This window comes from Acinetobacter sp. 226-1 (assembly GCF_030329325.1).
Classification (GTDB): domain Bacteria; phylum Pseudomonadota; class Gammaproteobacteria; order Pseudomonadales; family Moraxellaceae; genus Acinetobacter; species Acinetobacter sichuanensis.
In genome coordinates this window covers 1-171,231 of the sequence record NZ_JACANU010000006.1, presented here as the reverse complement: position 1 = coordinate 171,231, position 171,231 = coordinate 1, and the positions used below count along the sequence as shown (strand labels likewise).

Sequence of the window (171,231 nt, the reverse complement as noted above, 5' to 3'; positions counted from 1 at the left end):
GACATCGTTGATGACGAAGAGTTAATCGAATTAGTTGAAATGGAAGTTCGTGAACTTCTTTCTACTTATGACTTCCCGGGTGATGACACTCCAGTAATCCGTGGTTCAGCTTTAGCTGCACTTAACGGTGAAGATGGTCAATACGGCGTTCCTGCTGTACTTGCACTTGTTGAAGCGCTTGACACTTATATCCCAGAACCAGAACGTGCAATCGATAAAGCATTCTTAATGCCAATCGAAGACGTATTCTCAATTTCTGGTCGTGGTACAGTAGTAACAGGTCGTGTTGAATCTGGTATCGTTAAAGTTGGCGAATCAGTTGAAATCGTTGGTATTCGTGATACACAAGTAACTACAGTTACTGGCGTAGAAATGTTCCGTAAATTGCTTGACGAAGGTCGTGCAGGTGAGAACTGTGGTATTCTTCTGCGTGGTACTAAGCGTGAAGACGTACAACGTGGTCAAGTATTGGCTAAACCAGGTTCAATCAAACCACACACTAAATTCGACGCAGAAGTATACGTACTTTCTAAAGACGAAGGTGGTCGCCATACTCCATTCCTTAACGGTTACCGTCCACAATTCTATTTCCGTACAACTGACGTAACTGGTGCGATCCAGTTGAAAGAAGGCGTTGAAATGGTAATGCCTGGTGACAACGTTGAAATGTCAGTAGAATTAATCCACCCAATCGCAATGGACCCAGGTCTACGTTTTGCGATCCGTGAAGGTGGTCGTACAGTTGGTGCTGGTGTAGTTGCTAAAGTAACTGCATAATAGTATTGTCTCAAGCCGAGGGTTTCGATTCTCGGTTTGTGTTATAGGTCAGTAGTTCAATTGGTAGAGCGTCGGTCTCCAAAACCGAATGTTGGGGGTTCGAGTCCCTCCTGACCTGCCATATTTTTAATAAAAAGCTTGATGCCGACTGAACTGGTCATATAATAAGTCGCGAATCCTACGACGAGTAAAAGAATGTCGAATGATAAATCGCGTGACGCAATGGGCGGCGCGCCAATTCCTCAAAGAAATAATCCTGCTGAAGTAGTAAGTTCTGGTTCTCCACTAGATGTGGTGTTTTGGATCGTTGCCTTAATCTTGTTGGTTGGTGCAATGATGGTGAATCAGTTTCTACCGGCATATTGGGCACCAGCAAATAGTATTTGGGTGCGCATTGGGGTAATTATAGCTTGTATCGTAGTGGCTTTAGGTTTATTATACGCCACCCATCAAGGCAAAGGTTTTGTTCGTTTGCTAAAAGATGCTCGACTTGAATTGCGTCGAGTGACTTGGCCTACAAAACATGAAACAGTCACAACTTCATGGCAAGTTTTACTGGTTGTGGTCGTTGCCGCTATTGTATTGTGGTGTTTTGACTACATGATCGGTTGGTTTATGAAGTTTATTATCGGGTAAGAGAGCTATGAAACGTTGGTACATTATTCATGCCTATTCAGGTTATGAAAAACAAGTGATGCGTTCACTTAATGATCGAATCCAGCGTAGCGCTGTTGCTGATAGTTTTGGTGAAGTCCTTGTTCCTACCGAAGAAGTGGTGGAAATGAAGGATGGTAAGAAACGTAAATCAGAGCGTAAATTCTTTCCAGGCTATGTGTTAGTTGAAATGGAAATGAATGATGAAACTTGGCACATTGTAAAAGAATGTCCAAAAGTATTGGGTTTCATTGGTGGTACAGCAGAAAAACCTGCACCAATTACGCAAAAAGAAGCTGATGCGATTCTTGCACGTGTACACAATAAAGGTGAAGCACCACGTCCTAAGACGATGTTTGAGCCTGGTGAAGAATTATTGGTTATTGACGGTCCATTCACAGACTTTAAAGGTGTGGTGGAAGAAGTTCAATACGAAAAGTCTCGTTTAACGTTGACAATTAATGTATTCAATCGACCAACTCAAGTTGAATTGGAATTTCGCCAAGTCGAAAAAACAATCTAATTTGTGTTGTTCAGGAACGCCCGATTTTTTTTGAAAGTCGGGCATTGTTGTTGTAACGGTATCATACTGATTTTACGTTACATTAAAAATATGGGGAGCTCTAAAAGGCGTTTGTACCCAGAGGTAATTTGAAATGGCTAAGAAGATTGACGGCTATATCAAGCTGCAAGTTCCAGCTGGTAAAGCGAATCCATCTCCACCGATTGGTCCTGCACTAGGTCAACGTGGTGTTAACATCATGGCATTCTGTAAAGAATTCAATGCTGCTACACAAAAAGTTGAAGCTGGTCTTCCAATTCCTGTAGTGATTACTGTGTACAACGATAAGTCGTTCACATTCATCATGAAAACTCCACCTGCTGCGATTCTTCTTAAGAAAGCTGCTGGTATTCAAAAGGGTTCAGCTGTACCTAACAAAACTAAAGTTGGTAAGTTGACTCGTGCTCAGTTAGAAGAGATCGCGACTACTAAAGAACCAGATTTAACTGGTGCTGATTTAGACGCTCGTGTACGTACCATCGCTGGTTCTGCACGTTCTATGGGCTTGGATGTGGAGCTATAAGACATGGCAAAGTTAACTAAACGTCAAAAAGCCATTGCTGCTGCAATTGAAGCTAACAAAGTTTACACTTTGGAAGAAGCAGTACAAGTTCTTAGCAGCCTACCTGCTGCAAAATTCAAAGAATCTTTGGATGTTGCGGTAAATCTAGGTGTTGATCCTCGTAAATCTGACCAAGTTGTTCGTGGCGCGACTACACTTCCTGCAGGTACTGGTAAAACTGTACGTGTTGCTGTGTTTGCTCAAGGCGCTGCTGCTGAGGCTGCTAAAGCTGAAGGCGCGGACATCGTTGGTTTTGATGATCTTGCTGAAAGCATTCAAGCGGGTAACTTAGACTTTGACGTAGTAATTGCTGCTCCAGATGCAATGCGCGTTGTAGGTAAGTTAGGTACAATTCTTGGTCCACGTGGCTTAATGCCAAACCCTAAAGTGGGTACTGTAACTCCTGACGTTGCAACTGCAGTTAAAAATGCAAAAGCAGGTCAAGCACGTTACCGTGTAGACAAAGCGGGTATCATCCACGCTGCGATCGGTCAAGTAGGTTTCACTGCTGAAGCTGTTCGTTCAAACGTTGAAGCACTTGTTGCTGACCTTAAGAAAGCAAAACCTGCAACTTCTAAAGGTATTTACATTCAAAAGATCACTTTGAGCTCAACTATGGGTCCTGGTCTTACTGTTGATGTACAAAACGTTTCTAAATAAGTTTTAACTTATTTAAATAAAGAATTTTAAAGCCCTGAAAATCTCCCCCAGCCCCTCTTTATGAAAGAGGGGAGTAAGTCCCACTTTTTTAAAGGGGGATTTAGGGGATTCTTAGGCAAACTTTGAATTGATAAGTGAATATTTATCAGCGTCAAAGACCTCAGGCGAGGTGGTTTTTCGAAGCCACTTCTTAAAAACCCAGTCTGAGTAGACGCGGTGGTGTGATTTGTTCCTCCTCCGCGTGTAAGTTCAGCAATGATCTTACGAATTGGGAGTGCACTTTTTTGAGTGCATAAATCACCGTTAGGAGGTTTTACAATGGCTCTTCTTATCGAAGACAAAAAACAGATCGTAGCCGAAGTAACTGAAGTTGCTTCTACTGCGTATGCTGCTGTTGTTGCTGACTATCAAGGTTTAACTGTTGAGCAATTAACTGCTCTACGTGTTGAAGCTCGTAAACTTGGTGTTGCTACTCGTGTAGTTCGTAACACTTTAGCTAAACGTGCGCTTCAAGACACTCAATTCAATATTTTGAGTGATAACCTTGTTGGCCCAACAATCTTAGCTTTCTCAACTTCTGAAGACGACATGGGCGCAGCTGCTCGTTTGTTTGAAGATTTTGCTAAAACTAATAAAGCATTTGAACTTAAAGCTGCTGCATTCGACGGTAAAGTTTATCAAGGTGCTGAAGTTAGCGTTATCGCGAACCTTCCAAACCAAGAGAAAGCGCTTACTATGCTTGCAAACGTTCTTCAAGCTCCTATTTCGAAATTGGGTCGCCTTATTACAGCGCTCAAAGAGAAAAACGAGTCAGAAGCTGCTTAAGCTTAAACATTTTTACACACCATTCAATATCCATTTGGAGTTACTCTCATGGCTTTAACTAACCAAGAAATCTTAGACGCAGTTGCTGAAAAAACAGTTCTTGAACTTGTTGAACTTATTTCTGCTTTTGAAGAAAAATTCAATGTATCTGCTGCTGCTGTAGCTGTTGCTGCTGCAGGTCCAGCTGTTGCTGCTGCTGAAGAACAATCTGAATTCACAGTTGAACTTGCTAGCTTCGGTGCTAACAAAGTTGCTGTAATTAAAGCAGTTCGTGAAGCAACTGGTCTTGGTCTTAAAGAAGCTAAAGATCTTGTTGAAGGCGCTCCTTCTGCAATTAAAGAAGGCGTTTCTAAAGAAGAAGCTGAAGAACTTAAAACTAAACTTGAAGCTGCTGGTGCTGAAGTTAAACTTAAGTAATCTTAAGCGGAGTCGATTATTTAAAAATCGACTCCACAAATTGGCTGATAGCTCTTGGGCTATCAGCCTTTTTGCGTTACAATAATCGGCTCGATTTTAAATTGAATGATGGGAAAATCGTCAATTTTAAAAATAAACAAAGAAAATCAAATGCTTAACAATGTTTTTCGATTTTGAAAATATTGTTAAGCGTTTTATACCACTGAAAATTGCAGCATTTGTATAAAGGTGGTGGTCATATCGACCTGCGTAATTCCTTCTAAATCTGTTCTGCAGGCGGATTTAGTTTACTTTCCGAGGACTCCAGATGGCATACTCATATACCGAAAAGAAACGGATCCGTAAGAATTTTGGTAAATTGCCCCAAGTCATGCATGCTCCGTACCTGCTCTCGATTCAAGTCGACTCGTACAGAACATTCTTACAAGATGGCAAATCTCCAAAAAATCGCGAAGATATTGGTCTCCAAGCCGCATTTCGTTCAGTGTTTCCAATTGAAAGCTATTCTGGCAATGCTGCTTTAGAATTCGTTGAGTATAGCCTTGGTAAGCCAGAGTTTGATGTACGTGAATGTATTCTTCGCGGCTCAACTTATGCGGCACCAATGCGTGTGAAAATTCGTTTGATCATTAAAGATCGTGAAACGAAATCAATCAAAGACGTTCGTGAGCAAGAAGTTTACATGGGTGAAATGCCACTCATGACAGAGAATGGTACCTTTGTTATCAATGGTACTGAGCGTGTAATTGTATCGCAATTACATCGTTCACCAGGTGTATTCTTTGATCATGATAAAGGTAAAACACACTCAAGTGGTAAAGTGCTTTATTCAGCACGTATTATTCCTTACCGTGGTTCATGGTTAGACTTTGAGTTTGATGCAAAAGATTTAGTTTATGTACGTATTGACCGTCGTCGTAAATTATTAGCTACCGTTGTACTACGTGCATTAAATTATACAAATGAACAAATTCTAGACATGTTCTATGAAAAAGTTCCTGTATATCTTGATATGGGTAGTTATCAAATTGACTTAGTGCCTGAACGCCTTCGTGGTGAAATGGCGCAGTTTGATATTGCTGACAATGATGGTAAAACTATTGTTGAGCAAGGTAAACGTATTAATGCGCGTCATGTACGTCAAATGGAAGCTGCGGGCTTAACAAAACTCCCAGTTCCTGATGAATACTTATATGAGCGTATTGTTGCACAAGATATCACTTTACATAATGGTGATGTGATTGCTGCAAATACAGTATTGAGCCATGAAGTAATGGTGAAATTGGCAGAAGGTGGTGTTAAACAATTTAACGTGCTTTATACCAATGACATCGATCGTGGTCCATTCGTTGCGGATACTTTGCGCGCAGATACTACTTCAGGTCGTGAAGAAGCATTAGTTGAAATTTATAAAGTAATGCGTCCAGGCGAGCCACCAACAAAAGAAGCGGCAGAAAACTTATTTAATAACTTATTCTTCTCAACTGAGCGTTATGATTTATCGCCAGTGGGTCGTATGAAGTTTAATCGTCGTTTAGGTCGTCCTTACGAAGTGGGTACTGACCAAAAATCACGTGAAGTTGAAGGTATTCTTTCAAACGAAGATATTACTGATGTTTTAAGAACATTGGTTGAGATTCGTAATGGTAAAGGTGAAGTCGACGATATTGACCATTTAGGTAACCGTCGTGTTCGTTCTGTTGGTGAAATGACAGAAAACCAATTCCGTGTAGGTCTAGTTCGTGTTGAGCGTGCTGTTAAAGAGCGTTTAAACCAAGCTGAAACAGATAACTTATCTCCACAAGATTTGATCAATGCTAAACCAGTTGCTGCTGCAATCAAAGAATTCTTTGGTTCAAGCCAGTTATCTCAGTTCATGGATCAAAACAATCCATTATCTGAAATTACACACAAACGTCGTGTATCAGCACTTGGTCCTGGTGGTTTAACACGTGAACGTGCAGGCTTTGAGGTACGTGACGTACATCAAACTCACTATGGTCGTGTTTGTCCAATTGAGACACCAGAGGGTCCAAACATTGGTTTGATCAACTCACTTTCTGTATATGCAAAAGCAAATAGCTTTGGTTTCTTAGAAACACCATATCGTAAAGTTGTTGATGGTCGTGTAACTGAAGAAGTTGAATATTTATCTGCAATTGAAGAAGTAGGTACTGTCATTGCACAGGCCGATTCTGGTGTAGATAAAGATGGTAACTTAACAGAAGAATTCGTTTCTGTACGTCACCAAGGTGACTTCGTTCGTATGCCACCTGAAAAAGTAACGCATATGGATGTTTCTGCACAGCAGGTTGTATCTGTTGCAGCATCACTTATTCCATTCCTTGAACACGATGATGCCAACCGTGCATTGATGGGTTCAAACATGCAACGTCAGGCTGTTCCGACATTGCTTGCTGACAAGCCACTTGTTGGTACAGGTATGGAAGCAAACGTAGCACATGATTCTGGTGTGTGCGTGATTGCGAAACGTGGTGGACGTATTGAGTTTGTTGATGCTTCTCGTGTGGTTATTCGTGTCAATGAAGACGAAATGATCGCGGGTGAGGCAGGTGTAGATATCTACAACCTCATCAAATATACACGTTCAAACCAAAACACTTGTATTAACCAAAAAGTGCTTGTAAGCCTTGGTGATAAAGTAGGTCGTGGTGATGTTCTGGCTGATGGTCCATCAACAGATGGTGGTGAATTAGCACTTGGTCAAAACATGCGTGTCGCATTTATGACTTGGAACGGTTACAACTACGAAGACTCGATTTTATTATCTGAGCGCGTACTTCAAGAAGATCGTTTAACTTCGATTCATATTCAAGAATTGTCATGTGTTGCGCGTGATACTAAGTTAGGTGCAGAAGAAATTACTGCCGATATTCCTAACGTAGGTGAAGCGGCATTATCTAAACTTGATGAATCTGGGATCGTGTATATCGGTGCTGAAGTAACAGCAGGTGATATTCTTGTTGGTAAAGTAACGCCTAAAGGTGAAACGCAATTAACACCTGAAGAAAAATTGCTTCGTGCAATCTTTGGTGAAAAAGCGGCTGACGTAAAAGATTCTTCTTTACGTGTATCTTCTGGTGTGAAAGGTACAGTCATTGATGTACAAGTCTTTACTCGTGATGGTATTGAGAAAGACGAACGTGCTCAAGCGATTGAAAAATCACAACTTGATGCTTACCGTAAAGACTTAAAAGAAGAATACAAAATCTTCGAAGAAGCAGCACGTGAACGTATTGTTCGTTTGTTGAATGGTCAAGAATCTAACGGTGGTGGTTCAACTAAACGTGGTCAAAAAATCACTGAAGATTTGTTGTCGACTTTAGATCTTGTTGATTTGCTTGAAATTCAACCTGTTGATGAAGCTGTTGCTGAGCGTTTAACTCAAATTCAAGTGTTCTTGAAAGAGAAGAGTCTTGAAATTGATGAGAAATTTGCTGAGAAGAAACGCAAACTTTCTACAGGTGATGAATTAACAACTGGCGTATTGAAAGTTGTTAAAGTTTACTTGGCTGTTAAGCGTCGTATCCAACCAGGTGACAAGATGGCGGGTCGTCACGGGAACAAAGGTGTTGTATCTAACATCTTGCCTGTAGAAGACATGCCACATGATGCAAATGGTATTCCTGTTGATGTGGTGTTGAACCCACTCGGCGTACCATCACGTATGAACGTGGGTCAGATTCTTGAAACTCACTTAGGTATGGCAGCAAAAGGTCTTGGCGATAAGATCGACAAGATGTTGAAAGAGCAACGTACTATTCTTGAGTTACGTGAATTCTTAGACAAGATTTATAACAAAGTCGGTGGTGAGCAAGAAGATCTTGATAGCTTAACTGATGATGAAATTTTGGTATTGTCTGGTAACCTTCGTCAAGGTGTTCCTTTAGCAACACCTGTATTTGATGGTGCTGAAGAAGGACAAATCAAAGAGTTACTTGAACTTGGTGGTATCTCACGTACAGGTCAGACAGTATTGTATGATGGACGTACAGGTGAGCGTTTTGACCGTCCAGTAACCGTTGGTTATATGTATATGTTAAAACTCAACCACTTGGTTGATGACAAAATGCATGCGCGTTCTACAGGTTCTTACTCGCTTGTAACTCAACAGCCGCTTGGTGGTAAAGCACAATTCGGTGGTCAGCGTTTCGGTGAGATGGAGGTTTGGGCACTTGAAGCTTATGGTGCTGCTTATACACTTCAAGAAATGCTTACTGTGAAGTCGGATGACGTTGAAGGTCGTACTCGTATCTATAAGAATATTGTAGATGGTAACCATTATATGGACCCTGGTATGCCTGAATCGTTCAACGTATTGACCAAAGAGATCCGTTCTTTAGGTATCAACATTGAACTGAAAAATGGTGATTAAACTTCACCATTAAATCTCCCTAAATCCCTCTTTATGAAAGAGGGACTTTCCCCCTTTTTTAAAGGGGGATCAAGGGGGATTAAAATTCAGTGAAAAAACAATATTTGTGACCCAGTTGTAGAGTGAAAATCTCCACAACACACGGAGAAAAAAATTGAAAGACTTGCTCGATATCATGCGCAAAAAGACGGATTCAGACGGTCATGCTCCTGTAGAGTTTGACCGCATCCGTATTGGTCTTGCGTCACCAGAAATGATTAAGTCATGGTCTCACGGTGAAGTTAAAAAGCCTGAGACAATTAACTATCGTACTTTTAAACCAGAACGTGATGGTTTGTTCTGTGCCAAAATTTTTGGTCCAGTAAAAGATTACGAATGCTTGTGTGGTAAATACAAGCGTATGAAATACAAAGGCGTCATTTGTGAAAAATGTGGCGTTGAAGTAACAACTGCGAAAGTTCGTCGTGAACGTATGGGTCACATCGAATTAGCTTCTCCAGTTGCACATATTTGGTTCTTAAAATCATTACCAAGCCGTATCGGTTTACTTCTTGATATGACTTTACGTGATATCGAACGTGTATTGTATTTCGAATCTTATGTTGTAACTGATCCTGGCATGACGCCAATGGAGAAGTATCAACTTCTTAATGATGAAGAATACTTCACTGCGTTAGAAGAACACGGTGATGAATTCACAGCGAAAATGGGTGCAGAAGCGGTTCAAGATTTGTTAAAAGACATTGATCTTGAAGCTGAAATTTCTCGTTTACGTGAAGAAATTCCAAACACAACTTCAGAAACAAAGCTTAAAAAAGCATCTAAGCGTTTGAAGTTGATGGAAGCATTCAACGATTCAAATAACAAGCCTGAATGGATGGTGTTGACTGTACTTCCAGTACTTCCACCAGATCTTCGTCCGCTTGTACCGCTTGAAGGTGGTCGTTTTGCGACTTCTGACTTGAACGATTTGTATCGTCGTGTGATCAACCGTAACAACCGTTTAAAACGTCTTCTTGACCTTGCAGCGCCAGACATTATCGTACGTAACGAAAAACGTATGTTACAAGAGTCTGTGGATGCATTGTTAGATAACGGTCGTCGTGGTCGTGCAATTACAGGTTCGAACAAACGTCCTCTTAAATCTTTGGCAGATATGATCAAAGGTAAGCAAGGTCGTTTCCGTCAAAACTTACTTGGTAAACGTGTTGACTATTCGGGTCGTTCGGTAATTACAGTTGGTCCATCACTACGTTTGCACCAATGTGGTCTTCCTAAGAAAATGGCACTTGAATTATTCAAACCATTTATCTTTGCGAAACTACAAGCATCTGGTCAAGCAACCACCATTAAAGCTGCGAAGAAAATGGTTGAGCGTGAGACACCAGAAGTTTGGGATGTACTTGCATCTGTCATTCGTCAGCATCCAATTATGTTGAACCGTGCGCCAACACTTCACCGTTTAGGTCTTCAAGCATTTGAACCGACTTTAATTGAAGGTAAAGCGATCCGTCTTCACCCACTCGTATGTGCTGCGTTTAACGCCGACTTCGATGGTGACCAAATGGCGGTACACGTTCCATTAACACTTGAAGCTCAACTTGAAGCTCGTGCGTTAATGATGTCAACCAATAACATCTTATCACCTGCAAATGGTGAGCCGATTATCGTACCTTCTCAGGACGTTGTCTTAGGCTTGTATTACATCACTCGTGATGCGATCAATGCCAAAGGTGAAGGCATGGTGTTTGCGGATACTCACGAAGTAAACCGTGCACTTGCAACAGGTCAAGTTGATTTACACGCTCGCGTAAAAGCACGTGTACACCAAACTGTTATTGATGAAAATGGTAATCGTGAGCATCAAACGATTGTTGTAGATACAACTCCTGGTCGTTGTTTACTTTGGGAAGTTGTTCCTGAAGGAATGGATTTCCAACAAATCAATCTTGAGATGACCAAGAAAAACATCTCTAAATTGATCAACTCTTGTTACCGTAAATTAGGTCTTAAAGATACAGTAATCTTTGCGGATCAATTGATGTACTTGGGCTTCCGTCAAGCAACTCGCTCTGGTGTTTCTGTCGGTATGGAAGACATGGTTATTCCACCACAAAAACAAGCGATTATTGACAAAGCAGAAACTGAAGTTCGTGAAATTGAACATCAGTTTGAGCAAGGTTTCGTAACTGCTGGTGAGCGTTATAACAAAGTTGTCGATATTTGGGCACGTACCAATGACCAAGTAGCGAAAGCAATGATGGACAATTTGTCATTCACAACTGTTAAAAACAAACAGGGTGAAGATGAGAAACAAAAATCATTCAACTCAATTTATATGATGTCTGACTCAGGTGCCCGTGGTTCGGCAGCTCAGATTCGTCAGCTTGCGGGTATGCGTGGTTTGATGGCGAAACCAGATGGTTCGATCATTGAAACGCCAATTAAAGCAAACTTCCGTGAAGGTTTGACAGTACTTCAGTACTTCATTTCAACACACGGTGCACGTAAAGGTTTGGCCGATACAGCACTTAAAACAGCGAACTCTGGTTACTTAACTCGTCGTTTGGTTGACGTAGCACAAGACTTAGTGATCACTGAGCCAGATTGTGGTACTTATGACGGTCTTGTAATGACTCCGTTCATTCAAGGCGGTGATGTCATCGAGAACTTAGGTGCTCGAGTATTAGGTCGTGTACTTGCTGAAGATGTGAAGAAACCAGGTACAGAAGATGTACTTCTTCCACGTAACACATTGATTGACGAGAAACTTGCAACGTATCTTGAAGACAATGGTGTCGATGAAGTTAAAGTGCGTTCAGTTGTAAACTGTGCTTCAACATTCGGTGTTTGTGCGAAATGTTATGGTCGTGACCTTGCTCGCGGTCACTTGGTAAATCCAGGTGAATCTGTTGGTGTAATGGCTGCACAATCAATTGGTGAGCCTGGTACACAGTTAACCATGCGTACATTCCACGTGGGTGGTGCTGCAAGCCGAACTTCTGCTGCAAACAGCGTTCAAGTACGTAACAAAGGTACAGTACGTTTCCATAACGTTAAAACTGTACAACATGCCAAAGGTCACTTGGTATCTGTTTCACGTTCAGGTGAAATCGGTATTGCAGATGATATCGGTCGTGAGCGTGAGCGTTATAAACTTCCTTACGGTGCAAGCATCTTGTTGAAAGATGGTGAAGCTGTTGAAGGTGGTGGTATCGTTGCAACTTGGGATCCGCATACACATCCATTGGTTACGGAAGTTGCTGGTAAAGCACGTTTCAGCCAAATCGCTGATGGCGTGACTGCAACATCAAAAACTGATGATGCAACTGGTATGACAACGACTGAAATTTTACCTGTAACAGCTCGTCCTGCTTCTGGTAAAGATTTACGTCCTGCGATTGTGTTAGATACAGTGGATGGCGGTGAACAATTCTACTTCTTACCACAAAATACAATCGTAACTGTTCGTGATGGCGAAACGATTGGTGTCGGTGACGTTATCGGTCGTGTACCACAAGAAACTTCACGTACACGTGATATTACCGGTGGTCTTCCACGCGTAGCGGATTTATTTGAAGCACGTAAACCGAAAGAGCATGCAATTCTTGCAGAAGTTTCAGGTATTGTGAGCTTTGGTAAAGAAACTAAAGGTAAAAACCGTTTAGTGATTACACCTGATGATGGTGCAGAAGTTTACGAAGAGTTGATTCCTAAATGGCGTCAAATCAACGTGTTTGAGGGTGAGCATGTGAACCGTGGTGAAACCATTTCTGATGGTCCACAAAATCCACATGACATCTTACGTCTCAAAGGTGAAGTTGCATTAACCAACTACATCGTAAACGAAGTACAAGACGTTTACCGTCTACAAGGTGTAAAAATCAACGATAAGCACATTGAAGTTATCGTACGTCAAATGTTGCGTAAAGTTGATATCACTGATGGCGGTGATACAAGCTTCATCAAAGGCGAACAAGTGGATTACATCCGCGTTGTGGGTGAGAACCAAGCTGTTCTTGCACAGAACAAGTTCCCAGCGAAGTTTGAACGTCAATTGATGGGTATTACCAAAGCATCGCTTTCTACTGACTCGTTCATCTCTGCTGCATCGTTCCAAGAAACAACACGTGTGTTAACGGAAGCTGCTGTAACAGGTAAAGAAGATGATTTACGTGGTCTGAAAGAAAACGTTGTTGTAGGTCGCTTGATCCCTGCGGGTACAGGTTTGGCTTACCACTTAGAACGTCGTCGTCAAGAAGCAGAAGCTGCTGAGCATGAGCTTGTAAATGACTTCTCTGAAGTTGACCAAGCATTCTCACAAGCTTTAAATGAAGATATGTTCTAATTTGACAATATCATCTAGATTTTAAAATAAAGAGGCGCCTTAGGGCGTCTTTTTATTGTTTACAGAAAATATGTGAAAAGTTGCGTTTCTTAACAGAGTACTAAGATTCAGTTCATGAAATGCGATTAAGATAAATGAAAGAGCAGATCATGGAGAATGACATGAAAAAATTAATGAGTATATTTGCAATCGCATCACTTTCGACCTTGATGTTGACAGGCTGTGAAAACATGTCGAGTAATGATAAACGTGTTGCATCAGCAGCTTTAGGTGGTGCAATTGGTGGGGGCGTAGGAAATAATGTAGGCGGTGGTACAGGTGCTGCGCTTGGTGGTGGTGCTGGTGCTGCGGTAGGAAGTAAAACATCCAATGGTTCAAATCGTAATGCAACTTATAGTGGTGTAGGTGGTGCGATTGGTTCAGCGATTGGGAAAGGCGTTTTTGGTGGTAATACAGGTGCTGCAATTGGTGGTGCAATCGGTGGTGGAGCAGGGGCTGCGATTGAACAAAGACGTTAAGCTTTAGCCTTAAAAGATTGAATTAAAAAAATAAGCGCATTATGCGCTTATTTTTATTGGAAAATTTTAATGCTGGCGATTTGCTTTTTCAACCAAGCCAGACAGTCCTTGACGACGCGCTAATTCATTTAAAACCAATTGTACATCTAGGTCAAAATAACCCAACATCACAATGGTATGGAACCATAAATCAGCCACTTCATAGATTAAATCATTTTTATTGTCTTCATTGGCTTCCGCTTTAAAATCTTTAGCAGCAATCACAGTTTCAAAGCTTTCTTCGCCAATTTTTTCTAAGATCTTGTTTAAACCTTTATGATAAAGTTTTGCGACATATGAAGACTCAGGATCGGCTTTTTTACGCTCTGCCATCATTTTGCCAAGATAATCTAAAACTTCAACTTGTTCTGATTGGGCATTAGATGCATTCATTGCAATAGTATGTGGGTTAGATGACTTTTCCCCATAAATCGCATTTGGATCTTTGAGCTGTGCATCGACAATTTCCCAACCGTTTGGCGTAAGTTTGCGATAGAAACATGATTCACGACCTGTATGACACGCGATGCCGCCTTCTTGTTCAATTTGTAGCACGATCACGTCTGCATCGCAGTCTAAACGGATTTCGTAAACTGTTTGAAAATGTCCAGATTCTTCGCCTTTGAACCAAAGCTTATTGCGTGAACGTGAGAAGTAAATCCCACGCATTTTTTCTGCGGTGAGTTGGAGTGCTTCGCGGTTCATCCATGCCACCATCAAAATGCGTCCTGTTTGATGATGCTGTGCAATAGCAGGAATCAGTCCTTGTTCGTTAAATTTTACTTCATCGAGCCATTGCAAGTTGTTCATAGGATTTCACCAAGTTGATTGATATTAGATAATTGCTTTAAACGCACGTAATAGATAGCGTGGAGCTTGTATAGTGTACGTTATTTCCAACATTTTAGGAAAATATTGATCATGGATTTAGTCGAGATCAAAAAACTTGCAGACGCTTTTAAAGCTGAAGATGAGGTTGCATTAAGTAATCAAGTATTTAAATTAAAAAAACAAAATGTAGGGCTGCTAGGTTTAATTTATTTTGTTCAAGTTAATCAGAAATTATCCTTAAGTGAAGCAAGAACAAAGACTCTCAATTTTTCATTTTGGCATGTAGAAGAACTTTTAAAAATTGAAGAAAGTCACCAAATTATGAAAAGTGACTTTATTGAGAAAGATGAATTTGATTAAAAAAGCATCGTAGCAGTGATAGTTTACGTGATTTGAGGAAAAAAATTAGTATAATTAAACGACTAAGATCTGAATAATGGGCGAGTTAATATCAACTCAAAGCTTTCTTTGTCAATGTCTATTTGTAGCTTAAGGTCAGTGATCTTTCCAAAATTATAAATATTACATTCAACAAGAAAACAATTTTTATCCATAACTTCGATATGAAATAAAGGCATGTTTTTCGGCATGGTTTCAGGAAGTTCTTCAAATGAAATGATGCTGAGTTGATAATTATCTTCAAATGAAGAATTGAGTTCCTCATGTAATTCTTCAAGCATGGCATCAGTCACTTGGTTATATTCAAATAAACCTTGACGATCATTTTGATTAATTCTGTGTAGGAAATCCTGAACCAATTGATGAATCTGTAATTTTAAAAGTTTATCCATGATCATTTCTCTTAGAAATCTCTTCATCCTTCATCTGACTAAACATCCCTGATTTTAAACCTGACACTGTAATTGCCATCTCTTTAAGAAAATAGGGGATTTGATATATCCACAGAAAACTCAAATCACGTAAACTGCTTCCCTACCAAAGATCAGATTGATATAACAGTGTCAGTAGACGACTTAAAAGTGATAAAAAGCAGTCGAGCTTTGACGATGTTGATGGTAATCTGCCAAAGCTTTGTATAATCATAAATTCTTTATTTTTGAATTACAAACCTTGCATCACTTCCGTAAAATTCTGCTTTTCGACCAATTCCAGAAACTCATCGCCCATACGCTGGCTTTCAGCCACGGTTTGCTTCCATAATTTTTTACGCTCAGCATCAGACAAGCCTTTTAAAACAAAATCTTTACGGTCAGGTAAACGACCTAAAGGCAATGATTGTAAATATTCTTGAGAGGGAGAAATCAGCAAAGTACGTGCCTGATTTTGTGGATTGGCTCTGCGCGATTTAAACATCTTATCGAACCAACCTGGGGTGATGCTATCGGTAAAATGGGGATATAAAACAATGCCTTTACTCTCAAAAGGCAAGTCAATGTGATAGTCAATTAAACCGCCATCACGATAAGCCCCTTTAGGTGCGTCAACAATATTCTTCACCGCAGGGGTGACCGCAGGAATGGAACCCGAAGCCATGAGCCAATCGGCGACATTGTCGGTATTAAAGTTAATGTAATGGGTTTTAAATGCATCATCCTGAATTTTAAACTGTGGAAAATCAGTTGGCTGACAAATCACACGTTGCATAAATTTATTTAAATGATCACGTGAAATCGCATTACTACCGATAATCCCAAGCAAGGAACTATATAGCGCAAGCTTTTGATCACTCTGAAATAAATGTTCAGCTTTTGCTGCAATAATCGTCAAATGATAATCAGGATGATGAACCAATTGATCAGCTTTATTGCCTAAAATACCATGCAACATATCACGTGATATTTTTTCGATATCTGCTATTTTCATGCCTTTTTTAAAGGGCAAATTGATATATAACTCAGCCAGTTTTTCAGGTCCGAGTTTTTCACCTTGGGCAATAATCCCTGCAAAACGCCATGCACCCACAGATGAGCCAATTAAAAAACGGCGTTGTTTGGCTTGAGGAAGAAATTCAGCAAAGATGGCTTGGTCAAGACCCATTAAACCAATGCCTTTTGGACCACCTGCCGCACCGGGAATCATGTCGACATGATGTGCTTGTAGTCCTTCTTTTTCTATGAGTTGTTTGGCAAGTGAGCCTGCTTGAATTGTTAATGCAGCAGGGCGTTTTTGTAAAATTTGGGTCATGGTTTCACTCACTCAAACGGATGTGAGTATTTTAGGAATAAGCCGTGACAGGACAATGGCGATAGGTTTCAGTGGGTGACTTAGGAGTCATTAAATATTTTATTCAAATTCTTTGAATATAAGTCGCCATTAATTCTTCATTTTTCCTATTTATGTCACGGAATATCAAATAGAAACATGTAACGTAAAATATAGAGTAAGTATTGATATACCAACTATTAATTAAAGAATACATGGTTGCAAGAATAAGCCAAAAATTGAATAGACGAATAAGATTTTTTTGCGGTACAGATATTAATAGTAAAAATGGAATGAAGTTAAATAAAGTGGTTTGCCAGAAATAATTGCTATCAATAAGCTTTCCCAACGTTGAGTTTGGATTGGCAAGAGTGAAATCAAAAAAATGATTATGAATATTTAAATAAGCAAAAATGTTAAGTACATTGGGTACTATCAAAAATAGACTGATCCACATAACGCTACTTTTCTTTTGTCTATAGACAGCCCATAAAAAACTATTTTTCATTATTTTCTTTGAGTTAATTTATTATTGTCTTGATTTTAAAATATTGAGCACCTTTTAAACAAGATGCTCAATCAAAAGATTTACTTCGCAATCCGCCAAATGGCTAAAACACTTGCCAATACAATCAACACAATAGAAATATACCATGGTGCAATAATCGCAATAGATAAGAAAATTGCCATGATACTACCGAACATCCAACTGCGTTTTTGTTGATGTTCCACTTCCAAACGCATCATTTGCAATTCATGTAATTGTTTTGCATGCCATGCTGATTGATTTTTTAAACCATTTAAACTGTCGATCATTAAGGTCGGGAAATCCTGTGCACCTAACAGTAAATCAGGAATCTTTTGTCCTAATTCTTTTAAGTTTTTCTGCGGATTCATTTGCGCTTTAACCCATTCGGTCAGAATCGGTTTTGCCAGACTCCAAATGTCCAAATCAGGATAAAGATCTGTACCTAAACCTTCCACATGTACCAATGTTTTCAGTAATAACATCAGTTGTGGTGGGATTTCCAAATGGAAACGACGGGCGATATCCATGACCTGAATCAGGATGCCTGCAAAGTCCAATTCATGCATCGGCTTAGACACCATAGGTCCAACTGTGCGACGCATTTCACGGGCAAGCGCATCTTGATCAGTTCCCGGTGGAATCCAACCTGCTTGATGCACAATCTGAATCAGTTGCATGAAATCGCTGTTCATCACGGCGAGTAACATGCGAGCAACAGTCATCTGATCGGACTTAGACAATTCGCCCATAATTGCACAATCAAGCGCAATATAACGAGGTTTGCTTGGATTCAGGGTTTCAACAAAGACATTTCCCGGATGCATGTCGGCATGGAAAAAGTTGTCACGGAACACTTGGGTAAAGAAAATGGTTAAACCTTTTTCAGCTAGATCTTTACGATCCATGCCGAGTTTTTCAAAGGTTGCAATATCCGAAATCGGTACGCCTGTAATGCGTTCAGCCACCATCACGTCTTTGCTGTCCATATACACTTCAGGCACATACATCATGCTTGAGCCCGTGAAGTAATGGCGCATACGGCGGGTATTATCCGCTTCTAAAGTCAAATCGAGTTCATTCAAAATGACTTGACGATAGTTCTCAATAATTTCTGAAATATGCACAGCACGTGCTGCTTCCAAACGTTTTTCTAAACTTGCACCGAGCCATCTGAGAATTTCAAAATCTTCTAAAATTTGACTGCGAATGTCAGGACGAGTGACTTTGACCACCACTTCACGACCATCATGCAAAGCCGCAGTATGCACTTGTGCAATAGATGCCGCAGCCAAAGGTTGCTCATCAAAGCGAGCGAAAAGTGTCGTGATATTGGCTTTTAAAGATTCTTCAATACGGGTTTTGGCAACATCAACACCGAATGGTTTCACTCGATCTTGTAATAAAACCAATTGCTGTAAAATTTCAGGTGGAATTAAGTCACGGCGTGTTGAGAGCAATTGCCCCATTTTAATCGCCAAAGGACCCATTTGTTCCAAAGCTTCTTTGAGCTTGAGTGGATTCTTTTTCTCTTTGCTTGACCATGCCGCAGGGTGCATACGAATAAGCGACAAAGCATGGCGGGCTTTTTCAGGTAATTCTTCCGCAGGAACCAGTGTGTCGAGTCTATAGTGCGCGGCGATGCGCCAAAGTTCGAGTAAACGGCTAATATGCGGAATCATAAATTACATTACCTGATCTTGAGAGGGAGTAGTGGGGTTGAGTTGTTGCTGTAGCTGCTGAATTTTAGCTTCAAGTCGATCAATATTCTGATTGAGTTGACGGGTATCCTGTTGCAGATCATCCATTTGCCAGCGTGGTGCAAATAAACCTGTGTCTTCTTTTAAAAAGTCCTCGGCAAAGAATAAATGACTTTGCAGGGAACGCTTTAAATGTTTAGGTGCAAGCTGAATTTTGGCAATTTCATGTGCCAATGCAGGACCAATCCACGGGCTTAAATGTGACGCCAAATCAGGCTCAGCCTGTTGGATAATACGTTGAATATCCTGCAATAAATGATAATCACCTTGCAATGGAATATTGCCAATATCATCAGCTAAAAATAGCTTTGCCAATGCAACAATGTTTTTTACATGCAAGGTTGCAGTTGCTTCCGTGGTGACTGTATTTTGATCAAAAGGACGTTGCTCAAAAACCGAAGGTGTTTCACTTTTACCAGTTACAGTCGGTTCTAAACGGACTTTATTTTCATCAAAAAAGACATCAACAGATAGCTGTGGTGAATCAATCACCACACGCAGCAACTTGCCTTGTAATTGATTGAACTGAATGCGAGTGATCGCATCCAGATTGATAAATTGATTGATGAGTCGTTCAACTGCACCCAGTGCCAGAATGGACCACATAATTCAACCTTTATGCTATTTTGGAGAAAACTTAGAGTTTAAAGCCACGGTGTACCGCAACAATACCACCCGTTAAATTGTGGTAATCGGTATTTTGGAAGCCTGCATTTTCCATCATGCCTTTTAAGGTACGTTGGTCAGGATGCATACGGATGGATTCAGCTAAATATTTATAACTTTCCGAGTCATTCGCCACGATTTTACCCATGATTGGCAATGCCGTGAATGAATACAGATCATACAGTTTTGAGAATGGCTCAAATACAGGTTTAGAGAATTCTAAAATCAGTAAACGACCACCCGGTTTAAGTACGCGGTACATGGCTTGTAGTGCTGCATCTTTATCGGTCACATTACGTAGACCAAAGCTGATGGTTAAAAGGTCAAAACTATTGTCTTCAAATGGCTCTAAAGTTTCAGCATTTGCCAAGACAAAATCGACATTGGTACAACCAGCATCAATCAAACGGTCACGACCAACATTAAGCATGGATTCATTGATATCTGAAAGGACTACATGACCTGTAGGACCAACTTCACGGCTGAATACTTTGGCTAAATCACCTGTACCGCCTGCAATATCAAGCACGCGCTGACCACGGCGCACACCAGACATATTGATCGCAAAGCGTTTCCATAAACGGTGAATACCAAATGACATTAAGTCATTCATAATGTCGTATTTGGCTGCAACAGAGTGGAATACTTCTGCGACTTTTTGTGCTTTATCTTCACTGCTGACGGTTTGATAACCGAAATGTGTGGTTGCACCGACATTGCCTGTATTGGCACCACGTGGCAGATTATATTTTGGTACCGTTCCTGAAACAGGCGTGTCAGTCAACTGTTGTTGTAAAGACTGCTGTTGACCTTGTAGTGCGCCTTGCGGTAACGGTTCTGTTAAGAATGGACTCACGTTGTCTGTGTTTTGTGCCGACTCTGCTTCTGGGGTTGGCTTTTGGTTTTCATTCGACATCTGAGTCACTCCTGAACACAAAAATGGGAAATTTGCTCTTGCATCGCATAATGACAGATTCTGCAAAAATTTGCAGTCTTCATCATCAAATAGTTATGAATAATATACAGAAGAGATGACATTTCATCTGTCATTTATGCAATCAAACACTATCATATTCTAAAAGGATTGGCTTGTCCTGAATGCACATTATTGACAATTTCACGCTCTTTTGTTGTAAATGCATGAATAAAATCAGCAGCAGATTTCATTGGTTTCATTGCCACAAAACCTTCGCCAATGAACTCATACATCAATTGGAAATTGTATTTATGTGCAGTACCTTTACACATTTTAAAGGCAGTATGCATGATAAATGAGCGCATATATTTATCGAGTGCTGTACCTAAATCATCAAGTAAATTGAGTTGTTGTTGACGCTGCTCGGCTTGATCAAGTTTGATTAAAGTTTGGCGCATCATTTCATCATTAATATCTTGGTTTGCAGGATAGTCTTTGAGTAATTGTGCTGCGACTTGTTCATCCAGTTGCATGGCTAAAACTGCAAGACCAATCGATTTTAATCCTGTTTTAATGGCATTTTCAGGAATAATTTTTTCAGCCTTATGTGCATATTTTAATAATCGTTCAATTTGTATGGCTAAAGGATCAAAGTCAGGACCCCCATATAAACGGTTGATAAAATAATCAGCCATGAGTTTATTTTCTTTGCGGTTAAATAACTCAGTATGAGTGTCTAAAATACGTGTTTTGAGCCAATCTTGTGCTTCATGCAGACGTTTTTCTAGCACAGGATCTTGATGGTAATTAAACTGTTTATATTCTTCTAAAAGCTGATCTAATGCTGCGAGTTTTGACATGTGTGAACTCAATTTGAAATATATAAGAAAATCATAAACACAGTTTAACTGAACAACCATGACGATATTGCTTTAAGATGACTGAAATTAGGTCAGTCATTGGAATGATCAAGTAAAACATCAATAAAACTGATACAAAAATGAGTTCAAGTGAAGCGAAATATTTGTAAACTTGAATCAGTACAAAAACATAAAAAGAGAAAAGTATGACGACACCTGAAAGTAATGTTGAACTTGTTGATGCAGGTCAGCTCACTTTAGATTTGATAGAAGCGCAATATGGCTTAAAAAATACGCGTGGGCAAAAAAATGCAAAAAGTCTGGTGATTTTAGTCAGTGGTATTGAGCTTGCAGGAAAAGGGGAAGCCGTTAAACAATTAAGAGAATGGGTTGATCCACGCTATTTACGTGTTAAAGCTGACCCTCCTTATATGATGCAAAAAAATCAAGCATTTTGGCAGCCTTATGCTCGTTACATTCCTGCGGAAGGGCAGATGATCGTCATGTTTGGCAATTGGTATAGTGATTTACTTGCCACTGCGCTGCATGTGTCAGAGCCAATGGATGATACTTTGTTTGATGCTTATGTTGCGCAAATGAATGCCTTTGAACAGGATTTAAAAAATAACCATGTTGATGTGATAAAAGTTTGGTTTGATTTATCTTGGAAATCTTTACAAAAAAGATTAGACAAAATGGATGTTGAGGAACAGCGTTGGCACAAATTACATGGTTTAGATTGGCGCAATAAAAAACAATATGACAATGTACAAAAATTACGTCAGCGTTTTACCGATGATTGGTTGATCATTGATTGTGAAGATGCTGAAGTACGCGATCAGCAATTTGCTCAAGCGATTTTAAAAAACTTAAAACATTTGCCTCATTATCCAACACAAGTCAAAACAAAATGGAAACAAGCTGAAGTTCCCAAAGCATTATTAGCACCTGCTACAGCAGAAATGTCGAGTGAAGATTATAAGGCTGAGCTGAAAAGCTTAAGTAAAAAAGTAGCTAAAGCTATGCGTTTTGATCCACGTAAAGTTTTGATTACTTTTGAGGGCATGGATGCAGCAGGTAAGGGCGGAGCAATTAAACGCATTGTCAAAAAACTTGATCCTCGTGAATATGGAATTTATACCATTGCTGCACCTGAAAAATATGAATTGGCTCGACCTTATTTATGGCGCTTTTGGACAAAGTTATTAGAAGATGAAAAAATTTCGATTTTTGATCGTACATGGTATGGACGAGTATTGGTCGAACGGATCGAAGGTTTTGCAACACCTGCTGAATGGCAACGTGCCTATGATGAAATCAATCGTTTTGAAAAAGATTTGTCAGATAACCAATATATCATTGTAAAATTTTGGCTTGCAATCAGCAAAGATGAACAAGAATTACGTTTTAAAGCACGTGAAGAAACACCACATAAACGTTTTAAAATTACAGAAGATGATTGGCGTAATCGAAGTCATTGGGATGATTATTTAAATGCCGCAGCAGATATGTTGCAACGTACCAATACTTTTTATGCACCTTGGCATGTGATTGCAACCAATGATAAATATTCAGCGCGAGTTGAAGTATTAAAAGCAATATTGAAGCAATTGAAAGCAGATTGAGAGGGTATTTAAAAATTCTGTATCTTTGAAAAATGTAGCCAAATATACTGAATAGCACTTTATATCACGCAATAAAAAGCGGACGCTGAGTCCGCCTTCATTCAATCATTAAGAATATTTTACAATTTTTTCTTTTTGTTTGTTTTGAATGCCTTTTGCTAATTTATAGCATTCATCCACATGTGCTTCAGCCACTTTCTTCATCACAATATAGCCTAAACTTGCAGCGATAATAGACCCACCTAAAGGAATAAATTTGGTGACTTGTTTGGTAATGACTTTTGCAGCAACATTATTTAAAGAAGATTTGACTGCTGTACGGGCAACCACTAAGCCTGAAAACTCAAAACCGCGTTTACGTAGTTCATTCCAATGAATCTGTTTGGTTTTTGGGTCATATACACTGATTTGCTCGGGTGCTAAACCAAAACGTGCATTAATCTCAGGAATGAGTTGTGACAAGATCCCGACATCAATCACGACATCAAAAAAAGGAATAGGAACAACGGCTGCACCAGCAGAAAAATACGAGCGTTTTTTAACAAGTTCAATGCATTCTATGCGAATGCTTTCTAAATTTAAATTTGGATCAATCGAATCTGGAATTTTATCAATTTTCATTTAGGTTCACGCTCCATTAAGCTGTTTATAATATTTGCGAGTAAAAGCATCTATACATATGCTGAGTGATTAAAAAAAAGTGGTATGAACAATGCTTTAAAAGTGGCACATTGTGTTTAAGATGTATAGTAATGAAAGTTTATGATTTTGTGTTCGTTTTAATGTTATAAAATGAGGAAGTATGGGGATTCATGTCATTCAAAGCCAATCTATTGAAGTATTGGTACAAGGTATTTTACAAAGTGCGACAGCACCTTCAAACGACCCATTTTCTGTTTTAAGAACACAACATTTTATTGTCCCTAGTCCAGCCATACAGGAATGGTTAACTCAACGTTTAGCAGAACAGCGTGGTGTAAGCGCCAATACTGAATTTCATCAACGGATTCGTGGCTTTCAGTGGTATGCCTATAAGCAGGTTTTGAATGGTGAAGATGATCGTGTCGGTAAAGCCAACGTTCCTAGCTTGATTATGAAATGGCGAGTTTATCAGACTTTAAAAGATTTCATTCAAACGAAAGAGAATAATTTAGCCCCAGAACATCCGCTGTATCCATTGATTCAACGTATTTATGATGCGGCTGCACAACTTGAGCATGGACTCGAAAAACAACAAAAAAAACAAGGAATGTTATATTGGGTCGCAGAACAAGTTTCATTATTATTTAATTATTACATGGTTTATCGTGGGCAATGCCAACGGGGCTGCCGTGATCTTTGTACTTGTCCAAGTAATTGGTTAGGGCAATGGGGACGAGGGCAAGCGCTCAATATTGAACAACAATTTCTAAAAACCGATCAACAAGTCTCAGCATTTCGTCTTGCGCAGGCGCAAGAGTTAGAACAGTGGCAACGTTGGTTGTGGATGCATATTTTTCATGAAGATTTTGCAGAAATGCAAATGATTGATACCTTATTTTGGCAAGTATTTGATCATCCACAGTTGCGTGAAGATGCGCTTAAAAATCTACCTGAAAAAATTGTGGTTTTTACCTTATTAGAATTACCACCACAACAATTAAATTTTTTAAGACGTTTAGGTCAATATCTGGATGTGATCATTTTACATTACAACCCATCGCAAGAATATTGGGCGGATAGTGTCGATCCAAATTGGAAAAAACGCTATGATTTGGGTGTAAAAGCACGTTTTATTGAAAAAAATCCCAAAGCGACAGATGCAGATTTACAACGTTTTTTTGATGAATTTACTTTAAATTTTAATGCGGAAGTTCGTGAGTCACGCCATCCATTGCTCACTCGTTTTGGTAAGCAAGCACGTGATCATTTCTCTTTGCTTTCACAGTTATCTTCAGGAGAAGAAGGACAGTGGATTGATGCTTTTGTGAATGAAGAGCCAAAAAATTTACTGAGTCAATTACAGTCCGATATTTTATATCTTATTGAACCACAAGAACATAGCTATCCATTAGACCTCAAAGATCAATCTATACAAATTCATGTTTGTCATTCAACTTTGCGTCAACTTGAAGTATTAAAAGAACAGTTGATTCACTGGTTAGCGCAAGGAACACCCGAGCAACCACGCCGTCCAAGTGATATTTTGGTGTTAACACCGCATTTAACTGAAATTGAACCTCTGATTCGGAGTGTATTTCCACATATTCCCCATCAGGACAGTATTCATGTGCCTGCTAAAATTGCAGGGGTGACGCAGCTTGATGTGGAAAATGCATGGCGCGCGATCTTGGGCAGAATTGAGTGGTCACAAGGTCGTTTTAGCATTGAAGATTTTTCAGATTGGTTAACTTTAGAAGCGACTCAACTACGTTATGGTTTGGATGTACAAAATACTGAACGTATGTTGGAGTTACTCATTCAAGCAGGATTTAAGCGTGGTTTTGATGCAGAACATTTACAACAAACGTTGAGCGAGGATGATCAGGATTTCCGTTTTAGCTTTAAATTTGCTTTAGATCGTTTAGCTTTAGGTGTGGCAGTTCCAACGCATGCTGTTTTTGAGCAAACTTTAAGCTATCAATATGTTCGGTCAAGTGATTTTGAGTTGATTGGGCAGTTGATTGAGATTTATCAAGATTTTTCAGCACGTCGTTATTGGTTAACTCAACATGAATCAGGACAAGGTCATAGTGTCGAAGAATGGCTAGGTATTTTAATTGATGAAGTAAATCAATTTATTCATGCCAAAGTTGATATTTTGAAAGCAGTAAAAGAAACCATCAGTTTACAACAAAAAATGTTGCGACATTCTTATTTGCGTTTAGAGGATCAACAGCAATATGTAACGCATCTAAAAGGTGTACATTTACCTTTAACTTACGTACTGGCTGAAATTCATAATGCTTTGTCTGGGCAATTAGAACAAACATTACCAACGGGTGATATTACATTTAGTCAAATTGGGCAAATTCGTCCATTGCCTTATAAACTTGTAGTCATACTCAATTTAGACAGTGGCAAATTTCCAAACCGAAACCAACATATTCCTTTTGACTTAATGGAGTTACTCCGTCCGCAATTGGGTGATCGTTCTCGTTTAGAAGACGATCAGGGTGCATTTTTAGACAGTTTGTTGTTAGCACAAGACGCGCTCTGGTTATTTTATAATGGTTTTGATGTCAATGATAGCGAAGTTCGTGATCCTTCAAGTGTTTTGCAAGAGTTGATTGCTCATTTACAACTGATTTGTGAAATGCCAAAAAATCAGAGTGTATCTGCATCTGAACAGGTCATAGAAATTCCTGAAAACTTACGCTCTTTATATCATATTCATCAGTTGCAACCCTTTGAGCCTCAAGGTTTTGTCGAAAATAGTGCTGTACGCTATCAAGATCAGTGGTACAAAGTCGCAAAATATTTACAACAATCAGCACATTTAAGTCAGCGTGAAGCATGGGTAAATACGCCTTATCCTGCTGTACAAGAAAGCATGACCATTTTAGAAGCAGGACAATGGATTCAAGATCTGACTTTCCCTGCGCGATTATATTTAAAGACTTTAGGTGTACAAAACTTAAAAGTACAGGACTTACCTGCACAGTCTGAACCTTTAGTTTTAGATGGTTTGGCGCGTTATCAGATTCGTGATTATTTACAGCAGCAAGATGAAGAAACTGCACATAAAATTGAACTGTTACAAGACCAACTTCCTGTGGGTAAAGTTCAGCAAAGCGCATGGCAAATCAGTATTGCTGAACAAAATAGTTTAAAAGAGCGCCTTGCGATCTATACCGATGCAGTGACTGAAACAACCCAACGTCAGTGGCGAATAGAAGCACATACCGTGATGAATATTACTGTTCCACAAAAATTTGCACAGGACTGGGTGAGTTTAGATGCATCTAGTGGACGTGCAAAACGTCGAACCAAAGTCTGGCTTGAATATCTTTTGTGGTTAAGCTATCTGAATTTAGGCGATGAGCAGTCAGCTAAATTACGACGTGTTGCTGTCTTTAGTGATGTCACAGTGATCAATACAGGTGTCACTTCTCAGCAAGCCAAACGTTATATTGATGAATGGTTTAAAGCCTATCTGTATGCACAATCTGAACCTTTGGTTTTACCTGCCGCCTTACTACTTTTATTGGCTGAAAAATCTAAAACACTAGAATGGTCGATGGATGAACAACAGCAACCACAATTAGATAATATTGAAGATTTACTCAAAGAGTGGAATAAAAGTGATGCCTTTTTACCTTTTGCTTTAGAAGAAATGGAATGGAGTAAAAAGCATTATGATTGGCAGTTTATTTTGCAAGAACAAGATACGACAGCTTTGCTGAAATATGCGTGTGAACATTATGCTTATGCGCTATATCAACCTATTTATCAATATCAATCTGTGGCAGAGGAATGAAAAATGCATCAGGAATCTTTTAATATGATCTTAGATGAAACCATTCCTCAAGTAGCGAAAGCCAAGCATCCATCGGCGGTTTCAACACAACCCATTGCTGACATGCAATTTTCAGGTTTACATTGGATTGAAGCCTCAGCAGGAACAGGAAAAACCTATACTTTGTCAAGTTTGATGGTGCGTATTTTTTTAGAAAAATATTTACCAAATCAAGTAATTGCAACAACTTTTACACGTAAAGCTGCGGCTGAGTTAAAAACACGTATTCGAGGACGTTTACAGGAAACTTATCAGTATTTTGATGCTTGTCGTGATTTAACAGAACAACAGGTTTTAGCCAAAGCCAAACAAGAAAGTGATCCCTTATTTGCCAAAGTTTTAACTGTTTTTTCAACTCAAGTCGCTTATGCCTGTGAGCGTTTAAAATTAGTGATTGATCAACTCGATGAATTATTTGTTGGAACTTTGGATAGTTTTAGTCAAAAATTACTGCGTGAGTTTGCATTTGAAAGTGGAAAAATTGAACGTGCTGAAATAACGGATGATGCAAAAAGTTATAGTTATCAACTCATTCATGATGTATTACGTGAATGGATACAACAACAGCCACAGAATATTATTGATTATTTAATTTTAAATAAAAAACTAAAATCTCAAGATGCTTATATTGCGGTAGTAGAAAATAGTTTAAATTTTTCATCTGCAAAATTACAAGAAATTCAGCCACCTGTTTTGGATTTATCTCAATTTGAGACTGAAATTCAGACATTATTAACACTAGATTTAACTCAAGCGGCAACATTGGCAGATTTTTATTTGGCTGATGGGCAACACAATAAAATCATTGCAAAAAAATGGCGTGATCAAGGCAAAATGCAAAGTTTATTGACTGAAGATTTAGCACATTTGGTCGAGGAAATTCGAAAGCAAGGCGCATATTGTTTATTTGCACCACGTCAGGTGCATACATTAAAAGCATTAAGTGATTTAACGACAAAAAAAGTACTGAATAAATGTTCTGAGGAGGTCTTAACTTCTTTTGAAAAAAATACATTTTTACAAGCATTAAAGCATTTTGTTGAAGCTTTTGGGCAGTTAGGAGAAGGTCTAGATCTGCTTGATAGTTATTTACAATATCATTTAGCCAGTGAGGTCAAAAAACGTTTACCTCAAGTATTACAGCAAAAAGGTGAAACCACCTTTGCACAACAGATTCGAACACTTGCTGAAGCTTTACAAGGTGAACAAGGGCAACGTTTTGCGAGTTTTATTCATGCGCGTTATCCCCTGATTTTAGTCGACGAATTTCAAGATACCAATCAAGACCAAGATGATATGTTGGCACAAATTTGGCGACATAGCAGCCGAGTAAATCAAGGTTGTATGATTATGGTCGGTGACCGTAAACAGGCAATTTACGGTTTCCGTGGTGGTGATATGTTAACATTTTTGAAAGCCCATCAGGATGTTTTTGGCAAAGATGGTCATGCATATCACTTGATTCATAATCATCGTTCTGTTCAACCTTTGGTTGAAGTAGTAGATGCTTTATTTCAACGGCAAGCTGATTTTGGTGAAGAGGTGATTTATACACCTGTTCAGGCAGGTGAACGTCCGCATCCTGCTTTAATTGATCAAGATCAAGTGAATCCAACCCCATTACGTTGGATGCAATTAGAAGATAAAAATAGTGAAGCTGAACAAGTCGCTTGGAAGATTCGAGAGTTACTGAATCAAGGTGTACAAGGGACATTATATTTTGTAGAGCAAGCTGCAAATCGGGCAATGGATGAAAATGATATTGCGGTTTTATCTAAAAATCATGCCGATCTTGACAAAGTGCAGTCTGCTTTAGAGTTTTTAGGTATTCGTACCAATCGACCTGCAAAGAAAAGCGTTTTTGAAGGGGCTTTAGCACAAGATGTTGCTGCGGTATTGACTGCGATCATGCATCCTTATGATGAAGCTAAAATCAAACGGGCATTGCTCAGTCGTTTATTAGGATTTGATTTAAAAAAATTAATCGCTTTAGAACAGCATGCTGAAGGTCTAAGTACATATATTGAACAGTTTGATTTTATTCGGGAAATGTGGCTCAAACAAGGTTTTTTAAGTGCTTGGCAATATGCATTAACCAAGTTTGATATTTGGACGAACTTAGTTGCAAAACAAAGCCGTGATAATGAACGTGTCGTGGTCAATTTACGTCATTTAACAGAGCTGCTGAGTCAACATAGTGAGCGTTATCAAGGCGCACAAAATTTATATCATTGGTACTTAAAACAACTGACTGATCCCATGCAACGTGAATGGGAGTTAGAGCGCAAGTTATCCAATGATGCAGGCGTGCAATTGATGACCATTCATCAGTCTAAAGGTCTAGAGTTTAAATGTGTATTTTTATTGGGCGCAGATAAAGATTTTAGAGAACCCAATAAAAGTTTAAATTTTTCCACACAAGATACTTTAAATCACACCACAGGACAGATGGAACAGCAACGGGTTGTCGCTGTGAATGATAAAAATATTTTAAAACCTGAAGCTATTCAACAACATGATGCACGTGCTTTAGCAGAACATCATCGTCTATGGTATGTGGCTTTGACACGTGCAAGTTATCGTGTATATGCCATGATGCAGGATAATGACGGAAAATCTACGACAGGTTTAGCATTTTGGCGAGGGCATCCTGTACAGGCATTTCAGCATGAGGGTTGTGCGATTGAACTACTGATAAGTCAACGTCCTGTACAACTCAAAACACAACATACCGATACCACGCTACGTTTAGATGCAGCGACATTACCCAAAAAGCGCTTTTATTCGAGAACAAAAACCAGTTTTAGTGCTTTGGCGCAGCATTTAACCCGACAACAGATTCAGGATGCTTTAGCTGTTGCTGAACCAAGTAGTGCAGGGGCAGAAGATGAAATCTATCTTCCGATTAAAAATAAAAGCATGGTGCCAACCACAGCCCCAATCGCATGGATCAAAGAAAATTTTCCAATGGGAACCACAGCAGGAACTTTTTTACATAAAATTTTTGAGCATCTTGATTTTCAAGATCAGCGTCTATGGCATGTTGAAATTCGACGTTGTTTTATCAATGAAGATAAAACCTTAAAAGAATCATTAACTGAAAAATATCTGAGTGCATTCCCTGAGAAGCAAGAACTTGATGCACGTACAGTTGAAAATGAAATTATTGATTTGATACAAGAATGGTTAAGTGAAGTTTTAGATACACCGATTTTAAATCATTTTAAGTTAAATCAATTATCAAAATCGCAGCGTTTAGCGGAGTTTCCGTTTCATTTAGCTTTGTCAGATCGGGTATTTACCATACAACGGATTCATAGTTTATTTGAAGAATATGCGATTACGATGCCTGAATTTAAAGAGGCTTTTTCTGCCCGTTATTTAAAAGGTGAAATTGACTTGGTTTTTTATGATGGTCAAAAATTTCATATCGCAGATTATAAAAGTAATTATTTAGGTGCAGACCAACAACAATATAATGTACAAGCCATTCAAGAGAGTATGAGTTATGCCAGTTATTGGTTACAAGCTGCTTTATATTTGGTTGGATTACATCGTTATTTAAGTGTGAAACTTGAAAACTATCAAATTGATCAGCATTTAGGTGGTGCGAGTTATTTGTATTTACGTGGCATGAATGGTCAGACTGAACAAGGTTATTATTATTGGCGACCTGATTCAGAATTTATTTTAAGATTAGATGCAATTTTGGGTTATTTCTCTGAAGACAAACTCAGCACTATTGCATGATTATTTAGATGAATTGCAATACAAACAAAAGATTGTATTGTGGATAAATTTGTTGAAAACATTGTAGATAAGTTTGAGGATAGTTGTGTGGTAAATAGCCAAATTTTAGAAGATCAATATCCTCAATGGATTATAAATTGGACAAATTATATTGTTCGTCAGCATCCAATCTCTGAGGAATTACGGGAAACTTCACTTAAATTAATCAGTGAAGTTTTAGATGCTTCTCTACAAGGTGACAGTTGTATATTGCAGGAACAAGGTACAACTCAATATTTAGGCTCTTTATGTTTGTCTGAACTGCAAGCACAAGCATCGCAAGTTGCACCTTTTGTTTATGATGATGAGTATTTATATTTATATCGTTATTGGCAGCTTGAGCAACGTTTAGCACAACAAGTGATTCGTTTAAAAAAGCAAAAAATACCTGTTATTGATTTAGAAGATTTTGATGACTTACTCAGCGATATTCATCAAAAAAATGCGCTAAAAATGGTCGCTGAAAATGCTTTTAATATCATTACAGGTGGACCTGGAACAGGGAAAACCTATACTTTAGCGCGTATTATTGCGGTACTTCATCAAACTTTACCTGATCTTCGTGTGGCAATGGCAGCACCTACAGGTAAAGCAGCACAGCGTATGGGCGAAGCATTACAAAAGTCCTTAACTGACCCCAAACTAGAACCTTTTGGTTTGCATTTAGATTTATTCACGCCTGTAACAATTCACCGCTTATTGGGTTTAGGGCATCAACATATTCCACGTTTTTATTTAAAACAGCCTTTACCTTATGATGTGATTGTTATTGATGAAGCATCTATGTTGGACTTAAATTTAGCCACATTATTATTAGAAGCTGTTCCTGAACAATGTCGTTTGATTTTATTGGGAGATGCAAATCAACTGGCGTCTGTGGATGTCGGATCAGTACTTGCAGATTTGCAAAATGTTAAAATGCTACAGCAAAATCAAGTCAATTTAGTCAATACACATCGTTTTAAACAAGATGCTGCTATTGGTAAATTCGCTAATTTTATTCAACAACAAAAACAGCATATTCAACCTTCAGATCATGTTTTAAAGGATTTTGAACAGCAAGTTGTTGCAGCATCTGAAATTATTCCGATTGCTCTTAACTCAGAGATGAATGATTTTATTCAACTTGAATATTTGCCTGAAAATATTCAGCCACAAGCTTTAGAAGGTTATTATCAAAAAATAAGTGCAGGATTTTCTTCATATTTTGATGCATTAAAAACCTATTTAGCAGATACGATGTCCACTCAACATGTGCAAACCGTGATACAAGCATTTGACCAATATCGTATTTTAAGTGCAGTTCATCATGGTGTTTTAGGTTTAAGAACTATTAATAGCGAAATTGAAAAAGCATTATTTAAAGCCATTCCACAACTTTATAAACAAGGGGATTGGTATGTTGGTCGTCCTGTGATGATGGATTACAACGACTATCAATTGGGCTTATCTAATGGTGATATTGGTGTATGTTTTAAACATCGCCAATATGCAGATCAGTTTGAAGTGTATTTTCCGAGCTTAGATAAGTGGGTACTGGCATCGCGTTTACCAAAATCCATTCAAACGGCATTTGCTTTAACCATTCATAAATCACAAGGTTCAGAGTTTAAACATACGATGGTTGTTTTGGATGCTTCTGCACAAAAACTACTTAGCCAAGAACTACTTTACACAGCCATTACTCGTGCGAAAACGGTTGTGAGTTTGTTAGTTGAAGAAAATGCTTTTTATAAAGCATTGACGGTTGCGACACAGCGAAAAAGCGGATTAGTTAAAAAAATTAAAACTTAAGATTTATTATTAAGTTTTAATTTACAATAAGTATCTTGTAAGAAATTGCTTACATAAATTCGAGATATTGACGCATAGAGCTCTGTGTAACTTTTTGAGATGATGAGTCCTATAAAGAGCTTGGTAAGGAACACTAAGCAAAATCGCAAAATAATAATAATTTAAAGTCGAGAGACTGCGAGCTTACATGAAGTAAGGCATAAAGAGGAAACTTACAGCCGCTAAGCCTTGTAGTTTTGGGAGAGACTACAGGGCTTTTTTATATCTAAAATATTTATAATTATGTTACAAAAAATACAAAATGTACGATATTTCTTACAAAAAGATAAGATAAATGCGACTTTTATCATACTTTAAATGTGGCATCATACACACATAGGGAAATACTTAAGAAAACTGATAAATAAGGGACAAAAACATAGTAATAAGAAATCATGAGATAACAATAAAAATAAATAAAATAATAACAACCAGAAAATAAGAAACTACAGCGCAAAGGAAAGCCCTTAGAGTAATCTAAGGGCTTTTTCTTTATTTAAACTTAATAATAAGTATGAAATTTGATAAAAATATTGAACAAATCATTGATTTTTTTTACTTTATACAATTTCAGTTTCAGTGGCATCTGTACCAAATAGACCACGACGCTGTTCTTTCGGGATTTTTGGACATTGGCTAGAAATTTGTAGTAATACATTAGCTAATGCTGCTAAATGCGTACCTACAACAGATTTTCCTGTATTTAAAATACTGACGCTGATATCACGTTCAGGATCTGCCCAACATAAAATATTTGAAAAACCAAGATGTCCAAATGCTTGACCAGTATGTGGTCCAAAAATACCCACTGGATTACTCCCTAACATAGGTCCAAGTGCATAGCGCATCGGTGCTAAAAGTGTACGATCAATCGTCGTGGTTGAGGTTGGCAAAGTTGCACGAAATACAGTTTGCGGACTCATGATTTGTTTGCCCTTATAAGTTCCGCCATTGAGTAACATTTCAAAGAAACGGTTGGCTTGTTCTGCGCTGGTATAGATATTTCCAGCAGGGCAAATGGTATCCATAAAACGATGATCATTAGTCACATTCACAGCCAGTTCTAAGCCTCCACCTAAAACATGATCTAAATACAGATCTGTACCCAGTTTAGGATGAATGCCCGTTGCGGTGTTGAGTGCGACTTGATCACGGAATTCAGTTTTTAAACCATAATTGAAAAATTGCATATCCATTGGTTTTTCAATATGTTCATGTAAAAAGTGACGTAAATCTTGTCCTGTTACTCGTTCAATCAGCTCACCTAAAATATAGCCCGCAGTGACAGCATGATAAGCAAGATTTGCACCCGCAGGTGAAATCGGTTTTGATGCATAAAGATGTTGTAAAATTTGTTCTTTATCAAATAATAATTCTGGTGTAACTTCAGCTTCAACGCGAGGAATGCCTCCACGATGCGAGAGTAAATGGAAAATGGTAGCACGACGTTTTCCATTTTGTGCATATTCAGGAATATAGTAGCTGATTGGGTCAAGGAGATTAATTTCACCTGTTTCATCCAACATATGGATGAGCATTGCAGTGATCATTTTTGAAGCTGAAAATAAACAAATTGGTGTATCTGGGTTGGCAATGACAGCATCATTGGCTAAGCCTTGTGCGGTGTTGCCTCGTGTATAGCCTAAACTACGGTTAAGAACAATTTGCCCTTTTCTGCGTAAACAAACACTAATTAGAGGATGATTTCCCGTTTTGTAAAGCGACTCAATACTTGACCAAATTTTATGAACTTGTTTTTCGGTCATTCCAGCACGTTCTGCTACAACCTCATCTTTGGATTGCATAATTTGGCTTAGGTCTTTGGGTACATAACAGGTATTGGTTGAAAATATTTTCACAGTTTATTCCATCATTATTTTTCTATTGAACAGTCTGCCTTTGCTCGATTTTATTGTCAGTGTCCTAAATGCCGTATACATGTCATAAATTTGCAAGATGATGATGGTATGACTGAAATATCCTGACGATAATTTTGCAATCTCAGGGTAGTTCCTTTAAAATAGGCGACTGCTGTAGTGATGCACGGCAGTCAAATTTAGTGTTTAGCATTAAATTGATTTTTATCAAATATTTACAAGCATCTCGGAGAAATCGAATGGCTTTAACAAACGCAGATCGTGCAGAGATCATCGCAAAATTCGCTCGCGCTGAAAATGACACTGGTTCACCAGAAGTACAAGTAGCTTTATTGACTGCTCAAATCAATGATTTACAAGGTCACTTCAAAGATCACAAACATGACCACCACAGCCGTCGTGGTTTGATCCGTATGGTTAACCAACGTCGTAAGCTTCTTGACTACCTTAAAGGTAAAGATGCTACTCGTTATAGCGATTTGATTGCTGCTTTAGGTTTACGTCGTTAATTCGATTAAACTTTTATTTTCGGATTATTGCATGCTTTGTGCTGTACTGATGAAAACTAAAGTATATCTAGCTTTGTCTAGATAATAGAAGGGGCGAATATTCGCTCCTTCTTCGTGTCTAAAATGATGCTTTTATAGAAATGATTGTCTAGTGAGGTCGGCTTCTAAGCTTTGTCATTTATGCGGTTGATATGAATGCCAAACCTTAGGGGTCTCCACTAGAATAACTGTTCAAAAGAACTAGGAAACAAAAATACATGTCAATGTTTAATGTAATTCGTAAAGAATTCCAATATGGTCAATACCAAGTTGTACTTGAAACGGGTCGTGTTGCTCGTCAAGCAAATACTGTTGTGATCACAATGGGCGGCGTAACCGTTTTGGTTGCTGTTGTTGCTCAACCAACTGCTAAAGCGGGTCAAGACTTTTTCCCACTTACAGTAAACTACCAAGAAAAACAATATGCTGCGGGTCGTATCCCAGGTGGTTATGGTAAGCGTGAAGGTCGTGCTTCAGAGTCTGAAACTTTAATCTCTCGTTTAATTGACCGTCCGATTCGTCCATTGTTCCCAGAAGGTTACTATAACGAAATCCAAGTGACTGCAACTGTTGTATCTTCTGATAAAACAATGGAAGCGGACATTGCTGCAATGTTAGGTACTTCGGCTGCATTGGCAATCGCTGGTACACCTTTCCGTGGTCCAATCGGTGGCGCACGTGTAGGTTTAATCAACGGTGAATACGTTCTTAACCCAAATCATGAGCAATTAAAAGAGTCTGACCTTGACCTTGTAGTTGCAGGTACTGAATCTGCTGTGCTTATGGTTGAGTCTGAAGCGAAAGAACTTTCAGAAGATCAAATGCTAGGTGCTGTGCTTTTCGGTCATGACGAAATGCAAATTGCTATTCAAGCGATTAAAGAATTTGCAGCAGCGGCTGGTGCAACAGAGTCTACTTGGACTGCGCCTACGAAAAATGAAGATCTTCGTGCAAAATTAAAAGAAGCATTTGAAGCGAAAATCTCAGAAGCATACACAATTGCGATCAAACATGATCGTTATGCAGCATTAGATGCTTTACAAGCTGAAGCAGTTGCTCAATTTGTTCCAGAAGAAGACGTTGACGGCATCGCAGATGACCTTAACGAATTATTCGAAGATCTTAAATACCGTACAGTACGTGACAACATCCTTTCTGGTAAACCACGTATTGATGGTCGTGACACGAAAACTGTTCGTGCATTAGACGTACAAGTGGGCGTGTTAGATCGTGCTCACGGTTCTGCATTATTCACACGTGGTGAAACTCAAGCGTTGGTAACAACAACTTTGGGTAATACACGTGATGCGTTGATGGTTGATACTTTAGCGGGTACTAAAACTGACAACTTCATGCTTCACTATAACTTCCCTGCATACTCTGTAGGTGAAACTGGTCGTGAATCTGGTCCTAAACGTCGTGAAATCGGTCATGGTCGTTTGGCACGTCGTGGTGTTCAAGCAGTTCTTCCTGCAGCTGACCGCTTCCCGTATGTGATCCGTATCGTATCTGACATTACAGAATCAAACGGTTCATCTTCTATGGCTTCTGTATGTGGTGCGTCATTGTCACTTATGGACGCAGGTGTTCCACTTAAAGCACCAGTTGCAGGTATTGCAATGGGTCTAGTGAAAGAAGGCGAACGTTTCGCAGTTCTTTCTGATATCTTGGGTGATGAAGATCATCTTGGCGATATGGACTTTAAAGTAGCAGGTTCTGCAAACGGTATTACTGCACTTCAAATGGACATCAAGATCGAAGGGATCACTGAAGAAATTATGGAAGTTGCATTGAATCAAGCATATGCAGGTCGTATGCATATTTTGAATGCAATGAACCAAGTGATTTCACGTGCTCGTCCTGAAATTTCAATGCATGCGCCAACTTTCCAAGTGATCAGCATTAACCCTGACAAAATCCGTGATGTGATTGGTAAAGGTGGTGCAACAATTCGTCAAATCACTGAAGAAACTAAAGCTGCGATTGATATCGAAGACAACGGTACAGTACGTGTATTTGGTGAAACTAAAGCTGCTGCACAAGCTGCGATTGCTAAAATTCAAGCACTTACTGCTGAAGTTGAGCCAGGTACAATTTACGTAGGTAAAGTAATTCGTATCGTTGAGTTTGGTGCATTCGTCAACATTCTTCCTGGTACAGATGGTTTATTACACATCTCTCAAATCTCAAATGAGCGTGTTGCAAACGTGACTGACGTATTGGCTGAAGGTCAAGAAATCAAAGTTCAAGTTGCTGATGTAGACAACCGTGGTCGTATTAAATTAACTATGAAAGATATTGACCAAGCGTAATATCTTTTAAAAATTTACAGTAAGCTGATTTGGTATTATTGTAAAAATTAAGCCTTGTGTTTTGCTATAGTGATCACTTTAGCTTGCTCAAGGCTTTTTTTATGGCATGATGCTGTTTAATCTTGATCAACATGCTTTATGCAATTATGCAAACTTTTTATTTTTTTCAACACCCAGAACAACAATATACATGTATTCAAAATCAACCAAATATACATACAGAACAACAGTTTATCTGGATTGATTGTACGCGTGAAGATGTCGTCAACCGTGTTGAAGCTTGGCAAAAAGAAATTCTAGAACTGAGCCAAATTCATTTAAATGAATATCATATTCGTGACATTTTAAATCTTGAGCATCCTTGTGCTTTTGATGCTATGGATGAATATGACTTATTGATTTTTAGAAAGTTAATCACACCTGATGACCAAATTAATGTAGGAAGTACTTTTGAACAGCATGAAAGTGTTTTTGGTTTAACTTCATCCCCAGTTAGTTTTGTGATGACTTCGCAAGTGTTGATCAGTATCCATGAAAAGGGAAATCATGCTTTTGAAAGTTATCTGAACCGTATTATGGCGATGCTTACAAAATCATTGGATGAACAAAATAAGCCTCGAAAATTACCTTCAACGCCTTTAGATTTGTCGCTACGTTTATTAAATAGCATGGTTGATGGTTATTTAGATTTGCGTAAACCTTTGACACGAAGGGTAGAGTTTTGGCAACAGGAACTTTTACAAGGCAATCGTCGATTTTCTAAATGGCATCAACTTTTTCAAGAGATGATGGTTTTTCAGCAAATTGAAAATTTATGTGAGGAACAAATTGATGCTTTACAAGAAGTAAGGGATGAAATTGTCGAAAATTATTCACATTTAAAAGGTAAAAAAAAGGCTGATAAACAAGATCTTATTTTAGTTCGTGTTGATGATTTAGTCAGTCATGTTGAACGAATTCAAAAATATACCACGCGATTAAGTAGTGCTATTCAAGCTGCAATAGATTTGCATTTTTCAGCCATTGCGAACCAAACCAATGAAAATATGCGTATTTTAGCGATCATTACCGCAGTTTTTGCACCTTTAACTTTACTGACAGGTGTATATGGGATGAATTTTGAATTTATCCCCGGTCTCAAAAACCAATCAGGCTTTTGGATTATGCTCTCAGCAATGTTGATTTGTACAATTGCATTATTGGTCTATTTTTATCGACGCCATTTGGTTGGGCGTGGTGAAAGAAGTGTGATTGATATGTTGGCACAACAACATAAAAATCAGCACGTCAATCTACTGTGGTTCTTGGACTATGAACCTATTAAACAAACAATGAAAGAAGTCGAAAAAATCACCAAATTGAAATAACTTTTCTTTAAACTATTTGCGACTCGCTTGAGTGGCTTTTTGTAGTAAAGAATAAAGTTCATCTTTAATTTTTAATTTTTTGCGTTTTAGAACTTCGATATCATCATGAATATGGTTGATGGGATCAAGTTCAAGATGAGTAATCGTATGATCAAGCTCATTATGTTCTGCGAAAAGTTTAGCAAAATGTGGATTGGTATTTTTGAGTGTATTTACTAATTCACTATGCTCAGGGAACATGTGTTTGATTTTCTTATTAATAACTTTGGAATTCATAGGGGTTGATGACCTCTTAAAACCATTTTGAATGAGATAAGAGACCTATCATGACAGGTTAAATATTAACCTGCCATCTGTATTTAACAATTTGAAATGAATTAGTCATAATGAGCGATAAAGATGCTTGGTTTGTTTACGTAATTGTTGAACCTCATCAATTAAATCCATCATCATTGCAACTGCGGAAAAACTGGCTTCAAAGTCTCGTTGTAAACGATAAGCACGCCTTGCCCGAGTCACATCCTCACCAAAAAATTGATGAATACGTTCCTCTGGTCGAGCTGCTAAAATATCATATTCAAGTAGTTGTAAAACCCATTCAGGACTTTGCCCACACGCTTGTGCAAAGTGAGTTAAATCAAAACACAATCGTTCATCAACGATTTCAGCATCTTGACAGTCGTTACAGACAATTTCACGATAATGTATAGTTGTCATAAGTATGCTCCTTGAAGTGATTCAATGATTTACCGTGCTTTAAAATTTGGAAAAGCATTTGCATAATCTTGATATGCTTGTTGTTCTTGGCTGGTATCTGCTTTTGGATAAACAATATTGAGCACTAAATACAAATGCCCAGCCGTTTTACTTGGAATTCCTTTATCTTTTAAGCGTAATTGTTGATTTTGTTTGGCATTTTTAGGAATGTTCACTTGAACTTTACCCGCAGGCGTAGAGATTTCAACACTTTGACCCAGTGCAGCCTCCCAAGGGGTAATGTCTACCGTGTAATAAACATCAGCATCTTCTACACGGACACGATGACTATCTTGATAGCGTATTTCAATATATAAATCACCATTTTCTCCGCCATTAATACCTGCTTGACCTTGTTGAGCAAGGCGAATCTGTTGTCCCTCTTTCATTCCTTTAGGGATTTTGACTTGTAAGGTTTTTCGTTGAACTTCAGCTTCACCATAAGCATTATAGGTCGGAATTTGTAGGGTAATGGTTTGGGTTGAACCTTCATAAGCCACTTGAATAGGGACTTCTATACTTGCATGTTGATCTTCACCTCGATAACTGCGTTGTTGACGAGATTGGCGTTGCCCAAAATCTTGTTGATGACCACCACCAAAGCCACCACCAAAACGTCCAAATAAATCTTCAAAACCGCTAAAGTCTTGTTGTCCACCTGAGCTATTTCGATAAAATTGACTTCCATCAAAGCCTTGACCACCTGCCTGACCACCAAAACCACGATTTGAAAAATCTTGTGGATGATCTAACTCAAAATCATATTGTTTTTTCTTTTCTTCATGACTTAAGGTGTCATATGCAACGTTAATGGCTTGCATTTTTTCTTCAGCATCAGCTTCTTTGCTGACATCAGGATGATATTTACGTGCTAATTTACGGTAGGATTTTTTAATTTGATCAGGTGTTGCATCCCGAGAAACACCAAGTTCTTCATAATAATTTTTTGCCATATGCACAGCCATTTTTGATCTTGATTTTATTCATTAATATGCCATTTTTTGCAAAGTTAAAAGTACTGCTTGGTTAAGATATTGTTTCAAAAGCTGTCAAAATAGCGATAATGATATTTATCACGTTATTCTTTGTTTCTATCTAATTGATTTTTATATTCTTAATGCTTGTTTGATAAAAGGTTTACTTCTGTTTTATAAATTAAAGCCAATCATGACAAAAATGATTAGCTTAATTTATGAGAAGTTGCCTTTATTCTGTTAGGCGAATCCATGTTGCAGAACGTCCTAGCAGAGAAACACCAATGTAACCACGCATCGTTAGGCGTGTACCTTTAGCATTGAGTTTAATTTTGCCATGATAGACATTACCCGAAAGTGGGTCTAAAACTTGACCTTGAGTAAATAAAAGCGGGTCTTTTGGTGACTGGCGAAAACCACTTAAAATTTCTAAATTCATATAAGGTACATTTTTGAGAGAGCCTTTGCAGTGCGTGCAATTTTCTTCTAAAGGTTTATTGGGAATTGGGCGTATCTCAATAATTTTCCCTGTATAAACTCCTTCATTATTTTTACTAATTTCTACGTCTGCTCTAGAGTACCCCGTTTTATCATCTACGGTTCGCCATTTTCCTGTTAAATCAGGAGCTGCGAAACAGAGTGTTGAAAAAAAGATACTGGATAAAATAAGTGATTTTTTTAGCATTATTGTGTCCCCTAATCTTATAATTAAAAAAGAGTAAATCTACATTTACTCTTTTTTTAAAGAAAGGCAAGACTCATTTTATGAATAAATTAAATTACTTAGTAAAATTTAATTTATTCATTAGTTTTTTTAACTCAAATGTTCGCCAAATAAACTGAGCGCTTCTTTTGCTGTAAATTGATAGCGTTTATTGCAGAACTGACAATCCATTTCGATTGGATTATTGACTTCTAACGTTTCTTTTACAGCATCTAAACCAATTTGAATGAGTGCATTTGCACATTTTTCAAGTGAACAAGTACATGAAAACTTAAGGTGCTCAGCTTCAGGCAAACGAACTTCTTCTTCATTATAGAGACGGTAAAGAATCTCTTGTGCGCTTAAGTCGGTCAGTTCATCACGTTTTAGCGTTTCAGTTAACATAGTGAGGCGTGGCCACAAGTCTTCATCGACCCATTGTTGTTCTTCATCATCATTACGAGGTAAGAGTTGAATGAGTAAACCACCTGAACGTTCTGCTGTACTTGCTAATACAATACGTGTCGCGATTTGTGCAGAAAGGTCATAATATTGCATTAAACAACCTGCTAAAGTGGGTTGATCTAATGCGATAATGCCTTGATAACGTTCGCCATGTTCAGGTTCAATATTAATAAACAATACAGGCGAAGTTAAAGTGGCAAGTACAGTACTGCTGTCTTGAGCATCCGCAAAACGTGAATCTTCTTCATAATCTGCAAGCGCGCGAATTTCACCTAAATGGTTACACTCAGCCATTGCCCATTTAAAGTTGCCTTGTGCTTGGATTTGTAAGCTGATACGACCTTTAATTTTTAATGTACTTGCAAGTAAAGCAGTTGCACTGAGCATTTCACCTAAGAGTATTTGAATCGCAGGTGCATATTGACGTTGTGCCAAAATTGTCTGTAAAGCATTTTCTAAATGCACAACTTCACCACGAACAGGGCTATCTTCAATATAAAAACGTTGACGTAAATCAGACATAAAATTCTCCAAATCCCTGTTTAAATGGTGACGATATTATAAATCACAAGCACACTTTTTTAGAAATATCTGCTTAGTTTTCATGATCACGAGTTACATTGATACGATCATGGGTATGTTTTAGTATCTCTTTGCGTTCTAAACCCGACTCGTCAATATCAGGATTGTCTTCAAATTGGTCTGGATCATGCTGTGTGATCTGGGCATCACTTTCAAATAAATGCTCAAGCTCTGATATGAAATCACGATAACTTTCATATACTTTCTGTTCATCGGTATAAATACGTTGTTGGCGTGTTAATAGATCTTCATCATAATTTCTAAATAACTCAACACTATCATAAGCAGTTGACTTGTCTAAACCTAATTCACATAAAGTCCGATAACCTATGCCTAAAGAAGTTAAGTAGGTTTCTCGCCAAATATGCTTAACACCTAAATCACGTAATAAGTGCATATGATAACGGTCACGTGCACGTACCAATAACGTTAAATTTGGATAATTTAAACGAATATGCCGTGCAACATTCATCGAGTCTTCTACGTCATCAATAGCAAGCACAAACACTTTTGCTTGTTCAATGCCTGCCGAACGTAACAAATCAGGCAAAGTCACATCACCATAATACAATGTACCGCCATAGCGCCGTACAAAATCTATTTTTTGTAAGTTATGGTCAATGGCTGTAAAAGGAAAGTGTTGCATATGGGCTAAACGAGCCACAATTTGCCCAACACGCCCAAAACCCGCAATAATTAACGGTGGATGTTGATTAGGAATATCATCATATTTAGGTGCTTGATCTTTATTGAATAAAGGTAAAACCCATGTTGAAACTAACCAAAATACGATAGGTGTAAAGACCATGGATAAGGTCACGACCAACGTAATTGGTTCTAAAATGGCAGCTTGAATCACTTTTTCACTTTTGGCGACATTTAACACAACAAAAGCAAATTCACCACCTTGAGCAAGACAGGTTGCAACCATCAAGCTATTTTGCCAATTCATTTTTTTAAAACGAGCAACTGCGGTCATGGCAATCATTTTGATGATGATTAACAGTAGGGCAGCACCGATAATTTGTAGAGGAAGTTCCACAAGTAAATTTAATTGCGTGGTCATGCCCACGGTCATAAAAAATAAACCTAAAAGTAGCCCTTTAAATGGAGAAATACTGGCTTCAATTTCATGACGAAACTCTGAATCAGCCAACAGTACACCTGTTAAAAATGCACCTAGTGTTGTGCTGATGCCGAGTGTGTCCATGAGTAAAACGACAGCAAGGACAATAAATAAACCCACAGCAGTCAGTAGTTCAGTAGCTCCACTTTTTGCCACAAATCTGAAAAAAGGACGCATGACATAGCGACTAAATAAAAATAGTCCTGTAAATGTTGCAATAATCGCCGCAAAATAAGCAATGCCATGATGGGTAGATTCAGCACCAGATAACAGTGGTATCACTGCAAGTAAGGGAATAGCCGCAATATCTTGGAATAATAAAATAGAAAAAGATTGCTGACCATGTGTGGTATTTAGTTGTTGTTTTTCTGATAAAAGCTGTAGAACGAAAGCTGTAGAAGACAGGGCAAGCGCAAAACCAATGACAAAACTTGCTGATAATGATTGCTGTAACAGTAAAAACACAGTTCCCATGAGCACGATGCCTGTCACAACAACTTGCAAACTTCCCATGACAAAAATGGATTGACGCATTTCCCATAAACGTTGTGGGCGTAGTTCTAGCCCGATGAGAAACATCAGTAAAATCACGCCAAATTCGGCAAGGTGCATGATTTCTTCAGGATCACTAGCAATATTAAAAACGCTAGGACCAAGTAAGATTCCTGTAAAGAGATAGCCGAGAACTGTCGCGATCCCAAATTTTTTACCTAAAGGTACGAGTATTAATGCTGCACCTAGAAAAAGCGTTATTTGTAATAACGGTGACATTGATCTGTCCTAATTTTTTTACTTTAGAAATTGTACCTTGATTTTAGACTTTGCTTATTTTAATTTTTTGCAGGAATAATCATGTCATTCTAAGATTAAGCAAATGAAAACAGAAGAACTATTGAGCGATGATCAGACAACATATTTTGAAATTTTTAAATGAAATAGAAAGTGATGAATCACTCGAAGCGTTTCATGTTTTTTTGATTGGGCTTAAAAATGCTCACCATATTTCTAAAGATGAACTATACGACATTCTTATGGGCATTCTTCAGAAAGAAGGGCATGAGGATGATTTTATCTACAATCAGGTTGCTGATACCTTAGATTATTTTGTAGGTTGGCATTCACCCTTAAAAGAGTCAGATTCTACCTCTGTCTTTGTTCAGCAACTCAATTCATAAATTAAAAATATCTTTCATTCATTTGACTTAATTTAACTCTTGCGGATCTACATCAATCGTCAGTTTCATGTAAGAGGGTTTTTGTTGTGTTAAATATTGCCACCATTGACGAACATAAAAGTGCATTTTGGCACGTTCATGCGAGAGTAAAACTACATGGGCTTGATAACGTCCTGCTTTACGCTCCATAGGTGCGGGAATAGGTCCCCAAATATCAATTAAATTTTCCTCCGACTGTTGTCTTAATTGTTGCGTCATTTCAGTTAAAAAGTTTTGGTTATCCTGTTGGCTTCTTGACTCACAACGGATCAAAATCGCGTAACGATAGGGCGGCATTTGAGCAACTTGACGATCCGCTAAGGTTTGTTTCGCAAAGGCGCGATAATTTTTATTCAATAAAACATTTAAGAGTGGATGCTCAGGACGCAAAGTTTGTAAATAAACATCGCCTTTTTTCTCACCACGTCCAGAACGTCCTGCAACTTGTATAATTAACTGTGCAGTTCGTTCCGTAGCCCGAAAATCTACACTCAATAAACCTGCATCAATGTCTAAAATTGCCACTAAAGTGACATAAGGAAAGTGATGTCCTTTTGCCAACATTTGCGTGCCTAATAAAATTGTGGGTTCACTTTTTTGAATTTGATCATAAATTTTTTGCCAACTTCCCACACGACTGGTTGAATCACGGTCAACGCGTAAAACAGGATATTTGGGAAATAATTCATTTAAAGCTTCTTCTACTTTGGCAGTGCCTAAACCGATAGGTTTTAACGTATTTTGATTACACTCGGGGCAAGTTTCAGACAGACGATTAATCGTACCGCAATGATGACAATGCAAATGAGCATAAGGCTTTAAATGTAAAGTGAAATGGGCATCACAATGAGGACAATTGGCTTGCCAAGCGCAGCTTTCACAAATTAAGACAGGTGCATAACCACGTCGATTTAAAAAAATTAAAACTTGTTCTTTTTTTTCTAAGCGTTTACCAATTTCACTGATCAGTTGAGTGCTGAGCCCCGCCGTTTTTTTACTAATTTTTAAATCAATGAGGTGCATTTTTGGCATGACTGCGCTACCTGCACGTTGATTTAACTCTAAACGGGTCAGTTTACCTTGTTGCGCCAAATGATAACTATCAATACTCGGTGTAGCAGAACCTAAAATGATGGGGCAATGTTCTAAATATGCACGATATAAAGCCATATCCCGTGCATGATAACGAAAACCTTCCTGTTGTTTGAAGGAAAGATCATGTTCTTCATCTAAAATAATCAAACCAAGATTTGGCATCGGGGTGAAAATTGCAGAACGTGTACCTAAAATAATCGAGGCTTTACCTGTTTCTGCATATTGCCATGCTTGTAAGCGTTTAGAGTCATTTAAACCCGAATGTAACAACACAGTATTACAATGAAAACGAGATTGGAAGCGGCTAATGGTTTGTGGTGTTAAGCCAATTTCAGGGACTAAAACAAGAACTTGTTTGCCTTGTTTAAGTACTTCATGCATGACTTGTAAATAGACTTCAGTTTTACCACTGCCTGTTAGTCCGTCGAGTAGAAAAGCTTGATATTTTTTTTGAGCTTTTAAAATGGTTTGAATGGCTTTTTTCTGTTCATCATTTGCTGTTAATGGCATTTGTGCCAAGCTGACAGGTTCAGGTTTAAAATTTTGTGCTTCTAAATCACATGCAATAATTTCTTTTTTTTCCAAAGCTTTTAAGGTGACGGTTTCAATACCACTCAAATTTAAAATATTTTCCTGTGTTCCTTTAGGATGTAGCTTTAAAATTTTATAAGCATCTTGCTGTTTTTCAGAACGCTTAATTTTATCTTCAGCATGCAAATCTAATACTTTCCAAACACGTGCCAGTAAGTTGTAGGGTTTACCTTGGCGTAATAATGTAGGCAAAGCCGTGTGCATCACTTCACCAATTGGAAATTGATAATATTGTGCAGCCCATGTCAACAAACTTAAAACTTTGTCATTTAAAATCGCGCGATCATCTAAAAATTCAGTGACAAATTTGAGCTGAAAATCTGGGTTAATGGGTTCATCTAGCGCTAATTTTGCAGTAATAATAGCAACGAGCTTTTGCCGACCAAAAGAAACTGCGACACGCATACCGACTTGTGCTTGAGCATACTGTTCAGCACTGACTTTATAGTCAAAACAGTCATAGAGAAATACAGGTACAGCTACACGTACTCGATAAATGAGAGGTTGAGACATTGGCATAGTGGCATTCATAGCATTTGGCATAAATTATCAATTACACTTTGATGAAAAAGTATCGTGTGGCGTTGAGCCTATGATAGAGTGTAGCAATCATGATTATCTTTGAATAACTGCTTAGAATATGAATGATTTTAAGCGTCGAATGCAACCGCAAAGACAAAAGAAATTTGGAAAACTAGAGCATTATAATGCCAGCATATCAATTTACTGCTATTGATGCTTCAGGAAAGCAACAAAAAGGCGTGTTAGAAGGAGATTCGGCACGGCAAATTCGACAACAATTACGGGATAAAGAATGGATTCCTGTAACAGTAGATGCGGTGGAGCAAAAAGATAAAGCTCAAAGCACAGGATTTTTTCAAAAGAAATTTTCAGCTTATGAATTGGCTTTAATGACACGTCAATTGTCTGTACTTGTGGCTGCATCTATTCCACTTGAAGAAGCTTTACGTGCTGTTGCGAAACAAAGTGAAAAAACACATGTACAAAACTTATTGTTAGCTGTGCGCTCTAAAGTGCTTGAAGGGCATTCTTTGGCACAAGCGATGCAACAATCAGGAAGTTTTCCAGATTTATACATTGCAACAGTCGCTGCGGGCGAACGCTCAGGGCATTTAGACTTAATTTTAGATCAATTGTCAGATTACACCGAAAACCGTTTTGCCATGCAAAAGAAAGTACAAGGTGCCATGATTTATCCCATCATTTTGATGCTCATGTCTTTTGGCATCGTGATGGGGTTGATGACTTATGTGGTACCTGACATTGTTAAAACCTTTGACCAAAGTAAACAAGCTTTACCTTGGATTACGGTCGCATTGATGAAAGCCAGTGATTTTATTCGTACTTCATGGCCTTTTGTATTGGTTGCCAGTGTAATGGGTATTTTCTTGCTAATCCGCTTTTTAAAAACGACCGCAGGTCATTATGCTTTTGATCGTTTAGCACTCAGATTGCCATTATTTGGTAAATTATCACGTGGTATAAATTCGGCACGTTTTGCCAGTACCTTGTCCATTTTAACAAAATCAGGTGTTCCATTGGTGGATGCCCTTAAAATTGGCGCAGCCGTCAGTAATAATTGGGTTATTCGTGATGCAGTGAATATTGCTGCAGAAAAAGTCACAGAAGGAGGAAACCTCGCAACTCAATTAGAACGTTGTGGCTATTTTCCACCGATGATGGTGCAAATGATTAAAAGTGGTGAAGCATCAGGCGAATTAGATCGTATGTTAGAACGTGCTTCAGATATGCAAGATCGAGAAGTCAGTACCTTTATTTCAACTTTACTAGCACTCCTTGAACCGCTCATGTTGGTATTTATGGCAGGTATTGTTTTGGTGATTGTGATTGCAGTAATGTTGCCAATCGTCAATATGAATAATATGATTTAAAAAACGTATTTTAATGGTTTTATAACAAATTGCGGTAAGAGAGAATTTAAATGCAACGGAAGATGAATAGAAGCAAACAAGCTGGTTTTACACTGATTGAAGTCATGGTCGTGATCGTTATTTTGGGCGTGTTGGCGGCATTGATTGTACCGAATGTGATGGGACGTGGCGAAAAAGCCAAAGTGGATACCACAAAAATTACATTAAAAGGTGTTGCTGGTGCTTTAGACCAATATAAATTGGACAATGGGCATTTTCCAAATACCCAAGAAGGTGGTTTAGATGCTTTGGTGAATCAACCTGCCAATGCGAAAAACTGGATGCCAGGTGGTTATCTGAAAGGTGGTTATCCAAAAGACAGTTGGGAAAATGATGTGCAATATGTGATTCCAGGTTCTGAAGGTCGCCCATTCGATTTATATTCTTTTGGTGCAGATGGTCAGCAAGGTGGTGAAGGCAATGATGCTGATATTTATTATCAACCTTAATTAAATATCTGTGTGGTGATGGAAATAATCACTTTACTTAATTGAATTAATAAATATTAAGTGAAGTGATAATGTTTCTTGATTACTTTTTTAAATGTAAGTATATGATAAATATTAAAAATTAATAAAGTATTTTATTGAGATATATAATAAGAATTATTCCCATATTTAATAGTTACAAGAAAGTTAAATAATGGATAAAAATAGACTTTTTATTTGTTTAAAAGCTTGCATAATGTTGTTAACGGCGACGAAATTGTAAGGAGAATAAGATGAAAGCATTATTTTTATCAGATGAAATCAATCAGTTTCATTGGTCAATGCTCAAATCTGTTCTTTTAATTTTGAGTCTTTTACCGATGAGCCAATTATTATTAAATGTCTGGCAAGAACTAGATGCAAGTAGCCAAATTATGATGGGCTTTTTAGGCATGAGTGTATTTAGTGCATTGGCGATCATTAGCTTTTATAGTGCCTTAAATGCAACAGTCTCAAAATTAAATATTGAGCATTTATCTAAACTTGATGGCATTTTAGTTCGAGTTTATCGCTATATGCCAATGCTATTTTTAGCGAGTATGTTGTCTTATTTAGCAACTCAAATTTAAGATAATGATAAAGTAAAAACCGAGCTTGGATGCTCGGTTTTTTATGATTCAAAATAAAGTTGTTGCTGGGTTTTAATCAACGTCTAGACTTAAAACTTACATCAATTTTACGTGGGCGATACATCCAACCCATCACCAATAATAATAAAGAGAAGATTAAAATTGGGAAATCGCTTAAGCGAGTATAGAGCGTTTCACCTTGCATCGCAGGTAAATCACCACGTAGTACAGCTTGTTGATCCATTGGTGCTTGTTTCACAATATGACCATTATGGTCGATAAAAGCAGTAACACCTGTGTTCGTCGCACGAATAAACCATCGTCCATTTTCTTTGGCGCGCATTTGTACCATTTGTAAATGTTGTTGAGGTCCTGCTGTACCTGTAAACCATGCATCGTTAGATACAGTCACCAGAAAATCACTATTGATCGCATTACGACGTGTCAAATTGGGATATGCCACTTCATAACAAACTGCTGCTGCAAGTTGATGATTTTTGATTTTAAAAGGTTTTTGATCACTTTCACCACGAGAGAAACCACTCATAGATGGGTCATTTTGTAGTGCAGGAAGTACCCAACTCAGTAAACCTGATAATGGAATGTATTCACCAAAAGGAACTAGGCGTTGCTTTTTGTATAGACCAGATGAATCTGTACCAGAAGCCATCATGCTATTGTAATACATGGGATGTCCCACTTGTTTGGACTCTTTTAAGTCCCAATAAGGAATCCCTGTGACCCATGCTGAACCTGTTTGCTTGGCTTTTTCATCCATCATTTGTAAAAAGTCAGGAATATCACTTTGGAAGAGTGGAATAGAAGACTCAGGCCAAACAATCAGATCACGTCCCCATTCATTACGGGTTAATTCTACATAGATTTGTAAGGTTTTGACTTGATACTCCGTCAGCCATTTTAAATCTTGTGGAATATTGCCTTGAATGAGCGAAACAGAAAGTGGTTTCTCAGCTTTAGGCTGTACAAAACTAATAAATGAAGCACCCCAAGCACCCAGTAATAAAATGGCTGAAGGAATGATCCAAATCAGTTTTTTATGCAAAATCTCAACGAGTGCACAAGCAAGAATGATCACGACAAATGACACAGCAAACACACCAAATAATGGTGCATAGCCATCTAAGAAGCGTTCAGTGAAGGCATAACCTGCAAATAACCACGGAAAGCCTGTAAACACCCATGTTTTTGCCCATTCAAATGCGACCCAAAGGGGCGCAAAGGTTAAAGGTGTTTCTGGAAAAAAGCGTCGATACAACCATGTTTGAACGGCTGTGAATAAGCCCATTAACACAGCCATGATTACGATCATGAGGACACTTAGAACAGCGTTAGTATCCCCATAAGTATGAATGGATGTATAGAGCCAAAATGCACCAACAAACCATAGACCAAAACCATAGCTCCAACCCAAAATGAATGCTTGTTTTGGATTACGCCCTTTAAGACTCGCATAAAGAAGCGCAGGCGATAAAATTGCTAACCACCACCAATGAAAAGGAGCAAGTGCGAGACTAAACACCGCACCTGACATTAAACAAATTAAAAGTGGAATAATAAAAGGAAGTTGCTTTTGTTGTTCTGACGGATTTAGCAATTTGTCAAAATAGGCTCTCATTTACGTACAGCTCGAATCAGATGAATAGTGCGGGCATCTGCTTCAATAATTGTGAATTGCCATGATTCAAGTTCAATGACCTGTCCTTGTAAATCACTCACTAAGCCAATTTCTTGAAGCAATAAGCCCCCAACAGTTTCTACTTCATCGTCAGAAAAATCAGCATCTAAAACATTGTTAAAGTGTTCGATTGGTGTAAGTGCTTGAACAATCCACGCATTGGCTGTGTTATGCGCAGGATCAGGCAAAATAAATTGAGCTTCTTCATCGACATTGTCGTGTTCATCCTCAATTTCACCGACGATTTCTTCTAAAATATCTTCTAAAGTGACTAAACCTGCCGTAGAACCATATTCATCAATCACAATGGCAATATGTGTTTGCGTATTTTTCAACATACGCAAAACTTGATCTGAGCGCGCACTTTCAGGGACAAATAGAGGCTGACGCATAATACTATGAACATCAACTTTAATGGTGCGATCTGTTAAATAAGGCAATAAGTCTTTTGCAAGTAAAATTCCCACAACATTTTCAGGTTGATCTGCTGAAAATACAGGGAAGCGTGAGTGTGCTGACTCGATAAGTACATGCAAGATGTCAAGTAGTTGATCATCTTCTTGTAAGCTAATCATTGCAGTACGTGGAGTCATTACTTCACGAATTTTTGTTGCAGGAAGGTCTAAGACGCCTTCTAACATTGCAACGGTATCGGGTTCTAAAAAACGACGTGAATCTTGTACTAATTTTAGCAGTTCATCGCGGGTTTCGGGTGCAGTTCCTAACCATTTGCGTAAGCCACGCATACCCCACGATGGGCCTGATTCCTCGTGCATGATCTTTCCTGAAGACTCTTGATATCAAAAATAGAATTTTTATCATACCGAAGAAAATGCAGAAGTCTATCTATTAAATGCATTGAAGCGATGAATATAAGCATCCTTTTATACAGAACTTATAACGCTTATTCATGATTTAAGTTTATGTTAAAATTTGGCTACTATTTTTTGAAGCATTTTGAGAATTGATTATGTCTGAACAGTTTTCTACACCAAGCATACAGCTCAATACTCGAGGCTTGCGTTGTCCTGAGCCTGTGATGATGTTACATCAAGCTATTCGTAAATCTAAATCGGGTGATATTGTTGAGGTTTTTGCAACGGATAATTCAACCTCTTGGGATATTCCAAAATTTTGTATGCATTTGGGGCATGAGCTACTTTTGCAAGAAGAAAAACTAGATGAAAATGGCAATAAAGAATTTCATTATTTGGTGCAAAAAGGTTGAAAGTAATTTTTAAGTTACTCAAGCTAAAATTCATGTTAATAAAAACAGGCATATCACATGCGCCGAATGAAAAAACAACAGCTTTATTATTTATATTAAGTGCTTTGAGTATCTTGCAATCAGTTTGGGCTAAACCGTGTGCACTTCCCATGCAACAAATTGAAGTGGCGGGCATTCGGTTGGCTCAACCTATTTCTGAGTTTCAAAAGCAACATCCGACAGCAAGTGTTGAGGTGTTAGGTGATGACCACGATCGTTTTGAGTTTAAAGATGGTGTGGATGATCTTGCCAAAAAAGCAGGCGCGACTTATTTTGGGCACATCGCTTTTGATCGTAAAAAGCAGATCATTACTTCATTTAGTGCTAGTTTCTTAGATGGAGCTTTGGCAACTTATGAAACAGATTTAGAGCAATTTAAACAAAACATTTTGCAGCATTCCCATGTACCACAAGTTGGATGGAAAGCTCAAAACAATGCTTATTTATATAGTTGTCAAGATTATGTGATTAATATTATTCAAGATCATGGCGCAGTAAAATCGGCAGTTGGACCTACAGTCATGGTATTTAGCAAATATTCTCATATTTGGAAAAGTATACAGAAATAAAAAAATTAGAAATAAAAAATACCCCGATTGTATCGGGGTATTTTTTCACTGATATTGATCATATATTTAAATATGAGCTTTATATAAGAACGATCCAAATTACATATTAGGATAGTTTGGACCACCACCGCCTTCAGGCGTTACCCAAGTGATATTCTGAGATGGATCTTTAATATCACAAGTCTTACAATGAACACAGTTTGCTGCGTTGATTTGGAAACGCTTAGAACCGTCATCATTTTCCATGATTTCATAAACACCCGCAGGGCAGTAACGCTGAGCAGGCTCATCCCATTTCGGTAAGTTTACGTTTACAGGAATAGAGGCATCCGTCAGCTTCAAATGCGCTGGCTGATTTTCTTCATGAACCGTATTTGATACAAACACAGAAGACAGACGATCAAAAGTCAACTTGCCATCTGGTTTTGGATAGTTTGGTTTGAATGTAGATGCATCTACAGTTTTCAATGTGCTGAAATCTGGGATCAAGTCATGTAAGGTAAATGGTACTTTAAAGATGTTTTGATCGATAAAGTTAAATGCACCACCCATCCATAAACCGAATTTATGCATGGCAGGACCAAAGTTACGAGAACGATGTAACTCTTCTTTTAACCAACTGTTGTTGAACTTGTCTGTGTATGCAGTCAATTCTTTAGCAAAGAAATCTTCGCCTTCAGTGATACGGGCAACCGCAATATCACCACCTTTTTCAACACCCGCAGCAATCGCTTCAAATACAGCTTCACCGCAGAGCATGCCTGACTTCATTGCAGTATGAGAGCCTTTGATTTTTGCAAAGTTTAAGAAACCTGCATCATCACCAATCAAGCAACCACCTGGGAAAGTCAATTTAGGCAGAGAGTTTAAACCACCTTTCACGACTGCACGTGCGCCATAAGAAATACGTTTACCACCTTCAAGATATTGCTTGATCAGAGGATGCGTTTTCCAACGTTGCATTTCAGCAAATGGGTACATATTTGGATTTTCGTAAGACAAGTCTACGATCATACCCAAAGTCACTTGGTTGTTTTCAGCATGGTATAACCACCAACCGCCTGAAGAACCTGTTTCAGTCAAAGGCCAACCTGAACCATGCATCACTAAACCTGCTTTGTGTTTTGCAGGGTCAATTTCCCAAAGTTCTTTAATCCCGATCCCGTAATGTTGCGGATCAGCATCTTTGTCTAGGTTGTATTTGGCAATGAGGCGTTTACCTAAGTGACCACGGCAACCTTCTGCAAAAATTGTATATTTCGCATGAAGTTCATAACCTGGGGTAAAGTTGTGCGTTGGTTCGCCATCTTTACCAATACCCATGTCACCTGTTTGAATGCCTTTTACAGAACCATCTTCATGGTAAAGGATTTCAGATGCAGCAAAACCAGGGAAGATAGACACTTCTAATTCTTCAGCTTTCGTGCCTAACCAACGAACGACATTACCCAAAGAAATGACATAGTTGCCATCATTGTGCATGGTTTTAGGTACCATCCAATGCGGTGCTTCTTGTGACTTGTCCGCAGACATGAGGAAGAAAGTTTTATCTTCAGTCACAGGAACGTTTAAAGGCGCACCTTCTTCTTTCCAGTTCGGGAAAAGTTCATTGATAGCACGAGGTTCAAGTACAGCACCAGAAAGGATATGCGCACCAACTTCAGAGCCTTTTTCAACCACACAGACAGAAAGGTCTGGAAGGTTGTTTTCAATAGCCAATTGACGAATTTTAATCGCAGCAGAAAGACCAGCAGGACCTGCGCCTACGATCACTACGTCAAACTCCATCGATTCACGTTCGATGTGTTCCATGTAGGACTCCTCATATTTCTAAGGGTGGCAACCGTATACATTTATTGAATATGATGAAAATGACAATAAAGCGGTGCTGCCATGAGTGTTCTAAAAATTCCGTGATACGAATTAACGCTCGTATCGATAATATATTTTGCGCTAGTATAGTTTCAAACCTTGATCTAGCCAATTGGCTGAGTCGTATTATTTTTTAGTCAGCAAGGCATAAACCATGGTAAATCAAAATAATTCAACTGTAGAAGCACAAAATCAACCCAATGTTGATAATAAAAACTTAATGAGTATTGCACAATACTTAAAAGATGCACAGGCGGGTCACAAAAGGTCAATACCCCCTTTAGAGCAATGGCAGCCAAAGCATTGTGGCAAAATGGATTTAACCGTAAAAGCCAATGGAGAATGGTGGCACGAAGGTCAATTGATTCGTCGCCAAGCACTCTTAGACTTGTTCACTAAGGTGTTATGGAAAGAAGCAGGTAAATTCTACCTAAAAACACCTGTTGAACAAATCGAAATTGAGGTTGAAGATGAGCCTTTATTGGTCAATCAAGTTGAAAAAGTAGAATTAGAAGGCAAGTTGTTTTTAACATTAACAACCACCAATCAAGATGTAGTGATTGTGGATGAAGAACATCCTATTTTTATGCGTGAATATCAGGGTGAATTACGTCCTTATGTGCATGTGCGTTTTGGGATCAATGCGCTGATTCAACGCGCTGCTTTTTTTCACTTAATCGAATCTGGTGAACTGCTTGAAAATGCGCAAGGTGATACGATTTTATCGTTACAAAGTGGTGATTTTCACTTGCAATTAGGCACTTGAGGTTTAAGCTAGTCTATAATTTTTGACTCATATCGTAGTGGATCAGATGAGCGCCATTCTTCCTTTATATCCTTTAGAAAATCCAATGCCAAAAGCGCAGGCAGATGCGCCTATTGGTATTTTTGACTCAGGAATAGGTGGACTCTCTGTTGCGCAGGAAATCGCAAATTATTTACCGCATGAGCACATTCTTTATTATGCAGATACCGCACATGTACCTTATGGTCCACGTACTGATCAGGAGATCCGAGAGTTAACAGCGAATGCTGTTGAGTGGCTGTACCGTCAAGGTTGTAAAATTGCTGTTGTTGCGTGTAATACAGCTTCAGCTTTTAGTTTGGATTATTTACGTGAACATTATGGTGAAAGTTTTCCAATTGTAGGTTTAGTTCCAGCATTAAAACCTGCTGTCTTACAAAGTAAAAGTAAGGTGGTTTCTGTACTTGCGACCCCAGCAACTTTTCGTGGAAAATTGATTAAAGATGTGATCCAACGTTTTGCTGAACCCGCACAAGTTGAGGTCTTAACAGTGACTAATCTTGAGCTTGTTCCTTTTGTTGAATCAGGACAATGTAATAGTGTGGAATGTAAAGCCAGTTTAAAAAATGTTTTAGATCCGATTGTGGCTCAAGGTGCGGATTATTTGGTTTTAGGGTGTACGCATTATCCTTACTTAAAACAAAGTATTGCCGATATTTATGGGGATCAATTAACGATGATTGATTCGGGTCTGGCTGTGGCACGACAAACAGCACGTATTTTGATTAAGCATGAATTATTGTTGTTGCAACCGCTAGAATACAAAGTACGCTTAGAATGTTATGTAAGTGGCAAGAATGCAGAAGCTTTAAGCTTTGTTTTAAAACATTTAATACACGAAAAAATTTCATGGTCAATCCATGACGTTGTTGATAAACTGCACGAGTGAGTCCAACATATGAAATTAAGTGTATTTTAATTTTATTTATTTATAAGTTGTAGGGCATATAACTTCAGGATCTGTTTGGGGCAGGTCGTAATTTAAGCTATATGAAAGGATGGGTTAACCTATGCTCGACAAGCGTTATCAGGTGTTTATTACAACGTCTGGCAAAGAAATGCAACCAGAACGAATGATTGTATCTCAGACTCTGATTGGAATGGGTTTCTTTTCATGGGGACTAGAGCAACGTACACCTTTAAGTACCGCTTTTGCGCGTCGACAAATTGATGATTGCGATTATGTATTGTTACTTTTAGGTAGTCAGTATGGAGAGCAGTCTGTCTCTGGCGTCAGTTATATGCATTTAGAGTATATTTATGCAGTGACCAAGCAAAAACCAATCATTGTCTTTTTACATGATGCGCCTGAATCTCGTAGTGATGATTTACAAGAGTCTAGACAAGAACTAAAAGAAAAATTTTATGAATTTCGTAACCAGTTGCAAAAAGAAGTTGAGCAAGTTGTTACTTATAGAACTTTAAGAGATTTAGAACTGAGTGTGCGTTCATATATGCCACAAATGTTAGAACGTTATCCTGTTGTGGGATGGGTGCGTCCGCAAAATATTCAAGTTTTACAAGATGAAATTGATCGTTTAAAAACTCAATTATTGCAAGTTAAAAACCCACAAGAACGTAAAGAAGCTGATCCATTTTTAACTTTACCAAAAGTATCAGCACATGATGTATTTAACTTTGATTATCGTGTTCATGCGTATCAAGACGGTAATTTTAAGGAAATGAATCCTATACGAGAAACGACATGGATTGAAATTTTAAAAGTTTTATCTGTTGAGTTTCGTGAGGCAACCCCTGAGGATAGTTTTTCTAAAGTCTTAAATGAATATCTCAATAAATCAGGTTTAGCTGACGTTCAAGTGTCTATGCCTAGAGCACATGCAGTTGCTCGTGCGCAAATTAATATTCGTGCATTGCATACAATTAAACAACAAATGCGACAAAATGATTGGATCGCTCCAATAGGACGTGATGATCGTCAAAGAATGCTGTGGCAGATGACCAATAAGGGTTTGCGTTTACTTGAAGGTTCTCAAATGTTAGGTTCACGTCCATTGATTATTTAACAGGACATTTGGACAGATTTTAGGTAAGGTATATTGAAGTCAATAGATTTGAAAATAGCATGAAATCTGTATCGAAACCCAGAGTTCTAGTCATCGTTGCAAATTTAGGAACCCCAGATGCTCCTTCTGAAGCAGCAGTTCGTCGTTTTTTAAAACAGTTTTTGTCAGATGGGCGAGTCATTGAAATTCCAAAATTAGTTTGGAAAATTATTCTGCATGCTTTTGTTTTACCATTTCGCCCAAAACGTGTCGCACATGCGTACGCACAAGTCTGGTCAAATGACTCGCCAATGCGAGAAATTTTGTTTCAGCAAATTGAAATTTTAAAACAACAGTTGCTTCCAAAAAATCCTGATTTGGAACTGCACGTTGTACCTGCAATGACCTATGGTAATCCAAACATTGCCAAAGTTTTGCAGGATGCTGAACAAAATTATTTTGACCAAATTATTTTATTTCCATTATTTCCTCAGTATTCAGCAACCTCTACAGCTCCTTTATATGATGCTGTAGCCAAGTGGGTGCTCACACAACGAAATTTACCTGCTTTAAGTATTATTCGTGATTATTATCAGCATCCTTTATATATTCAGGCTTTAGCTGAAAGTGTACGTAAATTTCAGTCAGTGCATGGCACAGCTGATAAATTATTAATGTCATTTCACGGTATTCCTCAACCTTATGCAGATAAGGGTGATCCTTATGCCGATCGTTGTAGAATCACAGCGCAAAAACTCGCACAAGCTTTAAATCTAAAAGATGAACAATGGCAAATTAGTTTCCAGTCTCGTTTTGGTAAACAAGAATGGGTGAAGCCTTATACTGATCAAACTTTATTAGATTGGGCGCAACAAGGCGTAAAATCTGTACAGGTTTTAAGTCCTGCATTTTCAGCCGATTGCTTAGAAACTTTAGAAGAATTAGCCTTGCAAAATGCTGAGCTTTTTATACAAGCAGGCGGTCAACATTATCAATATATTCCTGCTTTAAACACAGATCCATTGCATATGGAACTTTTAACACAGTTGTTACAGGCAAACTTAGACCCATTAACCACGACTTTAAGTGCTGTTGAATCAGCTTGAGAGAAAACTATGTTGCAAGTCAAAATTGTACCCGTTACAGCTTTTGCTCAAAATTGCTCGATTGTTTGGGATAGTGAAAGTTTAGAGGCTGTTTTGATTGATGCAGGGGGTGAGCCTGAAAAACTGAAACAAGAAGTTGAAGCTTTGGGCTTAACTGTTAAGGCATTATGGCTAACGCATGGTCACTTAGACCATGCAGGTGCTGTAGGTGCTTTAGTCAAAATATGGGATGTACCTGTGATTGGTCCTCATAAAGAAGATGCTTTTTGGTTGGATATGATCCAAGAGGTTTCTGCGCGTTATGGTTTTCCAATTCCTGAGCCTGTAGTGGTCAATCAATGGTTAACAGGGGGTGAAACTTTAACTTTAGGTGCTGAAACATTTGAAGTACGTTTTGCCCCAGGTCATACACCAGGTCATGTGATGTTTTATAATGCAAAATATGGCGTACTTTGGACAGGTGATGTGTTGTTCAAAGGCTCTATTGGGCGTACTGACTTTCCAAAAGGTAATCACCAACAGTTATTAGACTCGATTCAACGAGAATGCTTTAGTTTACCTAATGAGACACAGTTCATTTCAGGACATGGTCCAATGAGTACAATTGGTTTTGAAAAACAGCATAATCCTTTTGTTGCGAGTAAAGCAGGTTAAAAAACAGTATTCATATAGTGAAAATTAAGTGATTTAAAACTAAAAAACCTCTATTTGAACATGGAGGTTTTTTATGGAATTTTAATCTAAAGAACTAGAAAATCTTTTTTTGAGTTCGAAGCCAATCAAAAGTGTGGCAATGATAAAAAGAAAAGCGATGGCAAAAAACAGACCATCAAGTGTGTATAAACTTAAAATAATAAATAATAAGCTTAAAATAACTAAGATTATAAAAATTGTTTTTAAGACAAAATGCATGATTTTTTCTCAATTAGAAAAAGGGACGATGCTTTTAATAAAATAATAAAAATAAAGTAGATTATTTATAATACAAACATGCTAATTCAGGTGAATTGAATTGTAATTAAATTTTACATTAAGGTTCTTCTGCTTGTGGAGCATCTTCAGTAGGCAGCTTATATTCATCACTTGCCCATGCGCCTAAATCAATCAATTTACAACGTTCAGAACAAAATGGACGAAACTCGTTACCTTCCCATTGAGACGCTTCACCGCAACGTGGGCATGGAAATGTTTTAGACATGGTGAACTCCTGTTTTTGATGTTGAATCGGCACAGCAAAAAAAGCCAAGACTTGTTAAACTTGTCGCGATTTCCACTAGTTTGATCTGATTATGCCGATTCGTCAATTTCAAGCGCAGCGTATGCATGCACCCCGTGATTTTCAACCGATTGAAAATAAGCCTGTTTGTGTTGAAATTGGGGCGGGTAAAGGTAAACATGCTTTGCTTTTTTCAGGGCAGCATTCTGATCTGCAATTGATTGCAGTTGAACGAACCCGTGAGAAATTTGTGGCAATGCAAAAACAGCATCAACTGGAAGGTCAAGCCAATCTGACCCCAATACATGCAGATGCCTTACCGTGGGTAGTGCATGCTTTGTATCCGCAGCAAGTACAGCAATTCTTTATTTTATATCCGAATCCTGAGCCACATAATCCCGCTCAGCGTTGGTTAAATATGCCATTTTTTGAGTTTCTGATTTCACGCTTGCAGCCCAATGCTACAGTGACATTGGCAAGTAATATTCCCGAATATATTGCAGAAGCAGAACAACAATTGAAAAATGTTTGGAAATTGCCTTATGAAAAACAGGTGATTGCTCAGGATTCAACACGGACGCATTTTGAAATTAAATATCTGGAGCGGGGTGAATTGTGTCAGCAATTGATCATCCAAAAACCTGAAACCTATACAACGCGCTTTGATGATTTTCAGCCTTTAAATGGGCAAAATACTCAGACTGTAGATGAGTCAAACGATGCCCGTTAAAAAGATTGCCATCGTTGGTGCAGGTCCTGCGGGTCTGATGGCAGCTGAAGTTTTAAGTCAGCATTCATCAGATCATTTTAAAATCCATATTTTTGAACAAAAACCTTCGGCTGCACGTAAATTTTTAATGGCAGGCAAAACAGGTTTGAATATTTCCCATGCCGAACCTTTTGAGCAATTTATACAGCGTTATGATCAGGTGGAATGGCTCAAGCCTTGGGTCAAACAGTGGGATGCGACATGGATTCAAAACTGGATGCAAGGTTTGGGTATTGCATCTTATGTGGGGAGTTCAGGGCGAATTTTCCCAATTGAAATGAAAGCCGCGCCTTTACTGCGTGCATGGTTAAAGCGTTTGGCTGAACAAGGTGTGAAATTTCACTATCGTCATCAAGTTTTGGATTTAAAAAATCAAAGCTTAAGCATTCAGGATCTGAAATCGGATCAAATCATTCAACACAATTTTGATGCGATTATTCTGGCATGTGGTGCAGTGTCATGGGCACAACTTGGCAGTGATGGTGCATGGCAAAAATGGCTGGATGCAAATGCCATTGAGCCTTTTCAGCCGAGTAATGCAGGTGTAGAACGTGCATGGTCGTCCTATATGCAGGATGTTTTCGGGCAACCGCTGAAACGTGTAGACGCATGGGTGGCAAGCTCTGCCAAAACGCAGGGTGATATTGTCATCACGCATTATGGTCTGGAAAGTGGTCTGATTTATAAACAAGGTCGGGCTTTGCGTGCTTTACAAAAACAAGGTCAGGCGTTGACTTTACATTTGGATTTATTGCCTGATTTAAGCCTTGCACAATTGACACAAAAACTACAGCCTTCCAAAAAGCAATCGATGAGTAATCTTTGGCGTAAAGCAGGACTGGATACAGCGAAAGCCAATTTAGTCCGTGAAATTGTCGATAAATCTTTGTGGAATCAGCCTGAAAAATTAGCTGCCCAAATCAAGCATTTAAGCATTTCACTGACAGGTTTTCGCCCCATTGATGAAGCGATCAGCTGTGCAGGTGGTGTCAGAAAAACGGTATTGAATGAGCATTTACAGCTCAGTTCAAATCCTTACGTGTTTTGTTGTGGGGAAATGCTGGATTGGGATGCACCGACTGGTGGCTATTTATTGACGGCTTGTTTTGCAACAGGGCGGGCTGCGGGTGAGGGCGTCATTCACAGTTTGATGCATACAAATTGAAAAGATTAAGTTTCTGTTAAAACAGGCAATCTATGCTAATTTTGACTGATTCATTCATAAGAGATCAAAGGCATGTCTGCTGAAAAATTATATACAGGAAGTTGTTTGTGTGGCGGGATTCATTATGAAATTCATGGTGAAATTGGTGAGGTGATCGAATGTCATTGCAAGCGTTGCCGTAAAGCCAATGGGACAGCCTTCGCCACCAATGCCCCAATTCAAAAAGCAGACTTTAAAATTGTCAAAGGTGAGGCTCTACTGAAAAAATTTGCCTCCACGCCAACTACAGACCGCTGTTTCTGTGCTGAATGTGGCTCACCGATTATCAGTATTAAAGCCGAAACTCCTGATACTTATCGTTTGAGACTTGGAACTTTGGATACGCCACTTGAGCATAAGCCGAGTATGCATATTTTTACGGCATATAAGGCGGAATGGGACACGATTTGTGATGGTTTGCCACAGTATGATGAAAGACCTTAAGTATAGTGCATTGATTGAATACAAAGGACTCAGCAGAGATAATACGTGAGTTAAGTAAATCCTCCCCAACCCTCCTTTAAAAAGGAGGGAGCTTTCCATGACTAAAAATTACTTTATTTGCTGAGTCTTTTTTCATTATTTTGCGACTAAAGCTGTACCTTCAAATTGAATACCATCCCAGCCATTTTGCAGAAACTGACGAATGTTTTGATGATCTGTTGCTTCAGGTGTTGCCAAAACAGAAGCATAGTGTTCTGCAAATAAACTCAAGGTTTGTGCCTGATCCAGATCATTCAGTTTTGCGAAAGAAAACACTTTGGCACTGCCTTGGTTTTCAGTTGCAGCATTATGTTGTTGTCCGTTTTGAAATGCGGTAGGCGTATGGTTATAGTGTGCTTCAATAAATGCCAATACATCTGAAAATTTGGCTTCACCGTTTTGAAGTTGAGTGAGAAGTTGTTGCGTCATGATGTTTCTGTCCTAAAACTTTAAAATTGCGTGTGACAATATCATATTCCGTCTTAATTTCACTTGATAATAAAATGCTCAAAAGTCAGTTTTTTGTTAATATAAAAATGACCTCAGCGTTAAAACCATAATTATTTATACTCTATGAAACGTCATCTTTTTAAATATCAACAAAAACAAATATTTTTTCGCCTTTTTCGACGTTTTCTTCAGTCAACATGGATTTTAAATTTGCGTCGTTGGCTGATGCGTTATTCACCATTTTTAAGGCTTGAAAGCCAAGCGACTGATACGGTGTATATGTCTTGGTTAGTTGATATTAATTTGGTTAGACAACGTTTTCCAGAACCGATCCGTTTATGGGAACATCAGGGAAAAACGATCTTCAGTATCTTGTTTTATCATCACCATCATTTTGGTTTACATTGTTTAGGACCTGCTCGAAAGATATTTCCTTCGCCACGACAAAGTAATTGGCGGTTCTATTTGGCAAATGATCTTTTGCCTAAAACGGTGATTTTTGAGCAGATTGTGGTGGATAAAATGTTGCATGTGATGGGAGGTCGCATGTTGAGTGATGCAATGCCTGCACAATATGATCCACATTTTCAACATGATGTGAAACGCGAAAATGATCAACTAAATATCCACGCTCAAATACACATGGATGATCGTTATTGCTTAGAAGTCAAACTTAAAAATACGCAAAATTGGCAATTAAAAGGGGAGTGGGCAGAAATTTTTAGCACATGGGAGGATGCTTTAGAATTTTTTGTACCACAAGAACATGTTTGGGTAGAGTGTGTAGATCAACCCGAAAAGCTTTCACAGGGAAATATTAAAATTGTCAGTGATTTTCAAAAGATTCGTCCTTTGATGATTGATCAGATCGATTGCCCATTATTAACAGAATTTGGCATTGACGCCTCAAGTTCACCGCTATGCTTTTTTATTCCCAATTTAGACTTTCATGTATTGGGTGAGAATCCTGTTGAATCTCTACCCAATGGAGTCGAGGTCAATGCATCCGTAGATATGAGAAAGGCAGAAAAATAATAAGCTGGGCATGACATCTTAAAATGAAATGTTTTTCTTGTTTGACTTAGATGGTTTTAAATCAACAACCTGATTAGATTCTTGAATAATCGCATGTTAATCTGTGGGTAAGTACCTAGTTATACACATGAGGAGTTTTGAAAATGAATTGGCTGTTAGTTGCGTGCGGTGGAGCAATCGGTGCGAGTTTACGATACGGCGCAGGATTCATTATTTCAAAACCTCATAGCTTATTTCCATGGACAACATGGTCTGTGAACCTTTTTGGATGCTTTCTTGCAGGTGTTTTTTTTGCTTTTACTCAAAAATATCCAGTGTTGCAAAGTGAAGCTCGTTTGTTGTTGATGGTTGGCATTTTAGGTGGATTTACCACATTTTCGAGTTTTGGATTGGAAACATTTCAACTCATTCGACAAGGGCAATTTCCAATTGCATTGGCATATACCGTGTCGAGTGTGGTGATTGGTGTAATATGTTTGGCAATTGGTTTTTATATTTTTCAGATGTTGTTATCTGCAAAATAATCATTTTGTACCTATTTCCATACAAAAAAAAGAAGCCTAAGCAGGAGGATAGTTTGCTTAGACTTCAAAATATGGTTTTACTTTAATAGAGGTTGCTTAAAAAATAATTAACCAAACATGAATAAAAGCTTAATTTTACTGAGGAACCAATTCTTCAAAAACATCGCTTAAATCATCATGAACTTTAAGTTGGATCAGGTTCCAGTAGTGACCTGAAATAGTACGATTCACCATCAGCGTATCTGGTGATGGTTTAAATACATCCCAGTATTTTAATGATTTTTTTACCAGTTTCATGCCATCATGATGTGCTGAATTTTCAGCAAAATCATAATGTGTGGTGAGTGGTCGTAATAAAACTTCTAACCATTCTTTATATAAATCGTCAGGGAATTTTCCTTGTTCTGCTAAAGCATCTAAAGCAATTAAATGTTGTTCTATCGTTTTAATATCTGTTGTTTTTCCAGCACGAACCAACGCTTTAAAGTGACCGATAATATCTGTAGAAAGTGTTTTTACACCCCCAAAGTCATAAATAATTACACTGCCATCTTCACGAAAAGCAAAATTCCCCGGATGTGGATCGCAGTGAAAACGTTTCAAAAAGAAAATTTGTTGTCCTAAAGCTCGAATTAAACGTTCACCGATTTCATTACGAACAGCTAAGTCCCAACTGCTTGCTGTTTCAATACTTTCGCCTTTTTCCATACTCAGGGTTAAAATGCGTCGGCTTGAATATTCAGGATAAACATTAGGGATGATGATTTTACTGTCAAGCGCCTGATGAAAGGTTTTGAAAACCTGTAAATTTTGCGCTTCGATTTCGTAATTCAGTTCTTCGTGCAAACTGTCCTGAATTTCTTTAAATAAACGATCTTGTAGCTTTTTATCGACTTTTAAAACCCCCATTAAACGTAGGGCTAAACGAACTTGTTTCAAGTCACTTTCACAGGCTTCATCGACTCCTGGATATTGCACTTTAACTACAACTTCTGTGCCGTTGGGAAGTGTGGCTTTATGCACTTGCCCAATAGATGCTGCTGCAAAAGGTTGTTCATCAAAATGTTGAAAGACTTGCTCTAAAGGTTTGCCTAATTCTTTTTCGATTTGTTTTTTGATGTCCGCAAAGGGCATGGCAGGGGCTTGGCGTTGCAGTTTTGCAATGGCTTTAGCCACTTCAGGTGGGAAAATATCTTTGTACTGAGAGGCGATTTGTCCGACTTTCATTACAGCGCCTTTCATTTCACCCAGCGTGTCTGCGATCTGAATGCCAATGTCTTGAAAGAGTTTGCTGCGTGCTTCATTCTTTTTTTCTTCATCAGCATTAAAGTTGCGAATAGAATTGGACACGGTTTTGGTCGCAATGCTTGCGGTCATCCCTGCAAGTTTCATAAAACGACGACCTGGTGTACTTGAATTTTTAGACATTCAGACAAATCCTTAAACTTTGATGAAGTTTTTTCTCATTTTGATCATAGGCGACTATTCTTAAACTGCCTACTTTAAATTGTTAAGATATTGTTTCTACTTTGCTATTTTTCTAAAAGCAGCGTGGCTTATATTTTTCATTGTGTACGCCTTGTTTAGCGTTACAATGATTTTAGTTGAAAATGTGCTGAGTGACTATGAAAGTTTATCGTTATTTAACAGGTCAGGATGATGTGAATTTTTGTGCCAGAGTCACCAAGGCTTTAAATGAAGGTTATGAACTATATGGTTCACCGACCATGACTTTTAATGGTGAGAATGTGATTGTTGGGCAAGTCATTGTGAAAGAAGTAGCGGATGAAAGTGAAGTTCCGCAAGGGTTGAAGGATGCGATGGCAAAATTATAATTGCTACCACATCCGACAAAACAGAGTGGATCATATTACAGGTTTAATGGGGCTGCTGACTGAGTCTTTTATTATTCATAAACAAACGCATCAGCAATAATACACAGGCAATACTTAAACCGACAATCAAACCCGTCCATACACCTGCTGCACCCAATTCGGTATAACGTGCCAGATAAATTCCGACAGGGAAAGCAATCACCCAATAGGCAAGCATCGTCACCCACATTGGACCTTTGGTGTCTTGCATGCCACGCAAACATCCTGCGGCACTGACTTGCCATGCATCCATAAGCTGATAGGCAATTGCGAATAAAATTAAATACACTGCAATCTGAGCAACTTCATAATCTGAGGTGTAGACCGCCACAATTTCATTGCGCAGCAACCACATGAGTAACATGGTAATGAATGCAAATACTGTAGCAGTCAACATTCCAACTTTTTGCACCTTACGCATGGCAACCCAGTTCTTTTCACCATAATAGGTTCCGATCCGAATCGTTAAGGCAAGTGCCAATGACATTGGAATCATAAACAATTGTGATGTTACCGAAATCGCAATCTGATGCGCTGCAATGGTAATTTCACCCAAAGTACTCAGCACAATAGCCCCTGTACTGAAAATACTCACTTCAAAAAAGATCGCAAGTCCAATCGGGAAGCCCAGCTTTAAAATCCGTTTGATCAAAACAGGATTAATTTTTTCAAAATGCGTGAGTGGTTGAGTTGGTTGATAGCGTTTGGCTTTAAACACATAGATGGCTAAAACAATAAACATCAGCCATTGTAAAATGGCAGTAGCAAAACCACAGCCTGCACTGCCTAAGTGTGGAATGGGTCCAATCCCATACATAAAGATGAAATTCAGCGGAATAAGTACCACCAAAGCCACTAGACTGAGCAACGTAACAGGGCGTGGATAACCTAAAGCTTCTGAATAATTACGCAGTGCCGCATACATAGTGACAGCAGGCATACCGAAAGCAATCGCATGTAAAAACAGACTTGCTTTAGGCAATAAAGAGTCAGGCACACCAAACAGTGGCAGCAGTAAGGGCATGGCTTGTAAAATCAGCATGGCAATAATACCAAGCACTAAAGCCACCCACAGGGATTGGCGGACGATACTCGGAATCTTTTCAGGTGTACGTGCACCATTGGCTTCCGCCACCAAAGGTGTGGTTGCAATCATGATGCCACTGAACAACAACATGATCGGAATCCACAAACCCACACCGACAGCAATCGCGGCGAGGTCTTCGGCAGACATATGTCCTGCCATAATGGTGTCAATCAGTCCGAAACCTGCGTAGGCAAACTGAGTGACCAAAATCGGGAGCATCAAGTGAAACAATTGCTTTAATTCAAAGCGGGTAGTTGTGGCTTTTATGGATTCAGACACAGAAATTACTCGTTTTAAATGTGCTTAGAATAAAAAACGGTTAGCGTTGTAGAGTGAGAAGCACACCAATAAAAATCACCACGCCACCTAAAAGACGTTGCCAATTGAGTTGCGTTTTTTCGACACCGAGTAAACCAAATTGATCAAACACCATCGACATCAAAATTTGCCCAAAAATAATCAGACCAGACAAGGTTAAAAAGCCGAGTTTGGGCGCGGTATAAATGCTGATACTGATGGCATACACGCCTAGACATCCACCCAGCCATAAATACCATGGAATTTGCCCCAAATTTTGCAATGTGGGTTTGGGCGCAGACTGAAAAAACACAAAAATAGCGAGCACTATTGTACCAACTAAAAATGACAAAAGGGCAGCTTGTATGGGGGAGTGTAAATATTCTCGTAATTGTGAATTCAGTGCGGTTTGAAAGGTCATGGCAATGCCAATGCCCATCGCAAGAGGCAATAATAAAAGCATTTGGCTCGAGAGCTTCATCATATTTTTATTGTCTGTGTTCCCTGTCTGAATTTTAGTCTAATGGAAAGTTAAGCAATGTGCGAATTATAGATTCAGTCTAATAATAAAAAATCAGTGGAAGCAGTGGTCTAAAATCATGACTTAATCCTTGTTTGCCATGATCAAAAGTCATTTCGAGTAAATGTGTTTCGGCATCAATCAAGCTGAGGTTTTCAATGTCTTGTATAGCCTTCACTGTTAAATTTTGCTTAAGCTGAGGAATGCTGATCTGTGTTTCTGTAAGTGTCGATAACCCTCTTGTATGGGTAAAAGGTTGTCTACGTTCAGGACTTGCTTGATCAGGTCTTGAAGCAAAACCAAGAAAAAACCACATTGGTTCTTTTAGCGTATTATTCTTTGCAATCTCAACATATAACTGAGATGGTAAATAAGCAGGTCGATATTGCCAAGTTTGAAATAAAGCGTTGTGTTGCGTGGTATTTGAAGGTCTAAAACATACGCCAAAAGGTGAAACAGCGACATCAAGATCGCTCAAGCGTTCATATAATTGGGTCGGACGCGTGATTTCACTTTTTGCTTCTATTTCATCGTTGAGCCAAATTAATTCTAAAAAAGCATTCTGAAAGAAAAATCGACGATTGGCTGTGCCTTGTCCTGTATGAATATTTGAACTTGCTTCAGTTAAGCCAAATGCTTTCAATGCTTCTGCTTCAGGTGCGCTGTATTGCGCACGTATAAAAATATGATCAATTTCCATGTTGTAGTGCTCTTTTCATTATTTTCTGAAATTATAGCGATCTTAGCTGAAAAATCATTTTCATTTGTCTGATTTGAATTTCCCTGACTCATGCTAAAATTCGCCATTCTCCAAATTTCTCTGAGCTTCTTCCTTGGCTGATTTAAATCCTCAAAATATTCCACTTTCTCTTTATATTCATATGCCGTGGTGCGTGCGTAAATGTCCTTATTGTGACTTTAACTCGCACGCTGTGCCTGATGGAAAATTATCTTTAGATTTGGAACAGGAATATTTACAGGCATTGGTTGAGGACTTTAAAACACAAATTGATTTTGCGCAGGGACGTGAAATTCATAGTGTATTTATTGGTGGTGGTACGCCCTCACTGATTTCAGCGCAGGGTTATCAATGGTTATTTGCCCAATTAAAAGCTCTGATTCCATTTCAACAAGGCTGTGAAATTACGTTGGAAGCCAATCCCGGCACGGTGGAGCATGATCCATTTGCAGATTATCTGGATGTAGGCATTAACCGTTTATCTCTTGGAGTACAAAGCTTTAATACCGAGCATTTAAAAAAATTGGGACGTATTCACTCCAATGATGATGCTATTTTGGCGATTCAACATGCCAAACAAGCAGGCTTTGAACGTGTCAATGTCGATCTAATGCATGGCTTGCCTGAACAGACTTTAGAACAAGCGTTAAATGATTTAAAACTTGCGGTGGAAAGTGGTGCAACGCATATTTCGTGGTATCAATTGACCATTGAACCCAATACCGTATTTTTCCGTACACAGCCGACTTTACCTGTCGATGATGTACTTGAGGATATTCAGGAACAAGGCGAAGCGTACTTAAAAGCCAATGGATTTATCAATTATGAAGTTTCAGCTTGGCGTAAAGAAAAACCTTCAGCACATAACTTAAATTATTGGCAATTTGGCGATTATTTGGCGATTGGGGCGGGGGCGCATGGCAAAGTGACTCAAGCGGATGGCGTGTATCGTTTTCAGAAAACCCGTTTGCCGAAAGACTATTTAGCCAAAGTGCCTGCGGAAAATTTGCAATTTAAACGCATTGAAAATGAAGATATGCCTTTTGAATTTATGATGAATGCACTGCGTTTGATGGATGGCGTAAAAGCAGATTTATACGCAGAACGTACAGGTTTGGATTTAAAAGATTTAGCGATTTTAGATTCTCTAAAACAACGTCAGTTGATGGTGAGTGATGCTGATATTTTGAATTGTACCGATAAAGGACATTTATTTTTAAATTCAGTTTTGGAGGAGTTTTTGTAAAATTCTTCCTGTTATTTTTAGCATTTTGCTATGATGATCAGGAAAATAATCAATCAGCGTTGTTTCTAAAAATGCAAAAAATAATCAGAAAAATCCTCATCGTACTGTCATTTTTCGTGTTGGGAATGACAGTGGCTTATGCTAAAACCAATGTCCCTCAATTTAAGGATTATCCTGTTAAACCTTATACGGGTAAAACGGCACAATTGGATATGAGGGATGAAAGTGCCCGAATGTTTCGCACCCGTTTACGTGATGCATTAAAAGAAAAGCCTAATTTTGCAGGTGAATATGTGATCACCATGTGGGGTTGTGGTGCGAGTTGCCGTAGTTACGCCTTTATCAATAAACGGACAGGAAAGTTGCTGGAGGGCGGTTTTGGTGGTGAAGGAAGTCAGGAAGATGTGATCGACTCACGGGCAAACAGCCGCTTATTGGTCACTCAAGAAGAACATAATAATGAAAACTGGGAAGTAGAGAGTATCACCACTCGATTTTATCTCTTTGAAAATAATAAATTTAAACTATTAAAAACAGTGAAAGAACCTGTGAAGAAAGAAAAGTAGGAGTTTTAACAGGTGAATGAAATTGTAGTTTTTGATTTAGATGGAACTTTATTATCGAATGATTCAACAAAATATTGGTTATCAAAACAATTGAAAAGCAACATTTTACGATTCATTTCTGCAATTATTATTTTACCTGTTGCAATTCCGCTGATGAAATTTAAGAAATCTAAATCACTAGGTGCTTCTTTATTTTTGTGGATTGCTACATGTGGTTTAAATAGAACTCAATTAGAAGAAAATTTAAATCATTTTGCAGTAAACGTAAAAAATAATTCAATTTCAAATTTATATTGGTTTAAAGATGGTCTTGCTGTACTAAACAATCATTTAGATGAAGGGAGAAGTATTATTATTGTCACAGCATCACCTGAGCCATTAGCTAAAGCTTTATTTAAATCAATGCATTTGGATGTGAAAGTTATAGGTACACCGCTAAAGAATATAATGGGTGGTTGGATTGGAGGAGTACATTGTCGACATACTGAAAAATTAAAACGTTTAAAACGAGAAGGTGTAAATCCTTATTGGTATGCGACATATAGTGATGATATTGAAGAGGATTATCCTATTTTGCAAGGGGCTAGATATGCTTATTTAATTAATGGGCATTATAAAAACTTATTAAATAAAAAATTAGAAAATATACGCTTTTTAGAGTGGAAATAATTAAAATATTTTATAAAAAAGACCGCCGAAGCAGTCTTTTAAATTTTCAAATGACTGAAAACTTAGTAATCAAAGCTGAAATGATCTGCTTCAAGCGCCATCATCGTCTTAGATGGATTGACCATAGACTCCGCATGACCTTGTGCACGTGGTAACAATTGTTCAAAGTAGAAATCAGCCACTTTGATTTTTGCTTTATAGAACTCAGGAGTTTCCGAACCTGTACCAGACGCTAATTTTTCAGAAGCAACAGCCGCTTGCTGTGCCCAATAATACGCCATCATTGAATAACCAGAGAACATCAGGAAGTCTACAGAAGCAGAAGATACGATGTCACGGTCTTTACGTGCAGCAAGCATGATACGAACAGTCAATGCATTCCACTGTGCACAGATCTTGGTTAGATCCCATGCAAAACGACGCATGTATTTATTACGTGCATGTTGACCACAGAATTTCAGGATTTCACCTGTGTATTCACGAACCACTTTACCTTTAGAAGAAAGCAGTACTTTACGACCAATCAAGTCAAGAGCCTGAATACCTGTTGTACCTTCATATAAAGTTGAGATACGCGCATCACGTGCGATCTGTTCCATACCATGTTCTTTGATATAGCCATGACCACCAAACACTTGCATACCTAAGTTTGCAGACTCCAGACCCATTTCCGTCAGGAAGCCTTTCAAAATTGGGGTATAGAAACCAAGTTTGTCATCATATTCTTCAAACTTCGCTTGGTCGCCTTGAAGCAGGGCATCCGTCATTTTATCTGCAAGCTGAGCTGCATGATAAATCATTGAACGACCACCTTCAGCAAATGCTTTTTGAGTCAACAACATACGACGTACATCAGCATGGTGAATAATCGCATCTGCAACACGTTCAGGATCTTTTTTACCTGAAAGCGCACGCATAGACATACGATCTTTGGCATAAGGTAAAGCACCTTGGAAAGACAACTCAGCATGTGCAAGACCTTGAACCGCAGTACCGATACGTGCTGTGTTCATGAAGGTAAACATTGCATGTAAACCTTTGTTGATTTCGCCAATCAGGTAACCTGTTGCTTCATCAAAGTTTAATACCGCAGTTGCTGAACCACGGATCCCCATTTTGTGTTCAATCGAACCACAGGTTACAGGGTTGCGTTCACCTACACCACCATCCGCAGTTGGAATGAATTTAGGTACGATGAACAGAGAAATACCTTTGGTACCCGCAGGTGCATCTGGAAGACGTGCAAGGACGATGTGAACAATATTTTCAGTTAAGTCATGCTCACCTGCAGAGATAAAGATTTTTGTCCCTGTGATTGCATAAGTGCCGTCTGCTTTAGGTTCAGCTTTGGTTTTAACCTGACCTAAGTCTGTACCACATTGTGGTTCAGTTAAGCACATCGTGCCAGACCAGGTACCCGCGGTAAGATGAGGCATGTAAGTTGCTTTTTGTTCATCTGTACCAAATTGCAAGATTGTATTCATACAACCCATGCTCAAACCTGGGTACATGGTGAATGACCAGTTTGCAGTTCCCATCATTTCAGATTTGATCAAGTTCAAAGACATTGGTAAGCCTTGACCGCCAAATTCTTCTGGGTAAGACAGACCTTGCCAGCCACCTTGAACAAACTGATCGTATGCTTCTTTAAAGCCTTTCGGTGTCGTCACTTCGCCATCTTTAAAATGACAGCCTTCTTCATCACCAGACTGGTTCAGAGGAGAAAGAATATTTTCACAAAAATCTGCTGCACCTTCCAAAATCATATCAATAGTGTCTGCATCGGCATTTTCGCCAATGGATAAGGTTTGGTAATGCGCTGGATAGTCTAAAACTTCATTCATTAAGAAACGAATGTCACGTAGGGGAGCTTTATATGCTGGCATGTGCTTAATCCTAATTTAGAAATAGTTTTGGATTTTCAATCGATACTTTCATTATTCATAAACAAAATAAAAATACATTGATAACAGCAACTGAAACAAATGTCAGAAAAGCTAATTTATCGGGTGAACTGTAAGCAATTTTTATTATTTTTTGCTACAATTTTAACCGTTTGTAAAATGATTATTTTAATCGTTTTTTTTGGTAATTATAATTATTCAAGGTGTTAGACAATTCTATGCGATTAAAATATTTAAGCTTAAGTCTTTTTAGTTTGAGCCTGACAGCATGTTCGTCACATGTCATTAAAACCAATTCTCTACATTCTAATTTAGATACAACGCAGCGTGCGACTCAAGCGCTCAATGCGATTTATGAAACGCCAAGTTTTGATTATTCAGGAAAGATCAAAATAGATCTAAACCAAAATAAGCAGGGTATTTTGAATCAAAATGAAAAACAACAACCACGTTTAGACCCTGAAATTGAAAAAAAACTAAATCAATATTTGGTTACACAAAAGATTAAGTTGAGTGAAACAGAGAAACAAGCGTTGTATCAACAAATGGCGCAACCAAACGTCATTGCTTTAAGTGAAATCATGGGCAAAGGCGCAGCTTTTGTTGAAACGATGCTGAATGATTTAAATATCCATTATGATGGGACGGTGAATTATCGTCAAAAAATGGCTTCTTTTAATCTGATAACACAGTATAAAAAACCAAATTTATCAGTTGAGATGCGTATTCCCACAATTATTGATTTTAATAATTATAAATTTTATACCCATATTTTTTCATTGATGCCTTATTTAGCAAGTCCTGAAGATCAAGATAAATATGTTTATTTCGATTTTTCAAAATACAAAGATCAAATCTCTAGTGTTGACCAAAAGGCTTTACTTGAGTATTTAAAACAATCGAGTGTAAGTACATATCTTGTGGCAGATCAAAATGACCTGCGTCAGCTTAATGTAAATGGCACAGAGCGACAGCAGGGTGTTGTTGAGAAAATTCGTTTGCAAGGGAATGTTGAGGAATTATTTTTAAAAGCAAATTTATACAGCGCAATAAATCGTGAGTATTTGATGCAATCTGTATTTAAAATGGATGCAGCATCAGAACAATCTGCGATAAAAAACTTAGCTGCTCAAGTGGTTTCAGACGAGTTAGAAAACACAGCTTTAAATGAAGATGATGATCATAATGAATATGATGAAGCCACTGCTGCGATGTATAAACTTTATAAAGCAGTCAATAAAAACTTTTTAAATCATAATGGTGAGGCTGAAGCGCTTGCGATAGCAGAAACAGCAAGCGCAGTAGCAGATGCAACAGATGCTACAATTCAACTTGCAGACCATGTAGATGACGAGGATGACTCAGTACACGAAGCAAGCTCAGCAGAGAAAGTATTGCTGACTTCAGCACAATGTGAAAGCTTAGCGCAACGGAAAGCCAGTATTCGTATGGGAGATGTTGTTTATTGCCAGTCTTATTATGATATGAATGTACTAGATACTGCTGCGACGTCCTCTTTAACAGAGTTACAGAACTCTGCACATATACAAGCATTAACTGAAAAATTTAAAACATTCGGTCATAAAGATCACTTGGTGGATGCTCAACAATTTAAACAATTATGGTTGGCTCATCAAGATGAGATCGAAGCAGCTTTACCGATCAAAAATAAGAGAAATCTATTTGTTATAGATCTTTATATTGACCAGTATGGGCGTATGGTCAAAATGGACTATGATTTAAAATATCACATGGCTGATTTGCAACGTCAGTTTAATGTCAAATTTGATATGCAGATCCAAAACTATGGCAAGGCAACGCAGATAGACCGTCAAACTTTAAAACAAGCGAAACCATTTGCTGAGATTTTTAAAGATGGTTTTATTAATCGAATTTTTGGTAGTTTATCAGAGCAAACACCAGATTCAGCAAAACAAGGCATTGATTTTTCCCAACAATTAGCTCAGTTGGCAAAGACGGCATATCAGCAAACGAAGTCCTATGAAAAAACCTATCAGATTGTTTTTATAGCGAAATTAACCCATGATTATCCTGAAATTGTAAAACAATATACAACCCAAGATTTACAAGAAATTGCTGCTGTGTACGCTTATGCATATACGGATGAAGATATTTATAACCCTAAAGGTCAAGCTTTAAAATATATTCAACTCCTGAAGAAAAAACATCATTTGGAAGAAGATGATCAATTTGATCATGATTTGGGCAATGATGTTGATGATTTAGTAGAAGGTGTATGGATGACAAGGCAGGGAAGTCTTGAAACTGAAAATTTGTTAAAAAAACATAAAACGGTTGAAGCTGCATTTGCCTATGAATATATGCAAAAATTTGAGGCAGAAAATACAATTGATGATACGCAGCGTCAGGAGTTTAAAAAGACAGCTCATATTTTAGCAAAAGCGTATACTGCCTTTAGGTCTCAAAAATTTAATCAAGCGATCGTGGCAAATTTGACTGAAAACTCAGTTGAGTTTATTGATTATGCGTTATTTAAAAATACTTATGAGAAATTTAGTCAGGCAAATTTAAAGTAACGGGTTAAATGGGTTTGAGCGTAAAAAAGAACTTGTGATCAAGTTCTTTTTTATTTTTATGGAATTTGGTCGATAAAAATTAAAGATAATCTTTAATATTAGGTTTTACACCATTCCAGATTCGAAATGCTTCTAATGCCTGCCCAACAAGCATTCCAAAACCTTCTGTATGTTCAACACCACGCGCTTTGGCTTGATCTAAAAAACTTGAAGGTTTGCCATACGCCATTTCATAAGCATAATTAAACTTTAAGTTTTCAGGTAAAACTAAGGCATCGCCTGACAAACTTGCTGATGTTGCATTGATAATAATATCAAATTGCCCTTTTAAATCATTAAGTTGACACGCTGATAGTTCAGCTTCAGGTACAGCATCTTTTAAATCTGCAATCAATTGTTCAGCACGAGCCAATGTACGATTTGCAATAACAATTTTTTTGACACCTGCTTGTACTAAGGGATAAATGACACCACGTGTTGCTCCGCCTGCACCTAAAATTAAAATAGTACAATTATCTAAAGACCAATCTAAGGCTTGAATGGCTTCAACTAAGCCTTGACCATCGGTATTGTCACCATGTAATTGACCATTTTCCATCCATAATGTATTGACGGCTTTAGCAATTTTAGCGCGTTCAGAAAGATGTTCACATAAGGCAAAAGCTTGCTCTTTAAATGGAACAGTAACATTCATCCCCGCGCCATTTTCGGCAAAAAAGCAACGAACACTATTTTCAAAACCATCTAAAGGCGCAAAGCGTTTTGCATATTCCAACTCAATGCCTGTTTTTTCTGCAAAAGCATGATGTAGCTCAGGTGAGCGAGAATGTTCAATGGGATTACCAATAACGGCAAACTGTTTGCGCATGTTGCAAAATCCTTAGACTGAAATTGAGCCTTAATATACGTCAAAAAGACGATGCTCTAAAGTCTAAAGTCTTGCTTATGTGAGGAATGAGAGGGAAATTAAGGATTACAAATATCAACAAGAGTATTAATAAAAATATAGGTCATGTTTAAACATAAGCCAATGATGGCAATGAACATTAAACTAAAGCCAAAATGATCATTAAAAGGCTTTTCTGAAAAAATCACTGTACTAATGGCACTGAGTAAGGCAATGAAAAGACTGAAAAAAACGATTCCATTTAGGCTGATATTTTTTGCGTACATATCAATATCCTGAGTATCGGAACTACAAAATAAGTCGATAAATTTGACCTTTTGTATTCCATTCAATTCGAAAAGTAGCGTTATGTGTAGTGTACGTGATTTATCTTTTAAAAGAACCAGAAAGCTGTGTGGAAAGTGTCACAAACTATGAATTCAAAACGATGAGATACTGACTTTTTAAGATGGTTGAAATGAAAATAAAAAACCCAAGTACATAGACTCAGGTTTTTTATAACAATAAAAAATTAATCTGCTTTTAGTTCAGCCAACCAATCTTTGGGTTTTAAATAATAATCTGTCAGGCGTTTTTCAGGCGAATTTTTATCCCATTCAGGGCGATACGACCATGCAGCAAGCGGAGGCATACTCACTAAAATAGATTCAATACGCCCACCAGTTTGTAAACCAAACAATGTGCCACGGTCATAAACTAAATTATATTCTACATAGCGCCCACGGCGGTAAAGCTGAAAGTCACGTTGTGCTTTGGTAAAAGGTTGATTCTGATGTTTTTGAAAAATAGGTAAGATTGCTTTTAAATAACCATTGCCAACAGCTTGTATATATTCAAAGCATTTCTCAAAACCCCATTGATTTAGATCATCAAAAAATAAACCTCCAATACCACGTTGTTCATCACGATGTTTTAAATAAAAATAATCATCACACCATTTTTTATGTTCAGCATATACAGTTTCACCAAAAGGCGCGCACAGATCAAAGGCTTTCTGATGCCAAGCCAGCACATCTTCATCATTTGGATAAAATGGTGTGAGGTCAAAACCACCACCAAACCACCAAATGGGTTCTTGTCCTTCTTTTTCTGCTACAAATAGGCGAACATTGGCATGCGATGTAGGTACATTTGGATTTTTAGGATGAATGACCAATGAGACACCCATTGCTTGTGCTTTAGCACCTGCAATTTGTGGATGACGCTCTGTTGCAGATGCAGGAAGTTTAGAGATGTTAATGTGTGAGAACATCACACCACCTTTTTCAATCACTGTACCATTTTGTAAAACACGTGAACGACCACCACCACCTTCAGGACGTTCCCAATCATCAATTTCAAATGTTGCTGTACCGCCACTTTCGAGTTCTCTTTGCTCTAAGCCTGCGCAGATACGTGCTTGTAAGTCGAGGAGAAATTCGCGAACACGTTGAATATCTGCTGAAGTCGGATTCTGCATGATGAACCTCATTGGAAAAATTAAAATGAGAAAATTGATGTACTGTTTATATCAAAACACAAAACCATAAAAAAAATAAGGGATTTTTGAAAAAATTCAATCATCCCTTATCGTCTTGGTTTTTATTTATAGAAAATAAATTAAAAATCATCTTTTTCGTACATATGTGACATACGATCATGTTTGGTTTTTAAATAATCTGCATTGAACTCATTTAAACCGACTGTCAAAGGTACACGATCAATTACATCAATACCTAAATCAGTCAAAGCTTTTAATTTCAATGGGTTGTTGGTGATGAGCTTGACTTGTTTAACCTGTAATTGATCAAGCATAATGCTACACATGTCATAAGTGCGTGCATCGGCAGGTAAATTTAATAATAAGTTAGCATCTACAGTGTCATGTCCCTGATCTTGCAACGCATAAGCACGGATTTTATTGGTTAAACCAATACCACGACCTTCCTGACGTAAATATAAAATCACGCCTTGACCTGCATCATTCATCATTTTCATGGTGTTATGTAATTGTGGACCACAATCACACTTCAAAGAACCGAAAGCATCCCCTGTTAAACATTCAGAGTGGATACGAACTAAAACGGGCTCAGTAGGCGCATTTTCCAAACCTTTAGAAAGAGCAACATGCTCTTCACCCGTCTGAGGATCCTGAAATACAGAAATTTTAAAATCACCATAAGCTGTTGGTAATTTTGAAGTTGCAACAAACGCTATTGGCACAGAATCTTCCATTTTTGTTTAGAAATTAGCTAAAGTATAGCGTAATGCTTGGACATTAGTAGAATTGTCAAACATGTTTTTATAGATAACTTTGCGATAAACTTTTCTTTTTTGTATAAAGCAGACAATAATAGTTGATCTAGAGATAGATTATTCAGGATAATTGTCATAACGAACACAATTGCGAAGTTGGATTGACTCTAATGACGCATCATTATAAATGTGGCTGATTGAATATGATATGATTCGATCTCACAATCATGCTAACCCGTGTCCCTAGCTTAGATTTGCCAGGCTTTAGAAGGCTTTGCCACATATGTTGTATACTGAAATACCTAGTCAACGTCCTGTTACGCCATTGTTGGATGCTATTGATCGTCCACAACAATTACGTCAGCTTGAGCAGAGCCAATTGGCACAGGTCGCGGACGAATTACGTCAATTTATTTTGTATGCTGCTGGTCAAAGTGGCGGGCATTTTGGTGCAAACCTTGGCGTTGTCGAATTAACAATAGCACTCCACTATTGTTTTAATACTCCAAATGACCGATTAGTTTGGGATGTAGGGCATCAAGCTTATCCCCACAAGGCATTAACGGGTCGCCGAGAACAATTGACCACCATACGTGCTAAAAATGGTTTAGCTGCTTTTCCTGCACGTGAAGAATCTGTCTTTGATACTTTTGGTGTAGGGCATTCATCCACTGCAATTTCAGCAGGTTTGGGTATGGCACTAGCACGTCGCTACCAAAAAGACCCATGTGATGTCGTCGCCATCGTTGGTGATGGTGCTATGACAGCAGGTATGGCATTTGAAGCAATGAATGATGCGGTTGCTCATCATGCTGACTTGATGGTTGTACTCAATGACAATGATATGTCTATTTCATGTAGTACGGGTGGTTTTGCTAAACACCTTGCTGCAATTTGGGAAAAAGGACAATTCATAAATATTGATGAGCAAGGTCAGGCTTTTGTTCAAGACTGCCCAGAGTGGGATTACAATTCTCGCTTACATCAATCTGCAACTGATGCAGCAGATAACTTATTTAAAGCGATTGGCTTTGATTATTTTGGACCGTTTGACGGTCATGATGTGAATCAATTAGTCCAAGTGTTCAATGCGCTGAAAAAACGCAAAGGACCACGCTTAATTCACATTTATACAGTGAAAGGTAAAGGATTTGCGCCTGCGGAAGCAGATCAAATCAAATATCATGCAATTGGCAAAATAAATGCAAGTCCTGCAAAAGCGACTGCGCCAAAGTACTCAGATGTATTTGGTCAATGGTTATGTGATCAAGCTGCGCAAGATGACAAATTGCTCGCTATTACACCAGCGATGTGTGAAGGTTCGGGAATGGTGCAGTTTGCCAAACAATTCCCTGAGCGCTATTTTGACGTGGCGATTGCAGAACAACATGCTGTGACCTTGGCAGCAGGTATGGCGTGTGAAGGCTTAAAACCAGTCGTGGCGATTTATTCAACCTTTTTACAACGTGGTTATGATCAACTGATCCACGATGTTGCATTGCAAAATTTAGATGTGACATTTGGTATAGATCGTGCAGGTTTGGTGGGTGAAGATGGTCCAACGCATGCAGGTGCATATGACTATGCCTTTATGCGTACTGTCCCCAATATGGTGATCATGGCACCAAAAGACGAAAATGAATGCCGCCAAATGTTGCATACGGCTTATATTTATAAAGGTCCAACGGCTGTGCGTTATCCGCGAGGTAATGGACTTGGTGTTGAGATTCAGCAGCAACTGACTGCACTTGAAATTGGTAAAGCAGAATTATTGCTAGAGTTAAATACTGAACATGAAGAATGCATTAGTATTTTGGCTTTTGGTAGCAGAGTACAAACTGCATTGGATGCTGCACATCAATTAGCGTCTAAATTGGATATTGTAATACGTGTTGTGAACATGCGTTTTGTGAAACCACTAGATGAACAAATCATTCGTGATTTAGCAGACAAAACCAGTTTATTTGTCACTGTAGAAGAACATGCGGTGATGGCAGGTGCTGGTAGTGCTGTGAATGAGTTTATGGCACAAGCGCAAATGATCAAGCCAATTTTAAATCTTGGTTTACCTGATGAATTTTTGCCTCAAGCCAGTCATGCAGAAATGTTACAAGATTGTGGTTTAGATGCTAAAGGTATCCAAAATTCAATTGAACAGGCTTGGTTAAAATTACTGCAACATACTTAAGTTTTTGTAATGCATGCAAATCTAAAATTTTAGCAACAAAATTTCCCTAAAAGCCCCAATATTTGTTAAAATGTTGGGGCTTTTATGCATTATTCTTTATCAGTATCTTCAAATTTGTAGTGGGTGTTCAATGGAACCTATGGTGGTTATGGCTGCGCGTGCGGCTCAATTAGTTGGTCAAGAGCTTTTAAAAGCGCATCAAAATCGTCATAAACTCGATCTACAAGTCGAAGAAAAAGGTATTGATGGTCCAGTAACTCGTGTAGATCGCTACATTGAGCAACTAACAATTGATACACTTCGTAAAAGTTATAAAAATCACAGCTTCCTTGGTGAAGAATTTGGTTTACAAGAAGGTAAAGGTCACGATGCAGATTGGTGCTGGGTGATTGATCCGCTTGATGGTACGCTAAACTTCATTAATGGTTTCCCTCATTTCTGTGTTTCTATTGCAGTTCAACATAAAGGTGTAACTCAGCACGGCGTTATTTATGACCCTGTGAAAGATGAGTTATTTTCTGCAAGTCGTGGTCGCGGTGCAATGTTGAACCAACGCCGTATTCGTGTAAATGTGAAAGACAACCTTGAAAATACATTCATGGGTGTTGGTCATGCATTCCGTAAAATCCGTAATGGCGAAGTGGTTTCTTATGCAAAAAACCATTTTGATTCATTGTTAAATGTGACTGAAGCTGGTGCGCAATATCGCCGTGCTGGTTCTGCTGCATTAGACTTGGCTTATGTGGCTGCGGGTCGTTTAGATGGTTATTTTGAACTTGGTTTGAAACCTTGGGATATCGCAGCAGGCGAACTCATTGTAAAAGAAGCGGGCGGTACAGTAGTAGATGCACGTGGTGGATCTGATTCTATGGAAAACGGTCAAGTGATCGCATGTTCTATGAAAATGTTAAAACCGCTTATGCAAGCTGTTGTTCCTGCTTGGGGTGAAGCTGCGAAGTAATTTATGCTTTTGTAGTTTGAGTTTTGAAAAGCCTTCATGTGAATGAGGGCTTTTTTATGTGATATTGGAAATTATAAGATAACTAAAAATAGGGATTTTAAAAAATTGATCATACACTTTATTGGATTAGGTGGCTCAGGTAAAACGACTACAGCAAAAAGTTTGGCAATAAAAATGAATGTGCCACACTTTGATTTGGATGAATATTTTATTGAAAATATTGGTGATATTACTCAATTTATAAATAAGAATGGTTATGACGCTTATGCAAAGCGAAATATCGAATTGTATATTCAGCCTAATTATTTACAACTAAAACAAGAAATTGAAAATGATCCATTTACATTTTTGCTAATACCTTCTTTGGATTTAGATGAAAGTATTGAAGTGATTGTAAAAAGGCAATTGTCGAGATCGTATTTAAATACGAGTGCTGAAAAAGAAGAAATAAAAGTTAGGAAAAGATTTGAGATTTATCATAATTTGAATTGTTGTAAGGTTTTAACAAATCAATTGGTAGATGAAGTTGTTGAAAACATTAGCGTATTGATTGCTTTAAAAAGTGATATTTAAATAATTAGACGAAGCCGTATTTTTCATTTCTACTTTTTTATACATATCCCAAACATCACTCACAGGAAAAAACAATAAAACTTCGTGACATTATTTTAAATTCTGCTATACTCCGCGCACGCACTAAATTTCGTTCATTACCTGAACATTTCTCTTCTATATTGTGTATGCGCGTCCGGTCCAAAGAGAGGACAATATTTCGCGCCCCACCCAATCGCTTAAGCGATTCCTTCAGGTTGCGGCTGTAATCAAATGTGCGTTATACGCATCGTCGTTCTCGGATCGCCGCTGATTCTATATTTTCAGCGATTATTGCTGTACCGCTTTTTGCCGATGTCCAATAGACCATATTTTTAATGGAGCACCCACATTCGGGGTGAATATCTCTATGAGCAAAACTTTTGCTGATTTTCCTTTAGACGAGTCATTACATAAAGCACTCGAATCTCTTGGCTTTACGACACCTACACCAGTTCAAGAACAATCGATTCCAGCGGCTTTAGAAGGTAAAGACCTTTTAGTATCAAGCCAAACAGGTTCTGGTAAAACTGCTGCATTCTTACTCCCTACGTTAAATGCTTTAGCTGGACAAGAAACTTTTGTACCATTTAAAGAACGTATGAAAGCGGTTACTCAACCAAATATTCTTGTAATTTCACCTACACGTGAACTTGCACAACAAGTGTGCCAAGATGCAATTGCATTTGTACGTCATATGAAAGGTGTACGTGTTGCTGCAATCATGGGTGGTATGCCATTTGGTAAACAAATCCAGCAGTTAAAAGGCGCGCAAGTTGTAGTTGCAACGCCAGGTCGTTTACTTGACCTTGTAAACCGTCGTCAAATCAAGCTTGATAAAGTTGATTCTTTGATTGTTGATGAAGCTGACCGTATGCTTGATTTAGGTTTCTCTGAAGACCTAGAAGCAATTAGCGATTTAGCTGCAAATCGTAAACAAACATTAATGTTCTCTGCAACATTTGCACCACGTATCATTAATCTTGCTGAACGCATGATGAATGAGCCAGAGCGTATTGCGATTGAGACAGGTCATTCCACAAATACTGACATTACCCAAACTTTACACTGGACTGATGGTTTTGAGCATAAGAAAAAATTGCTTACACATTGGTTAAGTGAAGAAGACGTAGATCAAGCTGTTGTATTTGCTTCAACACAAGAAGATACAGACATGTTAGCTGAAGAGTTAGCTGAAGCTGGTCTTTCAGTTGTAGCACTTCATGGTGCGATGCCACAAACTGTACGTAACCGTCGTTTACGTTCTATCCGTGAAGGTCGTGCAAAAATCTTAGTTGCAACTGATGTTGCAGCACGTGGTCTAGATGTACCAACGATTTCACACGTAATCAACTTTGGTCTTCCAATGAAGAACGAAGATTATGTACACCGTATTGGTCGTACAGGTCGTGCAGGTCGTACAGGTAAAGCAATTACTTTAGCAACTTATCGTGAACGCGGTAAAATTCGTGCTTTAGAAGATTATTTAGATGCACGTTTAAATGTATCTGAAATTGAAGGTTTAGAACCATCTCCACCTCCTGCACGCGGTAGCCGTGATGGTGGCGGTCGTGGTCGTAACGGTGGTGGTCGTCGTGACGGCGGTCGTGGTGGCTTCGGTGGTGGTCGTCGTTTTGAAGGCGAAAGCAATTTCAAACGTCGTGAAGGTGGTGAAGATCGTCCACGCCGTAGCTTCGATGACAAACCTCGTGGTGATCGTCCATCTTATGGTGAAGATCGTCCTAAGCGTTCATTTGGTGGTGAAGAGCGTCCACGTCGCGAGTTCAACTCTGATCGTCCACGCCGTGAAGGTGGTTTTGAAGACCGTCCACGTCGCGAGTTCAACTCTGATCGTCCACGCCGTGAGGGTGGTTTCGAAGATCGTCCACGTCGCGAGTTCAACTCTGATCGCCCACGTCGTGAAGGCGGTTTTAACGATAAACCTCGTTTTAACTCGAATGATGACAACCGTGGCAACAGCGTAGACTATAAACCACGTCGTGAAGGTAGCTTCGGTGACCGTCCTAAACGTGATTTTGGCGACCGTCCACAACGTTCTTTTGGTGATGACCGTCCTAAGCGTTCATTCGGTGGTGAAGAACGTCCACGTCGCGAGTTCAATTCTGATCGTCCACGCCGTGAATTCACTGAAGACCGTCCTAAACGTTCTTTTGGTGATGATCGTCCTAAGCGTGAGTTCAGTTCAGATCGTCCAAAACGTAAATTTAATGACTAATTAAATAAAATTAAATAAAAAACCAGCCTTAGGGCTGGTTTTTTATTGTAAAAAATAAATCACACAAAGCTGTTTTTATTGTGAAATTAATCACATTAATGTTAAGATGATGAGGAAGTAACTTGTAGGATGTAGAATGTGATTAAAGAAAGTTATGGAGAAGTGATGCTATATATATTTTCAATTCTTCTCATCTCAAATATTGTTTATTTTATTTATAGTATTTTAATTTAAGTAAAATTAAAGATTTAATGAGTCGTAAAATAAATAAAACTGATCTGAATTTAATCAATAAATAATCAATAAACACACCTTGAGCGCATTGATCTGTAAAAATTAGAACAAACGCTTCATCTTTAATTACAACAAATTACTGAATTTCAGAGTATAGTATGCGAGCTGATGAATGCAGGAAAACGTTCAGCTATGAATAATCAATCATTTCTCGATGGACAAGCTTTAATTGAAGTAAGCAATTTAAGTTTTAACCGAGGGGAACGTGTCATTTATGACAATGTAAGTTTAAAAATTCGTCGTGGGCAAATTACCGCAATTATGGGACCATCAGGTACAGGTAAGACAACTTTACTGAGATTAATCGGTGGTCAGTTGGCACCTGATTCAGGTCAAGTGTTGCTTGATGGTAAAAATATTGCCTCCATGTCTCGTACTGAATTATTTGCTGCTCGTGCACGTATGGGAATGTTATTCCAAAGTGGTGCATTATTTACAGACATGACTGTTTATGAAAATGTCGCTTTCCCGATTCGAGCACATACGAAGCTCCCTGAAAATTTAATTGCAGAATTAGTTGCGTTAAAATTAGAGTCTGTCGGTCTACGTGGTGCTGAAAAGCTGATGCCATCCGAGCTTTCTGGTGGTATGAACCGTCGTGTGGCACTGGCTCGTGCGATTGCATTAGACCCTGATTTGATCATGTATGATGAACCTTTTGCAGGACAAGATCCAATCGTGATGGGTGTGTTGACACGTCTCATTCGTTCTTTACGTGAAGCATTAGATTTAACCACGATTATTGTGTCGCATGATGTAGATGAAACGCTTTCAATTGCAGATTACATCTATGTTGTTGCAGAAGGAAAAGTACAAGGTGAAGGCACACCTGCCGAATTACAACAACATGCTTCTCCATTTGTACAACAGTTTTTAACAGGTTCAGTTGAAGGACCTGTGGATTATCAATTTAGTCATCAAGCTTATTTAAGCAATGAGGTTGGTTCATGAATGCAATTGCCTTATTAGGTAGACGCGTTCTAGAACGTGTTCAGGGCATTGGCGTTGCGACAGTCATGTTGCTTCGTATTTTATGCTCTATGCCGACCCTTTTAGGGGTAAAGCTTTTTATTTATCAAATGTATCGAGTCGGTGTTCTATCTTTCTTGATCATTGCTGTTTCAGGTTTATTTATTGGTGCAGTGCTTGGTTTGCAGATGTATAACATTCTCGTTACTTTTGGTAGTGAAGCAATGTTAGGTGCAGCCGTTGCATTGACGTTATTGCGTGAACTAGCGCCTGTTGTTGCTGCATTACTTTTTGCTGGTCGAGCAGGTTCTGCATTAACTGCCGAAATTGGCTTAATGAAAGCCACTGAGCAGCTTTCAAGTATGGAAATGATCGGGGTTGATCCTTTAAAACGAGTTGTATCACCACGGTTATGGGCTGGAATTATCAGTTTACCGATGTTGTCTGTGATTTTTGCTGCGATTGGGATTATGGGCGGTAAAATGGTGGGTGTTGACTTTCTTGGTGCAGATGAAGGTTCTTATTGGAGTGGGATTTTTAGTAGTACACAATTTTATAAAGATGTACTCAATGGCACCATTATTAAGAGTTTAGTTTTTGCCTTAATCTGTACATGGATTGCGGTATACCAAGGCTATACCTGTGAGCCAACTTCTGAAGGTATTGCAACTTCAACGACACGTACAGTCGTATATTCATCATTGTGTGTATTAGGTTTTGATTTTGTGTTGACTGCGGTCATGTTCGGAGGGGTTTAATGAAGTCACGTACTAGTGAGCTGGCCGTAGGTGTTTTTGTCATTGTCTTCGGTTTAGCTTTATTTTTCTTAGCAATGAAAGTCAGCGGTTTGGTGGGAAATACCCTAAAAGATAGCTATAGCATGACGGCAACTTTTGATAATGTAAATGGTTTAAAACCACGTGCAAAAGTGACCATGAGTGGTGTGAAAATTGGTCAAGTTGAATCTATTTCTTTAGATCCAGTTACACGACTAGCGACAGTTAAATTTGATTTAGATGGTTCTTTAACTAGTTTTAACCCAGCACAATTAAAGACTGTACAGCAAAATGCTTTAGAAGAATTACGCTATAGTTCAGACTACCAAGCTGCTGATGCAAAGAAACAAAAAGAAATGGAACAGCAACTATTGAGTAACATGAAATCCATCACCAGTATTGATGAAGATGCTTACATAATGGTTGCAACAAATGGTCTATTAGGCGAAAAATATCTTAAAGTTGTACCGGGTGGTGGCTTGAACTATGTTAAACGTGGCGAAAGTGTTTCAAATACTCAAGGTACAATGGATCTAGAAGACCTTATTTCTAAATTTATTACTGGTGGTGCAGGGAAATCATCAGAGAGTGTATCAGGTTCTCAAGATGCATCTACATCGACAGAAACGACTGATGCTCAAACATCTTTTGTGGAATAAGCATAAGCGGAGAGATTTAAAGATGAATATGTTATTAAAACAAACTTTCACTACAACAGTATTGACAACAATGCTTGCGACTGCTGCAAATGCTGCCCCTGCCGAAGCACCTGCAGCATTTGTAAAACGTGTTGCAGATGGTTTAATTACACGTTTAAAAGCAGACCATGCGAAGTTACAAAATAATCCAGCAGCGGTTAAAGCCATTGTCCGTCAAAATTTAGATCCATATGTGGACGGTCAGGCATTTACACGTATTGTGATGGGTACTTATGCGACAAATCAATATAGTAATGCTGCTCAACGTGCTCAATTTGAACAAAATTTCCGTAATACGTTGATTGAGAATTATGGTTCAGCTTTTGCTAAATATACCAACCAAACATATAGCATGCGTCCATATAAAGACACAGGCAGTAAGAACCCAGTTGTAACACTCGACTTTAATAATAAAGGCGAAAAAATTCCTGTCTCATTCCAGTTGGCGGATCATGGTTCACAATGGAAAATTCGTAATATCAATGTATCAGGGATCGACTTAGGTTTACAATTCCGTAATCAATTTGCTGCTAACGTAAAACGTAATGGTGGAAATATTGACAAAGCAATTGCAACATTTGAACCAGATGCAGATGCAGCAGTCAATAAAAAATAAGTTGGTAGGTGTTGAATGATTGAATTTAAAAATCAGGAACTGTATGTCAGCGGTAAGATTGCTTATGAGAATGCTGAAAACTATTATTTAAATGGTTTGAAAATCATTCAGGCTGAAAATAAATTTCCATTAACGGTGAATTTATCACAGTTGGAACATGGCAGTACTTTGGCTTTGTCTGTTTTGGTGCAGTGGTTACGCCATACACCAAATACGCAAGGCTTACAATTTAAAGCTGTTCCTGAAAAGATGATGAAGATCATTCAAGCTTGTCATTTACAAGATGATTTACAATTGATTTAGTTAAATTGTAAGCAAGAAAAAAGCACCGAAAGGTGCTTTTTTTATGAATGTATACATAAGCAAAAAATCAAATCCATTTTTTCCATCTAAAGTAAATCAATGGTCCAACAAAGAACGCAACCAAAATACTAATAACCACATAAAAACTCGTCGTACCATGGGCAAAAGGTAAAACTTCAGTGTTCATCCCATAGATACTGGCGATGAGCATCGGAGGTGCAAGCATACTGGGTAAAATGGAGAATCGACGAATTGTATCGTTTTGTTCGGTGTTAATGAAGCCAGAAGTTGTGTCGAGTAGGAATCGAACTTTTTGAAATAAAAAGGCATCATGCTCAACCAAAGAGCGTACATCTTCGCTTAGCTCACGAATATCACCATCATAAATATGGCTGCCTAAAGCACGAGGACGAGATAGGAAAGTCAATACACGACGCAAATCGATTAAGCACAGTTGTGCTTTTCCGATCATATCTTCTTTTTGCGCTAAACGAGTAATCATGTCATCCAAATCTAAGATTTGTTCACGATGTCGAACATTCAGCACTTCAGTAGAATAGAGCTCTAAATCTTTATGCACATCTTCTAAAATATCAGCTAATTCATCTAGTTTTGCTTCAAGTAAGCCCAATAAAATCCAAGTTGGATCTTTATAGTCAATGTCATAGTCATTGCGTCGAGCACGTGCTCTAAAGGCACGAAAAGCGACAAGTTTTTCACCACGTAGCGTGAATAGGCGTTCTTTATGCAAAATAAAGGCAACAGTTTGCACAGTTGCTAACATATTTGAAGAATCTTCAGGATCTCCTTCAACTTGATAGTTTTTGTTTTTCGTTAAAAAATAAGTGCTGATATGTAAAATACCATCATCATCACGGTAAAATCGAGCCGATGATGAAATGTCTTCAAGTGATTTTAGCGTGGGGAAGTTTTGCTCATAGGCTTGTAGTACCCATTCTTGCTCTTCTTGTGAAGGTGCGATAAGGTCAATCCACACCAATTCAGGGTGTAAATCAAATCCTCCATTGATGGTTGCATCTTCTAAGCTACCGCGCTCTGTGGCATAAAAGGCTTCAAGCATAGTGTCTTTTCTCCCTTGCGCAGTATAGCGTTAAATCGATGCGTGTATTTTAGACAAGGATTTCATTAAAAACACTGATTTGATCATTCTTTTGCAAAAAAAATCTTGATCATTGATTTATAACTGTAACATGACAAAGTTAAAATTAGGTTAAATTTATGAATTCTATTGCAATTTTTTGTGGTTCGTCGCTTGGTTCAGATCAAATTTTTGCTGATATTGCTAAACTGACTGGTGAAACTATCGCCAAACAGGGCAAAACTTTGGTTTATGGTGGTGGTCGTTCTGGCTTAATGGGCATTGTTGCAGACAGTGCTTTGGCGGTTGGTGGCAAAGTGATTGGCGTAATTCCGCAAGGTTTGGTGGATCGTGAGTTGGCGCATCCACATTTAACGGAACTGTATATTGTTAAAAATATGCACGAACGTAAAACCAAAATGTCTGAGCTTTCGGATGGTTTTATTGCTTTGCCAGGTGGTGCAGGAACAATAGAAGAAATTTTTGAGCAATGGACGTGGGCGCAATTGGGGATTCATTTAAAGCCGTGCGCTTTCTTAAATGTTGAAGGTTTTTATGATGATTTATTAAAATTTATTCAGCTGACCACGGATAAAGGCTTTTCTAAAGCACGTTTCACTGATCAATTGATTCACTCAGATTGTTTAGATGAAATTTTATTGAAATTTGAAAACTATCAAGCACCTGAGCCAAAATGGGGTGTGAAAGACCGTAAAGAATTGGTTAAATTGGATGACGTAGATAAAAAGTTTGACTAATTAAAAATACAGCGTTTATTTACATTTAATAATTATCTTAAACACAATATATTGCATGTTCATTGAATTAATATCACAATATATTGTGTTTTTTATTTTATCACTGTCATGAACGTTATTACTGTTGCCGCTGCCATCATTCTCAATGAGCAAAATGAATTGCTGTTGGTTCGCAAGAAAAATACTGAGTTTTTTATGCAGGTGGGTGGCAAGTTAGAGGAAAAAGAGGCGCCTGAACACACCATGTTACGTGAGATTGCAGAAGAAATTGGTGCAAAAGCCGATATTCAGCAATTTATTGGTCGTTTTGAAACAAGTGCAGCCAATGAAGTAGGGCATCAATTGGTAAGTTATGTTTATCACGTTACATTGGAGCAAGCGCCTCGAATTGATGCTGAAATTGTAGAGATGAAGTGGATTGATTTGGATGATGATCAGACCTTGCTTGCACCATTAACTAAAGAAGTGGTGATTCCGTGGTGTATAGATCAATTAATAGATTAAGGTAAATATTGGTGAATTAAGCAATGCCTCAAATTTCAGTGAAAAGTTTACATTGATTTGTGTAGGCGATGCCTTACACTTGCGCTGTAAACAAAGCAGTGCTTTGTTCTTGCTCAGGATGAAAAGTAACAAAAATCCTTTGTTGGACAAAGGGCACATCCATGACGCCCTTGTCCAAGGGCGACATCCGTGTCGCTCTGCGATAGCACCACCACGTTTGGTTTATAGAAATCCAAAGCAACACTATTTTTTGAATGGTATTGTTTTAATTGGATTTGCCATTTATGGTTTCATCATGTGTTTTAAACTGAATATTCACGGACTGTTTACTTCCCGCAACCGCAATACATGCATTATAAATCTGCTGACAACCTAAATCTGTTAAGGCTTGATTCATTGCATGAATTGAGCTTCCTGTGGTTACGACATCATCAATGATCAATACTTTTTTATATTTGCGTTTTTCAGTTTTAATGATTTGAAATTGGTTCTCAATATTTTCCAATCGTTCAATCCGACTTAAACCTTTTTGTGAATGCTGTGCTGCACGAATCACTGGTTGCCACACGGGTATTTGTAGTTCTCTTGCCATAATTTTGGCAATGACCAACATTTGGTTATAGCCACGTTCTTTGAGTCTTTCTGTAGAAATTGGCATGGGTACAATGGCTTGGACTTTGGGTAGTCTTAGATTTAACAAGCTGTGTGCAAGCAGGTTTTGATATTGCAGTTGTTGTTCATATTTATAGGTTTGGATAATACGATCAATTGGAAAGTCATAGTGATGTGCACAAAGAATATTTTGTTCATGGCGTATTACATGTTGTTTATACCAAGGCAGGTGTTCCCAACACTCATTGCAGAGTGAGTGCTGTTGTTGGCGGTCGATGCTACAAAGCAGGCAAGGGGAAATACTTTGTACGCCTTTATGGATAAGCTGATTGATAAATTGGAGCATGTTTTTGTTCTTTTTTATTTTGAGGGGTTATTTTACTCAATAAAACTCAAGATTTATAGTTCAATATTATTGATCAAAGTTCTGAATCGAGTTTGCATTACCTCATTTATATTTCAATGTTTTTATAAATTTGCGTAGGTGATGCTTTACTTTTCAAGGATGAAAAGTAACAAAAACCCTTTGTCAGGCAAAGGGGATATCCCTATCACCCTTGCCTGACGGCGACATCCATGTCGCCTAACGCGATAGCAAATTTCTTTGTGGTTTGTTCTTTTATTTTGTAAGGAGGGATTTAAACATAAGCATATCTCGGTGCTTCAGGTAACCATCTTTTTAGCAATGCTTCTGCATTTTCAGGATAGTCTTTTAATACTTGGCTTGCGACATAATGTGCTTGATTGAGCAAATGATCATCTCGTTCAAGTTTGGCGACACGAAAGCCCATATCACCTGTTTGTTTGGTTCCAAGTAGTTCACCCGGACCACGAATTTCCAGATCTTTTTCGGCAATAATAAAACCGTCATTGGTTTCACGCATGATGCGTAAACGTTCCTGACCATTTTGCGACAGTGGATGCTTATAGAGCAGGGCACAGAAACTTGCCGTGGCACCACGTCCAACTCGTCCACGAAGCTGATGCAATTGTGAAAGCCCTAGACGCTCGGCATTTTCAATCACCATAATCGAAGCATTCGGCACATCGACACCGACCTCAATCACAGTTGTTGCAATTAAAAGCTGTAATTCATTGTCCTTGAACTGTTGCATGACCGCTTGCTTGTCATCAGCTTTCATTTTGCCATGCACAAGTCCAATATTCAGTTCAGGAAAACGCTCTTTAATTTCCGCATACGTGGCTTCGGCAGCTTGTGCATCCAATGTTTCCGACTGTTCGACGAGAGTACAAACCCAATAGGCTTGTTTGCCTTCAACACAGTTTTTGGCAATACGCTGTAAGACTTCTTCACGTCTGTCGAGTGGAATGGTCACAGTTTGAATCGTAGTACGACCGGGAGGAAGTTCATCAATCACTGAGGTATCTAAGTCGCCATAAGCAGACATTGCCAAAGTCCGTGGAATCGGTGTTGCTGTCATGACAAGTTGATGAGGCGTGGTATTGTCTACACCTTTATTGCGCAGTGCCAAACGCTGATCGACCCCAAAACGATGCTGTTCATCAATGATCACTAAACCCAATTTGGCAAATTCGACATTGTCCTGAAACAGTGCATGTGTACCAACAATGACATTTGCCGTACCGTCCTTAAGGGTCTGTTCGGCTGCCATTCGTGCTTTACCTTTTTGTTTGCCTGAAAGCCACGACACATTTAAACCCAATGGTTCAAACCATTTTTTAAAGTTCAGATAATGCTGCTCTGCTAAAATCTCAGTCGGTGCCATCAGTGCCACTTGCCAACCTTCTTCCAAAGCATGACAGGCGGCAACACCTGCAATCAAGGTTTTTCCTGCGCCGACATCACCTTGTACTAAACGCAACATCGGTTTATTTTGTTTTAAATCTTTGGCAATTTCATTCGACACACGTTTTTGAGCATTGGTCATTTCAAAAGGTAAACTTGCCAATAACTGTTTGGCAAATGTTTTACTGGCTGAAAATGACGGTGCTGCAATTTGCTGAATATACGCTCGTCGTGTGAGTAAACTGATTTGATGCGCCACCAATTCTTCAAAAATTAGGCGTTGCTGTGCAGGGTGTGAACCTTGCGACAATTGCAACATATTGGCATCCACAGGCGGATGGTGAATATATTCAAGCGCTTGTTTCATGGCATAGCCATTGGTAAATTTCTCAGGCAAGAGTTCAGGTAGGTCATCGGCATGATGATTGAGTGCTTGTTTGACATATTCACGTAGTTTAGGTTGGGTCAAACCCTCAGTTGCAGGGTAAATCGCTGTGAGTTCGGTCTGAGGTAAAGGTGTATGTTCTGTAATGAGCTGTATTTCAGGATGATATAACTCTAAACCGCGTGCACCAACACGAACTTCACCAAAGATTCTTAAACGATTGCCTGCTTTGGCACGGTCTGTCAGTGCTTTATAAATATGATAAAAACGTAAGGTGACTTTGCCAAAATCATCCTGTAGCAAAATCGCCATCGATTTGCGCTTTCCGGGTGGCATGTCAATCGACTTGACCACGCCTTCCATAAGGTAGCTACGCCCAACCTGCAATTGGTTCATGGCAATGATCGTGCTACGATCTTCATAGTCACGTGGCAAATGAAACAGCAGGTCGTCTGTTGTGAAAATATTCAGTTTTTCAAGTAAAGCAGCGGCGGCATTGCCAACCCCTTGCAATTGATGGACGGCAGCCATGTCCCCTCTACTTAGGTTCTAGTGATCTTAATTGATCAGTTTTATGAATAGGTCATCTGATGCATATTCTATTTATCGGTTATGGTAAAACATCGCAGCGTGTTGCTAAACAATTATTTCAACAAGATCACCAAATTACCACAGTCAGCCGTAGTGCGAAAGAGGATGATTTTGCTGAACATTTGATTCAAGACATTCACCAATTAGATTTATCGCAGATTCAACCTGTCGATACAGCTTATGTTTTGCTTGCGCCATCTCGAAATACAACTTTAAGTTCTGTGGAAGCGTATCAGCAGACTTATGTGGATTCTATTCAGCCTATTGTAAATGCTTTAAAAAAGCATCCTGTAAAGAAAATTATCGTGGTGTCGTCTACACGTGTTTATGGTGAAAATAAAGGTGAAATGATCAATGATGATTCACCAACGATCCCAAGTGATGAGCAAGGGCATTTGCTGTTAAAAATGGAGCAATTATGGCAACAGGCTTATCCTGATGAATGTGTAATTGTACGTCCGACAGGGATTTATGGAACGTCTACAGCGAGAATGGTCAAATTGGCTGAAACCACAAAGACCTATCCAAATATTCATTGGTCAAATCGGATTCATATTGATGATCTTGCAAATTTCTTAGCGCATTTGCTTCACGTGGAACATCCTGAAAAATCATATATTTGTACCGATAATAAACCTCAACCTTTGCATGAGAAAATTTTAAAGATTCAGCGTGAGTTGGGTTTACCTGAGTTGGTTTTGGAAAGTGAGGGGGAGACAGGGAAGAAGATTTTTACTGAGTGGTTTAATCAATTGGGGGTGAGGTTTTGGGATAATTAAGTTACATAACTTTTTAAATTAATCTTACGAAGATATTTAACATTGATTAGAATATATTAAACGTGAGAAATATATGAAAACCTACACTATATTTAGATATCGCCTTTTTAGGTTTCTTTATTTTTTTTGATCAAATCTTTTAAAGGTTTTTAATTGTGTCTGATAATAATGAAAGTTACGATAATGATTATTTAGAGGTATCTAAACTTTACTTTTCTGTTGCTTATGATGAGTACAAAAGAGAATTGGATAGAAGTAAAGGCTTTGAAGAGAAAACAGGGCGTCTTTTAGTAGTTTTAAATCTATTAATTGTTGCTATTTTAGCTGTTTTCTTTTCCACTTCATTTGAGTCCTTATTTACTAGTCTTACATCAGGACTCAGAATTTTAGTTATTTTTTTATCATTCATTTTGATTAGTTTGATTTTTATTTCTTGGTGGCTTTTAATTACTGCATCTCATTTTACTAATGTACAACGTATAGCGATTGATGACAATTTCAGGCGTAATCTCTCCACTAAGACTGCTCCTGAAATGTATATATCTGTCGGTGATCAGTGTCGAGTTTGTATTGAGGAAACAGATAAAAGCTTAGAAAAATGTAAAATTCAACCTTTACATCAAAGCTTATTTTTTCTAAAGCTTTCAGTTATTACTTTATTAGGTTATTTTGTTTTAATCTTAGTTTTAAAGTTTGGTGCTATAAAAATGTCTGATCCTACAAACAATTCACAATCTCAACAAAAACCACTTCGTGAAGTTCCTGAATATAAGCCTGAACCTACAAGAAATGTTCAAGAGAATAATGTAAAACCGACAAATCGAGAGACTTTGATTGAGTCGCGAGAGAAAAAGTAATAATTTTTTCCTAACCCTCTCCTAAAAGAGGAGAGGGGATTTTCAAGGATTTACTTCTTCTTCCGTTTCAAACGCTTCTTCGCTTGCTGTGCAGCAACTGCATCTAACGCTTCTTTTAATTCTTCATCAGTAAACGAAGTAATGTGTTGAAGCATTTGCAAAGTCACATCATCCAGCACCAAGTTGGCATACTGTGCAACATTACGAAATTGCTCATCAAAAACAATCGAACCTTCATCATTTTTAGCAATATAACCTTGCTCAGTCAACACCTTGATAAAACTTTGGAACAACGCTTTATCAAAGAACTCAGGCGAGTTAAACTCATACAGCACAGACAAACGCTGCCCCAATAAATGACTCAAAACCTCAACTTGATTGGTTGAGATATTCCCCGAACCACGCTGTGTGATCAAAGCCAAAGTCATGTAATAACGTTCAAGACTCTGACGTACTGGTGCAGCCAATACCGCAAGCTGATTATGATCTTTCGAGTTTGGTGCAGGACTGAAAATAAAACCTTCATCATCAACAAAAATCAAATCTGCTTGCGCTAAAGCTTTGACGTATAGGCTGACTTGATCTTGAATCTCATCATCTTTCCATTTCAAGAACAATTCTGCTTTTAAGAACGGATAAAGTGTGCGAATCACATTGATCAAATCGCTATGACTGATTTTACCGTTATGTTCAACCAAAGCTGCAACAAGTGACGGTAAAACAAAAGCATGTAAAATATTATTGCGGAAATAAGTCAATAAAACAGCTTGGTTATCTGCAATGGCAATAATATCGCCAAGAACGTGTTGCACACGCTTAATCAATTTCAGTTTCAAACCATACGCAATGATTTCTTTGCCTGAAAGCGGTGTGACTTGCGTGCGACCATCATAAGGAATAGCAGTCAACAAATCACGATAGGTATCAAGTTGTTTAATGCAGATTTCTTCATCAAGTGTATGCTTCGGTGTTGCCAATAAAATTAACGACAACAATGAAACAGGGTTGATGACCACAGCACGGTTAATATTTTCCAAAATCATATGTGCTGAAGTATTTACAGCCGCTGAAACTTGATCTGGCACAGGGTCATCATTGTGCGCAATCTGAACTTGGTCTGCACCATGTGCTTTTAACATATCATCAAGGAAAACAGGCTCACCAAAATTGACATGTACTTTACCAAAAATACGTTCAATCTTTTTCAACGTCTGAATGATGCCAAAAATAGATTCGGACTCTTTCGGCTTACCATTCATTTCACCAACATAGGTTGCACCTTCCATCAAACGTTCATAACCAATATAAGTTGGTACAAATGCAATCGGTTTGGTTTTACCACGTAAATGACCATGCACGGTCATCGCTAACATGCCCGTTTTTGGTGGCAATAAACGACCAGTACGTGAACGTCCACCTTCAATAAAGTATTCCAAAGGCGTGTTACGAGAAAGGATGCTATATAGATATTCTTTAAAGACAGAGGTATACAATGCATTGCCACGGAATGATCGACGAATAAAGAATGCACCGCCACCACGCAGTAACTGCCCTACAAAAGGCATATTTAAATTATCACCCGCAGCGATATATGGCACCATCAAGCCACGTTTAAAGATCACATAAGACAATAACAAGTAGTCGATATGACTACGGTGACATGGCGTGTAAATGATTTCATAGTCTTTTGCCAGTTCACGTACAGTGCTAAAGTTATGTACTTCAACCCCGTCATAAAGTTGCGTCCATAAACGTGTCAGGGCAACTTCAGCAAAACGCACTGCTGAATAAGAATAATCCGAAGCAATTTCATTGACGAAACCAATCGCTTTACGTTCTGCTTCAATCATGCTGATTTTAGAGCGCACACTTTCTTTACGAATTGCATCTTGCACATCAGGTGACTTGATCAATGACAACATAACATTACGACGGTCTGACAAGTCAGGACCCAGAATCACTTCACGTTGACGATCTAAATAATCATTCAATTGATTGATAATATAAGTTGCAGGTGAAACATTTGGATGCTGCGTTTTTGCAAAGTTCACTAAGTCACGTAATGATTTGGCTTCATGAAACTCTAGGAACGACTGACGACCATGTACACCAATATTCATAAGCTGTTTGACTTTGCTTGGCGTTGCCCAAGTATCTGTAAATAACAGCTTAAACCAAGAGTCTTCTTTATCTGGTGAACGTCCCCAAAGTACAGTCACAGGAACCAATTCAATGTCTAATTCTGGATTTTGTTCTAAAGCATCAATTAAACGCAATAAACGTGGCGGAAATGGGTGAGATGGTGGATTAAAATAATTATTTTCATCTTGATGCTGCAAAAATAAAATAGCGGCTTTTTCACGATTTGAGCCTACTTGTACAGGATCAAGCGCTGGCGCTAACTTCAAACGACGTGTTTCACCATCGACGACCAAAGCATTACTACGTGAAAAGTTTTGTAGTACATAGCACACTATTTTTTGAGTTTTTACTTGCTCTATTTCAGTGTCTTTAGGTAAATTTTCTTTAGGTTGTACTTCCGTTGGAACCTCGCCAAGAACATGTGGAGTTACCACAAGGTCAAGTAACTTACTCGAAAGTTTACGATACATTTGACCAAAACCACTCTTGGACATACTTACTCCTAGCACATAAGAAATATGGCATTAAATAAAAAGCCAATATTTTCTTAATATTAGCCTTAAAACAAAATGATATTTTCTGATAAATCGTCACATCAGTGTTTAACTTTATCGTTAAAAATCGTATTTTTAGAAATGATAACAAAAAAAATAAGTGACGGCATTGTTTATGAATCTTTAGTCAATCAGACTGAAATTATGGCAGAATAACCCTCATTATCTGACATTTCAGGCATGTAATGAATTTTACTTCAGGGCAGCCCAAATAAGAATAGGTTTTTTATATGAATGCTTTAACCCAAGAGCTTGTTGATCTTTTAACACTTGAGAAGCTTGAAGAACATATTTTTCGTGGGCAAAGTCGTAATCTTGTAGGCAAACGTGTGTTTGGTGGGCAAGTTTTAGGACAGGCTTTACGTGCAGCTTCTTATACAGCAGATCGTCCTGCGCATTCGATGCATGCTTATTTTCTATATGGTGGCGATATTAATGCACCGATCATTTATGAAGTAGACAAGTTACGTGATGGTAAAAGTTTCTTAAGTCGCCAAGTTCGTGCCATTCAACATGGTCGTACTATTTTTTCAGCAATGATTTCATTTGCAACGCCAGAGGATGGTTTAAATTATCAAGTCAATGAACCAGATTATCCTCGACCTGATGACTTAAAATCTGAACAAGAGTTAAAAGAAAATTTAATTAACTTTATTCCTGAAAATATTCGCACAGCTTTTATGCGTCCACGACAAATTGATATTAAGCCGATTAATATTAGTAACCCATTTCAGCCACAACCTGAAGCGCCATCAAATGCTTTCTATATGAAAACCTATGAAAAGCTGCCGCCAGAACTTGCGGACGATGTAGCGTTAAATCAAGCGATCGTTGCATTTTATTCAGATTATTCTTTTATGGTGACAGCGCTACGACCTCATGGTGTCAATTATTTAACACCGAGTATTCAAATTGCGAGTATTGATCATGCGATTTATTTCCATAAACCTGTGAAAGCAGATGAGTGGATGCTTTACGATATGGATGCAACTGTGACAGCAAGCTCTCGAGGCTTAAATCATGGTCGTATGTGGCAAAATGGTCAGCTTGTATGTAGCACGACTCAGGAAGGCTTAATGCGTATGCGTGAAATTGAGCAACGTTAAAATCGAGTGAGCGAAATAACAAAATCATAAAAGAAAGCCATCTGAAAAGGTGGCTTTGTGATTTTTATACTGAGCTTGTCACAAAAAAATGCTCGATTCATAAAAGTATCAATGGCATATTGCCCAATAAGGAAGAATTAAATAGTCAGTATAGATGAGCCTAAACACACAAATTTTAATCGCTGCCATTTTAGGTATCGCATTTGGATTTTTACTCAATCAATTTCCAAGTACGCAGTTTTTTGATGCCAGTATTTACGGCTTAGGGATTGCCAGTAGTATTTTTATTGGTTTGTTAAAAATGCTGTTAATTCCCCTGATTTTTAGCTCAATAGTTGTTGGTGTTTCTAATCTTCAGGCAGGCGGACAACTGAGTCGAACATGGAAAATCACTTTAGCGTGTTGTGTAACAACAACGACTTTGGCTTTAATTCTTGGAATCAGTTGTGCGCATCTATTTGATGTTGGAAAAGGGGTAGATATTGCTTTATTTCAAGATGCAATGAATCAACACCAAACACCCGATACCTTAACAGCCAGTTCTTTTTTTACGAATTTTATTCAAAATACCCTCATTAATCCATTCAAGGCATTTGCAGAAGGGAATGTGCTTGCAGTGGTATTATTTGCATTACTCCTTGGTGTTGCTCTGGTCAAAGGTGGAGAGCGTTTTAAGGGCATCAGACAACTGAGTACACAGTTTTTTGAAGTGATGATGATGATGGTCGGATGGGTAATGAAACTCGCACCGATTGGGATTTTTGCATTACTCGCAAAATTGATTTCTACAGAAGATATTTCAATATTAAGTCGTTTAGCTGAATTTGCGGCTGTCGTGACGGGAACAACTATTTTTCATGGCGCGGTTGTTTTGCCTTTATTGTTGTGGATTTTTGGAAAAATGAATCCTATTACCTTTTTTAAGGGAACACGTACCGCTTTGATTACGGCATTTGCAACCAGTTCCAGTTCAGCGACGATGCCTTTATCCATGAAGTGCGCGCAGGAAAATTTAGGTGTAAGACCACAAACTGCAGGCTTTGTGATTCCTCTGGGTACACAGTTAAATATGGATGGTACTGCTTTATATGAAGCTGCTGCGGCTTTATTTATTGCAAATCTGATGGGGTTGGATTTAAGTTTAGGGCAGCAAGTTATTGTTTGTTTGACAGCAATGATCGCATCTCTAGGTGCGCCCGGTATTCCAAGTGCAGGTATGGTGACGATGATCATGGTCTTACAATCTGTAGGGTTACCTGCGGAAGCAATCGCAATTTTATTACCCATAGATCGCTTATTGGATACAGTAAGAACTGTAGTGAATGTGCAAGGAGATATGATGATTAGTGTGGTGGTTGATCACCACACTAAAGCATTAGAAAATACATCTACTTCGGGTTAAAACTAAAAAGATGGTTGGTAAAGTGGATATAATTGATCCTCTTTACCACTTATACGTTGTGTCAGAACCTGACCAATCACTAAATATTCTTTTTGAAAGAGTGCAACGTTTGTATCGGAAACTGTTTCATTTTGCCATTTTTTTATAAATGTAATAAGTTGCTGGGAAATATGGTGCATATCCTCTTTATACATTTTAACAAAATCTAGATAGTCAGGTTGGTTGGAAAACTGTTGTTCAAGATAGCTATAAAAATTCATATCCTCTTGTGTAATATGATGCTGCAAATCTGTATTTAAGATATTTATTAATGATGCAACTTCTTCATATTGCTTTGACTTCAAAGATTTTTCGATTTGTTTGTAAACCTTGATGAGTTTTTGATGACTATCTTTTAATGATGGAATTAAGTGCGTGCAATAACTCACTGTATGAGAGTTGAGTGTGGTTGAAAATGATGATGGAGTTGATTTTAATGATTTTCCTAAAAGTTTTTGAAAGAATAGGTAAACCAGTTGAAGTAATTTTTTCATTAGAAGTCTTCTTATTGTAAGTAGTAATTTTTAAGTTTAATTAAATAATAATATTTTTATTAGAAAGAGTCAAAAGCCATACGTCGAGTATGGCTATTTTTTACAAGAAATTAAGCGACTTTAGGTAAAGCACGTTTTGCTGCTGGAGATTGATCTAAATATGCAATAGCATCTTCAGTTTTAGCTTCGTGTACTGGATCATACCAAGGCATTAAATAACCAAGTTGTTGAGAAACTAACCATAAAGGGTGTGGCATAAGGCGATTATCTGCTTGAGCGATTTTTGCCCACTCACGCCAAATCCATGGTTTGTATACAGCAGGTTTTTTGTCTGCAAAACGTGGATCTTGTCCCATGATATGTGCTGCACCATCTACCCATAAACCAAGAACAGCAGCAATTACGATCACACTTTGATAATAACGAGAAATATATCCACCACCTAAGTGACGATACAAATCAAATGCAACAGTACGATGTTCGATTTCTTCTGCACCATGCCATTTAACAAGATCAAGCATGTTAGGATCGGCACCTAGTTGTTCCCACTTTTTATTATAAAGAACATACTTACCAAGTACACAAGTCATGTGTTCAACAGTTGCTACGATACCTAAACGGAATAAATCCCACTGATGTTCTAATGCTGTAGGAATATTTAAGCCTAAAGGTTTGTCTGCTAAGAGTTTTCCAAATAGAAAATCCATCACATCTAGGTTACGTTGGATATCAATATTACGAACAGTTAAATATTCTTTATTCGCAGAAACATGGGCTTGAGCATGCATTGCTTCTTGGCGAATAAATGCACGTACATCTTCTGCTAACTTTTCATCTGTAATTTTAGGTAAAACACGGTTGTATAAGCGGCAGAACCAAAATTCACCCGCAGGTAAAATATTATTAATTTCATTTACAAAATAGCTAACAAAAGGCTGAGTGGGAATCCAGTCAAGAGGAGTTTCTTGCCATTCAAATTTCACTTTACGTGGTTTGATATGATACTGAATAGACGATCCAATCTTACTGTTCTTTAATCGAGATAATAACTTCATCACAGTGTCCTAATTTTTCTTTCGTGATTTCACACTTTTCTTTAGTATAAAAAAATGTCCCGAATTGTTATTAGCAATTTAGGACATTCCAATATCAATTTGTGATGAATTTGGTCAGACAATCACAAATTTATTCTGTTTTATCTGAATCTGATATTAAGGGTTGTTGTTCAGATATTTCGTTTTGCTCTAATTCTAAGTCAGATTCGGATGCTTCAGGAATGCTGTCTAGATCAAAGCCTGTCGGGTTGTCCAGAGTAAAGTTTAAACGACCACCCATAACACTGGCAAGCTCTTCTAGACCTTGTTTGTTTAAAGAAGAAAAAAGTTGAATTGAAAAGTTAAGTTTCATCTTTTTCAATTCTTGTTTTACATCTAATAATGCTTGATGAGCAGGACCGCGATTAAGCTTATCAGATTTGGTTAACAACACATGGACAAATAATTGACGTGAATAAGCCCACTCTAACATCATGACATCAAAATGTTGTAAAGGATGGCGAATATCCATGAGCAAAATCAAACCTTGTAAGCTTTGACGATGAATCAAATAATTTTCAAGTTCTTTTTGCCAAACAATTTTCATTGCCTCGGGTACAGCTGCATAGCCATAACCAGGTAAATCGACCAGACGTTGATTTGGATTTCCTAAACTAAAAAAGTTGATCATTTGTGTACGACCAGGTTTTTTAGAAGCGCGAGCGAGTTGCTTTTGATTGGTAATAGCATTAATTGCGCTGGATTTTCCAGCATTCGAGCGCCCTGCGAAAGCAACTTCATAGCCTGTATCTTCTACGCACAAATCCAGTTTTGGTGCACTCATTAAAAATTCAGCTTTACGCAACCAATTTAATGCAATGGCTGAGTATTCAGAAACAACTGAGTCTACCTTTTTTTCGTAGCTAATTTTCTGCCGAGGAGCACTTGCTGTTTTACTATTTTTCGACTTTCCACTGCTGCGATGCATAATTCAACTTCAAACTAAAAATTGGATACTAGTATAAATGATCAGAGTGCTTCTGACGAATTTATGCGTGTAAATTAAGAAATCAACCTGAAATATAACCGTGAAATTTACAATTAAAAATATTCGAAAAGATAGAAAATTAATCTTTGATTAGAGTTGAATGAGTTCTATAGGAGAGTGCTGAGATTTAACTGCACCTTGTGAGCGAGCAACAACATCTGCGATGGTGTATTGGTCTAGAACTTGATAAAAATGTTCAACGGCATCATCTAAAATACCTTTTAAACCACAACGACTTCTCAAAACACAGGGCGGAGTATTACATTCAACGATGGGTGCTTCACCTTGTAAAATACGTACCATTGCCCCAAGTTGACAAGTGTATACATTTGGATCTAAACGAATTCCACCACCTTTACCACGTGTTGTGGTCAGCCAGTTTTGCTTTGCCATAAAATGAACAATTTTGACTAAGTGATTTTCTGAAACTTGTAAATCTTTGGCGATCTCAGCAATAGTGTAGGGCGTGTCTTTGGGTTTTGAGACGTAAAGGACTAGGCGAAGTGCATAATCAGTAAACTTATTTAACTGCATAACGCTTTCAATGAATGAACTTAAAGCTATGTTAGCTTGAAACTTATTGAAATGAAAAGTACTTAAAAATAAATCAGACTAAATAGGTCAACTTTTACATTGACCTATCATTATATAAGCGTATTTTAGCCTTTTAATGGTGCGGTGACTTGTACGGTATCGCCAACTTTATAATGATCTAGCAAAATATTGGCGACTGAAAACTCGGTTGGTGTTTCAACAGATTTAGCCTCAATTTGATATTCAGAATTATTTTGAGCTTCTGAAAAAACAAACTGTTGAGGTTGTTGGATTTCGTGATTTGGCACTTGAACTTTCACTGAAATATAAGATTTTTCTTCAGCAGTTGGAATTGGCTGATGATCTTGTGCTTTCAATGTAAATTTCTTACCAGTTTCTGTTGCTTCTATTGCTGTAATTTCAAATGGACGCCAACCCGACCAGCCACCATTTTGCTGTGCTAAGCCTTCATATTTATTTTTTTCAGTTTGAATTAAAATATCAGCGAGTTGTAAATAAGCTTCTTTCCAAGCCGCAATTAAATCCGATTCAAAAGGAACATTTAACACTTCACTGATAGAGTGTAAGAGGTTGTCACCAACAATGGCATATTGGTCAGCTTGAATGTTGAGGCTAACATGTTTTGTGGTGATATGCTCAATCGCTTTCGCTAAAACACTAGGATTTTCAATATGTTCAGCATAAGCCAGTACCGCTGCTGCTAAGGCACGAGGTTGACGCCCAGAGCTTTGATGATCCATATTAAAAACATTTTTTAGCTCAGGATGGTTGGCTAACATTCTGTTATAAAAATATTGAGTAAGTGCAACACCATTTTCACGAAGCACAGGTACAGTCGCTTTAACAAGTTCGATATGTTCTGGAGTCATGGCTAGACCTTTTTAATCTGGCTTTATAAGATGTATTTAAAATATATCTTTATGAATAAAATTGCAATACCGAGATAAATAAAAAAATTATTGAGACAAACTAGAGAGTAATAAAAAATATTATTTAATCAATATTTATCGTTATTTTGTGTTGTAAATAAATTGATTATTGAATTATTTTTAATATATGTGTGAAATGAAAAATAGACCCTCATAAGGGTCTATTTGTTTGCTAAGTTAAATTAAATCAAAGAATTTAGCGCATATTGAATATCTTGAATTAAATCTTCAGCATCTTCTAAGCCAATACAGAAACGTACCAAAATACCATTTTGTAAATGAGAATGTTTCAGTTGACGCATTTGATTGAGTTGATAAAGCATCACTAAGCTAACAGGACCACCCCAGCTAAAACCCAGTTTAAATAATTGTAAATGGTCACAAAATTTACGAATAGCTTGGATATCATATTCAGGTTTGAAAATTACACTCACTAAACCTGCACTTTGTTCAGTTTGACAAGTTTCTTTCCAATATTGATGGCTAATATTATCAGGGTCGGCAGGGTGTAAAACTTGTGCAAAAATATCTTGGGTTTTTAACCATGTTAAAATTTTTAGGGCTGTTTGTGCTTGATGTTGATAGCGAATTTGCATTGAAGCTAAACTACGCTGTACTTGTGCTGCATCATCCCCTGAAATGGCAATCCCCTGAATCGCATGTATGCGAAATAATTCATGATGGAGTTTTGGGTTTTGAGTCACGACAGAACCCATTAAAATATCGCCACCACCACTTGGATATTTAGTGAGAGCATGAACTGAAATGTCAACAGATAAATGTTCATTGCTAAAATCAAAAGCATTAAATGCTAGACCTGCTCCCCAAGTATTATCTAAAGCAGTCAGTATATTTTTTTCTTTGGCTTTTTTTACGAGGTTGATGAGGTCTGGAAATTCTAAAGTTACAGAGCCAGCGGCTTCTAACCAAATGAGTTTTGCGTTTTGGCTAGGTTGAAATGTACTGGCATCAATTGGATTATAGACTTTGACAATAATTCCATAGCGCGTTTCAAGATTGCGTAAATGCTCCATATTTGGACCATAAATATTATCGGCAACCCAGACTTCATCACCATGTCCTAAAAAACATGAATTCACCAGATTAATTGCCGATAAGCCACTGGGCGCCAGTAAGCAATATTTTCCCCCTTCGATTTGAGCAATATTGTCACCTAAAGTAAATGTTGTTGGTGTGCCATGTGTGCCATAACTATAGTCATATTCATCCGTCCAATGGCGATTAAATAGTGCATTTGTATCTTTGAAAATAATCGTGGATGCACGAAATAGGGGAGGTTGTACTGTATCTATATATTGAGGTGCTTTGCGTGGTGCATGAATAAGTGAAGTTTGAAAGTTTTTTTGGTTCATCATGAGTCTCAAATAAATAAAAAAATTAATCTAAGCAAAACATAACGATTTGTAGGGTGAAAGCAAATATTTGTGAAAAAATAATTTTTAAAATGGTGGTTGGCTTCCTTTTTGCATCACAGTATCTAGATTTTGACTTGATTGAATAAACGATACTACAAAAATAGGTGATCCCATGAAAAAACTTAAAGTTCACTATTTTCAGCATATTACAGGTGAAGGTTTTGGTAGTTGTTATGATTATTTAAAATCATTAAATGCAGAAATTACAGCGACAGAGTTTTTTGCACTTCCTAAAGATTTTCATTTAGACATTGATGCTTTACCTCATATTGATGATGTCGATTTACTCATTATTATGGGAGGAGAAATGAGCGTAAATGATGAAGTTAATTATCCTTGGTTAAAAATAGAAAAACGTTGGATTCGACGTTATTTGGCTGCATTTAAACCTGCGATTGGTTTATGTTTGGGTGGGCAGCTCATTGCAAATGCGTTAGGTGCAAATGTGTATCGAAATACAATGCAAGAATTAGGATGGACGACTGTTTATAAAAGTGCAGCAATACCTGAATTTTGCTTTCAATTGCCTTTAGTGATGCAAGTGATGCAATGGCATAGTGAAACTTTTGATATTCCCAAAGGTGCTATTCGTTTGGCTGAAAATAATGTTTGTGCGAATCAAGTGTATCAAATTGGGAAAAATGTCATTGGTTTTCAGTTTCACCCAGAAATCACGCCCCAGAGCTTAGAAATTTTTATTGAACATGAAGAAGATCAGCAAGTTTTTCAAGGGCAATATGTACAGGCTTTGGACTATTTGAAAACCTCCCAAAAAAATGATTTTGAGCAGGGTCGACAACTTTTAAATCATGCAATTGATTATGTATTACAAACTTAATCGTTGAATAAAAAGCAAACACATTGATTCATATGTGTTATTTAAAAAATAAGGAAAAATGCTAAATATATTTGCTTAAGCGTTAAACAATCGTTATAATGGGCGACCCTTCGATGCGAAGGGTTGGATAGCGAAGAAAGTTATCCAGATCGTTACAGTCGTGGCATCGATCACGACCTTAGTGATTTTCACTGCTCTTGACACTTGCCTTTTTAGTGGGGTGAGATGCGTCAGGAGTGATTCTTTATATATTTGGCTTGGAGTTAACTGGTATGTCTAACCAGAGAATTCGTATCCGTCTTAAGTCTTTTGATCATCGTTTAATTGATCAATCTTCTCAAGAGATCGTAGAAACAGCAAAACGTACTGGCGCACAAGTGTGTGGTCCAATTCCGATGCCTACTCGCATCGAACGTTTCAACGTTTTAACATCACCACACGTTAACAAAGATGCGCGTGACCAATACGAGATCCGCACTTATAAACGTTTGATCGACATCGTTCAACCTACAGACAAAACTGTAGATGCATTGATGAAGTTGGATCTTGCAGCTGGTGTTGATGTTCAGATCGCATTGGGTTAAGACTTTCGGTTAATTAACGCTCTAAGTTAATTAAGCCGCTTTTTTAGAGGTTTATGCACATGGCTATTGGTTTAGTCGGTCGCAAGTGCGGTATGACACGTATCTTTACAGATGCTGGTGTTTCTGTACCTGTAACAGTGATTGAGGTTGATCCTAACCGTATCACTCAAATCAAAACGCTTGAAACTGATGGTTATCAAGCGATTCAAATCACTACTGGTGAACGTCGCGAATCTCGCGTAACTAACGCTCAGAAAGGTCACTTTGCTAAAGCGGGTGTTGCTGCTGGTCGTCTGGTTCAAGAATTCCGTGCTACAGAAGCTGATCTTGAAGGTCGTGAAGTTGGCGGTACACTAACTGTTGATATGTTCACAGTTGGTCAAATCGTTGATGTAACTGGTACGTCTAAAGGTAAAGGTTTCCAAGGTGGTGTTAAGCGTTGGAACTTCCGTACTCAAGATGCTACTCACGGTAACTCTGTATCTCACCGTGTTTTAGGTTCTACTGGTCAAAACCAGACTCCTGGTCGCGTATTCAAAGGCAAAAAAATGGCTGGCCATTTAGGTGCTGAACGCGTAACTACACAGGGTCTTGAAATTGTTGCTATCGACACAGAGCGTTCAGTTCTTGTTGTTAAAGGCGCGATTCCTGGTGCGACTGGTGGTGACGTAACTGTTCGTCCTACGATCAAGGCCTGAGGGGAAATAACGTGAATTTAAAAACTGTTTCCGGCTCTGCTGTTGAATTGTCTGAAGTTGCGTTTGGTCGTGACTTTAATGAAGCACTTGTACACCAAGTTGTTACAGCTTATTTAGCTGGTGGTCGTCAAGGCTCAAAAGCACAAAAATCACGTGCAGACGTTTCTGGCGGTGGTAAAAAACCATTCCGTCAAAAAGGTACTGGCCGCGCTCGTGCTGGTTCTATTCGTAGCCCAATCTGGGTTGGTGGTGGTAAAACTTTTGCTGCTCGTCCACAAGATTGGTCACAAAAAGTGAACCGTAAAATGTACCGCGGTGCAATGCAATGTATCTTAGCTGAACTTGTTCGCCAAGATCGCCTTGTATTAGTTGAAGAGTTTGCTGTTGAAGCGCCTAAAACTAAAGAATTGCTTGCAAAACTTAACGACTTGAACGCTACTCGCGCATTAATCGTTACTGAAGCTGTAGATGAAAATCTATATTTAGCTGCACGTAACCTTCCACACGTTGATGTGGTTGATGCTGCTGGGATCGATCCTGTTGGCTTGATCGCGTTCGATAAAGTTGTAATGTCTGTTGCTGCTGCTAAGAAAATTGAGGTAGAACTCGGATGAACAACGAACGTATCTATCAAGTCCTCCAAGGACCTGTATTCTCAGAAAAAGCACAAGTTTTAGGTGAGACTGCTGGTGTTCAAGTATTTAAAGTTGCACTTGATGCAAACAAACTTGAAATCAAAAAAGCAGTTGAACAATTGTTTGGTGTAGAAGTTGTTAAAGTTAACACGACTATCACTAAAGGTAAGACTAAGCGCTTTGGTCGTACATTAGGACGTCGTTCTGATGTTAAAAAAGCATACGTCACCCTGAAAGCTGGCCAAGATGTTGAAATGGCTGACTTGGGCGATACCGCTGAAAACGCAGCGGAGTAAGGACGAGAATTATGCCTATTCAAAAATGTAAGCCAACGTCTCCAGGACGTCGCTTTGTAGAGAAAGTGGTTCATAGCCATCTTCACAAAGGCGCGCCTTATGCACCGTTGGTAGAAGCTAAAAAACGTACTGGTGGTCGTAATAACAACGGTCACATTACAACTCGTCACGTTGGTGGCGGTCATAAGCAGCACTATCGTCTTGTTGACTTTAAACGTAACAAAGATGGTATTCCTGCAACTGTAGAGCGTATTGAATACGATCCTAACCGTACTTCTCATATTGCACTTGTGCTTTATGCTGACGGTGAGCGTCGTTATATCATTGCACCTAAAGGTCTTCGCGCTGGTGATAAAGTACAATCTGGTAACGATGCTCCAATTCGTACAGGTAACTGCTTGCCACTTCGCAACATGCCAATTGGTTCTACATTACATAACATCGAGCTTAAAATCGGTAAAGGCGCGCAATTAGTGCGTTCTGCTGGTACTTCTGCTCAATTGTTAGGTCGTGACGGTTCTTACGCTATCATTCGTCTACGTTCAGGCGAAATGCGTAAAGTACACGTTGAATGTCGCGCTGTGTTAGGTGAAGTATCTAACTCAGAAAGCAACCTTCGTTCACTTGGTAAAGCAGGTGCATCACGCTGGCGTGGCGTTCGTCCTACCGTTCGTGGTATGGCGATGAACCCAGTAGACCATCCACATGGTGGTGGTGAAGGGCGTAACAAAGGTATTCAACCTGTAAGCCCATGGGGTCAAAAAGCGAAAGGGTACAAGACTCGTACCAATAAGCGTACGACTAAGATGATCATTCGCGACCGTCGCGTTAAGTAACAAGTAAAGGAATCTGACAATGCCTCGTTCTCTGAAAAAAGGCCCATTCGTCGATGCGCACTTGTTCGCTAAGGTTGAAGCGGCTATCGCGGCTAATAACCGTAAGCCGATCAAAACTTGGTCGCGTCGTTCGATGATCCTCCCGGATTTTGTTGGTTTAACAATTTCTGTCCATAATGGTCGTAACCATGTTCCAGTGATTGTATCTGAACACATGGTTGGTCATAAATTAGGTGAATTCGCGCCAACTCGTACCTATCGTGGTCACGGTGTTGACAAGAAGTCTAAACGTTAAGGTGCTATGATGGAAGTTACTGCTAAATTACGCGGTGCCGCTATCTCGGCACAAAAAACTCGTTTGGTTGCAGATTTAATCCGTGGCAAATCAGTTGCTCACGCGCTTAATATCTTAAACTTCAGCAACAAAAAAGCTGCAGTTTTAGTTAAAAAAGCATTGGAATCTGCGATTGCAAACGCTGAACACAATAACAGTTTAGATGTAGACGACCTTAAAGTTACTACGATTTACGTTGATGAAGGCATGAGCCTTAAACGTATTATGCCACGTGCTAAAGGCCGTGCAGATCGTATTACTAAGCGTACTTGTCACATTACCGTTAAGGTAGGGGTTTGATATGGGTCAGAAGGTTCATCCAATCGGTATCCGCCTTGGTGTTGTAAAACGTCATAACGCCAACTGGTATGCGAGTCCGAAACAATACGCTGAATATTTGCTTAAAGATCTTCAAGTTCGTGAGTTTTTAACTAAAAAACTTAAAAGTGCGATGATCAGCAATATTCTTATCGAACGTCCTACTGGCGCTGCTAAAGTAACGATTAGCACTGCTCGTCCTGGTATCGTTATCGGTAAAAAAGGCGAAGACATTGAAAAATTACAGCGTGAACTTACCACTATCATGGGTGTTCCAGCGCAAGTAAGCATCAACGAAATCGATCGCCCAGACTTAGACGCGCGTCTTGTTGCTGAAGCAATTGCTTCTCAATTGGAAAAACGTGTAATGTTCCGTCGTGCTATGAAGCGTGCGGTTCAAAACTCTATGCGTGCTGGTGCTAAAGGTATTAAAGTTGAAGTATCTGGTCGTTTAGGCGGTGCTGAAATTGCACGTACAGAATGGTATCGTGAAGGTCGTGTGCCTTTACATACACTTCGTGCAGACATCGACTACTCTACTATGCGTGCTGAAACTACTTACGGTACGATTGGTGTTAAAGTTTGGATTTTCCGTGGCGAGATCTTGGGTGGCATGAAACAAGTCATGAACCCTGCTCCTGCTGAAGAGCGTCCAGCTAAACGCGGTCGCGGTCGTGGTGAAGGTCAAGAGCGTCGTGGTCGTCGCAATGATCGTTCTGCTGAAAAAGGAGAATAATCCATGTTGCAACCTAAACGTACTAAATTCCGTAAGGTGCAAAAAGGCCGTAACACTGGTCTAGCGCACCGTGGTAGCACAGTATCTTTCGGTACAATCGCACTTAAATCTGTTGAGCGTGGTCAAATGACAGCTCGTCAAATCGAAGCTGCGCGTCGTACAATTAGCCGTCGTGTTAAACGTGGTGGTAAGATCTTTATCCGTGTTTTCCCAGACAAACCAATTACTGAAAAACCATTAGAAGTTCGTATGGGTAAAGGTAAAGGTTCTGTGGAATACTGGGTTTGCCAAATCAAACCAGGTAAGATCTTGTACGAAATGGATGGTGTAAGTGAAGAATTGGCTCGCGAAGCGTTTACGCTAGCAGCTGCTAAACTTCCTTTCAAAACCACTATCGTTACTAAGACGGTGATGTAATGAAAACTAAAGATCTACGTGAAAAGTCGGTAGAAGAGTTGACAGCTTTGCTTGATGAGCAACAGCTTAACCAATTCCGTCTTCGTATGGCAAAAGCAACTGGTCAATTGGGTAAATCGCATGAAGTTGCGTTAACTCGTAAGACTATTGCTCGTATTAAGACCCTCCTTACCGAAAAACAGGGGAACGGACAATGAGTGAGCAAACAGTTCGCACGTTAACTGGCAAAGTCGTAAGTGACAAAATGGATAAATCTATTGTTGTTCTTATCGAACGCCGCGTTCAACACCCGTTGTATGGCAAATTAATCCGCCGTTCAACAAAATTACACGCTCATGATGAGAACAACACAGCTAAAACTGGTGATGTTGTGACCATTAAAGAAAGCCGCCCAATTTCTAAAACTAAGTCTTGGACTTTAGTTGAAGTGGTTGAAGCTGCTGCTGAGTAATTAGACGTTCTTGTTGCATCATCGGTGAATTTCGAGTACTCTTTGAGCCTTTCGAAATTTCGACCGGTGATGCTCGGTTTTGGAGTAGGGCAATGATTCAGACCGAAAGTATGCTAGAAGTAGCAGACAACAGTGGTGCTCGCCGCGTACAATGTATTAAAGTACTAGGTGGTTCACATCGTCGTTATGCTTCTGTAGGCGACATTATTAAAGTTACTGTTAAAGAAGCAATTCCACGTGGCCGTGTTAAAAAAGGTGACGTGATGAATGCAGTTGTAGTTCGTACTAAGTTTGGTATTCGTCGTCCAGACGGTTCTGTGATCCGTTTTGATGATAATGCTGCAGTTATTTTGAACAACAACAAGGCTCCGATTGCCACTCGTATTTTCGGACCAGTGACTCGTGAACTTCGTACTGAACAGTTCATGAAAATCATTTCATTGGCTCCTGAAGTTCTATAATAGAGGCAATCATGGCTAAGATTAGAAAAGGCGATCAAGTTATTGTGATCGCAGGTAAAGAAAAAGGCAAACAGGGTACTGTTTTGTCTGTTTCGAATGACCGCGTTATGGTTGAAGGCCTTAACTTGGTTAAGAAGCATCAAAAGCCGAACCGTGCAACAGGTGCTGAAGGCGCTGTAGTTACACAAGAAGCTTCGCTTCATATTTCAAACGTGGCAATTTTTAATGCTACAACCCAAAAGGCTGACCGTGTTGGTTACCAAGTGACTGAAGGCGTGAAAACTCGCGTTTACAAGTCAAATGGTGAATCAGTGGCGGTAGCGAAGTAATAGGTTGAATAGGCTATGGCCAGACTTAAAACACGTTATAACGACGAAATCAAAGCTAAGTTGAAAGAAGAACTTGGCTTGGCAAACGTGATGGAGATTCCTCGCATCACTAAAATCACCATCAACATGGGTGTTGGTGATGCTGCTGCTGATAAGAAATTATTAGATGGCGCTTTATCTGATATGCAAGCTATTGCTGGTCAAAAACCAGTTTTAACTTTAGCTCGCAAATCAATCGCTGGTTTTAAAATCCGTGATGGTTGGCCGATTGGTTGTAAAGTAACTTTACGCGGCGAACAAATGTACGAATTCTTAGACCGTTTGATCTCTATCGCGATCCCTCGTATTCGTGACTTCCGCGGTTTTTCTGCGAAATCATTTGATGGTCGTGGTAACTACTCTATGGGTCTCAAGGAACAAATCATGTTCCCTGAAATCGATTTTGATAAAATCGATCGTATTCGTGGTATGGATATTACCATTACTACGACTGCCCGTACTGATGACGAAGGCCGTGCGCTTATGCGTGGTTTCGGCTTCCCGTTCAAATAAGAGGTCGATATGGCTAAGAAAGGTATGATTAATCGCGAATTGAAACGCGAAGCAACAGTTGCTAAATACGCTGCAAAACGTGCTGAATTGAAAGCAACGATTGCAAACGTAAATGCTTCTGATGAAGAACGTTTCGATGCGATGATGAAGTTACAAGCATTACCGCGTAATGCATCTCCAGTACGTCTACGTAACCGTTGTGGTTTGACTGGTCGTCCTCATGGTTACTTCCGTAAGTTCGGTTTAAGCCGTAACAAATTACGTGATACAGTAATGCAAGGTGATGTACCGGGCGTTGTTAAGGCAAGCTGGTAAGGAGCGACTATAATGAGTATGCAAGATACCGTTGCCGACATGTTAACACGTGTTCGTAACGCACAAATGGCAAAGAAACAAACCGTTTCTATGCCAAATTCTAAGTTGAAAGTTGCGATTGCTAACGTACTTCAACAAGAAGGTTATATTTCAAATGTAGAAGTTGCTGATAATGAAGGCAAAGCTACTTTGACTATTACTTTAAAATATTTCGAAGGCAAACCAGTTATTGATACTGTGAAGCGTGTAAGCCGTCCAGGTCTACGCCAATATCGCGGTAAAGATGCACTTCCTAGCGTTAAGCAAGGTTTAGGTATTGCAATTGTTTCTACAAGCAAAGGCATCATGACTGATCGCGCTGCACGTGCTGCGGGCGTTGGTGGTGAAGTTATTGCTTTTGTTTCTTAATAGGTGATTCCTCATGTCTCGTGTGGCTAAAGCCCCAGTAACTGTACCTAATGGTGTAACAGTTACTCAGAACGGCCGGCAGGTCGAAGTGAAAGGCAGCAAAGGTACGTTGTCTTTCAACCTGCATGCGCTGGTCGAGCTAAAACAGGAAGAAGGTCAACTTCAAATTGCTCCTAAAGCTGAGTCGAAAGACGCTTGGATGCAAGCTGGTACTGCTCGCGCTGTTCTTAACAACCTTGTAAAAGGTGTTAGCGAAGGTTTCGAACGCAAGTTACAACTGATTGGTGTTGGTTATAAAGCTGCGGTTAAAGGTAACGTTGTTAACCTTAACCTTGGTTTTTCACACCCAATCGACTATAACCTTCCAGAAGGTGTAACTGCTGAAACTCCAACTGCAACTGAAATTATTCTTAAATCTGCTGATAAAGCGGCTTTAGGTCAAGTGGCTGCAGATATCCGTGGTTACCGTCCACCAGAGCCGTATAAAGGTAAAGGTGTTCGTTATTCTGACGAAGTTGTTCTTCGTAAAGAAGCTAAGAAGAAATAAGGCGCGAGGTTCTTATGAACGAAAAGAAACAATCCCGTTTGCGTCGTGCGAAAAGCACACGCTTGCACATCCGTGCATTGGGTGCGACTCGTTTGTGTGTAAACCGCACGCCGCGTCACATCTATGCGCAAGTTATTTCAGCAGATGGTGGCAAAGTATTAGCACAAGCTTCTACTTTGGATGCATCTTTACGTAGTGGTTCTACAGGTAATGTAGATTCAGCTACTAAAGTAGGTGCTTTAATCGCAGAGCGCGCGAAAGCTGCTGGTGTTACTAAAGTAGCATTTGACCGTTCTGGTTTTAAATATCATGGTCGTATCAAAGCCTTGGCTGATGCTGCTCGTGAAAACGGCTTGGAGTTCTAATCATGGCTAAAGTTGAACAAAACGAAGGTCTTGTTGAAAAGCTGGTTGCCGTTGATCGTGTAGCCAAAGTTGTTAAGGGTGGTCGTATCTTCTCTTTCACAGCATTGACTGTGGTTGGTGATGGTAATGGTCGTGTAGGTTTTGGTCGTGGTAAAGCACGTGAAGTTCCTGCTGCTATTTCTAAAGCACTAGAAGCTGCACGTCGCAACATGATCACTGTTGATCTTGTTGATGGTACTTTACAACATACAGTTAATGCACGTCATGGCGCTAGCCGTGTGTTCATGCAGCCTGCATCAGAAGGTACTGGCGTAATCGCTGGTGGTTCAATGCGTGCGGTTCTTGAAGCTGCTGGTGTACGTAACGTATTGACTAAATGTTATGGTTCTACTAATGCTGCTAACGTTGTAAACGCAACTTTTAATGGTTTGCGTGATATGACTTCTCCAGAGAAAGTTGCTGCGAAACGTGGTCTTTCAGTAGAACAAATTTTAGGGTAATCAATCATGAAAACGATTAAAGTTACCCAGACTAAATCTTCTTCGCATCGTTTGAAAAATCACAAACTTTGCCTACAAGGTTTAGGTCTGCGTCGTATTGGTCATACAGTAGAAGTGGTAGATACTCCTTCTAACCGTGGTATGATCAACAAAGTCTACTATATGGTTAGTGTAGAGGAATAAGCCATGACTCTGCGTTTAAATGAGCTTGCGCCTGCTGAAGGTGCAAAACGTGAAAACCGCCGTTTAGGCCGTGGTATCGGTTCTGGCGTTGGTAAGACTGGTGGCCGTGGTGTCAAAGGTCAAAAATCACGTAAAAGTGGTGGCGTTCGTCCAGGTTTTGAAGGTGGTCAAACAGCGTTATATCGTCGTTTACCTAAATTCGGTTTCACTAGCCAATTGGCTTTGAAAACTGCTGAAGTACGTTTATCTGAGCTTGCTAAAGTTGAAGGTGATATTGTTTCACTTGAAACTTTGAAAGCTGCGAATGTTGTACGTAAAGATATGTTACGTGCTCGTATCGTTCTTTCTGGTGAAATTACTCGTGCGTTCACTGTACAAGGTGTTGCTTTGACTAAAGGCGCTAAAGCTGCTGTAGAAGCTGCTGGCGGTAAAGTCGAGGAGTAATCGCGAGTGACTATGTCTCCTAGTTCTTCAGGTCATGTGAATATGATGAAAGGTCAGCCCTTTCATGTGAAATATCGTGAAGTTATTCGTCGATTAATGTTCTTGATTGGCGCATTGGTTGTCTTTCGACTAGGAGCACATATTCCTCTACCAGGTATTGATAATGTCGCTTTAGAACGTTTTTTCAAAGCTAATGAAGGTACATTCTTAGGTTTGTTTAATATGTTCTCAGGCGGGGCATTAGAACGAATGTCAATTCTTGCGTTAGGGATCATGCCGTATATTTCTGCATCTATTATTGTGCAGTTAATGTCAACGGTTGTTCCTTCGCTGGAAGCATTGAAGAAAGAAGGCGAGCAGGGTAAGCGTAAAATTAATCAATATACGCGTTATGGCACACTGTTACTTGCATTTGTGCAAGGTATTGGAATGTGTGCAGGTCTTATTAGTCAAGGAATTACTTTGACCTCAGGACTTGCGTTTTATATTCCAGCCTTGACCTCACTTGTTGCAGGAACAATGTTCTTAATGTGGCTAGGTGAACAAATTACTGAACGTGGTATTGGTAATGGTATCTCGATGATTATCTTCGCAGGTATTGTTGCAGGTTTACCTAACTTGGTAATTCAAGCTTTTACTTCGGTAGATAATGGTCAATCGAGTTTAATCGGTTTGGCTGTATTTGGATTACTTTCAGTTGCAGTTTTAGCAGCTATCGTATTTATTGAAAAAGCACAACGCCGTATACCTGTTAACTATGCTCAAAAGCAGCAAGGTCGACGTGTATTCACTGCACAGCAAACACATTTGCCATTGAAAATTAATATGGCAGGGGTAATTCCAGCAATTTTCGCAAGTTCGTTATTGTTGTTCCCTGCGAGCTTAGGTCAATGGTTAGGTAGTGCTGATCCAAATGCAGGAATTGTAAAACGTAGCCTTCAAGATTTGGCACTCGTATTGTCACCTGGACAACCTTTGTATTTGGTGCTCTTTGGTGCGTTAATTATCTTTTTCTGTTATTTCTACACGGCTTTAGTTTTTAGTCCTAAAGAAGTATCAGAAAACTTGAAACGCAGCGGAGCTTATGTACCTGGTATTCGCCCAGGGGAGCAAACTGCTCGTTACTTAGATCATATTCTTAATCGTTTGACATTTATTGGTGCGATTTATATTACAGTGATTTGTTTGATGCCAATGATTCTGCAAAGTTCATTTGGTATTCCATTCCACTTAGGTGGTACATCATTGTTAATCGTAGTTGTTGTTGTGATGGACTTTATGGCTCAGCTGCAAGCTCATCTCACTTCACGTCAATATGATAATCAAACGTTAATGAGAAAAACGACTGCTCATCCTAAGGGATAGCGCACTTAGAGGTTTCATCATGAAAGTACAAGCTTCTGTAAAGAAAATTTGTGGTAGCTGTAAAGTTATCCGTCGTAATGGGGTTATTCGCGTAATTTGTAGCGCTGAACCTCGTCATAAGCAGCGTCAAGGTTAATTTAATTAAGACCTGTTGATTTCAGTAGGCTAATTAGGTTATTATCCGCCCCTCAAGATTTTTGTGGGGCGGTTGATTATCTCTACTGCCTTTTTGGAGAAATTTGAATGGCTCGTATTGCCGGTGTAAACATTCCGGATAACAAGCATGCTGTTATCTCTCTCACGTACATTTTTGGTATTGGTCGCCACACTGCTAAGAACATCTTAGCTGCAGCTGGTATTGCTACTACCACTAAAATTCGTGAATTAGATGATGCTCAGCTTGATGCGATTCGTGCTGAAGTTGCTAAGGTTCCAACCGAAGGTGACTTACGTCGCGAAATTTCCATGAACATTAAACGTTTAATGGATTTAGGCTGCTACCGCGGTCTTCGTCATCGTCGCAGCTTGCCTGTTCGCGGACAACGCACCAAAACTAACGCACGTACCCGTAAAGGTCCGCGCAAACCTATTAAGAAATAAGATTTCTGGAAGCTAAAAGATGGCTAAAGATACTCGCACACGCAAGAAGGTCACTCGTACCGTCTCTGAAGGTGTTGCACACATTCACGCTTCTTTTAATAACACCATTGTTACGATTACTGATCGTCAAGGTAATGCATTGGCTTGGGCTACTTCAGGTGGACAAGGCTTCCGTGGATCACGTAAATCAACACCGTTTGCTGCTCAGGTAGCTGCTGAAGTTGCTGGTAAAGCTGCTTTGGATTACGGTTTGAAAAACTTGGACGTCCTTGTTAAAGGTCCTGGTCCAGGTCGTGAATCTGCGGTTCGTGCATTAGGTGCAGTGGGTTATAAAATTAACAGCATTACCGATGTGACTCCGATTCCGCACAACGGTTGCCGTCCACCTAAAAAACGTCGCGTGTAAGGAGAAACATTCATGGCTCGTTATATTGGTCCAAAATGCAAACTCTCTCGCCGCGAAGGGACAGACCTGCAATTAAAATCTGGCGTTAAACCTTTTGACGTCAAAACTAAAAAAGCTGCTAAAGCGCCTGGTCAACATGGCGGGGCTCGTGGTGGTAAACAATCAGAGTATTCACTACAATTACGTGAAAAACAAAAAGTACGTCGTATGTACGGTGTGTTAGAGCGTCAATTTAGTAACTACTATAAAGAAGCTGCTCGTGTTAAGGGTGCAACTGGTGAAAACTTGTTGAAACTGCTTGAAAGCCGCCTCGATAACGTTGTTTATCGTATGGGTTTTGGTTCTACACGTGCAGAAGCTCGTCAGCTTGTATCTCACCGTTCAATCACTTTAAATGGTCGTCGTGTTAATATCGCGTCTATCCAAGTTAAAGCGGGTGACGTGATCGCAGTTCACGAAAGCGCTAAACAACAATTACGTATCAAAAACGCAATTGAATTAGCTGCTCAACGTGGTACTTCTTCTTGGATTGATATCGATCATTCAAAACTTGAAGGTACATTTAAAGCTGCACCAGATCGTTCTGATTTACCTGCTGAAATCAACGAAAGCTTGATTGTAGAATTGTATTCTAAATAATCCTTGAGGTAGCAATAATGACGCGTACTGCAAACGAGTTTCTTACTCCGCAAGCGATCAAGGTCGAAGCGGCAAGCGGGACCTCGGCAAAAGTGATTCTGGAACCATTAGAGCGTGGCTTTGGTCATACTCTTGGTAATGCTTTACGTCGCATCCTACTGTCTTCTTTACCTGGCGCTGCTGTGGTTGAAGTTGAAATAGAAGGTGTTGAGCACGAGTACAGTACTTTAGAAGGCTTGCAGCAGGACATCGTCGAGCTCTTGCTGAACCTAAAAGGATTGTCTATTAAGCTGTTCGATCAAAACGAAGCATATTTAACATTAGAAAAACAAGGTCCTGGCGATATTACTGCTGCTGACCTTCGTTTACCACATAATGTTGAAGTGGTTAACCCTGAACACTTGATCGGCACGTTAAGTGCATCAGGCAATTTAAAAATGCGCCTGAAAGTTTCACAAGGTCGTGGTTATGAGACTTCTGACTCACGTTTTCCTGAAGGCGAAACTCGCCCAGTAGGACGTTTACAGTTAGATGCTTCTTATAGTCCAATTAAACGTGTGTCTTATACCGTTGAAAATGCGCGTGTAGAACAACGTACTGACCTTGATAAATTGGTCATTGATCTTGAGACTAACGGTACTGTAGATCCTGAAGAAGCAATCCGTAAAGCGGCAACAATCTTGCAACAACAAATTGCAATTTTTGTTGATCTTCAGAAAGATCAAGCACCTGTCGCTCAAGAGCCTCGTGAAGAAGTTGACCCAATCTTGCTTCGTCCAGTAGATGATCTAGAGCTTACTGTTCGTTCTGCTAACTGTTTGAAAGCAGAAAATATTTACTACATCGGTGATTTAGTACAGCGTACTGAAGTTGAGTTGTTAAAAACTCCTAACTTAGGTAAAAAATCGCTTACTGAAATCAAAGATGTTCTGGCTTCAAAAGGCTTACAACTCGGCATGCGTTTAGAAAACTGGCCACCAGCTAGTTTACGTATGGACGATCGTTTTGCCTATCGTAGCCGTTAATTAAGTAGGACTATCACCATGCGTCATCGTAATAGTGGTGTGAAATTAGGCCGTACAAGCAGTCATCGTAAAGCGATGTTCCAAAACATGGCTAATTCTTTGTTTGAACATGAGTTAATTAAAACTACTGTTCCTAAAGCGAAAGAATTACGCCGTGTTGCTGAGCCTTTAATCACTTTAGCTAAAAACGATACAGTTGCAAACCGTCGTTTAGCGTTTGCTCGTACTCGTTCAGCAGCAACAGTTGGTAAATTATTTACCGTTCTTGGCCCTCGTTACAAAGAACGTAACGGCGGTTATCTACGTGTTCTTAAAGCTGGTTTCCGTGCAGGTGATGCTGCACCGATGGCTTATGTAGAGCTTGTGGATCGTGAAGTAAACTAAGTTTACTCATGCCATAGAACAATCGGTTGTTCAAAAAGGTCGGTATTTTACCGACCTTTTTTATTACATATTGTCTAACAATTTATAAATTTGTCCTCTACTGACATAAAATTTGTCGGAAATATTTAAACTTGACATTGCGTATTGTCAAATTTGTGCTTTAATAAAACTGTACTGATTAAAAGGTTATAAAAAGAACATGGAAAAGCAAGTTGATATTCTTATTGTAGGTGCTGGTATCTCTGGTATTGGTATTGCAGCTCATTTATCTAAAAATTCACCGCAACGTTCATTTGAAATCATTGAGCGTCGTGAAAGTTTTGGCGGTACATGGGATTTATTCAAGTATCCTGGTATCCGTTCAGATTCAGATATGTCGACCTTTGGTTTTAACTTCAAACCATGGCAAAAAGCTAATGTTTTGGCAGATGGTGCTTCTATTAAAGGCTATATTGGCGAAGTGGTTGATGAATATAAATTAAAAGAAAAAATTCATTTTAATCATCGTGTGCTTACAGCGAACTATGATTCTGCGACTAAAAAATGGCAGGTACAGATTGAGGATGCACAGAAAAATGTGCAGACATGGATTGCCAATTTTGTTGTTGGTTGCACAGGATATTATAATTATGATCAAGGTTATCAACCTGATTATCCAGGTAAAGAAAACTTTAAAGGTCAATTCATCAATCCACAATTTTGGCCTGAAAATTTAGATTATACGGGTAAAAAAGTAGTGATCATTGGTAGTGGTGCAACAGCAATTACCTTAGTGCCTGCAATGGCAAAAGGTGGGGCAGGGCATGTGACCATGTTACAACGCTCACCGACATATATTGCTTCCATTCCATCGATTGATTTTGTATATGACAAAACACGTAAATTTATGTCAGAAGATTTGGCTTACAAGTTTACACGTGCACGTAATATTGGTATGCAACGTGGTATTTTTGCCTTATCCAAAAAACAACCAAAACTTGTACGTAAATTGCTTTTAAAATCTATTGAAATGCAATTAAAAGGCAAAGTGGACATGAAACACTTTACGCCAACATATAACCCTTGGGATCAGCGTTTATGTGTGGTGCCAGACGGTGATTTATTTAAAATTTTACGTACAGGCAAGGCGAGTGTTGAAACGGATCATATTGAAAAAATTACTGAAAATGGTATTCAATTAAAATCGGGTCAACATTTAGATGCAGATATTATTGTTTCTGCAACAGGTCTAGAAATTCAAATTATGGGTGGCATTAAAGCGACAGTCGATCATAAATCACTAAAAACCAGTGAACACATGCTTTATCACGGTGTGATGGTGAGTGATGTGCCAAATATGGCTTTAGTGATTGGTTATGTGAATGCCTCTTGGACATTGAAGGTTGATGTTGTTGCTGATTATCTTTGTCGTTTGTTTAATTTCATGGATAAAAAAGGCTATGACGAAGTGATTGCACCAACTGATCATTCGGCGATATTGGAAGAAACGGTAATGGGCGAGATGAGCTCTGGCTATATTGCACGTGCGGCTGATCAATTACCAAAACAAGGCACTAAAGCACCTTGGATGGCGACTCATAACTATTTAGCAGATCGTAAAGAACTGAAAAATGCGAAGTTTGAAGACGGCGTATTAAAATTTCATAAACGTGAAGCACAAGCTACAAAAAAGCCTAAATTAGTTTCTTGATTGAATTAAGAAACGAAAAAGGAGCATAAGCTCCTTTTTTTAATGGGAAAAATAAAATTGAATTAATTTTTTAAATACTTTCTTTGTTTCAAAAATAAATGCAAAAATCTTACTCATAATTAAATGAAAAATGGAGCAGTAAATGCTCCATTTTTCGTGCTTAATATAAAATTATAAGGTACGAGAAATAAGTTCTTTCATAATTTCATTGGTACCTGCATAAATACGATTTGCACGGTTGTCGATATAAGCACGTGCAATCGGGTATTCAAGCATATAGCCATAGCCACCATGTAATTGAACACATTCATCTACAACTTTTGAGAACATGTCTGAAATTTTATATTTTGCGGCAGCAGCAGCATCAATACCTAATTTTTCTTCAAGTTGTAGCTCCATACAACGATCTAAATATGCACGACAGAAGTCAATCTCCGTACGTAATTCAGCAAGTTTAAAGCGTGTATTTTGGAAAGAGCTGATTGATTTACCAAATGCTTTGCGATCTTTTGTATATTGAACGGTATGAGCGAAAGCCGCTTCAGCACCTGCTTGGCAAATAATTGCAACAAGCATACGTTCCCAAGCCAACTCTTTCATCAGCATGAAAAAGCCCATACCTTCTGCACCAAGTAGGTTTTCTTTAGGAACACGGACATCCTCAAAGAATAATTCACAAGTATCTTGACCTTTCATCCCGATTTTGTTCAAAGGTTTACCTTTGGTAAAGCCTGCACGATCTGCTTCAACAATAATTAAAGAAAGGTTTGCGGAGCCTTTTTCTGAATTTCCTGTTTTACAGACAACCACAGCCATATCGCATAAATAGCCATTGGTAATAAAGATTTTTGAACCATTAATAATATATTCATCGCCATCAAGTACAGCCGTGGTTCGCACAGCTTGTAAATCTGAACCTGTACCAGGCTCAGTCATTGCAATAGCTGTGACTGTTTCACCAGATGCCATTTGAGGTAGCCATTTTTTCTTTTGTTCTTCATTGCCAAAATTATTGATGTAGTTTGCAACGATATCTGAATGTAATGAAAAGCCTGTTGCTGAATCCATTGCATAAGCTTGTTCTTCAATCAAAATCATGCTGTACAGACGATCTACACCATAGCCACCATATTCTTCTGGCATGGTGGCACAAAGTAAGCCCATTTCGCCTGCTTTGTTCCATAAATCACGATCTACATGTTGTTGTTTTTCATATTTTTCAGTATTTGGAACGACTTCTTTTGCATAAAATTTACGTACAGTTTCACGAAAAGCTTCATGTTCAGCATTAAATAAATTACGAGGTAGCATATTTGCTAATGGTCGAATCGCACCTGATTGCATATTTTTATTCCAAATCATTGTTTAATATTTATAAATTAAGTGAACATTCGTTTGATCTCAATGAGATGAATGCTCATTTGAATCAAATAAATGATGAATTTGGTCAATCTCTAGAAATACGCAAGTATTTTTTATGGAATAAGGTAAACTAACAGAATCTGTCATTTTCGGGGAAATTCATGTTTGAGGAATTAACTTTAGAAGAACGTAAAGTGATTTATCGTGCACGTCGTGGTTTAAAAGAAATCGATGTTTATTTTGATCCATACGTGAAACAATATTATTTACAAGCAGATCAAACTGAAAAGTCATTATTTAAAGAGCTGGTCGATCAAGAAGATCCTGACTTATTAGATTGGTTTATGGAAGTTTCAGAGCCGCCTAAGCCTGAATTAAGACAATTAATTTCTAAATTAAAACATTATGTCCACGGTTAATTTAGCTAACTATACGTGTTTTAAGCTGAAACCTAGCCAATATCGGCAAGTGTTTCAGTTTTTTTGTGGGTTAATTATTACGATATTGCTTTATCAAGCTTTGTCTTTATGGTTGTGGTTGTTGTGTCTGATTGCGTTAGGCTGTTCATTATTTATTTTTAATCAGCGTCCTTGTGTTGAGCGGTTTGAACAATTAGATAAGCAAATTTGGTCAATTAAATTTTATAAAAATCAAGATATTGAACAAGTTGAAATAATAAAAATGGTCGATCATATTTTTTATATAGTGGTTTATTATAAAACGACGCTAAAACAAAATAAGCCAAAAAATTTGGTACTTTGGCAAGATCAAATGAGTGTTAAAAGCTGGAAAATGTTAAAAACTCGCGCTAAGTTAGGTTGATTGTTAGACATTTTTTAATAATATAGACTTTAAATTTATTGTTATATCAATTGTTTATATTTATATTCATTGATATTTGAAAGTATTGTTAGACTAAAATCACACAAAAAACTTAAAAAGAGAAATTGTAGGACAATTATACCCATGGATTTTAGCTTTTGCATGTAAATTAAACCTACCAACAGCAAGCGAAGGATTTCATTATGACTGAAGTTCAACAATGGTTGTTTCTAGTGGTCGCAATTGTTCTTGCGATTGTGGTAGGAAGACTAGGAACCGTGCTGAGGGAACAGATTGAGAAAAGAAAACTCAAAACTAATAAACTCTCCTGAGAGTTTACCGTTTAATAAGTAGCATGTGCTGAACCGTCGCAATGCTACTTTTTTTTGCCTAAAATTTGACTTTATGTATTATATGGTCAATCCATTTTATCTAAAAATATGGCACATTAAATCATTAAAATTAGAGCAATTACTCTTTTATTCAGGTAACGCATCTGATATTTTAAACAAAAAGGACATAAACACAATTATATAGAGGACAGGAAGTATGTCTAGAGTCCAAAAATTGGGTCAACTTATGGTGACTGCTGTTGTTGCCTCATCTGTTTTATCTGGCTGTTCCTATGTGGTTAAGTCAGGTGCAAACGTTGCTTTAGGTTTTAGTGAAAAACATATTGTTCCTCCTATTTTAGCAGGTGGCGATGCTGATATGGCTTGCCAGACAGGTAATGCATTAACACCAGCAATTATGGCAACGAAAGATATGGGTGCAGATCCAACTCGTATGGCTGTATTACTGTATTCAGCAGCAGGGATGTGTGCTGAAAATCGTGCTTTAGATGCAGAATTACGTTATTTACGTGCTTCTAAGGATGGTAAAGTTTCTGAAGCACAAGATGCACGTGTAGAACAAAAACGTTGGGCGGCATTAGCTGCGCAGCGCCAATACACAGGTTATCAGTTGTTTGCAGAACGTTGGCAAGCCAAATATAAATATACGTTGGGTGATTCTTGCCCAACGATGAAAAAAGATTTAGACCAAACCATTTATCTTTTGGGCATGCTCAGTGGTTTGCAGGCGATGACCAATGATATCAACTCAGGCGGTGCTGCCAATGTTCCTAAGGATATTGCAGCGATTGTTGAGCGTGGTATGGCATGTTTGGATAATAATAAATTCTGGGGTGCGCCAATGGCGACACGTGCTGTCATTTGGACATTATTGCCAGGTGCAGATGAGGGTAAACCCGACCCATACGTTACAATGAAACAGTCTATGCAAATTGGTGAGCAAAAGGGTGTACGCTTAGCACATGCTTTATATGCTGTTTCGGCACAAGCAAGTGGTGATGATGCTCGTATCCGTGAAGCATTGCGAACTTATGCTGCTTCAAGAGAAGAAGATAAGCCTGTTAATCCTGAATTTAGACTCATTGATGCAATGGCAGGGCAAATGGTACAAGCCATTGCTGACCGTTATTGGACTGAAAATACAGGTGTCCGTGCTGCTGATGATGGCATGACCACCTTTTGGGATGATAAAGGCGCAACAGGAGATGATGAGTTATTTGAGGGAATTGGTGATCCTGCTGAAGGTGGAGATACTCCTCCAGCAACAGATACAACTGCTGCTCCAACAGAAGCACCAGAAGAAATGCCAACGACTGAGGCTGCACCTTAAATATCAAAAAGTGAACACATCCTTTTCAATTTTTTATTTATTATCAAGAAAAGCTTCGGCTTTTCTTGTTTGTTTTAAGAGTAATGCAATATGAACGATTTACAATGGAAGAAACGGATTACTTTAATTGCAAGTTGTATTTGTATCTCTGCTTGTTTGCAAATTTTTCAGGCACAATTTATTTATTGGCGTTATTCATTTTTTAGTGAAATTTGGCGTTGGTGGACAGCACATTGGGTGCATGTGGGGTGGATTCATTTTTTACTTAATATTATCGCATTTGCCTGTTTTCCTTTTATTTTCCCTCATACCCAAAATAGATTTATTATTGTACTTTTACTTGTTTTAGCACCATTATGTAGCTTAACTTTTTATTATTTATATCCCAATATTGAAGCTTATGCGGGTTTATCAGGAATTTTGCATGGGTTGTATGTTGCAGCCGCCTTTTTTTATCTTAAATTTCGTAAAGAGCGTAATTTTGCTTTATTGGTATTGTTTCTAGTTATGGCAAAATTAGCATGGGAAAATACTTTTGGGCAAATAGGTACAGCACAGCTTATAGGGAGTCCTGTTTTGGTAGAAGCGCATTTAGTAGGTGCTTTTTGGGGCGCAATATGTGCAGTAATTTATTTAGGATATCAACAAATAGTTGAAACAAATCAAATTAAAGATTAAAAAAAAGAATTTGAAATGCTCATCATTTTGTAAGACAAGTGAGGAATTATTCTAAAGTAAAAAATAAAAAATATTTCTATAGATTATTAAGTTTAAAGTATTGTTTTTTATTTTAAAAATGTTTATGAATGCTGATAGACTGAATAAAAGAATGCACTTTTGTCGCTTTATACTTGACAAAAATGCGTGAAAAAAAATGTAACGCTGCCATTCTTTTCAGTTGAAAAAGCATGCAGATTTGGAAGTGGAAATAAAAATAGGAAATGAGGGCTTTTGAGCAACTCATAGCTTATAAAAATATCAGTCTTATGAAAGATTTGTAAGATTATAGATAAAAATGGAATTATCATGAATGATAGTGCAGAAAAAAAATCAGGCTTAGGACTGATTAGTTACATATGGACAGAATGGATTTCAACTTTTTTAGTCCTACTCCTTCTCTTGTTAACACTCGTGATTGGTACAGGGGAAATGATTCATGGGCAGATGCTACGTATTGGTGAGCGTTTATATGGTGATGAAAAAATTGGAATGCAATATTCCTTTTTAAGGGCTGAACCAACAAAACCAACATGTGATCGTCATCCTGATATTGATGCTTTAGTGCAAGAACGCATGAAAGCTGAAGCAAGTGATCCTGATGCAAGTTTCTTTGGGGTAACGCCTGAAGCTGATGTTCGTCAGTCTTTTATGGCTGCACAAACAGAATGTGAGGAAAAATTTGCTTTTTATGATAAGTCGATGATACATTTGGAAAAACATCCATCTGCACGTACTTATCGTACCATGGAAACGGGATTTTTCTGGCTATTTAAGGTTGGAACTGAAAACCGTGTCTTAATTTTATTACTTATGGTGGTGATTTCTGCGATTACAGCATCGCTGAAAATGCATCATATTAGCTTACGTCCACCTACAACGAAACTTGACTTTAGAGTGTATTCTCTTGCAATGATCTTGGGTAATGGCTTGTTGTCTTACTCAGTCTGGAGTCAGTATCAATCTGTTATTAACTCAGGTGTAGAGTCAACTTATGAAACAATCTGGGGATATTGGTTGTGGATTATTCTCTTTGTGAGTTTGACGTTAATTAGCTTGTATCAACTGTTTTTTATTCCGAAAACAGCCAAAGACGGCGGAAATATCGGACTTTCTCTGATTAGTATTCCTTTATATGCGTTTATGGCGATTTTAACAGGAATTGCATTTACCTTCTTTATGGACTATCCAATGGGGCAAGGTATTTATCTTGGTCAATTGGTTGAGTTTTCTGGAATTTTCCTAAACTTAGCATTGTTCATCTGGGCAGGTATGCTGTTAACCCAAACCAGAATTATGGATGTATTCCTTGCCATTTTACGTCCATGGAATCTTGCACCTGAAACCCTGACTTGGATTATCTTAATTGCTGCTGCAATTCCAACTGCATATACAGGTGCATCGGGGATTTTCGTTGTTGCCGCAGGTGCGATTATTTATCGTGAAGTGTGGAATTCTGGTGCGCGTCGTCAGTATGCTTTGGCTGTTTCGGCAATGTCTGGTTCGCTAGGTGTTGTATTACGTCCATGTTTATTGGTGATTTTGATTTCAATGCTAGATAGTCGTCATGTTACATCTGACGAGTTATTTGATCATGGTATTTATGTTTTCTGGTTAACTGCGTTTATTTTCCTTGGGGTTTCTTTATACCTTGCTGAAGATAAATTCCGTATTAATTCACCGAAAGTTGCTGTACCTGGCATGATGAAAGCTTTAGTGCCAGTGATTCCTTATGTCATCATTACCGCGTTGGTTGTAGGGTTCTATAGCTACGGTTTAGATACACAAATGGACGAGTTTACTGCACCAGTAATTCTTCCAATTATGTTGTTGGCATATATTTTATTTGATAAGTACATGGGCGATCGTGTACCTGTTCCAGCATTTAATAGTGCTTTAGCACAAGAACATGCTAAAAACTCAGAGTACTTACGTACGCATAATACAGATGCTGAGCAAAAGCGTGGTTTTGGAAAATCAATTTGGTTTGCATCTTCTGAGAGTGTTGGGCATATCGGTGCTTTGATTATCCTGATGGCGCTTTCAGCAAGTATGGGTGGTTTGATTGAGCGCAGCGAAATTGTGACAATGGTGCCTACACATCTAGGCAGTATTATGCTTTCTTTAGCATTCCTTGCAATTTTACTTGCATTAATTGGTATGACAACAGACCCATTTGGTGCGGTAATTTTGGTTGCTGCAACGATTGCACCAGTGGCTTATGAAAATGGAATTCATCCAATTCACTTCTGGATGATTGTATTGGTTGCTTTTGAATTTGGCTATGTTGCTCCACCAGTAGCACTTAATCATCTCTTAACGAGGCTCTCGGTCGGTGATGAAGAGGTCGCCGCCGCCGATGCAGAGGCGAAAGAGAAATATACAAGTTTCTACTATCGCTATGAGCGTTGGATTTTACCAATCGTCGTACTATTTACGTCCTTAGTGCTCGTAACCTTTGTACCATATCTACTCAATATGTTTGATTGGTACGCCAATAAATAATGTAATCATGTAAATAAAAGAAGCGCCTTCGGGCGCTTTTTCTTTATTTAAAATTTATATGTTACTGCGTAACATCAGTTATTCATCAGCTGAATAAGTGAAAAACTAAATTATTCTGCGAGCTTATAAATTTTTGTATTGACCTCATACATGATTGATATTGATCAGGGATGCATTCGGTCAGAACTATAGATCAAATATAGATATTGAGTAGATATGAGATGATATTTTGAGAAATTTCAAATGAATAAAACCATCACCCAATCATGATTGGATGATGATTTTATTTAAACATTAAGACTGTTTTTGCGCTGCGAGTTGCTGTTCTAAAAGTTTCAATTGTTCTTCTTTTAGTTTGATTAATTGATCTGCATCAGCGTGTTGTGATTCTAGCGATTGCTTTTGATCGTTTAATTGCTTTTCAATATCATCCAGTTTTGCAACTTCTTCTTTAGCCAAACTTTCATTTTCAGAAACAGGCTCTTGTAAAATAGACTCATGCACCAGTTGTTGTTCTGTTGCTGTCGAAGCTGCGGACTGTTCTAAAGGTTGAGCCACAGGTGGTGCTGTAACTGGCGTTGGTTTTTGTTGTAAAGGCTTTTGAGCGGTTGCTTGTTCCTTGCTTGAACTGAGCCAGAATAACGTAGCAGCCAAAGCAACAATAACAATCAATCCCCCAGCAATAAACCACATTAATTTAGAATTATTTCTTGTATCTAATTGCATTTTTTATCCAATTTATTTTGCTGGACGAGGCTTAAATTGAATGACCCCAATTTCATCAGGTGTAGCTGGTTCTTCAGGCTCGTCCACATGAGTAGGGCGATTTTCAGAATAATCACACTCGATACATTCAATCCATTCAGCATCGTCAGTGGTGAGCATGACGATTCGATCCATCGCCTCACATCTTGGACATTTAGCACCCGCAATGAAACGACGTCTAATATTCATATACTCACCACATAATTAATTTTACATGCGTAGTTTAAGCGTTTTTAGAGGCATTCGTCCAACCTTGATGACGTAACAATGCATCAATTTTAGGCTCACGCCCACGGAAATTGATAAATGCATCAAGTGCAGTATCTTTTCCACCGACTGCCAAAATCGCCTGTCTAAATTCTGCACCTGTTTGAGTATTGAAAACGCCTTCATTTTCAAAACGATCAAAGGCATCACTGGCTAATACTTCCGCCCATTTATAAGAATAATAGCCTGCTGCATAGCCACCTGCAAAAATATGACTAAAACCATTTTGGAAGCGGTTATAAGGTGTTGTCGCTAAAACAGCATATTTTTGGCGAATATCATCTAAAGTTGCTTGGATTTGTTCAGCATTTAATGCTGGTGTCAGTTTGTGAATGCTTAAGTCGAACAAGGAAAATTCGATTTGACGTAGCGTTTGCATACCTGACTGGAAGAAACGAGCATCAAGTAATGCTTTGAGTAAGTCATTTGGCAAAGATGCTTTGCTTTCAATGTGCTCACTGATCAGCGCTAGACTTTCAGTATCCCAAGCCCAGAATTCCATAAATTGACTTGGTAGCTCGACGGCATCCCATGCTACGCCATGAGTCCCTGCAACAGAGATATTATCAACTTCAGTCAGCATGTGATGTAAACCATGTCCAAATTCATGGAACAGGGTAATCACTTCATCATGGGTTAACAGCGCAGGCTGATTGCCAACAGGAGGCGTAAAGTTTCCAACCATATAGCAAACTGGTTTTTGTAGACCATTTTCAGTTTGCATACGTGAGCGGAAACCACTCATCCAAGCACCACCACGTTTGCCATTACGTGCATATAAGTCGAAGTAGAAGCCGCCAATTACAGTGCCTTGATCTTCCAGTTCATAATAACGAGCATCGCTATGCCAAAGTGGGGCTTCACGCTCAATCACCTGAATACCATATAAACGATTGACGATACTGAATAAACCTTGAATGACTTTAGGTGCAGGAAAATAGGGTTTTAAGTCTTCCTGAGACAGATTGAATTGTTGAACTTTGAGTTTTTCTGAATAATAAGTGCTGTCCCAAGGTTTCAGTTCATCAATACCATCTTGTTGGGCAATGGCTTTGAGTTCTTCAATTTCTTGTAGGGCAGGTGTACGTGCATGTTCAGCCAAATCGATAAGGAATTGATTGACGGTGGCAACATTGGGCGCCATTTTTGAAGCCAATGAATATTCTGCATAATGATCAAAACCTAAAAGCTTTGCAAGTTCCTGACGTAAGCTTAGGATTTCGACCATAATCGGTGCATTGTCATATTGAGTATCTTGTGCCTGATCAGAAGCACGGGTGACATAAGCATGATAGAGTTCTTCACGTAGCGTGCGATCTTCGGCATAGGTCATAATCGCCAAGTACGATGGAAAATCCAAAGTCGCAACAGGCTGATTTAGTTCACGTTGCTGACCATATTGCTTCAATAATTCAACACTGCTTTGTGGTAAGCCTTTGAGTTGTTCTTCGTTTAATGGCTTGTGATAGGCTTGAGTTGAATCTAGCACATGATTGGAAAAGTCAGATGACAGTTGTGAAAGTCGTGCTGAAATTTCTGCATAGCGTTTTTTAGCTTCGCCTTCTAGGGCAACGCCTGAAAGTTTAAAGTCTCGCAGAGCAAGTTTAATCGCACTTTGTTGCGCTACAGGCAAGTCAGTAAAAATCGCATTGTCATGAATATTTTGATAGGTCTGGAACAGGGGAACATGCTGCCCTATTTGGGTCGAGTATTCACTTAAACTAGGTAAGAGTAGTTGATAGACATCGCGAGTTTCAGCGTTGTTCATCACGGCATTAAGATGCGATAAAATGCCCCATGATTCGCTCAAATTATTTTCAAGCGTATCAATTTGTTCCAATAATTGTAGTTGTTGCTGTAAATTTTCAGGGACTTGTTGAAGTTCATTTAAAAAATTTTGCCCGTTTTGAATGGCGGTTTCGATATTTTGTTTCAGTTGATCTAAAGTAATTTGATCGAATTGGGGTACAGGCAAAGTCGCCTTTTCTAATGTCATGTCTTGTATGCCAAAAATATTGCTGAGTTATAACTAGATGTAGGGCTTTTGGCAGGGGAAATCAAGGTGGAATCACGAAATTAATACTTGTTTAATCTCTTTTTATGCCTTTAATACAAGATTGAATTGTTATAAACATAAGCGAGTTTATTAAATGCTCCAAGAAAAACTTTTTTTAGAAATAAAAAGTTTTGATTCTGATCGAGAGTCAGAAGAAAAACGAATATATTCTTTTGATGTGTCGATTTTTGAAGTGTATTCCAATCATATTGTTTTCAAAAACTGTATAAATAATAATTTTTTAGCGGAAATGGATGATCTGAATATTTTAAAAAGAAATAAGAAATCGAAAAATTTAAACCTGTACTTAAAGTCAGAACTACATATTAAAGATAAAAAAATTTCTGATGAATTAGGTCTTTATTATGAGTTTAACTATACCGATTCTGATTTGATTATTTATGATTTTATTGATTATGAAGATAATGAATCTTATCAGGAGTCATTAATAGAAAGAGTGGATATTTTTATGAAAAATAAAGAATTTTTAAAATTTTATCTTGAAAATAAAATACCACCAAAGCATTGGTTTAACTTGAATGAGTTTGAAAAGGAATGTTGGTTGGATGTTGCATATAAAGTTAATTTTAATCAGGAGGTAAATAAAAGGATGCCTCCAGTAAGCCAAATTATTTTAGATGGAAATTATATACATTCAGAGCGTGATCTTTATTGCTCTATTGGTGAAGAAGTATGTGGTGTCTTTGGTTATATGGGGCGAAGTATTACTCCCTTACGGGATTGCTTGGAAGACGAAGGGTTAAGACCAGTTTATTATCCTTTACAAATAACATGGAAGAATTTTAAAAGTTCAGAACAAAACTTTTACTCTATTGAAGACTTGAATTATTTAGTTCAATTTCTTAGAAAATATAGTAATTTAAAAATCGAGATTTAAAATTTTGATATAAAAAAGAGCGCCGAAGCGCTCTCATTCTGATTTAAAACTAAGGTTTTAAAAAGTCATTCATCTTTTGCCTTAGCATTAGACTTTTTCTTTTTAAGCTTAGCTTTCTTTTTTACTTTATCTTTAGCCTTTTGATCAGGCTTCGTTGCAGTATTTTTAGTAGGCTTTTTGCTGTAAGAGCTAGGTTTTCCTTTGGGTTTTTTCTTTCGAATGGGACGTTCTCCATCATCATTAGCATTCGACGTGTCCGAGCTAGATTTAACTTTGGCTGGACGATCAGAAAAAACTTCTTCTTTTGCAGTTGCTTTGGCAACACGTGGCGCACGACTGCGAATGACACGACCTGCATGAGACAATTGTTGTAACAATTCAAAGTCAATTTTGCGCTCTTCCAGATTTACACCTGCAACTTTGATTTTTACTTCATCGCCCAAACCAAAGACTTGACCACGATTTTGTCCAACCAAGGTTTGGCTGGCTTGATCAAAGACAAAATAGTCATCACCTAAATGGCTGACATGCACCATGCCATCAACATACAAATCTTTGAGTGTTACAAATAAGCCAAACTCAGCCGTTGCACTGATCACACCCACAAATTCTTCACCTAAATGCTGCTGCATATAGTGACATTTCAGCCATGAGGTGACAGAACGAGAAGCTTCATCAGCACGACGTTCAGTCGCAGAGAAATGTTCACCTGCTTCATCTAACGCACCACCAGATAACGGTGAAGGTTTTTGTGCCAAATGCGCTTTGATTGCACGGTGTAACAACAAGTCAGGATAACGACGAATTGGTGAAGTGAAGTGCGTATAGGCATCATAAGCTAAGCCATAGTGCCCGACATTTTTTGCACCATAATATGCTTGCATCATGGAACGTAATAACACTGCATGAATGCTTGGCGCATCAATACGGTCTTTGGTTGCTTCAATGACTTTTTGATAATCTGCCTGAGTCGGCTGATCTGGGAACGATAAGCCCAACAATTTTACAAAGTCTTTTACTTTTTGAATACGTGAAAACTCAGGCGCTTCATGTACACGATAGAGCATCGGAATATCATTTTTTAAACAATATTCAGCAGCTGCCACGTTGGCAAGCAACATGCATTCTTCAATCAGTTTATGTGCCACATTGCGTGAACGAGGCAGAATCTCTTTAATACCACCCAACTCATCAAAGGTCATGTATGTTTCAACAGTTTCAAATTCCATTGCATGACGTTCTGCACGTAAACCTTTCAGAGTTTCGTACAGTTGATAGAGCGTGTTTAATGACTTATGCACATCACGATTTTCAGGAACAGCTTTGCTGTCACCATCTATATATTGTGCAACTTGTGTATAGGTTAAACGTGCCTGAGAGTGCATCACTGATGGATAAAACTCAAATTTAGTCACACGACCTGCACGGCTCAAATTCAGATCGCAGACCATACATAGACGGTCTACATCTGGATTGAGTGAACATAAACCATTAGAAAGGGCTTCAGGCAACATTGGCAACACAAAGTGTGGGAAATAAACCGAAGTACCACGTTCCTGTGCTTCATCATCCAAAGGTTTGCCTGTACGGACATAGTGGCTGACATCGGCAATCGCAACCACAACACGATAGCCACCACCCGGACGTTTTTCAGCATAGACTGCATCATCAAAGTCACGGGCATCTTCACCATCAATGGTGACTAAAGGCAAATCACGTAAGTCAATGCGTCCTGCTCGATCTTTGACTGTTGGTTCTTTGAAACTTTCAGCTTCTTTAACGACTTCTTCTGGAAATTCATATGGCAAGCCATATTCTAAAATCGTTTGTGGAATAATAATTTCAGTATCGGCTTTATCAGCCATGGATTGAATCACATGACCTGTTGCAAATTCATCACGTGTTGGATAGTCATCAATTTCAACACGCAGTGCATCACCAACTTTGGCTTTGGCGTGTTCAATCAGTTCTTTTTCTAGTGTAATTGGTTGATGCGCGTTTGGATTAGCAGGTTGAATGAAATATTCACCTTCAAACTCAGCCACTTTACCAATCAGTTGCTTGACGCGGCGTTGCGTAATTTCAGTAATATAACCCCAAGCTTTACCTTTACGGTCAACGGAGGTTTGTTGTACTTTGACGCGGTCACCATGAAAAACTTGGCGTAACTCACGCTCAGGTAGTAAAAGCTCATCTTTTTTACCATCTAGGCTTGCGACCCCTAGACCTTTGGCATTGATGTAAACTGTGGCATCTAAAATCGGTTGATCTGCCATGAGCTGATATTTAAAACCATCTTTCATCAATTGCCCATCTCGAACCATCGCACTTAAACGATGGCTGAGCGCATCTATACTTTTTTGATCAGCAATTTCAAATAACTCGACTAAGTCAGCATGTGACAGGGCTTCTTTTTTTTGTTCAATGATTTCTAAGATCAGTGTACGACTTGGGATAGGATTTTCATAACGTTCGGCTTCAGCTTTTGCTTCAGGATCGACCCAATTTTTCATCATGTATTTGGTTTCTAGTCAGAAGATAGGATTAGCATAAAACATACAGTGGCAGACTGCACGTAATTGATTGCAATAATGTGTTTTAAATTTCAGTTTGCAGGAAAAGATCAGATTTTTTTGATTTAAGTTTTTATTTTTTGAGTAAAAAAACAACAAAATAAGAGAAATTGTTTAAAAAATATGTAATCGAGCAAAAAAATATAATTTTTTTAAGCAGATCACTTGCTGAATTAGGTTTTAGTTTGTATTATGGCGACTCGTTACGGTGAGATGGGTGAGTGGCTGAAACCACATCCCTGCTAAGGATGCATACGGGTAACTGTATCGAGGGTTCGAATCCCTCTCTCACCGCCAACGAATACTTATGATGCGCTCATAGCTCAGCTGGATAGAGCACTTGGCTACGAACTAAGGGGTCGGGAGTTCGAATCTCTCTGAGCGCACCAATTTAAATAAGTATTCTCAAAAGTAACGAAGCCTTTTTAGGCAATCAGGTACGCGCTCATAGCTCAGCTGGATAGAGCACTTGGCTACGAACTAAGGGGTCGGGAGTTCGAATCTCTCTGAGCGCACCAACTTGAACATCGACAGATGTAAAATTGACAATTAACCGCACATGTTGCGGTTTTTTTGTGTCTGTGATTTGTATAATTAGCTAGTTTTGGAAACTTAGATAATAGGTTTAATTTGATAAAAATATTGAATGCGTTTGAAAATTTTTTTAAATATATACATCATGATTAAGATCAGAATTAATGAAATGAATCCGATTTTTAAAAAACCTTGATCAACTCGAGCCATTATTTCTTTTGTAGTAAAAAATAGGAGCAATAATAGTAATAAGTTGAAGAATATTTCGATGCTAAGAAAAATATAAAGTAATGTTTGACGAAGCCTATTGTTTTTGAATTGAGTCAGAAAACGATACCGATGTTGATACCCCATCAAATTATTAGGAGGTACTTCACCTTTGGTTACTAAAAGTTGATAAAACATTTCTTCATCTATAGACCAGTCTAATTCTGTACTTTCAGCAGACAAATGATTTTATGGTTCTTGTGGTTCATTTTGTTCCAACCATTCATCCACTTCTGGGCAAGGTAAAATTTCTTTACCTAATCCATCTATATTTAAATATCGGTCTTTGGGTATTTTGAACAGAAAGTCAGAGGGTAACCAGTGTTTAAAAGGGATATTTAACTTTGGATCGGAGTTTAGGAGTTCAATCGTTTTGATCATATCGATCATTTCATTTTTTGCATCTTCACTTTCGTAGTCAAGATACATTGATAGAATATCACTGACATCTAAAATGATAAAATGATCTGAAAATTGTTCGAGATATTTAAAAAAGGCTTTGGCTAAAATCTCTAACTTTTCATCCTGATACAGTTTAGACCACATTGGGATTCTATATTTAAATATTTCAATGGCTTGCTCGGTAGTTGTTTCAAAATAATAGTGTCTTTCATCATATTCATTTAGTTCTTCTTGAATGTTTTTTTCTTCAAATAATGCTATCCAAAACAATGGAATATTGTATTTAACTTCTTGGTAGATATCTGTATTTTCATTGTATTGATCTTTATTTTTTGCAATCCAAAGTGTTGAATAATTTCCCATTTTTATTTTCAAAGATTTTATGTTTTAAGCTACTTTAACTTAAAATTTCATCCGCAGGAATATCACGACAACTACTGTCGCGCAACCCATATTCTTCACTCTATTTACCAACTAAAAGCATTAAAATAAACATAAGAACACTTGAATTGATAACAACATGAAAGCATACACAGATGGATATTATATTTATTAAAATATTGATTTTATTTGTTATTTAAAATTGCAGCAATATGATGGTTGTAACCGAACAATGACAGGTTTCGTTTACGAACTGCAAATTCAAAGTTTAGAACATGAAACTGTAATTTTCTGCGTATTTTGTATGGAGCAGTTAGAATTGGTGGAGTGTTAATGATCAGATTGATCATTATAAAACAATACGAGTCCACTATTCTTTTTAAAGAAAAGCTTATCTTTTAATCCTATTTCTTTAGTAAAAATAATCAAAGTAAGATAATCCAAAATCACTTTTTCTGCTTTAGTACGAAGCAAAACAATAATTATTTTGGACGAATGCTTTGAATTGGCAATATATCTACAGTGTGATGCCTCAGTTTGTTTCAGCAACTTTGACCACATTAAAAATCTCACTCATTAGCATTTTACTTGCAATTATCGTGGGTTTAGTTTGCAGTATTTTGATCACTTATCATGTTCGTGTATTCGACAAAATTGCCAAAATTTATATTGAACTATCACGTAATACGCCTTTATTGATCCAACTGTTTTTTCTCTATTACGGACTGCCAAAACTCGGCATTAAAATCGATGGATTTAGCTGTGGTGTCATTGGTTTAACTTTCTTAGGTGGAAGCTATATGGCAGAAGCCTTTCGCGCAGGATTACAAGCTGTTGCAAAAGGGCAAATTGACTCAGGTGAAAGTATTGGATTGAACTCATTACAAGTTTTTCAATATGTCATTTTTCCGCAAGCACTTGCTATTTCAATTCCTGCCATTGGGGCGAATTGTCTATTCCTCATCAAAGAAAGTTCAGTAGTGAGCGCAATTGCTGTAGTCGAATTGCTATTCCTGACCAAAGACCTAATTGGTATGGACTATAAAACTACAGAAGCCTTATTTTTATTGGTTTTGTCCTACCTGATTATTTTATTGCCTGTCTCCATTCTCACCAGTTATTTGGAATATCGCAGTCGGAAGGTGAGTCATGGAGTTTAATTATTTATTTCAACCTGACCATTTACAAAGGCTTTTTTTCGGGCTTTGGGTGACTGCGAAAATCGCCTTTATTTCAGTCTTTTTCTCAGCAATTTTTGGTACGATTTTCGGTGTCATCATGACTTCAAAAAATCTTTTGATCAAAAGTATTTGCCGACTGTATTTGGAAGTGATTCGTATCATTCCAATTTTGGTTTTTCTATTTGTTTTCTATTTTGGATTCGCCACATGGTTTAACTGGCAACTTTCAGCAGTATTGGTGTGTATCGTGGTTTTTGTTTTGTGGGGTACTGCGGAAATGGGCGACCTTGTTCGTGCAGCGATTACCTCCATTGACAAGCATCAGCGTGATTCAGCCTATGCATTGGGGCTGAGTCAAGTTCAAACGTTGGTTTACGTTATTTTCCCGCAAAGCCTAAAACGTGTCACACCAGGCGCGATTAATTTATTCACAAGGATGGTCAAAACCAGTTCTTTGGCAGTGCTGATTGGTGTGGTGGAAGTGATTAAAGTTGGGCAACAAATTATTGAAAATTCACTTTTAATTGTCCCGAATGCCTCGCTGTGGATCTATGGTTTGATTTTTATTTTGTATTTCATTATTTGCTATCCCTTGTCACGTTTAGCGACTCATTTAGAAAAAGCATGGGAGTAACAGTTCACTATGGCTTTGTTATCTATACAACATTTACAGAAATCATTTGCAGAAAGTCATATTTTACAAGGCATTGATTTGGACGTAGAACAGGGTGAAGTGGTGGTGATCCTTGGTCCTTCGGGATGTGGGAAAAGTACATTATTACGCTGTGTGAATGGCTTGGAAAAAATCCAAGCGGGTTCGATTTATTTAGCAGGTTCTGGTGTTTTAGGTAAAGATTTACCGTGGGTCGATGTGCGTCAAAAAATCGGTATGGTATTTCAAAACTATGAGCTTTTTGGACACATGAATGTGATTGATAATATTTTATTGGGTCCGCTCAAAGTCCAAAAAAGAACACATGCTGAAGCAGAAAAAGTTGCAGATGAATTGCTAAAACGCGTGGGTTTGTATGACCGCAAAAAAGATTATCCACGGCAACTTTCAGGTGGGCAAAAGCAACGAATAGCCATTGTTCGTTCATTGGTGATGCAGCCACAAGTAATTCTTTTAGATGAAATTACTGCAGCTTTAGACCCTGAAATGGTACGTGAAGTTTTAGATGTAGTTTTAAAGTTGGCAAATGAGGGAATGACCATGTTGATTGTGACTCATGAAATGTCCTTTGCTCGAAAAGTCGCAGATCGAATTATTTTTATGGATCAAGGCAAAATTATTGAACAAGCCACGCCAGAACAGTTTTTTGAGCATCCACAAACTGAAAGAGCAAAAGCATTTTTAAATATGTTGAATTATTAAAATAGAAGGTCAAAAAATGGCTGTATTAAAAAATATGGGTATTTGGACAAGTGCAGTTTTGATCAGCAGTACATTAATCGCATGTCAAAAACCAACAAATCAATCAACAGCAGACCATGCCAATGAAAACCATACCAAAGAAGATCAATCTTTAGCGCAAGTGAAAAAGAATGGTGTATTTCGGGTTGCAGTTTTTGCCGACAATCCACCCTTTGGTTATGTGGATAGTGCAGGCAAGCCACAAGGTTTTGATGTGGTTTTGGCAAAACGAGTCACCAAAGATTTGTTGGGTGATGAAGCCAAAGTTGAATTTGTTGTGACCGAAGCAGCCAATCGTGTGGAATTTTTAAAATCAGGTAAAGCGGATGCAGTATTTGCAAGTTTTTCAGTCACGCCTGAACGTAAAGAAGTGGTTGATTTTGCACAGCCTTATTTAAAAGCAGCTTTGGGTATCGTTTCACCAAAAGCCAAAACCGTAACTGATATTCATCAGCTTGAAGGTAAAACGTTGATTGTGAATAAAGGTTCAACGTCAGATATTTATTTTACTAAAAATTATCCAAAAATTAATTTGCTCAAGTTTGAACAAAATACCGATGCTTTTAATGCCTTGAAAGATGGTCGTGGTGATGCCATTTCCCAAGACAGCACTTATGCCTTGGCATGGGTAGCAGAAAACCCAACATTTAGCGCAGGAATTCAACAGATTGGCAATGAAGATTTTATTGCACCTGCGGTGAAAAAGGGCAATACCCAACTTTTAAATTGGCTGAATACTGAAATTTCAACACTACAAAAAACAGGTGAAATTCAAAAAATTTATGATCAAACCTTGAAGCCTGTTTATGGTAATACCGTGGATTCAAAAGTTTTCTTAGATGTCACTGCGAAATAATAATCAATGTAAATTTTTAAATATCAAATAGATCAGAGGAAAATTAAATGCATATCTCCATTAAAAATGTCACCCAGTTATTAGTAGCATCTGTGCTGAGTTTAGGGCTTGTAGCATGTAATAAAAATTCGGCGACAGCCGAAAAGACCACTGAATCTGAAAAAACAGTGTCTAGTATTGAACAAATTAAGAAAAATGGTGTGGTGCGCATCGGGGTATTTAGTGATAAACCGCCATTTGGCTATTTAGATGCGCAAGGTAAAAACCAAGGCTTTGATGTGGAAATTGCCAAGCATGTGGCAAAAGATTTGCTAGGTGATGAAAATAAAGTTCAATTTGTTTTAACTGAAGCTGCAAACCGCGTTGAGTATTTAAAAGCCAACAAAGTCGACATTATTTTTGCAAACTTCACGGTTACACCTGAACGTAAAGAAGTTGTTGACTTTGCGAAGCCTTATTTAAAAGTTTCTTTGGGTGTGGTTTCACCTAAAGCAAAACCAATTACAGATTTGGCACAACTTAAAGGGCAAACTGTGTTGGTTAATAAAGGTACAACAGCGGATTCATTTTTAACAAAATCTCATCCTGAAATTAAGCTGCAAAAATATGAGCAAAATACCGAAACTTTTGATGCCTTAAAAGATGGTCGTGGCGTGGCTTTGGCACATGACAATTTATTGGTTTTGGCTTGGGCGAAAGAAAATCCAAACTATACGGTTGGTATCACCAGTTTGGGACAGCATGATTTGATTGCACCTGCGGTGAAAAAGGGCAATAAAGAACTTTTGGATTGGTTAAATCAAGATTTGAACAAACTATCGAAAGAAGGTGTTATTCAACAGGCATATGAAAAAACTTTAAAACCTGTTTATGGTGATACGATTAATTCGAAAGATTTATTAGTGGAATAATTTTGAACTGCTTTCTAATCAAAAGAGCCATATAAATTGGATTATATGGCTCTTGAAAGTGTTGATTCGATATTTATTACTACAGATGAAAATGATTTGGGTGTTAAATTAAGGTCTGAAAACTGTATATGAATAACCCAAATATATTAATAAATAATCCTAAAATGCTGGCATTTCTTAAAAAATTAATTAAGTCTTTATCTCGGTAGATTAGTGTAATTAAGACTAAAAAGCATAATATTGAAAAAGTTAATGATGCGAGTGATATTTTAAATTGATGCTTGATTTTTGCTTCTGAATTTGCGGGAGTATATGTGTAGATAAAAGTTTGTTGTTGCTGATTTTGATCTAAGTAGCTAATTTTTCTTAATCTCAAAGTCAATCGATAATTAGGTAGTCGACCAAGATCCATAGAGAAGCTTTTGATACTGATTTGATTATTTAAAATATAATTACATAATTCAAATAATTTTGAATCACAATATATTTCAAAAGCTTGTAAGTATGGAAAAACATTTTTGATTATAAGTTTGTTTTCTGTTTTAAATCGTTGTACAGCGTAAGGATGATCATTAGTATTTAATTGAATAACTGTCCATTCTGATTTTGATAATGTTTTGTATTCTGATAAAGTCAAATAAGTCATATAATTAATGACTGAAATAAAAGTTGATGCTAATAAAAATTTACCTAATAATAATTTTAATGGGGATGGAGGGTTATACATATTTCTCGTTTTTTATATACATTGTATGAATAAACAACAGTATATCTATTTATCGTTTAAAAGCTAAACACTCGGTTGAGAAATCTATAAAAAAGTCTTTTCAATAATGTGAAAAAGCGTATAATGCGTCCCATCAAGACATCGCGCTCATAGCTCAGCTGGATAGAGCACTTGGCTACGAACTAAGGGGTCGGGAGTTCGAATCTCTCTGAGCGCACCAACTTGATAAAATATAGAAAGAAGCCGCTTAATTGCGGTTTTTTTGTGCCTAAAAAATAGCAATAACATTTTTACTATAGTTTTAAAACATGATTTGTTCTATTGGTAAATAATAAATTTAAAAATGATCTTAACGATGAAAAAAAGAATGAAAATAATGGCAATAAGCAGTTTAGTTTTGGTGTTATCTGGCTGTGCAACAGCAGTGCTTTGGGAGAATACAGATAAAGGTTATATCTCATTTGGTAAAGTTGTTGATACCACTAAAAGTGTAAAAGTCGTTGAAACTGATCATATTTTAGGTTTTGCCCAAGTGAATAATACAAAAACTGCATCAAAAAAATTGGTGATTGTGGGGCAGCAATATGCATATTTAATGAAAGATGAGAGTGAAAGTGCTTTTCAGATTTTGGATTCTTCTCTAGATGTTAAACATATACGTTTATATGAACCAAAAGCACAAAAATATCATTTGGATTTTAACTTATTGAATAACAATGTTAAATCCTTGAAAGATGGCGTGGGTTTTCAAACAAAAATTCATTTGTTATATGATAAAAATAAATCTGAATTAAGCTTAGAAGAACAAAATACTTTGCAGCGTTTAGGGTTTAGTGAAGAAAATTTTGCACAAAATAATGCTCAACAAGATATTCGTTATGTCAAAGTTATGGCGATGCAAGGAAAAGTTTTAGGTCTAAATGATGAGCTAAGAAGCCTTAAATTTCAGTCTTTTAGTCAGGCTTATTCAATCAATATTTATGCGAATTATGTAGATAAAGATGTCGATTTTAAAACACTATTCAAGAAAATTGCGCTGACACCTGTTGCCCTTGTTGGTGATTTAGTGGTGATTCCAATAGGTGTTGTGATTGTAGGTGCGGGTTCGGCATTGGGTGTTATTTCTTAATTTGGCTCACTACTGCTTAAGCTTTCAGGAGGATGAAATTGTTTTGCTTGCGCAAGTTGAGAAATATCCATCTGAATATGATCAGAAATCACAACACTGCGTCCAAACATTCGCCCAAAAACAACTCGGCATGAGAGTTGTTGAGGCAATGTTTTTAATTGTTTAAATTCATCGATACATTCAAGTTTTGAAGCATCATTTTCAGGACAGATTGTAAATGAAACATCATATTTATAGTGATTATTGTCATAAATAATCGGCTCATATTCGGAGTCATTGGCAGAAATAAATCCTGCCACTTCAAACTGATCGTTTATTGGACATTTAAAGTGAGCATAATGAAACCGATATTCATCATAAATTTTGTGTAATGGAGTTTTACTCAATGCTGAGGTGTTAAAGAGTAGATAACCACGGTGATTTAATTCGGGAATAGATTCAGATTCGATATAAGTATATTGAGGTTCAAGTGTAAGAGGGACTTGATATTCAGGCATTTTTTCACAAGACATTAAGAGAAAAACGGAAATGGCAACGAAATAACGTGAGCGTCCCTGTAACATTTAACTTTCCTAAGATTTACTTTGAGCTTTAACTTTTTGGGTAAATACAGCATTTCCGCCGACTGCGGGCAACATATCATGATAGGGCAAGCTACGAGCCGCTCTGAGTAAAAAAGGAGCTTTTTCATCAACTTTTACAGCAGTTGTAACGCGCATTAATGTGCCTGTTTGCTGTGAGTTTAGTTGAATTTGCCCTTTTAGATAACGTAAATCTCCCCCATTTGCAAAGAAATTATTTTGATTTTCTTGTGGAAAACTAAAATGCATTTTGAAGTCAAAAGGAATACTCACAACACCTAAGCCTATACTGACTTTGATCTCTGCATCTTGACCTTGTGCTGTTAGTGCAGACGTGGTTATTTTCTTAATTTGGCGTGGAAAAACACTTTGATAAGATGGCGGCTGTAGCCATTTTTGTAGTTGTTGTGGTGGCTCTTTAAAAGCTTGATATGTGGTGGTAAAACGTAATGTTTCTCGCCCATGCGTATAGGGCACAGTACTTGGCAGGTTTAAAATACTTACAGGTTGCCCAGTACTTTCGCTGAGGTCATCAATTTTTTGTAGTTGTGCTGTCGAAAACTTAGGCTCAGGGAGTTGCCCAGCGTTGAGATTAATCACATTTTTAGTGCCGAAACGTTGCCTTAATGATTCTAAAACAAAAGCACCTGTACCTGTCGGTATACCTAATTTTGCTTCAGGAATTGCATTTAAAATCTGTTTAAATAAAAAACCTTTAGGCTGATTGGTGTCTCCCCATTGAGTTAATGTCACAAGTGTTTTTTTATCGCCTAAACTAAACCATTCTAATTTGCCGACTGCATAAGGCAAAGGCGCATCAATGACAATCGTGGAAATACTATTTGTTGTCACCTGATGTTGCATCACAATATTTTCATTAAAATTAAGCACAGGAATAGGTGTCGGAATTGAAACTCGATATTGCATTTGGCTAATATTGCCTTTTTGTTCTAATAATTTGGCAGATTTTAAAGTTGGGAATAATCCAACATATTGGTTGTAATTACTCAATGTTTTTGCAACGTCTTGACTGCTAACAGGAAGGATAATCGCAGAAGACATAAAGCGAGCCGTAGGGGTAGGGTTGGCTTGTAAAGTTGGTAAATTGGTTTTTATGGCAACTTGTGGATAGATAAAAATATGATCTTGGACATAACTGGCTAATTGTTGAGGGTTATTTTGAAAAGGTTTTAAGCTGCTTGGAATGTTGTCTGTCCATGTCACAATTTCAGCAAAACTTAATTGACTGGCACCAAAGCAAATGAGCGCATATGCAGTGTTATACATTAATTTCATCATCATTCCTTTGTTTTATTGATTCAATTTTTAATGATATGTTTTACATGAAAACGCATTATTTTTAATTGACCTAAATTAGAAATTATCAAAGTAAATTATCATGAAAACGTCAATCTACATCGAATTTCTAGTGTACTATTTGACATCTTGGATATGAATTGTGTTGAAGTGACTATGTCAGACAGTAAGCCTGCACTTTCTTTGCGGTATTATCTTAATTTAGAAGAATCTCAAGATGGTTTTAAACTCGCGACTTTAGGCAAAAAACAAATTTCACGTTTTTTAACGCCTTTAGTCAGTGTTGGGATCATTGCTTGGGGACTTTATTTAGGTATGGCAACGGTAGGACGTTACTATGTCTTTTTAGGTTTATTCTTTTTACTGTTACAAGGATTAATGCGTTATTGGTTTTTACCGATGATGTTTAAACGCCAATTTATTAAATATCAATTTGGTAAAAGTGAACAGGGAATTGAATTATTTCAGGATTATTTCGAGTTATTTAGCAGTGGTCGCCCAAAGAAAATGTTTCCTTATGCCGATGTGCAACATTTTATTGAAGGTAAACTGACTTATATGATTGAGTTAAAAAATCGTACTGTAATCATTGTGCCAAAACGAGCTTTTGAAAACTCAACTGACCAAACATTATTTGTTAATAGTTTTAAAAAATAATTCGACTTTTTCTAGATTAAAGTCATCGTTAAAAAGGGAAGATTATGAGTTCACGTCCATCAAAAATTGTCTGTGTCGGTCGTAGTTATGCAGATCATGCCAAAGAATTGGGAAATGCGATTCCAGATCGTCCAGTGTTATTTATCAAACCACCAAGTAGTTTGATTTCCTTGCAAGATGGTATTTCATGGAATACGGCTTTAGGCAGTTTGCATCATGAGTGTGAATTTACTTTACGGATTGATCAGCCCTTAAAAGGTGAAACTGATCCTGAAAAAGCCTTGCAAGCGATTGGTGCTGTGACGCTTGGGCTGGATTTAACTTTACGTGATTTGCAGGATGATCTAAAGAAAAAAGGTCAGCCGTGGGAACGTTCTAAAGCATTTGATGGTTCTTGTGTGCTTGCAGACTGGGTTGATGTTCGTGAAGTTAAAGCGTGGGATGCGGTGACTTTTGACTTTAAAGTGAATGATCAGATTCGTCAAAAAGGTGATACTGCATTGTTGTTGTTTAATATTGCACATTTGCTGTGTGATATTAGCCAAGCATTTAGTTTAGAAGCTGGTGATGTGGTAATGACAGGTACGCCAGCAGGTGTGAGCGCTTTGGCAGCAGGTGACCAATTGACCATGACTTTAAATGGTCAAAGTCAGGATTTTGTATGGAAAACCCATGTAAAATAAACTGTTTTATTTAGAGATTAAAGCATTAGATTTAAGCCTAAATAAATGGAAAAAAGCAGATGAGCTGAGGCTTGATCTGCTTTTTTTACGATTGTTAAAAATAACTAATTGAAATATTTAGAAACTGTTGTAACAAATTATTATTCATTAAATTGATGGATATCGGCAAATAAAATCTGTTTTTGTGATATGGTGTCTATTCTTTGTATGAGTTTTATTCTTATTTAGAGATATTTTGTTGGATAAACAATGTACTTGTCTCTAAGAACTCATATTCATTTGTCTCTGCATCCTAATTTAAAAGATGATGTTGATCTTGAAATTCAGATTCTATTTGTTCTTATTTTTTATCATAAAGATGATGCCTGTAGCATCTGAATGCTAGATAAACTCTTCATTTTAGGAGCTTTTTCAAAGAACTCAAAAACTAATGGAGATAGCAATGACCCGAATTGCAATTATCGGAGCAGGTCCTAGTGGCATGGCTCAATTAAGAGCATTTCAATCAGCAAAGTCCAAAGGTCTACAAGTTCCAGAAATTGTATGTTTCGAAAAACAAAACGATTGGGGCGGACTATGGAATTACACTTGGCGTACAGGTGTAGATGAACATGGCGAAGCGGTACACGGAAGTATGTATCGTTATTTATGGTCTAATGGACCAAAAGAAGCATTGGAGTTCGCGGACTATACGTTTGATGAACATTTTAAAAAGCCAATCGCTTCATATCCTCCACGCGCGGTACTTTGGGACTATATCAAAGGACGTGTCGAAAAAGCAGGTGTTAAAGATCAAGTCAGGTTTAACACAGCAGTACATCATGTCGAGTTTAATGCTGATACTGGGCAGTTTACGGTACAGGTGTGCGATCATACAGAAAATCAGATGTATTCAGAGCAATTTGACTATGTCATTGTTGCTTCTGGTCATTTTTCTACGCCAAAAGTGCCTGAGTATGAAGGTTTTAATATCTTTAATGGACGTATTTTACATGCGCATGACTTTCGTGATGCTGTACAGTTCAAAGACAAAACGGTACTGATTGTTGGTAGTAGTTATTCTGCGGAAGATGTAGGTTCACAGTGTTATAAATATGGTGCGAAACAAATTTATAGCTGTTATCGCAGTCAACCCATGGGCTATAAATGGCCAGCGAATTGGTCTGAAAAGCAATATTTACTTCGTGTAGATGAAAATACTGCTTATTTTGGTGATGGCAGTTCAGCCAAGATCGATGCCATTATTTTATGTACAGGCTATTTGCATCATTTCCCATTTATGACTGAAGATTTAAAGTTAAAGACACATAACTGTTTATATCCTGAGTCTTTATATCAGGGTGTCGTTTGGGAAAATAATCCTAAACTGTTCTATTTAGGTATGCAGGATCAATGGTATACCTTCAATATGTTTGATGCACAAGCATGGTATGTACGTGACATCATTCTTGGTCGAATTGAATTACCTGAACAAGCTGAGATGCAAGCACATTCACAAGCTTGGATTGCAAGAGAAAGCAAAATCAAAAGCTCTGAGCAGATGGTGAAATTCCAAGGCGAATACATTAAACAGCTCATTGCCGAGACAGATTATCCAAGTTTTAATATTGATGCTGTCAATGAAGTCTTTATGCAGTGGAAAAAGCATAAAAAAGACAACATTATGGGCTTTCGAGATAAAACCTATCGTTCAGTCATGACGGGGAAAATGTCTAAACAACACCATACGCCGTGGTTATATGCTTTAGATGATTCTTTGGAAGCCTATTTGGACAGTGAAAATCGGGAACAACGTGCGATTTAAGCAAGTGCTTTGAATCAAACCAAAAAGACCTGTTGTTGCAGGTCTTTTTTATGGTTCAGACTTTAAGAGCTTTCGGAACTGATCAATGGTTTTATTTTAATTGTTGGATATACATGAATGATCCACTACAATTCAAGCAATGGATCATTGAAAAAACGTAGAAATGTTATTTATTGTCTAAAATAATAGACAATGGAATAGATAATTTCGCTGCTAGATATTCATCAGATTCTATCAATGCAGGTCCAATTTTTTGCATCCAAATATCATCATCATGTACATTTTTAATGTCATTTTGGTTTGGCAAAGTATAAGGTAGAGCTTTATAAAATGACCAAAAATCTACAGTATCTAAATTACGAACCAACACGTATTCATCATTATCAGTTCGTTTAACAATATTTTGCTTTTCAAGTAAATTGACATAAGCAGGCCAACGACCGATTTCACCGCGCCCAAGTATTTTTAAAGCTTCAGCATCTGTAACAGTTTGTCCTGTTTGTTGTCGTTTATAAAATAATTCTAAAACGTCTAAGAGCATAAAAATAGGATGGCGTGTTTGAATTTTACCTGTATGAAATGCAGTCAGGGCATAACTAATCTCAACACCTAACAAAACAATATTCCATGACATAAAAATCCATAAGAGGAAAATAGGCACGGCTGCAAATGCCCCATAGACAAGCGTATAACTTGTAAAATTGGTCATGATAAAACCAAATAAATTTTTTAATAATTCAAAAACAATAGCGCTAAATACACCAGAAATTGCAGCAGCTCTCACAGGAATATTTCTGTTGGGTATCGTCCAATATAAAATAAAAAAACCAAGCACAGTTAAAGCAAAAGAAATGACCCATAAAAGAGCAGTACCATCGACTTGATAACCCGCAAAATTATTATGTAATACATTCATAGACGCTAATGTAGAGGAAATAACAAAAGCGCTTCCCAGTAAAATAGGTCCTAAAGAAATGATCGTCCAGTAACGCATAAAGCCAACAATGCCATTACGGGTTTCTTGTACTCGCCAGATGCGATTAAAGACAGTTTCAATACTGGTCAGCATCATGACTGTGGTCACAAATAGAAAAAGTACCCCAATGACTGTTAGGTTACTAGAATTTTGTGTGAAAACATTAAAAGCCTTATCAAACGCAATACTGGTTTTAGGTAAAAAGTTACTATAAATCATTTGTTGCAGTTGTTGGCGTGCAGGTTCTAAAGCTTTAATAGATGAAATAATCACCAAAAAAACTGTAAGCATGGGAACAACGGCAAAGAGTGTGGTGTAAGTTAAAGACCCCGCTTGATCTCGGCAACGATCAGCCTCAAAGCGACGTATGACAAATAGAATAAACTGAAACCACGTTTGTTCATAAAAGGGAAGTTTTTTCAATAAATCCATCATATTTCATCTGTCTCAATTTATTTTCATCATGTTTATTTGGTTTTACTGTTACAGCTTAACCAAAAAAGAATAAAAATACCGTATAGTTTTCTTTTACTTTTGAATATGAAAAATATGCAACCCTATGTTTTAGTTTTATATTACAGCAAATATGGTTCCACCAAAGAAATGGCACATTTGATTGCGAATGGTGTTGAATTAGCAGGTATTGCTGTAAAAATCCGTACTGTTCCTCATCTTTCGACAGTGGTTAAAGAAGCTGAAGCGAGTATTCCTGAAGAAGGTGATATTTATTGTAGTTTGGATGACTTACAAAATTGTTCAGGTCTGGCATTAGGTTCACCCACTCGTTTTGGCAATATGGCATCTGAAATGAAATATTTTTGGGATCAAACCACAAGTCTTTGGTTAAATGGCGCATTACATAATAAACCCGCTTGCGTATTTACCAGTTCAGGCTCCATGCATGGTGGGCAAGAAAGTACATTGTTGAGTATGTTACCGCCTTTGTTCCATCATGGCATGATGATTTTGGGGTTAACCAATGCAGAACCTGCATTGTCCAATACCAAAACAGGCGGTACACCATATGGTGCAAGTCATGTGAGTGGTCCACGTCATGATTTGAGTCTTAGTCAAGATGAGAAACTGCTGTGTGAAGCACAAGGAAAACGTTTAGGTGAAGTCGTTAAAAAGATGTCTAGTTAATCAATGAAAAGAAGCAAAAAGGCTGAATGAATTCAGCCTTTTGATATGAGTTTAAGTGAAAATTATTTTAAGGAGCAGCATCAACTTCAGGATTTTTAACATTAAAACGGTGTTTGCATTTTTTACATTGGTAGTCTAAATAAATATTTTGATCAACGACAACACCCGCTTTTTTACCAAAACGATGACCTAAAAACCCCCCTGTGATGCCAACACTGATAGCGCCAACAAAAGTACCAATTGTTCCACCCATAATGACACCTAAAGGACCAGCAACTGTTCCAATCGCAGCACCAATAGATGCACCTGAAGCAGCGCCACCGACTGTACCTGCGGCTGCACCTGCTGAGCTGAGTAGTACGCCACCTGCTTTTTGCAGTAATTGTTCATGATTTCTTTTTGCAACTTCAGTTGAAGCACATTTTGGGCAGCTTATTACAATTTCATCAGTCATTGATTGGTACTCATATCGGACAATGTCCATTTGCCTGTGTCATATTATGCTTGAGCAGTAATTTATTTTTACATCAAACAGAAATAAGTATTTCAATCTGATGACATGCTGATTGTAACTGAATCAAAATCGCAATATTTATAATTCATGTAACAATTAAAAATAATTTCTTAAGCTTTTTCATGGGTTAAATAAATCTTTCCTACATTGATTTAATTAAATAGATCGACTGAGTTTTTTTCATCAGGAATTTGTTTCCAGTAGGCTTTGGAATAATCATAATTTTTTGATACTAGCTCGTTGGTTTTTTACGTTGGCGCATTAAACTTTCTTGACTGACACTACAAACTAGCTTGCCATTTTGCCACATCTCACCAAAATTTAAACCACGTGCTTGACTAGAGCGAGTTGCATACATGTCATAAAGTAGCCATTCATCTACTCGAAAGTGATGATGAAAATGCATAGTATGATCTAAACTGGCACTCTGAACACCGCCATTGGCATAACTTACTCCATGCGGACGCAGGGAAGTGGTGAGTAAATTATAATCGGAATAATAAGCTGCAATGGCTTGATGCATGGCAATACTATCTAATTTACCTTCAATTTTGTCAAAACTTTTAAAGTATTCAGCATATTGGGTCTTTTGTTTTTGCGGTCGAAAGGGGTTAGAAAATTCAACAGGATGGATCAAGATATTAAATTGTTGCATGAAAATATCACGATATTTAGATGGAACATCTTCAAGTATGCTAAGTTTATGCTCTTGCTCAGGAAGTAAACTTTCAGGATGAGGATAATCAGGCGGGTCAATTTGATAGTCTAAGCCTTGTTCAGGTTGAACAAATGAAACCATTGCTGAAAATATAACTTCGCCATCTTGTAAGGCATGAACTTGGCGAGCTGAAAAACTCGAACCATCTCGTAAATTTTCAACTTTAAATAAAATAGGAAGATCAGTCCGTCCACTACGAATAAAATAAGCATGTAAAGAATGGGCAGGGCGGTCTGTGGTTTTAGATGCGGAAATCAAAGCTTGTGCTAAAATTTGCCCACCAAATAAATGAGAACCAAAGAGTTGATTGGTTTGACCTTGGAAAAGATATTGATCTATTTGTTGTACATTGAGCAGATCAAGCAATTCTTGCGTAAGTAAACGCATCTTTATTTTCGCCTAACTTTTTATATTTGAAGGCTAATATAGTGTAGTCAATCATAAAAATGAATGGGAAAAGTGCTTATTCTAGGTTTTAAAAAGATAAAAAAGAGCGCTTAAAGCGCTCAATTTTAAAAGGATAAATCACTCTTTTACAAAAGTAACTGTACCATTTGTTAAAGATTTAACACGTGCTAAAGATTCAACACGGTAACCTTTATCAAGTAATAATTGACGACCAGGTTGGAATGATTTTTCAATCACGATGCCAATACCCACAACTTCAGCATTTGCTTGGTGAATAAGATCAGCAAGACCTAAAGCTGCTTGACCATTTGCTAAGAAATCATCAATCACTAATGCTTTATCATCAGCATTAATATGCTTTTTAGAAATCGCAATTGTGCTTTCAACTTGTTTTGTGAAAGAGAAAACTTTTGAACGGTATAAATCATCTTTTAAAGTTAAAGATTGATATTTACGTGCAAAAATAACAGGAACACCAAGTTCAAGTCCTGCCATCACGGCTGGAGCAATACCAGATGCTTCAATCGTAATGATTTTTGTGATGCCTGCATCTTTAAAAAGACGCGCAAATTCCTGACCAATTTGTTGCATCATTACAGGGTCAATTTGATGGTTTAGGAAAGAATCGACTTTCAGAACTTGATCAGATAGAACGATACCTTCAGCCAAGATTTTCTGTTCTAGTGCGTGCACGGGAAGAATCCTCTAAGGGCAAGGTGCTTTTTCAAGCAAAGGCGTATTGTAAAAAGCACCTAGAAAAATGCAAGCTCAATTTTAATAAAAGTGGAAAAATTGATTAATTTTTATACCCTGTAAGTGAAAGGCTATAAGAAGTCTTTCCATCTTGGTGTGACATTTTAACTGGGAGATAGTCAAGTTTTGGTGCTAACCAGAAAATAGATTGTTTTGCACTATTGTCATGCGTTAATACAACTTTGACCGTATCAAAGGTGCCATAAGCTGTTTTGACCGATTCATTGCCTTGTTTAACAAAATGACGTGTGTCCAAGCCTTTAGCATCTGCAATTAAATAACTCGATTTTAAGCCAGCGCCTTTCAAATCTTCACGTACTTGTAATTCGGCATTAAGCTCATCCAATGCACCTGTTTTCCATGCAAAAGAACGTGCTTTGTCACTTTTATTGGTGTTGATGGTTTTTGTATTTGGATTAAATTTAATGCTCATGGTGTCATTGTGCACTAAAATTTTACTGGTACGGCTAAAGCTATTTGACTGAATTTGACCATTGCTCAAGGTAAAATTACTGCTCTCTGTTGCTGATGCAATCGCTGCTGCTTTGGCTGCAAAGACATAGTTCCAGTTATTACCGTTTTTACTTAAAGTGCGTGTTGCAGACCCCATATTTTTACCATTATAAGAAAACTGGTACGTTGCTTGAAATGGGCTCATGGCAAGAGCATTGCTTGAAAAACCAGTAAGTAACAATGCAGTGCTAAGACCTGTAGCGATACTCAGTGTTTTAATAAATTTAGCTGCCATAAGGAATGTCCTATGCAATTTATGCGATTGAGCTATTATGCTATTTAATTAAGTAGAAAAATTAAAGTTTTCAGCCAATTGTGTGAAATTGTGTATTCATTTTGCAGAAATCAGTTTAAAAGTTTTGATTTTAAACAGGACTTTAATGCTCTTTTTGTTGAATTGGCGTCACTTCACTGTCGATGACATCATCTTCATCCCAATCGTCATGATCAACTTTGCTAAATAATGCCATTAAATTAACATTACCGATGACAACCAATTCAGTTTCACGTAATTCAGCATGATTAATATGAACTTTATTTAAAGTATCCATAATCGATTTTTTATCGCCTAACCAACGATTTAAATCTAAATGTAATAATTCATCTTTGACTGTTAAAACATCAAATTTTTCTAAAATCATGCCTAAAGGGTCTTTCTTTAAAACTTTTTGATAGAAAAATAATGCAGCATTAACCCCAAATTTATAAAAAACATTTGGATATGTGGCTTCAATCAATTCAGTATTGCTAATTTGTTCAAAGACAATGAGTTGCATGTCTTTGTTAAATTCCATTTGAATGAGTTTTAGATCTACACCAAGCACTAAGTGCATACCTTTTACATTTAGAGTGGCATATAAACGTAACCAGTCATCATGTAAATCGGCATGTAAGTCTTCCAATATTTCAACATTTTCAGTGACAAAGCGTTGAAATGTTGCATTTAGAAAAACTTGAGAAATCGGAAATTCCCGTTCTTCCTCAATAAAATCTCCCGCTTTTTGATAAATACGCTGAATACGTTGAGCAATCTTAGAAAGTAGCGAAGGCATAGTTTTAAGTTCCAAATCAGCTTCATTTTATTTGGTGGATCTTGTCGATTTGTTTAAAATTTCCAAGCTTTCATCTTGCAGTTTAGCAAATTTAGATGCACCATTTTAACGTTTTATTCTAATGATACATTTTCTATTAAAAGCAGCACTGAACAGTATTAAAAGTGTAATGCTAAATGGTTTACTTCTTGATTCAGTTGGGGAATGGCGGTTACATGTCATGTTAAAAAAAATGAAAACTTCATCCAAGGCTTTTTTACCTTGGTGGGACGATAATGTCTTTTTAGGTGCAGTGGTTGCTGCGATTGCTTTACATTTAGTGTTTATTTCTTTGCAGTTCGCGCAGCCAACGGAACACAATAGCCAAAGTAAAGAAATTGCTGTTAGCTTGCGCCCAAGTTATGATGAAGTAAAAGAGGCTGATTTTTTAGCACAAGAAGACCAACAAGGATCTGGTGTTTTTCGTGAAAAGCATCGTATGTCTAGTGAAATGCCCGCACAAGCACAAGATTTAAGTGCAGGAGAGCAACAATTAGAAGCATTAGAAAAAATACAGCAACAACGTGAATTAAAGTTTGAAGAAAAAGTTCTCATGACGGTTTTGAGTTGGCAGAAACAAACTGAACAATCCGAGCGTAAAAAAGCGATGGATGCTTTACAAAGTCAGTTTCAAGCCAAAGCTGCAATGGTGGCAAGCTTAGAAGCACAGTATTTACAAAAACAGCAAAATTTTAGTAAACAGCAAAAGATTAAAACGGTTGATGGTATTCAGGCAAAAAAAGATGCATCAGCAGGTTATTTAGAAAAATTTAGGACAAAAGTGGAGTTGTATGGCAACCGTTATTATCCTGATGAGGCAAAACAACAACGCCTTTCGGGTGAAGTTCGTTTAATGGTGATTTTAAATGCTTCTGGTGGTATTCGTGCCATTCGTTTGATTGAAAGTTCGGGACATCCAGTGTTAGATGAAGCAGCAAAAAACTCAGTGCGTAAAGGTGCGCCATTTGGAAATTTTGATGCCAGTATGAAAGATATTTCTGAGCTGAGAATTATACGAACTTGGCGTTTTGATCCTGCTGAATCTGAGTTTGAAGTACATTAAGATAATGAAAAATAAAGATTAATATGATTGATTTTCTCATGATGTATAAGTTCGTTGGATCTCACAAACTTCTACACTAAAGTGTGTATACCATTTTATTTTACCTCTATTTTGGGCAACTTGATGTTCTGCATCTTGTTGCCATAAATGAATATCTTCAAGTGAATTCCAATAAGATAAAGCGATTTCAAGATTATTTTCAGACAGTGCTTCAAATTTTTGACAATTAAATTGAGTTAAAGCTTTTTCTCGAAGCAAATTTGCAGTATTAAAATATTCTTCATCTAAATCTTTGATTTTAGCTTTATAAAATCACAACAAATTTCATGTATTTTACTCGTGTTTATTTTGCTTTGAAACAGGTTGAGGTAGTAATTGCAGATGTGGATAGGGCACTTCAATTTTGGCATCTTGTAGGGCTTCTTTGACGTGTTCTAGTAACTTTTCTTGAATACGAGGTAAGCGCTCCATTTGATAGGGTTCAAGCCAATAACGCACAATCAGCACGATCCCTGATTCTGCAAACTCACGCACATCAACACTCGGTGCAGGGGTTTTTAAATATTCATCTTCTTGGTCTAAACGCATTAAAATAGCTTGACGTGCTTTTTCAATATCTTCATGGAGTGAAATACGGCAATAACTTTCAAAACGCATTCTTTCATGTGCGGTTAAATTGGTGACTTCTGCATTCGCAACGGTTGAGTTTGGAATAATAATCAATAAATTATCACGGTTACGAATATGGGTCGTTCTGAGTAAAATTTGCGTAATTTTTCCTTCAAATTTATTAATACGCACCCAGTCGCCAATATGAAAAGGGCGTTCTATTAAAATTGTAATACCCGCAATAAAATTAGACAATGTGGACTGAGCGGCGAAACTCACTGCAATCCCGACAATCCCAAGACCTGCCATAATCGAAATAATATTAAAGCCAAACTGTGCCATGATGGCTGCGATGCCAAAAATGACGAGGAGCACAGAAATAATGTTACGTAACAGTTGTTTTAACGAATCATCAATATAAAAACGATCTAAGAAACGCATAGTGAGTTTGGTAAATAGCATCCAAATCATATAAAAGATCAAAGAAACAATCGCAGCGCGTGAAACAGCTTGTAAATATTTTTCAGATAAACCAAATTGCGAAAGAATCGTAATGACTGAGGCAAGTAACCAAAAAAAGTGAATGGTATTGTTGATGATGTTTGTAATGATTTGATTAGTATTAAATTTTTTAGATATATAACGAACAAAGACGCGTAAAACCCGACTCAGTAGCCAAAAAAATGCGATTAAGATGACGACAATAAAGAGCTTGCTCAATATTGAAGCTGCAAGGATATCCCAATCTAAATCGTGATTCTCTGGCGCACCCATACTTAAATAGATACTGCGTTTGAGGGCATCTAAAAACTCGTTGAATAGGCGGTCGAACATGATTTAAGTGATGAATTATCTAATATTTTTAGGGGCTTTGACAGTATAGATAAAAGGTGTTTGCGGTGATAGAACTAACTTTTGTAATTTTACCGTATAAGTGTAACGATTTTCTTATTCTAAAATAAAAACAAGATAAGCAATGCTGACATCACTTATCGTGCAAGGAAAATTGATATTAACTTTCTTTGATGGTGTAGGGGTTATCGAAACCTAATTTTGCCAAAATCTCAATTTCTAAAGCTTCCATTTCCTCAGCATCAGCTTCAGAAGTTTCATGATCATAACCCATCAAATGCAAAGTGCCATGCACTAGCATATGTGTGAAATGCTCAATTGGTGTTTTTTCTTGTTCAAGCGCTTCTTGTAAAACCACAGGAATACAAATGACCAAATCACCAATGGGGAATGTATCTAAGATTTGAGCCATTTCATCAGGCAAATCACTTGGGAAAGACAGTACATTAGTCGGTTTGTCTTTGCCACGATATTCTAAATTGAGTTTGTGACTTTCATCGACATCGACGCAGGCAATACCAATTTCACAATCACTTTGCGTGTCAATAAAGCGCAGTGTCGTTTCAACGACTTTTTTTACATAGGCACGTTTGAGCACCAATTCAGATGCTTCAAACGCTTGTTGTAACGATAAACTAAGTTTCAAAATGAATCCTTAACCTTAACCATGTATAACGCTTTAGTCCTGTGCATCTGCCTTGAGATCATTATCTGCGATCAGGGCTTGTTGTAGCGCTTTACGCTCAGCACGTGCAGCAGAACTTAGACGTTGTTGTTCACCTTCCCATCCTTCATAAGCTTCAACAATTTTTTGAACCAATTGATGACGGACAACATCACGAGAATGGAAACGTGTGATATGAATTTCTTTGACATTTTCAAGTACACGCAGTGCATGTGCAAGACCTGATTGTTGACCGCGTGGTAAGTCAACTTGGGTAATATCTCCCGTAATGACAGCCCGTGAGCCAAAACCTAAACGCGTTAAAAACATTTTCATTTGTTCAGGTGTGGTATTTTGTGCTTCATCCAAAATAACAAAAGAATGATTTAAAGTACGACCACGCATATAGGCGAGAGGAGCAACTTCAATCACTTGACGCTCAATGAGTTTTGCGACTTTTTCAAAGCCAAGCATTTCATACAAGGCATCGTAAAGTGGGCGTAAGTAGGGATCAATTTTTTGCGTCAAATCGCCGGGTAAAAAACCAAGTTTTTCACCTGCCTCCACAGCAGGGCGGACGAGCAAAATTCTTTGAATTTCGTTACGTTCAAGCATGTCAACTGCGGCAGCAACAGCAAGATACGTTTTACCTGTACCCGCAGGACCTATGCCGAAAGAAATGTCACTTTGTAAAATACGTTGAACATAACGTTTTTGATTTGTTCCACGTGGATTAATACGACCTTTAGGTGTTTGCAACCAAATGGCTTCAAGCCCTGTATGTTCGTTATCTGATAAATCGGCTTGTAATTCTCGGTCAGTTTGACTGCCTTGAATCATGAGATGTACGGTGTCTGCACTAATTTGAGCAGAAACTTCAGCTTCGTCATATAAACGCTGCAATAAAAGCTCTGCTCTTTCAACAGCATCAAGATTCCCATCGATAAAAAAAGCTTCACTTCGATGGGAGATTTTGACATCTAAACGTTGTTCTATTTGTTTCATATGGCTGTTATAAGCACCAAGCATGCTTTTTAAACGTTCCATAGAAATGCCAGGAAAAGCTACTGTACGTCGAATTTCGGCAGTCAAGTGATATCCTTTTTGTAGTCTTAATGGATATCTCTACATTACGACACGTCAGGCTCAAGATTCAAGAGTTCACCATAAACTAAATTCAAGGTTTTAATTTCTGTGACCTCAATCTCTGCAAAGCGTCCAACCCAATTAGCATCACCAATAAATGTTACTAAACGTGTATTGTCTGCGGTTCCAACCAATAAATTAGGATCTTTATTCGAAACACTTTCAACTAAAACACGTTGGATGGTTCCAAGCATGGCATCAGTTTTTTCAATACTTGATTGTTTAATCCATTGTTGAACTTTGGCTAAACGTTCTTTTTTGACAGACTCTGGTGTTTCATCTGCAAGTTCAGATGCTGGCGTACCCGGACGTTTTGAATAGATAAAGCTATAAGAATGGTCAAAATCTAAATCTTGGATAAATTGATAAGTTTCTGCAAAATTTTCATCAGTTTCACCAGGGAAGCCAATAATAAAGTCTGAAGATAAATGCATATCTGGGCGAACTTTACGTAACTTAGCAATTTTGTCGATATAAACATCAATGGTGTGGTTACGTTTCATTGCTTGTAACACATCATTTGAGCCACTTTGCACAGGTAAGTGTAAATGCGAAACCATTTGTGGCAAGTCACGGTAACATTGAATCAAATCATCATTAAATTCAAGTGGATGTGATGTTGTATAACGTAAACGTCCAATACCCGGAATCTCAGCCACTAAACGAAGTAAATCTGCAAAGGTACAAATTTCACCTTCAAAGGTTTCACCACGGTAACCATTTACGTTTTGACCAAGCAAGGAAATTTCACGAACGCCTTTTTCAGCTAAACCTGCGATTTCAGCCAAAACATCATCCAAAGGACGAGAAACTTCTTCACCACGTGTATATGGTACAACACAGAAAGAGCAGTATTTTGAACAGCCTTCCATGATTGAAACAAAAGCTTTAAAGCCTTCAACACGTGGTTCAGGTAAAAAGTCGAATTTTTCAATATCTGGAAATGAAATATCAACCAGTTTGATTTTATCTTTTTTCGGTTTTTCGACTTGATCATGATGTTGATCAAGCATTTGTGGTAAACGATGCAAGGTTTGTGGACCAAAAACCATATCGACATATGGCGCACGTTTTTGAATGTTATCACCTTCTTGCGAAGCAACACATCCACCGACACCAATCACTAAGTCTGGATTTTGTTCTTTGAGTTTGCGCCAACGACCTAATTCTGAGAACACTTTTTCCTGTGCTTTTTCACGAATTGAGCAGGTATTCATCAGGAGAATATCTGCATCTTTAGGATCAGTAGTCAGTACATAACCATGTGAATCGCCTAATAAGTCTGCCATACGATGACTGTCATACTCATTCATCTGACACCCTTGCGTTTCGATGTACAGTTTTTTCACTGTACCGTCTGCTGGGGTGTGCTGTGGCTGGAGAACAGTGTTTTCTGAGGCAGCTTTGGCACCATTGGGAATGAAGGTTTGAACCGTCATGGAGGCGTTTATCCTATAAAAAGCGAAATATTAAATTGAGTGAACACACTTCATCTCAAGAAAAACAGCGTATTTTACAGTATTTAGCTACAAAGCCATAATAAAAATCTATAGAGTTTATCAATTAAGCTATAAAGTTGAAAAAAGAACAAAAAATGTAGGAAATTAATAACATTGAATCATGAGGTTACATAACAGAACAGTAGAAATAGATTAGAATAATTAAACTATTCGATATTCAGTGCGATGTTGAGAAAAGGCTAAACATGCAAGATGAAATTAACGTGGTGAGAGAAAACGTGTTCAATCAAAAATCAATCAAAAAAAATAAAATAACGACGTGCGTTTTAGGTCTAATGGCATGTGCTGGATTACAAGTCTCGCAGGCAGTTGAAGAGCAATTTAATGATGTGCTTCGTAATGCCAATAACCCTGCGGCTTTGGAACAATATAAATATTCCATGCAAAATGATGCATTGGGTTATTATCCAGAATATTTCTCTTTAAATTCTAATTTAGCATTTCAGCCTCCTGCCAATATTGTGAGTTTTGCGCAGCATTATCCACAGTCTGCTATGGCTGAAAAACTTGCTGCCGATTATGTTGAAGAAAAGGTTAAACAAGCAGATTTTGTAAATGCTCAACCTGTTTTAGCTTATATCAGTAATCCTGACCAAGCTGAAAGTTGTGCAATGGCGCAAGTACGTGCCAAAACAGGTGATTCATTGGTTTTTGCTGAGTTCAAAGATGTATGGTTGGCGACCAACTCACAACCAGAGTCATGTAATGGCTTAGGTCGTTTAATGCTATCTAGCCCATTGATGACAACAGAAGACCGTCAGCAACGCTTATATGCGCAGCTTCGTGCAGGACAGTCAGGGCTTGCAGTGGCTACAGCCCAATCAATCGGGGTAAATTTATCTTTAGCACAGCTCAACCAAATTCAAGCCAACCCACTGAATTATTTATGGTCTGCGCCTAAGGCGAATATTCAAGATTATGCCTATTTGATCTTTGCTTTAGGACGCGCAGCCGACACAGATTTAACCTCAGCTTTGCAGTCTTTACCTCGATTAGCTCAAGATGTACCCGCAGATATACAGAAATATTTATACAGAACTGTAGGTTATATTGGGGGTACTACAGTGATGAAAAATAATTTTAATCGTCAGGTGCTTGAAAGTTTAGATGCTAGTTATGGCGTACCATTTAGTGCCGAAGAAGCAGAGATTTATGCAAGACAAGCTATTCGTTTTGGTGCATGGGAAAGCGTGATTCGTGCAATAGACAGCATGAGTGTGACTCAAAAACAAGAAGATCGTTGGCAATATTGGTTAGCACGTGCTTCAGAACAACGTAATGATCGACAGTCAAAGAAAACAGCCGAAGAAATTTTTAAACATTTGGCAATGGCGGGTGATGATTATCATAATCTCTTAGCTAGAGACCATATCGGACAAAAATATAATGACGGTTTGAGTCAGGAACAACCTTCTTCGAGTGATTTACAACGTCTTAACCAAGATATTCATTTCCGTCGAGCTTTTGCCTTAAAAAATATTAATGCAAGCCCTGCATATACCAATCGTGAATGGAACTGGGCAGTACGCCAAGCTTATTTAAAACAAGATGATGGTTTATTATTGGCAGCCGCACAACGTGCAACCAATATGGGATGGTATGATCGTGCAATTTATGCAGCAGATCGTACAAAGAAAAAGCATAATTATAGTTATCGTTTTGCTACACCCCATCAAGCTTTGGTGGTGAGCCATAGTCGAAATGCAGGCATTGACCCTGCTTGGGCATATGGTTTGATGCGTCAAGAGAGCCGTTTTGTAACTGCGGCGCGTTCCCATGTCGGTGCAGGTGGTTTAATGCAAATTATGCCAAATACTGCAAAACAAGTCGCAAGACAGATGGGAGAAACTTATAATCCAGCAGCGCTGAGCGACCCAAATACCAATATTCGTTATGGCACATATTATTTGTCTATGATTCATGGGCAGTTAAGTAGTAATCCTGTTTTGGCAACCGCAGGGTATAATGCTGGACCAAACCGTGCTAAACGTTGGCAACCAGAAGATCGTCAATTATCCGCAGATCAATATACGGAAGCGATTCCATTGAATGAAACGCGTGATTATGTAAAAAATGTCATGACGAACGCAGTGCATTATGGAATGTTACTTGGGCAAGGACCTCAAGTCATTGAAAGCCGTATGCCAATGGTTCCTATGCGCGCTTTTGAATAAATTGGACGAAGTTGTATTGAACTCACTTGTGTATGTATAGAAGCGATGAAAAACGTAGTATTTTGTATTTTAAGGAAAAAATATATTGTGTGGATGGCAGTCTACATAGGATTTCTTTTATTTACAGTTCAAGTTTATGCTGCGTCTGTTCAGCCACAAGGGTATGTCTTACAAATACAACTTACACCTGCTGTTTGTGCTTTGGATAGCTCTAAACAAAAGCAACGAAAATGCTTAGAGGGCTATTCATTGACAATCTCAGGTTTATTGCCTGAAACGACTCAAAAAGATTGTACAGTTACATCAACAGCAGCACTCAGCCCTCTACAGTCAAAAGTGGTAGCACGCGTCATGCCAGATCCAAATTCACGGACACAATTATGGCAAAGCGTGGGTGGTTGTGTACCAATGAATCCAAGTCAGTACTTTAGAACAATGATTAATTTAGCAGAAAAATTAAAAATACCTGCTGACTTAACCAGTTCAGAAAATAAAACAGTGAATCACCAAAATTTAAAAACACAATTTACGAAACTGAACCCAACTTTGCCAATAAACGGAGTCAGTTTTAGTTGTCAAACCTCTAAATCTAATACAGTTTTGACTGAAATCGAGATATGTTACAAAGTGAATGGACAATATAAACAATGTTCAAATCATATCGTTTCAAATTGTCCAACAAGCTTTTCTATAAAAGGCGCGTATTAAGTTTTTGAAACATCTTATTTATTTTTTCTATCATACTTTTGTTGAAATTCATTCTCTTTTGCATGCATCCGCAACTTTATTGGAGTAGAATGTTTGCCGTTTATGATAATTCGATTAGATGGAATTGATCCATTAATCACATTAACGATCCTCAATTGGAGATAATTACATGAAGCAAGCAGTTCGTGTTGCCGTTACTGGCGCTGCAGGTCAAATCGGTTACAGCTTATTATTCCGTATCGCGAGCGGCGAAATGCTGGGTAAAGACCAACCAGTTATTCTTCAATTATTAGAAATTCCTGTTGAGAAAGCTCAACAAGCGCTTAAAGGCGTAATGATGGAACTAGACGACTGTGCATTCCCATTGTTGGAAGGTATGGTTGGTACTGATGATCCTAAAGTTGCATTTAAAGATGCTGACTATGCATTATTAGTAGGTTCACGTCCACGTGGTCCTGGTATGGAACGTGCTGACTTATTAAAAGTAAATGGTGAAATCTTCATCGGTCAAGGTCAAGCATTGAACGAAGTTGCAAGCCGTGACGTTAAAGTATTAGTTGTAGGTAACCCTGCAAATACTAACGCTTATATCGCAATGAAATCTGCTCCAGATCTTCCAGCGAAAAACTTCACAGCAATGTTACGTCTTGACCACAACCGTGCATTGACTCAACTTGCTCAAAAAGCAGGTGTTGCAGTTTCTGACATCGAAACAATGACAGTTTGGGGTAACCACTCTCCAACAATGTATGCTGACTACCGTTTTGCAACTGTAAACGGCGAAAGCTTAAAAGACAAAATCAACGATGCTGCTTGGAATAAAGACGTATTCCTTCCAACTGTTGGTAAACGTGGTGCTGCGATCATCGAAGCACGTGGTTTGTCTTCTGCTGCTTCTGCTGCAAACGCTGCAATCGACCATATGCGTGACTGGGCGCTTGGTACAAACGGCAAATGGGTAACTATGGGTATTCCTTCAGACGGTTCTTATGGTATTCCTGAAGGCGTAATGTTCGGTTTCCCTGTAACAACTGAAAACGGTGAATACAAAATCGTTCAAGGTTTAGAAATCGATGAATTCAGCCGCGAGCGTATCAATGTTACATTGAACGAACTTGAAGAAGAGCGCGCAGCAGTTGCTGACATGCTTAAATAATTTAATCTTTTCGATTGAATTGAAGAAGCACTCCACTTAGGAGTGCTTTTTTTATAGCACTATAAATATCCATCATTTAGAAATATAAACAGAGATATAAAGTGTTAGGGGTGATTTAAATAAGTGACTTAAATGAATTATTGAATTAATTATCACAATATTAAAATAAAATGTGATGATTTTATCTAAATCGTTGATTTTTTAAACACAAATTGAAACAACATTACAGATAAATGGGCTATCTTTTCGTATGCTATTCTTATAAGTTAATTACATAACAAATGACAATTAAATTTATATAAGGAGGCATTATGCTCAGGACGAACAAACCATCCTTAGAATTACTGTTTGCACAACTTGGACTAGCAAATAGCCCAGCAGCGATCGAACTTTATGTTCGTACTCATCAACTTTCAGCAGATCAAAATTTACATGACGCGCCATTTTGGAATAAATCGCAACGAGATTTTTTAATTAGCCATTTAGTACAAGATGATGATTGGGCATTATGGATTGATGAGCTAAATCAGCAATTACATATGGATGCATATAAATTACAAACAGCTTAATTTTTGACAATTTCCCCCAGAGCAACAAAGAAAAGATGGCTATTTAGTCATCTTTTCTTTGTATTGATCAATGATTAATGCAATTTATTTTGAATGATGTCTGTAAACCAGTCCGTTTTGCGTACAGGGTGAAAAGCAGGATGTTCTTGAAGTAATTCCAAGTCAAACTCTGCTGTTTTTAGATATTTTTTTAACCAGTGGCGTGTTAATGCAAGATCATTTTTACTGATAGAGGCATAAGCCAACATGAAGTAAATATCACCATTTTCATATTGCGTCATTGATTTTAAAATTTGTTGTGTAATTAAAGCATAACGAGGTTCTTTACTGATCTCGAAATAGATCATATAGGCTTTGGCTAAATGCAAAGACAATTTGACATAAAGCGGTAGTGGCATTTCTTCATATTCAACCCGTGCTGTTTCAAAGAGCACAATTGCTTCCTGAAGAAAATGAGCCTGTTCCTGTTTTGAATTGCTTTGTACAACAAGCTGCAAGCGCAAATCACCACGTTCAAGTGCAAGTTCAGGCGTGTTTTCTTGCAAATACAATTGATCTGTCTCACCAATGCGTGCAATGATTTGTTTTGTATTTTCAGACATGCGCCTTCATCCTCATTTCAATGCTGATATATATGAGGATGAAAAGATGAATTTAAAGTTAGCGTTCTAAAATAGGCGGTAAAATAAATTTATAGTCGTAATTGGTCGCTACGCAGCCAAGCAGTAATAGAAAGACGTTGATGTTTGGCTTTGATTACTTCGTGTAATAAGTCACTTTGGAATATCGCAATACGATTTGGCTGAGGTTGAATAATATGCCAGTGATTGTTTTTATCTTGTAAATGTAATTGACCGCCCCAGTCATCTTGCCATTCAGCATGTAAATAATAGACCGTTGAAATCATACGTCCATTTTTACCTTGAGGATTATCTCGATGTAGGGCATAAAACTCACCTGCGTTATAACAGGCAAAGTGTGCTTCTATATCATTAATTCCTAAATAAAAAGCACGATTTAAATTTTGTGAAAGTTGTTTGAGAGATTCAATATGATGTTGTGCAATATTTAAATCTTCATTGATCCATAAAATATGATCACTTCGAATTTGATTCATGACACCATTTTGAATGGCAGCTTGACGAAATTGAGTCAGATGAGATGTACATTCTTCTGTTAAAGCATGAATATATTCAGGAGGATAAACATCATCAATAATAGCAAAACCGTGTTGATCTAAATCATCAAGAATTTGATCAACATTCCAAGACTTTGGGAGAAATATAACTTCCATAAATATCCAAAAAAGTTAAATAAAAAAGAGATGCTATCTTAGAACAAACGATGGACGATGAAGAATTTTTTTTTCGTGCTAAAATGTCGGTTGAACACAGGAATTAATCGAAACATGAATTATCGTCACCATTTCCATGCAGGCAATTTTGCTGATGTCATGAAACACGTGTTATTGCTTCAACTTTTAGCACGTTTAAATGCTAAAGATAAACCTTACCGCTATATTGATACGCATGGCGGCGCAGGTAAATATGATTTATCTACTTCTGAAGCGCAAAAGTCAGGTGAGTTTCTGACGGGAATTCATCGTCTAGTTAAACTTGATGACTCAATTACACGCAATGCACCCGAGGGTGTAAAACAATATCTTAAAGTGGTTCAAGATATGCGTGCAGCTTCAGGTAAAGGTGCATATCCGGGTTCGCCATGGTTTGCACTTGAAGGCATGCGTGAAACTGATAAAGCAACCATTTTTGAAATGCAACGTGATGTATTTCAACAGCTTTATTATAATATTCGTGACAAACGTGCAGGTTTACATGAGCGTGATGCTTACGAAGGTTTACTTGGTGTAATTCCACCGAAAGAAAAACGTGGTTTGGTGATGATCGACCCACCTTATGAAGTAGAACGTAAGGATTTTCCACAATTAGTTGAATTGATCGTAGCTGCTTATAAAAAATGGCCAACAGGTGTCTTTGCAGTTTGGTATCCAATTAAAGACCGTGCCATGATTGAACGTTTTGAAAAGAAAATGTTTAAAACAGGTATTCGTCGTCAGTTGGTCTGTGAAGTCTGTGTGTGGCCTGATGATACGCCAGTGGGTTTAAATGGCTGTGGTTTATTGGTGATTAATCCACCTTGGAAATTCTCTGAAGATGCAGACGAAGCATTACAATGGTTATTCCCACATTTACGCATGAGTGAAAATGGTGGGCATGCTGCGGTGCGCTGGTTGGTTGGTGAATAATTCACCCGAGGTGATATTCTGAGTACAATCAATGATGTGAATTACAAAAATTAGACGAAATAATTTAGCTAATTCACATCAATTTCACTTAGAAATACAAGTCGTAAATACTTTAGGTGAAATATCACAGCTTCTTAGAGGCTATAGATAGGATTCGAAAATGACAAATATAAATAAACCAGAAAGCCAGAGTTCTACTCAAGATCATGGTTTTGATGGTATTACTTTTGAAGTAGAAGAAGAAGAACATACACATGAAGGGCAAAAGGTGAAACGTCGTGGAATCTACCTGTGGCCTAACTTAATTACTACGGCTGCATTATTGTCTGGATTTTACTCTATTATTGCCAGTATGAATGGGGATTTTAATCAAGCCATTTATGCGATTTTTCTTGCTGCATTATTAGATGGTTTAGATGGTCGTGTTGCTCGTGCAATTGGTGCGCAAAGTGCTTTTGGTGAACAATACGATTCATTATCCGACTTATTGGCATTTGGTGTTGCTCCTGCAATTTTAATGTATAGCTGGAGTTTGAACGATTTAGGTCGGATCGGCTTAGCGGCATGTTTTGTCTATACCGCTTGTGCTGCTTTTCGCTTAGCACGTTTTAATGTTCAAATCGGTGTGGTGGATAAGCGTTATTTTATTGGTGTCGCAAGTCCTTTAGCAGCTGTAATGATTATTTCACTGGTTTGGGTAGGACGAGACTTTCCTTATATCTTTGATTTAAAAGATGTCGCAATACAAACGATTAATGCAGTGATTATTATCTGCGTTGGTTTATTAATGATTTCTAATATTAAATATTATTCATTTAAAACTGTAGATCGTAAGCGTGTTCCATTCTTTGTTTTACCTATCGCAGTTTTCATTTTTGCAGCAATTACTTACAACATTCCTGTAGGTATTTTGATCATTTCAATTATCTATGCACTTTCAGGTTTTGTAACAACATTTTTAGCGAGAAAAAATACAGCGCTTTAAATGCTCGTTAAAATGAGAGCTATTAAAACATAAGGAGCTTGATATGCGGCTATTTCAGGATTTCTTAGATCAGTCTAAACAGTTAAATCAAGCTCAGCAAAAAATTCAGCTTTGCTATCATCCACCTAAAGATAAATATAAAATTATTCATCAAAAATTGGTGTTGGTAAACTTACCAGCACCTTTACATTATTTTAATTTTTTCAGTTTGATTGGACAGCCAAATAATGCAGCATTGTGTAATACAGCACTCATTCAAGATACAGCTTTAGATACAGCAACAGTATTGGCAAGCACAAGTCCACACATGGTAGGACAATTAAATACCTATTCAATTAAAAAACAATGCCAGTTTAAATTGACAGAAAATAAAGAAACACTTTTTAACTTTAATCAAAAAGAACAATTAACAGGGCAACTTCCTAAATTTCATTTATATCGTCAAGATGACGAATTAAGCTTTGATTTACACATTGAAACTACGCCACTCATTTCACATTTTATTCATTTAAAATTTGGATTTGCTGAGCATTGGTCATTGCTTGCTCAATGTAAAGGTTCAATACAATATAAAAACCAGAAGTTTGAAATAGAGCAAATGGGCGCATTTGAATATGCACGTTTAGTGAATTTTCCATATTTACCTTATGCACTCTATGTCTATCAGTTGATTCAATTGGACGATGAACGCCAATTAATTTTGTTACATAGTCGAGATCAACTCAATAATATTCTCTACTCAAGGCTTTATTTACGAGATCTAAAACAACAACAAGTAAAAATGTGGGATCGAAATCTTTACTTTAATATTCATCGTGTTTTTCCAAAAGTCAAAACTGTAAACCAGCAAGAAATGTATCTACCACGTGAATTTGAATGGAAATATGCTGATCAAGAAATACAAATAAATATACAAGCACAAAGTCGAGGAGATTATAAATTTGGTTTAGGCGCAGGTTATGTGGGGAGCTTTAGTTTTCAAATTACACTCAATGATGAACAGATTGATGGTGAAAATGGTTATTGCGAATATATCGATTGTCGACCTTTGAAATGGCAAGAAATAGATAAAGACCATCAAATATTAGAAAAATCACAAAACTCTGTGCCAATAATGCTTAAAAAATAGCAAAAAACTTCAATTTTGAAGAATAAATAAGCAGTCATGCATAAAAAAATAAAAAAACCATAAAAAGGGGTTGCGTCTCATATGAAATGCTGTAGAATGCACATCCATCGGCGGTGATGAAGATTAAAACTTCTGATAAAACAATGACTTGGTTGAATTGATTAAGTTGGGTTTTATAAGGAAGGGTTAAAAATAATTTTCATTATTAGTTGACTTTCTAGAGATAGAGAGTAATATAGCCGACCTAGCTTGCT

General features: G+C 38.0%; 170 protein-coding genes, 5 tRNA genes and 2 pseudogenes. 114 read left to right on the top strand and 63 right to left on the bottom strand.

Annotated features, from left to right (window positions below; all coding sequences use genetic code 11):
• From HX124_RS11705 to HX124_RS11655, 11 genes are all read left to right on the top strand, one after another.
• On the top strand, positions 1 to 777 hold a 777-nt coding region (locus tag HX124_RS11705), incomplete at its 5' end, for an elongation factor Tu (RefSeq protein ID WP_286383206.1).
• A gap of 45 nt (positions 778 to 822) precedes the next feature.
• Positions 823 to 898 (top strand) — tRNA-Trp (locus HX124_RS11700).
• Positions 899 to 972: 74 nt separating this feature from the next.
• Positions 973 to 1,413, top strand: coding sequence for a preprotein translocase subunit SecE (gene secE, locus HX124_RS11695; protein WP_107009198.1), 441 nt, complete (start codon positions 973 to 975; stop codon positions 1,411 to 1,413).
• A gap of 7 nt (positions 1,414 to 1,420) precedes the next feature.
• Positions 1,421 to 1,954, top strand: a complete 534-nt coding sequence (gene nusG / locus HX124_RS11690) for a transcription termination/antitermination protein NusG (protein WP_004920613.1) — start codon at positions 1,421 to 1,423, stop codon at positions 1,952 to 1,954.
• Between the two features lie 133 nt (positions 1,955 to 2,087).
• Positions 2,088 to 2,516, top strand: coding sequence for a 50S ribosomal protein L11 (gene rplK, locus HX124_RS11685; RefSeq protein WP_107009199.1), 429 nt, complete (start codon positions 2,088 to 2,090; stop codon positions 2,514 to 2,516).
• Between the two features lie 3 nt (positions 2,517 to 2,519).
• Complete coding sequence (rplA, locus tag HX124_RS11680; protein WP_107009200.1) at positions 2,520 to 3,215, top strand: 50S ribosomal protein L1; 696 nt, start codon at positions 2,520 to 2,522, stop codon at positions 3,213 to 3,215.
• Between the two features lie 318 nt (positions 3,216 to 3,533).
• Entirely contained in the window at positions 3,534 to 4,040 is a 507-nt protein-coding gene (gene rplJ, locus HX124_RS11675; protein WP_107009201.1) for a 50S ribosomal protein L10, read from the top strand.
• A 48-nt stretch (positions 4,041 to 4,088) separates the two neighbouring features.
• Complete coding sequence (gene rplL, locus HX124_RS11670; protein ID WP_286377485.1) at positions 4,089 to 4,457, top strand: 50S ribosomal protein L7/L12; 369 nt, start codon at positions 4,089 to 4,091, stop codon at positions 4,455 to 4,457.
• A 307-nt stretch (positions 4,458 to 4,764) separates the two neighbouring features.
• Positions 4,765 to 8,853, top strand: coding sequence for a DNA-directed RNA polymerase subunit beta (gene rpoB, locus HX124_RS11665; protein WP_107009203.1), 4,089 nt, complete (start codon positions 4,765 to 4,767; stop codon positions 8,851 to 8,853).
• Positions 8,854 to 9,007: 154 nt separating this feature from the next.
• Positions 9,008 to 13,201, top strand: a complete 4,194-nt coding sequence (gene rpoC / locus HX124_RS11660; protein ID WP_286383205.1) for a DNA-directed RNA polymerase subunit beta' — start codon at positions 9,008 to 9,010, stop codon at positions 13,199 to 13,201.
• 161 nt (positions 13,202 to 13,362) lie between these two features.
• A complete protein-coding gene (locus tag HX124_RS11655; RefSeq protein ID WP_107009205.1) occupies positions 13,363 to 13,719 on the top strand; it encodes a YMGG-like glycine zipper-containing protein in 357 nt (118 codons plus the stop codon).
• 66 nt (positions 13,720 to 13,785) lie between these two features.
• Here HX124_RS11655 and hisIE read toward each other — a convergent pair whose 3' ends face one another.
• Positions 13,786 to 14,568: a bifunctional phosphoribosyl-AMP cyclohydrolase/phosphoribosyl-ATP diphosphatase HisIE gene (hisIE, locus tag HX124_RS11650; RefSeq protein ID WP_286377486.1), complete on the bottom strand. Its 783-nt coding sequence runs from the start codon at positions 14,566 to 14,568 to the stop codon at positions 13,786 to 13,788.
• A gap of 111 nt (positions 14,569 to 14,679) precedes the next feature.
• On the opposite strand from hisIE, the gene HX124_RS11645 reads away from it, so the two are divergent.
• Entirely contained in the window at positions 14,680 to 14,949 is a 270-nt protein-coding gene (locus tag HX124_RS11645) for a hypothetical protein (RefSeq protein ID WP_213069646.1), read from the top strand.
• A 62-nt stretch (positions 14,950 to 15,011) separates the two neighbouring features.
• Here HX124_RS11645 and HX124_RS11640 read toward each other — a convergent pair whose 3' ends face one another.
• From HX124_RS11640 to HX124_RS11610, 7 genes and pseudogenes are all read right to left on the bottom strand, one after another.
• Positions 15,012 to 15,380, bottom strand: a complete 369-nt coding sequence (locus HX124_RS11640; RefSeq protein WP_286383204.1) for a hypothetical protein — start codon at positions 15,378 to 15,380, stop codon at positions 15,012 to 15,014.
• Positions 15,373 to 15,631: pseudogene (locus tag HX124_RS11635) on the bottom strand (oxidoreductase); the annotation flags it as partial. The pseudogene HX124_RS11635 and the gene HX124_RS11640, both read right to left, overlap by 8 nt.
• A gap of 20 nt (positions 15,632 to 15,651) precedes the next feature.
• Positions 15,652 to 16,734, bottom strand: a complete 1,083-nt coding sequence (locus tag HX124_RS11630) for a patatin-like phospholipase domain-containing protein (protein ID WP_286383203.1) — start codon at positions 16,732 to 16,734, stop codon at positions 15,652 to 15,654.
• Positions 16,735 to 17,340: 606 nt separating this feature from the next.
• A complete protein-coding gene (locus tag HX124_RS11625; protein WP_286383202.1) occupies positions 17,341 to 18,960 on the bottom strand; it encodes an ABC1 kinase family protein in 1,620 nt (539 codons plus the stop codon).
• 3 nt (positions 18,961 to 18,963) lie between these two features.
• Complete coding sequence (locus tag HX124_RS11620) at positions 18,964 to 19,644, bottom strand: ubiquinone biosynthesis accessory factor UbiJ (protein WP_286383201.1); 681 nt, start codon at positions 19,642 to 19,644, stop codon at positions 18,964 to 18,966.
• Positions 19,645 to 19,675: 31 nt separating this feature from the next.
• A complete protein-coding gene (ubiE, locus tag HX124_RS11615) occupies positions 19,676 to 20,620 on the bottom strand; it encodes a bifunctional demethylmenaquinone methyltransferase/2-methoxy-6-polyprenyl-1,4-benzoquinol methylase UbiE (RefSeq protein ID WP_286383200.1) in 945 nt (314 codons plus the stop codon).
• 152 nt (positions 20,621 to 20,772) lie between these two features.
• Positions 20,773 to 21,480 carry a DUF8198 family protein gene (locus tag HX124_RS11610; RefSeq protein ID WP_286383199.1) on the bottom strand — a complete coding sequence of 236 codons (708 nt, stop codon included), beginning with the start codon at positions 21,478 to 21,480 and terminating at the stop codon, positions 20,773 to 20,775.
• A gap of 206 nt (positions 21,481 to 21,686) precedes the next feature.
• Here HX124_RS11610 and pap point away from each other — a divergent pair, with 206 nt between their 5' ends.
• Positions 21,687 to 23,105 carry a polyphosphate:AMP phosphotransferase gene (gene pap, locus HX124_RS11605; protein WP_286383198.1) on the top strand — a complete coding sequence of 473 codons (1,419 nt, stop codon included), beginning with the start codon at positions 21,687 to 21,689 and terminating at the stop codon, positions 23,103 to 23,105.
• A 108-nt stretch (positions 23,106 to 23,213) separates the two neighbouring features.
• On the opposite strand, the gene HX124_RS11600 is transcribed toward pap, so the two are convergent.
• Complete coding sequence (locus HX124_RS11600; RefSeq protein WP_286383197.1) at positions 23,214 to 23,726, bottom strand: hypothetical protein; 513 nt, start codon at positions 23,724 to 23,726, stop codon at positions 23,214 to 23,216.
• A 181-nt stretch (positions 23,727 to 23,907) separates the two neighbouring features.
• Between HX124_RS11600 and HX124_RS11595 the strand changes: the two genes are divergently transcribed.
• The 3 genes from HX124_RS11595 (at position 23,908) to recD (ending at position 33,186) form a co-directional block, all read left to right on the top strand.
• On the top strand, positions 23,908 to 27,564 hold the full coding sequence (locus HX124_RS11595; protein WP_286383196.1) for an exodeoxyribonuclease V subunit gamma: 3,657 nt from the start codon (positions 23,908 to 23,910) through the stop codon (positions 27,562 to 27,564).
• A gap of 24 nt (positions 27,565 to 27,588) precedes the next feature.
• Complete coding sequence (locus HX124_RS11590) at positions 27,589 to 31,353, top strand: UvrD-helicase domain-containing protein (RefSeq protein WP_286383215.1); 3,765 nt, start codon at positions 27,589 to 27,591, stop codon at positions 31,351 to 31,353.
• An 87-nt stretch (positions 31,354 to 31,440) separates the two neighbouring features.
• Positions 31,441 to 33,186, top strand: a complete 1,746-nt coding sequence (gene recD, locus HX124_RS11585) for an exodeoxyribonuclease V subunit alpha (protein WP_286383214.1) — start codon at positions 31,441 to 31,443, stop codon at positions 33,184 to 33,186.
• A gap of 599 nt (positions 33,187 to 33,785) precedes the next feature.
• On the opposite strand, the gene HX124_RS11580 is transcribed toward recD, so the two are convergent.
• Entirely contained in the window at positions 33,786 to 35,084 is a 1,299-nt protein-coding gene (locus HX124_RS11580; protein WP_286383195.1) for a serine hydrolase domain-containing protein, read from the bottom strand.
• Positions 35,085 to 35,341: 257 nt separating this feature from the next.
• Here HX124_RS11580 and rpsO point away from each other — a divergent pair, with 257 nt between their 5' ends.
• The 3 genes from rpsO to HX124_RS11565 all read left to right on the top strand — a co-directional run bounded on the left by rpsO (position 35,342) and on the right by HX124_RS11565 (position 39,329).
• Positions 35,342 to 35,611 (top strand): 30S ribosomal protein S15, encoded by a 270-nt coding sequence (gene rpsO, locus HX124_RS11575; protein WP_107009217.1) that lies wholly within the window; start codon positions 35,342 to 35,344, stop codon positions 35,609 to 35,611.
• 263 nt (positions 35,612 to 35,874) lie between these two features.
• Entirely contained in the window at positions 35,875 to 37,962 is a 2,088-nt protein-coding gene (gene pnp / locus HX124_RS11570) for a polyribonucleotide nucleotidyltransferase (RefSeq protein ID WP_286383213.1), read from the top strand.
• A 146-nt stretch (positions 37,963 to 38,108) separates the two neighbouring features.
• On the top strand, positions 38,109 to 39,329 hold the full coding sequence (locus HX124_RS11565) for a magnesium transporter CorA family protein (RefSeq protein ID WP_286383212.1): 1,221 nt from the start codon (positions 38,109 to 38,111) through the stop codon (positions 39,327 to 39,329).
• A 12-nt stretch (positions 39,330 to 39,341) separates the two neighbouring features.
• Here HX124_RS11565 and HX124_RS11560 read toward each other — a convergent pair whose 3' ends face one another.
• From HX124_RS11560 to HX124_RS11535, 6 genes are all read right to left on the bottom strand, one after another.
• Positions 39,342 to 39,605 carry an HP1242/YdcH family protein gene (locus HX124_RS11560; RefSeq protein WP_107009218.1) on the bottom strand — a complete coding sequence of 88 codons (264 nt, stop codon included), beginning with the start codon at positions 39,603 to 39,605 and terminating at the stop codon, positions 39,342 to 39,344.
• A gap of 105 nt (positions 39,606 to 39,710) precedes the next feature.
• On the bottom strand, positions 39,711 to 40,046 hold the full coding sequence (locus HX124_RS11555; protein ID WP_286377496.1) for a chaperone modulator CbpM: 336 nt from the start codon (positions 40,044 to 40,046) through the stop codon (positions 39,711 to 39,713).
• 29 nt (positions 40,047 to 40,075) lie between these two features.
• Positions 40,076 to 41,038 (bottom strand): DnaJ C-terminal domain-containing protein, encoded by a 963-nt coding sequence (locus HX124_RS11550; RefSeq protein WP_286377497.1) that lies wholly within the window; start codon positions 41,036 to 41,038, stop codon positions 40,076 to 40,078.
• Positions 41,039 to 41,291: 253 nt separating this feature from the next.
• The gene (locus HX124_RS11545) at positions 41,292 to 41,744 is read right to left on the bottom strand and encodes a DUF2147 domain-containing protein (RefSeq protein WP_286383194.1); all 453 of its coding nucleotides are present in this window, start codon (positions 41,742 to 41,744) and stop codon (positions 41,292 to 41,294) included.
• A gap of 129 nt (positions 41,745 to 41,873) precedes the next feature.
• Complete coding sequence (hslO, locus tag HX124_RS11540; RefSeq protein ID WP_286383193.1) at positions 41,874 to 42,749, bottom strand: Hsp33 family molecular chaperone HslO; 876 nt, start codon at positions 42,747 to 42,749, stop codon at positions 41,874 to 41,876.
• Positions 42,750 to 42,822: 73 nt separating this feature from the next.
• The gene (locus HX124_RS11535; protein ID WP_107009222.1) at positions 42,823 to 44,706 is read right to left on the bottom strand and encodes a monovalent cation:proton antiporter-2 (CPA2) family protein; all 1,884 of its coding nucleotides are present in this window, start codon (positions 44,704 to 44,706) and stop codon (positions 42,823 to 42,825) included.
• 128 nt (positions 44,707 to 44,834) lie between these two features.
• Between HX124_RS11535 and HX124_RS11530 the strand changes: the two genes are divergently transcribed.
• Positions 44,835 to 45,110, top strand: coding sequence for a hypothetical protein (locus HX124_RS11530; protein ID WP_286383192.1), 276 nt, complete (start codon positions 44,835 to 44,837; stop codon positions 45,108 to 45,110).
• 27 nt (positions 45,111 to 45,137) lie between these two features.
• Here the strand turns inward: HX124_RS11530 and HX124_RS11525 are convergent, their stop codons facing one another.
• Positions 45,138 to 47,354 (bottom strand): primosomal protein N', encoded by a 2,217-nt coding sequence (locus HX124_RS11525; RefSeq protein WP_502872825.1) that lies wholly within the window; start codon positions 47,352 to 47,354, stop codon positions 45,138 to 45,140.
• Positions 47,355 to 47,542: 188 nt separating this feature from the next.
• On the opposite strand from HX124_RS11525, the gene gspF reads away from it, so the two are divergent.
• The 3 genes from gspF to HX124_RS11510 all read left to right on the top strand — a co-directional run bounded on the left by gspF (position 47,543) and on the right by HX124_RS11510 (position 49,844).
• Positions 47,543 to 48,748 carry a type II secretion system inner membrane protein GspF gene (gspF, locus tag HX124_RS11520; RefSeq protein ID WP_107009225.1) on the top strand — a complete coding sequence of 402 codons (1,206 nt, stop codon included), beginning with the start codon at positions 47,543 to 47,545 and terminating at the stop codon, positions 48,746 to 48,748.
• Positions 48,749 to 48,798: 50 nt separating this feature from the next.
• Positions 48,799 to 49,236, top strand: a complete 438-nt coding sequence (gspG, locus tag HX124_RS11515) for a type II secretion system major pseudopilin GspG (protein WP_107009226.1) — start codon at positions 48,799 to 48,801, stop codon at positions 49,234 to 49,236.
• A gap of 272 nt (positions 49,237 to 49,508) precedes the next feature.
• Positions 49,509 to 49,844, top strand: a complete 336-nt coding sequence (locus HX124_RS11510; RefSeq protein WP_107009227.1) for a hypothetical protein — start codon at positions 49,509 to 49,511, stop codon at positions 49,842 to 49,844.
• Positions 49,845 to 49,920: 76 nt separating this feature from the next.
• On the opposite strand, the gene lnt is transcribed toward HX124_RS11510, so the two are convergent.
• Positions 49,921 to 51,480: an apolipoprotein N-acyltransferase gene (gene lnt / locus HX124_RS11505; RefSeq protein WP_107009230.1), complete on the bottom strand. Its 1,560-nt coding sequence runs from the start codon at positions 51,478 to 51,480 to the stop codon at positions 49,921 to 49,923.
• Complete coding sequence (locus HX124_RS11500) at positions 51,477 to 52,316, bottom strand: CorC family transporter (protein ID WP_107009231.1); 840 nt, start codon at positions 52,314 to 52,316, stop codon at positions 51,477 to 51,479. The genes lnt and HX124_RS11500 overlap by 4 nt, the downstream gene beginning before the upstream one ends.
• Positions 52,317 to 52,510: 194 nt before the next feature.
• Between HX124_RS11500 and tusA the strand changes: the two genes are divergently transcribed.
• The gene (gene tusA, locus HX124_RS11495) at positions 52,511 to 52,768 is read left to right on the top strand and encodes a sulfurtransferase TusA (RefSeq protein WP_107009232.1); all 258 of its coding nucleotides are present in this window, start codon (positions 52,511 to 52,513) and stop codon (positions 52,766 to 52,768) included.
• Positions 52,769 to 52,800: 32 nt separating this feature from the next.
• Positions 52,801 to 53,376 (top strand): hypothetical protein, encoded by a 576-nt coding sequence (locus HX124_RS11490; RefSeq protein WP_286383190.1) that lies wholly within the window; start codon positions 52,801 to 52,803, stop codon positions 53,374 to 53,376.
• 99 nt (positions 53,377 to 53,475) lie between these two features.
• On the opposite strand, the gene HX124_RS11485 is transcribed toward HX124_RS11490, so the two are convergent.
• The gene (locus HX124_RS11485) at positions 53,476 to 55,188 is read right to left on the bottom strand and encodes an electron transfer flavoprotein-ubiquinone oxidoreductase (protein WP_286383189.1); all 1,713 of its coding nucleotides are present in this window, start codon (positions 55,186 to 55,188) and stop codon (positions 53,476 to 53,478) included.
• A gap of 214 nt (positions 55,189 to 55,402) precedes the next feature.
• Between HX124_RS11485 and HX124_RS11480 the strand changes: the two genes are divergently transcribed.
• The 5 genes from HX124_RS11480 (at position 55,403) to HX124_RS11460 (ending at position 59,819) form a co-directional block, all read left to right on the top strand.
• Positions 55,403 to 56,014, top strand: coding sequence for a DUF1285 domain-containing protein (locus tag HX124_RS11480; RefSeq protein ID WP_286383188.1), 612 nt, complete (start codon positions 55,403 to 55,405; stop codon positions 56,012 to 56,014).
• 46 nt (positions 56,015 to 56,060) lie between these two features.
• Positions 56,061 to 56,942 carry a glutamate racemase gene (murI, locus tag HX124_RS11475; RefSeq protein WP_107007527.1) on the top strand — a complete coding sequence of 294 codons (882 nt, stop codon included), beginning with the start codon at positions 56,061 to 56,063 and terminating at the stop codon, positions 56,940 to 56,942.
• Positions 56,943 to 57,063: 121 nt separating this feature from the next.
• The gene (locus tag HX124_RS11470; protein ID WP_107007528.1) at positions 57,064 to 58,080 is read left to right on the top strand and encodes a DUF4062 domain-containing protein; all 1,017 of its coding nucleotides are present in this window, start codon (positions 57,064 to 57,066) and stop codon (positions 58,078 to 58,080) included.
• Positions 58,081 to 58,139: 59 nt separating this feature from the next.
• On the top strand, positions 58,140 to 59,165 hold the full coding sequence (hemH, locus tag HX124_RS11465) for a ferrochelatase (protein WP_286383187.1): 1,026 nt from the start codon (positions 58,140 to 58,142) through the stop codon (positions 59,163 to 59,165).
• A 9-nt stretch (positions 59,166 to 59,174) separates the two neighbouring features.
• On the top strand, positions 59,175 to 59,819 hold the full coding sequence (locus HX124_RS11460; RefSeq protein ID WP_107007530.1) for an MBL fold metallo-hydrolase: 645 nt from the start codon (positions 59,175 to 59,177) through the stop codon (positions 59,817 to 59,819).
• Between the two features lie 376 nt (positions 59,820 to 60,195).
• Here HX124_RS11460 and HX124_RS11455 read toward each other — a convergent pair whose 3' ends face one another.
• Positions 60,196 to 60,363 (bottom strand): DNA gyrase inhibitor YacG, encoded by a 168-nt coding sequence (locus HX124_RS11455; protein ID WP_107007531.1) that lies wholly within the window; start codon positions 60,361 to 60,363, stop codon positions 60,196 to 60,198.
• 85 nt (positions 60,364 to 60,448) lie between these two features.
• Here HX124_RS11455 and HX124_RS11450 point away from each other — a divergent pair, with 85 nt between their 5' ends.
• The 3 genes from HX124_RS11450 to HX124_RS11440 all read left to right on the top strand — a co-directional run bounded on the left by HX124_RS11450 (position 60,449) and on the right by HX124_RS11440 (position 62,798).
• Positions 60,449 to 61,111 (top strand): class I SAM-dependent methyltransferase, encoded by a 663-nt coding sequence (locus HX124_RS11450; protein ID WP_286383211.1) that lies wholly within the window; start codon positions 60,449 to 60,451, stop codon positions 61,109 to 61,111.
• Positions 61,101 to 62,315, top strand: a complete 1,215-nt coding sequence (locus tag HX124_RS11445) for a TIGR03862 family flavoprotein (protein ID WP_286383186.1) — start codon at positions 61,101 to 61,103, stop codon at positions 62,313 to 62,315. Before HX124_RS11450 ends, HX124_RS11445 begins: the two co-directional genes overlap by 11 nt.
• A gap of 72 nt (positions 62,316 to 62,387) precedes the next feature.
• Entirely contained in the window at positions 62,388 to 62,798 is a 411-nt protein-coding gene (locus tag HX124_RS11440; protein ID WP_286383185.1) for a GFA family protein, read from the top strand.
• A gap of 135 nt (positions 62,799 to 62,933) precedes the next feature.
• Here HX124_RS11440 and HX124_RS11435 read toward each other — a convergent pair whose 3' ends face one another.
• Complete coding sequence (locus HX124_RS11435) at positions 62,934 to 63,266, bottom strand: HopJ type III effector protein (protein ID WP_286383184.1); 333 nt, start codon at positions 63,264 to 63,266, stop codon at positions 62,934 to 62,936.
• Between the two features lie 231 nt (positions 63,267 to 63,497).
• Here HX124_RS11435 and HX124_RS11430 point away from each other — a divergent pair, with 231 nt between their 5' ends.
• Positions 63,498 to 64,322, top strand: a complete 825-nt coding sequence (locus HX124_RS11430; protein ID WP_286383183.1) for a DUF2071 domain-containing protein — start codon at positions 63,498 to 63,500, stop codon at positions 64,320 to 64,322.
• Between the two features lie 143 nt (positions 64,323 to 64,465).
• Positions 64,466 to 64,846: a fluoride efflux transporter CrcB gene (gene crcB, locus HX124_RS11425; protein ID WP_286383182.1), complete on the top strand. Its 381-nt coding sequence runs from the start codon at positions 64,466 to 64,468 to the stop codon at positions 64,844 to 64,846.
• A 135-nt stretch (positions 64,847 to 64,981) separates the two neighbouring features.
• Here crcB and HX124_RS11420 read toward each other — a convergent pair whose 3' ends face one another.
• Positions 64,982 to 66,274 carry an ABC1 kinase family protein gene (locus HX124_RS11420; RefSeq protein ID WP_286383181.1) on the bottom strand — a complete coding sequence of 431 codons (1,293 nt, stop codon included), beginning with the start codon at positions 66,272 to 66,274 and terminating at the stop codon, positions 64,982 to 64,984.
• Between the two features lie 197 nt (positions 66,275 to 66,471).
• Here HX124_RS11420 and HX124_RS11415 point away from each other — a divergent pair, with 197 nt between their 5' ends.
• The gene (locus tag HX124_RS11415) at positions 66,472 to 66,681 is read left to right on the top strand and encodes a DUF1737 domain-containing protein (protein WP_286377516.1); all 210 of its coding nucleotides are present in this window, start codon (positions 66,472 to 66,474) and stop codon (positions 66,679 to 66,681) included.
• Positions 66,682 to 66,724: 43 nt separating this feature from the next.
• On the opposite strand, the gene HX124_RS11410 is transcribed toward HX124_RS11415, so the two are convergent.
• The 3 genes from HX124_RS11410 to HX124_RS11400 form a co-directional block, all read right to left on the bottom strand.
• On the bottom strand, positions 66,725 to 68,026 hold the full coding sequence (locus HX124_RS11410; RefSeq protein WP_502872824.1) for an MATE family efflux transporter: 1,302 nt from the start codon (positions 68,024 to 68,026) through the stop codon (positions 66,725 to 66,727).
• 100 nt (positions 68,027 to 68,126) lie between these two features.
• The gene (locus HX124_RS11405) at positions 68,127 to 68,588 is read right to left on the bottom strand and encodes a DMT family transporter (protein WP_286377518.1); all 462 of its coding nucleotides are present in this window, start codon (positions 68,586 to 68,588) and stop codon (positions 68,127 to 68,129) included.
• A gap of 76 nt (positions 68,589 to 68,664) precedes the next feature.
• Entirely contained in the window at positions 68,665 to 69,324 is a 660-nt protein-coding gene (locus HX124_RS11400; RefSeq protein WP_286383179.1) for a VOC family protein, read from the bottom strand.
• A 133-nt stretch (positions 69,325 to 69,457) separates the two neighbouring features.
• On the opposite strand from HX124_RS11400, the gene hemW reads away from it, so the two are divergent.
• The 3 genes from hemW to HX124_RS11385 all read left to right on the top strand — a co-directional run bounded on the left by hemW (position 69,458) and on the right by HX124_RS11385 (position 71,844).
• Positions 69,458 to 70,609 (top strand): radical SAM family heme chaperone HemW, encoded by a 1,152-nt coding sequence (gene hemW, locus HX124_RS11395; protein WP_286383178.1) that lies wholly within the window; start codon positions 69,458 to 69,460, stop codon positions 70,607 to 70,609.
• An 83-nt stretch (positions 70,610 to 70,692) separates the two neighbouring features.
• Positions 70,693 to 71,175 (top strand): hypothetical protein, encoded by a 483-nt coding sequence (locus HX124_RS11390; protein WP_286383210.1) that lies wholly within the window; start codon positions 70,693 to 70,695, stop codon positions 71,173 to 71,175.
• A 12-nt stretch (positions 71,176 to 71,187) separates the two neighbouring features.
• Positions 71,188 to 71,844, top strand: a complete 657-nt coding sequence (locus HX124_RS11385) for a haloacid dehalogenase-like hydrolase (RefSeq protein WP_286383177.1) — start codon at positions 71,188 to 71,190, stop codon at positions 71,842 to 71,844.
• A gap of 62 nt (positions 71,845 to 71,906) precedes the next feature.
• Here HX124_RS11385 and HX124_RS11380 read toward each other — a convergent pair whose 3' ends face one another.
• Complete coding sequence (locus HX124_RS11380; RefSeq protein ID WP_286383176.1) at positions 71,907 to 73,730, bottom strand: acyl-CoA dehydrogenase C-terminal domain-containing protein; 1,824 nt, start codon at positions 73,728 to 73,730, stop codon at positions 71,907 to 71,909.
• 236 nt (positions 73,731 to 73,966) lie between these two features.
• Between HX124_RS11380 and HX124_RS11375 the strand changes: the two genes are divergently transcribed.
• Positions 73,967 to 76,306 (top strand): hypothetical protein, encoded by a 2,340-nt coding sequence (locus HX124_RS11375; protein ID WP_286383175.1) that lies wholly within the window; start codon positions 73,967 to 73,969, stop codon positions 76,304 to 76,306.
• 79 nt (positions 76,307 to 76,385) lie between these two features.
• Here HX124_RS11375 and aroE read toward each other — a convergent pair whose 3' ends face one another.
• The 4 genes from aroE to ribA form a co-directional block, all read right to left on the bottom strand.
• Positions 76,386 to 77,174, bottom strand: a complete 789-nt coding sequence (aroE, locus tag HX124_RS11370; RefSeq protein ID WP_286383174.1) for a shikimate dehydrogenase — start codon at positions 77,172 to 77,174, stop codon at positions 76,386 to 76,388.
• Between the two features lie 98 nt (positions 77,175 to 77,272).
• Positions 77,273 to 77,479, bottom strand: a complete 207-nt coding sequence (locus HX124_RS11365) for a hypothetical protein (protein WP_107007547.1) — start codon at positions 77,477 to 77,479, stop codon at positions 77,273 to 77,275.
• 245 nt (positions 77,480 to 77,724) lie between these two features.
• Complete coding sequence (hemF, locus tag HX124_RS11360) at positions 77,725 to 78,672, bottom strand: oxygen-dependent coproporphyrinogen oxidase (protein WP_286383173.1); 948 nt, start codon at positions 78,670 to 78,672, stop codon at positions 77,725 to 77,727.
• Positions 78,673 to 78,812: 140 nt separating this feature from the next.
• Entirely contained in the window at positions 78,813 to 79,415 is a 603-nt protein-coding gene (ribA, locus tag HX124_RS11355; protein ID WP_286377526.1) for a GTP cyclohydrolase II, read from the bottom strand.
• Positions 79,416 to 79,731: 316 nt separating this feature from the next.
• Between ribA and dxs the strand changes: the two genes are divergently transcribed.
• The 9 genes from dxs (at position 79,732) to HX124_RS11310 (ending at position 89,080) form a co-directional block, all read left to right on the top strand.
• Positions 79,732 to 81,636 carry a 1-deoxy-D-xylulose-5-phosphate synthase gene (gene dxs, locus HX124_RS11350; protein ID WP_286383172.1) on the top strand — a complete coding sequence of 635 codons (1,905 nt, stop codon included), beginning with the start codon at positions 79,732 to 79,734 and terminating at the stop codon, positions 81,634 to 81,636.
• Between the two features lie 130 nt (positions 81,637 to 81,766).
• Positions 81,767 to 82,597: an inositol monophosphatase family protein gene (locus HX124_RS11345; RefSeq protein WP_107007550.1), complete on the top strand. Its 831-nt coding sequence runs from the start codon at positions 81,767 to 81,769 to the stop codon at positions 82,595 to 82,597.
• Positions 82,598 to 82,639: 42 nt separating this feature from the next.
• On the top strand, positions 82,640 to 83,170 hold the full coding sequence (locus tag HX124_RS11340; protein WP_286383171.1) for a shikimate kinase: 531 nt from the start codon (positions 82,640 to 82,642) through the stop codon (positions 83,168 to 83,170).
• 388 nt (positions 83,171 to 83,558) lie between these two features.
• Complete coding sequence (locus HX124_RS11335; protein WP_286383170.1) at positions 83,559 to 85,424, top strand: DEAD/DEAH box helicase; 1,866 nt, start codon at positions 83,559 to 83,561, stop codon at positions 85,422 to 85,424.
• Between the two features lie 426 nt (positions 85,425 to 85,850).
• A complete protein-coding gene (locus HX124_RS11330; RefSeq protein WP_286377531.1) occupies positions 85,851 to 86,669 on the top strand; it encodes an ABC transporter ATP-binding protein in 819 nt (272 codons plus the stop codon).
• Positions 86,666 to 87,445: a lipid asymmetry maintenance ABC transporter permease subunit MlaE gene (mlaE, locus tag HX124_RS11325; protein WP_107007552.1), complete on the top strand. Its 780-nt coding sequence runs from the start codon at positions 86,666 to 86,668 to the stop codon at positions 87,443 to 87,445. Before HX124_RS11330 ends, mlaE begins: the two co-directional genes overlap by 4 nt.
• On the top strand, positions 87,445 to 88,122 hold the full coding sequence (gene mlaD, locus HX124_RS11320; RefSeq protein WP_286383169.1) for an outer membrane lipid asymmetry maintenance protein MlaD: 678 nt from the start codon (positions 87,445 to 87,447) through the stop codon (positions 88,120 to 88,122). Before mlaE ends, mlaD begins: the two co-directional genes overlap by 1 nt.
• A gap of 22 nt (positions 88,123 to 88,144) precedes the next feature.
• Entirely contained in the window at positions 88,145 to 88,777 is a 633-nt protein-coding gene (locus HX124_RS11315) for an MlaC/ttg2D family ABC transporter substrate-binding protein (RefSeq protein ID WP_286383168.1), read from the top strand.
• A 15-nt stretch (positions 88,778 to 88,792) separates the two neighbouring features.
• Positions 88,793 to 89,080 carry an STAS domain-containing protein gene (locus HX124_RS11310; RefSeq protein WP_286377534.1) on the top strand — a complete coding sequence of 96 codons (288 nt, stop codon included), beginning with the start codon at positions 88,793 to 88,795 and terminating at the stop codon, positions 89,078 to 89,080.
• 67 nt (positions 89,081 to 89,147) lie between these two features.
• On the opposite strand, the gene HX124_RS11305 is transcribed toward HX124_RS11310, so the two are convergent.
• Positions 89,148 to 90,161, bottom strand: a complete 1,014-nt coding sequence (locus HX124_RS11305) for a CorA family divalent cation transporter (RefSeq protein WP_107007556.1) — start codon at positions 90,159 to 90,161, stop codon at positions 89,148 to 89,150.
• Positions 90,162 to 90,319: 158 nt separating this feature from the next.
• On the opposite strand from HX124_RS11305, the gene HX124_RS11300 reads away from it, so the two are divergent.
• Positions 90,320 to 90,937 carry an LOG family protein gene (locus HX124_RS11300; RefSeq protein ID WP_286383167.1) on the top strand — a complete coding sequence of 206 codons (618 nt, stop codon included), beginning with the start codon at positions 90,320 to 90,322 and terminating at the stop codon, positions 90,935 to 90,937.
• Between the two features lie 108 nt (positions 90,938 to 91,045).
• The gene (locus tag HX124_RS11295) at positions 91,046 to 91,441 is read left to right on the top strand and encodes an NUDIX hydrolase (RefSeq protein ID WP_286383166.1); all 396 of its coding nucleotides are present in this window, start codon (positions 91,046 to 91,048) and stop codon (positions 91,439 to 91,441) included.
• 265 nt (positions 91,442 to 91,706) lie between these two features.
• Here HX124_RS11295 and HX124_RS11290 read toward each other — a convergent pair whose 3' ends face one another.
• Both HX124_RS11290 and recG read right to left on the bottom strand, forming a co-directional pair.
• Positions 91,707 to 92,399 carry a ComF family protein gene (locus HX124_RS11290; RefSeq protein WP_286383165.1) on the bottom strand — a complete coding sequence of 231 codons (693 nt, stop codon included), beginning with the start codon at positions 92,397 to 92,399 and terminating at the stop codon, positions 91,707 to 91,709.
• 292 nt (positions 92,400 to 92,691) lie between these two features.
• Complete coding sequence (gene recG, locus HX124_RS11285) at positions 92,692 to 94,737, bottom strand: ATP-dependent DNA helicase RecG (protein ID WP_286383164.1); 2,046 nt, start codon at positions 94,735 to 94,737, stop codon at positions 92,692 to 92,694.
• Between the two features lie 59 nt (positions 94,738 to 94,796).
• On the opposite strand from recG, the gene HX124_RS11280 reads away from it, so the two are divergent.
• Together HX124_RS11280 and HX124_RS11275 are read left to right on the top strand one after the other, a co-directional pair.
• Entirely contained in the window at positions 94,797 to 95,576 is a 780-nt protein-coding gene (locus HX124_RS11280) for an NAD(P)H-binding protein (RefSeq protein WP_286383163.1), read from the top strand.
• A 155-nt stretch (positions 95,577 to 95,731) separates the two neighbouring features.
• Positions 95,732 to 96,433, top strand: coding sequence for a hypothetical protein (locus tag HX124_RS11275; RefSeq protein ID WP_286383162.1), 702 nt, complete (start codon positions 95,732 to 95,734; stop codon positions 96,431 to 96,433).
• 50 nt (positions 96,434 to 96,483) lie between these two features.
• Here HX124_RS11275 and plsB read toward each other — a convergent pair whose 3' ends face one another.
• Positions 96,484 to 99,069, bottom strand: a complete 2,586-nt coding sequence (gene plsB / locus HX124_RS11270) for a glycerol-3-phosphate 1-O-acyltransferase PlsB (RefSeq protein ID WP_286383161.1) — start codon at positions 99,067 to 99,069, stop codon at positions 96,484 to 96,486.
• A gap of 290 nt (positions 99,070 to 99,359) precedes the next feature.
• On the opposite strand from plsB, the gene HX124_RS11265 reads away from it, so the two are divergent.
• Positions 99,360 to 100,235 carry an acyl-CoA thioesterase gene (locus HX124_RS11265; protein WP_107007566.1) on the top strand — a complete coding sequence of 292 codons (876 nt, stop codon included), beginning with the start codon at positions 99,360 to 99,362 and terminating at the stop codon, positions 100,233 to 100,235.
• 154 nt (positions 100,236 to 100,389) lie between these two features.
• Entirely contained in the window at positions 100,390 to 101,637 is a 1,248-nt protein-coding gene (locus HX124_RS11260; protein WP_286377543.1) for a dicarboxylate/amino acid:cation symporter, read from the top strand.
• 2 nt (positions 101,638 to 101,639) lie between these two features.
• Here the strand turns inward: HX124_RS11260 and HX124_RS11255 are convergent, their stop codons facing one another.
• The 6 genes from HX124_RS11255 to HX124_RS11230 form a co-directional block, all read right to left on the bottom strand.
• Positions 101,640 to 102,170, bottom strand: coding sequence for a hemerythrin domain-containing protein (locus HX124_RS11255; protein WP_286383160.1), 531 nt, complete (start codon positions 102,168 to 102,170; stop codon positions 101,640 to 101,642).
• A 110-nt stretch (positions 102,171 to 102,280) separates the two neighbouring features.
• Entirely contained in the window at positions 102,281 to 103,225 is a 945-nt protein-coding gene (locus HX124_RS11250; RefSeq protein ID WP_286383159.1) for a metal-dependent hydrolase, read from the bottom strand.
• Between the two features lie 130 nt (positions 103,226 to 103,355).
• A complete protein-coding gene (gene yihA, locus HX124_RS11245) occupies positions 103,356 to 104,192 on the bottom strand; it encodes a ribosome biogenesis GTP-binding protein YihA/YsxC (protein WP_107007570.1) in 837 nt (278 codons plus the stop codon).
• 150 nt (positions 104,193 to 104,342) lie between these two features.
• The gene (locus HX124_RS11240; RefSeq protein WP_286383158.1) at positions 104,343 to 104,786 is read right to left on the bottom strand and encodes an RrF2 family transcriptional regulator; all 444 of its coding nucleotides are present in this window, start codon (positions 104,784 to 104,786) and stop codon (positions 104,343 to 104,345) included.
• Positions 104,787 to 104,911: 125 nt separating this feature from the next.
• Positions 104,912 to 105,676, bottom strand: coding sequence for a globin domain-containing protein (locus HX124_RS11235; RefSeq protein ID WP_286383157.1), 765 nt, complete (start codon positions 105,674 to 105,676; stop codon positions 104,912 to 104,914).
• 242 nt (positions 105,677 to 105,918) lie between these two features.
• Positions 105,919 to 107,109: a PLP-dependent transferase gene (locus HX124_RS11230; RefSeq protein WP_286383156.1), complete on the bottom strand. Its 1,191-nt coding sequence runs from the start codon at positions 107,107 to 107,109 to the stop codon at positions 105,919 to 105,921.
• Between the two features lie 175 nt (positions 107,110 to 107,284).
• Between HX124_RS11230 and HX124_RS11225 the strand changes: the two genes are divergently transcribed.
• From HX124_RS11225 to HX124_RS11080, 30 genes and pseudogenes are all read left to right on the top strand, one after another.
• Positions 107,285 to 108,010 (top strand): type 1 glutamine amidotransferase, encoded by a 726-nt coding sequence (locus HX124_RS11225; RefSeq protein WP_107007574.1) that lies wholly within the window; start codon positions 107,285 to 107,287, stop codon positions 108,008 to 108,010.
• Positions 108,011 to 108,282: 272 nt separating this feature from the next.
• Positions 108,283 to 108,594, top strand: a complete 312-nt coding sequence (gene rpsJ / locus HX124_RS11220; RefSeq protein WP_004725677.1) for a 30S ribosomal protein S10 — start codon at positions 108,283 to 108,285, stop codon at positions 108,592 to 108,594.
• Between the two features lie 59 nt (positions 108,595 to 108,653).
• Complete coding sequence (gene rplC, locus HX124_RS11215; protein WP_286377551.1) at positions 108,654 to 109,292, top strand: 50S ribosomal protein L3; 639 nt, start codon at positions 108,654 to 108,656, stop codon at positions 109,290 to 109,292.
• An 11-nt stretch (positions 109,293 to 109,303) separates the two neighbouring features.
• Positions 109,304 to 109,906 (top strand): 50S ribosomal protein L4, encoded by a 603-nt coding sequence (gene rplD / locus HX124_RS11210; RefSeq protein ID WP_068973570.1) that lies wholly within the window; start codon positions 109,304 to 109,306, stop codon positions 109,904 to 109,906.
• Positions 109,903 to 110,223: a 50S ribosomal protein L23 gene (gene rplW / locus HX124_RS11205; protein ID WP_130074346.1), complete on the top strand. Its 321-nt coding sequence runs from the start codon at positions 109,903 to 109,905 to the stop codon at positions 110,221 to 110,223. The genes rplD and rplW overlap by 4 nt, the downstream gene beginning before the upstream one ends.
• Positions 110,224 to 110,234: 11 nt before the next feature.
• Positions 110,235 to 111,059: a 50S ribosomal protein L2 gene (rplB, locus tag HX124_RS11200; protein WP_107007577.1), complete on the top strand. Its 825-nt coding sequence runs from the start codon at positions 110,235 to 110,237 to the stop codon at positions 111,057 to 111,059.
• Between the two features lie 19 nt (positions 111,060 to 111,078).
• Positions 111,079 to 111,354, top strand: coding sequence for a 30S ribosomal protein S19 (gene rpsS, locus HX124_RS11195; protein ID WP_004281508.1), 276 nt, complete (start codon positions 111,079 to 111,081; stop codon positions 111,352 to 111,354).
• 9 nt (positions 111,355 to 111,363) lie between these two features.
• Entirely contained in the window at positions 111,364 to 111,693 is a 330-nt protein-coding gene (rplV, locus tag HX124_RS11190) for a 50S ribosomal protein L22 (protein WP_065994096.1), read from the top strand.
• Position 111,694: 1 nt separating this feature from the next.
• Positions 111,695 to 112,511 (top strand): annotated as a pseudogene (gene rpsC, locus HX124_RS11185) (30S ribosomal protein S3).
• Positions 112,451 to 112,864, top strand: coding sequence for a 50S ribosomal protein L16 (gene rplP, locus HX124_RS11180; protein WP_004725694.1), 414 nt, complete (start codon positions 112,451 to 112,453; stop codon positions 112,862 to 112,864). The pseudogene rpsC and the gene rplP overlap by 61 nt, the downstream one beginning before the upstream one ends.
• Positions 112,864 to 113,061, top strand: a complete 198-nt coding sequence (gene rpmC, locus HX124_RS11175; RefSeq protein WP_004650482.1) for a 50S ribosomal protein L29 — start codon at positions 112,864 to 112,866, stop codon at positions 113,059 to 113,061. The genes rplP and rpmC overlap by 1 nt, the downstream gene beginning before the upstream one ends.
• Positions 113,058 to 113,315 carry a 30S ribosomal protein S17 gene (rpsQ, locus tag HX124_RS11170; protein ID WP_107007579.1) on the top strand — a complete coding sequence of 86 codons (258 nt, stop codon included), beginning with the start codon at positions 113,058 to 113,060 and terminating at the stop codon, positions 113,313 to 113,315. The genes rpmC and rpsQ overlap by 4 nt, the downstream gene beginning before the upstream one ends.
• A gap of 92 nt (positions 113,316 to 113,407) precedes the next feature.
• Positions 113,408 to 113,776, top strand: coding sequence for a 50S ribosomal protein L14 (rplN, locus tag HX124_RS11165; protein ID WP_107007580.1), 369 nt, complete (start codon positions 113,408 to 113,410; stop codon positions 113,774 to 113,776).
• Positions 113,777 to 113,787: 11 nt separating this feature from the next.
• Positions 113,788 to 114,105: a 50S ribosomal protein L24 gene (gene rplX, locus HX124_RS11160; protein ID WP_107007581.1), complete on the top strand. Its 318-nt coding sequence runs from the start codon at positions 113,788 to 113,790 to the stop codon at positions 114,103 to 114,105.
• 15 nt (positions 114,106 to 114,120) lie between these two features.
• Positions 114,121 to 114,657, top strand: coding sequence for a 50S ribosomal protein L5 (rplE, locus tag HX124_RS11155; protein WP_107007582.1), 537 nt, complete (start codon positions 114,121 to 114,123; stop codon positions 114,655 to 114,657).
• Between the two features lie 9 nt (positions 114,658 to 114,666).
• Positions 114,667 to 114,972: a 30S ribosomal protein S14 gene (gene rpsN, locus HX124_RS11150; protein WP_068973576.1), complete on the top strand. Its 306-nt coding sequence runs from the start codon at positions 114,667 to 114,669 to the stop codon at positions 114,970 to 114,972.
• A gap of 12 nt (positions 114,973 to 114,984) precedes the next feature.
• On the top strand, positions 114,985 to 115,380 hold the full coding sequence (gene rpsH, locus HX124_RS11145; RefSeq protein WP_107007583.1) for a 30S ribosomal protein S8: 396 nt from the start codon (positions 114,985 to 114,987) through the stop codon (positions 115,378 to 115,380).
• 13 nt (positions 115,381 to 115,393) lie between these two features.
• Positions 115,394 to 115,927, top strand: coding sequence for a 50S ribosomal protein L6 (gene rplF / locus HX124_RS11140; protein ID WP_086195765.1), 534 nt, complete (start codon positions 115,394 to 115,396; stop codon positions 115,925 to 115,927).
• Between the two features lie 14 nt (positions 115,928 to 115,941).
• Entirely contained in the window at positions 115,942 to 116,292 is a 351-nt protein-coding gene (rplR, locus tag HX124_RS11135) for a 50S ribosomal protein L18 (protein WP_107007584.1), read from the top strand.
• Positions 116,293 to 116,294: 2 nt separating this feature from the next.
• Positions 116,295 to 116,792 (top strand): 30S ribosomal protein S5, encoded by a 498-nt coding sequence (gene rpsE / locus HX124_RS11130; protein WP_107007585.1) that lies wholly within the window; start codon positions 116,295 to 116,297, stop codon positions 116,790 to 116,792.
• Between the two features lie 6 nt (positions 116,793 to 116,798).
• Positions 116,799 to 116,975, top strand: coding sequence for a 50S ribosomal protein L30 (gene rpmD / locus HX124_RS11125; protein ID WP_004825182.1), 177 nt, complete (start codon positions 116,799 to 116,801; stop codon positions 116,973 to 116,975).
• 3 nt (positions 116,976 to 116,978) lie between these two features.
• Complete coding sequence (gene rplO / locus HX124_RS11120; protein ID WP_004869511.1) at positions 116,979 to 117,419, top strand: 50S ribosomal protein L15; 441 nt, start codon at positions 116,979 to 116,981, stop codon at positions 117,417 to 117,419.
• Between the two features lie 45 nt (positions 117,420 to 117,464).
• On the top strand, positions 117,465 to 118,784 hold the full coding sequence (secY, locus tag HX124_RS11115; RefSeq protein WP_286377592.1) for a preprotein translocase subunit SecY: 1,320 nt from the start codon (positions 117,465 to 117,467) through the stop codon (positions 118,782 to 118,784).
• 19 nt (positions 118,785 to 118,803) lie between these two features.
• A complete protein-coding gene (gene rpmJ / locus HX124_RS11110; RefSeq protein WP_000867907.1) occupies positions 118,804 to 118,920 on the top strand; it encodes a 50S ribosomal protein L36 in 117 nt (38 codons plus the stop codon).
• 107 nt (positions 118,921 to 119,027) lie between these two features.
• Positions 119,028 to 119,384 (top strand): 30S ribosomal protein S13, encoded by a 357-nt coding sequence (gene rpsM, locus HX124_RS11105; RefSeq protein ID WP_005012957.1) that lies wholly within the window; start codon positions 119,028 to 119,030, stop codon positions 119,382 to 119,384.
• A gap of 19 nt (positions 119,385 to 119,403) precedes the next feature.
• A complete protein-coding gene (gene rpsK, locus HX124_RS11100) occupies positions 119,404 to 119,790 on the top strand; it encodes a 30S ribosomal protein S11 (protein WP_001040166.1) in 387 nt (128 codons plus the stop codon).
• A gap of 12 nt (positions 119,791 to 119,802) precedes the next feature.
• Positions 119,803 to 120,429, top strand: a complete 627-nt coding sequence (gene rpsD / locus HX124_RS11095) for a 30S ribosomal protein S4 (RefSeq protein WP_107007587.1) — start codon at positions 119,803 to 119,805, stop codon at positions 120,427 to 120,429.
• Positions 120,430 to 120,446: 17 nt separating this feature from the next.
• On the top strand, positions 120,447 to 121,454 hold the full coding sequence (locus HX124_RS11090) for a DNA-directed RNA polymerase subunit alpha (RefSeq protein WP_107007588.1): 1,008 nt from the start codon (positions 120,447 to 120,449) through the stop codon (positions 121,452 to 121,454).
• Between the two features lie 18 nt (positions 121,455 to 121,472).
• Positions 121,473 to 121,838, top strand: coding sequence for a 50S ribosomal protein L17 (gene rplQ / locus HX124_RS11085; protein WP_004281488.1), 366 nt, complete (start codon positions 121,473 to 121,475; stop codon positions 121,836 to 121,838).
• Between the two features lie 199 nt (positions 121,839 to 122,037).
• Positions 122,038 to 123,528 (top strand): flavin-containing monooxygenase, encoded by a 1,491-nt coding sequence (locus HX124_RS11080; protein ID WP_286383155.1) that lies wholly within the window; start codon positions 122,038 to 122,040, stop codon positions 123,526 to 123,528.
• A gap of 171 nt (positions 123,529 to 123,699) precedes the next feature.
• Here HX124_RS11080 and HX124_RS11075 read toward each other — a convergent pair whose 3' ends face one another.
• Positions 123,700 to 124,872, bottom strand: a complete 1,173-nt coding sequence (locus tag HX124_RS11075; protein ID WP_286377553.1) for an acyl-CoA dehydrogenase family protein — start codon at positions 124,870 to 124,872, stop codon at positions 123,700 to 123,702.
• 179 nt (positions 124,873 to 125,051) lie between these two features.
• On the opposite strand from HX124_RS11075, the gene HX124_RS11070 reads away from it, so the two are divergent.
• The 6 genes from HX124_RS11070 (at position 125,052) to HX124_RS11045 (ending at position 130,617) form a co-directional block, all read left to right on the top strand.
• Positions 125,052 to 125,309, top strand: a complete 258-nt coding sequence (locus HX124_RS11070; RefSeq protein WP_286383154.1) for an FAD assembly factor SdhE — start codon at positions 125,052 to 125,054, stop codon at positions 125,307 to 125,309.
• A complete protein-coding gene (locus tag HX124_RS11065) occupies positions 125,296 to 125,712 on the top strand; it encodes a protein YgfX (protein WP_286383153.1) in 417 nt (138 codons plus the stop codon). Before HX124_RS11070 ends, HX124_RS11065 begins: the two co-directional genes overlap by 14 nt.
• A 203-nt stretch (positions 125,713 to 125,915) precedes the next feature.
• On the top strand, positions 125,916 to 126,044 hold the full coding sequence (locus HX124_RS11060) for a hypothetical protein (protein WP_265935921.1): 129 nt from the start codon (positions 125,916 to 125,918) through the stop codon (positions 126,042 to 126,044).
• Between the two features lie 217 nt (positions 126,045 to 126,261).
• A complete protein-coding gene (locus tag HX124_RS11055) occupies positions 126,262 to 127,395 on the top strand; it encodes a hypothetical protein (protein WP_286383152.1) in 1,134 nt (377 codons plus the stop codon).
• 90 nt (positions 127,396 to 127,485) lie between these two features.
• On the top strand, positions 127,486 to 128,073 hold the full coding sequence (rrtA, locus tag HX124_RS11050) for a rhombosortase (RefSeq protein WP_286383151.1): 588 nt from the start codon (positions 127,486 to 127,488) through the stop codon (positions 128,071 to 128,073).
• Positions 128,074 to 128,421: 348 nt separating this feature from the next.
• Positions 128,422 to 130,617, top strand: a complete 2,196-nt coding sequence (locus HX124_RS11045; RefSeq protein WP_286383150.1) for a TRAP transporter large permease subunit — start codon at positions 128,422 to 128,424, stop codon at positions 130,615 to 130,617.
• 294 nt (positions 130,618 to 130,911) lie between these two features.
• Here HX124_RS11045 and HX124_RS11040 read toward each other — a convergent pair whose 3' ends face one another.
• Genes HX124_RS11040 through HX124_RS11030 form a run of 3 tightly spaced genes read right to left on the bottom strand, consistent with a single transcriptional unit; the run spans position 130,912 to position 133,645 of the window.
• Positions 130,912 to 131,343 carry a hypothetical protein gene (locus HX124_RS11040; RefSeq protein ID WP_286383149.1) on the bottom strand — a complete coding sequence of 144 codons (432 nt, stop codon included), beginning with the start codon at positions 131,341 to 131,343 and terminating at the stop codon, positions 130,912 to 130,914.
• 12 nt (positions 131,344 to 131,355) lie between these two features.
• Complete coding sequence (locus HX124_RS11035) at positions 131,356 to 131,565, bottom strand: YheV family putative zinc ribbon protein (RefSeq protein WP_171405094.1); 210 nt, start codon at positions 131,563 to 131,565, stop codon at positions 131,356 to 131,358.
• Between the two features lie 40 nt (positions 131,566 to 131,605).
• Positions 131,606 to 133,645 (bottom strand): M3 family metallopeptidase, encoded by a 2,040-nt coding sequence (locus HX124_RS11030; RefSeq protein ID WP_286383148.1) that lies wholly within the window; start codon positions 133,643 to 133,645, stop codon positions 131,606 to 131,608.
• A 154-nt stretch (positions 133,646 to 133,799) separates the two neighbouring features.
• On the opposite strand from HX124_RS11030, the gene HX124_RS11025 reads away from it, so the two are divergent.
• Positions 133,800 to 134,603: a barstar family protein gene (locus HX124_RS11025; RefSeq protein WP_286377560.1), complete on the top strand. Its 804-nt coding sequence runs from the start codon at positions 133,800 to 133,802 to the stop codon at positions 134,601 to 134,603.
• Positions 134,604 to 134,668: 65 nt separating this feature from the next.
• Here the strand turns inward: HX124_RS11025 and rnr are convergent, their stop codons facing one another.
• Positions 134,669 to 137,119, bottom strand: coding sequence for a ribonuclease R (rnr, locus tag HX124_RS11020; RefSeq protein WP_286383147.1), 2,451 nt, complete (start codon positions 137,117 to 137,119; stop codon positions 134,669 to 134,671).
• A 264-nt stretch (positions 137,120 to 137,383) separates the two neighbouring features.
• Here rnr and HX124_RS11015 point away from each other — a divergent pair.
• From HX124_RS11015 to HX124_RS11005, 3 genes are all read left to right on the top strand, one after another.
• Positions 137,384 to 137,473: transfer RNA gene (locus HX124_RS11015), tRNA-Ser, on the top strand.
• Between the two features lie 15 nt (positions 137,474 to 137,488).
• A tRNA-Arg gene (locus HX124_RS11010) sits at positions 137,489 to 137,565 on the top strand.
• A 52-nt stretch (positions 137,566 to 137,617) separates the two neighbouring features.
• Positions 137,618 to 137,694: transfer RNA gene (locus HX124_RS11005), tRNA-Arg, on the top strand.
• A gap of 472 nt (positions 137,695 to 138,166) precedes the next feature.
• Here HX124_RS11005 and HX124_RS11000 read toward each other — a convergent pair.
• Positions 138,167 to 138,742 (bottom strand): hypothetical protein, encoded by a 576-nt coding sequence (locus HX124_RS11000; protein WP_286383146.1) that lies wholly within the window; start codon positions 138,740 to 138,742, stop codon positions 138,167 to 138,169.
• Positions 138,743 to 139,260: 518 nt separating this feature from the next.
• Here HX124_RS11000 and HX124_RS10995 point away from each other — a divergent pair.
• From HX124_RS10995 to HX124_RS10975, 5 genes are read left to right on the top strand one after another with little or no spacing between them, the layout of a single operon-like run.
• Positions 139,261 to 139,920, top strand: a complete 660-nt coding sequence (locus HX124_RS10995; protein WP_286383145.1) for an amino acid ABC transporter permease — start codon at positions 139,261 to 139,263, stop codon at positions 139,918 to 139,920.
• Positions 139,910 to 140,575 (top strand): amino acid ABC transporter permease, encoded by a 666-nt coding sequence (locus tag HX124_RS10990; protein WP_286383144.1) that lies wholly within the window; start codon positions 139,910 to 139,912, stop codon positions 140,573 to 140,575. Before HX124_RS10995 ends, HX124_RS10990 begins: the two co-directional genes overlap by 11 nt.
• Before the next feature lie 9 nt (positions 140,576 to 140,584).
• A complete protein-coding gene (locus tag HX124_RS10985; protein WP_286383143.1) occupies positions 140,585 to 141,316 on the top strand; it encodes an amino acid ABC transporter ATP-binding protein in 732 nt (243 codons plus the stop codon).
• A 16-nt stretch (positions 141,317 to 141,332) separates the two neighbouring features.
• Positions 141,333 to 142,211: a transporter substrate-binding domain-containing protein gene (locus HX124_RS10980; RefSeq protein ID WP_286383142.1), complete on the top strand. Its 879-nt coding sequence runs from the start codon at positions 141,333 to 141,335 to the stop codon at positions 142,209 to 142,211.
• Positions 142,212 to 142,258: 47 nt separating this feature from the next.
• Positions 142,259 to 143,122 carry a cysteine ABC transporter substrate-binding protein gene (locus HX124_RS10975; protein ID WP_286383141.1) on the top strand — a complete coding sequence of 288 codons (864 nt, stop codon included), beginning with the start codon at positions 142,259 to 142,261 and terminating at the stop codon, positions 143,120 to 143,122.
• 103 nt (positions 143,123 to 143,225) lie between these two features.
• Here HX124_RS10975 and HX124_RS10970 read toward each other — a convergent pair whose 3' ends face one another.
• Positions 143,226 to 143,849, bottom strand: coding sequence for a hypothetical protein (locus HX124_RS10970; protein WP_286383140.1), 624 nt, complete (start codon positions 143,847 to 143,849; stop codon positions 143,226 to 143,228).
• 143 nt (positions 143,850 to 143,992) lie between these two features.
• Here HX124_RS10970 and HX124_RS10965 point away from each other — a divergent pair.
• Both HX124_RS10965 and HX124_RS10960 read left to right on the top strand, forming a co-directional pair.
• Positions 143,993 to 144,069, top strand: a tRNA-Arg gene (locus tag HX124_RS10965).
• A gap of 156 nt (positions 144,070 to 144,225) precedes the next feature.
• Positions 144,226 to 144,978 carry a YidX family protein gene (locus HX124_RS10960; RefSeq protein WP_286383139.1) on the top strand — a complete coding sequence of 251 codons (753 nt, stop codon included), beginning with the start codon at positions 144,226 to 144,228 and terminating at the stop codon, positions 144,976 to 144,978.
• On the opposite strand, the gene HX124_RS10955 is transcribed toward HX124_RS10960, so the two are convergent.
• Together HX124_RS10955 and HX124_RS10950 are read right to left on the bottom strand one after the other, a co-directional pair.
• The gene (locus HX124_RS10955) at positions 144,975 to 145,541 is read right to left on the bottom strand and encodes a hypothetical protein (protein ID WP_286383138.1); all 567 of its coding nucleotides are present in this window, start codon (positions 145,539 to 145,541) and stop codon (positions 144,975 to 144,977) included. The genes HX124_RS10960 and HX124_RS10955 overlap by 4 nt on opposite strands.
• Positions 145,542 to 145,550: 9 nt before the next feature.
• The gene (locus HX124_RS10950) at positions 145,551 to 146,855 is read right to left on the bottom strand and encodes an SRPBCC family protein (protein WP_286383137.1); all 1,305 of its coding nucleotides are present in this window, start codon (positions 146,853 to 146,855) and stop codon (positions 145,551 to 145,553) included.
• A 177-nt stretch (positions 146,856 to 147,032) separates the two neighbouring features.
• On the opposite strand from HX124_RS10950, the gene HX124_RS10945 reads away from it, so the two are divergent.
• The 3 genes from HX124_RS10945 (at position 147,033) to HX124_RS10935 (ending at position 150,020) form a co-directional block, all read left to right on the top strand.
• Positions 147,033 to 147,533: a YcxB family protein gene (locus tag HX124_RS10945; protein ID WP_107007609.1), complete on the top strand. Its 501-nt coding sequence runs from the start codon at positions 147,033 to 147,035 to the stop codon at positions 147,531 to 147,533.
• A gap of 44 nt (positions 147,534 to 147,577) precedes the next feature.
• Positions 147,578 to 148,216: a fumarylacetoacetate hydrolase family protein gene (locus HX124_RS10940; RefSeq protein WP_286383136.1), complete on the top strand. Its 639-nt coding sequence runs from the start codon at positions 147,578 to 147,580 to the stop codon at positions 148,214 to 148,216.
• Between the two features lie 442 nt (positions 148,217 to 148,658).
• Positions 148,659 to 150,020, top strand: coding sequence for a trimethylamine monooxygenase (locus tag HX124_RS10935; RefSeq protein ID WP_286383135.1), 1,362 nt, complete (start codon positions 148,659 to 148,661; stop codon positions 150,018 to 150,020).
• Positions 150,021 to 150,186: 166 nt separating this feature from the next.
• Here HX124_RS10935 and HX124_RS10930 read toward each other — a convergent pair whose 3' ends face one another.
• Positions 150,187 to 151,431, bottom strand: a complete 1,245-nt coding sequence (locus HX124_RS10930; RefSeq protein WP_107007614.1) for a YihY family inner membrane protein — start codon at positions 151,429 to 151,431, stop codon at positions 150,187 to 150,189.
• 105 nt (positions 151,432 to 151,536) lie between these two features.
• On the opposite strand from HX124_RS10930, the gene wrbA reads away from it, so the two are divergent.
• Positions 151,537 to 152,139: an NAD(P)H:quinone oxidoreductase gene (gene wrbA, locus HX124_RS10925; protein ID WP_286383134.1), complete on the top strand. Its 603-nt coding sequence runs from the start codon at positions 151,537 to 151,539 to the stop codon at positions 152,137 to 152,139.
• Between the two features lie 67 nt (positions 152,140 to 152,206).
• Here wrbA and HX124_RS10920 read toward each other — a convergent pair whose 3' ends face one another.
• From HX124_RS10920 to HX124_RS10900, 5 genes are all read right to left on the bottom strand, one after another.
• Positions 152,207 to 152,593, bottom strand: a complete 387-nt coding sequence (locus HX124_RS10920) for a hypothetical protein (protein WP_286383133.1) — start codon at positions 152,591 to 152,593, stop codon at positions 152,207 to 152,209.
• Positions 152,594 to 152,885: 292 nt separating this feature from the next.
• On the bottom strand, positions 152,886 to 153,758 hold the full coding sequence (locus tag HX124_RS10915; RefSeq protein WP_286383132.1) for an acyl-CoA thioesterase: 873 nt from the start codon (positions 153,756 to 153,758) through the stop codon (positions 152,886 to 152,888).
• A 138-nt stretch (positions 153,759 to 153,896) separates the two neighbouring features.
• Positions 153,897 to 154,472: a xanthine phosphoribosyltransferase gene (locus HX124_RS10910; protein ID WP_286383131.1), complete on the bottom strand. Its 576-nt coding sequence runs from the start codon at positions 154,470 to 154,472 to the stop codon at positions 153,897 to 153,899.
• A 103-nt stretch (positions 154,473 to 154,575) separates the two neighbouring features.
• On the bottom strand, positions 154,576 to 155,280 hold the full coding sequence (locus HX124_RS10905) for a DUF3108 domain-containing protein (protein WP_286383130.1): 705 nt from the start codon (positions 155,278 to 155,280) through the stop codon (positions 154,576 to 154,578).
• A 142-nt stretch (positions 155,281 to 155,422) separates the two neighbouring features.
• The gene (locus HX124_RS10900) at positions 155,423 to 156,097 is read right to left on the bottom strand and encodes a hypothetical protein (protein WP_107007620.1); all 675 of its coding nucleotides are present in this window, start codon (positions 156,095 to 156,097) and stop codon (positions 155,423 to 155,425) included.
• Between the two features lie 220 nt (positions 156,098 to 156,317).
• On the opposite strand from HX124_RS10900, the gene HX124_RS10895 reads away from it, so the two are divergent.
• Entirely contained in the window at positions 156,318 to 157,199 is an 882-nt protein-coding gene (locus HX124_RS10895) for a TonB family protein (protein WP_286383209.1), read from the top strand.
• 36 nt (positions 157,200 to 157,235) lie between these two features.
• On the opposite strand, the gene HX124_RS10890 is transcribed toward HX124_RS10895, so the two are convergent.
• The 5 genes from HX124_RS10890 to miaB all read right to left on the bottom strand — a co-directional run bounded on the left by HX124_RS10890 (position 157,236) and on the right by miaB (position 161,909).
• Positions 157,236 to 157,496, bottom strand: coding sequence for an antibiotic biosynthesis monooxygenase family protein (locus HX124_RS10890; RefSeq protein ID WP_286383208.1), 261 nt, complete (start codon positions 157,494 to 157,496; stop codon positions 157,236 to 157,238).
• Positions 157,497 to 157,532: 36 nt separating this feature from the next.
• Complete coding sequence (locus HX124_RS10885; protein WP_286383129.1) at positions 157,533 to 158,642, bottom strand: mechanosensitive ion channel family protein; 1,110 nt, start codon at positions 158,640 to 158,642, stop codon at positions 157,533 to 157,535.
• Between the two features lie 178 nt (positions 158,643 to 158,820).
• Positions 158,821 to 159,306 (bottom strand): rRNA maturation RNase YbeY, encoded by a 486-nt coding sequence (ybeY, locus tag HX124_RS10880; protein ID WP_107007623.1) that lies wholly within the window; start codon positions 159,304 to 159,306, stop codon positions 158,821 to 158,823.
• A 33-nt stretch (positions 159,307 to 159,339) separates the two neighbouring features.
• Positions 159,340 to 160,416 (bottom strand): PhoH family protein, encoded by a 1,077-nt coding sequence (locus HX124_RS10875; protein WP_286377582.1) that lies wholly within the window; start codon positions 160,414 to 160,416, stop codon positions 159,340 to 159,342.
• Between the two features lie 38 nt (positions 160,417 to 160,454).
• On the bottom strand, positions 160,455 to 161,909 hold the full coding sequence (miaB, locus tag HX124_RS10870) for a tRNA (N6-isopentenyl adenosine(37)-C2)-methylthiotransferase MiaB (RefSeq protein ID WP_107007625.1): 1,455 nt from the start codon (positions 161,907 to 161,909) through the stop codon (positions 160,455 to 160,457).
• Between the two features lie 266 nt (positions 161,910 to 162,175).
• On the opposite strand from miaB, the gene HX124_RS10865 reads away from it, so the two are divergent.
• The 4 genes from HX124_RS10865 (at position 162,176) to HX124_RS10850 (ending at position 166,597) form a co-directional block, all read left to right on the top strand.
• On the top strand, positions 162,176 to 164,164 hold the full coding sequence (locus HX124_RS10865; RefSeq protein ID WP_373431872.1) for a lytic transglycosylase domain-containing protein: 1,989 nt from the start codon (positions 162,176 to 162,178) through the stop codon (positions 164,162 to 164,164).
• 93 nt (positions 164,165 to 164,257) lie between these two features.
• The gene (locus HX124_RS10860) at positions 164,258 to 164,872 is read left to right on the top strand and encodes a ribonuclease T2 family protein (RefSeq protein WP_286383207.1); all 615 of its coding nucleotides are present in this window, start codon (positions 164,258 to 164,260) and stop codon (positions 164,870 to 164,872) included.
• 169 nt (positions 164,873 to 165,041) lie between these two features.
• A complete protein-coding gene (locus HX124_RS10855; RefSeq protein WP_107007628.1) occupies positions 165,042 to 166,028 on the top strand; it encodes a malate dehydrogenase in 987 nt (328 codons plus the stop codon).
• A gap of 311 nt (positions 166,029 to 166,339) precedes the next feature.
• Positions 166,340 to 166,597 carry a DUF2789 family protein gene (locus tag HX124_RS10850; protein WP_107007629.1) on the top strand — a complete coding sequence of 86 codons (258 nt, stop codon included), beginning with the start codon at positions 166,340 to 166,342 and terminating at the stop codon, positions 166,595 to 166,597.
• A gap of 74 nt (positions 166,598 to 166,671) precedes the next feature.
• Here HX124_RS10850 and HX124_RS10845 read toward each other — a convergent pair whose 3' ends face one another.
• Complete coding sequence (locus HX124_RS10845; protein ID WP_286383128.1) at positions 166,672 to 167,199, bottom strand: hypothetical protein; 528 nt, start codon at positions 167,197 to 167,199, stop codon at positions 166,672 to 166,674.
• Between the two features lie 89 nt (positions 167,200 to 167,288).
• Positions 167,289 to 167,891 carry a 2OG-Fe(II) oxygenase gene (locus tag HX124_RS10840; protein ID WP_286383127.1) on the bottom strand — a complete coding sequence of 201 codons (603 nt, stop codon included), beginning with the start codon at positions 167,889 to 167,891 and terminating at the stop codon, positions 167,289 to 167,291.
• A gap of 114 nt (positions 167,892 to 168,005) precedes the next feature.
• On the opposite strand from HX124_RS10840, the gene HX124_RS10835 reads away from it, so the two are divergent.
• The 3 genes from HX124_RS10835 (at position 168,006) to HX124_RS10825 (ending at position 170,977) form a co-directional block, all read left to right on the top strand.
• Positions 168,006 to 168,863 carry a 23S rRNA (adenine(2030)-N(6))-methyltransferase RlmJ gene (locus HX124_RS10835; protein ID WP_107007632.1) on the top strand — a complete coding sequence of 286 codons (858 nt, stop codon included), beginning with the start codon at positions 168,006 to 168,008 and terminating at the stop codon, positions 168,861 to 168,863.
• 160 nt (positions 168,864 to 169,023) lie between these two features.
• Positions 169,024 to 169,848 carry a CDP-diacylglycerol--serine O-phosphatidyltransferase gene (gene pssA, locus HX124_RS10830; RefSeq protein WP_107007633.1) on the top strand — a complete coding sequence of 275 codons (825 nt, stop codon included), beginning with the start codon at positions 169,024 to 169,026 and terminating at the stop codon, positions 169,846 to 169,848.
• Positions 169,849 to 169,891: 43 nt separating this feature from the next.
• Positions 169,892 to 170,977: a DUF6670 family protein gene (locus HX124_RS10825; RefSeq protein WP_286383126.1), complete on the top strand. Its 1,086-nt coding sequence runs from the start codon at positions 169,892 to 169,894 to the stop codon at positions 170,975 to 170,977.
• Positions 170,978 to 171,231: the final 254 nt, after the last annotated feature.

What these genes read in the sequence shown, in the direction of transcription:
- HX124_RS11545 (WP_286383194.1), bottom strand. Translation starts at nt 41,744, where the DNA reads ATGCTAAAAAAATCACTTATTTTATCCAGTATCTTTTTTTCAACACTC.
- HX124_RS11560 (WP_107009218.1), bottom strand. Translation starts at nt 39,605, where the DNA reads ATGAATTCCAAAGTTATTAATAAGAAAATCAAACACATGTTCCCTGAG.
- HX124_RS11290 (WP_286383165.1), bottom strand. Translation starts at nt 92,399, where the DNA reads ATGCTCCAATTTATCAATCAGCTTATCCATAAAGGCGTACAAAGTATT.
- rpsN (WP_068973576.1), top strand. Translation starts at nt 114,667, where the DNA reads ATGGCTAAGAAAGGTATGATTAATCGCGAATTGAAACGCGAAGCAACA.
- rplX (WP_107007581.1), top strand. Translation starts at nt 113,788, where the DNA reads ATGGCTAAGATTAGAAAAGGCGATCAAGTTATTGTGATCGCAGGTAAA.
- secY (WP_286377592.1), top strand. Translation starts at nt 117,465, where the DNA reads ATGAAAGGTCAGCCCTTTCATGTGAAATATCGTGAAGTTATTCGTCGA.
- rpsQ (WP_107007579.1), top strand. Translation starts at nt 113,058, where the DNA reads ATGAGTGAGCAAACAGTTCGCACGTTAACTGGCAAAGTCGTAAGTGAC.
- rplQ (WP_004281488.1), top strand. Translation starts at nt 121,473, where the DNA reads ATGCGTCATCGTAATAGTGGTGTGAAATTAGGCCGTACAAGCAGTCAT.
- plsB (WP_286383161.1), bottom strand. Translation starts at nt 99,069, where the DNA reads ATGTCCAAGAGTGGTTTTGGTCAAATGTATCGTAAACTTTCGAGTAAG.
- aroE (WP_286383174.1), bottom strand. Translation starts at nt 77,174, where the DNA reads ATGCGCAAACAGTTTGCCGTTATTGGTAATCCCATTGAACATTCTCGC.
- HX124_RS11345 (WP_107007550.1), top strand. Translation starts at nt 81,767, where the DNA reads ATGGAACCTATGGTGGTTATGGCTGCGCGTGCGGCTCAATTAGTTGGT.
- HX124_RS10975 (WP_286383141.1), top strand. Translation starts at nt 142,259, where the DNA reads ATGCATATCTCCATTAAAAATGTCACCCAGTTATTAGTAGCATCTGTG.
- rplC (WP_286377551.1), top strand. Translation starts at nt 108,654, where the DNA reads ATGGCTATTGGTTTAGTCGGTCGCAAGTGCGGTATGACACGTATCTTT.
- HX124_RS10935 (WP_286383135.1), top strand. Translation starts at nt 148,659, where the DNA reads ATGACCCGAATTGCAATTATCGGAGCAGGTCCTAGTGGCATGGCTCAA.
- HX124_RS11090 (WP_107007588.1), top strand. Translation starts at nt 120,447, where the DNA reads ATGACGCGTACTGCAAACGAGTTTCTTACTCCGCAAGCGATCAAGGTC.
- mlaD (WP_286383169.1), top strand. Translation starts at nt 87,445, where the DNA reads ATGAAGTCACGTACTAGTGAGCTGGCCGTAGGTGTTTTTGTCATTGTC.
- HX124_RS11280 (WP_286383163.1), top strand. Translation starts at nt 94,797, where the DNA reads ATGCATATTCTATTTATCGGTTATGGTAAAACATCGCAGCGTGTTGCT.
- pnp (WP_286383213.1), top strand. Translation starts at nt 35,875, where the DNA reads ATGTTTAATGTAATTCGTAAAGAATTCCAATATGGTCAATACCAAGTT.
- rplO (WP_004869511.1), top strand. Translation starts at nt 116,979, where the DNA reads ATGACTCTGCGTTTAAATGAGCTTGCGCCTGCTGAAGGTGCAAAACGT.
- rrtA (WP_286383151.1), top strand. Translation starts at nt 127,486, where the DNA reads ATGAACGATTTACAATGGAAGAAACGGATTACTTTAATTGCAAGTTGT.
- HX124_RS11400 (WP_286383179.1), bottom strand. Translation starts at nt 69,324, where the DNA reads ATGGAAATTGATCATATTTTTATACGTGCGCAATACAGCGCACCTGAA.
- HX124_RS10860 (WP_286383207.1), top strand. Translation starts at nt 164,258, where the DNA reads ATGGCAGTCTACATAGGATTTCTTTTATTTACAGTTCAAGTTTATGCT.
- rplK (WP_107009199.1), top strand. Translation starts at nt 2,088, where the DNA reads ATGGCTAAGAAGATTGACGGCTATATCAAGCTGCAAGTTCCAGCTGGT.
- recG (WP_286383164.1), bottom strand. Translation starts at nt 94,737, where the DNA reads ATGGCTGCCGTCCATCAATTGCAAGGGGTTGGCAATGCCGCCGCTGCT.
- HX124_RS11240 (WP_286383158.1), bottom strand. Translation starts at nt 104,786, where the DNA reads ATGCAGTTAAATAAGTTTACTGATTATGCACTTCGCCTAGTCCTTTAC.
- HX124_RS11510 (WP_107009227.1), top strand. Translation starts at nt 49,509, where the DNA reads ATGAAAGCATTATTTTTATCAGATGAAATCAATCAGTTTCATTGGTCA.
- HX124_RS10840 (WP_286383127.1), bottom strand. Translation starts at nt 167,891, where the DNA reads ATGGAAGTTATATTTCTCCCAAAGTCTTGGAATGTTGATCAAATTCTT.
- rpsJ (WP_004725677.1), top strand. Translation starts at nt 108,283, where the DNA reads ATGTCTAACCAGAGAATTCGTATCCGTCTTAAGTCTTTTGATCATCGT.
- rpsS (WP_004281508.1), top strand. Translation starts at nt 111,079, where the DNA reads ATGCCTCGTTCTCTGAAAAAAGGCCCATTCGTCGATGCGCACTTGTTC.
- secE (WP_107009198.1), top strand. Translation starts at nt 973, where the DNA reads ATGTCGAATGATAAATCGCGTGACGCAATGGGCGGCGCGCCAATTCCT.
- rplL (WP_286377485.1), top strand. Translation starts at nt 4,089, where the DNA reads ATGGCTTTAACTAACCAAGAAATCTTAGACGCAGTTGCTGAAAAAACA.
- HX124_RS11410 (WP_502872824.1), bottom strand. Translation starts at nt 68,026, where the DNA reads ATGCTCCCGATTTTGGTCACTCAGTTTGCCTACGCAGGTTTCGGACTG.
- HX124_RS11620 (WP_286383201.1), bottom strand. Translation starts at nt 19,644, where the DNA reads ATGTGGTCCATTCTGGCACTGGGTGCAGTTGAACGACTCATCAATCAA.
- HX124_RS10945 (WP_107007609.1), top strand. Translation starts at nt 147,033, where the DNA reads ATGTCAGACAGTAAGCCTGCACTTTCTTTGCGGTATTATCTTAATTTA.
- HX124_RS11445 (WP_286383186.1), top strand. Translation starts at nt 61,101, where the DNA reads ATGCCCGTTAAAAAGATTGCCATCGTTGGTGCAGGTCCTGCGGGTCTG.
- HX124_RS11500 (WP_107009231.1), bottom strand. Translation starts at nt 52,316, where the DNA reads ATGCACGAGGAATCAGGCCCATCGTGGGGTATGCGTGGCTTACGCAAA.
- HX124_RS10825 (WP_286383126.1), top strand. Translation starts at nt 169,892, where the DNA reads ATGCGGCTATTTCAGGATTTCTTAGATCAGTCTAAACAGTTAAATCAA.
- hisIE (WP_286377486.1), bottom strand. Translation starts at nt 14,568, where the DNA reads ATGAACAACTTGCAATGGCTCGATGAAGTAAAATTTAACGAACAAGGA.
- dxs (WP_286383172.1), top strand. Translation starts at nt 79,732, where the DNA reads ATGTTGTATACTGAAATACCTAGTCAACGTCCTGTTACGCCATTGTTG.
- HX124_RS11040 (WP_286383149.1), bottom strand. Translation starts at nt 131,343, where the DNA reads ATGCAATTAGATACAAGAAATAATTCTAAATTAATGTGGTTTATTGCT.
- ubiE (WP_286383200.1), bottom strand. Translation starts at nt 20,620, where the DNA reads ATGTCGAATGAAAACCAAAAGCCAACCCCAGAAGCAGAGTCGGCACAA.
- HX124_RS11045 (WP_286383150.1), top strand. Translation starts at nt 128,422, where the DNA reads ATGAATGATAGTGCAGAAAAAAAATCAGGCTTAGGACTGATTAGTTAC.
- pap (WP_286383198.1), top strand. Translation starts at nt 21,687, where the DNA reads ATGACGACACCTGAAAGTAATGTTGAACTTGTTGATGCAGGTCAGCTC.
- rnr (WP_286383147.1), bottom strand. Translation starts at nt 137,119, where the DNA reads ATGATGAAAAATTGGGTCGATCCTGAAGCAAAAGCTGAAGCCGAACGT.
- HX124_RS11080 (WP_286383155.1), top strand. Translation starts at nt 122,038, where the DNA reads ATGGAAAAGCAAGTTGATATTCTTATTGTAGGTGCTGGTATCTCTGGT.
- HX124_RS11030 (WP_286383148.1), bottom strand. Translation starts at nt 133,645, where the DNA reads ATGACATTAGAAAAGGCGACTTTGCCTGTACCCCAATTCGATCAAATT.
- HX124_RS10930 (WP_107007614.1), bottom strand. Translation starts at nt 151,431, where the DNA reads ATGATGGATTTATTGAAAAAACTTCCCTTTTATGAACAAACGTGGTTT.
- HX124_RS10915 (WP_286383132.1), bottom strand. Translation starts at nt 153,758, where the DNA reads ATGCGTTTACTTACGCAAGAATTGCTTGATCTGCTCAATGTACAACAA.
- HX124_RS10960 (WP_286383139.1), top strand. Translation starts at nt 144,226, where the DNA reads ATGGCAATAAGCAGTTTAGTTTTGGTGTTATCTGGCTGTGCAACAGCA.
- HX124_RS11595 (WP_286383196.1), top strand. Translation starts at nt 23,908, where the DNA reads ATGGGGATTCATGTCATTCAAAGCCAATCTATTGAAGTATTGGTACAA.
- HX124_RS10895 (WP_286383209.1), top strand. Translation starts at nt 156,318, where the DNA reads ATGTTAAAAAAAATGAAAACTTCATCCAAGGCTTTTTTACCTTGGTGG.
- HX124_RS10845 (WP_286383128.1), bottom strand. Translation starts at nt 167,199, where the DNA reads ATGTCTGAAAATACAAAACAAATCATTGCACGCATTGGTGAGACAGAT.
- HX124_RS10900 (WP_107007620.1), bottom strand. Translation starts at nt 156,097, where the DNA reads ATGCCTTCGCTACTTTCTAAGATTGCTCAACGTATTCAGCGTATTTAT.
- HX124_RS11025 (WP_286377560.1), top strand. Translation starts at nt 133,800, where the DNA reads ATGCTCCAAGAAAAACTTTTTTTAGAAATAAAAAGTTTTGATTCTGAT.
- rpmJ (WP_000867907.1), top strand. Translation starts at nt 118,804, where the DNA reads ATGAAAGTACAAGCTTCTGTAAAGAAAATTTGTGGTAGCTGTAAAGTT.
- HX124_RS11645 (WP_213069646.1), top strand. Translation starts at nt 14,680, where the DNA reads ATGGATTTAGTCGAGATCAAAAAACTTGCAGACGCTTTTAAAGCTGAA.
- wrbA (WP_286383134.1), top strand. Translation starts at nt 151,537, where the DNA reads ATGAAAAATATGCAACCCTATGTTTTAGTTTTATATTACAGCAAATAT.
- HX124_RS11340 (WP_286383171.1), top strand. Translation starts at nt 82,640, where the DNA reads ATGAGGGCTTTTTTATGTGATATTGGAAATTATAAGATAACTAAAAAT.
- rpsD (WP_107007587.1), top strand. Translation starts at nt 119,803, where the DNA reads ATGGCTCGTTATATTGGTCCAAAATGCAAACTCTCTCGCCGCGAAGGG.
- mlaE (WP_107007552.1), top strand. Translation starts at nt 86,666, where the DNA reads ATGAATGCAATTGCCTTATTAGGTAGACGCGTTCTAGAACGTGTTCAG.
- rplE (WP_107007582.1), top strand. Translation starts at nt 114,121, where the DNA reads ATGGCCAGACTTAAAACACGTTATAACGACGAAATCAAAGCTAAGTTG.
- HX124_RS11330 (WP_286377531.1), top strand. Translation starts at nt 85,851, where the DNA reads ATGAATAATCAATCATTTCTCGATGGACAAGCTTTAATTGAAGTAAGC.
- rplV (WP_065994096.1), top strand. Translation starts at nt 111,364, where the DNA reads ATGGAAGTTACTGCTAAATTACGCGGTGCCGCTATCTCGGCACAAAAA.
- HX124_RS11440 (WP_286383185.1), top strand. Translation starts at nt 62,388, where the DNA reads ATGTCTGCTGAAAAATTATATACAGGAAGTTGTTTGTGTGGCGGGATT.
- HX124_RS11225 (WP_107007574.1), top strand. Translation starts at nt 107,285, where the DNA reads ATGAAAAAACTTAAAGTTCACTATTTTCAGCATATTACAGGTGAAGGT.
- HX124_RS11310 (WP_286377534.1), top strand. Translation starts at nt 88,793, where the DNA reads ATGATTGAATTTAAAAATCAGGAACTGTATGTCAGCGGTAAGATTGCT.
- HX124_RS11600 (WP_286383197.1), bottom strand. Translation starts at nt 23,726, where the DNA reads ATGAAAATTGATAAAATTCCAGATTCGATTGATCCAAATTTAAATTTA.
- HX124_RS11075 (WP_286377553.1), bottom strand. Translation starts at nt 124,872, where the DNA reads ATGCAATCAGGTGCGATTCGACCATTAGCAAATATGCTACCTCGTAAT.
- crcB (WP_286383182.1), top strand. Translation starts at nt 64,466, where the DNA reads ATGAATTGGCTGTTAGTTGCGTGCGGTGGAGCAATCGGTGCGAGTTTA.
- hemF (WP_286383173.1), bottom strand. Translation starts at nt 78,672, where the DNA reads ATGCAGAATCCGACTTCAGCAGATATTCAACGTGTTCGCGAATTTCTC.
- rplF (WP_086195765.1), top strand. Translation starts at nt 115,394, where the DNA reads ATGTCTCGTGTGGCTAAAGCCCCAGTAACTGTACCTAATGGTGTAACA.
- HX124_RS11420 (WP_286383181.1), bottom strand. Translation starts at nt 66,274, where the DNA reads ATGTCTAAAAATTCAAGTACACCAGGTCGTCGTTTTATGAAACTTGCA.
- rplJ (WP_107009201.1), top strand. Translation starts at nt 3,534, where the DNA reads ATGGCTCTTCTTATCGAAGACAAAAAACAGATCGTAGCCGAAGTAACT.
- HX124_RS11550 (WP_286377497.1), bottom strand. Translation starts at nt 41,038, where the DNA reads ATGGCAAAAAATTATTATGAAGAACTTGGTGTTTCTCGGGATGCAACA.
- rplR (WP_107007584.1), top strand. Translation starts at nt 115,942, where the DNA reads ATGAACGAAAAGAAACAATCCCGTTTGCGTCGTGCGAAAAGCACACGC.
- tusA (WP_107009232.1), top strand. Translation starts at nt 52,511, where the DNA reads ATGTCTGAACAGTTTTCTACACCAAGCATACAGCTCAATACTCGAGGC.
- rpsM (WP_005012957.1), top strand. Translation starts at nt 119,028, where the DNA reads ATGGCTCGTATTGCCGGTGTAAACATTCCGGATAACAAGCATGCTGTT.
- HX124_RS10950 (WP_286383137.1), bottom strand. Translation starts at nt 146,855, where the DNA reads ATGAAATTAATGTATAACACTGCATATGCGCTCATTTGCTTTGGTGCC.
- rpsE (WP_107007585.1), top strand. Translation starts at nt 116,295, where the DNA reads ATGGCTAAAGTTGAACAAAACGAAGGTCTTGTTGAAAAGCTGGTTGCC.
- HX124_RS11260 (WP_286377543.1), top strand. Translation starts at nt 100,390, where the DNA reads ATGAGCCTAAACACACAAATTTTAATCGCTGCCATTTTAGGTATCGCA.
- HX124_RS11525 (WP_502872825.1), bottom strand. Translation starts at nt 47,354, where the DNA reads ATGCCAATGTCTCAACCTCTCATTTATCGAGTACGTGTAGCTGTACCT.
- gspG (WP_107009226.1), top strand. Translation starts at nt 48,799, where the DNA reads ATGCAACGGAAGATGAATAGAAGCAAACAAGCTGGTTTTACACTGATT.
- HX124_RS11405 (WP_286377518.1), bottom strand. Translation starts at nt 68,588, where the DNA reads ATGATGAAGCTCTCGAGCCAAATGCTTTTATTATTGCCTCTTGCGATG.
- HX124_RS11610 (WP_286383199.1), bottom strand. Translation starts at nt 21,480, where the DNA reads ATGTCAAAACTCGCAGCATTAGATCAGCTTTTAGAAGAATATAAACAG.
- pssA (WP_107007633.1), top strand. Translation starts at nt 169,024, where the DNA reads ATGACAAATATAAATAAACCAGAAAGCCAGAGTTCTACTCAAGATCAT.
- rpmD (WP_004825182.1), top strand. Translation starts at nt 116,799, where the DNA reads ATGAAAACGATTAAAGTTACCCAGACTAAATCTTCTTCGCATCGTTTG.
- rplB (WP_107007577.1), top strand. Translation starts at nt 110,235, where the DNA reads ATGCCTATTCAAAAATGTAAGCCAACGTCTCCAGGACGTCGCTTTGTA.
- rpoB (WP_107009203.1), top strand. Translation starts at nt 4,765, where the DNA reads ATGGCATACTCATATACCGAAAAGAAACGGATCCGTAAGAATTTTGGT.
- HX124_RS11060 (WP_265935921.1), top strand. Translation starts at nt 125,916, where the DNA reads ATGACTGAAGTTCAACAATGGTTGTTTCTAGTGGTCGCAATTGTTCTT.
- HX124_RS11380 (WP_286383176.1), bottom strand. Translation starts at nt 73,730, where the DNA reads ATGCCAGCATATAAAGCTCCCCTACGTGACATTCGTTTCTTAATGAAT.
- HX124_RS11070 (WP_286383154.1), top strand. Translation starts at nt 125,052, where the DNA reads ATGTTTGAGGAATTAACTTTAGAAGAACGTAAAGTGATTTATCGTGCA.
- HX124_RS10865 (WP_373431872.1), top strand. Translation starts at nt 162,176, where the DNA reads ATGCAAGATGAAATTAACGTGGTGAGAGAAAACGTGTTCAATCAAAAA.
- HX124_RS11305 (WP_107007556.1), bottom strand. Translation starts at nt 90,161, where the DNA reads ATGCTTGAAGCCTTTTATGCCACAGAGCGCGGTAGCTTAGAAGATGCA.
- HX124_RS11480 (WP_286383188.1), top strand. Translation starts at nt 55,403, where the DNA reads ATGGTAAATCAAAATAATTCAACTGTAGAAGCACAAAATCAACCCAAT.
- HX124_RS11000 (WP_286383146.1), bottom strand. Translation starts at nt 138,742, where the DNA reads ATGGGAAATTATTCAACACTTTGGATTGCAAAAAATAAAGATCAATAC.
- HX124_RS11490 (WP_286383190.1), top strand. Translation starts at nt 52,801, where the DNA reads ATGTTAATAAAAACAGGCATATCACATGCGCCGAATGAAAAAACAACA.
- hemH (WP_286383187.1), top strand. Translation starts at nt 58,140, where the DNA reads ATGAAATCTGTATCGAAACCCAGAGTTCTAGTCATCGTTGCAAATTTA.
- HX124_RS11230 (WP_286383156.1), bottom strand. Translation starts at nt 107,109, where the DNA reads ATGAACCAAAAAAACTTTCAAACTTCACTTATTCATGCACCACGCAAA.
- HX124_RS11295 (WP_286383166.1), top strand. Translation starts at nt 91,046, where the DNA reads ATGAACGTTATTACTGTTGCCGCTGCCATCATTCTCAATGAGCAAAAT.
- HX124_RS10885 (WP_286383129.1), bottom strand. Translation starts at nt 158,642, where the DNA reads ATGTTCGACCGCCTATTCAACGAGTTTTTAGATGCCCTCAAACGCAGT.
- HX124_RS11235 (WP_286383157.1), bottom strand. Translation starts at nt 105,676, where the DNA reads ATGACTCCAGAACATATCGAACTTGTTAAAGCGACTGTACCTGTGCTT.
- HX124_RS11625 (WP_286383202.1), bottom strand. Translation starts at nt 18,960, where the DNA reads ATGATTCCGCATATTAGCCGTTTACTCGAACTTTGGCGCATCGCCGCG.
- HX124_RS11555 (WP_286377496.1), bottom strand. Translation starts at nt 40,046, where the DNA reads ATGACAACTATACATTATCGTGAAATTGTCTGTAACGACTGTCAAGAT.
- HX124_RS11630 (WP_286383203.1), bottom strand. Translation starts at nt 16,734, where the DNA reads ATGACCCAAATTTTACAAAAACGCCCTGCTGCATTAACAATTCAAGCA.
- murI (WP_107007527.1), top strand. Translation starts at nt 56,061, where the DNA reads ATGAGCGCCATTCTTCCTTTATATCCTTTAGAAAATCCAATGCCAAAA.
- HX124_RS10855 (WP_107007628.1), top strand. Translation starts at nt 165,042, where the DNA reads ATGAAGCAAGCAGTTCGTGTTGCCGTTACTGGCGCTGCAGGTCAAATC.
- rpsK (WP_001040166.1), top strand. Translation starts at nt 119,404, where the DNA reads ATGGCTAAAGATACTCGCACACGCAAGAAGGTCACTCGTACCGTCTCT.
- HX124_RS11315 (WP_286383168.1), top strand. Translation starts at nt 88,145, where the DNA reads ATGAATATGTTATTAAAACAAACTTTCACTACAACAGTATTGACAACA.
- miaB (WP_107007625.1), bottom strand. Translation starts at nt 161,909, where the DNA reads ATGACGGTTCAAACCTTCATTCCCAATGGTGCCAAAGCTGCCTCAGAA.
- HX124_RS11055 (WP_286383152.1), top strand. Translation starts at nt 126,262, where the DNA reads ATGTCTAGAGTCCAAAAATTGGGTCAACTTATGGTGACTGCTGTTGTT.
- HX124_RS11375 (WP_286383175.1), top strand. Translation starts at nt 73,967, where the DNA reads ATGCGATTAAAATATTTAAGCTTAAGTCTTTTTAGTTTGAGCCTGACA.
- HX124_RS11590 (WP_286383215.1), top strand. Translation starts at nt 27,589, where the DNA reads ATGATCTTAGATGAAACCATTCCTCAAGTAGCGAAAGCCAAGCATCCA.
- HX124_RS11335 (WP_286383170.1), top strand. Translation starts at nt 83,559, where the DNA reads ATGAGCAAAACTTTTGCTGATTTTCCTTTAGACGAGTCATTACATAAA.
- rplW (WP_130074346.1), top strand. Translation starts at nt 109,903, where the DNA reads ATGAACAACGAACGTATCTATCAAGTCCTCCAAGGACCTGTATTCTCA.
- HX124_RS10920 (WP_286383133.1), bottom strand. Translation starts at nt 152,593, where the DNA reads ATGACTGATGAAATTGTAATAAGCTGCCCAAAATGTGCTTCAACTGAA.
- HX124_RS10990 (WP_286383144.1), top strand. Translation starts at nt 139,910, where the DNA reads ATGGAGTTTAATTATTTATTTCAACCTGACCATTTACAAAGGCTTTTT.
- HX124_RS11460 (WP_107007530.1), top strand. Translation starts at nt 59,175, where the DNA reads ATGTTGCAAGTCAAAATTGTACCCGTTACAGCTTTTGCTCAAAATTGC.
- yihA (WP_107007570.1), bottom strand. Translation starts at nt 104,192, where the DNA reads ATGCATCGCAGCAGTGGAAAGTCGAAAAATAGTAAAACAGCAAGTGCT.
- rplN (WP_107007580.1), top strand. Translation starts at nt 113,408, where the DNA reads ATGATTCAGACCGAAAGTATGCTAGAAGTAGCAGACAACAGTGGTGCT.
- HX124_RS10940 (WP_286383136.1), top strand. Translation starts at nt 147,578, where the DNA reads ATGAGTTCACGTCCATCAAAAATTGTCTGTGTCGGTCGTAGTTATGCA.
- HX124_RS11300 (WP_286383167.1), top strand. Translation starts at nt 90,320, where the DNA reads ATGAATTCTATTGCAATTTTTTGTGGTTCGTCGCTTGGTTCAGATCAA.
- HX124_RS10970 (WP_286383140.1), bottom strand. Translation starts at nt 143,849, where the DNA reads ATGTATAACCCTCCATCCCCATTAAAATTATTATTAGGTAAATTTTTA.
- HX124_RS11255 (WP_286383160.1), bottom strand. Translation starts at nt 102,170, where the DNA reads ATGAAAAAATTACTTCAACTGGTTTACCTATTCTTTCAAAAACTTTTA.
- HX124_RS11265 (WP_107007566.1), top strand. Translation starts at nt 99,360, where the DNA reads ATGAATGCTTTAACCCAAGAGCTTGTTGATCTTTTAACACTTGAGAAG.
- rplA (WP_107009200.1), top strand. Translation starts at nt 2,520, where the DNA reads ATGGCAAAGTTAACTAAACGTCAAAAAGCCATTGCTGCTGCAATTGAA.
- HX124_RS11365 (WP_107007547.1), bottom strand. Translation starts at nt 77,479, where the DNA reads ATGTACGCAAAAAATATCAGCCTAAATGGAATCGTTTTTTTCAGTCTT.
- hslO (WP_286383193.1), bottom strand. Translation starts at nt 42,749, where the DNA reads ATGTCTGATTTACGTCAACGTTTTTATATTGAAGATAGCCCTGTTCGT.
- HX124_RS10955 (WP_286383138.1), bottom strand. Translation starts at nt 145,541, where the DNA reads ATGTTACAGGGACGCTCACGTTATTTCGTTGCCATTTCCGTTTTTCTC.
- HX124_RS11565 (WP_286383212.1), top strand. Translation starts at nt 38,109, where the DNA reads ATGCAAACTTTTTATTTTTTTCAACACCCAGAACAACAATATACATGT.
- HX124_RS11530 (WP_286383192.1), top strand. Translation starts at nt 44,835, where the DNA reads ATGATCAGACAACATATTTTGAAATTTTTAAATGAAATAGAAAGTGAT.
- HX124_RS10905 (WP_286383130.1), bottom strand. Translation starts at nt 155,280, where the DNA reads ATGGCAGCTAAATTTATTAAAACACTGAGTATCGCTACAGGTCTTAGC.
- gspF (WP_107009225.1), top strand. Translation starts at nt 47,543, where the DNA reads ATGCCAGCATATCAATTTACTGCTATTGATGCTTCAGGAAAGCAACAA.
- HX124_RS11065 (WP_286383153.1), top strand. Translation starts at nt 125,296, where the DNA reads ATGTCCACGGTTAATTTAGCTAACTATACGTGTTTTAAGCTGAAACCT.
- HX124_RS11455 (WP_107007531.1), bottom strand. Translation starts at nt 60,363, where the DNA reads ATGTCTAAAACATTTCCATGCCCACGTTGCGGTGAAGCGTCTCAATGG.
- HX124_RS10980 (WP_286383142.1), top strand. Translation starts at nt 141,333, where the DNA reads ATGGCTGTATTAAAAAATATGGGTATTTGGACAAGTGCAGTTTTGATC.
- HX124_RS11535 (WP_107009222.1), bottom strand. Translation starts at nt 44,706, where the DNA reads ATGTCACCGTTATTACAAATAACGCTTTTTCTAGGTGCAGCATTAATA.
- HX124_RS10835 (WP_107007632.1), top strand. Translation starts at nt 168,006, where the DNA reads ATGAATTATCGTCACCATTTCCATGCAGGCAATTTTGCTGATGTCATG.
- HX124_RS10850 (WP_107007629.1), top strand. Translation starts at nt 166,340, where the DNA reads ATGCTCAGGACGAACAAACCATCCTTAGAATTACTGTTTGCACAACTT.
- nusG (WP_004920613.1), top strand. Translation starts at nt 1,421, where the DNA reads ATGAAACGTTGGTACATTATTCATGCCTATTCAGGTTATGAAAAACAA.
- HX124_RS11415 (WP_286377516.1), top strand. Translation starts at nt 66,472, where the DNA reads ATGAAAGTTTATCGTTATTTAACAGGTCAGGATGATGTGAATTTTTGT.
- lnt (WP_107009230.1), bottom strand. Translation starts at nt 51,480, where the DNA reads ATGAGAGCCTATTTTGACAAATTGCTAAATCCGTCAGAACAACAAAAG.
- HX124_RS11655 (WP_107009205.1), top strand. Translation starts at nt 13,363, where the DNA reads ATGAAAAAATTAATGAGTATATTTGCAATCGCATCACTTTCGACCTTG.
- rpmC (WP_004650482.1), top strand. Translation starts at nt 112,864, where the DNA reads ATGAAAACTAAAGATCTACGTGAAAAGTCGGTAGAAGAGTTGACAGCT.
- HX124_RS10985 (WP_286383143.1), top strand. Translation starts at nt 140,585, where the DNA reads ATGGCTTTGTTATCTATACAACATTTACAGAAATCATTTGCAGAAAGT.
- HX124_RS11250 (WP_286383159.1), bottom strand. Translation starts at nt 103,225, where the DNA reads ATGAAGTTATTATCTCGATTAAAGAACAGTAAGATTGGATCGTCTATT.
- rpsO (WP_107009217.1), top strand. Translation starts at nt 35,342, where the DNA reads ATGGCTTTAACAAACGCAGATCGTGCAGAGATCATCGCAAAATTCGCT.
- rpsH (WP_107007583.1), top strand. Translation starts at nt 114,985, where the DNA reads ATGAGTATGCAAGATACCGTTGCCGACATGTTAACACGTGTTCGTAAC.
- HX124_RS11640 (WP_286383204.1), bottom strand. Translation starts at nt 15,380, where the DNA reads ATGGATAAACTTTTAAAATTACAGATTCATCAATTGGTTCAGGATTTC.
- HX124_RS11485 (WP_286383189.1), bottom strand. Translation starts at nt 55,188, where the DNA reads ATGGAACACATCGAACGTGAATCGATGGAGTTTGACGTAGTGATCGTA.
- HX124_RS11435 (WP_286383184.1), bottom strand. Translation starts at nt 63,266, where the DNA reads ATGACGCAACAACTTCTCACTCAACTTCAAAACGGTGAAGCCAAATTT.
- HX124_RS11470 (WP_107007528.1), top strand. Translation starts at nt 57,064, where the DNA reads ATGCTCGACAAGCGTTATCAGGTGTTTATTACAACGTCTGGCAAAGAA.
- rplP (WP_004725694.1), top strand. Translation starts at nt 112,451, where the DNA reads ATGTTGCAACCTAAACGTACTAAATTCCGTAAGGTGCAAAAAGGCCGT.